Raw genomic sequence first — 230,686 nt, forward strand, 5'->3', positions numbered from 1 at the left:
GTGGAGTTTGGATATCCTACTCAAAAATTTGTCCTGAATTCTGTAGATAAAAAGGAGAATAAATAGCAAGAATGATTAAAAACTCCAAAACACAATTAAGTATAATGATTCAATATAAGTACTTAATTAACAAGGAGGATTTAAATGTCTGAAAATAAACAGGTAGTAAATTATGATTCTATTGTGTCTGATTATGAACATAACATATATGAAAATGATACAGAGTTGTTAACTTTTTTCCCAGATGAGATTGTACATCTAATAGATATAAATAACAAGTTAGAAGATGCTTTTAAGAAAGCTGAAAATCTTGTTGGAAAACTTGACAGAGACTATATGGAAGCCAAAATGTATATGGTAAAAAATCGGGGAGAAATAGACCCACATGAAATGTTTCAAAATGAACAATCACTAAAACAAATAGATAATTATGGAGCTTTTATGGTGAAAGTTCGAGATAAGATTGATAAGATTAAAGATTCTCCATATTTTGCTAGAATAGATTTTAGATTGAAAGATATGGATGATGAATATAAGTACTATATAGGTAGATTTGCATTTGATTATGAAGATGAACTGTTAATACTTGATTGGCGTTCTCCAATTGCCAGTATGTTTTATGATTATGAAATAGGGAAAGCAGGATATGATGCACCAATAGGATGGGTAGACGGAGAAATAACAAGAAAGCGACAGTTTAAAATTAAAAATGGGAAATTGGAATATGCATTAGAAAGTTCTATTAATATACAAGATGATATTCTTCAAAAGGAGCTTAGTCATACTTCAGATGAAAAAATGAAGTCTATTATTTCAACAATACAAAAGGAACAAAATCAAATTATTAGAAACGATAAAGCTGATACATTAATTATTCAAGGTGTGGCTGGTTCTGGGAAAACATCTATAGCATTACATAGAATTGCATTTCTTCTTTATAGATTTAAAGATAAAATAGAAGCAAACAATGTGATTATCTTATCACCTAATAAAGTCTTTGGAGACTATATTTCCAACGTTCTACCAGAACTTGGAGAAGAACCATTATGTGAATTAAGTTTTGAAAATATAGCAGAAGTACAATTAGAGAGAATTATTAATTTTGAAAGTGAAAGAGACCCATTAGAAATAAATGATGATAAATGGACTGAAAGAGTGCGATTTAAGTCTACGCTCGATTTTGTAAAACTTATGGATAGTTATATAAAACAGATGCCTAATAAGATTTTTATTCCAGAAGATTATACTTTTGGAAGCTTCATAGCTAAAAGTGATTGGATACAGAGTAGATTTGAGGCGTATAATAAATATCCAGTTAAGAGAAGGCTAGAGAAAGTAGCTGAAGATATTCATTATAGATTTGAAACAGATAATATTATGGAAGAGGATTTACCAAGAGTAAAAAGCATACTTAAGAACTTGAATGGAATGTTGACAATAAAAAATACTCTTACGTTATATAAGGATTTTTTTAAACAAATGGATATATCAAATATGTTTGTGATGGCATCAAAGAAAACTCTTGAGTGGTCAGATGTATACCCATTTATATATATTCATGCTGCATATGAAGGAATACAAGAAGATAAAGTTATAAGACATATTGTTATTGATGAAATGCAAGATTATACACCTATTCAATACGCTGTAATAAACTTACTTTTTAAGTGTAAAAAGACTATTCTTGGAGACTTTGGACAATTAGTTAATCCTAATCATACTCATACACTAGATGATATGAGACAACTATATAATGATGGAGAATTAGTTACATTAAACAAAAGTTATCGTTCTACCTTTGAGATTATTAACTTTGCAAAAAAAATTCAAGACATATCTTCATTAGAACCTATTGAACGACATGGAGAAGAACCAGCTTTATTAAAATGTAATAACGAGCAAGATGAAATAAATAAGATAAAAACAGAAATTGAAGAATTTAAAAAGAGTGATAATGCTACTCTTGGCATTATATTAAAGACAGATAATGACGCTAAAGCTATGTATGATGCGTTAAGAGAAGAATATAGTGTTCACTTAATATCTTCTGAAAGTTCTAGCTTTACAAAAGGAGTATCCATAACTTCTGTTAAAATGTCAAAAGGCCTAGAGTTTGATGAAGTTATTGTCCCTTCAGTAAATAATAAAACGTATTATAGTGATTATGACCGAAGCTTGTTGTATATTGCTTGTACACGAGCTATGCATAAACTTAAACTAACATATGTTGGGAAATTAACTCAACTTATAGGTATGTAGATTATATATTTAGTCATTATATGTGTTTATGTATTATAAATGTAACTTACTGCTAAAACTCATTAATAACTCATTAATAAATCAATAAAAAATACGTATAAAAAATAAAAGCTATAAATCATATTTAAAATTTTATAATTTATAGCTTTTATAATGTTAATTTCTCTCAAAGTGAAGTTGCAATTTAAGTTTATAAATTAGAATGAAATAGCAATATATCTATAATAGTTCCTAATTTCTTAATGCTGATATTATATTATCTATACATTTATTGATTTTCTAAGAAAATCTGATGTTATAGTACGACCTTTTTCCACCATTTCTATTGGAGTACCTTCAAATACGACCTGACCACCATTTTTACCACCATCAGGACCGATATCAATCACCCAATCCGCTTGTTTCAATACATCTAAATTATGTTCAATTATAATTACAGTATTACCTTTCTCTACTATATGCTCAAAAATCAGCATAAGGTTTTCAATATCAGACCCATGGAGTCCTGTAGTTGGCTCATCTAAAATATAGATAGTACCTTTTTTATTGAGGTTTTTAGCTAACTTAATTCTTTGACGCTCTCCTCCAGATAGTGTACTAAGCGGTTGACCTAAGGTCATATAAGATAAGCCAACATCTTTCATAGTTTGTAAGATTTTACAAAGCTTCTTTTCTGTAAAAAATTCGAGAGCTTCATCTACTGTCATAGATAGTATATCAACTATATGTTTGTCTTTATATAATTTTGACAAAACTTCCTTACTATATCTAGTACCTTTGCAAGCTTCACATGTATTAATAATAGGGTCCATGAATACAAGCTCTGTAACAAGTACTCCTTTACCATCACAAACAGGACAAGCACCCTTTGAATTAAAACTGAATAAACCTTCTTCAACATTATTTTCCTTAGCAAATACTTTTCTTATTTCATCAAAGAAACCAAGAAATGTAGCAGGCGTAGAGCGATTTGTAGCTGTAATGGGGCTCTGGTCGATTTTAATAACATCTTTTTCATACTTTTTTGCAAAAACATGAGAAATTAAAGTACTTTTACCAGAACCAGCTACTCCAGTAACAACAGTCATAATTCCAACTGGTAAGTCTATATCAACATGTTTTAGATTATTTATACAAGCATCTCTAATTGGAAGAATACCTTTTGACTGACGAGCATTAGTTTTTATAGGTAATGATAGATTCATTGCATTTGAAGTAAGAGTGTCTGCTAGAAGTAACTTATCATAAGAACCTTGGAACACAATATGTCCACCATGTGTACCAGCTTTTGGACCAATATCTATAACTTCATCTACTATGGATATAACATCTTTATCATGCTCTACGACAAGGACAGTGTTTCCTCTATCTCTAAGATTTTTTAATAACTGATTCATACGATGTACATCTCGTGGATGCATACCAGTACTAGGTTCATCGAAAATATAAGTCAGACCTGTGAGGCTACTTCCCATATATCGCACAAGTTTTAATCTTTGAGCTTCTCCTCCAGATAAAGATGATGATTCTCTATTTAGGTGTAGGTAGGGAAGTCCAATATCAATCATCCTTTTTAAACCATCAACAAGAGTTTTTATTACAGTTTCAACTCTTTTATCCTTTATTTGTAACAATAAATCATAAAGGTCGGTAAGTTCCATATCACACATATCTGCAATCGAATATCCTAAAATAGTGCAGTTAAGAGTTTCTTTATTTAATCTTTTTCCATGGCATATAGGACATTCTTCATCTGTTATAAGTCTCTCTGATTTTTCCTTTGTGTGTTTACTCATATTGCTAATATCTCGATTTAGATATGTTTGATTATATTTGTTAAAAATACCTTCTACTTTGGGATTTTCCTGTTTGCCATTTTTATTTTTTGAGCCATAAAGCAATAAATTATATTCTTCTAAAGAATAATCCTTTAGAGGTTTATCTAAGTCAAAAAGTCCAGACTCTGCATACTGCTTCCAATACCATGAATTAGGTTTAAATAAAGAGTCATTTATACATCCTGTATTCAATGAGTTTTCAGTATTTAGAATAGATTCAATATTGATTACCTTAACCCTACCAATTCCAGAACAATTTTTACACATACCATTGGGGTCATTAAAAGAAAAATGTGAAGTTGTTCCTATGTAAGGTTCTCCAATTCTAGAAAATAATAGTCTTAATGATGAATACAAATCACTTATAGTACCAACTGTGGAACGTGCATTGCCACCAAGAGGAGTTTGGTCTACGATTACAGAAGCAGTTAAATTATCAATCAGCTCTACCTGAGGTTTTCTATATTTAGGCAATCTATTTCTGATAAATGAAGAATATGTCTCATTCATCTGTCTTTGTGATTCTGCTGCAATTGTATCAAATACAATACTGGATTTTCCAGAGCCAGAAACTCCAGTAAAAACAACAATTTTATTTTTAGGAATTTTAAATGATATATTTTTTAGGTTATTTTGTGTAAGTCCTTTTATTATAATATTTGACATGAATGTTAAATCCTTTCTGAGTATATTTTAGTAAAGTAATTTTATTGTGTAAGCATATTATAATAAAATTAAAAGCTACTTTCTTGATATATTCTGCTATGTTATAGAAAGTATTTCTAAGTTCAACCAGTCTTACACAATCTGAATAAATAGTAGTTGATAATAGATAAAAAAGTATATAGTAGATAATAACAATTTGATAAATATAAAGATACTTATACAATTAAAACGACTTGACATTTAAAACTTACTATTGTAATATTTAAATATTACAATAGTAAGTTTTAAAAAAGAATAAATTATTACCTCACAAACTGAAAGGAGGACATAATGATATTAATAGTTATATTAAGTATCTTCATCATAACTTTAATCAAAATAATTATATTAGGTAAAGAAAATATAAGAGACATTGCTATTCCTTTAATCCTATTTATTGTTAGTGATTTTTTATTTTTGTGTGGAAACATCATATTTAGGGGAGGATTAATTCTACTATTTATAGGTTTATTTGCAATACCATTGATGTTAATTGCATTTATATGGATTTGTGTACATATGGTTAAGCTTTACTATAAAAAAGCTCTAAATAAAAGAAAAATGATTGGATGTATATTTAGTATTTTTATAAGTATAGGTACTATATTTATTCCTAGTCCAAGTGAAAGTTTTAGATTTAAACTTTATGAAGAAGATTATAATGTAGTAGCTAAAGCTATTTTAAAAGCTTATGATGAAAAAAAGTTAAGCGATGAATGTAATTTTTATATTAAATATGATACAAGTGAATTGGAGAAAATATTTTCTAAAGAAGTAATAAAAAAAATAGAAAAATTAAATAGAAATTTAAATGTAGTTAAAATCTCTGGAGATAAAAATTTAGTCTATTTTTTCTTTGGAGCCGAATTACAATCTGTTGATGGAGTTGTAATTGTTAAAGACTTGAAAGATGCTAAACCAAAATTAGATTTTATCAACAGAAGTATTCAAGCTCCTAGATTGGAGCATATTACAAACAATGTCTATTATTTTAAAGGTGGACTATAACTTATATAGAGGAGATAGTATAAAGTATGAAAAGAAAAAATAATTTTATTTGGGCAGTTATCTTATTGATTGTTATAGCTATAGGAGTATATTATGTAGGAAAAAAGCATAACAATACAAAACAAAAACATGATAAGAATTATATAAACTCTGAATTAAATAAATCTAAAATTGAAAACAATAATCAAAATAAAAAGGAAAAAATTAATATAGTTGATTATAGCGATTGTTTTGAAAATATTAGTGGAGGAGCTATTTTTTATAACAGTAAAAATAAAGAATATAATATATATAACAAAGAGTTAATTGAAACAAGAAGGTCACCATGTTCTACTTTTAAAATAATTTCAACTCTAATTGGTCTAGAAAAAGGGGTAATAAACTCAAAAGAATCAGTTATGGGATATGATGGTACAATTTATAAAAATGAAAATTGGAATAGAAATCTTACTTTAGAAGAGGCATTTAAGGAATCTTGTGTTTGGTACTACAAAAAATTATTAAATCAAGTTGACTCTAAATCTGTTCAAAAAATTCTAGATGATTTAAAATATGGTAACTGTGATATTAGTGAATGGGAAGGCGATTTAAAAAATGGAAAGGGATATTTAAATGGATTTTGGTTAGAATCTTCATTACAAATATCTCCAAAAGAGCAAGCGGAAACAGTAGCAAAGATATTTGAAGGAGATACAAGCTTTAAAAAAGAGCATATTAATATTTTAAAAGATATTATGAAAATAGATGTAAATGATAAAAACATAAATTTGTATGGAAAAACTGGTACAGGATATGATAGAAAAAATCAACGTGCAGATGCGTGGTTTGTTGGTATGGTACAAATTAAAGATGATACTTATTATTTTGCTATTAAATCAGATGATTCCAATAAAGAAGTTACAGGTCCAAAGGTAAAAGAGATTGCAATTAATATAATTAAGAAATACTATAATGTCACAAAATAAACTTAATTTTATTTGAGGGTATAGCCTATTTAATTATTAAATAATTTTACTAAGTTAAATATAGATAGAGTATAAATTCTATAGTACATAAAATATTTGCTATTGAGTAATAAAATAAATCCTAATATATATTAAAATAAATGTTAATATCTCTTAGAGACTATGTAATGTATTAAAAGTATAAATAAAATATGTTGCATAGTTTTTATTTTACATTATAATCTTAAATAATATACAAAGATATAATAAATGAAATTAAAAAATGAAATAATATTTTAAGGAGCTGAATGTTATGGATAGACTACTAGATATTAGACCTGTATATGATGAAGATATTAAATTGATAGAAGATTGGATTGAGCAAGAATATATACTTAAATGGTTTAAAAGTTCTGAAGAATGGATAAAAGAAATTAAAGCTAGATTTGGAGAATTTAGCTTTGTAAAACACTTTATTGTTATGTATGATAATATGCCAATTGGGTTTTGTCAATATTATGACTGTCTTAGTGCTAATGAAGTTTTTCATCCTGACATACCAATTATAGGTACATTTAGTATAGACTATTTAATTGGAGAGGAAGAATATTTAAGGAAAGGTATTGGAAAAGCAATCATTAAATTACTTATACATAAAATATTTAACGAAACAGAAGCTGAAAGAATAGTAGTGACGCCAGAAAAAGAAAATCTTGCTTCTTGTAATTCTTTAAGAACGAATAATTTTGAATACGATGAAGAAAATGATTTATATTACTTGAGTAAGAGTGATTTTTTGAGCAAAAATGATTTAGACTGATTAAAAATAATTAAAAATATAGATGTGTTTATAAAATATGATTTGCCTAATTAAAGCAGGTATTTTAATAGTTGTTTATATTTAGATTTGTGTCACTATAATGTCATTTTAGGTTGATAAAATTTAACCATAAAGGAGATGATTGTATATGGAAATACTAAAATGTGAAAATCTCACAAAAATATATGGTTCAAATCAAACTAGGGTGACAGCCCTAAATAATGTGAATTTATCAGTTCAAAAAGGGGATTTTGTATCCATTGTAGGAGCATCTGGCTCTGGTAAATCTACATTATTACACATGCTTGGAGGAGTAGATAGACCCACATCTGGGAAAATTTATATTGAAGATACAGAAATAGCAAGTTTAAAAGAAGAAGCTCTTGCAGTTTTTCGACGTAGAAAAGTGGGTCTTATCTATCAATTTTATAATCTTATACCAACTCTTGATGTTAGGAAAAATATATTATTACCGATGTTACTTGATAAAAGAAAAGTTGATGAAGATAGATTTTCTGAAATTGTATCAATACTAGGATTATCTGATAGATTAAATCATCTTCCAAGTCAACTTTCAGGTGGACAACAACAAAGAGTATCTATAGCTAGAAGTTTAATCTATAGACCAGCTATCTTATTAGCAGATGAGCCAACAGGTAATCTCGATAGAAAAAATTCAGAAGAAATTGTAGATTTACTAAACTTATCGAATAAAAGATTTAATCAGACAATACTTCTTATTACTCATGATGAGAAAATAGCACTAGAAGCAAATCGTATTGTAACTATGGAAGATGGTGTGATTGTCTCTGAAAAGGTGGTGAAGAAATGAATATTCTTCAAGAATACACCTTAGACTTTGTACGACGCAATAAACGCAGTAGTATAGCTATAATGCTAGCCATATTACTTACTACAACAATGATGTCTTCTTTATGTGGATTGTTGTATACTATGTGGAGTGATTTCGTAAGACTTTCAATAGAGAAAGAAGGCAACTGGCATGGTGAATTATTTGATACTACTTATGGAAGCGACCTATCATTAATTGAAAATTTTTCTTCAGTTGATGATATAATGGTAAAAGGGCAATGGTATGTAGGAAAAATTAGTAATGACAAAAGAGATTATATAATTTATAGAAATGCTACATCAGAATACTGGAACTCCATGCCAGAAAAAGACACTATACTAGAAGGTCGTCAACCAAAGAATGTTAATGAAATTGCACTTTCAAAACAGTACTTTGAAAGTAATCCAAGTACAAAGATTGGCGATAAGATTACTATTCCAATAGGAAATAGAACTTTAAATGGAAATTCTCTTGAACCCGTAGCCCCAAAATCAAAAAGCGAGAGTTTTAAAAAAACTTCAGAAATCACATTAACGATAGTAGGAAAAATGGATGTTACAACATCATCAGTTGTACCTGCATACACAGCTTTAGGATATTTGGATAAAAAAAGTATAAAACCCAATGATAATATAACTGTGTACTTACGATTTAAAAATATAAGAGATACATATAAAGAACTCCCAAAGCTTGCTAAGTCATTGGGATGGAAAACTAACGAATATGGAAAATACAATCTTAAATACAATAGCAATTATCTTTTAAAGATGTTAGTCTTTTCTCCAGAACAGAAAGCATCCATGAAGAGTATAGAAAAATTTGCAACTCCAATTATGTACTTTACAATAGCAATTTTTACAGTAGCAGTGTTTGTAATGGTGATTTACAATGCATTTTCATTATCAGCAAATGCTAGGCTTACTCAATTAGGGATATTATCTAGCATTGGTGCATCACCAAAACAAATTAGGAAATCTGTGCTATTTGAAGGCTTTTTATTAACTATTATACCTCTGCCAATTGGTTTATTTTTAGGCTGGTTATTGTGTGATAGACTTATAATTTATATTAATTCAATCAATTCTTCTACAGGTACTCAAAGTGTGGTATATACTTATGGTATTCCTGCTTTTTTACCAGCAATTTTACTTACAATAATAACAGTCTGGATTTCTGCACTTATACCAGCACGAAAAGTATCAAAGATATCTCCTATAGAAGCAATACGACAAGGAGATAGTATTAAGATAAAAAAATCACATAAATATTCGCTAGGAAAGATATTTGGTATAGAAGGAGAACTTGCAATGAATGCACTTCATGCACGTAAAAAATCCTATCGTACTGCAACAATATCTTTAACACTATCTTTTCTATTGCTTACAGGTTTTTTGCATATAATCGCAAACCAAGAAGGAGCAGAAGCCGTCTATGGAAGTGATGTCTATCAAGAACAGAGGGATATATCAATCCATTTAGCAAATGGTGAATCTGTAGAGCCTACTTTTATTGAAAAGTTAAGTAAGACAGAAGGTGTAAAGAGTTCATTATATTATCTTAAAATGTCTGCTACTACTTGGCTAACTGAAAAAGATGCCTCAAAAGAGCTTGCAGAAAATGGTGGATTTAAAGATGTAGTTTCATCTAAAAAATACTCTCCTATAGAACGTAATGGAAAGTTTCGTATATATTCAGCTATAATTGGGCTTGATGATGATAGTTTTGCAGAATACTGTAGACAAATTTCTGTAGACCCAAAGTTATTCTACGATACAGAAAATCCAACTTCAATTGTATATAATAAAGAGGAGGATATTAATCGTAGTACACGAAGAGATAAAGTATATATGGATTATTTAAATCTTTCAATAGGAGACAATCTTAAATTAAATGAAAGAATATCTGATGAAGATAAAGGCGATTATACTTTTAATATGAAAGTGGGAGCTATTACAAATACCCTTCCTCAAATAATAAATACTAATTCAAGATATACATTAATTCAAATAGTACCAATGTCTATAGTACAGGAAATATCTAAAAATTATAATGAAGAAGGTAGATTACGTTCAAATAATATGATGGGATTATTTAAAGTAGATAATCGTGAGGATATTCCAAAAGTAAGAGGGAAACTAGAGTCTATTTACAATAAAGCTTATGGGTCTGGAGATTATAGTATTGAAGATGTCGTAGAAAATGAAGAAAAAGGTGCTAGTGGAAGAAAGACTATGAATTTAATAGTAAGCTTCATTACAGGATTGTTGGCTATGATTGGATTATCTAATGTACTGGCTACAGTATCAGGAAATCTTAGAAGCAGACGACAAGAGTTTGCCATGTTACGTTCTGTTGGATTATCACCAGATGGTATAAAAAAGATGCTTGTTTTAGAAGGCTTATTTTTAGGAATTACACCATTATTACTTAGTATTCCTGTGCAAATAGCAATAGTGTATATTTTTCTACGTATAAATGAAATACACTTTATAGAGTATCTGCCATTTGCACCTTTATCTACAATAATAGGTTTTACTGTATTGATACTTTTTATTGTAATATCATCATATATGATAGGATATAAGCAATTAAAGAATGAAAATATAGTAGAATCTATAAAAAATGAAACAATATAAATAAAAGTTATCTGAATTAATTTAAGAGGAGCACGTTAAGACTATCTATAAGTATAGTTAAATTATTTATTTAATAAAATGTGATTTATTTGATAAAGTCTAAAATATAACTAGAAATATATTGTTTAAATAATAGATAGAATAATAAATATGGCTGGATTATAGGATTTTACCTATAATCCAGCTTTTTATGTATAAAATTTAATTATGAATCTTGCACCACCATTATGACAATTTTCTGCATGTAGAGTACCATTTTGACGTTCTATAATAGACCTTGATAAAGCAAGTCCTATACCAATACTGTCTTTATGAGCATTTTTACCACGATAAAATCTATTAAAGATATATGGGAGTTCTTCCTGAGAAAACCCCTTACCATTATCCTCTATAATAATTTCAGCATATAAAGGGTTTTTGCTGTAATAAGCAATAATATGTCCACCATCTTCTATATGTTCACTACAATTTTTAAAAATATTTAAAAGAGCTTCTAACGTCCAATTAATATCAACTTCAAATTCTACTGAATCGGAACCTTTGATAGAAAGTGTTTGATGTTTTTCTTTTAAAGAATCTTCTATAGGCTCAACTGCATAAGTAAGGAGAGAATATATATCTATAAGTTTTCTTTCAAATATTAAAGTACTTGCATCCAATTTTGATAATATAAGTAAAGATGAAACTAATCTCTCAAGTCTTGAAATTTGATTTGTTAGTCTATTAATATAATCTAGTTCTTCATCTGGACAAGTTTCTGCAAGTAATTGTGCCATAAGTGACATAGAAGTAATTGGAGTCTTAAGTTGATGTGCAATATCCGCAAGATTATCAGAGAGAGACTGTCTTTCTTTCAAAGCAAACTCTTTTGAACAACGAAGTTCCCCTACTGTTTTATATATCTCATCTTCAAGGTGAGAAAATTCATCTTCACATCGTACAAGCACAGATTCTTTTCCTGAATTTACTTCTTCTAAATATCGAGTAAGATTGTTTATTCTATTTATTTTTTGTTTATTTTGCCTACATTTAATTATATATACTACTAGAGCTATTGTTGAAATTATAATAAATGAGACTCCTAAAAAGTAAAAAAAGTTTTTGCTCCAAAATGTATTTTTAGAATATCCATACTTTAATAAAATCTCATTTCCTATTTTAAAGTCATTGTTACCAGAATCTTTTAGAGATTTTAGTATATATTCTGTAGACTTAGGATTTAACTCGTATGATGCACCAATAGCTTTAGACATCATCTTATATTCATCAAAAGAAGTTACAGTTGTTAGAATTACACTTAACAAAATAGTTATAGCTAAGCAGAATACTATAAAAACAAATGTATTATTGATATTTTTTGGAGTTTTCACTAGCTGTCCTCCATTCTATATCCTATGCCTCTCAATGTTTTTATACAAGGTGGATTTTTTAATTTTTCCCTAAGACGCTTTATTGTGACAGTAAGAGTATTGTCATTGACAAAGTTGCCATCTACATCCCATAGCATTTCTAATAACTTTGTGCGAGTCATAGCTTTATTTTTATTTTCCATCAAGCTCAAAAGAAGTTTATATTCTCCTGCAGTCAAAAGCACTTCAACATTATCTAAATATACTTTGACTTCAACTTTATTCAATTTTATATTTTCGCATGTAATAGTATTGTTAGTCTCAAAATGAGTTCGTCTAAGGACTGCATTAATTCTAGATTGGAGTACTGAAAGCAAAAATGGTTTAACCACATAGTCATCTGCTCCCATATCTAATCCATGTATAATATCTTTTTCATCATCACGGACTGTCAAAAATATCACTGGAGTATTTTCTATACTTTTGATATACTGACAAAATTCATATCCAACACCATCAGGTAAATTTAAATCAAGCAGAACCAAATCAATAGTTTTATCGAAGTTTTTCTTAGCTTCAGCAATTGTATTATAACAACATATTGTGTGATTTTTCTTTTCAAGAGACGTTTTTATCCCAAATGTAATTGTATCATCATCTTCTAGAAGTAGTATTTTAGCCATTTACTTTAAATCCTTTCTTAGTTTAAATTAGCAGCTTTAGACTTAATATTTTATCATACTGGAAATAGGGAAAAATATCATTTAAGTAATATAAAATTTATTTTACAAACTTAAGTCTAAGCTTTAAGTGAATCTATCAAAAGAAAAAGTGTTGTTTCAATAAATTTATCCTCATCTATATTAAAATTGTTTAGGTATGATTTTCCTGTTACAGATAATAAATTAAAAAATCCTGTAAGTGTAAATATTGATGAATACATAAGAATAGGTATTTCAATATCATACCTAATACTTCCATCATTTTTTCCAACTTCAAACATTTCTTGAATTTCATTAAACATAAATTTATTAAAAGAAAAAAACTTATTCTTAAATGGTATTTCTGTATCTGAGTTTTTAGATTTTACAATACCAATCATTCCCATAAGAGATAGAAGGGATGGATTCGTACAATAAAATTTGTGAAATGCAAAGTATGAAAGCTTTATTTTTTCAAAACCTGTTTTACCCTTTGCACTTTCTATTTCAATACTATCCCAAAGTCTCTTATATCCTCTTAAAACAACAGCAAAAAATAAATCCTCTTTACATGAGAAATATTTATATATGGTGCGTTTAGTATATTCAACTTCTTTTGCCAATTCGTTCATAGTTGTATTATCAAATCCATTAAGACAAAATAATATTTCTGCTTTATTAATAATATCATTTTCTTTTTGTATTTTTTCTTTATCTCTTCTTGATAATTCTGACATATAAATTGTTCCTTTCTATTGATAATAATGTATACCGATGGTATACTTATGTAACTGCAATATATTTATATACTGATGGTATACTTTTATAAAAATAAAATTGATATCAGGGATTATAGATATTTATAACTTCACTAATTAATTATATAGGCAAAATACTAAATAGGGGGAATTTATTTATGAAAATAACAGAAAATGTATTAATGTTGGATAGTACTCGTGGCTCAAATTGTTTTATTGTGTTTGATGAAGAAATTACTCTTATAGACACAGGACTTCCTTTTATGGGTAATAATATGATTAAAGAATTAAAAAGACTTGGGATTCAACTTACAGATATTAAGCACATTTTACTAACACATCATGATGTTGACCACATATCTAATATTAAGTTATTAAAAGAACATACAAGAGCAGAAGTGTGGGCTCATATAGAAGATATACCTTTTATTACAGGAGAGAAGGATAGACCTGGATTTAAAAAGTTTATTGGAAAGACAATTTCTAGAAGAATTATTAAGGATATTAAACCTTATGGAGAAAATATGAAGGTTGGAAATATACAAATTATCCATACTCCTGGTCATACGCCGGGACATGTATGTATGATTTTTGAAGATGTATTATTCGCAGGGGATTTAGTTAAAAATAAGAATGGCAGTATAATTCCTTATCCTAATCTTTGGAATTGGGATTCTAAAAAGATGATGAAATCTATAAAAGAGTTAGATAATTTAAAATACAAATGGATATGTATGTCTCATGGGACTCCTTGTATTAAATAAAAAATAGTAATTTATCAGACATATACTATATTATCTATTGACTATATCCAACATTGGTGATAATATAATATCCAAGATAGAGTATAGGTGGTGAATTTCATGATACGCACTTTAATTTTATATTATTTAAATATTAAACCAACACATGGGTATGAGATTCAAAAGTTTCTACAGGTGTCTGGTGCAGATAGATGGACTAAAATACAGTCTGGGTCAATATATTATGCGTTGACAAAATTAGAAAAAGATGGAGCAGTTAGAGTTTTAAGAGAAGAAAAAACTGGTGCTAGAATTCGTAAAATCTATGAGATTACCCAAAGTGGCAAACTAGAATTAAAGGAAGAAATACAAAAAGAACTTCAGATGCCAATAGTTCCAACGGGTTCAAATAAATTTCTGTTACATAATATTTTGGATATATTACCTAAGGATACTTTACAAAAAAATCTTGAAAAGCATATAAAATATTTGATAGAGCAGAAGAGGTATTGGGAAAATTGGAAAGAGATTAAAAAAATTGATAGCAAGAGTCTTGCAACAGAAAAAATTGCATTTGATATGACAATAGGCAATCTAAATTATCAAATCCTATGGCATGAAGAAATACTAAATAATCTTGATAAGTATATATCTGTAGGTTGCGAAACGCAGAACATAATTAAATCTATAGACTTTTCAAATATAGAAGAAAATTTTTTATTTACATCTGAAACAACAAATGAGTTACTCGAAGTTCAGAGACTTAGGGATGAAATAATTGATAATCCAGATAAAGCTATAGAAAACATAGATAAAATAATATTAAAATTACAAAATAAGCAGTAAATTTCATTATAATAACACGAGTACAATACTCGTGTTTTAAAAAAGTAATATATACAATGTTGGATATATAATATTGGGTAAATATTGAGGAGGATTTTATAAATGAGTAATGTATTGTTAGAGATTGAAAGTTTATGTAAGAAGTATAACGATAAAGAAGTTGTATCAGGAGAAAGTTTTAAGGTATTAGAAGGAGATATTTTAGGTTTTATTGGACCAAATGGAGCAGGTAAAAGTACATCTATAAATATGTTTACTACAATTGTATCTCCAGACACTGGAAATATATATTATAAAGGAAAAGATATTGATAATCAACAAAATACTTTTAAGCGTTCACTTGGTGTTGTCCCACAGGAATTAGCTATATATGAAGATTTAAGTGCATATGATAATGTTAAATTTTTCTGCTCATTATATGGATTTAGAGGTAGTGAACTTAAACGTCGAACTAAAGAAGCTTTGGAGTTTGTTGGACTATGGGATAGATATAAGGAGTTTCCAACAAAATTCTCTGGAGGAATGAAGCGTAGGCTAAATATAGCTTGTGCAATTGCACATAGCCCAAAAATTCTCATCATGGATGAACCAACAGTAGGCATCGACCCTCAATCAAGAAACAAAATTATGCAAACAATCAAAGACCTTAATGCTAGTTGCACAACAGTTATATATACTAGCCACTATATGGAAGAGATTGAAACTTTATGTAATAGAATTGTTTTAATAGATAAAGGGGTGATTATAGAAGATTTAGATAAGAGTTTATATAAAAATAAATATTTAAAATTTGGTTGTAAGACATTCTTACAGGTACAGATTTAAGAGACTTGGAGGGATAAAGAGATGAGATATTTTTTACCATTATTCAAATTGGGAGTGAAACGAAGAAGTAAAGATTTTTTTGTTTTATTTTATAATATTGTTTTTCCAATAATAATCATAGTGTTATTAGGCTATTTGACATCAAAATCTTATGGTGAGGATTTTACATCATATAACTATTATACTATTGTTACAATACCATTTTGTGTTCTTATGGGAATCATTAGTGTATCCTATGCAGCACAAGATGAAAAAATTTCTAGCACATCATATCGTTATATGATTTCTCCTATTTCAATAGCAGATTTAGTTCTTTCAAAACTTTTCTCTTGCACAATAGTACTTTCACTATGTAATTTGCTAACCTTGGTGTTATTAAGAGGTATATTTCAGATGAGTTTTGGAGGAAATTTTTTAGCTGTTATTTTTCTATTAATGTGTGAATCAATTGTAGTATCATCTATGGGTTTGTTTTTGGGACTTGTTTGTAAAAATTTAGATATGTTACGTAATATCATTAATATACCAATAGTGATTTTTGGTTTTTTGGGAGGAGTATTTTTTCCAGTTAGCTCTCTAAATTCAGTCATTTCATTAATAATCCATATATCACCATTAACATGGATTAATAGAGCTATAGTTGCTTGTATCTATGATAATAATTTACATCTCCTTTTTAATATATCATGTATATTTATAATCATAAGTATATTGATGACTATATTTACAATTAAGTTTTTTAAGAAGGAGGTCTTTATATAGTGAATTTAATAAATATTTTTAAGAATAATTTAAGAAGGAATATGAATAAAAGATTGGTTTTTCTAGTTACAATTTTATTTCCTATAATTGTAGTAATTCTTGGGGTATTGGCAAATTACATAAGTAAACCATCTTTCAATATTGGTATTTTAAATGACTATAAAAACGAACAAATTCTAAATGCATCTGAAAAAAGAATATATGAAAATACAATAATAGCTCTAAAAAATACTCAAGGAATAAATGTAGAGACTGCAGACCTTAAAACAGTTAAAACTGATATTATAACTGGAAAGTATTCAGCTGTTATACATTTTAATAAAAATGATTTTAAATTATACTCTATAAAAGATAAAGATACAAATAATACATTAAAGTATTTAATAGAAAGATATAAAAAAGAACCAACGACTATAGATATAAATAAACTACAAGAAATTTCTTTAGGAGCTTTACAAAGAATAATTGCATTTATTGTGTTGTTTTTAATGATAACATCTACTGTAACAGCATCTATGATTATTAAAGATAAAAAATCAGGTACATTTACAAGAATACTCTATTCTCCGCAAAATATAAAAGGATATGTGTTAGGGAATATGTTATACAACTTTACAATAACATATTTTCAGTACATAGTTTCAATATCCATAATTAAGTTACTTAATATTGATATTGGAATGGATTATATAGAACTAATTTTTATAGGGGTGTGGGTATCAGCTTTAGCAACTTCTTTTGGAACATTTATATCTTCTTTATTCAATAAAGAGATGTATGCAAATTTATTTTCTACATGTATATCACTTATATTATCACTTATTGGTGGTTCATTCATTCCAATTGAGAAAATGCCAACAATGTTACAAAAAATTAGTATTATAAGTCCAATGCGATGGTTTATCAGTTTTGTGACTTATGTAGAAGAGAGAAAAGGAAGTTTTTTCAATATGAATTATATTTACATTTTAACATTCATGATAGTAGTTTTAATTTTATTAGCTATGAAACTTACTCAAACAAGTAAGTATTCAAGTCGTAATAATTGACTAATATAAAACTTTGTATAATACAAAAAAGCCAATAAACTTTAATTTTTAAAAGTTATTGGCTTTTAGTATTGTATCTAAGCCTTTTATTTAATTTAAAATAATAGAATATAAATTCTTAGTATAACCATGACTTAGTATCAAAGCACATTTTTTGGATATCATCAATAAAGCAACTTACATGGTATCCATCAGTAGATGCATGATGTACGGTTATAGAAAGAGGTAGAAGTATTTTTTCATCTTTTTGATAGTATTTACCTGCTTCAATTGTAGGGAAAAAATAATTTTCAAGACCATGATTGTGTACAGTAAAACTCTTAAAACTAATCCACGGAATACAAGAAACTGTATAGCAATTTTTGGGTGGATTTGGTTTTGCTAGAAAACCATGATTTTTTCCGTACTCTTTAATGTCTGCCAAATAATTTTCATAGAATATCGAAAAATCTTTATCATATTCTGTCCATATTGATGAAAAAGTATTATTATCATCATGAAAAATTGCATAGAATGGTGTTAATGTACTCCAATAGCCAAGTTCATTTTCATCATATGCAATTTTTAATTCTTTATATAGATTCAAGCAAGTTGTTATTATGTATAAATATGCTGGATAAAATTTGATATTTCTTTTTTTCGTTTCATTAAGTAAATTGGTAATATCTATTTCTATAGTCAAATCAAATCCTACATTTGTCATTTTTGAGAAATAGTAAAAATGTGTATATCGTTCCCAGTTTTGTAAATCAATTTTATGGAATTCTTGTTTACTCATATAAAATCACCATATTCTTTATAATATTTATTTGATTATCAATATCTTCATTTGTAAGTTTCAAAACAGGAGAAGATGTTTTCATACTATCGAATAAAAACATTATGTGTATTGCAATTGTTTTAGAATCACATTTTTTAAATTCACCTTTAGATTGTCCATAATCGATTAAATTTGAAAGCATTGTGATAGCTGAATTATATCTTTTATTCATATAATCACGTTGGTCTTTTTCTACAAAAGCAAATTCATGTATTGCAAAATTTAAACCACAATATTTATTATTTATATCATTTTTTTGTTGTTGTAAAAAATATTCTAATATATGCTTAGCTGATATATTTTCTTTGATACTTTTATCTAATAAACTTTGAGAATTGTCTTTATGAGTATTTAATATACTGATAAAAATTTCTTTTGTTGAATTAAAGTGTCTATATAGTCCACCACGACTTAAGTTACATGCTTCACAAATATCTTTCATTGTTACATTGCTGTATCCTTTCTCAGAAAATAACATTATTGATGTATCAATGATAAATTGTTTGGTTTGTTCTCCTTTTGTTGACATATCTTGTACCTCCTTTTTAACGACACGAGTGTCTCTTTTAATTATGAGACACTTGTGTCGTTTTGTCAATGCAAATTTATTTACTTTAAAATGACTGGATAATACTGTAATATTAATTTATAAAATGACTGGACAATGCAATAGGATTGATTTACTTTTAAATTGATGTAAAGAGTAATTAAATACTAATAATATTATTGACTTTTAAAACTTACGTGTGTAATATATAAGTTACTATTAATTATATACTGCTTACATATTTTGAGGGATAATTAAAACATAATAAAACCATAGAGCAGTTATATTCATAAGATTATTTTGAATTTAAAGCTTACATGTGTAATATATTAAATAGTAAAGGTGGTTTGTATGAGAAAAAATAAAAAAACAAGAAGAATGATAGTTTTTGGTTTTCTAATTTGTCTATTTACAGTTATTGTTGCTTTTTCAGCAAAATTTATATTAAATGGACTCAATAAAAGCAAACCAGATGAAGTATTTAAGCAATATATATCTTTTGCAAATGAAAGAAAATATGAAAAAATGTATGATTTGTTAGATGAAAAGAGTAAGTCAGAAAATAAAAAAGAAGATTTTATTTTAAGAAATAAAAAGATATATGAAGGAATTAACTCACACAATATGAGTGTCAAGATTAATGATATTAAAAAAGAAAAAGGTAATGACAAAATAATAAAATATGATTCGAAGATGGATACTTTAGCAGGAGAAATTTCATTTTCAAATGAAGTACTACTAACTAGAGATAGACATAAAAATTATAGAATAAAATGGCAGTCAGATGTTATATTTCCAGAACTTGAAGAAGATAATACTGTAAGAATATCAAAGCTTAAAGCTAAGAGAGGAAGTATTTTAGACAGAAATGGTGTAATGATTGCTGGTCAAGGTCTTGCATCTATGGTAGGGTTAGTTCCTAAAAAAATGAGTGATAATATAGAGGACTTAAAAAAATTATCTGCTTTACTAAATGTACCAGTTGAACAAATTCAAAAGAAATTAAAGGCATCTTGGGTAAAAGAAAATTCAATGGTACCTATAAAAACCATTGAAAAAATAGAAGAAAATGCGGATGGAACTGTAAAAGAAAAAGATAAAGAGTTGCAAGACTCACTTCTTAGTATTCCAGGAGTTAAGATATCTAATACAGAAGTCAGAGTGTATCCATTGGGTGAAAAAGCTGGTCATTTAACTGGATATGTTCAAAATGTAAACGCAGAGATATTAAAGGAAAAAGAAGGTAAGAGATATAATTCTAATAGTATAATTGGTAAGATTGGTTTAGAGAGTTTATTGGAAGATAGGATACGTGGTATTGATGGATATGAGATTATCATAGCTGATAGATATGGAGATAAGAAAAAAACTCTAGTAACTGAGCCTAAAATAGATGGAGAAAATGTAAAGCTAACTATAGATTCAAAACTACAAAGTAAACTATATGAGCAAATGAAAAATGATAAAGGTTGTGCAGTAGTTATGAATCCTAAAACAGGAGAGATTTTATCACTTGTAAGTAGTCCATCGTATAATCCAAATGAGTTTATATTGGGGATGTCAGGAGATAGATGGAAGGAAGTCAATGAAAATGAAAACAAGCCAATGTACAATAGATTTAAAGCACGATTGTGTCCTGGGTCTTCTTTTAAACCAGTTACTGCTGGTATTGGTATAACAACAGGAAAGATTAATCCAAATGAAAACTTTGGGCATAGTGGTCTTAGTTGGCAAAAAGATTCTAGTTGGGGGAGTTATAAGGTAACCACATTAAAAGATTATGGGAATACTGTAAATATGAAGAATGCGCTAATTTATTCTGACAATATTTATTTTGCTAAAGCAGCATTAAAAATAGGTGGAGATGTATTATCAAAAGAGTTGTTAAAACTTGGATTTGAGGAAAACATGCCATTTGAATTTGGATTATCTTCTTCAAGGTTTGGTACGGACAATAAATTTGATACTGAGATACAATTAGCAGATAGTGGATATGGGCAAGGTAAGGTTCTTGTAAATCCAGTACACATGGCATCAATATACTCAACTTTTGTTAATGATGGAGACATGATAAAGCCTTACCTTGAATTTAAAGAGAATCCACATGCTGAGTTTTGGAAAAAAGGTGTGTTTTCTAAGGAATCTGTAAAAATTATTCGTGATGACTTGATTCAAGTTGTTGAAAGTCCTAATGGTACAGGTCATAGTGCTGTGACTAAGGGAATTACTATTGCTGGGAAAACTGGTACAGCAGAAATTAAAGAATCTAAAGATGATGTTACAGGGACAGAACTTGGATGGTTCAATGCTTTTACTGTAGATGAAAACAGTGATAAACAGTATATGGCAATTGCTATGGTTGAAGACGTAAAGAATCGTGGAGGAAGCCATTATGTTATACCTATTGTTAAATCAATATTTGAAGATTAATTTTATTCAATTTGAAGATTAATCTAATTCGCTTGGGGGATAGTATTTTAGATGTATTATTTTCGAATTTGTTGGTAAATTTTAAAATAAATAAAGAGGCTGTCTCAAAATAGAGAAGAGCCTCTTTTTCATTGTTGAAATGATGAAAATGTATTTGATTTCATACAAAAAATTAAAATAGTGGCAACAATTGAGGATGTGAGGGAGAGTTGCCACTATTTTGTATAGGGTATTATATTATGTTTTTAAGCTAGTTTTACTATCTTCTATGTTTATATAATAACTCTTGTGTGTGAATTTAATAGATAATTCATATGAAAATTATGTGAAGTTTTTGGACTTTATAGTAAATGTATTAGGAGTTATAGATTTTTTTGTCATTTAATATAGATAGTGTTATTTTAGCTGCTGAACTACCATTAGAATAATCTTTACTTTGAATATTTGTAGCAAAGAAATAAGTATTTTCATTTTTTTCTACATAACCTATAAACCAACCATTTACATCTTTTCCATTTATAGTAGCAGTGCCTGTTTTACCAGAAAGTGATACTCCATCTTTTTTTGATACTAGTAATGAATCTTTTACAGTTTTTATATCTTTGTCTTTAAATTTAAACTCATTTGTATAAAAATCTTTAAGTAATTTCACCTGTTCAATAGGTGAGATTTTTAATGAAGATTCTAGCCAAAAGCGTGATATGCCTCCTGAAACATCGTAATTACCATACTTAATTTGTTTAAGATAAGTTTGTATATCTTTTATTCCTGTTTTTTTATCTATATATTGAAAATACCAATTTACAGAGTTTTCCATAGCAGAAAATAGGTCTTGGTCTTTATTCCATGAGCTGTTAGAATGATGTTTTCCGTCCCAAGGAATATATGAATTATTTCTTGTTATTATCCCATTTTCTAATCCCAACAAAGCACTATATATTTTATATGTAGAATTTGGAGAAACTCTTTTTTTACTTTTTTCTTCATTGTAAATATGATATTGATTGGATTTTAAATCATACATAACAAAACTACCATCAAAACCTTCAAAGTAGTTACTTAGGTCTTCATACGTAGTTTGGTTATTTATAGGTTTATATTCTTCATTAACATCTGCCATAATGGATAGTGTAGGGCTATTTCCAAATACAATTAAAGCAATCAATGTAAAAATTAAAATGCTTTTAAACTTTAAAAATTTTGATTCAGCATGAAAATTTGCTATCTTTAATAATCTTCTTTTTATCTGTTTTTTTGACCCACTGATATTTGATGTAAGTGTGAGATTATATGGTCTTGAAATATTATCTACAAAATTTATTAGTGTTTGTCCATATTCTATATAATTTTCTTTATCAAGTTTTTTCAAAACTGAAATGTCACATGCAATTTCACGGTCTACTCGCATTTCTTTAAGTGCACACCACACAAGAGGATTAAACCAGTACAATATTTGGAAGAAGCACATTATATAATTTACCAAGATATCTCTGTTTTTAGAATGTTGTAATTCATGAAGTAAAATATATTTTATATCATTTGAAGATAATTTAGATATAGACTCATCTGGTAATATAATATGTGGTTTAAAGTATCCAAATGTAATGGGTGTATTTATGATGTAGGATTTACATAATATAAAATTCTTATTTATCCCAATATCTTTTTTACACTGTTGAAATATTGAAACTATCTCATCATCTTCTAAAATTTGTGCAGATTTTTTTATATTTCTTATTTTAAAATTACAATGAATAGCAATAACTATCATTATTGAAATACCAACTATCCATAATATTAATAATAAAATATTTAAACTACTAAAATTAGATTGATTCAGAGATACTGAAAAATCTTTTAATGCATTTGAGTTATTAATAATACTACTTGAGCTATTTTTTATTGTAGAAGTATTAGCAGTATTGTTTTCAAATTGAGTAAAACCATGTAGATAGTTAAACATATTTCCGAGATTAATATATTTAAGAGGTATAAATGGAATTATTAATGTTATAAGCAATATAAATCCAATATTATATTGGTATTTTGCAGAAATGTGCTTATTAAATATTTTTTTAGTAAATAAAATTACAATAATCAACAATGATAGGGTTAATGTACTAAATAAGAATCGGATAAAGAATGGAGCATACATATTTACTTATCCTCCTTAGTCACCCTTTTGTTTAAAATCTCTCTCAATTCCTCAATATCATCTTCAGAGAGTTTATCATTTTCTAAAAAGTTTAGTACCATAGAATTAAGAGCACCATTATAAAAACGATTTAAAAAAGAACGACTTTCTTTAGCTACATATTCTTCTTCCTCAACAAGTGGAGTATAAACGAACACTCTACTATTTTTTTCATATGTCAAAGCTCCTTTTTTAACTAATCTTAACAACATTGTCTGAATTGTTTTAGGACTCCATGTACTTATTTCTACTAGTTTTTCAATTACTTCATTAGTACTAATAGGAGCATATTTCCAAATAATCTTCATCACTTGATATTCTGCTTCTGAAATTTGTGGTAATTTTTTCATGATATACCTCCTTATACTTACATTTGTAATATATAAAGTATATTATCATTAATTTGGTTTGTCAATTCATAAAGATAATTCATTTATAGTTGTTTAAGCAAGTGCACATAGTTAAATAGAATTATTAATTAAGCTGTATAAATACACATTTAAGTTAAATAGAATTTATATTGACAGCTAAAAATATAGTTGATATACTTATTGTTGATATAACAACTAAAATAAGGAGGTATAGAAATGATAATTACAGTTATAAATGGGAGTCCTAGAAAAAACGGAGCTACATCAAAAGTTTTGGCTTATTTATATAAAGATATAGAAAGATTAATACCAAATGTAAAAATTAATTATTTCGATTTAAGTGAAGTCAATCCATCATACTGTATTGGTTGTTTAAATTGTTATAAAATGGGGAAATGTATTAATCAAAGTGATAAAGTAGAGTATATTCATGATATAATTACTAAGAGTGATGGTGTTATATTTGGTAGCCCGACTTATGGAAGCAGTGTAACTGGGCTTTTCAAGGTATTTACAGATAGAGCACATATGATGTTGGAAAGGTTATTGTACCATAAGCCATGTATAGCAGTTACTACATATGAAAATGCTCGAGGTTCAAAAGCGATTTCTTTTATGAAATCAATGGTCTTAGATTCTGGAGGTTACGTTTGTGGTAATTTATCTATAAAAACTGGATTTAATCAAAATCCTATAACTGAAAATGTAGAATTAAAGATACAAAAGGTATCTAAAAAATTTATTTATTGCATAGAGGAAAAGAAAAATCCACCTGTGTTTTCTCAAATTTATAACTTTATTGCTATGAATGTTTTTTTAAAGCCAATGGCATTTAAAAATATTGAGCAGTATAAAGGAATAATTGATAGATGGGAGGAACAAGGGATTATTTAGATGGAGGTAAAATGAAAGATTTTGAGAAACTATATGAGGTTACAAATAAGTTAGTAAGAACTTCATTGAAAGTAAAAGATGATTTGAAAAAAATGTTTAAACAAAATGGATATGATATAACAGCTGACCATTATGCGTTATTAAGATTTCTATGGGAACAAGATGGAATTTCTCAGATAGATTTATGTGAAAAATCATGTAAGGATAAATCTAATACGACAAGAATCTTAGATGTTATGAAAAATAAAGGATTGATTGTCCGTAAAGTAGATATTAAAGATAGACGTAAATTTCAAATATTTTTAACAGATTTAGGCAAAGAATTAGAAGAGCCTTTAAATGAAATTGCAAGTATATACGCAGTAGAGACATTTAAATCTATTTCTGATGAAGAGTTACCTTTGTTTGCCGATATTTTAGATAGAATTGGCAAGTAAATACAAACTCTATTTTGGGAAGTCTTTTTAACTATTAATGATACAAAATGATAGAAAGAGGGATAAGAATGAGTTCTAAGATTTATTATTTTTCTGGGACAGGGAATTCTCTAGTAGTTTCAAAGACTTTAAAAGAAATGTTGAATGAAAGTAAAGAAATAATACCTTTAGCCATACATAGAAAAAAGCAAAATATAGAGATAAATGAAGATATATTAATAATTGTTTTTCCTGTTTACTTTGCTGATGCTCCTGAGATAGTAAAATTTTTTGTAGAGAAATTAAATTTCAATAATAATACTCATATATACGCTATAGCCACTTGTAATGGAGTAGCTGGGCATAGTTTGTTTACTATAGATAAACTACTTAAGAAAAAGGGTAAAAAATTATCTGCTGGTTTTATAATTGATATGCCTGGAAATGCTTTGACAACACCTCTAGATGTTGAAGAAGAAAGATTGAAAAATATAACTGATAGAGTATATGAGGTCGCAAAATGTATCAATAACTTGGAGAAGGGAAGTATAGAGGGGAAAAATAATTTGAAGTCATATATAGATAGTTTTATGCTTCGTTTAGTAGGAAAGAATATGCAAATTGCAACTACTAAATTTTTTGCAGAAAACAAATGTAATGGATGTGGGACATGTAAAAGAGTTTGTCCTGTAGATAATATAAGTATAGTAGATAAAAAGCCAAAGTGGGGTAATGAGTGTGAAAGATGTCTAGCTTGTTTTCACTGGTGTCCAAAAGAGGCTATCAATATAAAAAAATCATTTTTAACAGATAGAAAGAAGTATCATCATCCAAATGTTACTGTTAAGGATATATTTTTAGATAAATAGATATATTTTATTTGTATTAATAATTATCTTATCAAATAAAATTTTAGAGCAATAGAGAGAAACATATAGCAATCTTATGGAAATATTGTAAAGAGTAATATGTAATGATACTAAGTATATTAGAGATTAAAAATAATAATAAATAAATATATAGTGATATTAATATAAAAATAAAAGTGCCTCATAAATAAAAATTTTTGAGGCACTTATTATTTGTTTAACCTAGCATCTATCCTTTTATAAGTTCAACCATTTTCTTTATATCATCTGATGCCATTTCAAACTTTGATTTTTCAATCAATATATTTCCACCAGTCATGATATACGATGGAAATATTCTTAATTTATCATAATAAAGTTCATTGTTACGAAGTTTATATGTTGAGATAGAAGGGATAGCATTCTTTTTTGTATGTTTTTTAGTAATCATATTAAAAGATTTCTTTGCAACATCTCCCATCAACATTACTACTTTTAGATTATTAAATAATTGAATTTCTTTTTCTAAAATAGGCATATGCAATTTAATTGTATCACTAGTTATTGTATATTCTGATTTAGGAAGTTTTACTGCATTGGTTACATAGATACCCATATCTAATATATCATTTATATTAGATACTTCTATGCCTGCATTGTTAAATAAAGGGAGAGTAGTTTTCAAGTAATCTGCATCTTCATTTATACTATAAAAATCGTCATTGGGGTTATTTGGTACAACCTCATTAATCATTATAGTTTTTATGGAGTCTGTGTCTATTGTTATATTGGGAAGATATGATACTATTTTGTTTTCATCGAAAAGATTATTCTGCTTAATAAATTCATTTAAAGTTGATTTTATATTTATTTTCATATGATAAATCTCCTTGGTTTCAAGCTTTAAGTACTATAAAAAATAGTCTTAAAGTATATAATTTTAAAATCATAATAACATATCAAACATGACAACAGAATGTCATGTTTGATTGATAAATTATCTAAACTTAGAATTTATTAGAGCATCTGCTTGTTCATAATCATCTTTATGTACATAAATTGAATACTCGTAAGAAAAATCTTCCTTTTGTCCTAAATTTCCAAGAATCATTTTACTGGAAAAAGGTCTTTTAGAGTAATTATTGTTTTTCACTTTATACTTATATTTAATTTTGTTTACTGATAATATACTGCATATCTCATTAAATCTATCTAAAGAATATCCTCGGAAAAGCTCAGTTCTATTTAAAATCATAAAGACAACCTCCTTGTAAAAGTAATTTATCGAAATTAGAGGAGAAAAGGACTATAAGTTGTTATAAATAAAAGGTAGCAAAATTAAATTGATTTGTAAAGTTTTTCAGAGTATTATACTAGTAATAAAATAAATAAGTTTCAGATGTAGAGTTTAAAGAAAATGTGTAAATGAGATTATATAGATATTGAAGGAGAAATTTAAATGAAAAAAATATCACAAGAAAAAGTAAGCACATATACTCAAGAAGTATCTCAAGAAAAAATTGAGCAGTGGAAATCTGTATATGAAAAATATAAAGATATCTTAAAAGTAAATTCTAAGCCTATTTTAGAAGTAATAGAATTTTTAAAACAAAACTATATAATAAAAGAAGAAACTTCAGAAGAATTCAAGGATGTAATTATCCATAATATTAAATTAAATAAACCTTTATCAGAAAAAATCCCCAATAATGCAGAATTAAAACATGTTGCATTTATAATTCAAAATGAAGGGAATGCAAAAAAATTATACGATACACAAGAGGAAGTGTATAGTGGTTGTCCAATTATGGTTGGGATGGAGTTTGAAACAGGATGTGTATTTGTAGAGGGTAGTGATGAACTTAATGATGAGATAACTGCATTTAAAGGATTAGATAAATATGATATAAATAATTATTATTTAGTAGCAAACTATGTTAGATGTCTAAAGAAATATGAATTAATAGATTAGTGCATGATTTAAAGATTATAGAATAAATTTGAAGCTAGTATAATTATGAAATATCAGCTTAAGTCTAATACAACTAAATTTAAATCTAATATAAATATTAAGCATAAAGAAGCGTAAACTTGAATAGAGTTGCCAAAATAAAATTGGTAACTCTATTTTTAATTTTATATTTCATTAAAATTTCTAGCTGTTATAGAATTGTTATTTTTTCATGTTAGTATTTTCTTAGTAATAGAAATCAACGCATTACAAGAAAGGAGAAATATATATGAAAGATTTAATTCTTGAAACAAAAAATTTATCAAAAAAATATGGAGAACAAATGGCGGTTAACAACGTTTCTCTGCAAATTGAGAGAAATAGTATCTATGGACTTTTGGGACCAAATGGTGCAGGAAAATCGACAACACTTAAAATGCTTGTTGGTCTTCTTCGCCCAACACATGGACGTATTATTTTTGATAGGAAACCTTGGAAACGAGAATCTCTTGCAAATATTGGAGCCTTAATAGAATCACCTTCTTTGTATGGAAACCTTACAGCAGAAGAAAATTTACTAGTACATACAAAACTTTTGGGATTACCTAAAGATAAAATTTATGAGGTGCTAGAAATAGTCAACTTGAAAAATACAGGTAAAAAGAGAGCTTCACAATTCTCTATGGGTATGAAACAAAGGTTGGGAATTGCTATTGCGCTTTTGAGTGACCCAGAATTGTTGATACTGGATGAGCCAACTAATGGGCTTGACCCCTTTGGAATTCAAGAACTTCGTGAGTTGATTGCTTCTTTTCCAAAAAAAGGTATAACTGTGATTCTTTCTAGTCATATTCTGTCAGAAGTTGCTCAAGTTGTAGATAATATTGGGATTATAAGTGGAGGACGACTACTATTTCAAGGAGAACCTGACCCTAATGAAAATCTAGAAGAATTCTTTTCAAATGTTATTCTTAAAGGAGGACAAATAGAGGAGGGAAAAAAAGATGAATAGTCTACAATCTGAACTTTTAAAATATAAAAGAACATTTATGGGGAAACTGATTGTTTTTTTTCCAGTATTCTTTGCAGCATATGCACTTATAATGCAAGGAACACTTATGCAAAATCCATTATCCCAATCAGATTCTTGGGAGTGGCAAAATCTTTTAGCATTAGTTTTTAACTGGTGGTCATTTATGTTCTTGACTATTGGATTTGCATTGTTTGCTACTTTAGTAGCTGCACAGGAAAGAAAAGCTGGAAATTATCGTGCTTTACGTACACACAATGTATCTCCTATGGTACTTTGGATTAATAAAGTTATAGCTATGGCAGTCTACAGTTTGATTTCAACATTAATTTTAATAGTTGTAACAATTATAACTGGTTTAATATTGAAAGCTGGACCAATTCCTTTTGGACAGATTATAGGGGCAAGTATTGTATGTTGGGTTGTCTCTCTTGCTATACTTCCAATTCAGTTATTGATTGCTACGTGGAAAGGTATGTTCTTAAGCATGGGAGTTGGATTTTTAGGAATGATATTGGGTGTCCTTGCTGCGACACAACCATTTTGGATTGCAGTACCATGGAGTTGGGCAGTTAGAATGGTGTGTCCAATCATTAACATACATCCTAATGGTACTATATTACAAGCTGGAGACCCTCTTTTGAATAATTCAGTAATTCCTATTGGTATTGTTGTTTCTTTGGTTGTGTTTCTAGTATTAACAGCACTTACTGCAGTTTGGTTTAGTAGGAGGGATGACAAATGATAAAACTATTATCATCAGAATGGCTTCGAGCAAAGAGAACAGCTGTCCGATGGCTTACTCTTTTTATGCCTGTTATTTTTTCATTATGTGTGGTTGCCTATCTTGCAATCAAATCTGGAAGTACACAAGCATTTGCTTTTGAAGGGTTTTTCACAGTATGGACTGTATTCATTATTCCTATTGGAGTAGGTATTCTGTCAGGATTTATAGTGTATGAGGAAGAACTTGCTGGAAATTTTAATGGTTTTTTATGTATAGGTATTTCTCGTGTTAGATTATATCTTGGAAAATTTCTTTTTCTCCTTTTTTGTTTAGCTGTATGTACATTTATTGCTACATTGATACTTTGCATAGGCATGAATATTGCAGTGCCATCTGGTGCACCAGTAGGGCTATTTATGGCCGCCGCCGCTCTTGTGGTAATCGGGTCACTTCCAATATTAGCTATTCACCTTTGGGTGAGTTTTGCATGGGGAATGGGTGCATCTATTGGTATTAGTGTTGGTGGAATTTTAATGGCTGCAATACTTGGGTTAACAAGTATTGGTTCAACAGTTGGCCCATTTGTTCCATGGACATGGCCAGTAAAATTGGGTATGCTTCCAGGCACTTACTTTATTAAAGGAGATGGAACTATTCCAACTGAAGAGATTTATTCTGGAATGATACAATCAGCTACTATACATTTTGTAGCAGTGGCAATAGGTCTAATTATATTCTTGATAGGAGGAGTTGTTTGGTTTAAAATATGGGAGGGAAGGAAAAGCTACGAGTAGATGGATATTGCTTTAATAACTAACTTCCCATAATATAAAGGAGGTGTTATATTGAGCAAAATATTGATTATTGATGATGAAATAGACTTAGTAATGTTACTTGAAGATGAATTGAAAGAAAAAGGTCATGAAGTATTGGTAGCTTCTGATGGGCAAAAAGGTATAGAGTTATCAAAAATGGAGCCTGACCTTATTATACTGGATATTATGATGCCTAAAATGGATGGTTTTGAGGTATGCCAGGCAATTCGAGATGATGTTTTGTGTCCGATTATATTTTTGAGTGCAAAGCAATCGGAAACTGACAAAATCAAAGGATTGACTTTTGGAGGAGACGATTATGTAACAAAACCCTTTGGATTGCGTGAATTGATGGCAAGAATTGAAGCCAATCTGCGTAGAGAAAAGCGGTCACAGTATATCAATGAAGAAAATAAACGGTCTACATTGTATTTTGGAAAGTTGTGCCTATATATGAGAGAGCGTACAGTTAAAATTGATGGCAAGGATATTGACTTAACAAAAATAGAGTATGATATTGTTGAACTACTAGCACTTCATGCAGGACAAGTTTTTTCCAGAGAACAGGTCTATGAAAAAGTATGGGGATGTGATTCTGAGGGCGATTCTGCAACTGTTGTTGAACGAATCAAAAAAATACGAGCTAAGTTTGCCGCTGTGATGCCAGAAAAAGAATATATTTCTACAGTTTGGGGAATTGGATACAAGTGGAACAAAATGTAAGGGAGGAGAAATTATTAAATGAAAAATCAATCACTTACGACCCAGTTCAGGCATACCTTTATTTTCATTATAATAGCTAGTATAGTCTCCACAATAATTACTTATGTCTTTGCTATTTACTTGTTTATATATTCAGCAGATAAGGATATTTATCAATCAAATTATTATGAGAGACAAGTTCCTGGAATTGAAAAATACATTAATGAAAAAAACATAGACTGGTTATCTCAATCGAATGAAAAAGAATTAAAAAGTATTATTCATGGAGATGGGCTTTTATATCAAGTTGTGGATGATAATGGCAATGTATTGTATAGTACTAATCCACGAAAACCATTCAAGACAAAAGAAGAACTATTTAGCAATTTTAGCAAAAAAATTGCTCGTAAAGGAGGTTACATCTATACTATTCCTATTAAAGATGATAATGGAAAGGTTGAAGGAGCTGTTATTCTGTCCTATCAAGTAAAAGTGACATTTGCAAATAATAGGGGAAGATTTATAGGTGTAATTATTGTAATAGCTTTATTCTCTCCATTTTTATATATTATTGGGTTTACTGTATGGTTTTCTAAACGCTTTGTAAAAAATATCAATAAACCAGTGCATTTATTAATTGATGCTTCCAAGAAGATAAGAGAAAAAGACCTTGATTTTGAAATCGACTATTATTCAGATAATGAACTTGGAAAACTTTGCAGTGCTTTTTCTGAAATGAAAGATGAACTAAAAAAATCTTTATCTGTACAGTGGAAAATAGAACAAGAACGTGTTGAAATGGTAGAAGCTCTAGCGCATGACTTGAAATCTCCCCTTTCTGTTATTTTGGGATATACAGATGCACTTATTGATAATAATTTAGATGGTAACGAAAAATTACACAGGTATCTCACAGTTATAAGAGAAAATACAGAAAAAAGTGCTTCTCTTGTTCAGAAAATGCAATACACATCTGATTTGGAAAAATCAAATATACAATTAAACCTTGTCCCTGTAAATTTACCTGATTTTTTGAAACAAAAGGTACAAGACTATGAATTACAGGCTCATCAAAAAGAAATAAAGCTTGTCCTGAAAATGCAGGGTAATATGCAGTTTCCAATTCAAATAGATGTGGATAGATTGACTAGAATTTTTGATAATATTATATCCAATAGTCTGCAATACACTCCAGTAGGTGGTAGTATTAACATCAGTGTAGAGTCTGAAAAAAATTGTATCTATTATAAGATTTGCGATTCTGGTAGTGGGTTTAGCCCTAAAGATTTGAAAAAGGCTCTTGATAAGTTTTATAGAGGCGATGAAGCTAGGCAAACTAAAGGTGGTCATTCTGGTCTTGGGCTTTATATTGTAAAGCAATTAGTGGAACAGCTTGGAGGTTCTGTCAAAATAGAAAATTCAAAATCAGGTGGAGCATGTGTGACATTTTGGCATGGCACTTAATTACTTAAAAGTTTTATGAATTTAACTTATATATTTTAAATCAAAAGAGGAGGACTATTATGCCTCCTCTTTCTTAAATTTTAATTAATATCTATACAATCAATTATATTCATCTTTTTAACTTTTCTCAATGGAATAAGAGTAGCTATTATACATGCAAGTATAGAAACAAGTGTAACTTGTGAAATTGAAAGAATTGGTATATTAGTAAAATCAAGCTTTTCTATAGTTGCCATGTTTATGATAACAGCACTGGCATATCCAGCAATGGAGCCAAATATGGATGCAAAAATTCCATAGTAAGCACCTTCCCATAAAAACATCTTATATAGACTACTATTACTCATACCAATAGCTCTTTTAACTCCAATCTCATTAATTCTAGTATTTATATTTGTATTAGTTGTGTTAATTATATTTAAAGTACCAATCAAACCCACAAAAAGTATTACTGCCCATGCTAGAAATTCTATTTGTTCAAAACTCTCTTTAAGTTGCTTGTCTGATTCGATGTATGATATCCAATGAGAGCCTGGATTGTTTTTACAAATATGCTCTATAGATAATCTTATTTGTTCTAAATCTGATTTATTTTTAGCATAAATATTTATTTGATTAAACTTGTCTTTATTTGTCAAGGTGTCATAAACAGAATCATATACAATAACATCAACACCATTTAACCAACCATTACCTTGCAAAAAAAACATTTTATCTATTGTACTATATATTTCTAGTTGATTTTTATTGATTGTAATATTATCTTTAGGTTTTAGATTTGTATATTTAATTTTTACACCTGGGGTAGAAATAGCAACTGGATTTTTTATAAAGCAAATAGAGCCATTTTTAAAATCTTCTAATGTGGAATTTGTAATAGAAGGTATTGAGTCTTTTAAGGTCCTTTCATCAATTCCAATGATTTTTAACATCTCACCACTATTTTCAAAATGGATATTTGTATCTATTTCGCCCTGTTTATATTCAGAGTATTTTATAAAAGAAGTACGGTCGATATTTTTTATGCTCTTTATTTTATCTAGAGTGGACTTATCAAAACCAGATACTTCGCTTGTTAAGGAAAAATCTCCTTCTTTTAAATTGCTTACTGACTTAGATACATCTAATACATTGGAAAACTCACTCAGTGCGACGAATACTGTTATACTCATAAATAAAGAGAGTATAGTTATTATAGTTCTTCCTTTATTTCTTTTTAAGTTTAGCCATGCGAGATGCCTTTCAAAGTTTTTTATTGTTTTTTCTCTTTTAATCTTTCTTTTGATTTTAGTAGTACTACCAGCCATAGCAATTTTTGGAGAGACATGTGAAGCATATATTGCTGATGGTAGGGCAGAAATAAATGAAAAAATCAATGACATACTAGCACTTAATAATAATGGGAATAGATAAGCAGTTGAGTTTTTATGTATAAGCTCAGTTATTTCTTTACTATTATTTGCTAGAAGTATATCTGGGTTTAAGATATTAGTTACCATTCCAGTTATGCCCTTAGAAGATATAATTCCAACTATAGCTCCAATAGGTATGGCAATAGCACATAAGATTAAAATTTGTAAAATAATAATCTTATATAGTTGATTTGGTTCAGCACCTATTGCTCTTAGACTTCCATATTCCTTAATTTTCTTTGTAACAGATATTTTTAAAATGTTGTAGATTACAAGTCCCGAAGCCAATAAAACTAATAAAGCAATGAATAAAGATACCAATATAATAATAGAGATACCGTCATTGTCAGAATTATCTTTTTCAAACTGTATTCCAAGTGCATTTAAATAAATCCAATTATACTGAATTGAATTGTGGGAAAGACCTATATCTTTGGCTAATTGATTTACTATTTCTTGGAACTTGTCTTGTTGTTTTATTTTAAAATCCAATGAGGATAAAGTATATCTTTTAGGCAGAAAATTTTCTGATGTACCTTTACCTACAATACCATTTACTGTACCACTTGCATATCCAGTATAATCATCTTCTAAAATACCACTCAATTTAAAGTTGGCCGTGTAATTATATGCTGGTATAGTGTCCTTTAAAAGTGAAATATCTAAATTCATAGGTATTGTCATACCTAGTTTTGGCTTTATGCCCATAAGTTTCAGTGTATTTTCATCTAAAGCTATTTCATTCTCATTTTTAGGAAGATTTCCAGATTTTAATTTCATTAACTTTGGGTAATTGGAAAGTCCCTTTTTATCATATTCTTTTACAAGTACAGAGATGCCAGAATCTTTTATTTTACTAGTACCAAGGGCTACTGAAGTACCTGCTTGATAAATTCTATTATCCTTCTTTATTTTATCAACTTGATTTTTAGTAAGTTGGTGAAAGGATACATGTCTATCACCATTAAAAGAACGAGCTTGTTCAATTCTTAAATTTTGAAGTATAGCAATTGACTGCCCAATCACAGTCGTCATAATGGTTGATAGTACTATTGCTATAATAATAAGTGTAGTCATAAGTTTTTGGTTTTTTAATTCTTTTATTGAAAGTGAAAGGTAACTCTTCATTATTATTCCACCTCCATAAGCACACCATCAATAATTGAAAGTCTTCTATCAGCAAGTTTTGCAATTCTATCATCATGGGTGATTACTACTAAAGTTTTACCAAACTGCTTTGAAGTTTTGATAAGAAGATTCATAACCTCACTACCACTTTTACTGTCTAAGTTTCCTGTGGGTTCATCAGCAAATACTATATTTGGTTTTGCAATAAGTGCTCTAGCAATTGCAACTCTTTGTTGCTGACCTCCTGAAAGCTCATGAGGAAGATGGTGAAGCCTATCTGTGATTCCAAGTAATGACGAGATTTCATTTAAGTATTTTTTATCAGGCTGTTTCTTATCTAGAAGTACAGGCATTGAAATATTTTCAGATGCTGTAAGAACAGGTAAAAGATTAAACTGCTGAAAAACGAATCCAAAGGACTTTCTTCTAAGAGCAGATAATTCTTTTTCACTATATTTATATATATCTTTATCATCAAGTAACACTTGCCCAGAGGTAGGGTTATCTAAACCACTTAAAATATGTAAAAGCGTACTTTTTCCACTTCCAGAAGGTCCAATTATAGAAACAAATTCACCTGATTTTATTTCTAAATTGACATTATTGAGTGCAATAACTTTATTGTTGCCAGAACCATATATCTTTGATAATTGCTTTGCTTTTATAATCATAAAAAACACTCTCCTTTTCTATATAAGAAGAGTGTAAGTTTTAAAACTCAATTTTTTCTCAACTTTCTAATTTTATTTATTTAAGAGTTTATTTCAAAAGGATATACTTTATAAATTCTAATTAACAAAATTTATAGAAGAGAAGTAATAATCTTATAAAATTGCTTTAATTTTTTGTTGAGAATTTAGCTGTAATTTTAGCACTATTGGCTGAGTTATTTTCAACGTAAATAGAGCCACCATGTTTTTCACATAATATTTTAGATATATAAAGACCCATACCAAAGTGCATGTTGTTGTTATTTGAAATCTTATCTCTATAGAAAGGTTTTAAGGCTGATTTTAGAGATTCTTCACTAAATCCTATACCATCATCTTCAATTATAAATGTAAGGAGCTCTTGTTCAAGATATATAAGTATGGATATATTATTTTTCGCATATCTAAAAGCATTTGATATTATATTTTCAATAACTCTAAGAATAATATTTTCATCAAACAATAGGTTTATATTATTTATTTTGTTTGTAAGTGTAAAAGATTTTTTCTCTTGTTCAGCAATAATAGATAGATTTCTATCTAAGTTTTTTATAAACTTGTCTATACTTGATAAAGATTTTGAAACAACCCAATCTTCTAATCGTTGAGAACTACTCATATTTTCCACATAACATTCGATTCTATTGATATGTTCAGACATAAGTTGAGTAGTTGATAAAATTTTTTCGTCAGTAAGTTTTCCTGTTGGTATGTATTTTGTTAAATAATTTGAGTAACCTTTTAGAACTGTTAGAGGATTTCTTAAATCATGAGAAAAAGCAGTATTAAGCTGTTTTCTATCATTAATCATAGTCCACATATTTATATTGTTTTTCTTTAGTTCTGTCCTCATTTTATCAAAAGCATTGCATAGATTACCTAATTCATCATTACTCTTGTATTCTAAGCAAAAGTCTAAGTTATTATGGGATATTTCCATTGCACCTTTATTGAGTATTTCAATAGGTGTTTTCAATTTTATCCTATAAAAAATTATATCAGCCAATAATAAAAAACCTATAAAAAATACAAGTGGAAGCACAAACTGAAGTGTACTAATTATATTAAGTAATGTTTTATCATAATCACTGAACTGGTTAATATTATTCTGCATTATGGTTATAGTCCCTGTATGTAGAGGTGTTCCCAAATATTTATCTTGTATAGACTTATATATATTATTAAGTAAAATGTATGATAGAGCTGTAAGTATTGATGCTATAATTAGAGAAGATAAGGTAAGAACAAAGAAAGATTTTTTTAGTGACATATCATTTATTTTATCCATTTATAACCAACTCCCCATACTGTTTCTATGTAATTTTCAAGAGTATATTTTGATAATTTGATTCGTATTTTTCTAATATGTTCCATTATAACATCGCTATTACCATTACTATTGTATCCCCAGATTCTATCATAAATTCTTTCTCTATCAAATACTTGACCAGGATTCATGGAAAGAAGCTCCACTATATCAAATTCTTTCTTTGAAAGGGAGACTAGATTATTATCTATAGAAATCGACTTTTTCTCATAATCTATTACTAAATCATTATAAAATTTAATTTTAGTTTGATTTGATTTTCTTTGTTCACGTCTTAGATGAGCAGATACTCTAGCTCCAAGTTCATCTAAGTCGAAAGGTTTCACAATGTAATCATCAGCACCAGCACGAAAACCATTTATCTTATCGGCATTTTCAATCTTAGCAGTAAGAAACAGAATAGGGCATGATACATAATCTCTAACTCTATTACAGACCTCAATCCCATCTATTTCAGGCATATTTATATCAAGTAAAATGATATCTGGGTTTATAGATATTTTTTCTAATGCAATTTTTCCACTTTGAGCAGTGTAGACCTCATAATCATTCATTTCAAAGTAGTCTTTTAAGAGTGTTATTATACCTTCTTCATCATCTACAACAAGTATTTTATTGTTCATAAAAATTCTCCTTTCTAAATAAAAGCATTTAAAGTATGTTTAATTTTAGTATAAAAATCTCAATAAATTCTCAAATTTTTAGGTATATGCCAAAACTTAATCATTAAAGTTAGTATATTTTGATATATTAAATAAATCAAGCATATGATTGTTGGTAATTTTAAATGAAGATATATTTTATATTTAATACTTGTAAATGTAAAACTTTAACTGATGAAGCCTTATAATTTAAATGGAAAACAGATATGTAGAATGGAGGACAGATATATAGAAAGGAAAAGATTTAACTGAGTAAGGCGATTGATTAAAAATCAGATAAATTATAAAAACTTATAAAAACGAATGAATATACATTAATTAGTTGATATATCAATTATTATTGCTTTTTATATTGGATTAAAATATAATTGACATATCAACTAATTTTGTTTTATATAGTTTTAAATAAGAGAATAATAAATTCAAATGAGCCTAAAAGAGCAAGTATCTACAAAAAATAATATTTATTTAGGAATTATAATAATACCAAATAAAGTATTCATAATTCAAATGTAAAGTTGGAAGGTATGATGAAAGAAAACATTAAGGATATTTAATAAGATAATGATATATATTTATTAGTGGATAGATTAGTAATCAAGATGGAAGTTACATACTATAAAAAGGGTGTGGTGCTATTTTCTAGTACGTAACCTCTCTAATAAATCATTTTTCAGTATTTTTAAACCATTCTATTGTAGCTTTTTCCATCTCTTTAGGAAGTATATTATTATATACTTGATTATATAACCATGATAAAGTCTTATTATTCAAGTAATTTTTCATTTCATTTTCAGCTTCTAACATTACTACTTTTATTAAACAAGGACACTTAGTATGTGTATCTGGTAAATTTTCCTTATCTAATAATATGTTATTTTGTCTAATTTCTGCACATTGGAAGAATGATTCCTTTCCCTCTACTGCTTCAATAACATTCCAAAATGTTATATCTTTTGCATCACGAGCTAATGTATACCCACCTTTTACTCCTGGAACAGATTTTACTATTCCTGATTTACTTAATTTAGCATATATTTTCGATAGATAAGTCTCTGATATTCCTTGAAATGTTGCCAAATCTCTGATTCCAACAGATTTACCTTCTTCTAAATTTACCATATATAATAAACAATGTAGTGCATATTCTACTCCTATTGAAAACTTCATTACAGCAAAACTCCTTCTCTAAAATAATATCTTTAATAATACATTATTATTAATTATCATTCAACCCATTACCTTATTATCAAATCTTATAAAATAATATAATTTTTATCATTGACATAGTATAAAAACTATTATATTATAATTAAAGACAAGATATATCGGCGATAATAAATATCTTTAATATATCTTTTAAATATTCATCAATTTAAAAATTATTCTTAATATACAGGAGGAAATATAAGATGTTTACAGAAAAGTTTTTCGAAGTATTAAATAATGAAGGCGTAGTTTCCATAGTAACTTATAACAATAGCGAGGCTCATGTATCTAATACTTGGAATAGTTATATAGTTCTTGCTGATGAAAATAAAATTTTAATTCCAGCAGCTGCAATGATTAAAACAGAGGAAAATATAAATATCAACTCTAAAGTTAAATTAACTATTGGTAGTCACGAGGTAATGGGATATAGATACATGGGAACAGGATTTTTACTTGAAGGAAAAGCCAGATTCTTAAAAGAAGGAAGTGATTTTAAAATGATGGCAGATAAATTTCCTTTTTTAACAAGAGTGTTAGAAATTACAGTTGAGTCTTGTAAACAAACTTTATAAAACATATTTTAAGTTTAAGGAGAGAATTATGCCAAGAAGAATCAATAAATCTAATTGTATAGGTTGTGGCTCTTGCGAGAGAGTGTGTAAGGTTGGGTGTATAACAAAATTAGAAGAAAAAAGAATAATCAATGAATCTGTATGTGTTGACTGCGGAGCTTGTCAACTTATATGCCCTAAAAAATGTATATCTTCAAAGCAATAGAAATGTCATCAAGTAAATGTAATTGACAGTAAGATAATGATTTATTTGTTAAGTCAAAACTATGGAATGTAGTGAAGAGAGTAGTATTTGTTAATATACAAGCAGAAGGAGCTATTGCAGAACAAATTTAATTTGCTCATGCGACAGCCTCTTCTATTATATGTTTAATATTTCAAAGTTTTAAGTTCATATAAGTCTGTTCTTCTATGTTTAAGCAATGGTAATTGCTGTCTTATGTCAGGAATTAAATCTCTATCAATATCAGCATAAATAATACATTCCTTTTCATCAGCTTGAGCAATAATTTTTCCCCAAGGGTCTGAAATTCTTGAATTACCATAAGCTATGTAGGAAGCATCTTTATTTCTAGCAGGTGCAGCACCAACATAGAATATTTGATTATCTAAAGCACGCATTCTTATAGATAACTCCCAATGAGCAGGGCCAGTAGTCATATTAAACGCAGCAGGTAAGATAACGATTTCAGCACCTTTAAGAGCCATTAAACGTGATAATTCAGGGAATCGAATGTCATAACAAATAGCTATACCAACTTTTCCATACTCAGTATCTATTACAGTAACATCATTTCCTGCTGTAAGAGTATCGGATTCTTTAAAGCTAACCTTTCCTGTAACTTCAATATCAAATAAGTGCATTTTACGGTGTTTTCCAATTAGAGTTCCATTTTTATCAAATACATAGCAAGTATTATAGATTTTTCTATCTTCTAATTCTGGTATACTACCAGAAACTAGATAGATTCCATGTTTTTCGGCTAACTTACTCAATACCGCTGTTGTTTCACCTGGATATTCTTCAGCAAATTTAGGAAAATATTTATTTTCATATGGACAGTTAAACATTTCTGGCAAAATCACAATTTTAGCTCCATTGATGGCAGCTTCTGTTACCATTTCTACAGCATGATTGATATTTTCAATTTTATTTTCTGTAGTTATCATCTGACATACTGCAATTTTATAAGAATTCATAGAAATTACTCCTTTCAATATTTTTATGTTATTATAACATATTAAATAAAAATTAGATATTCTTAGATTTCCATAAAGAGGTAAGAAAAGGACTTATAAGTATATCTAAAAAAGTACATAGATATTATTATAATTATCTGTTGTATCCATATATTGACTTTTCTTATATATGTTGATAGTATTATTATAAATACAATAGAATAATTAATAGAGTTTTATAGGGTTCCGCAATTATTAATGATTGGTCTGGTCCAAGATAAAACCCACAGCATAGTTTTACTGTGAACACGGAAGGATAAAAACCTGGGAGATATTTTAGAATATTTCTCAGGTTATTTTATTTGTAAAAAATGAGAAATTTGATGAGAGGGATGATTTTATGAAATGGTTATTTTTATTTATTGCAGGTTTGTTTGAGGTTTTTTGGGCTTTTCAACTAAAAAATTCGCATGGATTTTCTAGATTGACTCCAAGTATACTTACTATTGTTGGAATGATTATAAGTTTTTACTTTTTATCATTAGCACTTAAACATCTTCCACTTGGAACTTCATATGCTATATGGACTGGAATTGGTACAGTTGGTACAGCTATTGTGGGGATTACTATATTAAATGAGCCTATCAGTATAGCTAGAATTGCATGTATAGGTCTTATTGTGGTAGGGATTGTAGGTTTAAAGTTACTATCTACTAATTAGAATGAATTAATTTAAATAAGCTATGAAAGTAAAGATTTTTTAAATATTTTAAAATAATTAACATTTAAAAAGTCTTCATTTCATAGCTTTTTTTATAAGTTTATTATATTTGAAAATTATATGTATATACTATGTATTATTTTGCTAATAAAAGAGCAGTTAAATCCATAGGGTCAACTATTACACCATCTTTATAAACACGCATATTTCCAGATGCTATTTCATCTATTAATATTACTTCATCATTGTAGAATCCAAATTCAAATTTGATATCATAAAGCTCAAGTCCTTTTTCAGCTATAGTATCACGAACTATATTAGAAATTTTTTGAGTCATACTTTTCATTGAATCAAATTGAGCTTGAGTCATAATATTTAAAGCTTCTAAACCTTCAGATGTTATAAGTGGGTCACAACGGTCATCGTCTTTTAAAGTTGCTTCTACATAACAATCTAGTTTAGCACCTTCTTCAACGCATGAACCATAACGACGTAAGAAACTACCAACAGCTCTATAACGACAAATAACTTCTAATCCATTACCAAAAACTTTTGCTGGTAGAACTTCCATAGTTGCTTCTTCTAAGTTAGCACCTACATAATGAGTTTTAATTCCAGCATTGTTTAGAATTTCAAAAAACTTAACAGATGTCTCTAAATTAGCTCTACCAATTCCATCTATACTTAGACCTACACTATTTTCACCTGGGTCAAATACACCATCTTTACCAGTTACATCGTCCTTAAATTTAAGTAAGTAATTTCCATTATCTAGTTCAAAAACATCTTTAGTCTTTCCTTGATACACTTTTTTCATAAACAACCTCCAAAAAGTTAAATTATTATATTGAATAAGGCATTAGTGTCAAAAAAGTTCTGATATTCGCATGAAAATTTATATTGATACCTTATATTTAATATTATATCACAAATAGAAGTAAAATTTCCGAACATTTTTATAAAAATAATAAAAAAAGTACATTTTATGGGTTTTATAATAAAAGACTTAGTGTAGAAGGTGAGTGTCATTTACATTGACACACATATGCTTTAATATAAATAATTTTTGACACACTTTAACACACATTTAATGATAATTTGACAAACCGCATGAAAACAGTATTTACATATATTGGCATGAAAATTGCTTTATATATTTAACATATAAAATGATATTAAATAGAATAAATAATAGGGGTGATTAATAGTGAAGTCAGTTAGATTCTATGGTATAAGAGACACAAGAATTGAAGATGTAGAGGTACCAAAAATATTAGAAAAAGATGATGTAATAGTTAAAGTAAAAGTAGCTGGAATATGTGGTTCTGATATATCGAAGTATTCAAAGACAGGTCCACATATGGTAGGCGAAATTTTAGGTCATGAATTTTCTGGAGAAGTAGCTCAGATTGGTTCAGAAGTGAAAAATTTTAAAATAGGAGATAGAGTTGCTGTTTGCCCAGCGATGCCATGCTTTGAGTGTGATGAATGTAAAAAAGGATTATATTCGAGATGCAATAATGTATCGATAATAGGAAATAAAGAACTTGGAGGGTGTTTCGCTGAGTATACAAAGGTAAAAGAAAGAAATTTAATAAAAATACCAGATGAAATAAGCTATGAAACAGCTGCTGCTTTAGAACCAGTATGTATAGCAGGACATGGTCTTTTCAGGTCAGAGACTAGAGTTGGAGATACTGTTGTGGTACTTGGAACAGGACCAATAGGATTATTCTCAATACAATGGGCAAAGATATTTGGTTCTACAAAAATAATAGCTGTGGACGTATTTGATGAAAAATTAGAACTAGCAAAAGAGTTAGGAGCAGATATTTGTATAAATGCAAAAGACAAGAATCTTATAAATGAAGTAAAAAATTTAACTAATGGGGCTGGAGCAGATGTTGTTATTGAATCAGCAGGAACTCCAATGACATGCGGTCAAGTATTGTTGTTAGCCAAAAAAGGAGGGACAGTACTGTATGCAGGTGTACCATATGGAGATGTAGCTTTGACTAGAGAACAATTTGAGAAGATAGTAAGAAGTGAATTAACCGTAAAGGGAACTTGGTTTGGAAATTCATTCCCATTTCCAGGAAAAGAATGGAGTGCTGGGTTATATCACATGCAGAAAGGGGACATGAATGTTGAAAAATTAGTAACACATAGAATAAACTTGGACGAAGTGCCATCTTATTTTGAAAAAATATACAAAAGAGATATCTTCTTTGGTAAGATAATGATTAATGTAGCTAATTAGATTAGAATGCTAGAGTAATAATCTATAATCTATATAAAAAAGTTTAGTTAAGAAAGGTATGATTCATATGGCAGGAATAGTTATAGCTGCACATGGAAATATGGCTAAAGCAATGTTAGAAAGTGCTGAATTAATAGTAGGTAAACAGGAAAAAGTAGAAACTTTAGGATTAAACCATGGTGACAGTATAGATGATTTTAGTAAAAGATTAGAAAATGAAATTGAAAAATATAAAGATGAAGGTGTTTTATTATTGCTTGACTTTTATGGTGGAACTCCATTTAATACATCTGCGATTGTAATAAATAAGTTTGCTAAAGTATGTGACTTGGAATGTTTAACAGGTGTAAATTTACCTATGCTTTTAGAATTATTTTTAAACAGAGAGAACATGAAGTTAATAGAGTTGAAAAATTTATGTGAAGAGGTTGGAGCATCAGGGATTAAAGATGTAAAAGCAGCTTTAAATATATAAAATAAATTAAAAATTGGAGGAATTATTATGAGTAATATAGCATTAACAAGAATTGATGATAGATTGATACATGGTCAGGTGATTACTGCTTGGTGTAAGATTACATCAGCAAAAAGGATAGTAATAGTGGATGATTTGGTTGTAAAAGACCCATTCATAGTTCAAGTTTTACAAATGGCAGCACCATCAACTGTTAAGGTTGAGGTACATGATGTAGAGTCAGGTGCTGAGGTATTAAAATCATATAATGGGGATGAAAATTTAATCGTCTTAGTTAAATACCCTAAAACTGTTTTGGGTTTAGTAAACAATGGAGTAGATTTAAAAGAGCTAAACGTTGGGGGTATGGGAGCTGGACTTGGGAGAAGAAGTTTTTATAAAAATATATCTGTATCAGATGAAGAAAAAGAAATATTTAAAGAACTAATATCAAAGGATATTAAGTGCTTTATACAAATAGTACCAGATGCAAAAAAAATTGATGTAGGAACTTTATTATAAAAATACTATCTTTTGAATCTTTAGAAATAAATAAGGAGGAAGTCTATGCAAATTTCACTAATTCAAGCAGTATTAATAGCAATTTTTTATTATCTTTCTTGGAGTCCATGGCTGACTTATGTTGGATTTTTTACATGGAATAGACCTTTGTTAGCAGGATTTGTAACAGGAATTATATTAGGAGACCCTGTCCAAGGAGCAATTATAGGAGCGGGTATAAATATGATATATTTAGGTTTTATATCAGCAGGAGGGGCACAGATGGGAGACCCAGCTTTTGCAGGATATGTGGGGACTGCTTTAGCTATAGCATCTAAGCTAGATGTAAGTACTGCAATGGCAATAGCTGTCCCATTAGGTACTGTCGCAACTGTACTTTGGATTGGAAAAATGACAGTAAATTCTTTTTTTGCACATTGGGCTGATAAGGAAGTTCAAAAGGGTAATGTCGACAAGGTAGCGTTTATAAATATAGTTCCACCACAGATACTATTATTTGCAATGAGTTTTATACCTGCATTATTAGTGGTTTATTTTGGTCCAAATGCTATAGATGGTATGTTGGAAGTAATGAATGAGAATGTACTTCATGTATTTAATGTAATTGGAGCGATGTTACCAGCACTTGGAATTGCTATGAATTTAAAATTGATTGGAAATAAATTTACGATGCCCTTTTTCATATTAGGAATATTGATGGCTGTTTATTTTAAAGTGGATATAATAGTAATATCTGTTATTGGGGTAATACTTGCTCTTACGATTACTTCAATTAAGTACGGAAAAGATAGTGCTACATTTTAAATACATGAGAGGGGGAAAATATTATGTCAGATACAAAAAGTGAAGTGTCTAAGAAAACGTTAAGTAAGAGAGATGTAATAAAATCATGGCTAAGATGGTTTTTCTTTGCACAGTCTAATTATAATTATGAAAGGTTACAATCAACTGCATTTTCACATTCAATGTTACCAGTACTTAAAAAATTATATCCAGATAAGGAAGAGTTAAAACAAGAAGTTGAAACTCATCTGGCTTTTTTTAATACAGAACCTATATGTGGATGTGTTATACATGGAATAACAATAGCAATGGAAGAAGAAAAAGCTAATGGTGCAGATGAGATAAGTGGCGATGGTATGAATGCCATAAAAACAGGCCTGATGGGTCCATTAGCAGGTATTGGTGATACTCTAACTCAGGGAGTTATAACACCAATAGTATTAGCTGTTTGTATTGGTTTAACTGAAGGAGGAGCGTCAATCGCAGGACCTATACTATTTGTAATAGCTCAATATGTAATAATGACTTCAATTTCTTTTGGAATGTGGACAAGTGGATATAAGTATGGTAAAAAATCTGTTGAAAGTATACTTCAAGGTGGAATAGTAAATAAGGTTATAGAAGGAGCTTCTATACTAGGAACTTTAGTTATGGGAGGGCTTGTAGGTAGATTTATTAATTTATCCACACCAATAAGTTATACTAGTGGAGATTTTAAGTTTAGTCTTCAAACGGATTTACTTGATAAGATATTCCCAGGACTAATTCCTTTGGTGCTTACCTTATTAGTACTTTTTGCTTTAAAGAAAGGGCTTTCTCCAATAAAAATAATGTTTATATTAATAGTAGTGGGAGCTATTACAGGTATTGTAGGATTATTTTAAATATATATACTATATAGTCAAAGAGGATTATAAATAGGTTGATTAAATTTATAAGAGAGTAGTAAAAAGTATAGTGATTAGGGTAATTAAATTTATAATAGATTGATTTTTAAGGTTATACAAGCTACACTATATAATCTTTTAAAAAGTATCTCAGAAAGATTTTTAATCTAGATGAGGTACTTTTTTATTTGGATATAAAATTTTAAGTTGACTCAAAAAGATAGCAATTATATGTAATTAATATATTATAAATAATTGTAAACTTCTTGTAACATGTATTTTATATAATTGAAACAATGGATATAATATGAAATATGATAATAAATTTTAGGGGTGTGAATAGATGAACATATTAATTGCTGATGATGAAGTTAGCATGCTTAAGATACTTTGTGCATATTTTAAAAAGGAAAACTTTAATGTACTTACTGCAAAAAATGGAGAAGAAGCATTAGATATTTTTTATGAGAATAAGATAGACTTAGCAGTACTAGACTGGATGATGCCAGTAATTGATGGAATAGAGGTCTGCAAAGAGATAAAGGAAAATAGTAATACAAAAGTTCTTATGTTGACGGCCAAAAGTCAGAGTGAAGATGAAATAGAAGCACTCAATATAGGAGCAGATGAATATATTAAAAAACCATTTGACCCTAGAGTTTTGATAATAAGGGCTAAGAAATTAGTAAATTATAAAGATACAATTAATATTAAAGATTTAAAAATAGATTTTAGTGCAAATAAAGTTTTTAAAAATGAGAAAGAGCTGATATTGACTAAAAAAGAATTAGAATTAATGCGTTGTTTAATTAATAATAAGGGGATTGTTTTATCTAGGGAGAAACTTTTAGATTTAGTATGGGGCTTGGATTATGATGGGGATTTTAGAACAGTAGATACTCATATAAGAAGGTTAAGGGCGAAAATAGGGGAGGACATAATAAAAACTTACAGAGGGTTAGGGTATAGTCTGGAGGATTTTGATGACTAAACTAAACAAAAAATTGTCCATAAGCATATCTATAGTAGTTGTAGCTGTTTATATAATGTCTATAACTATAAATAGTATGTTTATTCATAGATATTATTTACACGAGAAAAGAAATGTATTGGATAATATTGCAGATAAAATCAAACATAACGATATAAATAAATTAAAATCAGATATTGATTCGATTGAAGCAAAAAATAATACAGCTATTGTATATATAGAATTAGATAAGAATTACAAAGATAAAGGTAATATAGATAAAATAAATCAAGATTTGTTAAGTGAATTTTGGAAGAAAGGTCTAAGTTTAAATAAATTTTGGATTGAAGAAGATAGCTTAAAAAATATTGATAATAAAAGTATAAATAAAATATATAATCAGGGTAAAACGAAATATAGTCTACTTGTAAAATTTATGAAGAAAGATAATTACTTGTTTGCCATATCTATACCTATAGAACATTCTGAAGAAACTATTGGGATTGTAAATAGATTTAATATAATTATGGGAATCTTTTCAGTAGTCATAATGACTATACTTATATTTATATTATCAAACAGAATTATAAGACCTATGGAAAAATTAAAGCTTCTATCTAAAGATATATCTGAATTAAATTTTAGGACTGAAGCAATAAAAACTAATGATGAAATAGAGGAATTAGCTTACAGTATAAACATAATGAGTGTAAAACTTGAAAAAGCACATAATGAATTGAATAAGAGAAATAAGAATCTAAAATCTTTTATATCAGATGCATCTCATGAAATGAAAACTCCAATAGCACTCATAAAAGCATATGCGATAGGGATGAAAGATGGGTTGGATGATGGTACTTATACTGATACAATAATTGAGCAGGCAGAAAATATGACTAATACAATAAATACTCTTTTATATTGGGCAAAATATGAGAAAAGAGAAGTTAATTTGCATCCAGTGGATTTAAAAGAGAGATTGTATAAAAGTTTAAAAAACTATGAGCTTTTAATTGATAGAGGTAGTATAAAAGTTAAGTGTAGTATAGATGATAAAGAACTTAGAATAAGTTCAGATAAAGATAGTATAGATATTATATTTAATAATTTGATTAGCAATGCGATAAAGTATACTAGTAATAATGAAATAGAGATTAATCTTTTTAAAGAGAATGAGAATGTTGTGTTATCTATAAAAAATGGTATAGATTATGATATGGAAGATGATATTGAGAATATATGGAAGCCTTTTTATGTTTTAGAGAAGTCGAGAAGTAAAGAACTTTCTGGCACGGGTCTTGGTCTTACTATAGTGAGAACTATACTTGAAGAAAATAATTTTGGATACAGGGTTGAAATTTGTGATGGAATGATAGAATTTTATATTATCTTTATAAAAGTAATTTGAATTTAAATTAAAATATAAAGAATAATTAAAAAAACATCATAATTATTTATTTTTCATATGGATAAAATTGGTTATTTAATATATAATTACAAGTATAAATAATAAAATTTATTTGCAAATAAAGTAGTACTTTTAATTCTAAAGGCTACTTTTTTTGTGCAAAATTCTCTTTTTTACCACAATTCATTAACAAAAAAATTAAATTCACTTTAAAGTCTAAATTTACTAATTTTTCAATTAATTAGAAAATTTCTTTATTCCTTTATTATAACTACAATATAAAAAAATAGTAAATAAATTATATATTAATTATGAAATCATTATAGTTAGAAAACCTCTTTAAAATTAGGCATTAAGTATCCCTTAGAATTAGAACGGGAACAAAGCTGAAAAATTTAAGTGTTATCAAATGGACAAGGGGGAAAAATATAATGAAAATACCAAAGAAGATTGCTGCTATGATTACAGTTACAATGATAGCTGGAAGTTCAACAGCAGGGATAGCTAGTGCACAAACTGTAGCAACAAATTTAACAGGACAAGAAAGATATGAGACTGCTGTTAAAATAAGTCAAGATGGATGGAAAAATGCTGATGAAGTAGTAGTAGTAAATGACTCATCTATAGCAGATGCCTTATCTGCAACACCATTTGCAAAGGCAAAAAATGCTCCAATACTTTTAACAGGTAAAGATAAATTAAATGATAAGACAAAAGCAGAAATACAAAGATTAAAAGCTAAAAAAATATACTTAATAGGTGGAACTTCTGTATTAAGTACAAATATAGAAAAACAAATAAAAGATTTGAAAATATCTTTTGAAAGAATCTCTGGAGCTGAAAGATACCAAACATCTTTAGAATTAGCTAAGAGATTAGATGGCATAAGTGATGTTAAAAAAATAGCTGTAGTTAATGGCGAAAAAGGGCTTGCAGATGCAGTAAGTGTGGGAGCACCAGCTGCTCAAAACAACATGCCAGTAATACTTGCTGATTCTAAAAATGGAACAGCAGTTGCAGATAAGTTTATAAAAGATGCAGGAATAACTCAATCTTATGTAGTTGGTGGGGAGAGTTCAGTTTCTGAAGCTGTTAAAAATAAACTGCCAAATAGTACAAGATTAGGTGGAACAGATAGAAATGATACAAATGCAAAAGTAGTAAAAGAGTTCTATAAAAAGACAGATTTAAAAAATGCATATGTAACTAAAGATGGTATGGCTAAACAAGACCAACTTATAGATGCATTAGCAGTAGGTGTATTAGGAGCTAAAAACCAATCACCAGTAGTTCTAGTTGGAAAGAATTTATCAGCTTCACAAAAATCTTTAGTAAACTCTAAGAGTTTTGACAAAATAACTAAAGTTGGCGGAAATGGCAATGAGACAGCATTTAATGAAATGAAATCATTACAAGAAGTAAGCACAGTTGAAGCTAAAACAATTTCTGAGTTAAAATCAGCTGTAGATAAAGCTACTGCTAATGATGTTATAAACTTTAAACCGAATAGTGAAGTTAAAGAAGCATTTACAATACAAACTGATAAAGCAGTAACAGTAAACTTAAATGGTACATATACAAAGACTGTAACTATCAACATGCCTAATGGGGATGTAAACAACTATGCAAAAGTAGATGATGTAGTTATAGATGATGTTAAAGATGGGACTTTCATTAACTATGGAAAAATAACTAACTTAAAGGTTAATGATAAAAATGGAGCTAAGATAGAGAATAATTCTAAAGGTGAGATTGGTAGTTTAACAGTAGCATCTGGAGCAAGTCAAGTAAAAGTGACTAATGGTGGAAAGATAACTACAGTTACAAATAATTCTAAAGGAACTACTATAGATAATAAGGGTACAATAAGTACTGTTAAAGGAGATAATTCTCCATCTATAAGTGGAAATAATCCAAGTTCTAACTCATCAGGAGGAAGTTCTTCAAGTGGAGGAGGTTCACATGGAGGAGGTTCATCTTCAGGAGGAAGTTCATCAGGAGGAAGTTCTTCAAGTAATAAAAATCAAGCTGCTCCAACAGGGATAACTGCAACATCACCAACATCAGCAGCAAATAGTGATGGAGTAATAAGTGGTGTAACAGATGCAATGGAATATAGATTAAAAACAAATTCAGCATGGATAAAAGTAGAATCAGGAAAAACAGAGATAACAGGATTATCACCTGGTATATATGAAGTAAGATATACAGCAAAATCAGGATATAATGCAGGAGCAATAAAAGAAATAGAAATACCAGCATATGCAGAAGATCAAGAGCAAGAAGCTCCTGGAAGTTTGGAAGTAATAGCACCATCAGAAGCGAATAATGATGGGAAAATAACTGGTGTAACAGATGCAATGGAATATAAACTAAAAACAAATCAAGATTGGATAAAAGTAGAATCAGGGAAAACAGAAATAACAGATTTATCACCAGGAATATATGAAGTAAGATATGCAGCAAAGCCAGGATATAATGCAGGAGCAATAACAGAAATAACAATAAAAGAAAATGGTCAAGATCAAGATCAAATTGCACCAGTTGGATTGTCAGCAACATCACCAACAACAGCAGCAAATAATGATGGAAAAATAACTGGTGTAACAGATGCAATGGAATATAAATTAAAAACAAATCAAAACTGGACAAGTGTAGTAACAGGAGAAACAGAGATAACAGGGCTATCACCAGGAACATATGAAGTAAGATATGCAGCGAAAACAGGTTATAATGCGGGGACAGCAGCAGAAGTAGAAGTAAAAGCATATGTAGCAAACCAAGAACAAGAAGCACCAACAGGATTGTCAGCAACATCACCAACAACAGCAGCTGATGATGATGGAAAAATAACTGGTGTAACAGATGCAATGGAATATAAATTAAAAACAGAACAAAACTGGACAAGTGTAAGAACAGGAGAAACAGAGATAACAGGATTATCAGCAGGAGTGTATCAAGTAAGATATGCAGCGAAAACAGGTTATAATGCGGGGACAGCAGCAGAAGTAGAAGTAAAAGCATATGTAGCAAACCAAGAACAAGGAGCACCAACAGGATTGTCAGCAACATCACCAACAACAGCGGATGATAATGATGGAAAAATAACTGGTGTGACAGATGCAATGGAATATAAATTAAAAACAGAACAAAACTGGACAAGTGTAAGAACAGGAGAAACAGAGATAACAGGATTATCAGCAGGAGTGTATCAAGTAAGATATGCAGCGAAAACAGGTTATAATGCGGGGACAGCAGCAGAAGTAGAAGTAAAAGCATATGTAGCAAACCAAGAACAAGGAGCACCAACAGGATTGTCAGCAACATCACCAACAACAGCGGATGATAATGATGGAAAAATAACTGGTGTGACAGATGCAATGGAATATAAATTAAAAACAGAACAAAACTGGACAAGTGTAAGAACAGGAGAAACAGAGATAACAGGATTATCAGCAGGAGTGTATCAAGTAAGATATGCAGCGAAAACAGGTTATAATGCGGGGACAGCAGCAGAAGTAGAAGTAAAAGCATATGTAGCAAACCAAGAACAAGGAGCACCAACAGGATTGTCAGCAACATCACCAACAACAGCGGATGATAATGATGGAAAAATAACTGGTGTGACAGATGCAATGGAATATAAATTAAAAACAAATCAAAACTGGACAAGTGTAGTAACAGGAGAAACAGAGATAACAGGGCTATCACCAGGAACATATGAAGTAAGATATGCAGCGAAAGCAGGATATAATGCAGGAATAGCAGCAGAAGTAGAAGTAAAAGCATATGTAGCAAATCAGGAGCAAGGAGCTCCAACAGGATTATCAGCAACATCACCAACAACAGCAGCTGATGATGATGGAAAAATAACTGGTGTAACAGATGCAATGGAATATAAATTAAAAACAGAACAAAACTGGACAAGTGTAGTAACAGGAGAAACAGAGATAACAGGGCTATCACCAGGAACATATGAAGTAAGATATGCAGCGAAAGCAGGATATAATGCAGGAATAGCAGCAGAAGTAGAAGTAAAAGCATATGTAGCAAATCAGGAGCAAGGAGCTCCAACAGGATTGTCAGCAACATCACCAACAACAGCGGATGATAATGATGGAAAAATAACTGGTGTGACAGATGCAATGGAATATAAATTAAAAACAGATCAAGATTGGACAAGTGTAGTAACAGGAGAAACAGAGATAACAGGGTTATCACCAGGAACATATGAAGTAAGATATGCAGCGAAAGCAGGATATAATGCAGGAATAGCAGCAGAAGTAGAAGTAGAAGCATATACAGCTCCAATAAATATTTTTCAAAGATTATTGAATTTTATGATAAATTAGATATTTAAATTTAAATTATTAGTTTAAATTCTAATATATCAAGTTTATAGTAAAAATTATTAATAAAAGCACCTTTCCTATAAAATAATAAATTTATAGTATAAGGTGCTTTTTTATAAGTGTATATACAACTTATTCTATAAAGTAAAAGGGATAATAAGTAATGTAAAATAATTTGAGCTTCGAGAGTAATAAAAGTTTTATTTATGGTAACTGTTTAACTATAATCAAATGTTGAAAAGGCGATTTTTTATGAATACTTTAAGAAAACAATTAATTAAAGAATTTATAAAATCTAGAGATATAAGTAACTATTTAAGAGATATGTTTAAAGTGTAATTTAATGCAAAACTTCACATAATTTTCATATGAATTATCTATTAAATTCACACACAAGAGTTATTATATAAACATAGAAGATAGTAAAACTAGCTTAAAAACATAATATAATACCCTATACAAAATAGTGGCAACTCTCCCTCACATCCTCAATTGTTGCCACTATTTTAATTTTTTGTATAAAACAAAAAACCCCACCATAAAGTGGAGTCTTTCATAAATCTCATCTAACCTAAGCCTTAAAACAAACAGAATTTTTAACCTCAAGCTTTCTATTTATCTTAGCAACCTTAATCTTAATCTTATCCTTCAAAGGAATACATCCTATATTACTTTCACTTTTCACATCAACACTACCAACAAACTTGCCAGAATCATTATAATACTTTGCAACACCAACAATATCTCCCTTATGAATAGGATAACTCATATTTTTGAACACTATCTTAGGATGGATATTCTCATTATCTGAAACAACTCCATATAAATCTTTATCGACCTTAACAGTTATCTTAAAATCATCAACACCATCAACACAAGGAGTTTCTATAACATCTCCCTTATGAGCTATCTTCTTAGAATAGAAATTATCTTTACCATACTTCAATAAAGTAGCAGAAGAAGAAATTCTATTCTTTTTATTACCATCGCCAAGGACAACACCTATTAATCTATGATTTCTTTCATTTTTAGCATCTTTAGGTACCATCATAGAAAATGCAAGACAATATCCAGCATTATCTGTATAACCTGTCTTTATTCCATCAACACCAGGAACTGAAACAAGTAGTGGATTTGTGTTATAGTGTGTAAAATCTTTCTTAGTATCATTATACACTTGCATAGTAGTTATTCTAGTAACTTGATTTTCATAATGGTCATACATATACTTTCCAAGCTCTACTATATCATGAGCTGTTGATATATTCTCAATAGGTGCTTCCTTATGCTCTGGGTCAGTATATATAGGAAGCCCATTTGGATTAAAATAATACGTATCAATCATTCCTATTTCTTCAGCTTTCTTATTCATCATATTTACAAAATTCTTTTCAGTTTTACCAACATACTTTGCTATAGCCATAGCAGCATCATTTCCTGATACAAGCATAAGACCTTGCATAAGCTCTCCTAGAGATATTTCATCACCATCTTTAAGTTTACAAGTAGACCCACCTACTGAAGCTGTAGACTTGTCTATCTTTACCATATCAGTTTCTTTTACTTGATTCTTATTGACTGCTTCTATTGCAAGTAAAAAAGTCATCATCTTACTTAAACTTGCTAGAGGCATCTTTTCATCACTGTTTTTTTCAAATAATATTCTTTTAGTTTCCTGGTCTATAAGTAGTGCAGCTCTTGAAGAGTTTGGTACTGGTGGAGTATCTGCAAACGCAAAGCCAGGAGTTATAAATATAAAAATTAATGCAAGTACTATTAACTGTTTAATTTTTCTTTTCAAAATCTCATCCTCCGTTTCATATATTAATTAACATGCACAAAGTAGGTGCTGTAAGTTTTATTTATCTAGATACTCATTAATCATATCTATTATATAAGCAATTTCTTCATCTGGTATTGAAATATTAAAATAAGCTTCTGTTGGCTTAAAGGCCTCATGTATTAAATTATACAATTCATAATTTTTACTAATTAACTCATTAATGTTATTATATGGAAAAGTTGCATTTTTAAAACATCTTTCTATCATAAAAGAACAGTGAAGTATATATCCTAGCTTAAACTTACTTTTTAGACCTTCATCTATTAATTCTATTAGTGAAAATAATGATGAATTGACATAGTTGAATAACTTAACTGAGTCTAAAAGCTCTAAGTTTTGAGACATAAAATTTATTATTAAGCTGTTATATGATAGATTTGTTTCTTTTATATTAGTAATACTATTGGCGTTAAATGTACCTTCTATTATCTTGTTTAACATATCTAGACCATACCCATTTAGGAGTTCCTCTATGTGTATAAATGGGGTATTAGCTACATTAAAATCTACACTGCCAACAACTGCCAAGATTTTAGTATTACTAAATTTATTCCTATACATTTTAAAACTCTCTATATTATGAGGAACTAAATTAATATTGTACTTATTGATACTTTTAAGTGAAGAGTTTATAAAATCTGCTATCTTCATAGCTGAACCATAACCCGTTATACAAGTCGTTATTATGGCATACTCTTTTGATTTCTCAGGATAATTTATTTCTGTTGAGTCAATTGCAGCTCGTCCAATATATGGATTTAAAGAACTTAAAGAATTAGCTAATTCATCCAAAGTCATTTCTGGTAGTGTACTTTTTCTTACTGCTTCTAAAACTATTGGGGTAGACACCATCTCAATAGAACGTATTCTAATTTTTGTTTTTTCTGAAATAAGTTCTCCAAAAGCTATAAGAGAGCCCATATCTGTTAAAAGAAGCACTCCCTTGCCTTCATCACATTCTTTTACCAATTCTATAGCTTTATCGAGTATAGTACTTACCTTTACATCAAGAGGCATGTCAATTGCATTACAGTGATTTGTACCAAGTAATGAATTTGCTACATCACACATACTACTGGCTGTTGAATTTCCATGAGCAAGTATTATGACACCTATATTTTCAGATTGATTATTTGGTTCAAGATATGTGCTATTTAGGAACATGGATATAAATTTTACCTCATCTTTAGGTAAAGATGTTTGTAAGTCGTTTTCAATTATACTTAAAACTATTTTAGCTATATTTAAATCTTTATCTAAGAAAATTTTATCATTATATAGATTGTACTTAGGATTATATGTGTCTTGATTTATATTTTCTATAAGTGCACTTATATGCATTGAAAGAGCGATATAAGTTTGTTTTGTGTATTTGTTTCTCGATATTTTTTCAGCTTCTTTTAAAGAATGTTCAACAGCATAGTAAATCTTTGGATTAATTACCTTAAAAATTTCATTACTTGTATAATCAGAGTGAGTTACTGAAGATATTGAAAGTAATTTTGTAGAGTATTTCTCCATGTAATTTATAAACATACTCCTTATATCATTTTCTAGATAAGGAATCTCTGTAGAATATTTAAACCCATTATTTGGTGTATCTATATTGTATTTAGACAGTTCTTTTGTATATTCAACCTCTAAATTGTTACCATTAAATTCATAAAAAAGCATGTAATCAAGTTCTGATAATTTATTTAGATTACTGCGATTTTCATTCAATTTTAAAAGACCAGTATAGATGTAATCAGGAACAAGGGACAAATCTATTTCTATATTCTCTTTTAAACCAGTCTTATAATTTAAAAAGGCTCTTGCACTCATAAGTTGTATGTCAGATTTAAGTTGACCAATATTACCAAAACAATCATAAAGAAGTAAAGATTTAATTACATCTTTGTGAACTCTTATAGTTGCATTAGTATATTTAGATTCTATAATAAAGAAATATTTAATAAGAGATAATCTTTCTTTTAAGGACCTATCCTGTAAAGAAGGTAGGTTAATTGTAACTGGGATTCTTCTTAAAAAAGTCCCAAGTAGAGAAGAATGTATATCTTCTGTTGTGGCACACACAATAAAAACAGTAGCTTTATGTACGATATCAGATTCTCCTAATCGTCTGTATATGCCTTTGTCCATCAAAAGAAAAAGCATCTCTTGACCTTCTGGGGGTAATCTATGTATTTCATCTAAAAATAATATACCTCCATCAGCCTGTGCGACTATCCCGAATTTATCCTTATTAGCACCAGTAAAAGAACCTTTAACATAACCAAATAAATTACTTAAGAGTAAGTTAGCATTCTCTGCATATTCAGCACAGTTAAATACAACAAATTTACTTTCAGAAGAAAAGACACTACTTTCTACAGCATATTTGTACATTGTTTCAGCAAATGTACTTTTTCCAACACCAGTAGGTCCTATGAGTAATGTATTAAGACCTTTTGGAGGATAGAGTATAGCAGATTTAGCTTTTTCTATAGCTAACTTAAGACTAGAATCGTGTCCAAGTAATGTTGAAAAAATATCTTCTGAATCATTTTTACTTGATTCAAGCAGTTCATTACAATTACGTATAGAAAACTCAGAGCTGTCTAAAGTATGACCAATTAAATTTTCAATAATTCCAGCATGTAAAAACAAAATGGGTTTGCCAGGTATCTTTATAACTTTTTTTCATTAAATAAGTTATTTAATTCTTTACTGGTATTACTTCTATCAAGAGATGAATGGTTAGCAACTTCTATTGTAGTAAATCCAGTTTTATCTGATTGAAGGTCTTTTAAAGTTATATTTTCACATAATTTATGTAGTGATAATAGAACCTTATCTTTTCTTAGCATATATTGCCTCCTTTCTTTATATTTAAGTTATATTTAAGTTATATTAAATATATTATAATATATATTCAGTATTAAAATAAGGTTTATAGTGGATATTTTGTATTTTACTTTTTAATATGTTGTTTTGTGTAATGGATGATGTTAAAATAAGAGTTGCATTATATTGGATATAGATTTTTATGAATTTAAGTAGAATATTATGTTGTTACATAAATAAATATGAGTTTTTTAGTATATATCTACCATAAATTAATATATGAAGTATCATTTATTGATGTATGGTAGATATATATGAAGCAATATGAAAGTAACTTATAAAGTTATGGATAATTTACATAGATAAATTTACAAATTATATTTTGTATCATAAGAGTGATGTTTTATACTATAAATATACAGCTATTACGTTGATGTAAAATTTATAGAGATTTAAAAATCAAAAAATAGATAGTTTTATTGCAGAGAAGTTTGTACAATTTAAAAGATTATATCAATGGTTGAAAGTGTTTGTTATATATTATTCAGCCATTTTATGCTGTAAATAACTTTAAAATTTAGTTTTGACAAGCATAAAAAACAAATTTTTTCATAAAATGTAAATATTGGATATTGTTTATTTAAACTAGTTTAAATAAACAACATCTTGTAATAAAATATGAATAATACTATAAAAGAATGGGAGATATGTTTTGTGGATATAGATAGAATTTTAAACTTTTCCTCAAACGCAGGTAAAGCTATGTTGCAAAGCGGAGGAGAAACTTATAGAGTTGAAGAAACGATAGCTAGAATATGTCAATCTTTTGGGATAGACCATGTAGACGTATTTGCGACTCCAACAGCTGTAATGGCGTCTGTGTTTGTAGATGGAAAATTACATTCAGCAATTAAAAGAATAAGTTCAAGAAGAGTAGACCTAAATCTGGTTCACGAGGTTAATTCATTATCAAGGGCAATAAGTATAAATAATTTAGACATTGAACTATGTGAGAAAATTTTAGACGAGATAAGTGAAGATAACTACTATTCAGATTTGATAACAATATTTTTTGCAGGTATTGCAGCAGCAACTTTTTCTATACTATTTGGAGGAAATATAGAAGAGTTTATAGCCGCATTTACTGTGGGAATTCTGACTAAGTTCGTTACTATGTACTTAAATAAATCATCATTAAATGATTTCTTTGTAAATGCAATTGGGGCAGTTATTATAGCCCTTTGTTCTATTATAATCTTGAAGCTTGGGTTTATAAAGACTATAGACCATCTGATAGCAGGAGCGATAATGTTATTAGTCCCTGGTCTAGCGCTGACTAATGCTTTAAGAGATTTATTGGATGGACAATTGATTTCTGGTCTTGCAAAGTTGGCAGAAGTATTTTTTATAGGTGTATCTATAGCAGTAGGAATGTTCTTGGTACTTGGATTGTACTTCAAGTTAGGGGGGATATAAATGCATTTATTTATAGAAGTAATAGCAGCTTTTTTTACAGCCTTAAGCTTTGGAGTGCTATTTAATATGAAAGGAAAGAATTTGATACTGTCAGGGATAGGTGGGAGTATCGCTTGGTTTTCATATAAATTTTGTTTGAATATGGGAGTAACCGAAAATCTATGTTTCTTTATAGCTACAGTATGCTTTGCAATATATTGCGAGTTATGTGCTAGGATTTATATGACTCCAGCAACTACATTAAGTGTATGTTGCTTAATAATATTAGTACCAGGCTATGGAATATATAATACTATGTATTCTGCCTTGACAAACAATTATATCAAAGCAGTAGAATATGGTGTAAGTACATTATCCTGTGCAAGTTCAATTGCGTTGGGACTAGTATTTATAACTACAGTATTTAGAAAAGTAAACTTATATGGAATGTTTACAAAAATAAAAGAAAATGAAAAATATAAGAAGGGTATAAATAAAATTAAGCCACAAAAATAGAAAAAATTGACTTTTAGGTAAAAGGATGATAATATAATAACATAAAATAGAATAAGAATATCCAAATTAGATAAGATATTCTTATTCTATGGAAATAGTTTTTTTTTATTTCAAAAAACTGACAACTTGCATTATGGGTGTAAGTTTTAGTGTTCAGTTTGTACCAAAAAATTTGTACCAATGCTAGAAACCTTAATTTAAATTAAAAGGGGGAAGATTTCAAGATGGAAAAGCTGTCGGATAAGAGAAGAGTCAAGGCAGTAAGTATGGAAACCTTCGTATTTATTGTACTATTGGCGGTAGGATTTGGATATGTAGGAAGCATCATGGGTGCAGGTATGATGTTTAAAGTAATAATGAGTACAGCACATGCGCTTTTATTAGATACAGTATTTTTAATAATGGCTATGGCAGTTCTTGCAGGTGCACTTAGTGCATTGCTTTCAGAATTCGGAGTAATATCTTTAGTTAATAAGATATTTAAAGGTCTTATGAGACCTATATGGGGCTTACCTGGTGCTAGTATAGCAGGAGTAGTTGCAACATATTTATCTGATAATCCAGCTATTATACCATTTGCTAAAGACAAAACATTTACACAATATTTTAAGAAGTATCAGATACCTGCTTTATGTAACTTAGGAACAGCCTTTGGTATGGGGCTTATTGTAACAACTTTTATGATAGCTCAAGGTAAAGAATATGTACTACCAGCTATAATAGGTAATGTTGGGGCAATAATAGGTAGTATTATTAGTGTTAGAATTATGTTGACTTTTACTAAAAAGTATTATAATTATGACCCTAAAAGCGATACTGAAAAGCAAGTAAATGAAAAAGGTACAAAAATTGAAGAGTTTAGAGAAATAAGAGATGGTAATGTATTCCAAAGAGGATTAGATGCTATACTTGAAGGTGGTAAGCTAGGTGTTGAAATGGGTATGGCTATAATACCAGGAGTTTTAGTAGTTTGTACATTAGTTATGTTATTAACTTTTGGACCATCTACAGACCCTGCTACAGGTCAAGCTGTTTACACAGGTGCTGCATATGAAGGTATAAAATTATTACCTGCTATTGGTGATAAAATTAGCTTTATAATAGAGCCATTATTTGGATTCACATCACCAGAAGCAATAGCATTCCCTGTAACTGCATTAGGAGCTGTTGGAGCAGCGATATCTTTAGTACCAGAATTTATAAAATCAGGTGCTATAACTCCTAACGATATAGCAGTATTTACAGCAATGGGTATGTGTTGGAGTGGATACCTAAGTACACATATAGGTATGATGGATGCTTTAGAAGCAAGACCATTGGCTGGTAAAGCAATACTTTCACATACAATAGGTGGTTTATGTGCAGGTATATGTGCCCACTTTATATTTATGCTCGTTGGATAAGAATGTTCTAGAAATCAAATATTAAGATATTATAATTTATAAAATTGAATAAACTAGTAATTTAAGTATGTAAAATTAAATTAGTAATTTAAATATATAGAGGTGCTGTTTTGAAATCGAGATTTACTTTCATTTTAAGACAGCACCTTTTAGTAATTTAAGTACATTAATTAAATGTATTGATTGAATTTATTATGATAAAATTGTATTATATACAATAGAGCCAATTTAAACAGTAACAATAAGGAGGAATTGTAGTAGATGAAAAAGGAACGACTACATCATGAAGACTTAAAAGAGTATGATTATGATGAAGATGATTATCTCAGTAAAAAGGTGATTATTAAGGACTTCATAAAAACTATATTGGTTATGATAATTGCTACTGGAATATCAGTAGTTTTTGAAAAGATAGGTTTTAATGAATCTAATATTATACTGGTATATATATTAGGTGTACTGTTTGCTACAAGTATAACGTATGGGTATTTTTTTGGAATACTTTCTTCAGTAATAGGAGTGCTATCATTTAACTTTTTCTTTACACACCCATTATATACTTTTTTAGCGTATAGGAAAGATTACCCTATAACATTTTGTATTATGCTGATGGCAGCTATTATAACAAGTACCTTAACTTCTAGAATAAAAAGAGAAGTGAGACTTTCTCATAAAAGAGAAAAAATGATAAGATTGCTTTATGAGAATAATAAAACATTACTTAAAGCAAAAAATAAGAACCAAATTATTGAATTTTGTGGGTCTAATTTAGTAAACATGTTAAATAGAACTGTTATAGTAACTATTGCAGATGATGATAATAATTTAGGCAAGCCAAGTATTTATATTTGTAATAATGATGGTAGTGAGAACATATTCCATTCAGTATTAGAGAAGGAAGCCATAAAAGAAGCTTTTAGGACAGGCGAGCCAGTTGGAATAGGAACAAAATATTGTAAAAGGAGCAGTGCGTACTATTTTCCTATAAAGGGTCAAGAGTCAAATGTTCTTGGAGTTATAGGTATTGCATGTTTTAAAATAGATATTATTACAGAAAATGAAAAGATATTGTTAGAAGCAGTTTCAACACAAGTCGCGTTGGCAATTGATAGAGAAAATTTATTTGAAAAGAATAAAAAAGCGAACCTTGACGCAGAAAGAGAGCGATTAAGAGGAAACTTACTTAGGTCAATTTCTCATGATTTGAGAACACCACTTACAAGTATATTAGGTTCATCTTCAACTATACTTGAAAATGATGATGTTATAGATAAAGAAACTAGAGTAGAATTATTGAAAAATATATATGAAGATACAAGTTGGCTAACTCATTCTGTAGAGAATATACTTAGTATGACTAGAATAGATGAAGGCAAGTTAGATATTGAAAAACGACCAGAGGTTGTTGATGAGATAATAGCTGAATCCATACTAAGAGTTAAGAAATTTGCCAATAATAGAGATATACAAACTAATATTCCAGAAGAGATAATAGTAGTTCATGTGGATGTACTGTTAATAGAGCAAGTTTTAGTAAACTTAATAGATAATGCTATAAGACATACACCTAAAAATTCTAAAATAGAATTAACTGTAAGTAAAGAATCAAATCAAGTTATATTTGAAGTTTCAGATAATGGAAAAGGAATACCAAATGAGGATATTGATAATATATTTAATAGATTTTACACTAAGAATAAATCTAGAAATCTTGAAAGAAGAGGTATTGGTCTTGGATTAGAGATATGTAAGTCTATAGTAGAAGCTCATGGTGGAGAAATTGTCGCTTTCAATAATCCTTCTGGAGGAGCTACATTTAGATTTAGTATACCTATATATGAAGAGGAGGCGAAAGACGAGTGGAAATAAAGCCATTGGTTCTAGTTGTAGAAGATGATAAGCCAATTTGTAAATTTATAAAAGTGTCTCTTGAAACTCAAAACTATAGGTGTGTAGAGACTGATAATGGAGGGACAGCTATATCGCTCATACATTCTCTTGACCCAGATTTAATAATTTTAGATTTAGGTCTGCCAGATATTGATGGGATTGAGGTAATTGGACGAGTTAGATCGTGTGCCAAAAATAACAAAATAATTGTTGTTTCAGCAAGGGAACATGAGAGAGATAAAGTTGAGGCTTTAGATGGAGGAGCAGATGATTATTTGACAAAACCTTTTAGTGTAACAGAGCTTTTAGCTAGGGTTCGTGTAGCACTTAGAAATAAGGCTCAACAAGGTAATATAAGTAATGATGTTACAAAGAATTTTGAAGTTAAAAATCTAAAGATAGATTATGAAAATCATACTGTTTCAATTAATGATAAAGAAATACATTTAACTCCAATTGAATATAAGATTATCGAATTGATGTCTAAGTATTCAGGGAGGGTTTTAACTCATAAATTTATAATAGATAAAGTTTGGGGAAATTACTATGAAAGTGAAAATCAGTCCCTTAGAGTATTTATGGCAAGCATAAGGAGAAAGATTGAAAAGAACCCTGCTCAGCCAGAGTATATTTTGACTGAAGTTGGAGTGGGTTATCGTATGGCAGATGAATAGTTGCTAAATTAAGATGAATACTAATTGGATAAAAATTATTTGTCATTTGAGCAAATATAAATATTTTAAAACGAATAGAAAGAGCTATATATATTTTATAATGAATAGATATAAAATCAAGTTATCTAATCTTAAATATGTATAGCTCTTTTTGCATTAAAAAATATATATCTTTAAGAAATAAAATACATTTCAAATTGAGGATTAATCTAATATAAACATTATCTTTTATAGAAAATTTATTTATGCATAATATATTATTTTTAAACAATATATATTGATATAAAAAGTTATTTTTTTTATTTTTATATCAATCTTTGTGATATTATATAATATATCTATAGGAATAATATGGAGAATTTATTATAATTGGAGGACTTTAATCAATTATTAATTGTAGTAATAATTTGCATATTTTTAAAAAGATAAGGTATTATCTTTCTGTATGATTGAACTATTTATTCTATAGAAATATTTATAATTTGCGTGTTTGGAATAGCTAAATATAAGATATTACTATATATATGTATTAAATTAAGTATTACAAAACTTTATTCTATAATTAACATAATGGTGCGTTCTATTTATCAAAAAATATAACGTTATTAAGATGATATTTTCGACTATAAAAAAGTATAATATCATCACCAAATGTATAGCAAAACTTTAAAGCTTCAAAAACTCAAACTGGATAAAAGGAGTTATACATAAATGAAGATGATAAACTTAGTAGATGAATTGGATGAAATTGTATATGTTTCTTCTTTGGACACATATGAACTTTTATATATTAATAAAATTGGAAAAAAGACAATGGGGCTTGATGATATCTCTAATAGAAAGTGTTATGAAGCATTACAAGGTAAAGATTCTCCTTGCGAATTTTGCACAAACTCCATTTTGAAAGAAGATAAATATTATATATGGGAAAATACAAATACTCGAACAAATAGACATTTTATATTAAAGGATAAGTTGATTAAATGGGAAGGTAAATATGCACGATTAGAAATAGCTCTTGATATTACGGAAAAGGAAAATATAAGTAAGTCAATAGCAGAAAAATTAGAAATAAAGGAGCTACTAGTTGGATGTATTAAACATCTTATAACAGAATCTAATTTTTCTGATGCTGTAAATCTGGTTCTAAGTAATATTGGGAAATTCCACAAAGCTGATAGAGCATATGTTTTTGAAGTCTCTGAAGATGGAAAAAAAATAACCAATACATATGAATGGTGTAACGAAGGTGTTGAGCAACAGAGGCAATCATTGGAAAATCTTGATATTAATGAATTAAAAAATTGGTTTTTATTATTCCAGCAAAAAGGCTTTGTGATAATTGATAATATAGAGAGTATAAGGGAAACACAGCCAATGGAGTATGAAATTTTAAAACCTCAAAAAATTAAGAGTTTAATGGCTTCTTCATTAAAACAAGATAATAAAATAATAGGATTTATTGGAGTTGACAATCCACAAAAGGCTGTTGGAGACACTTCTCTTTTAACATCTCTATCTTATTTCTTATTAACTGAGATGAAAAAAAGGAAAGTAGAAAATAAATTAAATTATATGAGTTATTATGACTTCTTGACTGGAGCATATAATAGAAATAAATATATTAAATATATAGATAATTTTGACAATAATAAAGTTAAATCCATGGGTGTTGTATTTATAGATATAAATGGATTAAAAGACATTAATGATAGCTTTGGACATGCGAGAGGAGATTCTACTATTGTATCAGCTTGTGTAACAATAAGAAAATACTTTCATTCTCATAATGTTTACCGTATTGGAGGAGATGAGTTTGTTGTATTATGTGAAGATATCTCAAAACAACTCTTTGAAGAATTAGTAATTTGGTTAAGTGAAGAATTTAAGGAAACTATGGTATATAGTGTAGCTATAGGAAGTATTTGGAGTGAAAATAATATCGACATATATAGATTGACTAAAATTGCTGATGAGAGAATGTACCAAGATAAGAAAAGATACTATAATAAGAAGAAGTTGAAGAATAATGAAATAGAGGAAATGAATAATCTAAGTGATTCTACTAACGATATTTTATTTAAGCATAGAGACTTAGATAATGAGGTGTATTTTGATAATGTAGTGAGTGAGGGTTATTCTAAGGCTTATAAAAAATTGGCATATAATACATATGATATAATCTTAGCTATTTCCATAGAACAAAATTTAATTACGCAAATTTATCAATCAGAAAATAATATTTTTAGTTTCCCTATGAAGGAAAATATAGAGGAAACTTTTTTATATATTAAAAAATATTTAATCCATCCGGGTGATAGAATATTGTTTGATGGAAATAATTTTTTAAAGTCGCTTGATAATTTCTGTAATAATGAACAAGACGATTTAGAGTTAAGTTTTGAGTATAGACGTCTAGGAATAGATAAAAGGTACTATTGGGCATCAATTTGTGTACTAAAGATTACCAACATAAACAAGTTAGGTGATGAACAGACACATATTTTAGTTGCTATTAAAAACATAGATTATCTTATGCAAATACATAAAAATCAGAAGGATATGTTGACAGGTTTATATAGTTATGAAGGTTTCTGTCAACAAACAACTCTATTACTCAAAGAATATCCAGATAAACAGTATGCTATTATAATGATGGATATAGATAAATTTAAAGTAATCAATGACATTTATGGTATTAGAGAAGGAGATAGAACATTAATATATATTGCAGAATTGATTCAAAAAAACCTTGATTCTAATGATATATGTTGCCGTATGTATGCAGATGTATTTTACATATTTTATGAGAGTTATTCAGATAGAGATATTCATAAATTAATTTATAAAATTACTAATAATTTAAATATGAAAAAGTTTGAATATATGTTAGTACCATGTTTTGGGATTTATAGAATTTTAGATAATCATATACCAATTACAAATGCTTGTGAAATGGCGGGGTATGCACATAAGAAAGTAAAAAAACAGAGTATAAATCATTATATGTTTTATGATGAGACTATAAGAAATGATGCACTTGAAGAAAAACAGATGGAAAGAGAAATGGAATATGCACTTGAAGATGGACAATTTCAAGTATATTTACAACCCAAGTATAATCTTAAGATAAATAAAATTGTTGGGGCAGAGGCATTAGTTAGATGGGTTCATCCAGAAAAAGGTATAATACCTCCAATAAAATTTATTTCTCTATTTGAGAAGAATGGATTTATCATTAAATTGGATATGTATGTATGGGAACAAGCATGTTTCTTGATTAAAAAATGGATAGATTCAGGTGAAGAGCCAGTTCCTATATCTGTAAATGTATCAAGATTGCATTTGCATAATCCACACTTTAGAGAAATAGTTTTAACCCTAATAGAAAAATATAATATACCAATATCGTTTTTGGAATTAGAGCTTACAGAGAGTTTATTTATTAAAAATATAAAATTATTTGCTAAGATAATAGCCGAGCTTAGAACTGATGGTATTGTTTTAAATATGGATGACTTTGGTTCAGCTTACTCTTCATTAAACATGTTAAAAAATATTAATATTGATACATTAAAGATTGACTGTGGTTTTTTTAATGATGAAGAAATTACAGAAAGAGAAAAAATAGTTTTAAAACATACTATAAATATGGCAAAAGATTTAAATATGAATGTAGTTGCAGAAGGTGTAGAGACAAAAGAGCAAGCTCAATTTTTATTGAGTTTAGATTGTGTAATAATCCAAGGTTATTACTATTGTAAGCCAATCCCAAGTGATGATTTTGAGAATTTATTATATAACAATCAAGGGAGTCAATTGGTTATAACTTAAGATAAACGATTTATGTAAATTGTTTAAGAACATTTCAAATAAATTGAATCTAAAAATCTTGTAAAAATAGTCTGTATATGTTTAACAAAATAACATTTCTAAGTTTAAACATGTACAGACTTTGTAGTGTCTAAAATTCAAATTTTTAGTAAAAAATTTATCTAGAGATGTTTGTGTATAAGTTCTTTACCATAAATATAGAATGTGAGATAATAAATTAGATAAAAAGAGAAAGCAATGAGGGTATAATTTTTAGAAAGTATAAAATCTATGGATTAGGAGCGAAGTTTATGATAGTGGGTATTATAGGTCCTTCAGACTCTGGCTTTAAGATAAAGGATGATTTAAAACAGATAGACAGTGATTTAGAAACTAAAATATATGTAAGAGAAAAAGTGGTAGATACAATAGAAGTTATTTCTAAATGTGAAGATGAATGTGATGCTATTATATTTACAGGATGTGCAGTTTATGAATTTATAAAATCTAAGTATGAGATAAGTAAACCACATTCCTTTGTACCAAGAAGTGGGACAAGTATAATGAAGGCATTTTGGGCAATCAAAAGCGTAAATATAAATTTAGATAAATTCAGTATAGATGTAGTAGATAAATATGTAGTAGAAGATGCACTTAAAGAATTTGATATTAAAGCTACAAGTGTGTTTTGTAATCCATTTTCTTTGGAAGTTGGAGAATCTGAGCTTGTAGAATGGCACATAAAGCTATTTGAAGAAAAGAAAACAGACATAATGTTAACTGGTTTTGGTGCAGTATACAATGAGTTAAAAGAAAGAGGTTATCCAGTATTTCGACTACAAGCTACTATACAATTAATCAAAGAAAGCTATGAGAAAGTAAAGAGTGAATATGCTCTAAGTAAGGCTAGATTTTCTCAGATTGCTGTTGAAATCCTTAGTATAATAGATTATAAAGAAAAGATAGATAACTATTATTCTGACATGATAAAAAAATCGGATATGGATAAGCTTGTAGTAAACTATGTGAGAAGTATTCAAGGTTCCCTATTTTTATTTGGAAGGAATGATTATGTTGTATTTGTTCATAAAGGGGTAGCTGATAATGAATATAATTATGACAAGTTATTTAAACTAAAGAGAGATATAAAAGATATGGGATTTTCTCTTAGTATAGGAATTGGTACTGGAGTAACTGCATATCAAGCTGAAAATAATGCACATAAAGCATTAAGGCATTCTATAGATTCAAAAGAAATTGGCATATATTTAGTAGATGAAGATGAAAACATAAGAGGTCCTTTAGCTTCAGAAAATGAGTTAAATTACTCTTTAATGTTATCTGATGAAAAAGTAATAGATATATCTAAAAAGACGGGAATGAGTTGTGAGTCAGTTGCAAAAATTATTGCTATAAGTGAAAATAGAAAAAGTAAAATTTATGATTCAAAAGAATTGGCAGAATATCTTAATGTAAGCGAAAGAAGTGCAAGACGTATATTAAATAAAATAGTGAGTGCAGACCTAGGTAGAATATGTGCTAAAGAAACTAGTATTGGTGGAGGAAGACCAAAAAATATTACTGAAATATTGTTCTAAAAAACCATATAAACTACTGTGATAAATTATTATATGAAATACTAAAACCTATGTAAAACAACCTTTTAAGATATAACTTATAAAGTTGAAGATACATAGGTTTTTAGTTTTATAATTTAAATAGATGTATTGTAATATTTATAATTTAATCATATGGTAAACTATTTTAGCAGTATCATATAATTCATCTATATTTACATATTCATTAACTGTGTGAACATCATACATACCTAGACTTAATATAGCACAATTATATCCAAGATTAGCTAATATATTTGCGTCACTTCCACCACCAATTACCATTGGATTTGGAACAACACCAACTTTTCTTATTGCTTCTTCACTCAACTTGAAAACATGGCTATCTTTACTAAGTTCAAAACTAGGATAAGACATATTATATTCAAAAGTATAAGTAGTATTAAATTTAGATGCAGCATCTTTACAGCATTTTTCCATATGATTAAGCTCATATTCTAATGTCTCAGGTATATGAGACCTAATTTCAGCAGTCAATGTAACCTTATCAGTTACTATATTTGTAGCCCCACCACCTTCTATTTTACCTATGTTTGAAGTAGTTAAGGAATTTATTCTACCTATATGCATATTACTTATTGCATGAGAGGCTACCAATATAGCATTTATACCTTTTTCAGGCTCTATACCAGCATGTGCTTTCTTTCCATAAAAAGAGATTTTTATAGATTGTTGAGCAGGAGCTTTATATGCTATCGAACCAATAGCTCCACCAGAATCTAAAATCACTATATCTTTACAAGGTAAATTATCAGGGTTGAAGTTTTTAACACCATGCATACCAGCTTCCTCACAGATTGTAAAACAAAGATAAATATCTCTATGTGGTATTTTTTCTGTAATAACATGTTCTAAAGCTTCAAGTATAGCAGCTATTCCAGCCTTATCATCTGCACCCAGTGTAGTAGTTCCATCACTTCTAACTACATTACCATCTAGTACAGGATTTACACCTAAGCAAGGTTGAACTTGGTCCATATGTGCACATAAACAAAGTGGTCGGCTTCCTTCTTCACCTTTTATATGGGCAATAACATTACCTGTATTACCACCATATTTTTCACCAGCATCATCTATAATGGCATCTATATTTCTTTCTTTTAAGTAGTTTACTAGCCATTTAGACATTTCTAATTCTTGATTAGATGGACTATCAATTCTAACCATATCCATAAAATTATTTATAAGTCTATTTTTATCTAACATAAATTTTTCTCCTTTTAGAAAGATTTAAATAAATTACATACTATATGAAGGTAGTATTCCAGGTCCTAATGGAATATTAAATACCATAAATAATATCAATAATATAGTCCACACTATTAAGAATGAGATTGAGTATGGTATCATGTTAGCTATTACAGTACCCATACCAGCATCTTTATCATATTTTCTCGTGAATGCTAGTATAATAGGGAAGTATGGGAATAATGGGCTAAGTGGGTTTGTTATACAATCACCTATACGATAAGCCATTTGAGTAAGTGCTGGATTATATCCAACCATCATAAACATTGGTACAAATATAGGTGCAAGGATAGCCCATTTTGCAGATGCACTACCTATAAATAAATTTATAAAGCAAGACAAGATAATAAATCCTATCAATAATAAAGGCCCATTTATGCCTGCTGATTTTAAAAATTCTCCACCTTTTACAGCCAGTATTAGACCTAAATTACTATTTGTAAATAATTGTAGGAATTGTGAAGCTGCAAATGCTAGTATTATATATCCGCCCATATCACTCATTGCACTAGCCATTATAGAGACAACGTCCTTGTCCTTCTTTATTTTACCAATAGTTTTTCCATATACAACACCAGGTATAAAAAATGCTAATGCTATGATAGGTACCATACCTTTCATAAGAGGAGCATTATTTGATAGTAAATCTCCTGTTTCTGGGTCAGCTAAGAATGGTTTTTTACCAATTACACTAAGAGCTATTATGATTGCTACATATATTAATATACTTATACCAGCCTTTTTAAGACCTTTTTTTTCTACATCATTAAGACTACCATCAACATCTAATTCTGCATTTCCTTCATACTTACCAAATCTAGGTGCTACAATTTTTTCTGTTACCCATGTTGCCAACAGTATTAGAACAAAAGTTGATGCTATCATAAAAAATAAGTTCATTGTTGCATTAGCTTGAAATCCAGAATCAATCATTTGAGCTGCTGGAACTGTAAAACTTGCAGCAAGTATATCATTGACACTTATCATGATATTTGCGGCAAATCCTAGACAGACTGCTGCATATCCAGAAAATAAACCTATAAGTGGATGTCTACCAACACCAAGGTATACAAGTGCAGCCAATGGTGGAAATAGTATCGTACCTGCATCTGATGCAATATTTGCAAGCATACCTATAGTCATTACAACAAGAGTTACTTTTGTTTCAGGAATTTTGCTTACTGATGCTTTGATTGTTGCTGTCATAAGTCCAGTTTTATCACATACACCAGCACCTATCATAGTTACTAAAACTAGTCCTAAAGGAGCAAATCCTTGGAAGTTACTAACTATATTTCCTAAAAGAATTTGAAGTTGTTCTACAGTCAGTAAATTTACAGCTGTTATAGTTTCACCTGTACCAGGATGAACTACTGATATACCCATAGAGCCAACTATACTAGATAGTATAAGCAAGAGTACACATAGCCCTAAAAATATTGTAACTGGGTCTGGTAGTTTATTACCAACAATTTCTATTCTGTTTAATGTTCTGTCAAAAAAGTTTTTCTTTTTAACTACGTTATCATTCATAATATCCTCCCTAATGTTTAAAAATATAATTAAAAAATAAGTATTGTGGTCAAGCTTATAATTAAAATTACCATTGTCGATTTAAGACGTGTCCACAATATGTCCTAAAAAAAGTATAAAATAAACTTTTAACTATGTCAATGCAATTTTCTGAATTTTCTGGATGGGTAGTGTTAATTAAATATGCTTTAAGTAGATTAATGACGAACTATATCTAATGTATTTGAATAATATATACGCTTTAAAATTAATTTTAAAACAAAATTTTATAAAAAGCTAGTGGAAGATTAAGTTATTAAAATAATACTCTAAGATAAGATTAAGCCATTAGAATAATTAGAGTGTAGATTTGGTTCAAAATTGAAAAGAAAAAATCAATTATTAGTTCTTTGTAATATATATATAGTATAAAGATTACCTATACAAACAATTTATGCAAATTAGGATTATAAAATTTATATGAGAGTGTATCTCTTTACTGTGTGTCTCTTTTTGATGACTTTTGTATATTGAAATGATATAATATATCCGAGTAATAAGTAAAGGAATATTAAATTAAAATTAAGATATTTGTAGGTTTATCTAAAATATATGTTAATATTAGCATCTTTTTATCGAAAGTCTAATGGAAATATAAACCATTTATAATTATAAATTCTTAGAAAAATCCTTTAAACTATAAAAAATACTATAGTTAAATCACTTTTTAAATTAATCAGTAACATAAGATTTTATTTATAAGAGTATTGATAGTATTTGTACTGATAGAAGTATTAAATGATTCATAAGTAAGTGTAGGTGATGTATAAGGAGGATATGATGCTAGAGACAATATTAAGAAGTTTTAGAGCAAAGAAGATGGATTTGTATCAATCTGAAATTAGACTTAGAAATTACTATAGTTTGAGTGGCTTATCTCTAGTAGGGCTTACCATTTCAGCTATGGTTCTTATATTTGGATTGATTTTATCAGAAGTAGTTACATTTAATACAGAATTTTTTCTTATATTTGGATATTTTCTTATTCTTCATATCCTTTGTAGATTCTATTTAAAAGAACACACTAGATATATAACCTATATTTTTTATGGAGTATTAACACCAGTTATGATAATGGGTATTTTGATGGGAACTTTTTTAGATAAAACAGAACCATCAATTACAATCATGGTATTTATATGTGTACTTCCTCTATTTATATTAGATAAACCTTGGAGAATAGTTCTTTATATAACAGTAACTGCTATAGTTTATGGTATCTGTTGTTTTATAGCAAAGGATATCAATATGTTTATGGCAGACTTAGTTGATTTAGTTACATTTTATTTTTTAGCTGTTGGTGTCAATTTCTTTATTCTAAATGACCGTATTGAAAGTGTAGAAAACTATATTAAGTATCGAGAAAAATCGGAAATTGATTTATTGACAGGTATATATAATCGAGGTTCTGGAGTTGAGATGATTGAAAAACTCATGTCTAAGAAAAAATATGGTGCCTTTATTCTTATTGATATAGATGATTTTAAGTACATTAATGACTCTTATGGTCATATAGTAGGAGACTATTATTTAAAAGCTGTGGCTGAAAATATAAGTAATGTATTCTATGATAGTATTGCACTAAGATTAGGCGGAGATGAATTTGCTATCTATTCTGTGGAATTAACCAACGAAGAGAAGTGTAGGATACGATTTGAAAAATTATTTGAAGTGTTAAATAATATGGAAGATTTGTCAAATGATAATTATGTGTTTCATATAAGTTTAGGATGTTCTATTTGTGATGAAAACATTATCAATTTTGAGGAGCTGTATAGTAAAGCAGATGAAGCTCTTTATTCAGCAAAGGAAGCTGGGAAAGGATGCTATCGTATAAATTAGTTAGATATTTTACTATATTCTACCAAAAATGTATAGAATCTTTAGAAATAAAAAATCAATTTTGATTGGTATTTCAAAATTGATTTTTTATTTGTGTATATCCATAGTATCAGCTCCTTAATCTAAGTTTATTATTTTTTAATAGAGTGTACTTTCTTTTATAACTCTAAAAATAAGAGTATCGTATTTTTGAGATTATATATGGGATAAAAAATTATATCTAGATACAGTTTAAAGATTAATAAAAGTAATGTGTTTTATATTTTTTATAAAAATCTATGAATATCTTTTGAATTGCGCAGAGGATATAACTTTATTTTACGTGCATAGTGAAGATTTTGTTCTAATCTACTATGTTCAAATGGTTTTCCATGTCCAGGATAAATCATCTTGGGTTTTGTATTTATAATTGTTTCCCAAGATTGAGCAAATTCCATTTTATTTTCTGCAAATATGGTGATTTTATGAATACTTGGAAAGCCATTCATTGCAGAATCTCCACAAAATAAAGTACCATTATTAAGTAGTAGGGAAATTGAATCAGAAGTATGTCCAGGTGTTTCTATGATTTTTCCATTTAATTCTTTTTCAATTTCTTTTAGATTATTGTCAGAGATAAGAATACATCTTTTTTCAAACTCTTGCTTTAGTGTAGGAAAACAATGTCCACCTTTTCCAAACAGTTTCATAATTTGACAAAAGAGAAAAGCGGTACGACTTGTGCATCCACCAATAAAAGAGTTTTGTCCTTTATATAGAGCTTTTAAAGCTTTATCATGCATGACAATTTTTGTATTAGGAGATTCTTCTAAAATCTGATTTATAAAACCTGCATGGTCATCATGGGCATGAGTTAGAAATATGTATCTAATGTCTTTGATTTTTATGTTGGATTTGAATATTTGTTTTTTGAAATGTTTAAAACCATTTTCATATCCAGTATCAATCAAGACAAAACCGTCTTGAATAGGGTATAACCAATTATTTACAATTAGGTTTCCTGCATTAAACATTTTTGCACCACCTTAAATTAAAATAGAAATTTGTATAGTTAGAAAGAATATATCATACTTATATTTATACTTCAACAGAGTCTTAAAAGTTTTAAAGTGAGTAGCATCAGTAAATATTTGCATTATCTACAGATGCTACTTTTTTGTGAGTTTTGTGGGGCTAGCACTAATTCTTTATAGGATTAGCAACTTATAAGATGAAATAATAACTGTAGTGTAAAGTTGTTACTTTTCAAGATATGCTTTTAGGGCAAACCCAATAAATTTTGATGCCCCATCTCCATATTTCTTATCATTAATTTCAATAAATGTAGGATTTGATATATAATTTTCAGACATAATAAACCAATAGTTATCTCCCATATCAATACCGTTGTTAATTTCATCAGTAAAGGAAATTAGCTCTCCAACTAATTCTTGGACATCTAAAGATGTTACATCTTTACTTAGATTTTCTGTAAGTTTTTTTGTAATATCATCACTTTTTTTTATAAGGTTAAATACTTCTGATTGGTCAATAGTAGAGCCATTAGATATAAAATTTTGAAGATTACTTTCCATAGCTTTTGTGTATTTTTCTATACTTCCATACTGTTTAGTTGCCATATCAGCTATTTTGTTTTCATTAGACTTCATTTCTGAAATCATTTCATCAAAGTTTTCAATACTTCCAAACTGCTTGATAATTCCATCAGTATGAGTTTCTTTGAACTCAGTTAATATACGAAAATATTCATCCATATTAAAATCTTTAAAATCCATACATTTTTCTCCTTTTATAAGTTTATCAAGTAACTCTAATAGAGCATTTAATCTATCCCTTTTTATTTGAATTAGTTCTCGTTGATTCTCAAATGTAGTAATCATATCAAATTTAGGATTTTCCATGATTATTTTAATTTCTTTTAATGTAAAATCAAGTTCTTTAAAAAATAGAATTTGTTGTAAAACTTCTAATGCTTTCTCATCATATAATCGATATCCAGCACTCGTTATTTTTGTAGGTTTAAATAAACCAATTTCGTCATAAAACTGTAGAGTACGTATACTAATACCAGTTAGCGAAGAGACCTGTTTTACTGTCATCATTTTAATTCACCTTCTTTCATACTCTGTAATTGAGACCTAGCTAATATTATTTTTGCAAGAAATAGCATTTACTTATTAACCCTATCTCTAACTACTACTGTATACTATCACTATACGTAAGGGTCAATATCTTTGTTATATTTTTTCTAAATAATATTAAGGATTTTACTAAGAACAATATGTTTTATTTTAGTTGTGATTTATGAGATGTGCTTTATTTGAAAAGTAAAAAGTCGGTAATAAGGTATTCTACAAATAAAGAGAAAGATAAGAAAAGATGGTATAGCTTTTAGAGCATATACCATCTTTTATATTAGAAAAATATACTTATAAAGTTTTATCGTGTTTTTCTAAGAATGTCAGATATTCTTCTTTAGTCATAACTGGAGTAAAGGCATCTAATATGTTTTTAGCATCTTTAGCATTATCAAAAAGAAGGTCTACAACTGTAAGTGCCATTGCTTTTGCAGGGATTATGTAAGCCAAATCTTCATCAACTATTTCAAAATCTCTTGTATGAAGAGCACCTTTTACACCACCAATCATAGGATGAAGAGTAGGCATTATATGAGATACATCACCAAAATCGAAAGAACCTGTAAAATCTCCACCATCAACAACTTTTCCTTCTAGACCCAAATCTTCAAGATTATTTTTAAATAAATTATCAAGATTTTTGTATCGTAATATTGGTAAGTAACCAGGAATTTCAGTTATTTCAACCTCAGCTCCAACTGCCATTCCACCAGCCATTAAGGCTTTATTTATTCTTGAATTAGCATCAATCATACCGTTTATAGTTCTAGCTCTTACATATGATTCCATATGGACATCAGCAGGAACAACATTTACTATATCTCCACCTTTTGTAATAATAGGGTGGAATCTAACTCTTTCAGATTCTTTAAAAGTTTCTCTAAGTGCATTTACGTTGTTTATAGCAAGCATTGCTGCATTTAAAGCATTTATACCATCATGTGGAGCAGAACCAGCATGAGATTCTTTACCTATAAATTTAACTTTTTTTCCGACAAATCCGTTACTCTCAGGACCAACTAGAGCCTTATCTTCTCCTAAATCAGAAGAGTGAAACATCATAGATATATCTATATCATCAAAATAACCTCTTTTTATTAACTCTTGCTTTCCACCGAAGTAAGTTATTTTTCCTTCTTTTTTCAATTGTTCTCTATATTCCAACTCAATAAATTCTTCAGCTGGAGTAGCCATAAAAGATACTTTACCATCTAGATGTTCTAAGACACCACTTTTTACTAAACCAACAGCTGCACCTAACATTCCAGCTATTTGAATGTTGTGTCCACAAGTATGAGAAGCACCTATTTCATTAGCATCTTTATGTTCTTTACATGATATGCCATCCAATTCTCCAAGTATAGATATATGAGGACCTTTTTTATTAGAATTTGCATCTGCCTTACATCCTGTTACAGCTATATTTTTCTCTACAGATAAGTTTAATTCTTGTTCAAAGAAGTTTGAAACAGCTTCTGTAGTTTTAAATTCTTTATATCCATATTCTGGATTATTATATATTCCTTGACCTACTTTTAATATTTTTTCTCTATTTTCATCTATAGTCTTTATTACTAGAGATTTTAATTGTTCTTTGTTCATAATAAATTCCTCCTATATTTTACCTTGAATACTTAAAACTATATGAGCTATACTCGCACATGCGAAGAATATAGTTGTGAAAACAATAAGTGATATTATAACTATTTTCCATGACATTTCTTTTAAAGATTCTATTTTATTTCCAACAGAAATTCCTGCAAAAGCTAGTAATGGAGTAGTTACAGCCATAAAGTTAATATTATTAGTGTTTGTTAAGAATACTTCAGATGTTGGGCTATATGGCATACTAAGTAAAAGACCTATTATAGTTGCAAATCCAAAGGCTGGAAAGATTGATTTAGGAAATAAATCTTTTACAATCATAGCAGCCATAGCAGCTAATATTAACATGACCATTCCAGGAAGAGCTGTAACTATAGATGTCCCAACGCTAATTCTTTGCCCTATAAGAATTATAACTCCAATAACAGACATAACCAATAATTGATATGAACTTTTCTTTAAATTTAAATTAGCAAACATTTATTAGCACTCTCCTTCTGTTGTTTCAATTTCTTTAGTCTTTTTATTTTTAGCAAATTTAGGTTCTAAAATCTTGTACATAAGATTAGTAAATGGTAAGGATACAAAAACTAAGAATATAATTCCTGTTATACTGGACATCATATTACTTGTTGCTGCATAGGCAAGTATTGTATCTGCCATTTCAGGTGGCACCATAGTAGACAATGAACCAGCAGCCGCTGTCATCATACTTCCACTACCAACACCACAAGCCATTCCCAAAGCATATGGATGAAGACCACTATAGATAGAGACTGAACCTAGCACACTAAAGTATATAGTACCAAGAACTGTACCCATTAAATATGTACCAAGTACACCACTACCTTCTGGAGAATTTATTCCATATTTCTCAGATATAACTCCTAAAGAAGGTTCACGGCTTATACTTGCAGTAGCTCCAATTGCTTCTCTTTTCATACCAAATATTAAGGCAAGAGGTAATGCAACGATTGGTGCAAGTATATGACCAAACTCTTGAGCGATGAATGCTGGTCCAGCTTGAATTATCTTATCAATGTTTGGACCAACTGTAGTACCATATTTTATACCAAGCATTACTAGTGCAATTCCAACAACTTCCCCAGCAATGTTTATTTCTTTTTCCCCAATAGCTTTTTTAAGTGCTTTAATTTTTTTCCCTAATAAATCTGGTGTTATTATAAGTCCAATTATAACTGCATAGAGCATAGGAAATAGTACTATAGAAGCTTTTCCAATAGCTATAGTTCTTTGCCCTATAAATTCACATATTACTACTAATATTAAGCAAGTTAAAAATACTTGAATAAAATGTTTTTTATTACTTTCCATAATTTCCTCCCCAAAAGAATAAGTATTGTACTTATTTGAAATAAAAAATACGCTTTCTCAAGTGTAATACGTTTTCCTATATAATATATAACTATTTCAAACAAGTTTCAGAAATGTCATTAACATGTCCTTAATTAAGGATAAAACAAAAATTTAACATTGTCAACGAAAAAAATGTAAAATATTACATATTTTTCAATATACTGTAATATATTTTATTCGTGAAAAATTATTTAAATATTGTAGGAATAATAGATAAAAAGCTTTAAAATAAATAATATAAAATTAAGAAATGATAAATTAAAATTTTCAAGTGAATGAAAGTATTTTAAGATTTAAATAAACATTAAAAATTAGTATGACTAACTTAGATTAAATAAATTTAATGATTCTAGTAGGTGGTAATGAATGAAAATAAACAGATTGACAGAAATAATAGTAATACTATTAAATAAAAAACTGGTAACTGCTAAAGAGTTGGCAGAGAGATTTGAAGTTTCTACAAGAACCATATATAGAGATATAGAAACTTTATCTATGTCAGGAGTGCCAGTATATATGACAAAAGGTAAGGGAGGAGGAATATCTTTAATAGAAGAGTATTCTATAGATAAGACCATATTATCAAAAGAAGATAAAGAGAGTTTAATAGTGGCACTCAAAACTTTACAGGCAACAAAGTATCCAGAAATAAATTCAGTAGTAAATAAAATCGGTTCAATATTTGGAGAGCAGAACTTTGCAAACTGGATTGAAATAGATTTTACTGAATGGGGAAGTAATTTTAATGAAGATGATAAATTTACAAAAATAAAAGAAGCTATTTTAAGGCGTAATACTATAAATTTTAATTATGTAAATAGCCTATCAAGTCAGACAAATAGAACTGTTGAACCTATGAAACTTATGTATAAGAGTAAGACTTGGTATTTATATGGATTTTGTAAATTAAAGGATGACTTTAGGATATTTAGAATTAGCAGGATAAAAAATTTAGATGTAAAGGAAGAAATATTTTCAAGAAAGACAGTAGAAGATGTATGTTTTAATGATTCTAAGATAATTAAGGAAAATACTATAACTTTGAAATTGAGATTCAAAGAAAAGATGCTTTTTAGAGTATTTGATGATTTTAATAAAGATTTAATAACTAAAAATAAAGATAATACATATGATGTGATTGCTGAATTTCCTATTGGTGAGTGGATTTATGGTTATATTTTATCCTTTGGGGATAATGTTGAAATACTTGAACCTAAAGAAGTTAGAGATAATGTAATAACTAGACTAAAAGAGTTGTCTAAAATTTACTCATTATAATATAATAATTGGATTAAAATGGTTATTTAAAATTTATTCATTACATAATATCTCACTAAGTCTAATTATATTAAAAATATGACATAAAGGTGTCGTATATTATAAATTATAATTGAATTAAATAAGTTTAAAACTAAAACACATTAATAAAAACAAAGTGAGGTATAAAGTATGGATTATGAAATAGTAAATATAAGCGAGAAAATAGTTGTAGGAATATCAAAAGAGACTACAAACCAAGATGGACAAGCATTAAAAGATATAGGTGAGTCATGGAAGAAATTTATGGGAAAAGGTATATATAACTCTATAAAAGGTAAAAAGAATGAAAAGACAATAGGTCTATATACAGATTACCAAGGAGATTTTACAAATCCATATAACTTTGTTGCATGTTGTGAAGTAAATAGTAATGCTGATAAAGACAATAATTTAGATGAATTAAATACTAATGATGCTGTTGGAGAAATTATTATAAGTAAAGTTATACCAGCAGGTAAGTATGCAAAGTTTACTGTAGTAGGAGATATTCACAAAGCGATAGGAGATTTCTGGGTTGAATTTTGGCAAATGGATTTTGACAGAACTTATATTAGTGATTTTGAAGAATATCAAGGTAATACATATGATGATAATAAACATGAAATTCATATTTACATAGGAATAAAGTAGATTTACCAGTACTATATTGGGTAGATGTAATTTGTTATTGACACATGTCAAATGAAGGGTTATTATGAACTAGTAAATGTTAGAAGCAAGACAATAGAATGTTTGAAAATTTTATGAAAAATTTTTATACATGAACTGTGAAAGGGGATTTTCCTATGTTTGAATGTGCATTTATTTATGTTGCTAAAGGTCTTAGTGCTGAGAAGCAAAGAGCAGTTATTCCATCTGATACTATCAATATGAATGTTATTGGTGTGGAAAATTATGATGAAGCAGAAGTTGTAGCTAAAGAAATGGTAGAAAAAGGATGTACAGCTATTGAATTATGTGCTGGCTTTGGTAATGAAGGTATTTACAGAATTAAAAAGGCTGTTGGACCAAACGTTGCTGTAGGTGCAGTGAAATTTGATTTTCATCCAGCTTTTGGGTTTAAGAGTGGCGACGAAATGTTCTAATAGGAAATATTCTAATAGGCAGTGTTTTTCATAATGTAGACTATGAGAATGTATTTTCAGAGATACTCTAAAATGAATTTTAAAGAAAGTAAAGAATGATAGAAAAGCATACATTTAGTACTCTAAAGTATTATACTTTATATTAATAGAGATAAGTAGAGAAAGCTATGATGCTTGTATGATGTTTTATTATTTATAACTATAAGCAGTGAATCTATAAAAGGTTTACTGCTTTTTTTATGCTTCACAATAGCAATATCGCTTTGAACTTGTATAGACATGTTATTTTATTATATATTTAATACTTTTACTTGAAATAAGATACTTATAACTATCAGGATGTATCTTGCAATTTTTAATATAGAAAAGAAAAAAATATAGGGACAAATTAAGATAATAGTTTTGGATTTATGAATATATAATTAAAAAAAATATAAAAAATAATCTATAAAGCTAAATCCAATTTAATCGATAATACATATATAGAAATATAATTAAATAAGTAAACAACTCTTTATTGAATGTTAAGTAAGCTAGAAGATATATTGGAAGAGAGCGAATAAACTTGTAATTGAATATTTGAGTAGTGTTAGAAGCTATTTTCGTTTTTGATAAATTACAGATTCGGCAGACTATAAAAATAAATAGACAGAAATAATTTTGATGAATCTGAAATTTTTTTTCATACAAACATAAAAAGATATAAAGTTATTTCTATCTTAATTTGATTACTTCTGACAACCTTTTATGTTTTATACAATTATATTTTTAATAACTCGTCAAAATGCCAAACATATATTACAATATATATATAAGTTTTTTCATTGACAAATTGTGTTAATATGGTTGAATATAATATGGCATAAATAATTACTTTTATTTATCAATGAAATACATTTATTATGTAGCGAAAAATAGTCAGATAGTATAGATAATAACTGAAAATAAAGGCATTTATTGTTGTACATATGGAGGAGTTAGTTTTATGGAAAATAAAATTTTGATAGTAGATGATGCTATTTTTATGAGAATGATGATTAAAGAAGCTCTGAGTAAAAGTGGTTATGAGAATTTAGTAGAAGCAAATGACGGAGAAGAAGCTTGTAATATATTTAAAGATGAAAAGCCTGATTTGATGTTACTTGACATTACAATGCCAAAAAAAGATGGTTTAGAGGTGTTAAGAGAAGTAAAAAAGTTAGATTCAAATGCTAAGGTGGTGATGTGTTCTGCAATAGGACAAGAAAATATGATTGTAGAAGCTATAAAACTTGGAGCATTAGACTTTATAGTAAAACCCTTTAAAACGGATACATTGGTCAAAGTTGTGAACAATGCCTTAAAATAAGAATGTAAATACGCACTGATTTAGTGAAAAGTACATAAATGCAATAATAAAAGGAGGGGTTTATATTATAAATTATTTAGAACTTGATGATGCTCATATAGATGCTCTTAGAGAAATTGGTAATATAGGCTCTGGGAATGCAATTACTTCACTTGCATCTATGATAAATAGCAATATAGAAGTATTAATACCAATGGTAAAGATACTTGAATATAACGAAGCGACAAATTTGCTTGGTGGTCCAGAAAACAAAGTAGCATGTATTTTACTAGATATGAAAGGTGATATTAATGGAATGTTTATGTTTTTGTTGGATGAATCAATAACTCAAATTATGCTAAATTCTCTTTTTAATAAAGAAGAATCTATTTTAGATGAGATTGAAGATATTGAAATTTCAGCAATCAAAGAAATAGGAAATATTATGGCAAGTTCATATGTAAATGCTATAGCATCTATGTTAGACATGACTATAAGTATTTCAGTTCCAGATATGTGTATTGATATGGTTGGAGCTGTCCTAAATGTACCTATGATAAGATTTTCAGATGTTGGTGACAAAGTTTTATTTATAGAAAATAAGTTCAAAATGAGTGATAATTATTTTACTAGTCACATTTTGATGATTCCAGAAATGGGCTCACTTAAGGAAATATTGGTGAGATTGGGATTAGAAGTATGAATAAGGAGATAGTAGTAAACATTGCAGACATGAAGATAGCTTATAAGCCAAATGTTTTGGTTACATATGCGCTTGGTTCTTGTGTAGGAGTGTGTTTGATAGATAAGGTAGCAGGAATTGGTGGAATGTTACATGTTATGTTGCCATATAGTAAAGATGCTATTAACATTGAAAATAAATACAAATTTGCTGATACAGGAATAAATGAGCTTATCAAGTCTATGGAGCATATAGGTGCAAATAGAATATATATAAAAGCAAAAATTGCTGGAGGAGCTCAAATGTTTTTAGGAAATAGCAATTCATCAATTGCAAGCATAGGGCAGAGAAATGTTGAAGCAGTAAAAAAAACACTTCTAGGGCTAAATATTCCAATAGTAGCAGAAGACACAGGTATGAATTATGGAAGGACAATACGTTTTTGTACTGGGACAGGTGAATTGCTTGTAGATTCAATAAATAAAGGTAAAAAGAAAATATAATATAGATTTAATTGAGAGTATATTTAGGAGGGAGGAGTTAAATGAGATTTCCAGATGACCCATATTTAGATTATAGGTTAGTTGATGAGGGAATTAAGTATCTAAAATTTAAAGTAGATGAGCAAGATTTTGGAATTGAGATTGAAAAGGTTGTAGAAATTGTTGGAAATCAAGAAATTATATTTATTCCAGAACTCCCAACATATTCTAAAGGTATAATAAATTTAAGAGGGAAAATCATTCCAATAATAGATATGCGTTTGAGACTTAAAAAAATTGATTTAATTATTACTAATTGTATATATATAGTAGTAATTGAAACAAAAGATTTGTTAGTTGGATTTATGGTTGATAAAGTTGATGAGATAATAAGCTTAGAAAAAAGTCAAATATCTCCTCCACCAAGAGTTACTCTTGAATATTCAGATTATTTTGTAAGTGGTATTGGAGAAATAGAGAGTAAAATAATTACCTTACTAGATTTAGATAAACTTTTGACAGATAAAGAAGAAATTTTAATAGATGAAGTAGTTAATAAATATAATTGCACTATCATGTAACACAGAGATATAATTAAAAGGTTATTATAAAGAGATTGTGATGGGAACATTTGAGAATGTAGTGGTATAATTATTAAGTATAAGAATTTTAAATTATTAAAATCTGAATATATTATGTTTAAGAGAGGTTTGTATATGGAAAATAAGCAACAAGGAACAATTTTAGTCGTTGATGATAGTGTCCTAATGTGTGATTTAATAGATAAAACACTTACAAAAGATAATTTTAAGGTGAAAAAAGCATTTAATGCAATAGAAGCAAAAGAGTTTATTGAAGAATGTATACCGGATATTATTTTACTTGACATAATTTTACCAGATAACTCTGGATTTGATTTTTGTAAGGAAGTAAAATCTAATTTTCGCACAGCAGATATACCTATAATATTTATAACTTCAAAAAATGCAGATACAGATATAGTAAAGGGGTTTGGTGCAGGTGCAATAGATTATATGGTGAAGCCTTTTAGTATGACAGAATTAAAAGCTCGTATTATGGCTCATCTTGAAGTAAAGAAATCTCAAGATAAATTAAAAAAAATAAATAATGAGCTGGAATCTTCTCTTGAAAAATTGAATAGACTCGTTGTAAGAGATTATCTTACAGGCCTTTACAATAGACGACATATAATTAATCAACTTATGGAACAAAGAAAAATTAATAAGTTTAATGAGACATCTATATCTCTTATTCTAGGCGATATTGATGATTTTAAAGTTATCAATGATACTTATGGTCATGAAGCAGGGGATTTCGTGTTGACAGTAATATCAAGTATAATAAAAAAGAATTGTAGACAGATTGATACGGTCTCAAGATGGGGTGGAGAAGAGTTTTTAATAATGCTTACAAATACTTCGATGGAAGGTGCTAAAATACTTTCAGAAAGAATTCGCAAAGAGATAAAAAATTTTGAATTCAACTATAAAGAAAACAAGATAAAATGCACTATTACATTAGGTGTAGTAGAAGTAAACTCAAATATATCATTAGAAGAAAACATATCCTTAGCAGATAAAGCAATGTATGAGGGTAAAAATTTAGGCAAAGATTGTAGCGTAGTAAGTACAATGAAAGGATTAAAAAAGATATAAACTAATATCTTAATAAACTTACTTTATAAAGGAGTATAGATATGAAAAGAGAAGTAAAGCTTTCTAAATTGGCAATTGTATTGCTAATTATTATAGTAATGGCTGTTCTAGCAGGGATTTTTTCTTCGATTTCATCTTATAAAGCATTCGAAAAAGTAGAAAAAAGCATTAATGATATGAATAATTTGAGAACTCAAAGTCAGTATATAAAAGATACAACGAGAGAAGTAAGTGATGTATTAAGAAGATATGTATTTACAGGTGATAAAAAGGATAAAGATATTTATGAAAAAGAGCTATATGGAAAAACAAGAGAGTCGGCTTTAGATAAATTAGAAAGAATTGGTCTTACAAAGAGCGAATCTAATAAAATCTTAGAAGCAAAAGAAATATCAGATTCTTTGGCTCCAACAGAACAAAGTGCTATGAAAGCAGTTGAAAATAATGATAAGAGCATGGCTCAGAGCATAATTTTTGGTAGTGAGTATATAAATTCTCAAGAAAGAATGGATTCTTTGATAAATGAATTTCAAGAGGATATAGCTACCCGTTCAAATAATGAAATTATAGAAGTCAAAAAAGAATTACAAAGTTTAATACTAAGAACCATATTTATACTTTCCCTACTAATAATACTGACAATAATAGAATATACAGTAATAAAATTAAAGATAGTGATTCCTATTAATAAAGTAGAAAGACACTTTTCAAGAATTGCATCTGGAGACTTAAGAACAAGTATAGATGTTGAAGAAAGTAAATCTGAAATAGGAATGTTAGTTGGTTCCGTTAAAAAGATGCAAAGTATGCTTTTAAATTATATAGACCTTATAGACAGTACACTGACTAGTATTGCAAAAGGAGATTTAAGAGTAGAGATAGACCAAGAATTTATAGGAGATTTTAAATCAATTAAAACATCATTAGAAAGTATAATAAACTCTTTTAATAATGATTTTTCTGAAATAAATTTATCAGCAGAACAAGTTGCAAGTGCATCTGAACAAGTAGCAGCAGGTGCTCAGGCTCTTTCACAAGGTGCTACTGAACAAGCTAGCTCAGTAGAAGAGTTAGCTTCCACAATTAATGAGATATCAGATGGAATTAAGAAGTGTGCAGATAGTGCTAGTCTTGCATGTGAAGTATCTGACCAATCAGCACAACAAGTTAGTTTTGGAAGCAGATGTATGGATGATATGATGACTTCAATGGATGAAATAAGTGAAAAATCCAGTGAAATATCAAAAATAATCAAAACAATAGATGAGATAGCTTTTCAGACTAATATTCTTGCATTAAATGCAGCTGTTGAAGCAGCAAGGGCAGGTCAATATGGTAGAGGATTTGCAGTTGTAGCAGATGAAGTTAGGTCTTTGGCTGGTAAAAGTGCAAAAGCAGCTCAAAATACAGCAATTCTTATAGAAGAAGCCATTAAAACAGTAGAAAATGGTGTTAAAATTGCTAAAGAGACTGCAGAAGCGTTAGATTTAGTGGTAAACGGTGTAGAAAAAACTACTGATTATATTAACGGAATTTCTTCGTCTGTACATAGCCAAGAAGTAGCAATTACACAGATTTTATCTGGAATAGAACAAATTTCTATAGTAGTCCAAATGAACTCAGCAACAGCAGAAGAAAGTGCAGCAGCTTCAGAAGAGATGTCGGCTCAAGCACAAATTTTAAAAGAACTAGTAGAAAAATTTCATCTAAAAGAAAGTGAGATAAGAGAATCATCGTGGATTTAAGTTATGAGATATTGTATATAACGGAAAATAGAAAATTATTTGAGGCCGTAGGTGATAAATATGAATTATATTGAACCGAGTATGAGACCAATGTTAGATATGTTTATATTTGAGACAAGTCTATTACTTGAACAATTAGATGAAATTATGATTCAAACAGAAAAAGAAAAAGTATTTAATTATAGCAATATTAATGAAACTTTTAGAATAATGCATACGATAAAAGGTTCAGCCTCTATGATGGGGCTAGACAACATAGCCGCTTTGGCACACAGTGTAGAAGACTTGTTTTATGTCATACGTGAAGAAAAAATAGAAGTTTTAGACAATGACTTTTTGTTTGATTTAGTTTTTCAATCTTTGGATTTTATAAGATGTGATATAGGTAAGTTGCAGTCAGGAGATTGCATATCTTCTGATTACTCTAACTTTATAGAAACAATTAAAGATTATGTAAGTACTTTGGAGATATCAAGCTCTATGGAACCAAAAGAAAATACAAGCTTAGAAGGTACAGATGATAAAGAAATAATAGATTCAGTTTTTTCATATAAAGAAGGTTCTGATATAGCAAAAATAATCTTTGAACAAGATTGCATGATGGAAAATGTAAGAGCTTTTATGCTTATATTTGAAATAAGGGACTACTGTAAATTTCTAGAATTTTATCCTAAAGATGTGGAAACAAATACAGAAACAGCAGAATATATTAAAAAATATGGGTTTTATATACAGTTTATTGCTAAAGATGACAAAAGCATAGTTTATAGGACTATACAAGAGAATCTATATGTAAAAGAATACCTAAATATTAGTGAAAAAGATATAGAAGTAAAAAGAACCTTGGATAATAGTGAAATAGAAAATAAATTAAAAAATAATCAGGAAATAAGCGTAGAGTATCAAAACACTTATACAACAGAATATGAACCACAAGAAAATATTTTAAAAGAAAAAGTAGACATAGAAAAGTACAGTCTAAGTGATGAGAATGAACATTTGCCAATAAGTAAACAGAGTATTATGAGTGTAAATTTAGAAAAATTAGACTTACTTCAAAATATAGTTGGAGAAATTGTAATTATGGAATCAATGGTTGTAAATAGTGTGAACTCTACAGGTGTTGATATAGATAATTTCAATAAAGCAACTAGACAATTGCATAAGCTTACAGATGAATTACAGGACATAGTAATGTCAATGCGTATGATTCAAATTGCTGGTGTATTTCAAAAAATGCATAGAATTGTACGAGATATGAATAAAAAATTGGATAAAAATGTAGAATTAATAACTATAGGTGCAGAAACAGAAGTAGATAAAAATGTAATTGATAATTTAGCAGAACCATTTATGCATCTTATAAGAAATGCTATGGACCATGCAATAGAACCTATTGAAGAACGGATAGCTAAAGGTAAAGAAGAAGTAGGAAAGATAGTTCTATCTGCTGAAAACTTAGGTGGAGAAGCCGTAATAAGTATTTCAGATGATGGTAGAGGTCTTATGAAAGATAAGATTTTAGCAAAAGCCAAAGAGCAAGGTATCCTTAAACATTCAAGCAATGAATATACTGATGATGAGGTCAATTCTTTGATTATGACTCCAGGATTTTCTACAAAAGAATCTGTAACTGAATTTTCTGGTAGAGGAGTAGGCATGGATATTGTACGTAAAAGTATTGAAAAGGTTGGAGGTTCAATTGAGGTAAAAAGCAAACAAGATGAAGGAACAACATTTACTATGAAAATACCACTGACTCTTTCGATAGTAGAAGGTATGGAGTTTAAAGTTGGAGATTCGCTATTTACTTTACCAATATCATCAATAAGAAGAACGTTTAAACTCACAGATTTAAACCAAATAGTTACAGAAGGTAATACAAGAGAGTTAATTATGATATATGGAGCATGTATCCCTATTATAAGGTTGCATAAAATATATAATATTCAAACAGAGGTAACTAATCTAATGCATGGTAATATGATAATTATTGAAAATGAGCAGAAAGCAGCATGTATTTTTGTTGATGAAATAATAGGAAATCAACAAGTTGTTGTAAAGCCATTTCCAGTTTATTTTAACCGGTTCAATATGAAAAACAATGGATTATCAGGATGTACAATACTTGGAGATGGAAGTATAAGCTTGATTATAGATGCAGATAACATTATGGAAATATATTAGGGGATTTAAAGTATGTCTAAAGATGAAATTATTAAACAAGTATTAACATTTTATGTTAATGATGTTCTTTATGGAATAGAATTAGAAAATGTGATTGAGACTATAAGATTTCAATCAATAACATATGTACCATGTCTTCCAAAGTATATAAGTGGAGTTATTAATTTACGAGGAAGGATAATACCTATTACTAATATGCATATAAAATACAATCTTCCTGAGACTGATTATAATGAGAGAACATGTATAATAATTACAAAGGTTGATGAGTATCAAGTTGGAATTATTGTAGATAAAGTTGTCGATGTTATCCAAATAAAGAAATTAAATATATTAGAGACAACCGATTCTAACAACATAAATACGAATAAAGATGTAAAAGAAATCGCAAAAGTTGGAGATAATTCTATACTAATTTTAGATATTCAAAAGTTTTTGATTAACAACATGTAGTTAGTTTTGACAAATTAGCAGGAGGAATTTTTTGCATGATAAAGCTCACTGATGAAGAATTTATAATTCTTGTAAACCATATAAAAAAAGAATATGGTATTGATTTAAGCAAAAAAAGAGCATTAATTGAGGGTCGGTTATATAATACAATGAGAGAAAGAAAGTTTAGTTCTTTTAGTCAGTATATGAATCTATTATTTAAAGACAAGACAGGAAATGAAGCTATAAACCTAATAAATAGACTGAGTACTAATCATACCTTTTTTATGAGAGAACCCCAGCATTTTGAGTTTATACATAATAATATACTTCCTTTTTGGGAAGAAAACAATAAATTAAGAAACTTGAATATATGGAGTGCAGGTTGTTCTAGTGGAGAAGAAGCGTATTCAATAGCTATGACTTTAGATGACTATTTTGGACATAATAAAGATTTGTGGAATATTAAAATTATAGCTACTGATATTTCAATGAATTCACTTGAAAAAGCTAAAAGAGCTACATACACAGAATTAAATGTTAACAATGTTCCTGATTTATGGAAGAAGAAGTATTTCATAGACAACAAAGATGGTACATTTAAAGTTTGTGATAAGATTAGAAGAAGTGTGGTTTTTAAACCATTTAATTTAATGAACGATTTCTCGTATCAACATTTTGATTTGATTTTTTGTAGAAATGTTATGATTTATTTTGATTTAAAAACTAGAGAAGAACTCATAAATAAATTTTATAGTGTAACTAAACAAGATAGCTTTTTATTTGTAGGTCATGCAGAGATAATTAATAGAAGCAATACCAAATATAAATATGTAAGACCTGCTGTCTATAAAAAATAAAAGAGTATTTTTGATATATGATTTTGTGGAGGCGGTAATGTGGAACATTTTAATAATATGGTAATTGCTATAGGTGCATCTGTAGGTGGCACAGAGGCAATACTTGAAATTATAAAAGACTTACCAAAATCGACACCAGGAGTTGTTGTAGTTCAACATATGCCAGCTATATTTACTGATATGTATGCACAACGGCTTGACAAGCAGTGTGTTATGAATGTAAGAGAAGCTAAAAATAATGATAGAGTAGAACGGGGAACTGTGTTAATTGCACCTGGAGGCTATCAGATGAAATTACATGTGAATAAAGACGGATATTATGTAACTTGTGAAAAAGGTGAAAGAATAAGTGGTCATTGTCCGTCAGTAGATGTTTTATTTGATTCAGTTGCAGAAGTAGCAGGTAAAAATTCAATAGGCATAATACTTACAGGCATGGGTTCTGATGGTGCAAATGGACTTTTAAAAATGAAAGAAAGTGGTTCATTTACTATTGGTCAAGATGAAAGTTCTTGCATAGTATATGGCATGCCAATGGTGGCTTTTGATAGGGGTTCTGTTATATTACAATTACCACTTGCTGAAATTTCAAACTGTTTGATGAGACATCTTAATATTTAAAGACGAAAAGATTAATTTTTTGTAAATAAAAAATTAATCTTTTATTAAATTATATGGATAAAAAACCCTAGAAACTCCAAATATAAGAAGAGAGATTTATATTTAGGAGGAAAATGATAATATGAAATTTTTTAAAGGCGATATGAAAGCTAAAGTTTTAAGATATGTATTTGTTTTAACCTTGACTATAATAGCTGTTTTAGCAATTAAACATGACCATATATATAATAATTTAGGGAAAGATGCTTCAATTAATCTAAATAGGAATAAAGAAGCAGTAAGTGTTATGAGTAATCAATCATTGCCAAAAGATAACACAAAGAGTAAACAAACTTTATCAGTAAGTACAATAGGAAGTAAAACAATAGTGAAAAATGATGAATATCTAGAAAGTACTATAAATATGCCTATAATAACAAATTCAAATAAGATTGTTGAAAGGTCTACAAATGATAAAATAAAAAATGATATCTTTGAATTTTATAACAAATCATATACAGAAGCAAAACAATATCTTAAGGATAATCCTGATGAAGAAAATAAGTTTGTTGCAAATGTGGATTTTGAACTTAAAAAGAATACTGACTCTGCTCTTAGTATAAAAGTAAGATATTATACTTATAGTGGTGGTGCACATGGATTTTATCAAGATATAGCATACAATGTGGATATGAGAACAGGAAAATTTTTAGAACTAATGGACTTATTTAAAGATAACACTAAATATAAGGAAGTTATAGATGAAGAAATTAAAAGACAAATAGCTGAGTTGGAAAAAAAGGATAAAGAAAATATCGGAATATACAATTTCAAAGGTATAAAAGAAAATCAAAACTTTTATTTACAGGATGAGAATTTAGTTATGTATTTTGATTTATATGATATAACTCCATATGCAGCAGGAATACCAGAATTTTCAATAAACAAAAAATTAATAAGCTATATGTTAAAACCAGAATATGTAGATTTATTTAATTTGAAATAGAAACTTAAATTAAATGTTATGCTATAATATCTAGCATAGAGATTTATTAAAATTGGGGGTATAAAAATGCTACTTTTAAAAAAAGACGACATAAAAAAAGTATTTACAATGAGAGATGCAATTGAGGCTGACAAGGAAGCTTTTAGAATTTATTGTGAAGGAAAAAGTGTAAATCCTTTGAGAACCAATATACAAGTTCCAAGTCAAGATGCTAGTATGTTATTTATGCCAGGATATGTAGAAGAATTGGGATGTGGGGGAATAAAAATTGTATCTGTATTTCCTAAAAATGCTCAAAAAGGTAAACCAGTAATTCCAGCAACAGTATTATTATTAGATGGCGAAACTGGAGAAGTGAGTGCAGCCTTAGATGGGACTTATGTAACTCAGATTCGTACTGGAGCAGCATCTGGAGCAGCTATAGATGTATTGGCTAAAAAAGATTCTAAGATAGGAGCTTTAATTGGTCTAGGAGGACAAGGTGAGCCACAACTTGAAGCTATGATAGAAGCTAGAACTTTGGATGAAGTGAGAGTTTTTAGTAGAAACAAGGAAAGTAGAGAAAAGTTTGCTGAAGAAATGAATTTAAAATTAAGTAAATATAATACTAAAATAATTGCAGTTGAATCTTCTGATGCAGCTATAGACAATGCAGATATAATAGTTCTAGCTACTCCATCAAAACAACCAGTACTTAATGGAAACTTAGTAAAAAAAGGAGCTTTAGTAAGTGCAGTAGGTTCATATATGCCAGATATGCAAGAGTTGTGCCCAAATTGCTTAACTAGAGCATCTAAGATATTTTTTGAATCAACAGATGCAGTTTTATCTGAATCAGGAGATATACTAATTCCATTAGAAGAAGGTAAAATAAGTAAAGATGATTTTAGCGGTGATTTAGGTAATGTTATAAATGGAACTATCCCTGGAAGAGAAAATGATGATGAAATAATTGTGTTTAAAACTGTCGGAATAGGTGTACAAGATGTCGTAACAGCAAAAAGAATATATGATAAAGCAAAAGAAAACGGTATTGGAATGGACTGGCAGTGGTAAAAATTTCAAAATAAGTCTATGATTAGACAAAATTATGTTATAATGTTGATAAATAAATTTTTTTATTATCTTAGTTGAGGGAGGATATTTGTATGAAAATGGTAAAAAAGTTAATATTATCTTCGATTATGGCTCTAGTTTTAGTTTTAACTATAGGGTGTTCTAATGCAGAAGAAAAAGTAAAATCAAATTTTGAAGCCAATTTAGCTGCACTAGAAATGTATAAATATGACGAAAAGGGAATTTCTGACGCATTAACAGAAGTTGAATATAAGCAAATTCAAACTTATAATAGCAAGGACAAGGTTTCAATGTTAGCTCAATTGACACCTCTTTATGGTAAAGAAAATGCTGAAAAGATATACAACACAATTGTTAAGTTAATCCAAGGAGTTGAAAAGACTGTAACAGTAGACTCTTCTAGTAAGGATAAGATAACTTTAAAAGTTGTAAGTAAAGCATTAGATACTAGTAAAGTAATGTCTGAAGCAAATAATTTAGTAAAATCATATGTAACTGATGAAAAGAACTACAACAAAAAAGAAAAAGAAGTTCAAGATGATATGGCAAAAATGATTATAGACCTTTACAATAAAAAGCCAACTAAGGATGTTACAACTTTAATTACATATACTAAAAAAGATGGTAAATGGCAACCACCTAGTAATATACAAACATTATGTGAAGGAATATATACAATTTAATTTATTTTAAAGACACAAAAACTATCTTTTAAACATATAATAAAATGTTTGGAGGATAGTTTATTTTATTCTAAAAATATAAATTATATTTTATAGGTAACGTATTTTATCAGGGTATTTAATACGACCTACTTGATTATTTTATTGTACTATTAGCCAAATTAATTTGATATATTTGGTAATACTGACTATATAAAACTAGCAATACAATTATGAGATATCTTGATAAAACATGGTGAATAATTGTGTGTTATATAGTCGAAAATATGATATATTAATATTATATTATGCGTTAAAAATTTACTTATGTATTTTTTAAAAGAAATTTTATATGAAATGAGAGGGGTGTTTTTTATGGTATCAAGGCAAGAATTAAAAAGAGTGTCCAAAGCTCAATTGTCTGGAAACTGGGGTACATGTGCAATTGCTATGGCAGTATACATTGCATTGATAGTACTAATATCAATTGTAGGATTGCCTTTTGAACCTTTAACTACTATTGTAGTAGCTATAATAGGTTTTTGCGTTGCAGCAGGATTTACATGTATGTTCCTAAAGATTACTAAAGATGAAAAAGTAAAAATAGGAGATATCTTTGTAAATGGAAGAATTTATTTAAGAAGTTTTGGATTTTATATATTAGAATCAATTGCTGTTTATATTTATTCTTTTATAATCACAATTATAGGAGCATTTTTATCATTTGGAGTTTTAATTACTAGTGGAGCGATTGAATATCTATCAAGTGATACTGTTGGGATAGGAACAATTATTTCTACTGGAATAACTTTAGTTCTTATAATATTTGTTCTTATGTTACCAGTTTATATATTGCTATTATATGTTTCTCAAGCTGCTTTCTTAATTTGTGAAGATAAGGATAATATGGGCGTATTTAAAGCTATGGGTGCCAGTTTAGATATGATGAAAGGAAATGTACTTAAATTATTTGTACTAAACCTTAGCTTCATAGGATGGTATATACTGGCAATAGTTACTCTTGGAATAGGTCTAATATGGTTGATTCCATATGTAGGAGTTACTAACTGTAATTTTTATAGACAATTATTAAAAGAGAATCCAGATGTAGATGATATATTATTAGATAAAGAAAAATCTTATTCTATGTATTAAGATAGTTTTATAGTTAAAGAAAATATAGTTTAACTTAAATAGTAAAGTATACATTGACAAAACTGTCTTTTAGAGGAATTATTTTCTTAAAGGCAGTTTTTGTTATTAAAAAATAAATGGTTGACATAGTATAGACTATTATGATAGTTTTTAATTATAGTAATGACTATTGCGATAACCATATTTGAGGAGCGATTTTATATGGAAATAAAATTATTTGATTCAGAACTTAAAGTAATGGAAGTTCTATGGGAGTTAGGAGAAAGTAAGGCAGGGGAGCTAGTAAAGATATTAAAAGAAGAAACTGGATGGAATAGGAATACTACTTATACAGTTATAAAAAAATTAGTTGCAAAAGGTGCAATAGAGAGAATTGAACCGAATTTTGTTTGTAAAGCTTTAATAAGTAAAGAAGAAGTACAAAAACAGGAAACAGAAACACTAATTAATAAGATGTTTGGAGGGTCTTCAGAGAAATTTCTTTCAGCTTTTCTTAATAAAGAAAATCTTTCAAGTGATGATATTACAAAACTTAAGCAGATTGTCGAAAAATTAAAGTGAGGTAAGATTTATGTTCATTAAATTGTTAGAAATGAGTTTTACTTCTGGAGTTTTACTTTTAATTATTATTTTCATAAGAGCATGTTTATTTAAAAAATTACCTAAAAAGGTATTTGTATTATTATGGTTGATTGTATTGCTTAAACTTCTTATACCAGTAAGTTTAAACTCTGGTTTTAGTATTTATAGTATAATTGAATCTACTTTTAATGTTGAGTTAGGAGCCACATCATCTGAAGATTACACTCTTAAGAAAGTCAGTAAATCTATAGGTAAAAATACTTCTAACAATAAAGTACTATCTGATATTGAGAATCTTACAATATTGGAAATGTTAGGTATTTTGTCCCTTGTGGTTACTATTATACTTAGTATGTTTTTATGCTCTAAGTATATTAAAATAATTAATCTTTTTAAAACTTCAATACATATAAAAAATCATGATTTTATTAAAAAATGGATATGTGAAAATAGGTGCTTTAGAAAATTTATGGTTTGTGTATCTGAATTTACTAAGACACCGCTTACATCTGGTATTTTAAAACCACGTATTATTTTACCAAAGCAAATGGACTATAGTAATAATCAGACTTTAAACTTTGTTTTGACTCACGAGATGGTTCATATTAACAGGTTTGACAATATGTTGAAGTTGTTTATGCTTTTGGCTCTTGTTATTCATTGGTTTAATCCTTTAGTTTGGGTAATGTTTTTTTTACTAAATAAAGATATAGAATTTAGTTGCGATGAAAAAGTGATGAATATGATTGGGGAAGAATACAGAGCTGATTATGCAACTGCATTGATAAGTTTAGCAGAAGAGAATAACCCATTTTCAATGGCGATTTACAATGGATTTGGAAAGACAAAGATAGAAGATAGAATAGTTAATGTTATGAAGTTTAAAAAGTCAACTTATGTTACCTTTTTAGTTTCAGCTGTATTAGTTTGTGGAACAAGTCTTGTTTTCGCAACAGGGAATAAAGAAATTAATGAAGTTGAATCTTTTGATTTAACAAAAAGTGATAAAAGTGAAGTTTCATTAAGTAATAAATCTAATGATTTATATTCTTCAAGTATAGATTCAGATATTTCTGTTAGCATGTCAAAGGCATCTAGGAATAAAGAAGATGAATCCATGAGTAAAGTGAGTAAATCTAAAAGCAATGAAGATGAATCCATTAGTAAATCAAGTAAATCTAAAAGTAATGAATATATGTCTGTGAATAAATCTAGTAATTACAATGATGTATTTTATACTAATTCAAAAAATTATTCAGTTCAGGAAATTGGTTATGATGAGAATGGTTTAGTTATATCAAGACAAGGAAATTTGTTGTCAGTAAGCAAAGTACAATATAGAACTTCTGTAAAAGAACCATAAATCTTAGAGATACAAGAGATTTAGAATTAAAATACTATCTTAAAATAAGTTTAATTATTTTGAGATAGTATTTTTTATTAAAAAAATCATAAAAATACTTGACATAAAAGTGACTATCATGGTAGTCTAAAAGTGTAGTTAATAACTATTGTGATAGTCACTATCAACTACAATACTTAAATAAATATCTAAGAAAGGAAGATTGGTTATGAAAATAAAAAAATCTCTTATGGGTACAATGATGGCAGCTGCTATAGTATTAGGAGGAACAGGGTCAATATTTGCGAATGAAAATAGTAATGTATCTAATATTACATTAGATAAATTTGATTCTCTAATAAAATCAAGAATAAGTGAGCCTGCTGAATTAGAAAAGTATGGAGTAGAGTATTACACTTATGAAGAGTATGCTAAAAATATTGAAGATTTAAAAGCATATGCTAAAGACCCTAATGAAGTTAAAGATGTATCTGCAAAAGACCTTGAAAAGAGAATTAAAAAAATGGAACAAGATTTAGAGAAAATAAAAACTGAAGGATTGAAGATTATGAAACCTATTAGAGTAGAGACTGGAAATGGGCTTGTAATTTTCTGTGGTAGATAATCTACCCAGCTTGTAGTGTTGACATTGCTTTTTTATTAAAAAGTTTATAAAAATGCTTGACAGAAAAGTGACTATTGTGATAGTCTAAAGATGTAGTTAATAACTATTGCAATAGTCATTGCCGACTACAATACCCAAATAAATCTTTAAGAAAGGAAGATTGGTTATGAAAATAAAAAAATCCCTTTTAAGTACAATGATAGTATCTGCTATGATACTAGGAGGAACTGGAGCAGTATTTGCGAATGGAAATGATTCCTCTAATATTACATTAGAGAAATTTGATTCTCTAATAAAATCAGGAATAACTGAGCCTGCTGAATTAGAAAAGTATGGAGTAGAGTATTATACTTATGAAGAATATGCTAAACATATTGAAGAATTAAAGGCATATGCTAAAGACCCTAATGCAACTAAAGATGTAAGTCAAGAGGACCTTGAAAAAACAATTAAGATAATGGAACAAGAGTTAGAAAAGATAAAAACTGAAGGATTAAAAATTATGAAGCCTATCACTATAGAAAATGAAGATGGGACTCAAGTTTCAGTTTCTTCAAGTTTTGTAGCAACTAATTAGTGTTAAATATAATCTCAAAGATATCTTAAAACCCTAAATAAGCGTGATTAAATACATTAGGCTACTGTGATGTAAACATGCAGTTGATGGTTATCTAAATATTCATCAACTGCACTACCCAAATGAAATTTAAGTTTGTTAAAGTGAAGTAAAAAAGTATTAAAAAAACTTAGACAAGTGTAATTGAATATATTGAGTAAGAATAAAATGAGACTCAGATAAGTAATAAAAGAGCTAAAGTCTAAGCTAAAAAGGAAGTAAGAATTAGAAGAAAAACAAAATAAAAGTAAATCAAGTCAAAGTAAAAGTATTAAACCCAATTTATAATGTTAACATTTTTTAATGTATGTTAAGAAATGTTAACATTATTTTTTTTTATCCAAAATAATAATTCAAACATTCTGAAAATTCTAACGAAAATTAAATATTATCTATTAGATTCATTAAAAGTTAAAGGAAATAATCAATTTAGTATTTTTAAAAGGGGTTTTAAAAAATTTAAACTTCTTGGCATAACAATTGCTTAATACATAAAGTAATAATATGATTATAAATTTGTGGATTAATTTTATCATTATTTACTTATCAATACCTATACTATGTTGATAATAAATATATGTTGATAGCTTTTAAAATGTATCATAACAAGTACACTAAGCTATTAAAAGCGTATTATTTTTAAGGGGGGAGAGTAATGAAACAATTGCTTACAGGAAATGAGGCAGTAGCACGTGGAGCTTATGAAGCAGGAATATCTTATGCAGCTGCTTATCCAGGAACACCAAGTACTGAAATATTAGAAAATATAGCACTATATAAAGATGACATAATTGCAGAGTGGGCACCAAATGAAAAAGTAGCAGTAGAGTCTGCAATAGGGGCATCTATTGCAGGTGGAAGAGCACTTGCAGCTATGAAACATGTTGGAGTAAATGTAGCAGCAGACCCAATATTTACATATGCGTATATGGGAGTAAATGGTGCAATGATTATTGTATCTGGAGATGACCCTGGAATGCATTCATCACAAAATGAACAAGATAATAGACACTATGCTAAATTTGCAAAAATAGCTATGATAGAGCCAAGCAATAGCCAAGAATGTAAAGATATGTTAAAAGTAGCTGTTGAAATAAGTGAAAAATACGATACTACAGTCTTATTCAGAATGGTTACAAGAGTATGTCACAGTAAAGGTCTTGTTGAGTTGGGAGAAAAAGAAGAAACAGTTGTAAAAAAATATGAAAGAAATCTTTCTAAATTTGATGCTATACCAGCTACTTCAAGAGTACTTAGAGTTAAACTTGAAGATAGATTAAAAAAACTCGAGGAGTTTTCTAATGAAACAGATTTAAACTTTATAGAATGGAATGATAAAAAAATTGGTGTAATAACTTCAGGGGCTTCTTATGAGTATGCTAAAGATGTGTTTGGGGATACTGTATCATATTTGAAATTAGGATTTACGTATCCTCTCCCAACTAAGAAAATTAGGGAGTTTACAGAACAAGTAGATACTGTTTATGTAATTGAGGAATTGGAACCTTATATAGAAGAACATTTAAAAGAGAATAATATACCTTGTATTGGAAAGGAAAAGATACCTAATATAGGCGAGTTAAACCCAGATATCATAGCACAATCAATTTTAGGAGAAAAAAGAGAACTGATAGAATATAGTAAAGAAAAGATAGTAGGCAGACCACCAACATTATGTGCAGGATGTCCACATAGAGGATTTTTCTATGAGTTAGGAAAAGTTAAAAATGTACTTATAAGTGGAGATATAGGCTGTTATGGACTTGGAGGAGCAGAGCCTTTAAATGCTAAGGATACTTGTATATGTATGGGAGGTGGTCCAGGAGTAGCTCATGGGGCACAAAAAATATTTACTAAAAATAATATTAATATGAGAACTATAAGTACAATAGGAGATTCGACATTCTTCCATACAGGAATAAATGGGCTTATAGATATAATCTACAATAAAAGTAATACTGTAACATGTATTCTTGATAACAGAATTACTGGTATGACAGGGCATCAAGAGAATCCTGGAACTGGATTTTCATTACAAGGTGATGTTACTGAAATGATGGATATAGAAACTATAGTAAAAGCTTTAGGATGTAAGAATATAAAAGTTGTAAACCCTAATAAGTTGGATGAAGTTAAAGGGGCATTAGCATGGGCTTTATCAATTGATGAACCTTCAGTAATAATTACGAGGTGGCCATGTGCATTAAAAAAATTCACAGAAGATGACAAAAAGAGATTTGACCTTATACCATCAGTTTGTAGTGTAGATGATGAGAAGTGTATTGGATGTAAGAAATGTCTTACAACAGGATGTCCAGCTCTGAGATTTGATAAATCTAAAAAGAAATCAAGTATAAATCAAGCTCAATGTGTAGGTTGTACAGTATGTGCACAAGTATGTCCAGTAAATGCTATAAAAAAGGTTGGTGAAAAATAATGAAAAAGGTTAAAAATGTATTGCTATCAGGTGTAGGGGGGCAAGGTACTGTTTTAGCAAGTAAAATACTTTCTGCTGGTCTTATTGATGCTGGATATGATGTTAAGATGTCAGAAGTCCATGGAATGGCTCAAAGAGGAGGAAGTGTAACAACTCAAGTTAGATATGGTGAAAAAGTACATTCTCCTATACTTGGGAAGGGCGATGTTGATGTGCTAGTTTCATTTGAGACTATGGAAGCTTTGAGATATCTTGATTTTCTAAAACCTGATGGTAAATTAGTAGTGAATGACTATGAAATGCCTTCAGCACCAATTTTAACAGGTAGGGTGGATTATCCTGAAAATATAATAGATGATATTAAAGAAAAAGTGGATGCAACTGTAATAAAGGCAGTTGATATTGCAAGAGGTCTTGGAAATGAAAAAGTTATGAATGTGGTTCTTTTAGGAGCATTGATTAAAGCTTTACAGGTAGAGAATGATATAGATTGGGAAAAAATAGTGTCACAACAGGTTAAGCCTAAGTTTATAGAAATTAATATAAAGGCTTTAAAAGAAGGGATGAGTATATAAAAAATAAAAATGAAGTTATAAGTATGTAAATGTATAGAAAAAATAACTGGAAATGAAACATATATAAGGCTATAAAATTAGATGATTAAAAAACAAAATAAATAAAGGGTTAGGGTAAGAGAATAAGTACAAAATAAATTGTATAGATGATTGTAGAGAAGGCTAGTTAAGAACTAGATAAAGGGTTAGGGTAGAAAAAAATTACAAAACAAATTGTATAGATGATTGTAGAGAAGGCTAGTTAAAAACTAGATAAAGGGTTAGGGTGGAAAAAATTACAAAATAAATTATAAGATGATTGTAGAAAAGGCTAGTTAAAAACTAGATAAAGGGTTAGGGTGGAAAAATTACAAAATAAATTATAAGATGATTGTAGAAAAGGCTAGTTAAAAACTAGATAAAGGGTTAGGGTGGAAATCAATTACAAAATAAATTATAAGATGATTGTAGAAAAGGCTAGTTAAAAACTAGATAAAGGGCTAGGGTGGAAATCAATTACAAAATCAATTATAAGGTGATTGTAAATAAGACTAGTTGAAAACTAGATAAAGGGTTAGATGAAAAGATAAATAAAAATTAAGATTAAAATACAATCATTTAAAAATAGAATTTTATAAATTTAAATATGGAAAATGAATATCTAATAGGCAATATTAATAAATAATTACAGATAGATTGTAAATTAAATAAATCTTTGACAGGAAGGAGAACTATTTATATATTAAATAGGATTTATAATATGAAAAAAGGCGATTTTATATGGAGTGGAATTCTTATTTGTATTATTGCTATCTTAGCGATACCAAGTAGTAGAGAAGTATTTATGGCAGCAACAGGTGCACATCCATATATTGGAGGTTTTTTCAAGTTTGCTGTACTAGCCACAATGGGAGATTTGCTTGGTGCTAGAATTTTGCATAAAGACTGGAAAATACCAGTAGGAGTCTTTTACAGAGCAATAGTCTGGGGAATAATAGGTGTAGCTACCACATATGCTATGTCAATCTACTCAGCAGGTGTAGGTCAAGCACAAGTGGATGGTATGCTTCCATTTGAGGGAATAGCTTTTGCGAATGCTTTATTTAAGAGTGCAACCATGAATATACTAATGTCACCTACTGTATTTTTATTCCATAAGGTTATGGACTGTTTTATAGACAAAAAATATGAAGTTGAAAAAGGGATTAAGGTAACACTTAAAGATGTGGTAAATATTGTGGACTGGAATGCTTATCTTGGTTTTAGTGTTTTAAAGACCATACCATTTTTCTGGATACCATGCCACACAATTGTATTCCTATTCCCTGCTGAATATAGAGTAATTGCATCTGCATTTGCATCTATAGCTTTAGGGCTAATCTTAGCTTTAGCTAATAAATCTAAAGTTGCAAGTTAAGTTTAGTGATGAAGTAAAAGGTATTATTTAAACTAGGAATAATCTTTTAAAATAGTAATAGTATTATTATATTTATAATACGTAATATTTTCATTATAATTTAACATTATAATTAACATTTTATTAAATTTCAAAATAAAAATAAGATTTTAAAGAAAGCTAAATTTGCGAGTACTGTTTTTAAGAAGCTTAAAATCCCCCATTTAAAGTTTTAAGATTCTAAAACAATAAGTTATAACTACAAAAATGGCTGTTAGGACTATGATACTTAGAAGTTAAAATACTTATAGTATATCTTAGTTCGTAACAGCCATTTTTATTTTTAGCCAATAATTTAAAATAAATTCTAACTCGAGTCTTAAATTAAAGGGTTTAAAGAAGCTATTCTAGTTGTAGCCACATAAACTCTAGATATTTCATACCATGTTTTAAAATCTACTACTCCACTTTGAGGTAAACCAAAGATTCCTTGGAATATTTTAACTGCATTTTCTGTGTCTGTTCCATAGATACCATCTTCTCTTACTTTTGGGATAGCTGGGTAAGAGTTAGATATAGCATTTAACTGATTTTGTATAGTTCTAACATACTGTCCAGAAGAACCAACCTGTAGTGTAGTACCAGGGAATGATACAGGAACACCACTTACTATAGGTGCTTTTTCAAATACTATCTCATCTCCATAGAAATATCTTAGTATACCTTCATAGTCGTACCCTTGGTCTCCTAAGTCTTTGCTACCCCATTGAGTCATTTGGTCAGGACATTGAGATTTCTGACCATCACAGTATTGTGCTAATAAGGGCTGTCTAGCTGTGGGAGGTCTTTTTATAAATGTATTGAATATAGCATCTACAGCTACGTTAATTGGTTCAAATAAGTTTCTATTATTTATAAATTTATGGTCATATGCTGTTGATGAGGTTATTGTAAAATTATAGCCTTTATTTCTATACCATTCAGTGAATACTCTATTTAGAGTAAATGATATTATAGCTATTATATTTGCATAAATTGTCTGCTCAGGCCAAGTTGAATATATTTCAGATGATGCTATATTTTTAATGTACTCTTTAAATGGAATCCAATAGTTTGGAGCTGATGAATTTTCTGGTAAACCATCATGAACTACTATAAATTCAGGTACTACAGGGTTATCTAATACAACGAAACCAGTAGGAGGTGGTAATGGTTTTAAATTACTTTCTGGAATCTTAGGAGGATAAGTACCAAATAAAGTATGTTCTCCTATGTCAAAAATCAATTCACTTTGTCTTGAGAAAGAACGTTTACTTCTTGTTCTAGGAAACATGGGAACTCCCTGTCTCGCTTCAATTGTAGCTAATAACTGTGTTCCTTCTATGACAACTGTTTCATATCCATCTGCTATGGCTTCTACTATATACTGGCTGTAAGGCCTAACATCAGATGGTTGTAGAGAGTAATCTACATCTGGTGCTGGTAATACTAATCCAATCACTTGACCAGATTCATTACTTGTTAGGTTTTGGTATAAAGTTGATGAGCTTTGGCTACCATTAGACATTGAATATATGTTTACTGTTGCATTTTGAATAGGTCTATTGTTAGTAGCATCGATTATACTTACTGTTAAGAAACCATCTTGCATCAAATCACCCTTTCTTTAAATGAATTTAGTTCCCTTATATTTCAAGATATGAATATAGCTTGAAATTTGTTAAATAATATAGATATAAATTTAAATTTTTTTAATGTTTTAGTATATTTGATTTTTAATAATTTAATGTGTATTTGAGAGTGTATTTAAAACAAAATAAGTTAAAAATAAATAGATGCTATAAAACAGAAATGGATTAAGAATTTTGAGCAGAAATGAATTAAAAATTTTGAAAGGAAAATAATCTATGAAGCTGGATTTATTTTTATTGGCAATAGTTCCTATACTAATAGGTCTGTTTTGGATAAGGTCTAAAGATAGATATTGCAGAGAACCTCTAATTCATTTGATTAAATTTTTTCTAATAGGTGCTTTTTTGAGTATTATAATTATACTTCTAGAAAATTTAATGATGAAATTTAATGTATTTGAAGGATATTCAGAACTAATATATGTATCATTTGTAGTTGCAGGGCTTGTGGAAGAAGGTGTAAAAGCTCTGATACTAATTCCTGCACTAATTAAAGAAAAACATTTCACGGAAAAACTAGATGGCATTATTTACTCTGTATTTTTAGCTTTGGGGTTTGCAACAATTGAGAATATAGTCTATATTTTTTCTGAGAGTGGCAATTTAGCACTTCAAGTTGGTATTAATAGAGCGATTATCTCTATCCCAGCTCATGTAATGTTTGCTATTACTATGGGATATTATATTTCTAAGTATAAGTTTGAAGGAAATAAAAGCAAAAGACGTGAGTACTTATTTATGGCTGTATTGATTCCAATTTTATTACATGGAGTTTTTGATTTTATATTGATGATAGAATATAGATGGGCTATTATATTACTTATAGTTTATGTGATAATGTTGTGGAAGATAAATCTCGATAAACTTGAGAAATATATGAATCACTCTAAAAAAGTGTTTTTCGGTAATCTTAAGAAAAAGAAGAGAAAATAGAGTTCAAAAGAAAAACATAAACAATTAAAAGTATTAAATGACAGACAAGCAAAGCAGATTGAAGGGGGATTATAGATTTGGCAAACTTACCAAAAGAATTTTTAGAAGATATTAGAGAAATACTACAAGATGAATATGATGATTTTATAAAAAGTTATGATGAAGACAAGACTACTGGTCTTAGAATAAATACATTAAAAATTGATAAGAACAAACTCTTGGATTTAAATTTGTTCGATTTACATCAAATACCATGGGCAGAAGAGGGTTTTTATTATGATGATAAAATCAATAGACCTGGTAGAAATCCACTGCATGAGGCTGGAGCATACTATTTGCAAGAGCCTTCTGCCATGAGTGTGATACCAAAAGCAGATATTAAAGAGGGGGATAAAGTACTCGATATGTGTGCTGCTCCTGGTGGGAAATCTACATATATACTGTCTGAATTAAATGATACAGGTCTATTGGTTTCCAATGAGATTAATGCGAGTAGAATTAAGGCTTTAGGTGAAAACCTAGAGCGATTTGGAGCGAGAAATTGTATTATAACAAATACTGATTCTAAAAGCTTAAGGAAGGCATTTAATGGGTATTTTGATAAGGTGATTATAGATGCACCTTGTTCTGGTCAGGGCATGTTTAGAAAGGATGAGGTTGCCATATCAGATTGGAGTTATGCAAAGGTATTAGAATGTCAATCCATTCAAAAAGAAATTATAAGAGATGGATATAAAATGTTAAAGAAGGATGGCATTTTAATTTATTCAACATGTACTTTTTCAAGAGAAGAAAATGAACATGTTATAAATGAGTTTATTAGTGAATATCAACATGCAGAACTTATTGAAATGGAAAGGTTATGGCCTCATAAAATAAAGGGAGAAGGTCATTTTGTTGCCAAAATAAAAAAATTAGAAGACGAAGAGTGTAATGTCAAGGAATTAAAAATAAAAAATTTAGATAAAGAAATAAAGGATTATAGGGAGTTTGAAAAGAAATTTTTAAAGGTTGATTTTTATAGTAATAAAAAAAATAAATTTTATTTAAGAGGAGAAAACTTGTACCTACTTCCAGAAGTATATCCAGATACGAAAAAACTGAAAGTATTGAGATACGGTTTGCATTTAGGGGTTTTAAAGAAGAATAGATTTGAGCCTTCTCATGCACTATCTCATTATTTAAAGGTTGAAGATGTAAAAAATGTCGAAAACTTTAGTGTACAGAGTGAGTCACTTCTTAAATACTTAAAAGGGGATGTTGTAAATTCTAATGAAAGTAGAGGCTGGGTTTTGGTATCGGTTGAAGGTGTACCTTTAGGCTGGGGAAAAGAGTCTGCTGGTGTAATTAAGAATCATTATCCTAAAGGTCTTAGAAAATTATTTTAAACTAGTAGAAAAAAGAAGTATAATATTTATATTGTAAGTTTATGGTAGATTATTTTGCTGTAGATTGACTTAATATTTAATACAGAGGAGACGATTTTAGTGGGTGAAGCAGTTAAAAAAGAAGTTGTAGAATGGATAAAAGTGATTGTCATAGCTCTTGTTTTGGCATTTGCTATAACTCGTTTTATAGTGCCAACAATAGTTAAGGGAGAATCAATGTATCCTACACTGGTTGAACGTGATTACCTAATAGTTAATAGAATCGCGTACAAGGTAGGAGAGCCAAAATACAAAGATATAATAGTATTCAAAACCGACTTAACAGAAGAAAATGGAAAGAAAAAAGATTTAGTAAAAAGAGTCATTGGGGTTCCTGGTGACCATGTGAAAATAGAAGACTCCAAGGTATATGTAAATGATAAATTGTTAAATGAGACTTCCTATATACATAATAATCGTACTGATGGAGATATTGATATAGTAGTTCCAGAAGGAAAATTATTTGCGATGGGAGATAATAGAGAAAAAAGTTTAGATAGTAGATACGATGAGGTTGGATTGGTCGACGAGCATACCGTTTTAGGAAAGGTTCTAGTCAGATTGTATCCATTTTCTAAGATAGGAACTATTGACTAAACATATAAAATTTGGAGCAATCGCTGATTAACTGAAATCACCAGACCATGCACAATAGTTGTCTGTATAAAAAGACAACACCTTATTTAGTAGACTTATCTAAAAGATAATGTTAAAAAAGCATTATCAAAAAAGATAATATAACTATAAAGGAGAATTTGTGAATGAATGAAACTATTAAAGAAGAGATTGTAGAGTGGATAAAAATAATTATTACTGCACTTTTTTTTGCATTTATTATAACTCGTTTTATAAAACCAACACTAGTAAATGGAGAATCAATGTACCCGACGCTTAAATCACATGACTATTTGGTAGCAAATAGGATGACATATAAATTGTCAGAGCCAAAATGTGGAGACATAATGATATTTAAGACTGACTTATTACAAGACAATGGAAGAAAAAAAGAGCTTGTAAAAAGGGTTATAGGTGTACCTGGTGACCATCTAAAGATTAGGGATTCGAAGGTTTATATAAATGGCAAGTTATTAAATGAAGTTTCATATATACATGATAATTATACTGAAGGCGATATTGATATGGTGATTCCTAAGGGGAAAGTATTTGCGATGGGAGATAATAGAGAAATAAGTTTGGATAGTAGATATAAAGAAGTAGGATTAGTAGATGAACAAAATATTAAAGGAAAAGTTATTTTAAGAGTATTTCCTTTTACAGATATAGGTATTTTTGAGTAGGTGATTTGTATGGCAGTTGGTGTAGCATCCTTATTGTTTAATCTTGAGGAGGCTTTAAATATTTGTGAAAACATAAAGCAAATAACTCATTTAGAGATTGGAATTGACAATATATCTGAATGTAGTGAGTTACGTAAATATAAAGATAGAATTTCTAAGCTAGGATTATCTGTAGGGATACACTTACCTATGGAGTTAAATACTTGCGAAAATATAGAGTATATACGAAATTCATGGATAAATTTTATTGAGAAAATAGAATTTGAACTTAAAGGGTTTGATATAAGGTATTTTAATCTTCACTTGGGATATGTTATGACAAATAGAGTTAAAAAAAATAGGAACAAGTATTTAGACAATAGTGTAGACTTTTTAGACAAGATAAATACAAACTCGTATATATCTATAGAGAATACTTATTCAAAAAATGGGGATTTTTCAAATATTGGAAATATATCTTATGATTTTGAATATATATTTAATAGAATTAAAAATTCTAAGATTTGTTTTTGTTACGATACTGGACACTGTTTAATTGATGAGGATGATTATATAAAGAACTTGAAGGATAAAATAAAAGTGATACACTTAAGTGATAATGATGGTATCAATGATACACATGTAGGTATAGGAAAAGGAATTTTATCTGAAGAGGGGATTAAAGAGGTCTTAAAATTAGATGCAGAATATTTAGTACTAGAAATAAATTACGAAGATATTGAAGATACTATAAGTAAATTGAATCGTATTGTAGGAGAGGGTTAAACACCTCTCTTTAACTTGTTAATATGCCTCGTTGATTAAAATTTGTATTCATCAAAAGGAAGGAGATGTTGAAGTGAAAAAAATAAACTTAAAAATAGACGGAAAAGACAAGGAATATTCATTAGAAGAAAACTCTTTAGGAATTAGGCTAGGGGATATAGCAAAAGAATTTTGTGATGAGCATAAGGGTTATATAACACTTGCAGTTGTAGATAATAAATTAAAAGAGCTAAATTGCAGAGTAAAGAATGATTGTGAGATAAATTTTTTAGATACTACTAATGAAGATGGGGAAAGAGTTTACTTTAGAGTCATGTCATTTGTATTTGTAATGGCTTGTAGAGAAATATTTTGGGATAGCAGAGTTACAATAGAACATTCATTATCTGATGGGCTATATTGTGAAGTTCATATAGAGAGAAAACTTAAACAAGTGGATGTTGAAAATATAAAAAACAAGATGGAAGAGATAGTAAACAACGATTATACTATAGAAAAAATTGAAGTTACGAGAGATGAAGCTATTTCTATCTTTGAAAACAATGAAATGTATGAAAAAGCAGAGCTTTTGAAATATAAAGAGTATGACAGTGCTAAAGTATATAAGTGTAGAAACTATATAGACCATTTTTATGGGTATATGCTACCATCAACTGGTTATATAAAATCATTTGATATTAAACTTTACAATGGTGGAGTTATAATTCTAGGCCCTAGTGAAGAAGATAAGACTAAACCTATGAAATTTATACCTCAACCCAAGTTATCAAGTGTGTATTATGAAGCAGAAGAATGGTCAAGACTTATGGGAATTGACAAGGTAGTGTCACTTAATAAGATAATAGAAAACAATGAATATGGAGACATAATAAGAACATTTGAAGCGTTACATGAAAAAAAATTATCTCAAATAGCAGACATGATAAAAGATAATAATAAGAGAGTAATCTTAATAGCAGCTCCATCTTCATCTGGAAAAACAAGTTTTGCTCATAGATTATCTATACACCTTAGAGTGAATAATTTAAATCCTATTTCGATTTCTTTAGATGACTATTTTATAGACAGAAAACATACTCCTTTAGACGAATATGGAAATTATGATTTTGAATCAATTTATGCTATAGATTTAGAGAAATTTAACTTCGACTTAAAGAGACTTTTAGCAGGTGAAGAAATTGATGCTATAAGATTCAATTTTAAAGAAGGAAAGAGAGAATATACTGGTAAAAAAATAAAGATAGACTCTAATCAACCGATTATATTAGAAGGTATACACGGGCTAAATCCTATTTTAACATCATCTATACCAGAAGAAGATAAATTTAAGATATACATAAGTGCCCTTACTCAAATAAATTTGGATGACCATAATAGAATTCCTACTGCTGATTTGAGAATGATAAGAAGAATTGTTAGAGATTATAATTTTAGAGGTTATAGTGCTGATAATACTATTTTACAATGGGCATCAGTTAGAAGAGGAGAAAAGAAGAATATATTCCCATATCAAGATGAAGCAGATGCTATATTTAATTCTGCTTGTGTATATGAGTTAGCAGTTTTGAAGCGATTTGCTAAGCCTTTGTTGGAGGAAATAAAAGAAGATAATCCTGCGCACATTGAAGCAACTAGACTACTAAAGTTTTTACAATATTTTGTAGAGCTAGATGATACTTCTGATATACCAGGAACTTCAATTCTTAGGGAATTTATTGGAGGAAGTAAAATAGTGGATTAATTTGGTCTATAGTATTTGTTTTTAGATTTGTTAGTAAATAAGAGAGGCTGTCTCAAAATAGAGATAAGCCTCTTTTTCATTGTTGAAATAATAAAAATATATTTGATTTCATACAAAAAAGAGTGCCTCATGAACTAAATAATTCTTTTGAGACACCCCCTTTTATTTTGCTATAATAGTTACAAATTTTAAAATATATATTAGAATCTATTTGAAGACATGAAGACATGAAGACATGAAGACATAAAAATTTGGAGTTTAAAAGGTTGAACTATTAAACTACTTAAACATCTAAATTGAGTGAAAAATGAATAAATTCTTGTAAAAAATAGTTTTAAAGTATAATTTTTTTTAACACTGTTTTATTATAGTATAAATCTGTGCTAAAATAGAATATATAACATAATATAAGAGGTGCCTATGAATACGTTAGATGAGACATTATTAAAAGAAATTATAAGTTCTAATAAGAAGTATACTAATTATGGACAAGTCGCTAGTTACATACCAGAATTAAAAAATGCTAGAAGAAATGATTTAGGAATTTGTATAATAGATAGCGAAAATAATCTTTACAGTGCTGGAAATTGTAGCACAAAGTTTACTATACAGAGTATTTCAAAACCAATTGTGCTTGCTATGGCACTTATGGACAATGACTGGGAAGACGTTTTTTCAAACGTTGGAATGGAGCCAAGTGGAGACCCATTTAATTCTATAATGAAACTTGAAATTAATGACACAAAAAAACCCTGTAATCCAATGATAAATGCAGGAGCTATAGTAACCACTTCTCTTATAAATGGGAGCTGTTTGGAAGAAAAAGAAGAAAGAATGCTTAGTTTTTTTAGGAGATTGGCAAAAAATGATAATATAGGAATAAACTATGATGTCTATAAGTCTGAAAAAATGACTGGAGATAGAAACAGAGCAATGGCTTACTTATTGAAAAGTGATGGATTTATCAGAGGTAATGTAGAGGATGTTTTAGACCTTTATTTTAAACAATGCTCAATTGAGATAGATTCTGTAGATTTGGCGAGAATTGGCATAAATCTTGCTAACTATGGAGTAGACATAGAAAATGGTGAGCATTTGATGAGTGAAATGGTTTCTAGAATTGTCAAAACATTTATGATGACTTGTGGAATGTATGATGCTTCTGGGGAATTTGCTATTAAAGTTGGCATTCCTGCAAAATCTGGAGTTGGGGGTGGTATAATGGCTTCTGTGCCAGGGCGTATGGGTATTGGTGTTTATGGACCTGCACTTGACAAAAAAGGTAACAGCGTCGCAGGAGTTAAAGTTTTAGAGGAGTTGTCAAATAAATTAAAATTAAATATTTTTTAAAATTTTAAGAAAGGATTTTTTTGACAACAACATATAATTTAATATATAATTAAATTGTAAAGAAATATGAATTAAATAAATTTTTTAGGAGGGGTCAATGAAAGAGGTATTGGTATTACGAGATTTGGAGTGCATAAAGGCTATTGCGCATCCACGTAGAATAGATATTCTAAAAGCGTTTGACAAATCGCCATTGTCAGCAAAACAATTATCTCAATTATTGGAAGAACCTCATGCAAAAATAAACTACCATATAAAAATGTTATACAAAGTTGGTATTTTAGAATTAGTTGAGGAAAAAATAAAGTCGGGGATTGTGGAAAAATACTATTATCCAAGCGCAAAAAATGTGGTTATAGGGAATAGGATACTTAATTTTTCTTTAGACAATGGGGAAGAAAAAGAAGAATTGTACATATCAAAATTTGAAAACATGAGTGAAGTTTTTTATAAGGCAGCAGAAGAAGATGTTTTAGAAAATGAAAATATAGTTGATTATCATGATATTTCTCTTACTCACGATGAATTAGTTGAACTTAATGATGCTATGAAGTCAAAGATAGATGAAATTTTAAATAAAAGACAACACAACGTTGAAGGTTCTAAGTATGATATAGCTATGGTTGTAATTCCTACACTTGAGGAAGAATGTCCTAGTTAGAACCATTAATTATGGATTAATTAAAAACATAAGGTTAGAGATTGAACATCAGAATTTACTTAATAATCAAAAAATATTTTTTGGTATGAGTAAAACAATGATTTTTAGTCTCTATTTTTTTGTTTGATTATATAATTGGATAGTAAAAGAAATATAATTGACTTGTAAAGTGTATATAATTAAGTTGTAGGAGATATATAATTGGATTGCAAAAGAAATACAATTAGACTGTAGGAGATATATAATTGAATTGCAAAAGAAATACAATTAGATTGTAGGAGATATATAGTTGAATTGTAAGAAAAATACAATCAGATTGTAGGAGATATATAATTGAATTGTAAGAAAAATATAATTAGATTGCAAAAGAAATATAACTGGATTGTAAGGTATATAGATTATAATATGTAAGAAATGACTAAATGATTTATAAAGAGTATGTAAGATTATAATATTTGAAATTTCTTAAAATGGGTATAATTAAACTGTAAATATTAAAATTAATATACATGAAATTAATTGTAGTTACATTAAATTACAGTTGCATTAAAATAAAAACTTATTTGTTAGAAACTTATAATTAAAATTTAGTACGAGTTTAAGTACAAACAAAAGGAGATTAATATGATTAAATTAGGAACACATCTTTCAATAGCAAAAGGATTTGCTAAGGCAGCTGAGACAGCTGTATACATTGATGCAAATACATTTCAATTTTTTAGTAGAAATCCAAGAGGAGGAAATGCTAAAGAATTTGATGAAAAAGATATAGCTAAATTTCAGGAGATTAGAAAGGCAAATAATTTTGCACCACTACTTGCACATGCTCCATATACTATGAACTTAGGTGGAACAAAGGAAGATGTATACGAATTTGCGACAAGAGTTATAGATGAGGATATAAGAAGGATGGACTCGTTAGGAATTGAATACATGTGTTTTCACCCAGGTAGTCATGTAGGTGGTGGAATAGATTTTGGTATAGACAGAATAGTAAAAGGATTGAATAATGCTATTAAGGGTGATGAAAATATAACTATACTTCTTGAAACTATGTCAGGAAAAGGAACTGAAATAGGATTTAAGTTTGAGCAATTAAAAAGTATAATAGACGAAATTGAACACAAAGAAAAAATAGGTGTGTGTCTTGATACATGTCATATTTTTTCAGCTGGTTATGATATAGTGAATGATTTAGATGGAGTCTTAGAAGAATTTGACAAGATTATAGGTATAGATAAGTTAAAAACTGTTCACCTAAATGATAGCATGATGCCATTTGGAGATAAAAAAGACAGACATGCTCCTATAGGGGAAGGAAAGATAGGATTAAAAGCATTAATTGATTTTATGGAGCATCCTAGTCTGAAACACCTACCATTTTTCTTAGAAACTCCTTTTGATGATGAAGGTCATAAGAGAGAACTTAAGATGATAAAAGAGATATTATCTAGTAAATAAAATTTCATTTACGATATACAATTCTAATAGAATGTAAATATATTGCAAAGATTCTCATAATTTGTTGTATAATTAAAGATGATACATTTATATTATATAAAAATTAATTAAAGTTAGGTGGGGAAAGATATGAGAAATTTGGGCAATACCAATATGAAAATAAAGAGAGTTGGTTTTGGGGGAATTCCAATACAAAGAATTACTCAAGAAGATACTAACTTAGTTATAAATGAGTTAGAAAAGCAAGGGATAAACTTTATTGACAGTGCAAGAGGGTATACAATAAGTGAGGAAGCAATTGGAATTGCTATTGAAGGAAAAAGAGATAAATTTTTCTTAGCTACTAAAAGTATGTCTAGAGATTATGACTCAATGAAGAGAGATGTTGAGATAAGTTTAAATAATTTCAAAACTGATTTTATAGATTTATATCAATTCCATAATGTTAAAGAAGAGGAATATGACAATCTTTTTAAAGATAAAATGGCTTATAATGCTCTTCTAGAGGCAAAAAAACAAGGGAAGATAAAACACATTGGTATAACTAGCCATAATTTAAATACTATAGAAAAGGCAATAGAAGATGGGAAATTTGATACTATACAATTTCCTTACAATATAGTTGAAGGTCAAGCAGATGAAGTATTTAAAAAAGCTCATGAAAAAGGAATTGGTATAATAGTAATGAAGCCTTTAGCTGGAGGAGCTTTAGATAATGCTACACTAGCTATTAAGTACATATTGTCTAAAGACTATATAGATGTAGTTATACCAGGTATGGAGAGTGTTGAACAGGTTAGACAGAATGTTGCTGTACTTGAAAATCTTGTACTAGATGAAAAAGATAATAAAGAAATTGAGGAAATAAGAAATTCTTTAGGCAAAAAATTCTGTAGAAGATGTGAATACTGTATGCCTTGTGCTGTTGGAATAAATATACCATTGAGCTTTTTATGTGAAGGATATTACACTCGATATGGATTAAAAGAGTGGGCTAAAGAAAAATATGAGGTTATGGATGTTAAACCTACTGAGTGCATTGATTGTGGTCTTTGTGAGAGCCGATGTCCATATGAACTTCCTATAAGAGAAATGTTGAAGACTGTTGTCGAAAAATTAGGATAGATTTTATTTATTGAAATCGGTGTAGTAAGTTTACTCCGATTTCTTTTTATATGGAGATGCTTTATTTATGTGAATATGGCTTTGTATACAAATATTAAATTTATATGAGTGCAGTAATTTTATAAGTATTAAATTTACATAGCTACAAGTATCATATAAATTTAAAATTTGTGTAAGTATAGCTATAGCACAAATATTATTATAGTTTCAAATGATATAGCATTACTATAGTATCAAGTAGTATATAAAATATTTATTTCTCAAAAATATTATAGGATATATCGTATTTAGATACTGGATAAAGCTCAATTTCAACCCTAGGGTTATCTTTATCTATAAAGTCGAATAAAAGTACTGGTTTAAGTTGTTTATCATTTTTTATTATTCCACTTTTTTCAATACCATCACAAATACTCTTTGGATAATTATGTAAGTCCCCCATTCTCTTGTTTGGGAAGTATAATTTTAAAACAGTTATTAGATTTTCTTCAACAGTTTCTCCTTGATACTGTTGGTTTATAAAACCTGCAATCATGTTTTCGTATGCAAGATACTTAGAATACTTTCCCTTTGAAGGCATCCATGCTTGACCATTTATATTATGAAGTTTAAAATTAGATTTACTAATGGGTCTACCTGGAATTGTTATTTTAATCAAATTGTTCACCATCCTTATACAGTATTTATTATAATCTGTGGATGCTTTAAAAGCAAATTCTTATTTGTGATGTTTTTATAAGTGATAAATTTGTAGAGGATAAAATTTATCTGTCTATTATGAGTGCTAATTTTAAAGATATAGGGTGTATTATTGTAAATCAAAGTTATATTTAATCTTGTAGTTGTAAATTATGAGTATAAGATGTATTACATTGTTGAAAGTAGATAAATCATATTATATTAAAATGGAGAATAGATGACAATTTAATTATATGGTGGAATCTGAGTTATGTAAGTATTGAAGTAAAATAGCTAAATCATATCAGTAAGACAATTACTAAAAAAATAGTAAGAAAAAAGTTTGAAATGTGTTGATATTGTAAAATAATAAGAGCTAGAGTGTATAAAATAGTTATATTAAAGAACAAATGGATATTATTATAGAGAGATGAGACTTATATTATAATTTAGTTCATTTTATAATATAGTAATAATAATTGTAGTTTTATAACTTAAATTAAATAGGTTAAATAGGTTAAGTAGGAATAAATAGATTAAGTAGGAATAAATAGATTAAATAGGTTAAGTAGATTAAATAGGTTAAATAGATTAAGTAGGAATAAATAGCTTAAGTAGTATTAAGTAGGAATAAACAGATTAAGTAGTATTAAATAGATTAAGTAGGAATAAATAGATTAAAAAGGAATAATTTTATGAATAATAAGGAATTAAAAGAATTTTGTAATCTTATAGGATTAAAGTGTGTAGGAATAGCTGGTATAGACAAGTATGATAATCTAAAAAAGATACTTGAAGATAGACAGGAAAAAGATTATTTGACTGGTATGGAAGAGCCAATAATTGAGAACAGAATTAACCCCAGAAATATAATGGAAGATGCTAATTCTATAATAGTATGTGCATTTCCATATCATATAAATAGACAAGAAAAGAATGAAAATTCAAATTTATCAAAATATTGTCATGGTAAGGACTATCATATTGTAGTAAAAGACTTTTTGCAACAAATTTGTGATTATATATCTGAAACGATAAAAGATTTTAAATACAAGATATTTGCTGATAATGGGCCACTAGTTGACAGATATTTAGCTTATTTATCAGGAATAGGATATTTTGGAATAAACAATAATATCATAACTGATGAATATGGTTCTTATGTATTTATAGGATATATAGTAAATAATTATAAATTTGAAGAAGATAAACCACTAGAAAAAAGTTGTTTTAAATGTGGTAAGTGTGTAAAATATTGTCCGGGAAATGCTATATTAGGAAATTATGATATGAATCCCAAGAAATGTTTATCATATATAACTCAAAAAAAAGGAGATTTGTCAGAGGAAGAAAAGGCTGTGTTAAAGAGTAATAAAAAAGTATTTGGGTGCGATATTTGTCAAGAAGTATGTCCACATAATGTTGGAATACCAACAACTCATATTTTGGAATTTAAAGAAAATATAATAGATTATTTGGATTATGATGAGGTACAAAATATTTCAAACAAAGAATTCAAAAGGAGATATGGGGATAGAGCCTTTAGTTGGAGAGGCAGAAATATAATAAAGAGAAATATGGAAATAATTTTAGATAAGTATAATGACTAATAATAAGAGTCTATTTCATATACTTTAATGTGAATTTACTTTAACACTTATTGTGTCAAAGTCATATTATATCATTAACGTTAAATATGAGGAGGTGGGGGAATATTGAAATATAACAATACATCTGAAATAAATCCACTAGATTGTATATTGGGTCAAGAAAGAGCCGTAGAAGCTATGGAATTAGGTTTAAGAATAAATAATCCAGCCTACAACATATACCTAGCTGGTGAATCTGGAACAGGAAAAAGTACTTATGCCTTAAAGGTTTTGAATGAATATGCATCCAAAAAAAATACACATAAAGATTGGTGCTATATATATAATTTTGAAAACCCTAGAGAGCCTATTATAGTTGAGTTAGAAAAAGGGTTTGGAAGAGAACTTAAGAAAGACATGGAGAAGTTAATTGAAAGTCTTTTAGAGGATTTTAAAAATGCATTTGAAAGTGAAAGTTTTGAAATAGAAAAAAATAAACTTTTGGATGAATATGAAATAGAAAAAGATATGTTGCTAAAACAAATTAAGAAATATGGAGAAGAAAAAGGGTTTAAATTAAAACAGAGTAAAATGGGAATAGTCTTTATACCTTTGAAAGAAGAGGAAGATGAAAGTGACATATCTGATGAAGAGTTTTATAAGGCAAAAAGAGAACTAGAAAATATGGCTATACAAGTCGTATATAAAATTAGAAATTTGGAAGAAATAGCTGAAAAAGCTGTCTTAGAGCTTGAAGAAGAGATAGCTAAACTTGTAGTAGAACCTCACATTAAAAGATTGTGTGAAAAATATGAAAATTATGATAAAATTCAAGTTTATTTGGAAAATATAAAGAAAGATATAATAGAATATATGTACTTATTCTATTTAGATGAAGATGAATTAAAAGATAAGTATGATAAAGAGCATTTTATTAAATATAAAATTAATCTATTTGTAGACAACGGAGGTGCAAAGAATAAAGAATCAGCACCTGTCATAGTAGAGATAAATCCAAGTCCTACAAATCTATTTGGAAAGGCAGAATACGATTATGCAAATGGCAATATAAAGACTGATTTTACAAAACTATTATCAGGAGCATTTCATAGGGCTAATGGTGGTTATTTAGTGATTTATGCAGACCAATTGTTAAAATATACGATGTCTTGGGAAATTCTTAAAAAGACTTTGCAGACAAAAAAAGTAATACTGGAAACACAGACAGCAATTAAGCCAGAAAATATGCCACTAAATGTAAAGTTAATATTGATTGGAAGTCACTATATATATGATATTTTATATAGATACGATGAAGATTTTGAAAAATATTTTAAAGTATTCGTGGATTTTGATAGCGAAATGGATAAGAACGAAGACAATGAAGAAGGCATTGCTAGATTTATAGCATCTCAGTGTGATAAGAATAATTTAAGACATTTTACTAAGGAAGCAGTTGATGAAGTTGTCAAATTTAGCACTAGATTGTCTGGTGATTTAGGAAAATTATCAACTAAGTTTAATAAAATAATGGAAGTTGTAATAGAAGGAAGTGCATATGCAGAATTTAGAAATTCAAGATATACAGAGCAGTGTGATGTTAAGAAAGCAATAAGTGAAAAGAAAAAAAGAATTAATAGAGTGGAAACACATATGGATGAATCAATTGAAAATGGCTTTACTTTAATAGAGACAGAGGGAAGAAAGGTTGGAGTAATAAATGGTCTATCAGTCTTAAGCACAGGAGAATATTCTTTTGGTAGAGCTTCAAGGATTACAGCAACCACTAGCCCAGGAAGTAAAGGCATAGTAAATATAGAAAGAGAAGTAAATATGAGTGGCTCTATACATAACAAGGGAGTGCTTATATTAGGTGGATACCTTTCTGAGAACTTTGCACAGGATTTAATAATGTCACTAAATGCTTATATTTGTTTTGAACAAAATTATGGTGGGATAGATGGAGATAGTGCATCTTCAGCAGAGTTATATGTACTATTATCATCTCTTAGTGGAGTATCAATTAAGCAGAATATTGCTGTTACAGGTTCTATAAATCAAAAGGGAGATATACAAGTAGTTGGTGGAATAAGTGAAAAAATAGAGGGATTTTATTCTATATGTAAAACTAAAGGATTAAATGGTGAGCAAGGTGTCATAATTCCTAAGAAGAATCAGAGAAATCTCGTTTTATCAGATGAGGTTAATGATGCAATACAAGATGGAAAATTTAAGATATATACAGTTGAAAGAGTAGAAGAGGCTATAGAGATATTGACGGATGTTAAATTTGAAGAAATAAAGAAATTAGTAAAAGAAAAATTAATATCCTTCAGTAAGATACAAACTGTGTCAAAAGAATAAGTTTATTGTAGAATTTAATGGGTATTTATGTATAATAAAAAGCAAGAACTTTAATAAGTTTTTGCTTTTTTTGTGAAATATCTGGAATTTAAATTTTTATTTTGTATGTTTTATATATTGATGTTTATTTTTTGTTGATATGATTAAACTATGTATAAATAGCGTCTTATAAATTAGTATTTTAAAGGGGGATAATTATGAAAAATGTAAATCTAAAAGAGAATGAAGAGATAAAAGATAATAAAGATATAAATGGGAAGAATCTAAAAGAGAAAGAAGATATAGATAAAAAAGACATAAATACGGTTGAAGCTAAAAAAGGAATGGATAAAACAATTAATAAAAAAGATAAGATAATTGATGAGAAAGATATAGAAAATTTTAGTGATATTGAAGAAGATAAAAAAACTGTGAAAGCAGTCAAAAAAAACACTAAAAAAAGTACTAAAGAAGGCACTAAAGAAAGTATCAAAAAAACTAACAAAAAAACCGAAACAGACGAAAAGGCAAAGAGTATTAATTCTAGTAAGAAAACACAAAAATCAAGTAAAGAAGCTAAAAGTAAATCTAAAAATAAGAATAAGTCAGTAAATGAAAAAGATGTAAATAAGATTTTAGATGAATTAGAAAAACTGTACCCAGATGCTACATGTGAGTTAAATTATGGGACAGCCTTTGAACTTTTAATAGCTACTATTCTATCAGCTCAGTGTACTGACGTAAGGGTAAACAAAGTTACATCAGAGTTGTTTAAAAAGTACAACACAGCAAGAGATTTTGCTGATTTGAGTATTGAAGAAATTAGTAAGGAGATAAAAAGCTGTGGTCTTTACAAAAGTAAATCTCAAAAAATAAAAGATACATCTGAACAACTATGTGAATTATATGATGGTGAAGTACCAGATAGTTTAGAAGAACTTGTAAAATTACCTGGTGTTGGAAGAAAAACAGCAGGAGTTGTACTTAGTAACGCCTTTAATCAACCAGCAATAGCAGTAGATACTCATGTATTTAGAGTTACCAATAGAATTGGAATAGTGGATGAGCCAAATCCTCAAAAAACAGAATTTGCACTTATGGAAGCCATACCAAAAGAAAGATGGTCACACTCACACCATGTATTAATTTTTCATGGAAGAAGAATGTGTAAAGCTAGAAATCCAGAATGTGGAGATTGCCCAATAAAAGAAGATTGTAATTATTATAAAGAAATTAATGAAATGAAATAACTTTTATCAAAGTAAGTTGTACAAGAGGGATTTTCTGATATAATAATACTTATGAAAATGTTAGATAGAAAACTATTATATATAGCTAAGTAAAAATTGTTATTAACATTATTATATATAATAGTATAATATTATTGTTATTCTGTTTATAAAATAAAGTTTAATAAATTAAGAGCAATACTTAGGGAGGATAAAAATGTCATTAAATATAGTATTAGTAGAACCAGAAATACCTCAAAATACAGGAAATATAATAAGAACTTGTGCAGCAACAGGTTCAACTTTACATTTGGTAAAGCCATTAGGTTTTTCATTAGATGATAAACACCTAAAAAGATGTGGGCTTGACTATTGGGATATAGCTGATATACAATATTACGATAGCTTTGAAGAATTACAAGAAAAGTATCCAAACAGCAAATACTTTTTTTCTACAACAAAGGCTAATCAGTCACATTCAGATGTGAAATATGAAGAAAATTGTTTTATAGTATTTGGCAAAGAAACAAAGGGATTACCAGAACCTTTGTTGAAAGCAAATATGGATACTTGTATTAGAGTACCTATGTTGGATGTTGAAAAAGCTAGGTCACTAAATTTATCAAATTCAGTTGCTATAGTAGTGTACGAAGCTTTAAGACAAATAGGATATCCTAATATGAGGTAATTTAGCAAGCCTAAATGAGAAAGGAGCATACTTGATGAAAAATCTAAAGATAATCTGTGACAGTTTATCGGACGTGCCAAAAGATTTGTTAGATAAATATGATATAGATATTGTCTCGTTAACAGTTATATTAGAGGAAAAAGAATACAAGGATAGAATCGATATATCTGGAGATGAATTTTATAAAAGGCTTAGAGAAGAAAATGTATATCCAAAAACTTCTCAAGCTACTTATGCCCAATTTAAAGAAATATTTGAGAAGTATACTAGTGAAGGTAGAGAGATACTTTATATAGCAGGTTCTGCCACAGCCACAGGGACGTATCAAAGTGCTGTAATGGCAAAGAATGATGTAGAAGGTAAAATATATACATACGATTCTAACTTGCTTTGTATGGGAACTGGTTTACTTGTAATAAAAGCAGGAGAACTTGCAAGTGAAGGGAAATCTATTGATGAAATATTGACTGTTTTGGATGAATTAAAAGAGAAAGCTTTTGTTATATTTTCAGTGGATACACTAGAATATTTACAAAAGGGAGGAAGAATATCATCTACTAAAGCAGCAATAGGAAGCATATTAAATATAAAACCTATCTTAGAGATAAAAGGTGGACTAGTTTCGCAAATATCTCAAGTAAGAGGAAAGAAGAATGTAATTTCTAAAATGATGGACTTGATAAAATCAAATTGTGGGGATGATTTATCAGACCAAATTGTGTATATAGGATATAGTGATGATTTTAAGGAAAAAGAACAATTATCTAAGGTTATGGAAGATGAATTAAGACCTAAAGAAATTAGATTTTTCCAAATTGGCGTGTGTATAGGTGCACATGCTGGTCCTGGTGTCACTGGTATCATATGTTTAAGAAAATAAATAATATTTTTTAAATGATTATTTGTTTTTTATTAGATTAAGATAAAATATTAAATATTGATATGCTAAATTGGATTTATTTTAGATAAAATTAAGTATTGATATATTGGATTTAGTTTTTAGGGAAGTGTGTAAATAGATAATAATCTATTGCACACTTTTTTATAGTAAGATTTATTGGAAAAATTTCAAAACATGATTGTAAATTGTATATAAAAGATTTGTAAATAGAATATAAAAATGTCATGAAGGTGTAAGGAGTGAAATTTGATGAGTTTAAAAAGAGTGTTGATATTGATATTAACCGTAGCAATGACAACTGGAATGTTGGTTGGGTGTAGCAATAATCCTGATAACAATTCTAATTCTAACAAAGATAATAAAAGTAATATAACTGACAAAAATAATTCAAAAAAATCTATATCTATGATACTAGACATTGAAGGAACAAACAATGAAGTTATGAATAATGCTGCTTTATTGGCATTAAACAATGCTCAAAAGAAACTTAATATAGATACAAATAAAGTGGAATCAGATGATTCGTCATCTTTTTCTAATAGCATAGACATTTTATGTAATGACAACCAAGATTTAATTATAGCTGTAGGAGCTAGATTTGCAAAACCATTGGAGAAAATAGCTAAAAAATATCCAAAGCAACAATTTGCAATTATAGACTATGAGTATGACAAGCAACCTTCTAATATAACTTCAATTTCTTATGAAGACCATAAATCTGGATATCTAGCAGGACTTATTGCTGGAAAGATGACTGAAAGTGATAAAGTTGGTTTCATAGGAGGAGAAAAGGGTTCTAGTAGAGATAAATTTGAAGCAGGTTTTAAAGAAGGTATTAAATTTTCTAACAGCAGTATAAAGGATGTTTCAGTTGAGTATGTGGATGTTTTTAAGGATAGTAAATCAGCTGAATCCATAGCTAAAAAAATGATGGATAATGGAGTAGATGTTATTTTCTCTACTACAGAAGATGACTCAAAAACTGTAATAAATGCAGTTAGAGCGAAAAATAAAAAAGTTATAGCTACTAATAAAGACCAACATGATTTGGCTCCAGAAAATGTTATAAGCTCTATTGTAAAAGATTTTGAAAATCCAACTTATAATTTGATACAAAGTTTTGTAAAGGGAAATTATAAAGGTGGAAAAGTTATAGAAAATACAGTTAAGTCTGGAAGTACTGGACTTGCGCCAAATAGCTCTCAAAATATTCCTCCAGATGTGTTAGAATATGTTAATAAGAACAATAAATAATTATAGAGACTTCAGGTTCTATATCAGGGAGTGAATTTTGTGAAAATAAAAAGGATATTGATGCTCTGCTTTGTTGTGGTGTTTACAATTTTTATATTAGCTATATGCAATTTTGACTTTGGGCTTAATAAAGTAAATAAAGCTAATTCTAATATAAATAGTGCTAAATCCAAACAGAGTGAGTCTAAAAGTGTATCAACCTCATCAAATAAAGATAAAGTAAATAAAGATAAATCAAATAACAAAAGTAATAATGAGGAAGATGAAATAAAAGATGATGATTCTTATGTGAGAAAAACTGTTGGAGTATTATTAGACACTGAAAATTTAAATAACGAATCATATAATAACAATGTACTATCAGCTCTAAAAAGAGCTGATGAAGATTTTGATATTAGAATAAAACTTGAGAAACCAAAGACTTATAAGAATTTTAAAGAAAGTATAGAAAAACTACATAAATCTGAGCCAGATTTGATAATAGCAGTTGGAGCTAGATTTGCAGAGGTAATAAAAGAAGAAGCTACTAAATATCCAAAACAACAATTTGCAATAGTTGACTATGCTTATAAAGTTCAACCATCTAATGTAATTTCAGTATCATTTCAAGATAATGCTACTGGATATTTAGCAGGTCTTATTGCAGGTAAAATGACTGATACTGGTAAAGTAGGTTTTATAGGAGGTGTTGAGGGTTCTAGTAGAGATAAGTATGAATCTGGATTTAGAAAAGGTCTTAAAACTTCAAATAAAAATGCTGAGTTATTAGTTAAATATTCAAATGTATTTGAAAATCCTGAATCAGCTAGAACTACTGCAAAAGAAATGAGAGATTCTGATAGAGATGTCGTATTCTCAGCTACAGAAGATGATAGTAAAAGAGCTATTCAGGTAGCAAGAGAAAATGGTGGTAAAGTTATAGCTATTAACAAAGACCAATATGATATGGCACCAAATAATGTAATAAGTTCAATAGTAAAAGATGTGGAACAACCAGTCTATGAATTAATAAAGAATGTTATAAAAGATGGTTTTCATGGAAGTAAAGTAATGGAGTTTAAAATAAAAGATGGAGAAATTGGATTGACTCCAAATAGTAGTAGAAATATACCACCAGATGTTTTAGAGTACATAAAAAAAGAGTATAACAAAGTGAAAGATACATATTAATTATTGTTTTAAAAGTTTATAAAAATGCACTTTTTAGGTGTAAGTTAATTATAGAAGAGTCTAATAATAGGTGTGTTAGCAGAAAAATTCTGCTACACACTTTATTTATTTCAAATAAAAAATTTATCAAAAAAAAGAAAAAGGAGTAAAAAATGGAATTTACAAGAGAGCCATTTATACTAGATGACGATTTGTGTCTAGCTTTGGTGGACAAAAGAATTAGTTATCTAATGGAAAATGAATTAAAATTAAGAAATATAGAGATAATAAAAACAATAGAATGTAAAGAATTATATGAAAGCATAAAATATCACCCAGATATATGTATTTGTAATTTAGGAAAAGGAGATATAATTGTTGCGCCGAATGTATATAATCAATACAAAGAGTTATTAAGTAGATATAAATTTAATATAATTAAGGGAGAAGCTAATTTATTAAATAGATACCCTTATGATATACCTTACAATATTGCTATAGTTGGTGACTATGCTATACACAACTTTAAGTACACTGACAGAGTAATATTAGATTATATTGAAAATAATAAACTTAAAAAGATAAATATAGAGCAGGGCTATTCTAAATGCTCAATCTGTATAGTAGATAGAACATCTATAATAACATCAGATAAAGGTATTTGGAAAAGCATGAAGAATACAGAAATAGAGTGTTTATTAATAGAAAAAGGTCATATAAATTTATTTGAGATGAATTATGGATTTATAGGTGGATGTACAGGGTTAATTTCTAAGGATAAACTAGCTTTTTGTGGAGATGTTAAAAAACATCCTGACTATGAACGTATAAAAAGTTTTGTAGAAAGCAAAAACAAGGAGATAGTTACACTTAGCTGTGAAAATTTACTAGATATAGGTTCTATAGTTCCTCTCATGACAAGAAAGGAGCGATAACTTTGGTTGAGAAGGATAATATTTCTTCTATGAAATTTTTGAGGAATAATAATGTAAACGATAGATTAATATATACGAATGACATTGTAGAAGTAGTAATAGATTCTGCAAAGCAAGAAGTATTAAATAAAAGAATACTTAATGGTACTAAAGATGAACAAAGAGCTCTAAATATTGATGAGATATCAACAGAAATAACTAGTATGATAATAAGTATAATGAAAGAGAAACTTTTAAAAGAATACATTCTAAAATGCTATGGGCGTACATATCCTGAAGATAAAAATAATATATACATATATTCACTAAACATATTTGCTAAAAAAGAGATTTTTATGAGAGAAACAGTATTTACAAGGGTGAGAAATTATATAGAGGAAAATGATTTTATAAATGTAGAAGGTTTTATCAGATTTAGAATGAGAGAATTTATGAAATATATTTCTGCTATAGGTGATATTGCAGTTGAGGAGTATTTAATAAAGAAAGACCAAGATGAGTTTATAAGAGTTTTAAAATACTTTATAGATACTCAAGAAGAAAAGATTGATTTGCTAAAAGTTCATATAATGGAAGATAATACATTTATTTTATACGATAAAAATGGAAACAAAATAGACAGTATAGATGATGAAGAAATCATAAATATGGTAATAAGAGAGAATTTAAACTACGAGGACTTTTTAATAAGTACCTTATTAACCTTATGCCCTAAAAAAATAGAAATATTAGATTTATTAAATAATAATTGTTCAAAAGAAATTATAGATACTGTAGAGGCAATTTTTGAAAATAAAGTTAGTATAATTATGGAGAATTAGGAGCTAAAGATATAAAACTAAAAAAATTCTTTTTAAATCGACACAAAAGACTTATAATTGTATATAAAGCTATAATATAGCTAGAGCTATTAACTATAAAAAACATCGACTGATTAAATGTAATATAGCTGACAAATATACAATTGATAAGGAGAAATTTTATAATGGATAATTTAATTAGGATACTGATATTAGCTGTTATTGGTGGATTTATAGGTTACGTTACAAATGTAGTTGCTATAAGACTAATATTTAGACCAATAGAGCCTATTAAAATACCTCTTTTAAATATAGAAATAGTAGGACTTATACCAAAGAGAAGAGCAGAAATAGCAGCAAATGTAGGAGAAATAATTCAAGAAGAATTTCTTTCTATGGACGAAATACTTGCAAATATCATTACTGACGAAGATAAGGAAGAAGTTGTAAGATACATAAAAGCAAGGGTAAAAATTATAATACATGAGAAAGTCTCATTTATACCGAGTGGCATAAAAAACATGATACAAGACTATCTAGGAGAGATAATTGAGTCTGAAGTTAAACAAAGTATAGATGAATTGAGTAAAAATATAATAAATAAAGCAAATGAACGTATAGATATACAAAAAATGGTCGAAGATAAGATTAATGAACTAGATTTATATGAATTAGAAGAGATAATAATAAGAATAGCTAAAAAAGAATTAAAGCATATAGAATTTTTAGGTCTTGTTTTAGGTTTTTTAATAGGTATAGTTCAAGGATTGGTTACTATATTTATTTAAATATACAATAATTAGCTATTGTATTTAAGTATACAAAAACTAAAAATTAACTTCAATAATAATTAATTTTAGTATTTATCTAGTCATATCTATCATGCATGTAGATATATTTTAAAAATTTAAAATTGGTGAAAATATTATAATATAACTATAAATCAAAAGATTAAACTAATATAAAAATATTAGAATATTGATTTACAGTTGATTAAGATGAAAAATAATGGGTAATTATTATATTACATTAATGTTGATTGATGTATAAGTATCTGTTATAATGAAAATATATTAAAAATTATAGCATTGAAGAGGAAGAGTAGATTAGAAACCATTCTCAGAGAATTTGGGTCTATGGCTGAGAGCCCATGTAATAGGTCTATTTGAAAACTACCTTGGAGCTGAGTTTATTAGCAGTATTTGTATTTATACTATATGTGAAAGTGCTCGGGTGACGACCTTATAGTCATCAAGAGGGTTGTATATACTTGTATACACCAACTTGGGTGGAACCGCGAATTAATATCGTCCCAAACATATTTGGGGCGATTTTTTATTACAAAAAATCTAAAAATTATTTCAATAAGGAGGAAAAAACAATGATTAAAGTTGCTTTAAAAGATGGCTCAATAAAAGAATTTGAAAGTGCTATTTCTGTTATGGATGTAGCAAAATCCATTAGCGAAGGATTAGCTAGAAATGTGGTAGCAGCATCTGTGAACGGAGAGGTTGTAGGTATGGACCACATTATAGATACTGATTGTAACTTAAATTTATTTAAGTTTGAAGATAAAGAAGGTAAAGAAGTTTTTAGACATACATCAGCACATATATTAGCTCAAGCTATAAAGAGACTTTACCCAGAAGCAAAACTTGCTATAGGGCCAAGTATAGAAAATGGATTCTACTATGATATAGATTTAGACCATAGATTGGTTCCAGAAGACTTAGAAAAAATAGAAGCTGAAATGAAAAAAATAGCTAAAGAAGATTTAAAAATAGAAAGATTTGAACTTCCTAGAAATGAAGCTCTAGAGCTTATGAAAAAACAGGGGGAAGACTATAAGGTAGAACTTATATCTGATTTACCTGAAAGTGAAATAATATCTTTCTACAAGCAAGGTGATTTTACTGATTTATGTAGAGGACCACATTTACCATCTACTAAAAAAGTTAAAGCTGTTAAATTACAAAGTGTTGCAGGTGCATACTGGCGTGGCGATGAAAAAAATAAGATGCTTCAAAGAATCTATGGAACTTCTTTTGAGAAAAACAAAGACTTAGAAGAGTACTTACATTTATTAGAAGAGGCTAAAAAGAGAGACCATAGAAAATTAGGTAAAGAATTAGGATTATTTATGATACCTGAAGAAGGTCCTGGATTCCCTATGTTTTTACCAAAAGGTATGGAACTTAAAAATGAATTATTAAAATTCTGGAGAGAAATACACAGAAAAGCTGGATATATTGAAATAGAATCTCCTATTATATTAAATAGAAAATTATGGGAGACTTCAGGTCACTGGTATCATTACAAAGAAAATATGTATACAGTTAAAATAGATGATGAAGATTATGCTATAAAACCTATGAACTGTCCTGGAGGATTAATTTACTATAATTCTCAATTACACTCATATAGAGATTTCCCAATGAGAGTTGCAGAGCTTGGTAGAGTTCATAGACATGAGTTATCTGGTGCATTACAAGGATTAATGAGAGTTAGAGCATTTACTCAAGACGATTCACATATATTCATGTTACCAGAGCAAATAAAGGATGAAATAAAAGGAGTAGCTAACCTAATAGATGGTATCTACAAAACTTTTGGATTTGAATATAACTTAGAGTTATCTACAAGACCAGAAGATTCTATGGGAAGCGAAGAAGAGTGGGAAGCAGCAGAAAATGGATTAAGAGAAGCTTTAGAAGAACTAGGTCTACCATATACTATAAATGAAGGTGATGGTGCATTCTATGGTCCTAAGATAGACTTCCATCTAAAAGACTGTTTAGGAAGAACTTGGCAATGTGGTACTATCCAATTAGATATGCAACTTCCAAGACAATTTGATAATACTTATATTGGACAAGATGGTGAAAAACATAGACCAGTTATGATTCATAGAGTTGCTTTTGGTAGTATAGAAAGATTTATAGGCATATTAATAGAGCATTATGCTGGTAAATTCCCAGTTTGGTTATCTCCAACTCAAGTTAAGATACTTCCTATATCTGATAAATTTATGGATTATGCAAATGAAGTTAAGAAAGAGTTATTTGATAAGGGTATAAGAGTTGAATTAGATGATAGAGCTGAAAAAATCGGATTTAAGATAAGAGAAGCTCAACTTGAAAAAGTTCCATACATGTTAATAGTAGGAGAAAAAGAAGTAGAGGAGAATAATGTTTCTGTTAGATCAAGAGATAAAGGTGAAATAGGTAGCATTAAATTAGATGAATTTATAGCTAGTATTTCAAAAGAAATTGAATCAAGAGAAAGTATTATTCAAAACTAATATTTAAGATATTGATAGATAATATAAGTTTAATCTATATGTTGATAGATATAAATTAAATTTATAAAAAGATAAGTATAATTAGAGGTACAGTTAATCATATTTTTATGATAATGTACCTCTAATTTTTTTGTTGTAGGTTAAATAATGTATTTATATGTCTGCTGATTTAATGGTGTATAAAAGATTCTCAAATAATGTATCTATAAAGGTTAATTTAAAGTTGTATAAAGTAGGTTTAATTGATATATCTATAAGTGTTAATTTAAAGTTGTATAAAATAGGTTTAATTAAAACTGGTGATTCTTTGAGAATAGATGCATATAAAGGATATGTTGAGATTATATGTAAATAGATTGGACTTAGTAGAGTATTATAGGTGAGACGTGTACTAGTGAAAATAAATGAGGAAACAAAAAATTATTATATCAAAACACTTCTATGAGTATTAGATTTATCAATAAATAATAAATCGACCATAGAAGTGTTTTGATTTTAATAATAAAAGTGTTTTTGCCATAATAATAGAAGTATTTTAGTCGTAATAATCATTTTATCTAATTCTTATTCTTTATAATAGTCAAATCTCCACTTGTAGTACTTACATATAAATTTGTAGTCCCATTTTTATAAGTGTATAAATCATCATGATGATTCAATTCGAAATCACTATCTAAGGAACCGGAAAGCTTATCAAGATTTAAAGTGAAGCCTGGATTATCAGGGATAGATAAATCAACATCTGCAGAAGTAGTCTCGAAATTTAGAGAAGACAACATTTTGTTAGATGTAATTTTTGCATCACCTGAAGTTGTTTCTGCTTCAATATCAGAAAGCGTTCCAGATACATTCATTTGTCCAGAAACTGTACTACAGATAAGACTTTTATTATTTATATCTTTTAAATTTATATCACCACTAGTTGTATCTAAATTTAAACTATCAATTTTACCAGAAAGTTGTATTTTACCAGATGTTGATGAAAATTTAGCATCTTTACTATCTAGTTTTGCTATATCAATATCACCACTAGTTGTATCTAAGTTTACTTTATTAATATTACCAGAAAGCTCTATTACGCCTGAAACCGTACTAGCTTCCATTACATTACCTTTTATGTAAGTACTATATATATCTGCTGAGGCAGTAGATAACGATATTTTATCATAAAGCTTATTAGGCAAATATAGTTCAAGTATTGTTGGTTTTGGAAGATTAATCCCTATAAAGAATTTTTTAGCTGAATTATCATCTATAGAAAGCGAATTTCCATCAACCTTTATTTTTGCAAGTTTTTTCTTTGAAAAATTAGAAGGAGTTTTTTGAATTAGTTTGATTTTATTAGAATCACTTTTCTTAATTCTAACTTCGCCTGAAATCCAGTCTACATCAATATCAGTTATTTTATCTGAAAAACTTTCACTTTTAGCTACTATATACTTATCATAGTTATATTCTGAATTTAAGTTCCTAAAAGAAAAATTAAAAGAATGTGAAACTATACTTCCAAAAAGAAGAAGGACAAATATGATAGAAAGTGATATTGCAATAATACTCCATATGAAAATCTTTGTCTTTATGAGTTTTTTATTCATGCTTATCATCCTCCTTTGATTCACTTAGTTGTATTATCCCTTTAATAATCTCAACACCAGCAGAACCTATTATGAAGAGTATCCACGAAAAAGACCAAATATCAAATAGCATACTTGTAATTAGATATATAGCAACTATTATAATCCAATATGCACTTATAAATGATTTGTAAGCTGGATTTATATCATCATAATTTGTCTTAAATTCTTTGAATTCTTTTGTTGAAGTATCATTGTATAGAACATAGTTTGGTTTTGTCATTTGATTATAGACTAGTAACCCTACACCAATCGCTATCAATATAAGCATTAAAAGAATAGCTAGAGTTGGTTCCATGCCAAAACTTACAATTGAGACTACAAATAGGAAAGGGCTTATTATAAAAATGGCAATTGCTATTGATGCTCTTAAGGCTCTTTTCTTTTTTTCCTCAATTAATTCAGGAGGTATAAAATATGGTTCTTTAACACTTTCAATTAACTCAGATAAATCGCCAATTCCTGAGATTACTGAATTATATGCTTCTTGTTCTGTTTTACCACATTGTATTTGGTCATTGTATTTTTCTTTTAGATTTTCAAATAATTCATCTTTAAGTTCTTTGACTTTTTTTGTTTCATTAATTCCTGTAAAGCTATTATTAATATAAGTACGTATTTTATCTAACATATTTTCACCTCCTAAATTAATATGTCTATTAACGCTTTTGTATTATCCCATTCTTCACGGCTTTTTATATACTTTTCTCTGCCTATACTTGTTATAGAATAATATTTTCTTCTAGCTCCAGTAGCTTCATCTCCCCAATAAGAGGTTATTGCACCAGATTGCTCAAGTCTACGAAATGCTGTATACAGAGTAGCTTCTTTTAACTCATACAATCCATTGGTCTTTTCAAGTATAGATTTATTAATCTCATAACCATAACTGTCTTTTTCAAGTAAATGCTTTAAGATAATTGTTTCTGTATGACCTCTTATCATGTCAGATGCGATTGTCATGAACATCACCTCCGATTAAATATATAATACTTTGATATACCTCGCCTGTCAAGGTATATCATGAGAAAAAATATTTTATTCTAATTTTAAGACTAGTTTATCTACAATTAAATATAAAATTTTTATGAAGAAAATCATTTATATTTAGTTATAGATAAATTTATATAGTTATTAGTCTAAAAAGTGATATAAAGTTTAATTCAATTTAGCAAAATTAGTGATATAATTAAAAAAGAAAAGAAATATGGATTTATTTAGAATAATTTTGACAATCTATTTACTACACGTGTAGAGTCGTATATAATTAAATTATACGTAAAATATAAAAAAATAGTTTATTAATACGTTAGGAGAAAGTATTATGATAAAGTCAAGTTTATTTTGGAATATTTTCATTATGATATCCTTTATAATAGAATGGTTTCTTTGTAAGAAAATGTTAGATTATACAAGTGAGCAAAAAATTTCTAATAAAAAAATAAATATATATATGGGATGCATTATTGTTTTTGCTAATATAATTTATTTTTTTGATGTGCTTCCAGATATAAGAGTAATTATATCTGTGATAATTACCGTTGTATTTTACAAAATATCATATGATGTTAGGTTTGTGAAATCTGTATTAATATCTTTAATCTACTGGATGTTACTAATTTCTACAGATGCTTTAAGTATATCTTTGACAGTTTGGCTTAATTCTATAGATGATATGAGTAAGATGGCTACAGGAGATATATACAGAGTTGAGTCAATTGTATCAGGAAAGATACTTTTGATTTTGGTTTTATTTTTATACAGAGCATTAAGGATAAAATTAAATATAGAAATAAATAAGAAAACATTTTCCTATATATTCATTCCAATAGTTGCGAATATAGCATCTTTTTTTATTATTTTTAAATACATATTTAATCAAAAGTCTGGGAGTGTAATGCGTAATAGTCAATTTGTTATGATTTCTATAGTACTACTTCTATCAAGCATTGTTTTAATCTTAATTGCTAAGAAGTTACAGCAATATAATACTTTACTGGTAGAAAACAATATGATTAAAAATGTTTTAAAATGCGAAAATGAGTATTATGAAGATATAGAAAAGAAATATCTAAAAACTAGATTATTAAGTCATGACATGAAAAATCATCTATTGTGTATAAATGCCATGATTAAAAAAGGTGTTGATGTTACTTCATATTTAGACAATTTGCAGGGAGAAATTAATTGTAATAACTTGTTTTTTAATACTGGCAATTTTATATTAGACAGTATATTAAGTGAAAAGAAAGAAATCTGTGATAAAAATAATATAGAACTAAAAACAGGAATAAATTTTAGCTATTGTGAAGCTATTGAATTAGTAGATGTATGTCACATATTTTCTAATATTTTAGATAATGCTATTGAAGCATGTAATAAAATAGAGGATGGTAATAGAGCGATTTGTATTAAAGGTGATGTAATGCAAAATTTTTATCTAATAAGAGTGGAAAACACTAAGGTAAATGAGATTATTACTAAAAATGGAGATATTATGACAGACAAAACAGGTCCTTTTCATGGTCTTGGAATAAAAAGTATAAAAAACTCTGTAAATAAGTATGGTGGTAATGTTGTAATTGAATATGATGACAAGAAATTTGTGGTTAAAATTGCTATGCCGCTCAAAAACGTGAAAAAAATAGTTAACCATGTAATTTAATGTATATAGGTAGATTTTATAATGACATGTACATATTGAAATTATTTATTACTTATGAGAATTTTTTAAGGTTGGGATATTATACATATTATAAATTGGGCATATTAATGAGCTTAAGATATTAGGCTTTTTATTGTAATAAATAGAAAAAGAAGTTACATCGAAAGTAGAAAAAATCTTTAATGATGTAACTTCTATGGTATATGTATGAGGGGCTATATCGCCATTTCTGTGATTAAGCTTCTCATAGCTTCTATAGTTGTTTGGATAAGTTTATCAAGTTCCCATTCAAGCATTTCTGCACCGCTTCTTATAACGTCTCTAGAACAGCCAGCAGCAAATGACTTATCTTTAAATTTCTTTTTAACAGATTTTAATTCTAAATCAGAAACACTCTTTGAAGGACGCATTATTGCAGCTGCACCAATTAAACCAGTAAGTTCATCTACAGCAAACAATACCTTTTCCATAAACTGCTCTGGTTTAACATCTGAGCCAGTCAATCCATATCCATGACTTATAGTAGAATCAATTATAGACTTATCTAAATCAAGCTCTGTCATTAATTCTCTTTGTTTAACACAATGTTCATCAGGATACATTTCAAAATCTAAATCGTGTAAAAGTCCAACTACTTCCCAAAATTCTACTCTCTCAGGGTCGTATTCTTTTGCATAGTATCTCATAACTCCAGATACAATTTGAGCGTGTCTTATATGAAATTCTTCCTTATTGTATTTTTTTAATATTTCCCATGCTTGTTCTATATTTGGCATGTAACTCATTTTTATCACTCCTCTAGCTGAATATTTTGAATTTTTATAAAGTTTGTTTTCCATTGATTATATCAATCAATTTCCAATACGTCAACACACTATACACAATTTTGTATCTAAATTCAGAAATTAGTGAAAATTAAATTTTTATGTCAAAATTCTTTGTATCTAGAGTTTTTCATTCTTTAATGTTACCTTTGATACAAATGCTATAAGTAATGTAATAAATCCGACTCCTATTATAATAACGTACACTTTATCTGATAATAAATCGAAAAGTTTACCATATATAATCTGACCAAGAGGCATTGCGAGTGATGTCCCTGCAAAAAGAATAGACATCACTTTTCCTAGCAGTTCATTTGGAGTTTTTAATTGTATGATTGTTATAGCATATATTGAGATAAGAGTTGTTGTAAAAAATATTAACATAGAGGATACAATAAAGATTAAAAATGGAACTGGAAATCCTGTATTTAATATAAATGGATAGACTGAAAATGCCATTGGTATAAATATAAGTGCACATATGGTGAAACAAATATGTAAATTAGTTATTTTCAGATGTTTTGAGAAAATACCAATACTCACAGCAGCTATTAACGAACTAAAAGAGATTGCTCCTTCTGCTAGACCATATAGAAAATTATTGGCTCCCATAGTTATTTTTACTATATAAGGGATACCTACGATTAGCATAGAGCTTAAAAATAGATTTATTGCCATAGCTAAAAAAAGTATTTTTAATGTAAACCTATTTTCTTTACATATATGGACAATACCATCTTTTATATCAATAAATATAGTTTTTATAATGTTACCAGTTTGCTCTTGTTTAACAAAAGGAATCTGTATAAATATCTCCATAATTGCAGATAGAAAGAAACTTATACAACTGATAACTACAATTGCATTAATACCAAGTATACCATATAAGACACCTCCAAGTACTGGTCCTGCTATGTTTGTAAGAGAGGCAACTCCAGCTACGATACCATTTGCATTTATTAAATGTTCATTATCAACTAAAATAGGTGTACTTGACTGAACTGTTGGTTGATACATTGTGCTTATAACTGAAAGTATGGTCATAATAATTCCTACAAGTAGTATTGAACCATTATCATTAAATAAAAAGAAAGCTAAGATTAGTACTGCGATACTACTTGAAAAATCAAAAATAACCATTAAATTTCTTTTGTTGAATATATCTGCAATAGCCCTACCAATAGGAGAAAATACTATAATTGGAATTGAAGATACTGCGAGTATTGTAGCAAATATTTCTGCTTTACCAGTCGTATCAAGTATGTAGAGAGATAAAGCAAACTTGAGTATTGATGCACCAAATAATGAGATTATCTGACCCAATACCATCAAGTTAAAATTTTTATTAAAAGTATTTAATGATTTTACCATATATATACCTACCTATCTAAGATTATCAAAACATTTATAATGATTGCTATGACAGCAATTACTATAAGGAAATTTTTTCTTATTTTAACTCCTAATATTATTAAAAGTATAGAAACTATTATAGATAAAATAGAGTAAAAGGGCATAAGCTCACTGCTAGGGTCTACGAGTTTTGTGTGGATATTCAGTTTATCATTTATTTTGTAAATGATATCGTTTAGTTTTTGTATTAATTCAATCATATTAACGCTCCTAGTCATAAAGAAATATTTAAAAAATTTATCTTAAATTATTACTCAAGTATGTGTGCTACAAGATTGTCTACCATAAAATCAAATACTTCAATATAGTCATATCCAATATCTTCTTTTAGTAATAGACTTGATAGTAGAGCATTGCAAACGCCAAATGCTTTTTCTTTCTCTATTTTTAACTTGAGATTGTATCTTTCAATTAAGTTGTAAAAACTTTGTACATTGTTATATTCAAGTTGTGAAAGCATCTCCTTAGGTAGCTTATTTAATAAGGTGATGTAATCAGCATTATTTGGCGAATATAAAAATGGATTTTTATCATATAAGCGATATAACATCTTTAAAGATTTTGCAAAACCTTCTTTTTGAGGCATGTTACTTAAGATTTCATCTACTGATGATATAAGCTTGTTTTGAATTCCATTTAGTACTTCAAAAAACAATTTTTCTTTTGAATCAAAGAATGTATAGAAAGAGCCTTTTGCAATCCCTGATTTTGAACAAAGGTCGTCAATGTTAGTTTTTTTGTATCCATATTTAGACCAGTTAATTTCACATTCTGAAATTAGTCTTTTTCTAATATTATTTTTTTCTATTTCTGTAAAGCTTTTAGCCATATTTATCAATCCTCTCTATAAATTGTGGTATCTATGACTTAAAAAATATTTTAAGTCATAGATATATATTATTCTTCATTTATAAATTTGTCAAGTTTGACCCTGATAATAAGAAATGTTTTTTACTACAATCTGTATCTCATATGGAAACTATTATATGAAAAGAGCCAATAGCCATAAGGAATGTTCCTTATAGGTTATTGGCTTTATGTATTTGTATCTGAGTATTTGATAACTGGCAAATTTAATTGTTCTACAGTGATAAGATTTTCTTATTTACATTTGAGATAGTATAGAAAAAATTTTTAAGCATCTTATTTTTTCAGATTTTTAACCTTATTTATAATGTTTTCGATTTGATACTATATCATTTGAGTTAATGTAAGGATTGTGATATTTTTTGCGTTTTCTAGTGAAATAAGGGAAATTAATGGATTCTTTTGGACAAAAGGAAATGCAAGCCATACACTGATTACATTGATGTTGAAATGTTGGTCTACCATTTTGCATTATTATATTTTTGCAAGGGCATACCTTAACACATAATCCACAAGAAATACAATCATCCCAAACCTTGAAATATTTATCATTAGAGGGACAATTCTTTATGTAACGGTCCATTATTTTATGAAAAAGTGTATTTACTAAAAAATTAGGTTTTGGGTAGTTTCTTATTTCTTTTTGTGATATTTCTTTTGAGATAATTCTAAGTTGTTCTTCCGTTTTAGGAACACGTTTTTTAGGGTTAGGAAATGGTGGATACATGGCTACATAGTTTGCAACACTATACACTTTATTTCCATAAGATAAATTACACCCTTTTTCCTTGAGTAACAATGCTAATTCTTCCATGCTTTTTCCGTTAATAAAAGCAGGCATAGAGATTGCGAATATGTAGGCATCAGGGGATAAGTCTAAATTTTTTATAAACTGAATTACAGTTTCTGGTATAGTCCAATGGTACACAGGAAAAACAAACCCTATTCGTTCAACAACTAATTTTGAATAATCAGATGGTGATGTTCTCATTGAGATAATCTCTGTATCATTAAGTTCTTGTGCGATTACTTGAGCAGCTCGCATACTATTTCCTGTTCCAGTAAAGTAATAGATTACATTACGCATATTTTTTACCTCCAAAATCTGTTGAATAAGACTTGTGACAGTCTGTTTTTATTCTGAGTTTTAAACAGAATAGTGTTCTGTTTGGATTATATCATAGATACAGATTAGGGTCAATGATTAACAGAATAGTGTTCTTTTAATTATATAATCTGTTCTATTATTGTTGACATTATGATATGTGTAATCATATCTTGTAAGAAAAGTAAGGGTGAAATAATGAGAGAATTATTTAAAATAAAAATGCATTAAAATAAAAATACATTAAAATAAAATACATTAAAATAAGTACTTAAATTACAAAGACATATTAAAGATATATTAAAAAATAGATATTTAAATTAAAAATCTATTTAAAATATAAAGCTATTTAAAGTACAAAAAACATGGATTATGAAAAAATTTTTCAAGGTAAACGTTTATGAAAAAAAGAAATGTTTATATAAAGAATAAATGGCTATAATTTAAATACACAAAGTTATATCATAGAGAGGAATAAAAATATGTTTAATGAACTTAGAACAAAAGAAAATGTATATAAAAATTTAATAAATGGAAAATGGATAGAATCTAATTCAAGAAAACCAATAGAAATTTACTCACCAATAGATAATTCTCTTGTTGGTAAAGTACAATCTATGACAAAACATGAAGTAGATGAAGTTATTAAAAATACAAAAGAGAGTATAAAAGTATGGGCTGAAATGCCTGTATATAAGAGGGCGAATATATTCCATAAAGCTGCTGATTTATTGTTAGAAAATATGGAAGAAATAGCTAATATATTGGTACTTGAAATAGCCAAAGATATAAAATCTGCAAGAGCAGAAGTTGAAAGAACAGCAGATTTTTTAAGATACACAGCTGATGTAGGAAAAAATATGGAAGGTGAAGCTATTAGTGGTGATAATTTCCCTGGTGGAACAAGAAATAAGATGTCTTATGTTTCAAGAGTTCCATTAGGTACTGTTTTAGCAATATCTCCTTTTAATTATCCTGTGAATTTGTCAATGTCAAAGATTGCACCAGCACTTATTGGTGGAAATACTGTTGTATTAAAACCTGCCACACAAGGAGCTATTAGTGCGCTTCATGTAGTAGAAATTATGAGAAAAGCTGGAATACCAGATGGAGTACTTAACACTATTACAGGTAGGGGTAGTGAGATAGGCGATTATGTTGTAACCCATAAAGGCATTAATTTTATTAACTTTACTGGTAGTACTGAGGTTGGTCAACATATATCTAAAATATCTGGAATGGTACCATTATTATTGGAGCTTGGTGGAAAAGATGCAGCTATAGTATTAGAAGATGCGGACTTAGATTTTGCAGCTAAGAATATAGTGTCTGGAGCTTATTCATATTCAGGTCAAAGATGTACAGCAGTAAAGAGAATCTTAGTACAAGAGAGTGTAGCTGATAAACTAGTGGAAAAAATAAAGCCATTAGTAGAGAAGTTAACAATTGGAAATCCAATGTATGAAGTAGTTATTACACCTCTTATAGATAATAAAGCAACTGATTTTGTTCAAGGTTTAGTTGATGATGCACTACATAAAGGGGCAAAATTAATAACAGGTAATGTTAGAAAAAATAATTTATTCTATCCAACATTATTAGACAATGTAAATGTTGATATGAAGATTGCTTGGGAAGAGCCTTTTGGTCCAGTACTTCCAATTATAAGAGTTGAAGATATGAATCAAGCAATTGAAATTGCTAATCAGTCAGAGTATGGGCTTCAATCGTCAGTATTTACAAGTGATATTGATAAGGCGTTTTATATTGCTGATAAACTTGAGGTTGGAACTGTTCAAATAAATAATAAGACTGAAAGAGGACCAGACCATTTCCCATTCTTGGGTGTAAAGGCATCTGGTATGGGAACTCAAGGTGTTAAGTATTCAATTGAGGCTATGACTAGACCTAAGGCAGTAGTGGTAAATGTTAAAGAGCTATAAAAAATAATTTCTTTTACCTAAATTTGATATTGATTGGGAAAAGAATGGATTATTATATTTTACCTTATAAAGTAAGCTGATAGATGCTTACTCTATAAGGTATTTTTTTATGTTTTATCTCAATAGAATGACTAATTTTCTGTATTATATTATCTTAAATTATAGAAGATTGTTTTAAAATATTGTTCTAATGGACTATTTATCCAGTTATGCATTTTTATTGACCAGTTACACAAAATATGTTGAATATTAAGAAAATTGGTACTATTATATAAATAAATATATATATAAAGGAGGTTTTTATATGAGTCTTTTTGTTGGTGGATGGTCAAAATTTAGGGCTGTCGAAGAAGAAGATTTAAAAGTATTTAATGAAGCTGTAGGAATGTTAAAAGGTGTTGATTATGAAGCACTTATTGTTGCTACTCAAGTTGTAGCAGGAACAAATTTCAAATTTATTTGCAATGCTACTTCAGTTACAAATCCTCCACATGATTATTTAGCAGAGATAGTTGTTTTCAAGCCACTTCCTTGTGATGAACATGATGCAACAATTACAAGTATTAATATAATTAAATAATATTAATAGGAGCTGGAATATGAGATTAAATATAACAAAACAAAATACTATAGAGGTTGAAAATAGTAAAAAAGAAGATGTCTATTTTGTAATAGTTGATAATGTTTTCTTTGAACGTCAAGGTGATGTATTTAACAGTATCACAAATAATAATTTAAATAATTATGATGTAGAAATACTACCAACTAATAATATTTTTTTAGAATTAAAAATAACATCTACTAAAAATTTAGAACCTGTTTTTATTGTAGTTGAAGATAGACAGTACAATCATGGCAGTGTAATGTTTAAGCCAGTAGTGGTGTAATGTCCAAATTGTTTATAGAAATATAGCTATAATAAAAAGAAAAAAGGCTATAAATGTAATAACCATGGAAAGATAGTATTTAGAAAATATAATAAAATAAATGTATTAAGTAAAATAACTGTGTTGGTAAAAATTATACTCTGCAACACAGTTATTTTACTAAACAGAAGGAAGGCACTTATCAAATAAAAAAGTAAAAAGTAGAAAATAACCTTAAATAGTATAAATTTTATTTAAATAAAAATCTATAATCAAGGGGGAAAATAAATGCCAGAAAATAACAAACAACTATTAGAAGAAATCACAGTCTTATTAAATGAAGGAAAAGTAGCAATAGATAAGGCTCAAAATCAAAATTTAATTCTAATTCTTGGTGGTACAGGTTGTGGAAAAAGTACTGCAATTAACTATCTTGCAGGATGTAAAATGATAGAAGTAGAAGATGAAGATACTGGTATATCCTACATTGAATGTTTAGACCCTGTAGCAGAGATTGGTTCAGGAGCTGTTTCACAAACTTTGTATCCAAACATTGTAGATATGAGAAAATCAGTCGAAGGAATGGATGCAAAATTATGTGATACGGCAGGATTTAGTGATAATAGAGGGGTAGCCCATGATATTAGTGCAGCAGTTTCGTTAGGAGAAGTATTTAAAAATTCTGCATCTATATGTGCAGTAGTTGTATTAATACCAGAAGCAGACATATTAGATTCTAGACTTACAAAAGTGCTGGATTTATTCCAACAGTTAAATATGTGTCTTCATAGAGATAATTTTAAGGGAAGTATAACCTTTTTCGTTTCAAAAAGCTTCTTAGGAAGAACAGAAAAACAATTATATAATATTATCAAGAAAAAATATGAACAGTTATGTGAAAATTTAGAAAGTAACATAGATGAAAAAGCATGGTTATTTGAGGAATTGCTAAAAGATAATGGAAAAAATATTCACCTTTGTAAGCCACTTGCGTCTGATGATAGGGAAAGTTTATTAAAACAAGTGCTAGAACTAGATGAAGTTAAAGATAAGACATCGGCATTCCAATATCCAATTAGTGCAGATGCAAGATTAGTTTTAGACACGTTAATAAAAGATATTCAAAGTAGTATCGTATCCAGTTTAGAAGAGTATGTTAAGTCATATACACAAGACTTTATCAAGGTTATTGAAAGAATAACAATGATTCAAGAAATATCAAAATACGATAAAGTCGTAGGAGTATTTAAAAACTGGTTAGAAAGTACAGCAAGTCTTACTATAGACAAATTTATTAATGTACTGTCTAAAGAAAGTGGATTATTCTTGCAAGATACTTGTATGAAATTACAAAATAAGATAAAGGGAAATTTAGATATAATTGATGCTTTAAGTAAGTATACAGAAAATGGAACTGGGGAAATTTTATTACCTTCTGTACATATGGAATTTATTATAGAAAAAGTAAGTAAAAAGATAATGGAACAAAACTTTACTATAATAAGAAAGAATCTAGAAGAAGTTTTAGTTTCTTATGAAGTACAAAAACAGATAATTACATTAAAAAATAGAGAAAAATTAATGGAAGTTGCAAATAAGAAGGACTATGTATATAGTGTAAATGATTTTGAAGAAATTTTGATGAATGTTACAACTATACAGAGTGAAAAATTAGAAGATAGTATAACAAGATTAAATACATATGGAGAAGAAGGAAACGAAATAGTTAGGGAATTTGTAAGTAAATACATTTTAAATCCATTTATAGTAAAAACAATCAATATTAATGATAAGAAGAGTGTTGAAATAAGAGCATTAATTCCAAACTTAGTAATTAGTAGTGTATTGGAATATTTCAAAAATAGAAAAGTGGAGGACAATACTTCTACATTTATGTTCTTTGCTAAAGAAACTATTTATATGGATGATAACCTTGGAATGGGATTTGCATCAGAAAAAAATATTATTCTTGCTTGTAATAATCTTGATGTAAGTAGTAATGTAAAGATTAATGTAAGTGGAAAAGATGGAGAAATTTTAGATAATTCTATTTATGGACAAAATGGTAAAGATGGTAGAGATGCAGGTAACATTTACCTATGTGTTAAGAAAGAAATTAGAAATTATCGCTTAACACTAATTGCAAATGGAGGAAATGGCTCTAAAGGAACAGATGGGAAATATGGTGAAAATGGAGCAAATGGAGCAAATGGAGCTGATGCAGGATATACAAGTTATTTCGCTGGACAAATATTTAAAGGATACTTTGCAGAAGGAACAAAAGGTAAAAAAGGTGACAAAGGTGGAGCTGGTGGAAATGCTGGAAGAGGTGGAAATGCTGGTAAGAAAGGTAATATTTACTTCATTGCAGACTCAGAAGAACAAAAAAATAGAATAATTAATCATTGTGATATAACAGTGAGAGATGGAGAAGTAGGTCCAAATGGTAGACCAGGTCTAGGTGGATATGGAGGAAAAGGTGGTCATCATGGATATAATACACTTTCATTCTCTGCAAGTGGTATAGATAAGACTTTATACTATACAGGATATTTTACAAGCTGGGATTATAAGACAGAGAAAGTATTTTATTATCGTGTAGAACTTTATGGTGGAAATTGGAGCGAAGGAAAAACAGGTCCATCAAGAGAATACGCTGAATATGGAGACAGAGGAGAAAATGGAGGATTTAATACTCCAAATACTAAGTCATCAACAGCTGTTTCAAAAGTAGAAGAGAATTTTATTAAAGAAAAATATCAAAGCTATTGTTCTGAAATATAGAAAGGGATGTATATATGGCAGATAAACTTTATAATGGAATCGTAAACCTTTTGGAAGATGGAAGGGACGAACTTAGAAACTATAATTTAAAAGAAAAGTCAATTTTATTATTTTTAGGTGCTTCAGGTGTTGGAAAGAGTACTTGTATCAATTACTTAAAAGGTTGTGAAATGGAAGAAATAACAGATGAAGAAACTGGACAAGTATATATCACTGCAAAAGAGTCAGCTGTTGAAATTGGAAATGGTGTATACTCTAAGACATTATGCCCAGAAGTTGTAGATGTTACAAATAGAGACTTTTCATTATGTGATTGTCCAGGATTTTTTGATAACCGTGGACCCGAATATATGATTGCAGGTGCAATGCTGGTAAGAGAAACTATCACTACGTCTTCAAAGGTGAAAGGAATGGTAGTTATTTTAGACTATCAATCTCTAATGGATTCTAGACATACATTATTAATAGAAACCGGTAAAAACTTGAAAGATATGCTTGGTGATTATGAAAAGTATAAAGAAAATTTTTTCTTCCTTATCAATAAAATACCTAAGTTACTCATCAATACAGTAACAGAAGAGAAAATAAGGGCTATATTAAAAAAAGTAAAAGAAGACCTAGATAGTCAAGAGAAAGATTATGAAGGTTACAAGGAACTAGTATACCTATTAAATGTAGTATTATCAGATACTGTATCTATTAAACTATGTAATCCTCTGGATAAAAATCCAAAAGGTTTATTAGATGAAATGAAAAATCTCCCTGGAACTTTTGAAAAAACAGATATGGGCTTGATGCTTACAGCTTCTTGTAAAATAGAAATACAAAAAGCTGTTGATATAACATATAAGGAAATAGAAAAGCTTTTAGTTCCTTATATACAAAGTGTCAAAAAAGGTATAGAAGAGTCTATTTCCATCTTACCTTCTATAAAAAATCTAAAAGATAAAGAAGTTCAGTTGGAACAAATTTATGAAAATTTATGTAGTAAAACAAGCAGTATCAAGGAGCTTATGGAATTTGTACAAGAACTTTCATATGGTGATGGATTACAAAAAGTGAATGTATTAGAAGAAATACGCCTTCTTTTAGAGCTAAATAGTTACTGTAGTGAAACTCATATTGTTGGTTTGAGCGAGTTATTAAAATCATTACTGAAGAATACATTAGAAGATACGTTAAGGGGTCTTAGAAACTGGATAGTAGAAGAAGAAAATAAGAAGGAAGAGACTAAAAGGCTCGAAGATGCAGAATATAGAAGAGAGAAAATTAGAAGTTGTACATATATAAAATCATATGATAAAGAAAAGATACTTTCTATATATATACCAATACCTAAAGTGAGCTTATCGGATTTGACTGAAATAATATCTGGTTATCAACTTAATATTTTGTCTTCTATACATATGTATGGAGAGTGTGAGTTGAAAATTGATTGTAATATGGAGAAAGAAGTTTTTTCAGGTAAAAATATTGTATTGATGGTAGAAAAATTATGTATACCAAAAGGTTCTTATTCAATTAACGTATCTGGTAAAGATGCAGAAAAATTGGTTGGAGAAGACACTATTTATAATGGAATGAATGGAAGAAATGGTAATAATGCAGGAACTTCAGGAGATATTTTATTATCTTTTAAAGAGATAGAAAAACAAGGAGAACTTAAACTCTATACTGATGGTGGATTAGGTGGAAATGGACAGGATGGAAAAATTGGAGAGACAGGAATAACTGGAGAAATTGGAGCAAATGCAAAGATAGGTTCTAAAAAAGAGTCGAAAGAATTTGCTAAGGAAAACAAGACAAAATATTTTGTGGTAAAAGCAGAAAAAGGAAAACCAGGTGGAACTGGAGGTACAGGAGGTAATGGTGGAAATGCAGGTCTTGGAAGCAAATCTGGACAGATTTATCTCCTTGGAAAAGCATCTGTACTAAAAGATGCTATAAGTACAAAAGATGGACATCATGGTATGGCAGGAAAAGGCGGTTCTGGAGGAAAAGGAGGCTCTGGGGGTCTTGGAGGAATTAGAGGAATATATGAAGAGACAATAAGATATATAGGTATCTCTACTCCAATAGATGACAGTGATAGAAACTACTACTATTTTGATTAAAAAATAGCTACGCACACTCGTGACTTTAGTCATGAGTTAGTAGCTAAAATAGTCAGCATATAGGGAAACTTATATGTAGAGATAGGATAGAACCTATCCAATACTACTTGAATTGCTGGAAACCCCTAAAGCTAACCAAACTAAAACATAAGGATGAAATAAACCTAAGTGTGAAAGTTACGAAAGTAGAAAAAATTGGTTAGATGGTATAAGGTTAAACCCTAAGTACTTTAAAATGGGCAATCAGCAGGTAAACTCCAAATAGGAGAAACTTCAACGACTATTCCTCTTGAGGGAAGTACACTACAAGTTATCGGTAGTGGAAGTGGGTAGACCTTAACGGATAATGCCGAAGGATAAGATATAGTCTGTGCTTGCATGAAAGTGTAAGAAGTTCATAAGAGAACTGCATAGGTAGTAGCGAACTTATGTGAACGACAACCTCAAAAATGATAAAAGTTAAGACTTACGGTTCTTACATATGTTATTTAAAAATAGATATAAAACCTTCCAAATAATTGTTTTAAATAATTACGTTTGTTAATATTATAATGGGTGATGAAAAATAGAAGTTACTCGGATATGTATATTAATAATCATAAAAAACAATTAAAGTGAGGTGATAGTAGTGGAAAAAGCTTATAAGTTTAGAATGTATCCAAATAAAAAACAGCAAGAGCTAATTAACAAAACTTTTGGATGTTGTAGATTTGTATATAATAAGTATCTTGCTAAAAAAGTAGAATTTTATGAAAATGATAAAGAAACTTTTACTTATAAACAGTGCAGTTCTGATTTGACCAATTTAAAAAGAGAATTAGAGTGGCTTAAAGAACCTGACAAATTTTCACTACAAAACACCTTAAAAGATTTAGAAAACGCATATAAAAAATTCTTTAAAGAAAATGCAGGATTTCCTAAATTTAAATCAAAGAAAACTAATAGATTTTCATATAGAACTAACTTTACAAATGGAAATATTATGTACTGTAGTCAATATATAAAATTACCTAAACTTGGTATGGTTAAAGTAAGGGATAAACAAGTACCTCAAGGTAGAATACTTAATGCTACTATATCCAAAGAGCCAAGTGGTAAATATTATGTATCATTATGTTGTACTGATATAGATATTGAAGCATTTGAAAATACTAATAGTCAGATAGGTTTAGATTTAGGAATTAAAGAATTTTGTATCTCAAGTTGTGGACAATTTATAGAAAATCCTAAGTATCTTAAGAAGTCATTAAACAAACTTGCTAAATTACAAAGAAAACTATCGAGAAAAACAATTGGTAGTTTAAATAGAAATAAAGCAAGATTAAAAGTTGCAAGACTTCAAGAACATATAGCTAATCAAAGGAAGGATTTTCTACAAAAACTATCTACCAAATTAATACGAGAGAATGATATTATTTGCATAGAAGATTTACAAGTAAAGAATATGACTAGAAATAGTAAACTATCTCGCTTAATTTCTGATGTGTCATGGTCAGAATTTGTTCGTCAATTAGAATATAAGGCTAATTGGTATGGTAGACAAATTGTAAAGGTAGGTAAATTCTTTGCAAGTTCACAAATATGCAATAAATGTGGGTACAAAAACGAGGAAGTTAAGAGTTTAAATATAAGAGAATGGATTTGTCCTTGTTGTAATGAAACTCACGATAGAGACATAAATGCGAGTATAAATATACTAAAAGAAGGATTAAGACTAATAACAGTTTAAAATAGATAACGTATGTAAGAACCGTAGGAACTACGGGGATAGCCTGTGGAGAATTGGTAAGACATATTTTAGTATGCGAAATTCTATGAAACAGGAACCCTCTGACTTTAGTCATGGTAGGTTCAGAGATATGTACTGAGTCATGCTTCAATAGAAAATGAAGTAGCAGATGATGGAGTGAAATTAAATGCTATTTATGAAAAGCATAAGGATTGGACGATTAACAAACGTGAAGATTCAGGTTCAGATGGAGCAGAAGGAAAAGAAGGACATTTTGGAAATGCACTAAAAGAAAAGGAATTATTAAAGCAAGAGTATTCTTTATCAATGGATACATTCTTCTATGAGTTCTTTGATAGATTCGGTTTTACTGGAAGTAAGGGATATAGAAATCTTAAACTATTGTGTGCAGTAGGAATCTTAGAAGCTGATATTTTAGAACTTTCAAATATTTATGAGATTTTTCATGCTGTTGAGAAAGTAGAGATGCAGTTAAATAAAGAAATACTTCAAAAGTACTTTAAATTTGAGAGTAAAAAGAAAGAACCAATTTCTATAGATGATATGAATATAAAGAAAGAATTTTATCAAGAGGCAAAAGAAATTTATGAATATCTTATAAATAAATTGATGCAGTCTGATAAAATAGAATCTTTTATAGCAGAAAAACAGAATTTTAGCGAATGGAGTATGATTTTATTTGCACTTGAGCAAAAGACTGCATTCTATGTGCAAATGATAGAGGAAAATGAAATTGGAGGAAATCGTGTTACAGATATTCGTGCTTTAACAAATTATCTAGATAAGACTTTAAAAGAATTGGAACAAGGACAGAAAGATAAATTAAAAGAAGGATATTTCAACACATATAAAGAAGGTATACTGACTCAAATTGAATCTGGGAATAAACAAATAGAGGTTTTAAGAAATGAACTTGAGAATAAAATGCTTTCTGTTTCTGCAAAAATGAATCTATTAATTCAAGAGATTCTAAAGATGAAAGAAGATGAAAAAGAAGATATAGAGAAACTAAAAGAGAAACAGAAAAAACTTGAGGAACAAATGAAAACACAGTTAATTCTTTCAGGAATACAAAGCGCGTTGAGCTTACTAACAGCATTTAGTGGTATTGGTCAAGCTTGTCTAGGAGCATTTGATAGTGCAAAATCTTTGAATGAAAATCTTTCAGCTAAAGAAGAGGAATACAACTGGACTAACAGGATGGTTGAGTTTTCAGATTTTAAATTAGATTCTGATGGTATTGGTGTTGTTCTTGGAGAACAGTTAAATGACGATAGAAAGATTGTTTTAGACAAAATGACGTATAACTTAGCAGGTATTGATGAAGGAAAAAGAGAGAAGTTTAATCAGATTAAAGATATTATAGTTAAGTCTGTAGATGACGCTAACTATGCAGAAAGAGATAGTGATATCACAGCAGCAAAAAATGGATTAAGTGAAGGCGAGTATGAGGAAATCTACACAAAAATCCAGAAAAAAGAAATAGGTATGTTAGAAGCAAACTATAGTAATAAGCAACAAAAAGACAAGCTGGCTGCACTAGAAAAGAGTAAGCAAGCTGTTGAAAGACAACAAAAGACAGCTACTATTAAAAATGTCTTAAGTATTGGTAGTTCTGCTTGTTCTCTTGTCAATACAGCAATTAGTGGTGTTAATAATTGTCTTAATGTAAAGTCTAGTTTTGAAAGTAAAATAGAGGTTGTAAAAGATGCAATTAAGGATAAAGAAAATAATATTAAAAAATTGGATGAGTTAAATACTCAGATGGTAGAGTTTAAAGATAAAACTTTTAAAGAATCTATTGTGCCATTTGTAGAAAAATTTGATAGTACAGTTAAAAATCAAGATATATTTGAAAATGAGATAAGTAAATTAAAAATGAAGGATGTTTTAACGGAGTTAATTATAAAATTTTCAAAGTTAAAAATGGAAAACTCAGAGGAGATTTCTGGAATATTCAAGAAAGTGCAGGATATGATGGAAACTCAGATTATCATTACTGATAAGATTGATAAGAAAAAAGATAATCTTGCAATGGGAGAATTGATTTATCAAATGTCGGATAGTGGTAATAAGATGAATGAGTATCAGAAAAAACTTATTCATCAAATTGAATTAAATCAGGTTAGGTATTTGTGTCAAGTGGAGGCAGCAGCTTTTCAATTGTGGACATTCCCATTTGGAAGTAATATAGTAAATATCTTAAATAGATGCCATGTAGGGATTACAGAAGACGAAAATGAGGTTGTAAATCAAGCTAAAGAGCAGAATAGACAGATTAAAGATTTTCTAGACCAAGATACTTATCAATGGCAAAAAACAGATAATCATATTCTAAAAGTAGCATTGGCAGGAAGTTTAGGTGGAAAAACTAAAGTAGGATATGAAAATACATATTCTTTATATGCTTGTAGTGAAGAAGAAGTGAAAAAGCTTTTGACTGGAGAGGAAATTAACTTTGAGATTCCAGTAAATCAACACTTTGATGCTATGAAATATGTAACTATTTATGCTAATATCCCTAATCTTAGACGAAATATTTTAGATGATAGCTCAAAAGTAAATGTACATATGCGTTTATACGATAGCGGATATTTTTCACTATATGATGATAGAAATGATGTCTATTATCAATATGTATTTCCACAAAACTATATTGATATTACACACGGTCTTGATGTTAAATACAATGATTCAGATTCAATAAACTCAATATGGTCTTCAGTAGAAGATAAAGGAATAGAAAAATTCAAGAATTCTGGTCTAAACTCTGGTAGAAGCCCATATTCTATGGCAAAGGTTTCTTTGAAGACACGTTTTAATAAGAAACTTTCTTATGACTTATTGACGAAGGAACAGAAGAAGAAACTAGAATCATATTTTGATAAATCTAGTAAATACGCATGGGACGAGAGTATGGATATATTGAAGAGTCTGGGATATGTTGATTTGAAAGGTGTTTTGGCAAAGAATTGGTCTGAAATCAAAAAAGATATAGATAATGATGGAGAGATTACGAAGCATTTTTCAATATTACAGGTTGATTTATTGGAAAGAATTATTTATGAACAGACTAGCATATTGAAAGAAAATATACCTAACTTGACAATTGAATTTGTAGGATGTGGTATTTATGTAGAGTCTGAATTTAATTATCTAAAACAAAATGATTTAAAATGCTATGAACAAAGATTAGTTGAAAATATAATTGAAGGATAAGTTTTAAAGAAATTTATAAAAGGGGAAGTATATAAAGGAGTTGAACTTGAAATTTGATTGTAAAAAATCAATTTTGAGACAACTCCTTCTTTTTAAATATGAATTATAAATCTTTTATATGTACATGTGTTTTATAAGGATGTTTTATATAATTAGGATTAATTGTAGCTATAAGTATTAGAGTCTTCTAATAAATTTGTCATACTGTTTAAACTTATTCCAACAGTAGAGGCATTGTGCAAAAAGGCAGATGTACTTGGTCTAATAAATCCACCTACACCAAGTAAAATCAGACCTAAATTAAAGCTAATAATAAACTTAGAACTTAAATCGATTCTCTTCATAAGCTTATTACTAATATGTTTTAAAACGATTAAGTTATTCAAATTATCTGCTGATATAGTAATATCTGAAATCTCTCTTGCTATTTCAGCACCTTCACTCATTGCAATTCCGACATCTGATTCTGAAATAGCAGGGGAATCGTTGATTCCGTCTCCAATCATAATTACTTTGCGACCATTTAGTTTTTCATTTTTAACAAAGTTGGCTTTATCTTCTGGCAAGACTTCTGAATAATATTCATCAACACCAATTTTACTTGCTATAGATTTAGCTGTTTTTTCACTATCTCCAGTCATCATCACAATCTTTTTGATTCCGTATTCTCTTAAATTTGAAATTACATATTTTGCTTCTTCTCTCAAAGGGTCATTGATGCAAATAACTGCTGATAATTTACCCGATATTGCCATAAATAAGTGTGAATATTCATCTGATAGATTATTGTATTTATCCTCTTCGCCATCTGGAATAGTACATTTTTCATCTTCAAATACAAAATGTTTGCTACCTATTATAACTTTTTTATTATCAACTTTTGTTGAAATACCATGTGCAATAATGTATTCTACCTCTGTATGCATTTCTTTGTGACTAAGCCCTTGCTTTTCAGCTTCATAGACTACTGCATTTGCTATAGAGTGTGGGAAGTGTTCTTCTAAGCAAGCTGCAAGTCTTAACATATCCTTCTTATTATAATCTTGGAATGTAATTATATCTGAAACAGTTGGTTGAGCTTTTGTTAGTGTACCCGTCTTATCAAATACAATAGTATCTGCATAGGCAACACCTTCAAGGAATTTTCCACCTTTTACAGTAATATTGTGATTGTTACATTCTCTCATGGCTGATAGCACAGAAATAGGGATGGAAAGTTTTAATGCACATGAGAAATCGACCATCAATATAGAGAGTGCTTTTATTGGGTTTCTAGTAATTGCATAGGTTAATATGCTTCCTAAAAAACTGTATGGAACTAATGTATCTGCCAGATGTTCAAATTTACTCTCTACAGAAGATTTTAACTTCTCAGAATCCTCAATCATGGTTACTATTTTTTGAAATCTAGTAGTACCAGCTTTTTCTTTGACACACATAACAATATTTCCTTGTTCTATTACAGTTCCAGCATATATGTAGGAACCTTCTCTTTTATTGATTGCAAGAGATTCACCTGTAAGTGACGCTTGATTAACCATTGCTTCTCCTGACACTATAACTCCGTCTAATGGAATCATGTTTCCCATATTTACACTGACTAAGTCATCTTCCTTTATTTCTGAAATTGGAACTAGTATTTCAGTATCATCTTTTTTTAACCATACTTTTTCAATGTTTAATGACATACTTTGAGCCAAATCGTCTATAGATTTTTTTCTAGTCCATTCTTCTAGTAATTCACCTATACCAAGAAGAAACATGACTGACCCAGCTGTATTGACATCTTTTCTAAAAATAGAAATACCTATAGCAGTGGCATCTAAAACAGAAATTTCTATTTTTTTATTTAGTAGAGAAGAGATACCTTTTTTAAAATATTTTATAGAGTGAAATCCTATTAAGAAAAATCTTAAGGACTTTGGAAAAAATATTTTAGATACACTTTTAACTAGTAGTTTGTTTACTAATTTATCTCTATAGTAATTATTTAATTCTCTGCTAGTATGTTCAGGGACTAGGCTTTCTATTTCGCTATTATTAAAACTAAACTTGGTGATTTCTCTTATTATGTATTCTCTTTCTCCAGTGTAATAAACAACTGCGTCACCAGTTCTATCGTAAACCTTTGCTTTAGTAACACCATTTATAGAAGTTAAATAATATAAGAGAGTATCTGATTGCTTATTATTTAATTTACCAAGTTGTAAATCAAAACGTATACGACCTCTTATTTCGTGCTTTATATAAAAATTCAATTTACTTCCTCCTGATATTATTAATCATAATACTTGGCACTATTAACTATGATGCTTGATATTATTAATTGTAATACTTGGTATAATTAATTATAATATTTGATATTATTGATTATAATACTTGGAACTATTAACTGTGATACCTAATATTTTTATTAATCATAATACTTGGTATAATCAACTATAGTACTTTATATTATTAGTTATAATACTTGGTATAATCAACTATAGTACTTTATATTATTGATTATAATATTTGGTATAATTGACTACAGTACTTTATATTATTAGTTATAATACTTGGTATAATCAACTATGATACCTAATATTTTTATTAATCATAATACTTGGTATAATCAACTATGATACCTAATATTTTTATTAATCATAATACTTGGTGTAATCAACTATAGTACTTTATATTATTGATTATAATATTTGGTATAATTAACTACAGTACTTTATATTACTAGTTATAATACTTGGTATAAACAACTATAGTACCTTATATTATTAATCATAATATTTGATATAATTAACTACAGTACTTTATATTATTAATTATAATACTTGGTATAAATAACTATAGTACCTTATATTATTAATTATAATAATCGTTAAATTTATTCTGCTGTGCAAGTACTATTTTTCTCTTCAGTTTCATTTTCCTTGATTTCTTCACATTTAACGCTATTAGAATTAGTATCTTCTTCTACAGTTTTTACGGCATCAGTCTTAGGAGCTTCTTGTTCACATTTAGAAACCTCTTGTACAGAATTTGCCTTAGATGTCGATAATTCTTCCTGTTCGTTGATTTCTTTTGCTTCAGCTAAAATATCTTCTACATTTTCTTGAATTTTAGTAGTTGTTTCAAGTACAGAATCTTTAACTTTTAATGCTCCTGCTGTTGCACGAGTACAAGTTTTTTTTGCACAGTCACTTGAAAGTATCTTAACGCCTAAAGTACCAAAAAGTACTCCTCCTAAAAATATCCCTGTTTTTTTCATTTTTAAAATATTCATTTTACCTTATCCTTTCGTTTAATTAGATTTTATTTATATTTGTGTGTAGAGTAATAAATGCTAGAAGTAGAGTATGTTTTACAAAAACTATTTATAGAGTGTAGAAGCTTTACTTGAGCTATGTCAGTAAATTTATAATTTTACAAAAGTAGTTTGGAAAGTTGCAGTAGCTCTTAGATAACTGGTACAATTTTTCTATATTTATTTTATATTTTAGAAAATTCTTGATATTAATTTCAAAAATTTAAAACTTAATAATAATTATTATTAATAGATTTGTAAAATCATATGACATTTATTACCATTTATGAAATTAAGTATAGCACGAGCGAGGGGGATTTTCAACAGCAAATGATAATTTATATCAATTATTTTAGTTGATTTATGAAAGAGTAGAGTAGGTGTATTTAATATTATGAGATTAAGAAGTTTTCTAGAGTGGAATTTTATGCTTAATAAGGATTATCTAAAAGTGGAGGTAGAATTCTCTTTTATTGGCGAAATGATAAAAATATATTTGATTTCACACAAAAGGGAGCGTCTCATGAACTAAAAGGTTCCTTTTGAGACACTCCCTTATTATATTTATTTTATTATATCCATTTTATTGATGGATGAGGAACAGTTCTGCCTTCCTTAGTTACAGATGTTGTAGGGAAGCCAATCGCACAGGCATCAAATCCATATTCTCCTGTTGGTAATCCTAAAATATCGCAAAAATCTTTATTATTACTCAATCTTCCTATTACACTAACAAGTTCAAAACCTAATCCTAAAGCAGTTGATTTAAGCCACATATTCTGCATAACATGAGATAATGACTTTTGTTCTATGGCTGGTATTCCACGACGTTCTGCTACAATAATAAGATAAGGTGATGTCCCTATACCGAGAACACCTTTTTTAACTTGCATCTTTAAGGAAGCAATGAAGGATTGCAGAGTAATGTTGTTCTCAGCCTCCTTCTCAAGGCTTGATATTTGAGTTTTGATAACATCAACAAGAATAGTTTTTATTTTATCCATTTGTAAACTGTTATTTGAAATAACAAAGAAATGTCTGAAATCTGTCTGTTTTGCTACTGCAAGTATTGCATAAGGTGCAAGTCTTCCAGTTTCAATTATTTCTTCAACCAGTTCTTTTGAGGGTGCTTCTTTTGTAAAACTTCTTACAGATCTTCGCGTTCTTAACAGCATATCTAAAACTTCATTAACATTGTTTTTATCTAAATTGTTCATTTTTATCCTCCATTAATCAATTCATCTACCCAAATTATTAAATTTATATTTATTGCGCAATTTCATCTATATTTAATTTTTTATCTTCATTAATATTATTTTTAGGATATCCTAAAATGTATCCATTAAAGGCAAACTTTCCGCTCATGTTAAACATCTACTTCAAATTAATTTGCTTTTTTTATGAACACATTGTTGATTAATAATCTATATGTATATTATAATATTTATAATGCTTTATGCAATAAACAATAATATTTAAACTGTTAAGTAATGGACATTTACTAGAGAATTGTTAATTAAAGTTAAAAAATTTATATAGAATGAGGAAATAAGTCATGAAAAAAACATCTATTGATAGAAGAAAAATACGTACTAAAAAGATGATTAGGTCTGCTTTAGCAGAGTTAATAGACGAGAAAGGATTTAACAATATATCGGTTACTGACTTAACTCAGAGGGCAGATATAAATAGAGGAACTTTCTATTTGCACTATGTTGACAAGTATGACTTGTTAGAGAAGATTGAAAATGAAATCATACAGGAAATTGAAGAAGAGACTAAACATCTTGATTCAGTCAACATGATGAATCTAGATACCTCGAATGAGCCTCTTCCATTTATGGTAAAGCTTTTTGAATATTTTAGAGAAAATTCAGTAATTATTAAAGCGATTTTAGGTCCAAAGGGTGACCCTACTTTTGAAAGAAAAATAAAAAGATTTATTGGAAGTAATTTGTTTGAGAAACAAAAGATTAAAAATTTTAATATAGATGAGGCAGTAATTTCAGAAGAATATTTTATACAATATATACTTTCAGCAGACTTAGGTGTAATTCAACACTGGCTTGAAAAAAACATGAAAGAATCTCCTGAGGAAATGGCACTGATACTTGCTAGAATGTCGTTATTTGGTCCGTTAAGGGCAGTAGGTATTCGTAAAGATGTATGATAAATTTTAGATATTAAGTAAGTATACAAGGAGTTGATAAAATGGGTTTGTCTAGACTGTAATACAGAGTATGATAGAGACATAAATGCTAGTTATTACACTAAAAGAAGGATTAAGATTAGTGGGTATGGAACAGCCCGTAGAGCATATGAATTATTAGTGCAAAAATAATATCGAACAGGAATCTCCACCTTCAAATGTTACCAAAGGTAGTTAAGGTGAAGTGGTTCAATTTGTTGTTTGTACATTTATAGCTAGAAGTATGAGATAAATATATTAAACAATAAAATATAATTTATCAAGGATAAATTTTTATTTTTTTATGCTATTGTAGACATCTGGAATATATAGAGTTATGTATAATACAGCAAATAAAGTTGTCAGTAGAAAATCAAGGTCTAAAAGTAAACTGATTTCTATATCTATAAATAGACCTATTGTAAATTCTATAAATTTATTGAGTTTCAATTAAATCACCATCCTTTTATTTTTTACCTTCAATCTAGTCAAAAAAATATGTGTCCATAAAAATATAAAGAATAATTTGTAAATTTAGCATAAAGTTATAGTTGTTAGGGTGACTCTAAAATCATATTCTAGCTTTATAATTTTATCATAAAAAAGTAGTTTATACTATGATTTTAAGATTTATTATTTATCAAAAAAGTATTGTAATTTACATGTATGGCATCAAAATATAATTTATTACATAAGCTGTAAAATTATATATCATATGTAAAAAAATATTGTATTTAATATCTCTAGTTTCAATATAAATATATACCATTGATGCTGAAATAACTATTCTTGGAAGAATTGATATTAACAGTGATAGAGGTATATTAAATCTAGGAAAACCACAACTAGAATAGTGCATAGTTAAAAAAAGTATAATATTGGCTACAACTGCAATGTTTTTTACAATATGATTTTTCATATCTAACAAGCTAGAGGCAATATTAAAAAATAGACCTCTAAATATTAATTCTTCTAAAAATGGAACATATGTAAAAGCAGCTATAAAATCAATCATTCCAAAATTTGAATCAGAGTCATATCCCTCTGTTAATTTAGAAATAAAGATTGATGTTCCTATGGCAAATATTATTGATACCATTAGTAGTGATAATATAGTTGATATATGTTTTTTGTCGTATTTAAAGAGACTTTTTAAAGAAAGTTTTTTATAAGTATTTTCTACTATGTTTTCATTATACATTTTAGCTAAGATTACTACTATTATAAAAGAAATTATAAAAGTTGAGATAGTTTTAATCATCTGATTTTGTATTGCACTGTTAATTGATTGAAAAGCTGAAGTAATAAAATACACAAAAGCTATGAGTAAAGATATTAATATTGCTAGACAAAAGTTTATAAAATATTTTTTTACGTATGAAAGGTTCATAAATCCTCCTAAAAAAGTAATCATTTTAAGATTAATTTTAAAATGATTAACATTAAAATAAATAGTTATAGTATTAAAATAAATAGCTGTAGTATTAAAATAGTTGGCTATAGTGAAAAAATGATTAATTTTAAGATGAATAGCTATCATAAAATTATTGATGTATGAAAAATTTTACCTATGATATAATGATATATTTAAATATCATGTATGTCTACATTAATATGAATAATTCCATTTTTTAGAGAGTAGTACATTTTTAGAAATTAGGTGATTCTTTTGTATTTAAAGATTCTGTTTTTTCTTTTATGGATATGAAAAAAGCCATTAATATTGATAGATTAATGGCTTATATTAAAATATTAAATTTGAATTTGTCTGAGTTACATTATATTTATTAGTTGTAGATTTTTTGTTTTGTCTATGTACTCAAATACCAAGTATACCCATACCTATCAAGTACTTCAGCAGCACCATCATTTTCATCTGGTGGTGGGTGAGGTAAAAAGTTTTGTACAAGCATACCACCCTCGGCAAGTTTTACAGATATTTCTTCAATTACTTCTCGAGATGGCAACACAACACAAAGTGCCATGCCAGAAATTACAACAGGTTCTTCTGTGTCTGCACCCATTATACAACCATCATATTTTGTGAAAGTGACACTTGCATGCATAACAGGGTTGTTTGGGTTGTTGTTTAGTCTTGCAAATCGAGTTTTTCCACCTCCAAAAGCCTCAGCATAAAAGTTAAAAGCTTCTTCACAAGTATTATTAAATGTTAAATATGGAGTTAATATGGTTAACATCTCCTTCCCTTAGTACAAAATGTAAATAATTTATAGTTACAATTACTCTACAAATTAAGAATAACTAACATTAGTATATCAGAAATACTGATAACAAAGAAGAGAGTGTATGTTATTTTCCATATTAATGACTCATATTTTTCAGATAAATTGAAATTTATATTACTGAAAAAGAAAGTCTTGAATATTTGCAAAACCTTGATTATCGCAATAATAAACAGCTTGACTTGATTTATCATAAACTATTGAAGATTCTGCTATCCATTCGCCTTCACTTTATTTGATTGCTTCCAGTATCTCAAAGACTTTTTCTACAATCATACTAACTGATTCCGATAAAAGTTTATTTACTGTGCTATACATCTTGGAAGAAGTTCTTGTTCTGCCTTTCGTACTGTCAACAAGAGAAACGTCTGTCATAATTTGAAATTCACCTTGCTTAAGAGGAGAATAGACTAGTAGTATAAACAATGGGGAAGTTTGTAGACTTATAATGAGTAGTAAGAAGATATGAGGATATACTCTTATACAAATTGAATCGAAAAGTAGATAATGGTAAAATAAACTTAGAAAAAGCAATAATGCAGTTTATAAAAATGGAGGGATTATAATGGATATTCAAAAATGTGAAAAAGCTTCCTTTACTGTTATTGGGAAGGAAGGTTCTACTGCCGATGGTAAGGGATTTATCCAGCGACTTTGGGAAGATGCCAATTCCCATTTTAATGAAGTAGCTCATCTAGCCAAAAAGGATGATGATGGGAATATTTTAGGAGTATGGGGTGCAATGTCTGATTTTTCTCATTCGTTCAACCCATGGGAAAATGGATTTTCACAGGGTTTGTACCTTGCTGGAGTAGAATGTCTGGATGATGCAGAGCCACCGATTGGTTGGACAAAGTGGATTGTACCAAGCTATGAATATATCTATGTAGAAAATGAGGGTAATAATACTTTCCAAAATGTCATTTTGTATCTACATGAAAACAATATTACTCTTGCTGGCTCGGTACATGATTTTAATTGTCCTGTAACTGGCAAAGGATATATGTTTTTTCCGATACGCAGATTATAAGTAGACTTATATATGAAAGTAATGAGTGCTTTCGTTTACTTTGATTCGGTAAAACATTCATTTTATGCAGATTTGTAGCTTTTTATACGAACAGTAATCCGAGCTTATAATCCGCTCTTTCACGGTTATCTGAATAAAAATATAATATAACTATAAAAAATAGCGTTTATTTTAGTATGTTATAGTTTTCAATGTCGCTAGGAATGAGTATGAATATGGGTGTTCTTGTAATATTAGAAAACGGATAAAGTAATAAAGTAGTGCCAAATTAGCGATCGAATAAAATAACAGCTTGTGAGAAGCCTTAAAGTGATATATTTTCATTTTACAAAACTGTATTAAAATCGTAGAATGAAACAAGTGTCAAGTGGTTAATGAATATTTGGCAAATACAGCTAATTAGTTTAGGGGGGGATTCAATGGAAATTAAAATTGTAAATGAGGATAAGAAGCAGTTTATTGATTTACTTTTGCTTGCTGATGAGCAAGAATCTATGATAGACAAATATCTTGAACGTGGAGAGCTGTTTGCCTTGTATGATAATGAGTTGAAAAGCATATGTGTGGTCACAAGTGAAGGCTCTGATACGTGCGAGCTTAAAAATATAGCAACATACGAAAAGTGGCACGGTATGGGATATGGCAGTAAGCTTATTCAATATATTTCAGCATTTTACAAAGATAAATATAAAGAAATGCTTGTCGGAACGGGCGATATTCCTTCAATTATACAGTTTTATGAAAAAAATGGTTTTTACCTTTCTCATAGGATTGATAACTTTTTTATAGACAATTACGACCACCCTATATTTGAAAATGGGGTACAGCTTGTGGATATGGTTTATTTAAAAAAAGAGTTATAATTATGTTAATCTTATTGGTATAAGGAGCTGATACGAATACGGGTAATTCAATAGTGGCAAGCAGTACATGAGTATACACACTTGTGTATTTTGCTTGTTGGAGGTATGCACCAAAAGTATATGAATACCACTTGCAGGGGAGGTTATGCTCCTAGATATTAGGTATTCATATTTGCAACATTAAAAGAATAGCTTGTGTTGCTTAAATGGCACTAATCCTACAACAATAACCTATGAGAAGTTATGAGACAAAAAATTAAATTATCTAAAAAGCCTTATGCAATGCCGGTTTGAGGAACGACTTATGATAAGTTATGTAACTATTTTATGGTAAGATACAGAGAGTTTACTATAAAAAATAAAATCGTCATAAAAAGTGTAGTATATCTATAAAAAGATGTTTAGATAATTAGATTTCAATGTTTTAGTTATGATAAGACTTATTATTTTACTGTAAAAAAATCAAATATAGATATACTAGTAGACAATATTACTAAAGTTTTTTATACTCCAAGTTTATAAACTAGAGGGAATAGATGGAATTGTGATATATCTGAAAGAAACCCTAAAATTAACTTTGCTTAGGTGGAGTTTTTTTTGCTCTTATATACTGAATAATGTCGAGTAAGTCTGCATCTTCTAAAATATGATATTTAATCCAACCACCATTATTGCCACAAGGATAACGATTGACCCAGAGTTCTTTAGCTTTTGGTGTTAAGGCAACTAGCATTTTTTCCACTGCTGGAACTTGCTTGTCACCTATCTGAATCATAACAGTAAAGGCACCTTTTTCAAAGAATGCATAACATAGATGAAAAGATTTATGACTATATTTGTAGCCCCAACCATAATTGTTTCCAAAAGGAAATCGAAGTTCTTTTGATAAACTGTATTGAGTTTCAAGATAAGTTTCTAACTTGCATAGGCGTGTATACCCATCTTTACCTATGTATTCGATTATTTGAGATAAGCAAGGTTTATTATTTTTTTCAAGCATACGTTCATACATTAGATTTCACTCCTTAAACATATAATTTGTAATTAAAACTATTATCTTCTTAGACATATAATTCGTAATTAAAATTAGTATCTCCTTAGACATATAATTCGCAATTAAAACTATTATCTTCTTAGACATATAATTCGTAATTAAAATTAGTATCTCCTTAGACATATAATTCGCAATTAAAACTATTATCTTCTTAGACATATAATTCGTAATTAAAATTAGTATCTCCTTAGACATATAATTCGCAATTAAAACTAGTATCTCCTTAGACATATAATTCGCAATTAAAATTAGTATCTCCTTAGATATATAATTCGCAATCAAAACTATTATCTCCTTAGACACATAATTCGTAATCGAAACCAGTATCTCCTTAGACATATAATTTGCAATTAAAACTAATATCTTCTTAAATATATAATTTGTAATCAAAACTAGTATCTTTCATGATAATATTTATAGTATAAATTTAAGTCCTTGTTAAGCTTATAAGTAAGCCAAGGGCTATTTTTATATATATTTTCATAAAATATCTTATTTTTACTTTTAGTATAGCAAAGTAATTATGACAACAGTTTGTCATGTTTTGTAAGTCTTATACATGTAGTATGTATAAAATACAAAGTAGTTAATGTTAGCAGTTAATATTAATGGACAGAAAAGACGGAAAAAATATGATATTTATCTATGTTGGAAAATAATGTAAAATAGTGATAAAATATAGTTTATAATATAAAAGGAAAATTATATTATAATTATATGTATTTTATTGGAGCTGTGTATTTAAATACTGTAGAATTTATGTTAATTATTGCTAAAAATGCATAATACTACGTTGTAAGGTTTTATAAACTTCTAATTGAAAGGGGAGAATCCAAATGGATAAAAGATACTTAAAATCCAATGTGTTTGAAGCTTTTCAAGATAGACTTTCTTATATTTTCAGTGAATTTGATTATATCTATGTATCTTTTAGTGGAGGAAAAGATAGTGGCTTATTATTGAATTTAATTTTGGATTATAAGAGAAAGCATAATATAAGTTCCAAAATTGGAGTATTTCATCAAGATTTTGAGGCTCAATACAGTATGACAACTGAATATGTTGAAAAAACGTTTGACGAGAATATTGAAGATATTGAACCATATTGGGTATGTCTACCAATGGCTACAAGAACAGCTGTAGGAAATTATGAAATGTTTTGGTATCCGTGGGATGATGAGAAAGAAGAGCTATGGGTAAGAAAAATGCCAGTCAAAGAATACATAATAAATCAAGAAAATAACCCATTTGTCCATTATAAGTATAAGATGAGGCAAGAAAGTTTAGCAAAACAATTTGGCAGGTGGATGAGAGATAAGCATAAAGGTGCAAAAGTTGTTTGTTTATTAGGAACAAGAGCGTCAGAATCTTTACAACGCTATTGTGCTATTGTAAATAAACAGCATGGATATAAAGGAAAATGCTGGATAACTAAGGAATTTAAAAATGTCTGGACAGCATCTCCTATATATGATTGGGAGTTAGAAGATGTTTGGCTAGCTCACTATAAATTCAACTATGATTACAATAAAATTTATGATTTGTTCTATAAAGCTGGAGTAGCTCCAAGAAAAATGAGAGTAGCATCTCCTTTTAATGATTCAGCGAAAGATAGCCTAAATTTATACAGGGTATTAGACCCAGATGTGTGGATGAAATTGGTTGCTAGAGTGCAAGGAGTTAATTTTACTTCTATTTATGGAAAAACAAAAGCCATGGGGTATCGTAGTATTGCGTTGCCAGATGGACATACTTGGAAAAGTTTTACTCAATTTTTACTAGATACTTTACCTGAAAATATAAGAAATAGTTATATTAAGAAATTTACAACATCTATTGATTTTTGGCACAATAAAGGAGGAGGTTTGCCAAAAGTCGTTATACATGAATTGATAATGAAAGGATATGAAATAGAATTAAATGGAGTTTCAAATTATACAAAAGACCAAAAAATTAGAGTTAAATTTTTAGGTGATATACCTGATGATACAGATGATATTAAGTTTACTAAAGATATACCAAGTTGGAAAAGAATGTGTTATTGTATTTTAAAAAATGACCATATGTGTAAGTTTATGGGATTTAGCCCAACAAAAGAACAAAGAATTAGGACAGAGTATATTAAGAAAAAATATGAAAAAATTCATGAGATAGGAGTTAAGATGCTATGAAATATAAAAGTCCTGTATATGGAATCATCTCAGTACCAATTGAAAAGATAGAATCTAACGACTATAATCCCAACACCGTAGCCCCACCAGAAATGAAGTTGCTATATAAAAGTATTAAAGAGGATGGGTATACAATGCCAATTGTTTGTTATTATAATCAGGAAAAAGACAAGTATATTATTGTAGATGGTTTTCATCGCTATAGGATAATGCTTGAAAATAAGGATATATACGATAGAGAAAATGGGCTTCTTCCTGTTTCAATAATTGATAAGTCTCTTGATGAGAGAATGGCAAGTACTATTCGACATAATCGTGCAAGGGGCTCACATAATGTGGATTTAATGAGTACTATTATAACTGAACTTTGTGAAATTGGAAAATCTGATGAATGGATATCAAAGCATCTAGGCATGGAGATTGATGAAATTCTTAGATTGAAGCAAATAACTGGATTAGCTTATTTGTTTAAGGATAAAGATTTTAGTAATTCGTGGATTCCATCTGATTTTGATTCTAGAGAAGAAAATTAAAAATACATATTAAAAATGAAGAGTTTTAACTATATATAAATACAGAGAAAGAGGCTGTCTCAAAATAGAGATAAGTCTCTTTTTTCATTGTTGCAATGATTAAAATATATTTGATTTCATACAAAAAAGGGTGCCTTATGAACTGAAAAGTTCATTTTGAGACCCTACTTTTTTATGTGTAGAAGTGTTAAAAAAATATTAAAATAGAAGTTTTAAGACTGTATATGATTAAAATAAAATTATAAAATTAGAATTATTTTATAATTAATTTATAAAAAAGTGAAAATAGTATTAAATTGTATATTTATATTGTTTTTAAGAATAAATAATCACATTTTGCTGACGAAATAATATTATATAGTAAATAGTAATTATATTGTAAAGAAGATATAAATTTTATATTAATTATTTAAAATAGATACTTATAAAAGATTAGTTAATTAGGTGCATTTTTAAAAATAAAATAAGAATAAAAAAGATACCTATTTATTTCTATTAAATGTCTATTAAAACTACTGATTATAATATAGCACAAGTATAGAATTATTAAAAATAATACTATTTTAAAATTTAAAAAATTAAGGAGGATAATTAATGGAATATTTAAAAGATGATAGAGAAGATTATTGTTGTGAATTTGCTAGACCATACATTAATCGTCAAATTTATGATAAGACATACAATCCAAAAACAGCATTAAGAAGAGGTACTTTATTTCCTGAATTGGATTTGATAGAGTCAAATAACTATAATGATTGGCTATATGAAAATCCTAAAAATAGAGTTAGAGCTAAAAAAGGGGGTAAAATGTACTAATGCCATTAAATAGAAGAGAACTTTTAGAGCGAATTTCAGAATATCAATTTGCTTGTATAGAATTAAATTTATATTTGGATAACAATCCGAGAGATGAGGAGGCTCTTGATTCATACAGTAGATACTGCGATAAATTTACACAAGCTGTGTGTGATTATGAGTCTAGATATGGAGCATTAACTAATTTTGGGTATGAATCAGGTGAATATCCTTGGTCATGGATATCTGAACCTTGGCCATGGGATAAGTCATTTTATAAATAAAATTATACAGTATTAAAATTAGATTTATTATTAAATATATTAAGGAGGAGTAATATAATATGTGGATTTATCAAAAAACACTGGAACATCCAGTTAACATAAGACAAGCAGACCCTAGAATGGCAAAATATATAATGACTCAGTTGGGAGGCCCTAATGGTGAGCTAGCTGCTGCAACTAGATATCTTCAGCAAAGATATACTATGCCAACTGGAAAATCTCGTGCACTTTTAACTGATATAGGAACAGAAGAAATGGCTCATGTTGAAATAATTTCTTCAATGTTATATCAATTAATAAGTAGTTGTACTCCAGAAGAACTTAAGGCTGCTGGACTTGGAACTAATTACGCTACTTTTGGACATGGTCTTCAACCAGTAGATTCTAACGGAGTAAACTTTACTACAAGCTATATCAATGTCTTTGGCGATGCAGTAACTGATTTACATGAGGATATGGCTGCTGAACAAAAAGCATTGGCTACGTACTATCAATTAATAAATTTAACTGATGACCCTGATTTAAAAGATATATTGAGATTTTTAGGTCAAAGGGAAGTAGTACATTATCAAAGATTTGGTGAAGCACTAATGGATGTTTACGAATTTACAGAGTGTAAGCATCAGTTTTAATAAAATAGAAACAGTAAAAATTAGAGATAAAGGCTTGAATTGATTGCCTTTATCTCTAATTTTTTATTATTTAAATATACTAAAAGAAAGGTTAGGGCTAATAAGACTTTAAAATAAATAACTTATGTGAGAACTGTAGGAACTACGGGGATAGCCTGTGGAGAGTTGGTAAGACCTATTTTAGTATGTAAAATTCTATGAAGCAGGAACCCTGTACTTTAGTCATGGGAGGTTCAGGGTGGAATTGAGAGAGAAGTGAAATGTACTATTTCTAATTCATTAGGATTTGGGGGTCATAATGCTACTATTTGCATAAAGAAGTTTGAAGAATAGTAGTAAGAAGAAGTGAAGTTAAAATAAAAGACTGAAGAGTTAGAGTAAAAAAGGTCAAAATTAAAATAAAAGAAGCAAAATTAAAACTAAAGAAGAAAGAGTTAAGACAAAAAAGAAAGCGTTAAAGCAAAAAAAGAAAGAATTAAAACAAAAAAAGAAAGAGTTAAGACAAAAAAAGAAAGAATTAAAACAAAAAAGAAAGTATTAAGACAAAAAAGAACATAAATTATAGCTGACAGATGTAAGTCTTATATTATTCTTTCCTTTATTTTTCCAAAAATGTATTGTATTATTTATTCAGTAGTAAATACAATGAAATCATATATCAATAATCATTTAGTGTTTGCATTATAGTATCATTAGTTATATTTATTAAATATAATGAGTAAGTAATAAAGTAATCTATATTTAGTAAATTAAAAGCTATATTTGCTGATATTGTACAGAATTATTGGGAGAAGGAGGAAGAGCATGAAAAAGGATACATCTCATGTTATCAAACGGGCAGAGAACTTTCAGGTAATTTTAATTGGAGAAGGACTGATGGTTGGTGCTGTGGCTGGTTTGATTGTACTTTTATATAGGATACTTTTGGGGCAGGCTGGTATATGGCTCAGTCAAATCTTAAAGTTTGTAGAAGGTTCCACAGTAAAAATAATAGCTTGGTTTGCAGTGCTTGCACTACTTGCTTGGATTGTATCAAAGTTGGTGGACTTAGAACCGATGATTTCTGGAAGTGGTATTCCTCAGCTTGAGGGAGAAATGACAGGAAAAATCAAACAAGTATGGTGGCGTGTGTTGCCAACAAAATTTATTGGAGGATTTTTGGCACTTATGGGTGGTCTTGCATTAGGTAGAGAAGGGCCTTCTATTCAACTTGGTGCTATGGCAGGGAAAGGTATATCTAGAGCACTTGACCGAGGTAAGACAGAGGAAAAGTTTTTGCTGACTTGTGGGGCAAGTGCTGGATTGTCAGCAGCATTTCATGCACCACTGGCAGGGGTTATGTTTTCACTGGAAGAAGTGCATAAGAACTTTTCAGTATCTGTTTTAATTTCTGTTATGACAGCATCTTTGACAGCAGACTATATCTCAGCTAATTTTCTAGGTATGGAGTCTGTGTTCCAGTTTGACATCGGGCATGTATTGCCGCAGAATTATTATGGATTAATAGTGATTCTAGGTGTTATTCTTGGAGTTATGGGAGCATTTTATAACTGGTTTACTCTATATGTGCAGTCTTTATATAAAAAGATTCCTAAAATCGGTACATTTGGTAAACTGTTGATTCCATTCACTATGGCTGGTGTTCTTGGACTTATGATGCCTCAAGTGCTGGGAAGTGGGCACAATTTGGTGGAGGCACTTACAAGTCATGAATATATTTTTGGAATGGTTGTTTTGATTTTTGTCATACGTTTTATATTTTCGGCTGTAAGTTTTGGCTCAGGTGCACCAGGGGGTATCTTTTTTCCGTTGCTTGTGTTAGGAGCATTTATAGGTGGAATATTTGGAATGATAGGTGTGAAGGTTTTTGGAATGGACCCTGATTATATAAATAACTTTGTTCTTTTGGCTATGGCAGGATATTTTACAGCTATTGTACGTGCTCCTTTGACTGGTATCATATTGATTTTTGAAATGACAGGTTCTGTTAGCCAAATGCTTTCACTTTCTATAATTTCGATTGTGGCATATATTGTGGCTACTCTTATGAAGTCAAAACCTATTTATGAAAGTCTTTTAGAGCGATTACTTGAGAAAAATGGAGAACCTGCTTCTAAAGAGAGGGGAGAAAAGATATTAGACCAGTTTTCGGTTATGTTTGGCTCTCCTGTTGCCAACAAGAAGATTCAGGATATACAATGGCCAGAGAATTGTCTTTTGGTAGCTATTCAAAGAGGTGGTGAAGAGATTATCCCTAGAGGAAAAACTGTTCTTAAGCCAAGTGATGTGATTGTGACTATGACAGATGAGAGAGACAGTGGTGTTGTGTATGATAGGATGGAGAATTTGTGTAAAGAGAATACGTCACATATTTATAGATAAGTGGTGATATTGGATTTAGGAAAGTGTCAATGATTGATAAAAAAATGAAAATATGAATATTTTAGATTCAGGTAGAAGAGTTTGAAGAACTAAGTTAATTTAATATGTGTATTAATGAAATTATATGGACTAATGTATATTTATATTCTGTGAAAAGCTACAATAATGCAATTTATTGAACTGGAAAAAATTAAATTTGGAAAAAGGAAGATTTAAATATGTGTGATGAATTTGTAAACGTAACAGAAGAAAATCTTGCCAATGAACATTTATGTTGTATTATCCGTATCAGAAAGCCACATCAAGGTATTGAAGCCAAAAAGCAATGGATTTCTGAACGATTAAGAGAAGGGCATACCTTTAGAAAATTAAATGTCAAAGGTACTGTATTTATTGAATATGCACCTGTTGAGACTGCATGGGTTCCTATTACTGGCGATAACTATTATTATATTTATTGCTTGTGGGTCTTGGGTGATTATAAAGGAAAAGGGTATGCGAAATCGTTAATGGAGTATTGTGTGGCAGATGCTAAAGAGAATGGGAAATCTGGTATTTGTATGCTTGGAGCAAAAAAACAAAAAGCATGGCTTTCAGACCAATCATTTGCGAAAAAATTTGGATTTGAGGTAGTTGATAGTACTGATAACGGATATGAACTACTTGCACTTTCTTTTGATGGAACAACACCAGAGTTCAAGCAAAATGCAAAATCGTGTGAAATTGAGAGTGAGAAACTAACCATCTATTATGATATGCAATGTCCTTTTATCTATCAAAATATTGAAATATTAAAAGAGTATTGCACGACACATGATGTTCCAGCTTCATTTATTGAGATAGATACATTACAAAAAGCAAAGGAATTACCTTGTGTTTTTAATAACTTCGCATTATTTTATAAAGGAAAATTTGAAACAGTGAATTTATTAGATGTTGCTCATTTGAAAAAAATACTAAAGAAATGATGGAGTTACATAGAAAAATTTGAAGATTTGAAAGAAAGTTATGGTGAGTGATAGAAATATTATATTTCTAATTTTATATAATAGATTGTTTTTATAGGAAGTATATTGTATTTTGGAAGTATATTTATTATTAGGTATTTTTGTAATAATAGTAATGAAACTAAAAGGCTACAAACAGAAATAGTACAGGTGCAAGTTTGTAGCCAAATAATGTTCTTCTTGATGTGGTTGCGGAAGTCTTTAGACTTTCCGCCATGTTTGCGTGTAGGCAAATGCTTAGTTTATGTTATCACTCAAAATAATACTATTAATAAGAGTTGTGTTAAAAATCATATGATTTTAATTTAGAGTATTCATTTTTTTAATCTCTTAAAATAAGAGATAATTTTTTGGGAAGTCAAATATTTTACATATAAGATTGACTTGTATTGACATATTTAGTTATTCTAGATTTAAAAGAAGAGAGGTGACTATATGAATTTAATTTTGAATGACATTCTTAGGACTGTTGTATTAAGTGGTTTATGTATAGTTATCCTATTGAGCTTTAGAATGACTATATTTAAAAGGTTTAGTAAAAGGTTTAATTATTATATTTGGTTGATTGTGATTATTAAGTTATTACTGCCATTTACATACTATACCTTTACGTTTAATAGACAAGAATACAAATATACTATTAATAAGGTATATTTAGAAAATCTTAATAATCTTCTCACTTCGAAAAATAGCATTTTATTGTTTGTTTGGATTACTAGTATAATAATATATTTAGTTTATATTAGTTGGAAATACGTTAAGGTTAAAATTTTAATAAATGATTTATCTTATGATGTGGAGGATAAAGAGATAAAAAATCTTTATGCGAATTTATTAAAGGAACTTAGTATAAATAAAAAGATACAGCTTAAATACTCCTATGAAGTTGAGACTCCAGTATTTTTTAATTCAAGTGTGATTTTACCACCTTATGATTATACGTTAAAAGAGCTGGATTGGATATTTAGACATGAGCTTATGCATTTTAAGAGTAAAGACCTTTATATTAAGTATTTGGTGTTGTTTTTAAAATGTGTTTATTGGTTTAATCCTTTTATATATATAATGGAGAAGTTTATAGATTTGGATTGTGAGCTTTATTGTGATGAAAGGGTTTTAAAGAATCGTACTATAGAGGAGAGACAGGATTACGCATTAACTATAATAAATGCAATGAGGAAAGGTTCAAGTCATTCAAATAAGTTTGTAGCTGGATTACATAAGGAGTCGGATATTAGAAAAAGAGTATCTAGTATGTTTAATGAAAGATGTAGAAGTGGTATTTTGATGGTAGTAATTTTATGTTTGTTATCTTCTATTACATATTTTAAATTTGATTTGATTATATCAAAACCTATAAAGAGTTCTTTAGAAGCTCCAATGCCAGTAGATACAGGTAAATCTTTTACTATAACTATAGATTAAAAAATTTTTCCTAATACTTAAATAAATATAAAAGTATAAAAGATATGAGACTTTGTAATTAATTCATTTCTAAATGATATTTTTATGACAGTTTTAGCAAGTAGTTTTTGTATAGTTATTTTTATAGCTCTAGAATAACCGTATTTAAACATTTTAATAAATGGGTTTTAGTATATAATATTTAACTTAAGGGATAAAGATAGTATTTAAAATAATTAGTTTAAAGGAGAAAAATTGACTTATGAAAAAGCAATTGGAAGATATGACTTTAGAGGAATTATGGGAGTTATTCCCAATAGTATTGACTACTCATAAGGACTGTTGGAAAGATTGGTTTAAGGAAGAAAAATTCAGGTTAACTGAGGTATTACCTATGCAAAATATTGTTAGAATAAGTCATATTGGAAGTACTTCTGTGAGTACAATCTATGCCAAACCAATTGTTGATATACTGATTGAGATAATAAAAGATTGTAGTATGAAACAGACTAAAGAATTAATTGAGTCAATGGGATATATTTGTATGTCTGAGAGTAGTAGCAGGGTTTCACTTAATAAAGGATATACAATAGATGGTTTTGAAGAAAGAGTTTTTCATTTGCATATAAGATATGTAGGGGATAATGATGAGTTGTTTTTTAGAGATTATTTAATTGACAATCCAAGTGTTGCTAAAGAGTATGAAGAACTTAAGTTAAACCTATGGAAGAAGTATGAGCATAATCGTGATGCTTATACAGATAGTAAGTCGGATTTTATTAAAGAAATTACTGAAAGAGCAAAAGTATTGTATTCTAATAGATACAGTTAGAAATTTATTTATATATTTTTTAATTAGGTCACTTATTGATTTTTAATGTGTGTTAAGTTATATAAAGATATAGAAAGAGAGTTTATTAGATTGTATAAGATTATATAAAAAGGGAAGTTATCTTGTTTAGATTATGTGAATTTAAATCCAAAATGGTAATGGGGTTGATTAGACTATATGAACTTAAATAAAAAGGGCAGTCAGATTGATTGCCCTTTTTTATTTAATTCCTATAAACTCACTTTATTTTCCTTGAGTCAATACCTTTCTTATCTCAACATTATTAGACGTAAACTTAATTAGTATTGGTATAAATATCAACTGAACTAACATACCTGGAATAGCTTGTACTATGTTTCCAAAAACAAATATTAAAGGACTTACTTGAGGTGCTATTGTAAGCGAAACTATAAATGCACCTACAACTGCAAATAACCTACCAACTAACATTGCACCTATAAGACTTAAATAGATTTTATTACTCTTAGAAAATAAAATCCCTGTTACTAATCCATAACCACAAAGCTCAAATACCATTATAGGCATTACTGGAACTAAAGGTGGCATACCTGTCATAACACCACTTAATATAGGTGTAATTATTCCCACTATCACCCCATAACTTGGACCTAATAAAAATCCAGCTATTAATACAGGAATATGCATAGGTAAAAATATAGGACCTGCTAAATTAAACGTATGGAAAAACATAGGTAATATAATTCCAAATGCTATGAATATGCCAGATAAAATCATTTTTTTAGTTTTCATGGAAATCCCCCTAATATAATTATTTATTTCTTTATTACTATGTAATAAATTTCATCATTTTCAAAAGCTTGTTCAACATCCAATCCTATTTCCTCAAATAAGTTTCTTTGTTTATCTATAGGTATAAGTCTATCTTCACTAACACTTTCGTCAACGTCTTTATGCATATTGTTTAAAAACTCTCTGCTGTTTGAATGAGCGATTATAAGCTTACCATCTTTCTTTAAATTGTTTTTTACTAGTGACTTTATAGTCATAGTTTTGTTTTGAAGATGTGGAAACATTGAATATAAAATTATTTTGTCATATCTATCATCTATTGTGTCTTTTTCTACATCTGTTATTTCAAAAGATACATTTTTATAGTTTTTAAATTTGTCACTTGCTACTTCAAGCATTCCCTTTGAGATATCTACTCCTTTTATATATCCATTAGGATTTAGATTTGTCAAAAATGGTATTAATACTCCTGTTCCTGTTCCTACATCAAGTATTTTATCTTTATCTTTTATACTTATCTTTGACAAAAGAGTATTTATCTTTCCTTCATTTACTTCTATTCTATTGTCCCAATCCTTTGCTATTTGGTCAAAAAACTCTTTTTGATTCATCATATAGCCCCCTTTCATTATACCCAAAACCCTATAATACATTATTTTTCATGTCGCAAATATTTAATCCATTGGACACAAAAAAAGCCATGAAGATTCTATAAACCTTCATGGTTTTGGTTTTAAAATTTATATTTTTAGTATAATTATAGTAACACTTATCTATATTTGTCAATGAATATTTAGTATATTTATAAACTTTAATTTTATTAATAATTAAAGTTTGAAATACTTTGTTTTTGGGGCAAGGAAAATAAAATATTAGTTGTGTCTTTTCATTGGAATAGGCAATTAATTTGTTGTATATAAAACAATTCTGTTCACATTTAATTAGCTTTATATGTATAATTTATAATATAATATTTAAGTATAACTATGTTTTTGAGGTATAGAACCATGTAGGAGGTAGAATATTCTAATAAATCTATTTGAATATTCTAGATAGTGTATTATTTTTTAACCAAATCATTTTCATTCATTTTGCCAAAATTGAGGAAATATAAATCCTTTAATTCCTACTATATTTTTGTATCTTCAAAATTTATAAAAGATATCTTAATAGTCATAATGAATTTAAACAAAAACTTAATTACAATTTTTAAAGATATAAAAGATATAGATAAGGACAACATACAAAATCATAGTATATTGTCTTTATTTTATATCTTTAAATTACAACAGTCACTGATAAACCATTTCTGCCATAAAACTTTACTTAAACTCAACATCAGTATATCCAGTTAGAGAAATACCAATTTGAGTGGCTTCAGTACCTTTCTTATACTTAAATCCAGTATCTGTCTTAGTAAAATAATTAGGATAAACAAGTAAATCATATATTAAGAAGTCTTTATCTGTAGCTGTTAAAGAAATCTTGCTATTATCATATCTATTCTTTGAAGTAAATTGAATTCCTCCATTTGCAGCATCAATGTTTATTACATCAGTACAATTATTTGGCAAGTCATAACTAAAGTCACCATTACGAACTTTGACATTCATAACACGTTTTACATTTGGAACATAAAGCTTAACAAAATCTGTGTTACCCATTAATGAAACTTTTCCAGATATACGAACTATCCATTTACCATTCTCTTTTGTAATATGAACATCGTAGTATTTACCATCATAGCTAGCTTCTATTTCATTGGAAGAGGAAGGCAGTATCTCCAAACCTCCATTATAAATATCAAAAGACATATCGAGACTTTGTATATTATCTGGTAGTTTGCCACTACTAGAAACATCTAGTTTTTGTGTATTATCTGTCGATTTATTGTTGTTTTTATGTGTGTCTGAATTTGAATTGTTTTTAGTAGAAGGATTAGAATTTATCTTTTTGTTTTTATTGTTATCAACTTGAATTTGTGGTATTGTATATGCTCCAATAGCCGTTGCCCCAACTGTAAATAAAATCGTTATTATAAGTGTAAAGAGGACCACTAATTTTGATTTTTTTCTAAAATTCATAATTGCTCCCAACCTTTCTTTTAGTAATTTCTTGCTTTCACTTAGAGTGACAGAAGCAAGGGATTCTTTATATTTTCCAACAGTTGCTATAGAGTCTAGTAGAGTCTTTCCATAGTCTTGTACATTACTTGAATCTAGTTTTTTGATAATTGCTTCATCACAAGAGAACTCACATGCTTTGTTAATTTCTTTCCCCATAAGATATACAAGGGGATTAAACCAGTGTAAGCAAACTGTAATTTGTACTAGCCATTTATAGAACATATCCAATCGACGATAATGTGTAAGTTCATGTAGCACGATATATTGGAAATCTTTTTCTGTAATATCTGCCTTTGGTAGTACAATACATGGACGGAAAAATCCAATCAATAATGGAGAAGAAATAAGTGGGTTGATGCAAAGCTCTATAGCCCTTTTTATTTTTGTTTGACCTCCAATAATTGCAAGTCTGTCCAATAGCTCTATGTCTGAAATAGGGACTTGTCCAGCTTTTATATATCGTACAAAGCTTTGATAAATTGTTACCTTTCGTATGAATAGGATAAGAGCAATTACCAACCAAATTAGCCAAGTGTTATTTACTAATAAAGTAATTATGTCCTGCACTGCCTGGTTATTAGTGGATAGCTCCGTTTTATTTGTATCTCTTTGATTGCTTTGTTCATTATTAATGTATGGGATATTTTCATTATCATTCAAAACAGATTGATTTTGTTGTGTAGGGTGATATTTCTCAGTGTGATATACAGTATTATCAAATGTTTGAAAAATGGTTCTCATCAAGTTTGTTTCTGGTGTAAATGGCAATAACAGTCTCATAATGACAATTAGCCAGATATAATACTGCCATTGTCTGCTTATTTTGTTTTTAAAAATTTTCTTGCATGAAAAAAGAATTAGAATAAGCAGTGAGCCAGAAATGGACATTGACAAGAATACTTTCATTACATTATTCATTTATCTTTTTCCTCCCTCCAAAAGTTCCTTTAGTTCATCGTATTCTTCATCAGTTAGCAAATCACTTTGAATTAAATTGGAGACAAGACCTTTTACATTTCCTTCATAGACTTTATCAAGTAGTTTTTTTGTTTGGCTTGTCTGATATTCTGCTTCTGATATAAGGGGAGTGTATTCATTTCGGCGTCCTAATTTTTTTGCTTTTAGATACCCTTTATCCATAAGTCGAGATAAAAGTGTTATTAGTGTATTTTTTTGCCATGTTTTACCCAATGATGTTAACTCGTCTAAAAGAAATGCAAAAAGTACTGGTTCATTATTTGCCCAAATGATTTTCATAATTTCAAGCTCAGCATCTGATAGTTGTTGAACCACTTGAATCTACCTCCTTTTGTATGACATTATGTCATTTTATTTTAGTATAATGCCATGTCATACATTTGTCAATAAACTTATTTAACTTAGAAGGAGTTCTAGTTAGAAGTAAGGATTTTTTGGTGAAATGATAGAAAATATGGTTGCTAAAAGGAGAAAGTCAGTGTTAGATAGAAAAAATCAATATAAGTGGTAGATGGGAGAGCTAATAATAGAAATGATTAATAATAAATAGATATAGTGAGAAGAAAAGATTAATTACAAAGATAAAGAATAAAAATAAAGTCTAATAATAGAAATGATTAATAATAAATAGATATAGCGAGAAGAGAAGATTAATTACAAAGATAAAGAATAAGAATAAAGTCTAATAATAGAAAAGATTAATAATAAGTAGAGATAGTGAGAAGAAAAGATTAATTACAAAGATAAAGAATAAGAATAAAGTCTAATAATAGAAAAGATTAATAATAAGTAGAGATAGTGAGAAGAAAAGATTAATTACAAAGATAAAGAATAAGAATAAAGTCTAATAATAGAAAAGATTAATAATAAGTAGAGATAGTGAGAAGAAAAGATTAATTGCAAAGATAAAGAATAAGAATAAAGAAGTAATTACAAAAAGAAATAACAAGAATAAAAGATTAATTATAAAAAAAGAGATAATTACAAAAGAAATAACAAGAGTAAATATTAATGACAAAAAGGAAGAACCAATAACATATAAATACAAATATTGTTATTGATTCCATGTATGTGCAAGTTTTTATATATATAATTTTTTATATAAAGATTATAGTAATGAGGCTGGATAATAGGAATACTCTTAGATTTATATTAAGATACCTAATATAGTTTTGGTTAAAATAATCTAATATAAAGAAATAAAGAAAATTCATTATCTGTATAAGAGATATTTAATTCTCCATTGTACTTATCGACAATTCCTCTAATATTCTCAATACCATATCCATGAGAATAACTATCTTTTTTGTCTGAAACAAATAAATCTTGCTTTTTATTGATAGGATTTACTTTGTTGTTTGTCAACAAATAGCTAAAATACTCCTTTTCACAACGTGCCTTTAACACTACTTTTCTATTTGATAAATCTTGTATCTTCAAAGAAGCTTCTATAGCATTATCCAAAGAATTTGAAAAAATAGTGCATAAATCTATAGGCTCTATACCTAAGTGATTGTCTATGTCTATATTAAAGTGGACATCAACTCCATTTTCTTCTAATTTTGTATGGCGAAGATTTAAAATTGAATTAAGAGCTTGATTTTTACAAAATTGCTTTCCACTAAGAGTACCAAGGCTTATTTTCAACTGATTAAAATATTCTTTAGCACCATCAGTATCGTTAACCTCTAAATACGATTCAATCATTTGAAAGTGGTTATTCATATCATGTCGTATTTTACGTATCTGAATTTGTTGATTTTCTAGCAAATCGTAGTATTTTTCTTTTATATGATTTGCTTGTTTTTCTATCTTCATCTTTACATTTTCAATTAGTGGTTGTAAAAGAAGTATTACACCAATATTTGCTATAATTGCTGATAAAATGATTATATAAGTTCCATAAGGCAAGTCGCCTAAAAAAATATTATTTACACTACCCATAGGAATTAAATTAGTTGGTGGCAGAATAATAGCAATTAATATTGATAAAAATGAAGCCATACATACCATGTCGATAAAAATCCATATCTTATTTGATAGGTACTGTTTTATATTGATTAATCTATTTTTTAAGAAAATATGTATTAAAAACCAAAACAATAGTTTAATCAGAGCGGAGATTATCTTGACAATGGAAAGTATAAAAAGATAATCCCTTGAACAGATAAGCCCACTATACAGAGGATTGTTTATAAAAAGAAAATTAATACCAACTATAATAGGGTAGAGTATCATGATAATTGATACTATAGGAATTAATTTACTTTTACTACAGATTATAAGCATTATAAAATACCCAAGTAGTGTAAATAGAATATTTACAGGGTCAGAAACCCATATTATCATTTGACTAATAATAGAGTAGCCAAAAATTAATATGACTTTAAAAATCCAATGATTTCTAAAGTCTATAAAATAAGAAGTCAACTTATAAAGAAAAAAGGCTATATAAATATGAATTAAGACTATGATAAAAGTTGTACCATTATTAATTAAAGAATAAGAATTCATTTAAGATACCTTTCTAAAAAATAATATTTTAATATGTATTTTGAAACTGATATTCTAATATCGTCTTTGAATTTAAGTTTCTAATATATACTTAAAAGTTAATATTCTAATATCGCTCTTGAATTTAAGTTTCTAATATATACTTAAAACTAACATTCCAATATCGTCCTTGAACTTAAATTTCTAATATATATTTAAAAGTTAATATTCTAATATCGCTCTTGAATTTAAGTTTCTAATACATATTTAAAAGTTAATATTCTAATATCGCCCTTGAACTTAAATTTCTAACATACTTTTTGAAATTAAGATTCTAACATATACCTTGTAAATTTTCCTACGACTTCCTGATATTTTTTACGGCTTATAGGAATTTTTTCATTCTGAACTTTAGCATAAGTTTGACTTATACTATCTACATGGTTTAGATTAACAATATACCTTTGATGTGTACGTATAAAGTTAGAGGGAAGAATACTTTCCATATCGTTTAACTTTCCATAATATTCTAATGTTCTCTCAAAGGTTACTACAGTCAATTTTCTTAGCTCACTTTTAAAATAGATAATATCTTTCATATTGATTTTACAAAGGTTAGTTCCAATTTGAACTGTAATAAAATTTTCTTTCCATTGTTCTAATTTTTTTAGTGCTTCTTTTAATACCTCACATATTTTTTCACTTTTATAAGGCTTTAAAATATAGTTCAAAGCTCCTACATCATATCCGTGAAATACATAATCAGAAAATCCTGTGACAAAGATGATTATAGTGTCTTTTGAATATGTTCGTATAGTTTTTGCTACATCAACACCGTTACTTTCTCCAAGTTCAATATCTAAAAAAATAATATCCATATAATAGCTTTCGTGTTCTAGGTTATATAGTAGGCTTTCACCATTTGAGTATTCTTTTATTTGGCATGGGTAACCCCACAAATCCATTTCTCTTGTAATGATTTTATTTAACATGTTTCTTTGTTGTTTTTCATCATCACAAATACAAATCGAAATCAATGTCTAATCTCCTTTCAAGTTTTTTGTTTATATAATTAAGTATATAATATATTTTGCTACCTAGATATATAAAATGAGATAACAAATATATCCAGGTAGCAAGATAAAGTTTTCTATATTAGTATGGGTTTATACCTAAAACTATTTTATTAAACTTGAAACTATCTTATTAAACTTATTTTAAGATTCCAGTGATTTTTCTTATTTTGAAATCCCAATAATATTTTTGAATTTTTTATATGTTAATAGATATATAAGGAACATATAAACACCACAAAGCCCTATAAGACCTAAATTTATCAAAAGAGCATTGACCTCACTACTTACAATTCTACCATCATTGTTAAGCATAATCATAAGGTTAAACAGATAGATTACAAAGCTTCCTACAATAAGAGGGTATGAAAACACCTTTTTTAATTGGTTTCTAATACAGAATTTTATATAGTCGTTATTTGCTCCTAATCGACTTAAATCCATAAAAACCTGCTTATGATTTACAGCTATAGTAACGCCTCTTGTATATGCAATGATTCCAACTGCTGTAAAGCAGATGATTGCCACATATATGAATAACATCAAGAAGACTGCCATATTTTTTATCATATCTTGACTTTGTAAAATTTTAAAATTAGGATAGTACTTCCAATTAAGATACAATTGATTATTATCTGGTTCTAGTTTTAAAGGACCTTCTCCACTTGGATAGCTTTCATCCATAAAATACTTTTCTCCAGTTGATTCATAACGTTTTTTTACATACTCATCATAACTAGTGAACATTCCCAATTCTTTAGATGTTCTTTTTATAATCTCTGCCTTTAAATCACTAGCAAAAGCATAAGTATCCTTAGACTTATCTACATTAAATAGTACAGAATTATTGTAATTTTTTATAGATAAATCCTTAGCAAATGCTTTATAATCATTTTCATTAAGAACATAAACATTCATACTTCTATTTTGAAAAAAAGAACCATTAAAGATTAGGTTTCCAGCATGTTTAAAAGGAATTTCTTTTTCTGTTACTGGACTTGATATAAATTTGGTATAATCAGAACCTTTATTTTCATTTTCCTTATTTACAACAGCGAGATATTCCCCATTTTTTATAGTTATGGGTTTACCAATTAATTTAGAAAAATCTTTGGAATTAAAGAACATGTCATATGAACTTTTTTTTAGGTACACCTTATCAATAGTTCCATTTTTATGATGTGTTGACTCTGTACCATCAACAATCAATTCAATAGAAGGAATTTCCATATAGTTTTGAATATATATATTATATTTATCTGCTAATTGTTCAATATCTTCTTTTGATACCTGTTTATCTCTTTGATTGTAGGTAAAAGTGTAATCTATAGGGTTGTTTTTAAGATTATCATAAATTCCTGTAACCATGTTAGGAACATAGAATACAGCAAATAATGCTCCTGCAATTAAAAATGAAATAACACACATATTTTTTACTGTCTGTCTTCCCATAAATCTCATCATGCTAGTTGATATAATATTTTTGTAGTATTTTTCAGGATGTTTTCCTCTTTTTGCGTGTACAACTATATATGTCATAATCATATAGATTCCAACAGCAGAGAATAGATAGGTAATACTCCATATAGATGGTAATAGATAATTTAATTTGTCTATAACTATTGAAGGTACAACATAACCTAAAACAATACCTAGTATAGTAAAAATTATACCTAATATACCATACCATTCCTTTACATCATGTATTGGTTCAGATATTCTTTGGTCATTTAGTATGTCAATTATATTTGTACGATTAATAAATTTTACTGAAAGCATAAATATACACAATGTCACAAATATACAGAATATAAATCCATAGATGAATCCCTGAGTTCCAAATTGATAAGTCATTTCTCTAGTATCAATAATCACTAATTGGAATATCTTCCATATACCAAAGGATACAGGGATACTTAATATAAGACCTAAAAAACAGCATATTATAGAAATTAATAATATTTCTGAAAATAGAAGTTTTTTTAATTTCTTCTTGTTTGCTCCTAGAGCCATGAAAATACCAATTTCTTTACTTTTAAATTTTAAAAATAGAGAAGAAGCGTATGTAGTAAATACAGCACATCCCAATATGGCAACTGAGAATATCATTGTAGCTTGCTTTCTGCTATCTCCACCAGTTGGCAGGATGTTTTGTACTGTTGGGCTAAAATAAATTAGAGCATATGAAGTAACTAGTACCACAGAAAGTATTATACAAAAGAATAAGGTTGTATAGTTCTTCCAATTATAGGCTCGAAGTCTTCCATATAATTTATTAATTGTCATCTTGACCGCCTCCCATTTCTTTTAAAAGTTCTAGTAATTCATCTAGGAATTCGCGTCTTGAACTTGATTTTACAACCTCCTTATAAACTATCCCATCTTTAAGTACGATAACTCGGTCACAGAAGCTTGCTGCAAAGCTATCATGTGTAACCATAAGTATAGTAGCATCTAACTCCTGCTTTGCCTTTAGAAATGAATCAATGACTGTACGACAAGACTTACTATCAAGGTTACCAGTTGGTTCATCTGCTAATATTAAATCTGGATTGTTCATAAGTGCTCTTGCCACAGCTGTACGTTGTTTTTCTCCACCAGATATTTCAGCAGGGTATTTTTTCTTAATATGTTCAATACCAAACAGTTCACATAGACTGACTGCACGGTTTTCCATTTGTAAGACTTGACCACCTTTGATAATTTGTGGAACGCAGATATTTTCAAAGACGCTAAGCCCATCAAATAGCATGAAGTCTTGAAATACAAATCCTAATTGTTGGTTTCTGACTTCAGAAAGTTCTTTTTCCTGCAAATTTCTTATATTATTGTTTCCAAGAGTTATTTCACCATCATCAATTGGGATAAAGCATGAGATACAGTTTAGGAGAGTGGTTTTTCCGCTTCCTGATGAACCCATAATTGCTACAAATTCCCCTTTATTGATTTCAAAAGAAATATTTTTTAATACTGGATATGTTTTATTACCTGTTTTGTACGATTTATATAAGTTGTTTACTTTAAGCATATATATCATCCTCGCTTTCATTTATCTTGTAAGTCAATGATAGCATTTGAAGGGGTTAGAGGAGTACCAGCTCTATTGTAAGAATTGGGTGTTTTTTTGTAAGACTTGAAAATATATTATTGATAGTATGAGAGATTAGCATAGCGAAATGGATTATATTGAATAGTAATAGCTGGAAAGTTTAAAGGGGTAGAGCATAAGTAAAAAAGCTACAGAGTAGTTGAGTAGTACTTAGAACAGTAATGTAGAATAAGACGTTATAGAATAATGAAGTTAGATTAAAGCAAAAATGTATAAAGTAAAAGTAAAAAAGTTATAAAATAGTAAGGTTATATTATTGAAAAGAATTATAAAGTAATAGAAAAAGAATTATAAAGTAATAGAAAAAGGATTTTAAAAATATAAATTCAATAGAATTGAAAAAGTATATCGCAGTATTAAACTAAATAAATTGTTAAAAAGAATTTGAAGTTTGTAGTTAAAAGTATAAAAATACTAGTAGTACAAAAATAATAAAGAATCTTATAAAAATATAAATAGAGATTTAAAGATATCGTAAAAAGCTGTAGAAATAATTTTAAGTCAGTCAAATATTTCTGTATCATAGCAAATCATTATAATAAAGACCTCATCATAGTAAAGTAACTATCATAGTAAATATACTATCAAATAAAGGCACTATTTAATAAAAATGCTATTATAGTAAATATAGCATCTAACAAGTGAACTATTTAATAAAAATGCTATCATAGTAAATATAGCATCTAACAAGTGAACTATTTAATAAAAATGCTATCATAGTAAATATACTATCTAACAAATGAGCTATTTAATAAAAATACTATCATAGTAAATATACTATCAAATAAGGTCACTATTTAATAAAAATGCTATTATAGTAAATAAACCCTCTGATAAAGGAACTATTTAATAAAAATACTATCATAGTAAAGTAACTATCAAATAAATGAACTATTTAATAAAAATACTATCATAGTAAAGTAACTATCAAATAAATGAACTATTTAATAAAAATACTATCATAGTAAAGTAACTATCAAATAAATGAACTATTTAATAAAAATGCTATCATAGTAAAGTAACTATCATAATAAATATACCATCTAATAAACATATCATATAATAAAGACATTAATTTCTTACTAAAAAAGCTACTACAATCAACAACGAAAAAACAATTGAAAGTATCGAAAAAGTAAAGTGAGAATTTGAGTCATTATTACGGTTATTAAGCTTTATCCATAAACCATATACAATTGTGCACAATAATAAAACTGCTGAGATTACTCCTATAAATGTAAAAAACATTAAAACTTCCTCCCTATTTAATGTAAGTATCTTTTAGTCAATGAGAATATTTTCAACCATCACCAGAATTATAAATTAAAAAGCTAATATATCATTATTTTATAATATCTACTAGAAGTAAATCTAATTGAAAGTCTATTAGACTATTTCTTTGTTCAACATTCATAATATCAATACCACTATATTTATAAAAAGCATCATAACGAAGACAAAGCAACTGAATAAACGAAGTTATTTGATATGCAATAGTTCTGTATTCAGCTTCAGTTTTTTTATTGTTCTGGCTTTCATAATGAACCTTAACTAAAGGAAGTATCTCAAATGGATAAATAATTTCTTCTTGTATCAATATGTAGGGTACAGAAACCTTTATAAATTGACTATGTGCACCTATAAAGTCAAAAAATGTAATTAGTATTTCTCTTAATTGTTGTTTAGGTACTAAATTTTTAGTATCATGTGTAGCTTTATATTCATCCATATGATGTTTTAAAATTTTTTTAATAGCAGTATTAACTAATGCTTCTTTAGATTTAAAATAATAGTTAATCATAGCTAAATTGACATTTGCCTTAGTTACAATTTCTCTAGCTGTAATGCTTGAAATATCTCTATTCAAAGATAGTAACTGAATTGTAGCATTAATTAGCTGTTCTTTTGTCGAATCTATTTTCATAATTTTCCCCTCAAAAATTTCCCTATAAAAAAATTAAACGTGTTTAATACACGTTTAGATACTATCATGAAAATTTTGGGATGTCAATGGTGCCTAGTGCTTATGTGTTTAAGTGCAAATCTAATAGACTTTTATAAGTGGGATTTGAACTTCTGTAAGATAATTCTCAGGATTTGATTCATTATGCTCACCTTTATGACCAATTTGTCTATTTATACCTGACATTTTATAATCACTATTTTTGTCCAACCAATAACAAAAGGACTCATATGCACCAGCTATGTTTTCATATGGACCATACACCATAGTGCATGCCATTGTATTAACTTCTTCTGTCTCACGATATGTAAATTCAGACTTATTCTTACCAAATTTCTTTACGACCATTCCAACCTCGACATCTACACCATTACCTGTAAGTTCTTCATCATGATAAAATGCTATATTATTGTCGGATTGACGTGATACTTCTATATGTTCTTCCTTAATAAAATCGTATAACTTCTTCCAGAGAATACCTTCATAGTAGTAGTCTGGTATTATTTCTCTAAGCGATATGATTTTATAGCTTGGAATTTCCTTAAAGACAACATTGTGATGAATCTCATCTTTATCATGGTTTATAGCATCTATAAACCTATCAATTTTATTTATTCTCTGCTGCTCTTGTTTTATTTCATTTTTTATTTCATTCTTTTTTCGATTTAATTCTTTAATTACGAATTCATCGTCCCAGTTATGTACTATATTTGATATTTCTGCAACACTAAATTTTGAATCTCTTAATAAGACTATTTTTTGTAAAGTTGAAATCTGTTCAACTGAGTAGAGGCGATAACCTGTATATTTATCTATTTTTGCTGGTTTTAGAATACCAAGCTCATCATAATAACGTAACATACGAATAGATACCTGTGTTAATTTTGAAACTTCTCCAATTTTAAACATGAAAATATGACCTCCTTTTCACTTATAATTAGTATATATTTTGTTTTTATATACTTCAAGCGTTTAGGGAAATACATTTATTTTACAGTTTTAGGTATAATTACATGGAGTAAAACACCATTGGATTATAGTTATATCAAATTACAAGTTATCTTACACTTTATGGTTAATATTTTATAGTTAATATTAAAATTACCAATCTAGCTCAAATTCAAAATCATCTGATTTTATTTGTTCAATTTCAGAATCTACTTTCTGTTTAAACTTATTAGAAGAAACTATATATACAACAAATATTAGCCCAAATAGTATTTGTACATATTGAGATATTGCACACAATTTAATAGGGCAATGTAGTAGTAATTGAACATTAAAGAAATTGTGCATCATATGAACAAGTCCAGCAGCTAGAATACTTCTATTTGTATTTATATATACAAAATTAATTATAAAGGTTAAAAGTATAATATTTGGTATAAATAAAACTGCATCAAATAAAGAAGATTGTGCTAGAGTATATGGCATTTGACCAGGAGTAAAGTACGACCCTAGATACCAAATTCCACAAATAATACCTAAAATAATTGAAGAGGTTGTAAATCCAAATCTGACCAATAGTTTGTCAATAGCATATCCTCTCCATCCTGCTTCTTGACTAAGTATGCTTAATATAAAGCTTGATAATAGCATAAATGTTATTTTAGAAGGTTCATATATTGCTATGTATTTCCAATTTATACTAGAAGTCTTTACATTAAAGTAATTTCCGATTATTAAAGAAACAATAAACATTAAAGCAAAGAATAATATTGTCAATAAGGGCCATTTTATACTCATTTTTTTTAAGCTAAAACATCTATAAATGAAATCTTTTTTTGCGTTATCTGGATATATTGTAGAGATAAAAAATAGACCTACAATAGCTGGTGATGTATATCCAAGATAAAAAATGATTTCTCCAAGTATCGTGTCTGTAATTCCAAATAATACAGGTGTAAGACTGAATATCCAATTTAATAATAAAGTAAGTGTAAAGAAATAGGTTAAGTGTTTATTTGTATTAAAGGGGGTATTATATATTTGCATTTTTTCACTATCCTTTCGTTTTATAATAGTGTTTTAATTTATTTGTTTTTTTATATACTAAAATGTAATTTAATAGTATATCTCAGTTATGATAATATATTATTTCTTATATTTTGGCTAATTATTTCTACACTAAATACAATCAGTTAGTATTTAATACTAAATATATTGTATTATTTTGATTACAAAATAGGTCAATAAATATACGATTAGTGATATTAATAAAGTATTTTAGATTTTATTTAAATATTTAGCTTTTCTCTAATATTTTTTATGTAACGGCGATTGATAATAACTTTTTCATTATTTGTTAAAGTAGCTTGCATACGATTATGCGATATTATTTTTGTGCTCTCTATGTAGTCCATATTTAAAATCATGGATTTAGATATACGTGAGAAAGATGTATTAACTAATAGTTTTGATAGTTTATATATTTTCAAATCAACTTCAAACACATCATCTTTATAATAAGCAAATGTCTTGTTTCCAACTGTCTCAAAATATAAAATGTCACAGACATTAAGTTTATAAATTTCTCCTGACTTTTTTCCTTTTATATCAAGTAGTGGTGTACTTAATAATGAAATTATTTTTTCGATGTTATTATCTAATGTAGAGCATTTTATAGTTATTTCAATATCATCACAATTAGTAGCTTGTTCGACATGGATTTTCATTAATCATCACCTCATTTTATTACTGTCATTAGAATAGCATTATATTTTATTTAGTCCAACTAGATGCATTCTAAATTTCAAATTGAGTATGGTAAAATTCAAAAATAAAATAGTGAAATTCAAATTTGAGGTGGTAAAATTCAAAAAAATACTATAGATATTTGGAATAAATTTCCAAATATCATAGTATTTTTCATAGAATATATCTAATTATTTTACAAATAGACCTATTTTATGATTTAATATATTGTCAAAATTACTTCTTAAATACCAAAATGTTTTTAGATAGCGTATCAATACTGTTTGATAAAGCATTTAATTTACCTTCAATTCTAACCAATAAATACATGGATAGAGCTATAGGGAAACCAACATTGGTTATTAACAGTTGCAAACTATCGTCCATGAAATCATCCTCCTACTCTATAACTAAGTCATAAGGAGTAGTATTTGTTTCTACAACCTTAGCTTCAACAGCAGAAGCAAGGTCAAATCCTCCAACTAAAAAAATATTTTTAGATATTATCAAATCCATAACAGATTTTATGTTTTCTTCAGTTAAGCTATCTTTTGGGTTTTCTATAGAAAAAGAAACTTGTTTATCCTTTACATTTTTAAAACTCATGACTAATTTTTTCTTAATCTCCATACAGTTACCTCCGTTATAATAATTTATATTTTTAATTGTTAATATTAATGGTTGATTTTAATTTTTGCTAGTATAGAAAATGTTTTGGTATTACTTAAATTGAATCTCGAAAACATTTAAAAATAGTTAACATGTTTAATATATTAATCTTTAAAGTGTAAATAGATTAAAGATACAACCTACAAAATATATAGAACATTGAGTGCATCATATAATTTATCATTTTATAAAGTTTCGGTGTTTTAATTTGCGAATCAGATTATATTTAAAAAATATTATTTAGATAGTGATGTACTGTCTAATTTTAAAATATCTACAATAGGATTTTCCTGAAGACTTGCTATTGCTTCTGCAACAGCATAAACATCATCATCTAATGCTTGTGCTTTTACGTTTGCAAATGACTTACTTTTAATAACCGCCTTACCCTTATCATCAAAACCAGCATCCAATTTTAATTTTATACTAGATAAATTTTTTGTTGAAACAACTGCCATAAAATTACCTCCTAAAAATTTAATTTCAAAGATTTGTCGACTTTCTTTGGTAACTATAATACTATCATCTAAGATAATATCGGAGTTAAACAGTAATTTCTTAAGATTATTTGTGTAAATTTTTATTGGAAAATTTTTGATATATGTATATTTGGTTAATTTATATGTTATGTTTGGAGATAAGTTTTTAATGGTTTTGATATAGAATTTGTGTATTTTTCTATGGGTTGAGCTATTATTGTATAAAATTCTAGGTGTTTAAAGTTAAGTAATAAGGGTTAGATATTATGTTAAAAAAATTATTAAATTTAATCTTTAAATAAAAAAGTTAAAAGTCCAATATTAACATTTTACCTTTAAACCAGTAAAATCTTTATTAAAGCCAACAAAGTTATTAGATTATGAAAAAAATTGTTAAAAGTACTAAACTTTGTTAAGGCTACAAAAACATTTTAAAGGGGAGTGTAGTTTATGAAAGTAAAATTGGAAGATATACCAGTTCAGTTCCATGCAATGATAGAAATAGTTGGAATTGATAAGTTTATAGAGATTACTAAGTTGTATGGAGGGACAAATACCTATATACCTACATGCAAAGGGATTTTTAGATATGCAAGAGATAGGGAGATAGTAAGACAGTTTAATGGAGTAAATTACAATGAATTGGCTGCTAAGTATAATATGTGTGTAGGTAATATTAAGCGAATACTGAATGAAAATGGTATATAAAATATAATACAAAGTGTCTTATAAAGTCTAAGGGTAAAAGATAGAAAAGACATTTTGCAAAGTTTTTTTTAGACAAATTAAGCAAATTTATTACTTTTTAATTTAAATACATTGTATATTCTGTAAAAGAATTTGTTAGATACTGGAGATATATTGAGAATATAAAGAAAATAGTCGAAAATATTTGTTGGCTAAAAAATAGATAAAATGATACAATTGCTTGTACAAAGGGGAAAAAACAATAAATAAGCTATATAAATAAAAAAATATAAATTAATATGACATAATATATTGTATATTTAAGGATATAAATAGATATTTTAAGGAATTAATTGTGTAATTAAAAAAATATTAAAATAAATATATATTTATATTTAAAATATTATGTTATTTATATAAAAATAATAATTATCATATCACAAGCACTTATTAATAGAAATGGGGGAAACAGAGATGAGTAATGGATTTTACAAATTGAATTCAGTGGTATTGGGTTTTGATATAAAGAATGATATTAACAAAATAAGATTCAATCATTATATAATGAGAAAGGAAAATATACAAAGGCTTCAAGGTACTTTACCAATGGGTCAATTTTATATGACAGTGAGAAGAACTGCTACAGATTTACACCTTTCTATTTCTACTATAAGTAGGCTTGTAAGAGAGTTTTTGGATTTAGGAATAATAAAGTTGGTATCTAAAGGTGTAAAAGGGAAATCTCATTCTATATATAGCTATATCAGCATAGAATTTGATGGAAACTTATCTGAGGACAGTGACATAGAGGGTAATGTTAATGGCGATTTTGTTGACAGTAATATAGAATTTGATTGTGATGTCAGATGTGATGAGTTTAATGATGATTTTAATAGTGGTGTGAATGTAGGGGTTGAGTATAACAATAATAAGGAGTTGTCTAATGATACTGGCAATACAGAATATAGTCATAATAATTTCCATAACAAAGATACTATAATTAATAAATCCATTTCTAATATTAACACTATCAAAAATTATATCAATGAACATTCTAATATAAAAAAATCAAAAGGGAAAAATTCTAACCCACTATCAGAGTCAATAAATCTAGACCTTAATGATACATACAATGACACATGTAAAAGAATTGGTAATACTACAGGAAATAATCAGAATAAAAATGTTATAAAACCTAGTAATAGTAAAGTTTCCAGTGATGTAGGTATGATGAGTAAAAACAATTCCTTTAATAACACTCATGATATACAAAAAGAAACTAAATCTGTAACAAATAAAAAAGAGTCTTTAAATAAATTTAATAAAAAAAATATACAGCAAAGCATTATAAATATGCTAAATAAAAAATCAGGAAAGAACTTTAAATTCAATTCTCCAACAAGCATAAAACTTATCAATGAAAGGCTAAAAGAAGGTTATGTCTTAGAAGATTTCTACAGAGTTATTGAGGTAAAAGTAGCTAAGTGGAAAAATACCATAATGGAAATGTATATAAGACCAGAAACTTTATTTAGCTATAAGTTTGAATCATATGTGAATGAAAACATATCTATAAAAAGTCAAAACAATATTTATCAGTGTAAAGAAGGCAGTAATCATGACAATTGGAGTTATGGATATTCTAATTATACAACGTATGATAACAGTAGTCGTGAGAGGAAAAAACATGAAAATGTAAGATACTGGAATCCTATATGTGAAATTTAATTAGTCTAATAATGTATTCATAACTAATAGTATTGTAACTAACAATATATTCATAACAAACAGCGTATCATATCATAATGAATAATATATCTATAACTAGCAATGTATTTTTATTCTAATGATGTATTCATAACTAACAATAGTGTTGTAACTAACAATGTATTCATAACAAACAGCGTATCATATCATAATGAATAATGTATTTATAACTAGCAATGTATTTTTATTCTAATAATGTATTCACAAGTAACAATAGTATTGTAACTAACAATATATTCATAATAAACAGCGTATCATATCATAATGAATAATATATCTATAACTAGTAATGTATTTTTATTCTAATAATGTATTCATAACTAATAATAGTATTATAACTAACAATATATTCATAACAAACAGTGTATCATATCATAATGAATAATATATCTATAACTAGCAATGTATTTTTATTCTAATAATGTATTCATAACTAACAATAGTATTATAACTAACCATATATTCATGACAAACAGCGTATCATATCATAATGAATAATGTATTTATAACTGATAATGTACTTAAAAATTAAAATATAAAAACTTATGAAGAAAGTGAGATTAATTTATATGGGTAAATCAAAAGATGTTGAAATAGAACAGTCTATTTTAGGCACAATTCTTTTAGACAATAAATTAAACTATAAGCTAGATGAATTAAGTGAGGACATGTTTATGGAAAATATATGTCTTGAGATATTTAAAATTATGAAAGAGCTTAAAAAAGAAAATATAGTGATTGATGTGGCTACTGTAAAATCTAAGATAGATAAAAAATCTCTAGCAATAAAAACAAGTGACTTAACTAATCTAATCACTTGGGGGAAGAGTTTTGGGCTTGATAGTCATATTAAGATTTTAAAAGAAAACTTGGCAAGAAGAAGTATAAATCAAAACTGTCAAAACCTTTTGCATAGTCTAAACCTTGGAGAAAACATAGATACCTGTATATACAAGTTTGAAAATAATATGAAAGAAATTTTAGATAAAGATACCCATGAAAATGACGATGTACATAGTATTGCAGAAAAGGTACTAGATTTCTTGGAAAATGATAAAGAAGTTGGTTTTAAATTTGGTATAAAATTACTTGATGCTACTATAGGTGGGCTTTTTAAAGGGGAATTAACTACTATAGCAGCTAAATCTGGAGTTGGAAAGACTGCTTTAGCACTTCAAATAATGCTAAATTCATTTAAGCAAGGAAAAAAGACTTTGTTTATAAGTAGAGAGATGACTAGTGAGCAAGTATTTATGAGAAATATATGTAGGGTAACAGGTGTAAGTACAAGGGATATGAAATCTAAGGAGATAAATGAAAATGATTGGAAGCTTATTGTACATGCAATAGGGGATTTGAGTGAGAATAACTTAATTTATATAAATGACAAGATAGATACAATTAGTTCAATTAGAAAGAGGATAAGGCAGGTAAAGCCAGATTTATTAATAGTGGATTACGTGCAACTCCTTACATCTCAGAAAAGTATGGATAAAAGGGAAAGAGAAGTAGCTACATTTTCTAGAGAGCTTAAAAATATGACTTTGGATTTTGATATACCAATAATTCAATTAAGTCAGTTAAATGATGAAATGAAAGATTCAAGACCTTATGGGGATAGACCTATGAGGGATAGTAAAGCTATCTACCACGATAGCAACAATGTGGTTTATATACATCAATTAAAAGGGAGTGATTATGAAGAAGCAGTTAAGGATATAGGAGAAAGTGAGGAAGCAGTCAGGGAGTCAGAATACAGGGGAATCAAGATGGTTGATTTAATAGTTGCAAAGTGTAGAGATGGACAGACGAAGCATAAGCATTTTTGTTACTTTGGGGATAAGTTACATTTTCAGGAGCTAAAGTATTAGGTCAATAGGATAGCGATAATGAGCTTATTGAAAGTCGAGGAACATGAAACATAATATAAAATATGAGGTGAAAATATGCTAGAATTAGAGAAGATTATAGAATTACTTGAAGAACACAAGATAGAAGTGAGTATTCCAAAAGAATTACATAAGTATAATTTGCTGGAGTATCTTAAGTTGTGTCAACAAAGTGGGGGAACATATTTTTATATTAAGACAATGGAAGGTGCTTTAAAAAATGCTAGAAATGAGCTTATGATTAAGTTGTTTAATGGAAAAAATTATATGGAATTAGCGAGAATGTTTGATATGAGCGTTATTAATGTCAGGTATATTGTAAGAAAAAAATAGAGTTGATTTGGAGAAGGCAATTTTGATTATGCAAAATTTTATAAAGCAGGAACCCTGTGACTTTATTCATGGGAGCTTCAGATATTTCATAAAATATAGGCTAATATAGTTGGGGTGAAATTGTGATTAACAGATTAAAATTGTGTATAAGTTTAAGGTTATAGATGAATCTAAGTGTGATTAGTATCATGATTTTGTGAATAAAGTTGGAGTTATATGTGAGTTAAATGTATGGTCAACAAGGTAAAGTTGTGTATAAGATTATGAGTATGTAAAAGAGAAGGATTTGATTAGTAAGGTAAAGTGGGATGGATAGTTAAGAATATATAATATTTTAAGATATTAAACTATATTAATAAGGTAAAGTAGCGTTTGTAGTGAAAGTTTATATAAGAATATGATGTGTGATTTATGAAGTAATATGTGTATAAAGTTACGAGTATAGACAGGTTTAAACTGTGAATAATATAGTAGGATTGTGTATAAAGTTATATCTTATAGATAGGTTAAACTGTGGGTAATAGAGTAAAAATGTGTGTAAGGTTAGAGCTAATAGAGAGATTTAGACTGTAATTAATAGGATAAGATTGTGCATAAAGTTATAGAAATATATAAGAAAATATTATAACTATGTCAAAGATTATATAATAAATATTTATATAAATAAACAGAAGAAGAGACGATATGAAGTTAAATTAGATAAATTCATATCGTTTTTTCATTTAAAGACTTTCTATAACTAGGATACAATCTTCAATATTAGCATTTTATGTGATTAAGTCACAGATAAAAAGCGAATATATTGATATAATTCTTATAGATTAATAATATAGGGAGGTTATTATGTCTAATAAAAAAAAGAAGTATGCAAATATTTTAGAAAATGAGTGCGTAGCTTGTGGAAGCTGTATAAAAGTATGTCCAAGAGGTGCTATATCAGTTCCACATGGTATTAGTGCAAAAATTGATAGAGACTTATGTGTTGGGTGTGGTATCTGTGAAAAGACATGTCCAGCATCTGTGATTGAGATTATAACAATATTAAAAGAGGAAGAAGGTAAGTGTCATGAATAATAAAAAACATTGGTATGATTATTTATGGATTTTTTCTTCAATATATTTGATATTGGGATTTGTAAATATTATTTTCGCTTGGATTGGACTAATTTGTTTCTTTGTGCCACTAATTATTTCTATTGTTAAGGGAAATAAAGCGTATTGTAATAAGTATTGTGGAAGAGGGCAATTGTTTAATTTACTTGGAAATAAATTAAAGCTGTCAAGAAATAAAGATATTCCTAAATTTATTAGAAGTAAGTGGTTTAGATATGGATTTTTGACATTTTTTATGGTGATGTTTATTAATATGCTTTTTTCAACTTATTTAGTATTTGAAGGCAGTAGAAATCTTAAAGAGGTAGTGACTCTGTTGTGGACTATAAAGATGCCTTGGCAGTGGGCGTATCATGGGACTTTGGTTTCACCTTGGGTGGTGCAGTTTGCTTTCGGTTTTTATAGTGTTATGCTTACATCAACTGTCCTTGGTTTGATTACGATGGTATTGTTTAAGCCTCGTTCATGGTGCGTTTATTGTCCTATGGGTACTATGACTCAGATGGTATGTAAGGCGAAGAGTAAGTCTGTATAGAAAGAGTTTTTGTGAAGACTTAAGAGGTTTAATGTTTAAAGTTGAATAGGTGTAAGATGAGTAATATATTTGAATAGATGTGATAAGTATATGAGTGTGGGAGCATAGATAGGGTTTGTATAAAATAAACTTGTTTATGCTTCTTTTTGATTTAGTAAGGCACTATAATATACATAGAATAGATTTTTAGGAGGTATAATATGTTAAACAATAGAGACTTACTAATGGCTAATATGCTTAATATGATAGTTCAAAAATCTAGATTTGATTGTAAGCTTCTACTTGAAACAGAAAATAGAATGAAGAGTCTAACAGAATCAGAATTGATACCAAGAAATGAACTTATAAACTTATGGAAGATTTGAATATCAGCGAAAAAGACCTTGAAAATATTGAGGTAGATTTTGAATAAATACATAAAAAATACTATTATTAATATTTTAAAATAAAAAATATTACTGGAGTAGGAAATTTCCAGTAATATTTAGGAATACATTTCTATTCATCAACATAATTGACTATAAATGCCATCTTGTTTTTAGTCTATAAAAATACTTCTTATAGAGGAAGTATTTTAAAATCAATATCTTAAAAACACTATAAAATCAATATATCAAAGGCATCTTAAAATCAATTATTGATTCCTTATGACTTCTAAAATATTTTATATCATCCATATCATGAGTAATTATTATAGCACTCTTATTTTCCAGCCTACCTATAACAAAATCCATAACCTTATACTTAGTTTCCATATCCAGTCCTTTAAAAGGCTCATCCATTATAAGCAAGTCAAAATCATACAACAAAGCTCTTAATATTGCTATCCTTCTTTTCATACCTCCACTTAATTCTCTGACCCTTTTATTGATACAACCCTTCAAATCCAATACTTCTAAAGCATTTTCAATTTCTAAATTCCCCAAATTCTCACAAACTAACTTTATATTTAACAACACACTTAGATTTTCACATAAACTATCATCTTGAAATACTGCACTAATCTTTTTATGACTGATACCTGTAATTTTTCCACTATCTGCTTTCTCTAGACCCATCAATATTCTTATTAATGTTGTTTTGCCAACTCCAGATGTTCCAGTTATAAAAGTTATAGAATTATCTTTAAAAGTATTACTAAAGTTATTTAAAATAATCTTATCATTATATTTTTTGCTTAGATTCTCAATTACTATATCCATCTAGCCTATCTCCAATCTTTTTAATCTAGTTTATCTCTAATCTTTTTAATAAATAATCTATCAATGACAAAAATCCCTTTTGAAAGCAAATACTTATTATAATTATAACTATAGTCCATGCAAATAAATCTGGAGTATTCAAATATACCTTAGCCTTATATAGTTTTTCACCTATAGAATTAGCTGGCATACCTATTATCTCTGCTGCTATCCCGGATTTCCAACACAACCCTAAAGAAACACTACATGCCGCTCTTATGTAGGGTGCTACCTCAGATAAATATATGTACCTTACTTTTTTTATTTTGCTCACCTTAAATACTTTTGCCATATCATTCAGCTCTCTAGATATACTATTTATCCCATTTAGAATATTGCTATATACTACTGGTAACACCATCAAGAAAGATATAAAAATGGACAAGTTCTTTGAAGATATCCATATTAGAGAGAGTATTATAAATGAAGCTACGGGTATAGATTGTATTGTAAGTATCAATGGTTCAACAAGTATCCTAAAATTTTTTTTACTCGATGCTATTATTGCAACTACTATCCCTACAATAAAAGCTAGTATAAATCCTGTTGTTATTTTCATAAAAGAAAAGAGTATGGATTCCCAAAACTCAAAGCTTGTAGATAATTCTAATAATCTTTTTAAAGCTGAAAAAGGAGATACTAAAAGTATCTCCTGACCAATTATCATACTACCTATTTGCCAAACTGTAAGCCAAAAGATTATTGCTAGTATATGAGCTTTACTAATTTTCTTGGATGTAGTAGAAATCTTCACCTGGCATCTTTCCTCCTATTGACTCTGGATTAGCTTCATAAAGTACTTTTAAGTAATTGTTTAGTGTAGTTTTCATTGTAGTACCATCTATAAATGTTATATTGCATTTTGGTATTGCTTTTTTTGCTACTTCTGCTGGTACTATTTCATTTTTCTCAATAAGTTTTGAAGCTTCATCTATATCTTTATTTGTAAAATCAACTGACTTCTTGTATTCTTCTAAGAAGCTCTTAACCTTTTCTGGGTATTTTTCAACAAATTCTTTTCGTGCAACAACAACTCCTGTTGTTAAAGCACTTTCAATATTTTTATCTTTATTTAAATTATCCCATTCTTTTGTCAAATCTAAAGCTACTCTTAGGTTGTCGCTCTTAGTCAATGCTGTTGTTACAAATGGTTCTGGGAGCAATGCTATTCCATCTTTGTTATTTAATAATGCTGCCAGACACTCTGTATGTTCTGATTTATACTCTATGTTGACATCTTCAGACGGATTAATTCCATTTTCTTTCAATATGTAATTCAAAGCATACTCAGGAGTTGACCCCTTACCACTAGCGTAAATCGTTTTTCCTTTTAAATCATTTACATTGTTTATAGAATTTCCATTTTCAATTATGTATAAGACTCCTAATGTGTTAATTGCTAGAGTTTCTACTTCACCTTTACTATTATTATACAAAACAGATGATAGATTTGCTGGAATAGCAGCAATATCTATTTCCTTGTTAATTAGTTTAGGTGTAATTTCATCAACAGAATTTGCTATTGTAAATTCATAATCCTTTTCTTTTTTATCATTTTCGTCACTAATCATTTTAACCATTCCCATTCCTGTAGGTCCCTTTAGTGCTGTTACTTTAGCAACTATCTCAGGTTCTTTCTTTTCCTGTGTCTCTTGTGGTTTTGACGCACATCCTGCCAACGAAACAGTTATTAATGATACTAGTAATAATATTGATAATTTCTTTTTCATAAAACTTTCCTCCTTATTATTTAATATTATATTTCATATAGAATCTGTGTTAATTTTTCTTTATTCAATATTTTTATACTCCTTTTATTAAATTCTAAGCAATTTTCACTTTGTAATGACTGCAACTCCCTATATAAAGATGCTCGACTTACATGAAGTCTTTTACTCAATTCTTCTTTAGAACATTCTAATAAAACAATGCCATTTTTACCGTTTTTTTCTAGCAAGTATTCAATAATCTTCTTTTTACTAGATTGTATATTTAAAAATTCTATCTTTCTCAGTAAAAATTGTATCTTTCTATTACAGTATCTTGAATATTCTAAAGCAACAGTGGTATCTGACTTCATCATTTCTATAAAGTGTTTTTTGGGATAAAAAACTACAGAAACATTACTTTTGCACTTTAGTACAGTATCTAAAGATTCCTCATCAAATATATTGGAAATTCCAAAAACATCGCCTTCCTTTATAATAGACATGTTAACTTCACTTCCATCACTTGATATACAATATATAGATACTTGTCCTGTTTTAATCACACCTACATAATACTCTTTATCAAAAAAATCGCTTATAAATTGACCTTTCTTATAATGTTTTGTCTTTATCTTATCTTCTATAATGTATCTTTCAGAAAATAATTTACTATTTGTTAGTACTTCTTTTTCACTCAAAGTCATCACCTTTTCTGATAAATATTCACTTTGATTGAAATAATATCATAGTATTTACCAAATTACAACAATATTGATAATTATTTTCAATAGAGTTTATTTATTAATTGTCTCATTTGATACAGTTTTTATATGTATCTAATGCTATTATATCTCTTAACAAAATATGAAAGGAGATTTTATATAAACCATGAAAACAATACTAATTTCTGGTTCATCTTCTGTAGGGAAGACTGCTTTAATAAAGCACTTAATTCCGTATTTAAAAGCTACTGGACTTAAACCTTCAATCTGCAAGATTGATTGCTTAGCCACTGATGATGATTTAATATATAAAAAATTGAATATACCTTATATTGTTGGACTTAGTAAGGATATCTGTCCAGACCATTTTCTTATTTCAAATATAAATGAACTTATACTTTGGGCTAAAAATAAAGATAGTGATATTTTGCTAATAGAAACTGCTGGACTTTGCAATAGATGTTCACCTGCAACCAACAAAACACTACATATATGTGTCTGTGATTGTACATCTAGTTTTAGTACTCCTCAAAAACTAGGACCTATGTTGAGTGAAAGTGATGCTATAGTCTTAAGTAAAATAGATATGGTATCACAAGCAGAAAGAGAGATAATATCATTTAATATAAAAAAAATAAATCCTAACTCGAATATATTTTTTATTGATGGGTTAGTTGGTTTTGGTGTAGAGTTGATTTCAAACTATATAAAAAATGCTAATCTTACAAATAATGACGAACATTTATTAAGACACACAATGCCAAGTGGGGTATGTTCTTATTGTATTGGAGAGTGTAGGATTGGTGATGAATTCCAACAAGGGGTAGTTTCTAAAATTAATTTTAGGGGTGAATTTTAATGAAAAGTATAACCATATATCCTGGAAAGAATAAGTTTGGGGATACAGAGGACTTTGAATCTCTAACTTTTTACAGAGGTCATATTTATTCTATTGTGGGGAATACAGGTTCTGGTAAGAGTAGGCTAATTAAAGATATAGAGCAGTTTGTAAATAAAGATTCTTTAACTAATAGAAAAGTAGTTATTGATAATATGGAAGTCCCTATTGAAGAACGCAATAAATTTTCTACAAAGCTCATTTCTCATCTTAGTCAAAATATGAGATTTGTCCTTGATTCTACAGTTGAGGAGTTTTTAGTTATTCATAAAGAGTGTAAAAATAATACTTCTGTTTCAATAAAAGAAGTGTTGGATGTAGCAAATTCAATAACGGCAGAACCTATTTCATTATCTCAGGAACTTACATCATTGAGTGGTGGACAGACTCGTGCATTAATGATTGCAGATGTTGCTCTTATTTCAAATAATCCTATTATTTTAATAGATGAAATAGAGAATGCTGGAATAAATAAAAATGTTGCTTTAGACATTTTATTGAAGAATGATAAGCTAATATTTATAGTTACACATGACCCACATACAGCATTGATGGGAGAAAAAAGGATAATAATGAAAAATGGTTCAATCTTTAAGGTAATCAACAAAACTAAAGAAGAAAGAGCAATATTAGATAAACTCAAAGATATATATGAATTTCAACTAGAATGTCAATATAAATTAAGAAAAGGAGAAACTCTTTATGAGAAATGTTAAACTGTATTGGAGTAACATTTGTATACTTCATAAATATGAGAAAAACTATTTAGATAATTTAATAATATCTTTAAAAGAAAAAGGTATTAATCTAGAGGTAACGTATTTTGGTATAGGTTATCCTTATAAATTAAATGAGTATCTGAAAAAGTCAGACTCTGTAATTCCTGATATTATAGTTTCTACGGATTTGGAAGTATATGAAGATAACAGTATATATTCAAAATTTTCAAGTGAATTATATCCATTGTCAAATTATTTTAATATTAAAAGTGAGATTAAATCATCACCTATATATTTTGATGAGAGATTGCTTCCATTTTTAGTTATACCATTAGTATTTTCTTATAACAATAACTATAAGGGTTTAGCAGATTCTATAAAGACTGTAATTGATACTAATACAAAAACTGTCATTGGTGGGATAAACAATTCTGGTGCAAAATCTATTGTTAAAGCCATATGGAGTAAGTATGGAAAAGAGTATGTTGAAAGATTTTTATCTAATTCAACTATATTAGATATGCCAATACAATCGTTTAATGATGTAAAAAATGGTTCTGATAGGCTAGCTATAACTCCTAGTATATATGCAAAACGTGCTAATGATAAAGATTTGTTTATGTCGTATCCTGATGATGGAGCTATAGCGTTACCATCTTACATTGCTGCAAATAAGTCTTTAGATGAGAAAACGATGATAGAAGTATTGGACGCAATTTTATCTAAAGAGTTTTGTAATTTTTTTGTGAAGTCTGCATCCTTATTATCTTGTATTTATGATACTGTAGATGATAGTCTTGTTAAAAACAATCAATATAAGTTTCTATATCCTTCTAAAGAGTGGTTAGACACGATTACATCTGAGGAATTTTTTGAGGTTTATAATATGTATATATAGTTGTATAAATCCATGTGTATTTTCAATGTTATTGGGATAAGTGACTTATATTAGTATTATTGACATAGTTTTATATTTGAACAATAGTAAAATATAAAACTATATAAAAGTAAAGTTAAATACAAATATCAAAAAAATGTAGTATAAGGTTAAATATAGAGAAGATATAGTATAAAGTTAAATACAAATATAGAGAAAGTATAAAATTAAATATAAATAAAATATAGTATAAAGTTAAATGTAAATATCAAATAAGCACAAGACATTCTAAAATAGAATCTCTTGTGCTTATAATGTCAAAGAACGAAGTTTATCCTTATCCAATACTTTTATCCCGCCACGAGATAAAGACACAATACCTTCACTAGCAAAATACTTTAACATTCTAGATACAACTTCTCTGGCACTACCCATATACTTAGCAATTTGCTCATGAGTTAGATTTATAGTGTTGCTGTTGTTCTTAGCTATTTCATCAATTAGAAAAGACGCCAAACGTTTATCAAAACTCATAAAGAGAATTTGTTGCATTGCCCACATAACATCAGAAAAACGTTCAGTAACTAATTTATGTGAAAATAATTCTGCATGGATATTTTCTGTAGATAGTTTTGAAAAAACAGATGAACTAATCTGTATAATATCGCAGTCTGTTTCTGCATCTACATATACATCAAAAGTTATTGTTTTTAAAATACATGAAGCCGATAAAATACATGTATCACCATTATCAAGACGGAAGAGTGTAACCTCACGACCTTCATCTGAAAGTATGTATGTACGTATTGTTCCAGACTTTATAATTAAAACGCCAATACAGTCGCTATCACCACAATGTATGGGAGTTCCTTTTTTATAATGGGAGATGTTTGCTGAAGTAATCAATAACTCTTTTTGTAAATCAGTGAGTTTATCCCAAAACGGCAAACTGTGTGTAAGTATATCAATATCATTTTGTGAAATCATGTAATGGCTCCTTTCTTAAAATCTTATAATCCCATGATACAAGTGAATGGATAAAATAACAAGTAGTTTATTAGTATGATTGTTTAAGTGGATATTAATAGTATGATTTGTATGGAAAAAATATGACAATACCTATATTCTTGCCTATTAATGAGTAAATTATATAAATAGGTGAGTGGTTTATATATTAATATAATTATAGATTGCAGTTATTATATGAAGTAAGAAATACATGAATTTAGGTATATCTAGTAAGCAGAAAGAACTATATGATAGTGTACTTACCATATAATTCTTTGAGCTTATGAAAGATATACAATAGTTTTACTTATTGAATAAAAATATATATGAAGAATCTATACAATAGATGTTGAATGAAAGCATATATATGAGGAATCTCCATAATAGATATTGAATGAAAGCATATATATGAAGAATCTACACAATAGATATTAAAAATAGATTTAACAGTTAATATATCTTTTAAAATTTATTTATATTTTAAAAGATAGAGTCTGTTTTTAAAAGTTTAAGTTCTTTATGTAGTTTTATTGACATAAAACCTGCAATTATTGCAGCTACCAAATCAGCTATTGGTTGTGCATATAAAATACCATTTAATTTATAAAATACAGGAAAAATCAAAATTATAGGGATAAAACATACACCCTGTCTACACATACCCAAAAACCAACCTTCCTTTGCTTTTCCTAGTGCAAGGAATAATGTAGAATACACTGTATAAAAACCAAATAGCATAAATGAAAGTCCATTTGCCCTAAGTGATTTACTTCCACATTCAATCAATAGCATATCACCATTTGTAAATTGTGAGATTATAGCTTTTGGGAAGAACACCATTACAAGACCAAGTACCACACAAAACATTGTAGTCCATAGTATGGATGTTTTTATTGCACTATGCAATCTATCGTAGTTTTTTGAACCAAAATTATAACCAGCAATTGGTTGGAATCCCTTTATAAAGCCAAATACTATAAGGCTACCTAGAGACATTATTCGTGTCACTGCACCCATACCAGCTATAGCAAAATCACCATATTTTCCAGCTTCCATATTAGTTAATGTGATAGCAAGACTAGTTAGTAATTGAAATATCAAAGTAGGCACACCAATCTTTAAAATTTCTGAGACAACATCTTTTGAGAAGCAATATTCACTAATTCTAAAACTAAACATACTTTTCTTGCTGAAAATATATCTTATATATACAAGCGTTGAAATCATCTGTGAGATAGCTGTTGCAATGGCAGCTCCCTTTACACCCATGCCAAAAGTATAAATGAATATCGGGTCTAAAATCATATTAAGCAATGCACCAGATAACATCGCACACATACTTGTTTTAGCAGCCCCTTCACTTGTGACAATATTAGTCATAGTGACGTTGAATACATTAAAAATAGAGGATACTATATAAATGCTAGTATAAGCCATGGCATAAGGCATAATACTTTTTGTAGCTCCTAATAATTTTAAAACGGGATTTAGAAAAATCATAATGACGATAATGACTAATGCACCCACTATAATACTACTGTAAATAGATGTACTAGCTACTTTTCCTGCTTTTTCATTATCACCATGACCTAAAAGTCTTGCAATGTATGAAGCAGCTCCATTTCCAAACAATAGCCCTAATCCCACAACAAGCTGACCTAATGGAAATGCAACAGATATAGCACCCATTTGGCTCGTTCCAAGTCCGCCTACAAAGTATCCATCTACTAAATTGTACAATGCAGTTATCATCATACCTATCATAGTAGGTAATCCCATAGCAAGTAATGCTTTTGGTATTGGGGCAGACCCCAATAATTCAATTTTTTTGTTGCTTTCTTTCATGTTAAACACCCCTTTTCTATTGACATCAACTCTAAATTATAATACTATAAATTATAGTAAGTATGAAAAATAGTACTATAATTTATAGTATTTGTCAATAGAAAGAAAATGAGAGGAGAATTTTTATGGCTACAATAGATTTAATCGTATTAGGTATAGTAAAGCAAGAGCCTCAGAGTGCTTATGATATTCAAAAAGAGGTAGAATATAGAAAAATATCACGTTGGGTTAAAATAAGTACACCATCAATTTATAAAAAAGTAATTCAATTAGAAGAGAAGGGATATATTGAAAGTACATCTGTGAAGAAGGGGAAAATGCCAGAGAAAGCAGTTTACTCATTAACTGAATTAGGTGAAAAACATTTTTTAGATTTAATGTTTGATACAGCTTCTAAGCCAATAAATATGCTTTTAGATTTTAATGCTGTCATAGTAAATTTAAATAGTCTTACACCAGAAAAACAGAAATTATGTATTAAAAACATTGAGGAAAATATACAAGAGTTAAAGAAAACTATTGAGGAAAACATAAGTATAAAGACGAATGTACCAGATATAGCAAAAGCAGTGTTGGACCAACAGTTAGTGCTAGCTCAGGCGTTAGAAACGTGGATAGATTCTCTAAAAGAGAGTATGGACAATAATTAGAGAGTAGGATTTAATTTATTGAATAAAATCTAGTATAAAAAAAGTATGTAAACTAATTAGAGAAACTGGTTTAATCATAGGACAAAAGCTATTCTAAAGAGAGTATGGACAATGATTAGAAAATCGGACTTAATTTATTGAATAAAAATTAGCATAAAAGATAATGAAATATTATTTATATAACAATAGTGAGGATTATTTATATTTTATGATGAAGATTTAGTAATATGACACACTGGTGTCTTGTCCTGTGGTATATGATTAATAAATCAAACATAGAAGGAGGAATAGTTATATGCCAGACTTACTAATAAAAAATAAGTTTAATCACGAGTCACTTCATGAGGTTGCATTGGCTATCCAATCGGTTTATAACCCATTTCAAGTGGACGAGTTTATAAAATCGACAATAGATGAAACATGGGATAATTTAGAGTTAAAATCTAGATGTAGAAAAATAAGTATGAATTTAGGAAAGTATTTACCATCAAACTATAAAGAGGCTATTTCTATTCTTGAAAAATCAGTTAGGGGCTTTTCTATTGCATTTTTTCTTCCAGATTTTGTTGAGGTTTATGGACAGGACGATGTAGATTGGGATTTATCTATAAGTGCACTAGAAAGAAATACTGAATACTGGTCTTCGGAATTTGCTGTAAGAGTATTTATTATCAAGGATGAAAAACGTATGATGGAACAGATGTATAAATGGTCTAAGCATGAAAATGAACATATCAGAAGACTCGCAAGTGAAGGTTGCCGTCCTCAGTTGCCTTGGGGACAAGCAATAACCAGTTTTAAAAAAGACCCTACACCTATTCTTCCTATATTGGAACAACTCAAGACTGATACATCGCTATACGTACGAAAGAGTGTTGCTAATAATATAAACGATATATCCAAAACACATCCAGATTTAGTTATCAATCTTGCACAGGATTGGTATGGAAAAAATGAATACACTAACTGGATTTTAAAACACGGTTGCAGAACTCTATTAAAAAAAGGTAATCGTGATGTATTAGCTCTTTTTGGATACGATGATACTACTTCAATAGATATTCAGGACTTTGTATTAGACACACCAGTTTTTTCTATTGGAGAGGATTTAATTTTTTCATTTACTATTTTAGCAAAGAAAGCTACAAAAACAAGGCTCGAATATGGAATTGATTATGTGAAATCCAATGGTAAAAGGAATAGAAAGATATTTAAAATATCAGAAGTTTCATTAAAAGAAAATGATAAGAAGTTATACAGAAGAAAACATTCATTTGCAGATGTAAGTGTAAGGAGACATTACCCAGGTATACATTCCGTTATACTTATTGTTAATGGTGTAGAACAAGGTAAGTTGGATTTTAAACTAGATGTATAATTTTAATTGAGTAAAAAGACAGTAACTACTACAAAAAATTAGCAGGAAATTATAAGTGTATGTTTAATAACTTATAAAAGATAATCTGAAAACTACTATGGTTTTTATATTAAAAAATTATATAAAGGAATCAGGTATAAGAGAATGATTGAGAGTATACCAGCAAAACAAATTTTACAAAAAGTTAAATTTGAAAATACAAGATGGTTTGGAATTGATTATAATATGAATCTCTATCGCGGTTGTCCCCATGGATGTATATACTGTGATAGTCGTAGTACAATATACAACATAGAAAATTTTGACCAAGTTAGATATAAGGAAAATGTGATAGAAATTTTAAGTAAAGAATTGCGTTCAAAAAGGAAAAAAGGGGTAGTAGGTATTGGTTCCATGTCTGATACATATAATCCTTTTGAAAAGGAGCTTTGTATTACTAAACAAGCATTGAATCTAATTGCAGAAAATCATTTTGGTGTTTCTATTGATACCAAAAGTAGCTTGGTAGTTAGGGATATACCTATTTTACAGAAAATCAAAACAAATAATTCTGCTATTGTAAAGGTAACTATAACCACGGCAAATGACGAGTTATCAAAAAAAATAGAACCCAGCGTAAATCCAAGTTCTGTACGATTTGAAGCGGTAAAGGAACTTAATGATGCTGGAATTTTTTGTGGTATATTATTGACTCCTATGTTACCATTTTTGACTGATAATAAAGATGAAATAAGAGCGATTGTGGAGAAAGCATATAAGGCTAATGCAAAATTTATTTATTGTATGTATGGAGTGACAATGCGTAGTGGTCAGAGAGAGTTTTTTTATAAGCATTTAAAAAATATATCTCCAGAATTAGCACTTAAGTATCAAAAAATGTATGGTTTGAATTATGTATGTAATATCCCAAATAAAGATTATTGTGAAAAGTTATTAAATGAAGAATGTAGACGTTATGGTATTTTGACGAATATGAAAGATATTATAAAAGCTTACAAGAGGTCAGAATCATATACTCAAATAAAATTTTTCTAAGGTTGATTTTAGATAGATACAATAGCGTTTATATTTTAAAGATAAGCAGTATTCAATATTATGGTTAAAATAAACTATATATGTATTGTATAAGGATTATATAAGTTTGTTAGAATAAGGGTCTACATAAAACGAGGATAAGACTGATGATATAAATAAAAACTATAGAAGAAAAAAGGTCAAATTGACCTTTTGGTGTGCTGTATTTATCATACTATTTTTAGATAAGGTAGCATCTTTAGATAGGTATAATGATGTTATGGGGTAAGTTTATTGGGTTTAATTTAATATGTATAAGGCTAATGGCTATTTTGTATATTGGTATATTAGTTTTAAATAGATAGCAAAATAAAGTATTGTGATAGATGTGAGTATTTATCATGATACTTTGTTTTATTGGTGAAGATTTAAGTTAGTGAAGATTTAGATTATGGATGAGATAAATAAAAAGATTATAATAGATAAGATAAATAAGAAATAATTATCATAGATAAGATAAATAAAAAGATTATATAGACAAGATAAATAAGAAATAATTATAATAGATAAAATAAATAGAAAATTATTAAAGGTCAAATTGACTTTTAAAATATAAAAAAGGTCATAATGACCTAAAACATAATGAAGATAAACATAAAATATAGACAAAAATAAAGTAAAGCAAAATAATGAATGAATATCATTCATTGACATAAAAAAAGCCCTGTGATATACTATGAGCAAGAATAAGGGGGTTTGAACATGAAAAATATAAAAACAAAATCAAAACAGGCATTTAATAATCAAGCAAATACCTATGACAGAGATATAAAGGGACAACATGCGAGAAATCTTTATCCAGTATTACTTGAAGAGCTTTCAAAAATTTCATATGACACTATTTTAGATTTAGGGTGTGGAACAGGAGCTGTACTACAAGCGATTTTAAAAGAAGATTGCAAAAAGAAGGCATATGGAATTGATATTTCTGAAAACATGTTGGAAGTGGCAAGAGGTAAGTTAAAAGAAAGTGCTACTTTAATTTTGGGAGATTCTGAGTACCTTCCATTTGAAAATGATTTTTTTGATATTGTGTACTGTAATGATTCTTTTCATCATTATCCCAGACCAGATAGAGTATTATCAGAACTAAGCAGAGTATTGAAGCCAAAAGGGTCTTTAATAATTTGTGATTGTTGGCAACCCTTTTTACTTAGAGATATAATGAATGTCTTTATGAAGTATAGTAAAGATGGGGATGTAAAAATGTACTCAGAAAAAGAAATATGTGGATTGTTATCTGTAGATTTTAATGATATTGTGTGGAAGAATGTAAATCATACATCATATATTGTAACAGCTAAAAATAAAAAGTATTAATGTTATTGAGATAGAGTAGATGTCATTAAAATAGAAATAAAGATAGGTATAGAGGTGGGGTAGATGTCATTAAAATAGAAATAAAGATAGATATAGAGATAGGGTAGATGTCATTAAAATAGAAATAAAGATAGATATAGAGATAGGGTAGATGTCATTAAAATAGAAATAAAGATAGATATAGAGATAGGGTAGATGTCATTAAAATAGAAATAAAGATAGATATAGAGATAGGGTAGATGTTATGAAAACAGAAATAAAAATAGCTATAGAGATAGAGTAGATATTAAAAAATAATAAATTAAATAATGAATATTTTTTTGACTTATAAATGAATGATATTCATTCATAAAAGGGTGATATGGGAACAAAAATTGATTTTATATCAGGAGATACAAAAAAATGCCTTGTAAAGATGTCTTTACCTCTGATAATAGCTATGTTTTTGAACATGACTTATAATCTAGTGGATAGTATATGGATTGGAAATTTATTAGGTGAGACTGCAATGGCAGCACTTACAACTTCAACGCCAATAATTTTAATTATAACTTCAATAGCTATAGGAGCTACAAATGGTATTTCAATTTTAATTTCTCAATCTATTGGTGCAAAAGAGGACAGAAAAATAGAAAGCTTGATTTCCACTTCATTATTGACATCAGTAATATTTGCATTAATAGTTACTGTGATTAGTGAATTATCATTACCACTTCTATTGAGAATATTAAACACTCCAACAGAAACATATTCATTGGCATACAGCTATTTCTGAACCTCCCATGACTAAAGTCACAGGGTTCCTGCTTCATAGAATTTTGCATAATCAATATATTTACTTGGGTATATTGCATTATATCTTTACTGTTATTTTACTGCTGTATTACGTAGTTTTGGCAATACTGTGTTTCAAGCAGTCGCAATGTTAGTATGTACAATATTGAATGCTGTACTTGACCCTTTTTTTATAAATATTATTGGGTTTCAAGGAGCTGCTATTGCTACTTTAATCTCTCAAAGTACTTGTCTCATTTTTATTTCTACAAAAACAAAGTATATAAGTGTATAATGTATTTATAAATAGATAATTATATAAATTTAATTTTATTTATATAGTTATTGGAATTATAATTTATAAATTATGTATAATAAGAATATAATTTAGTTAGCAACGATTACATTGTGTTAAATTCAGATAAGTTATATGATAATTTGTTTATTTTGAGTTTTGGAGGAATAGTTATGGAATCAAATAATAATGCTATAAAGTCGACTGTTAAAAAAGGAATTTCTTTTGGCTCTTGTTTAGCAATGATTATTTCTTATACTGCATGGAAGTCTATCCCGTGGGCTATTTTCCACGGTCTAATGAGTTGGATATATGTGATTTATTATTGGGCTAGATATATGTAGATTGAGATAATAAATAGTTGATATTATTAAATTTAAGAAAGTAAATGTAAAGGCGAACAATCTATTTGTTCGCTTTTACATTTTGTAATTTACCAGCAATAGTTTAAAACAGAAATAAATTTTAAAACTAGTTATAAGTACTAAAGAATGTATAAATAAAACAAAAATATTTGAGTTAGTTATAAGTATCAAAGAATATATAAATAAAACAAAAATATTTAAGTTATTTATGATTATAAAAGTATTTATCAATAAAACAAAAGCATTTAGGTTACTTGTGAGTATAAAAAATATCTATAAATTAAATAAAGATTCTTATGAGGTTAAAATTGAAAAAATACAAACCCATTGAATTAGCAATGATATTTAATATTAATTCAAATACTATTAGGTTTTATGAAGAGGTTGTATATATTTCAAAAGCTAAACGAAAAGAAAATAACTATCATGAGTTTGGAGAATAACATATATTGTAGTTGAAAATCTGTAGATATATATTTGGATATCAATTTACAAATAGTATTATATGAAGTGCTGGTATGATGGTTATCAAGTCAACTGTTAGCAGAAGTTCGGGAATTGGTAAACATCGTACTTTTGACTACATTCATACAATTAAAAAGGAATTAGATATATTTATATTTTTAAAAAGTATGTATAATCAAATAGTATAACAATATTGAAAAGGAGTTGTATTATATATGAAATTTTATACTATACAGACTTTAGAGTTTTGGAACAACAATAAAAATAATAAATATCTATTAAATAATTATTCTCTTATATTAGAAGGTTTTGACATTCCATATAAATGGATGTATATTCAAATGATAAATAGAATACCTAAATTTGATGATAGTATGATATGGGTTTGGTTGAATAGACCTGATTTAAGATGTAGTGCATACTTAGAAAAAGGTACGAGAGGTGTTTTACTCGAAATTGAAATAAGCAAAGATAATGTATTGTTATCTGATTTTGATTTATGGCATTTACCTTTAATGGATATTGCTGTAGAGCTTTATGAAGATGAACAGATTGAAAAGGAGACAAGTTGGCAAAGAATATTTGACTTGGAATTATGCTCAAAATTAAATGAAGTTAGTATAGAAGACTTGACTCTTCAAGGAGTAACATCTAAAGTTTCCCTATCCAAAGTCAAATTAATAAAAGAATTTGTTGCAAAATGATATTTCTATTGATATTTCTATTGAAATTTATTCCAAAAAGTTATATATTTATAACAAGAGGTGTTATAAATACATAACTTTTTTTAAGGGGTGATTTTATATGTCTAAACAACAAATTGGTATTAAATCAACACTTATTTCAGAAACAATAGCAGTTGCCTATTGTCTTGGAGCAACATTAGTAAACAAGTATTTTTTTAAAGGAAGTAATATTGAGTATATTCCTATAATTATTTGGGTAGTAGCTGTAGTATGTCAATGGATTTATGACCAAAAGAATGATGATTTGGTCGATGAAGCATCTAAATACATACTATCAAGAGTTAATGGGATTGCGATAAAAGTATTGTTTTATTCTATGGTTATAATCTCTGTATCCCTTGCAACACTGGATATAAATGTATCGAATTTAAATTTAGGTATGTTTTTATTAGTTATTTTGTTTATTCAATCTTTGTTAAAGTTATTTTTATTTATATATTTTGATAGAAAGGGGATATACAATTAGGTGTCAGTATCGCTAAAGACAAAAATTAAATACTATAGAGAAAAGCACCTTATGACACAAGGAGAACTTGCAAAGTCAGTAGGGGTAAGACGTGAAACTATTGTACATTTAGAAAATGGTCGTTATAATCCTTCTTTAAAATTGGCAATGGATATTGCTAAGATATTTAATACAACTGTGGAAGAGCTATTTGAGTTTGTTGAAGGAGAATAGTATTTAAATTTTGCAGGTTGCTTGTACATTAGAAAATGAACGGTTTTATAAAGTTGAAAATCTATATTAAGATTCATATGACAATTAGAGAAGTTTTGCTACAAGAAATTGGATAAAATAAAATATAAATTTAATTTTAAATATACTTCCAAAATTATCTAGTCACATATATAATATAATTATAAAAATAATGAATATTTTTATAGTAGTAGTTAATTTTCTAATAAGGAGGGTGTAAAATGCCTAGTATGATTATGGAAGTTGTAGGAGTATTGTTTATAGCTATTGGATTAATTTTGACATTCATTGAGATAAAGGAAAATTTCCCTTCTTTTTATGGATTTGGTCAAAATGCTGTAAGAAAAAATGCTGTAGGTATTCTAGCAGCAGGAGTGGCTTTAATTTTCTTTAGAAATGGCATAGAGAGCATAGATTCTATAGCCACTTATGGCATGTTTTTAGCTATAGAACTTATTGTAATAGTTGCATATTTCTTAATAAGAAGAAAATTTGTTAAAGAAGATAAACATTTAAGAGTTAATTAACTAAATTATCTACTATAAAAATTGGAAGATTAAAAACATGTAAAGTTTTGTTTTTGGTTATTTCAAATCCAAATTTGATTATTTTTAGAGAAACTATGTTCTGTATAAAACTAGAATGTGGTTTCTTTTTTATGTATAATATAATTTTTAGAAATGAAAGTTATAATATATTCTATAGGATAAAATATACTAGACAACATGCAAATTCTTATGTCTAAACTCCTAAGAATCTTGACAAGAATGTTAAGATAAGAGATAATGAATTCATTCATTGGACATAAGATTAATTTAAAAGGAGTATTATTATGGCTAAAACAAAAAAGATAATAGATAGTAATATAAATCATGAAGAAATAAATAATAAACAACGTACACGAATATCAAAAGAACCTCAAGAGAGAAAGCAAGAAATAATTGAAACTGCTTTAGAATTATTTTCTGAAAAGGGGTTTGAAAATACAACTATTCAAGACATAGCAGAAAAAATGAATGTTTCGCAAGGACTATGTTATCGCTATTTTAAATCTAAAATAGAAATATTTGCCGCTACTTCAGAATACTATGCAATGAAGGCTGTAGAGCAAATACAAATCCCTATATCAGAGGATTTACCTGCAGTTGATAAGTTGAATACCATCATAAAGCGTATGTTTGAATATGAAATGAAGCACCATGAATTTGAAGCAAGGTATAATGAAAATTCTGAGATAAGGGCAAGTAGACTAGACAATGTTGCTAAGCAACTGGTTGATGTTATGATTCCAATTATAGAGCAGGGTGTAAGAGAAAATGTATTTCACTGTACAAATGTGACTCTTGACACTAAGTTTTTGGTGTTTGGTATTATCCATACTTTTCATGAAGAGATGCCAAACGAAAATATTAAAGAGTATATAGTATCTTTCCTTAATTTTATGAAAGATGCGTTTATCTGTACCTTAAAAATTGAAGATACAGATAAGATTGGTGAGGGATGGATTAATTTGTAGAACCTTATATTTTAGTTATAAGTTATAATTAAGTAGTGTGAAAGATTGATAAAGTATTTGCTTAGGAGTATATCTTAAGATAAAAAAATGACTTTAGTCTATGAGTATGCTACAATACAACCAAATCGGAATTTGGAAAAAGATACTATAATTGTAACGATATTTTTGCTATAAAATCAAATATAGTCAGAGTATATTCTTACTAAATTTTACACTTAAGCAAGTTATTTTAAATAAGTAGGATGTACAAAACTAATAGAGAAAGTTTTTAAAGTCTGTTTTATTAATAAAATAAATATTAGGATAGGCGAACTTATTTTTAGATTTTATACAGTTCAAATTTTTAAAAATAATTTAGATTTATTCTAATGGAAGGGTAAGTATAATATGAAATTACATAAAAAGATACAGCTTTTGTTTTTGATGTTTTTATTTACTATAATGTTAACTTCTTGTTCTGGCTCTTCAATGTCATATACATTTGATGTTGAAACTGGTGATAAGATAAAGGTAAGATTAGACACCTCGGATGGATATTCATTGACACAGAAAGATGGAAAGTTTACTGTGAAAAAGGGCGATGAAGAGGTATTACAAGGAATATTTACTACAAAAGAGGGTTATGAAAAGTATCAAAGTATAAAGACTGATAAAGGAGTAAAGGTTCTTGAAGATAAAGAGAAAGATGAAAATAAGTATTTCTTTTATGAATTTGAGGGTGAAGCAGGTACAGAAAATAACTTTGTTCTTTGGGTCAAAGACTCAAATACAGGTGTAGTAATAGGTAGCTTGTCTGGAGAAAAAGAGGCAAAGTCTGCGTTTGAAAGGTTAACAATTACATTATAATAAGAGTTATAATCAAATGTTAATCATCAAAATCTAAAATTCCGATTTTTAAAGGGGATATCTCAGAATAGAGATAAGCCTCTTTTTCGTTGTTGAAATGATAAAAATATATTTGATTTAATACAAAAAAGAGTGCCTCATTAACTAAACAGTTCATTTTGAGACACTCTCTTTTTTAGTTTAATTTAGTAGTTAAGAGTTATAAGATTAACTGTTTCATTGTATCTAATTTAATCATCTGTATTTTATTTTAAAACAGTAACTATTTTTTTATTTAAATTTTATATTTTTCATTTAGTCGTTATATCTATGAGATTGCCTACTGTTTTATGCCTATTTAAGTGTTTTAAAGATGTATAATCAAACATTTACCCTGTATCTATTTGAGCTATTTAATAAATAAAAAAGTGATATAAAATATCTTTGCGAGTGAATTTATTCATTCCTTGTTGACAAATTAAAAAAATTGATTTATTATTGAACTACCCAAATGAATGAATTTATTCACTGAATTGAATAGTTGGTTAGTTGATTAATGAAAAAAGTTATTCATCGTGCAAAATAAATAATTATTTGGTTAATGAAAAAAGTTATTCATCATGTAAAATGACTAATCAAAAAAACACATGTAAAGAAAGGTAGGAGTATAAATGATATCATTATTAGCTAGATTGTGGATAAAAGATAAAGAAAATATATCATCTCCAATAGTGCGTCAGGCTTATGCAAAGCTTTGTAGCAGTGTAGGCATATTCTTAAATATTCTATTGTTCATGGTTAAATTATTGTGTGGAACTGTAAGTGGCTCAACAGCAATTATTACAGATGGATTCAACAATTTAGCTGATGCAGGTACTTCTTTTGCTTCATTCATAGGCTTTTGCATTGCAGGGATTGGGGCAGGTGAAAATCATATCTTTGGTAATGGAAGATATGAGTGGTTTATGGGAGTTTTGTATTCAATTGCTGTAATTATTATGGGAAGCACATTAGCTCGAAATTCAGTTGTATCAATCATTTCACCTAAAAGTATAGAATTCAGTTTTACAATTCTTTTTATTCTTATTTGCTCTATAATCGTTAAGCTATATATGTTTTTTTACAATAGAAAAATCGCAAAGAAAATTGATTCTACTGCAATGAAAGCAACAGCCATAGACTGTATCAGTGACATGGTTGCAACAACAGCAATAGTAATATCTTTACTTACAGAGTATTTTACAGGATGGGCGATTGATGGCTGGTGTGGATTATTGGTATCTGTATTTATCATCGTTTCAGGTATGAAATCTATGTTTGAGATAGGAGGAAGATTATTAGGAAAATCTCCAGATAAAGAAATGGTAGATGAAATAACTAAAATAGCAATGAAGTATGAGGAAGTACAAGGGATAAATGACTTGATTATCCATGATTATGGACTTGGTCATTTTGTAATTTCAATGCACATTGAAGGCAAAGAGGGTATAGGCAGTAGGATTTTAAATGATGTTGCGAATGAAATCTCTTATAGACTTTATATTGATATGGGATGTAATGCTACCATACAGACAGATTTTTTAGTTACAGACCAAATTATAGTTGATGAGATATTTAAAAGAGCTACAAAAGAAATACATAAAATTGATTCATATGCCACAATAAATGACTTGCGTATAATCAAGTCTGGTCTGCATACAAATGTGATTTTAGTAATTGCAGGTTCAAATAAACTTCAAAAGATTGAAAGTGAAATTAGAAAAGTAATGGAGAAGGCTGTTGCTCCAGTGGATGGTAGCTATCATGTAATGATTAGACTTGTTATTTCACGTAAGAATAAGAAAACTTGCATTTAAAGTATCCTTTAGAGTAAGAAGGCTTATATATAAGTTTAATTAGAGAATTTTATTATTATCGCTTTTATATGAATGTTTGCTTAGATTAAATAAGAATTGTATAAGTTAGCTTAAATAAGAATTGTATAAGTTAGCTTAAATAAGAATTGTATAAGTTAGCTTAAATAAGAATTGTATAAGCTAGATTAAATAAGAATTGTGTAAGTTAGAATAAATAAGAATTGTGTAAGTTAGCTTAAATAAGAATTGTATAAGTTAGAATAAATAAGAATTGTGTAAGCTAAATCAAATGATAGTTATATAAACTACATAAAAGAACATTTAGAAGGGGGATTTATCATGGATAACGAACAACGTATAAAACTACTTAAAGAGACACCTATAAAAAAACTTTTATTAAAAATGGGAATCCCAACAATGATTGGTATGCTAGTTACAGGATTCTATAATTTAGTAGATGCTTACTTTGTTGGGGGGCTTGGTACTAGTCAGATGGGAGCTGTTTCAATTGCATTCCCACTTGGACAAGTAATCGTCGGGATAGCACTATTATTTGGTGGAGGAGTATCATCATACTTGTCCAGACTATTAGGAGAAGGAAATAATTCACAAGCTAATCATGCAGCATCAACTGCACTGTATTCAAGTATATTTATTGGTATAATCTCAATTGTATTGATTGAGTGTTTCATTGACAAAATCATATTTGCACTAGGAGCTACAGATACCATTTTTCCATATGCAAAACAGTATGCAGTGATTTATGTAGCAAGTTCAATTTTTAATGTATTCAATGTAACTATGAACAATATAGCAACCAGTGAGGGGTCAACCAAAATATCTATGATAAGCATGTTATTAGGAGCAGGATTAAACTTGGTATTAGCACCTATTTGTATATATGGATTAGATATGGGTATCTCAGGTGCAGCAGTTGCAACTGCCATAGCACAGGCAATAACTAGTTTAATGTATGTAGTTTATCTATTAATGAAAAAAAGTATTTTCAATTTTTCTATAAGGGAGTTTAGATTTGAACGTGAAATTTACTTACAAATACTTAAAGTAGGGATACCAACTCTTGTATTTCAGATTTTAACAAGTGTAGCTATAGGGCTTACCAATAAAGGTGCTCAAGGTTATGGAGATTCAGCAATAGCAGCTATGGGAATTGTTACACGTATAATGTCAATGGGTTCTTATGCAGTGTTTGGTTTTGAAAAAGGATTTCAACCAATAGCTGGATATAGTTATGGAGCTAAGCAATATATGAGATTAAACGAGGCTATAAATACTACTTTAAAGTGGACAACTATTTTTTGCTTACTGATGTCATTAGTTTTAATTATATTTCCAGAACCTATTATATCTTTGTTTTCAGCCAATGATAATTCTGTAATAGAAATTGGTACATTTGCTCTTAGAATAAGTAGTGTAATGTTTATTTTCTTTGGATTTGGTACAGTTTATTCTATACTATTTCTTGCACTTGGGAAAGCAAAAGAAGGTGCTTTTCTTAGTGTAAGTAGACAAGGGTTGTTTTTTATACCGACTATATTATTGTTGCCATCAATTATGGGGATTAATGGCGTGATTTTTGCTCAACCGATTGCTGATTTGTTTATGGTTATATCTGCTGCAATTCTGGCAGTGAAATTGAAGAAAGAGATAAGAGCTTTGTCAGTAGAAAGAATATAGAATATTGCGATGAGATGTTGTGTAAAGTGATATAATAAGAGGGATATGAGTTATGAAATTTGCTGTATATATTTATTAGTAAATTGAGTAGAAAATGGAGGGGTATTGAAAGTAAATATGGGTGGAATAAGTGGATAATCATTAAATAAGTTATAAAATGATAGACCATTCTTATAAATTATGACTATAATAAAATTCCAAACTGCTCATAAATTCTAATCTTGTATACCTCAAAATAACTATTATAAAATTACATAATGATTTAAAAATATCAAAATAATTGAGGTGATAACATGAACAATACATTTTTAGATAAATTGCTTGAGACAAAAGAACTTAAAAACTCACTTTATAGTGTATTAAAACATCATTTCCTTTATAATTCCAATAAGATAGAGGGTAGTACTTTTACTACAGAGGAATTGGCACTTTTGCTTGATAAGAATGTCGTTACAGGAAGACATACCTTAGATGATGTACAAGAAACTGTTAATTCTAGCTATGCATTTGACATAATAATTGATTCATTGAAAGAAAAAATAACACATGGTTTCTTAAGAAATTCACATTCAAGTTTAATGTTTAATACAACTTTACATTCTAGAGGGATGGCTGGTATATATAAAACTATACCAAATATGATACTAGGAACTGATGTAAATATAGCACAGCCATTTGAAGTAGAACCAAAGCTTGATGAGTTAATTGAATGGTACTACAATCAAAATGAAATAACTATTAAAGTTATAGCTGAATTCCATTATAGATTTGAATTGATACATCCATTTCAAGATGGTAATGGTCGCATAGGTAGATTTGTTATGTTAAAACAGATGCTAGAAAATAATCTTCCTATAAAAATTGTATCTTGGGATAGTGAAGATTTATATAGAAGTTCCTTAAATTCATGTAGCATAGGGAATTATGACCCTTTGATTGAATATCTATCAAGTTTAGAAGATTTTAGAGAAGCATATAAAATATTATGGAAATAGTTGTTTATAGTAAAAAATGATGACTTTTTATATAATTATATTTTTCTTAAGAAATTTAACATTAAGTTCTTAGACATTCTTATCATGAAATATGCCCCCCTCTTAGTAGACATTAAAATATATAAAACTGTCTAAAGCTAAGAGGGTTTTGTTATGTTCAAAACTAAGGTATAATCAGAGCAAAAATTTAAAGCAATCGAATCATATTTAAAAAATGAGAATACAGTAATAAAAATAATGGAAAAATTAAATATCGGAAAAAGCATATTTATAGACTAGTTAGAACTTTCATCAGGGTTATTAGTTTTGTACTCTTTAGTAAATAAGAATGGCAAAAACAATATAGCATCAACTACAATACTCCAAAATAGTGATTCTAATGTAAATATAGATTCGTTACCTCCTTGAAGTATAACATAAACATTGTTATTTACTAAGTGGATTAATATTGGTGCCCAAAGGTTTTTGGTCTTCAGATAAGTATATCCTAAAAATATTCCTATAAAGGTACAATATGATATATGGGAAATAACACAATAAAATGGAGTTTCTGGACTGTACAAAGTAATACAAAGGGGCAAATGCCAAATTCCCCATATAAAACCTAAAACTATTACACCAAATTTTTTTCCATAAATCTTTTGTAGTCTAGGTTGAAGAAAGTATCTCCATCCAAATTCTTCTCCAAAAAATAAATTAAAACCAAAACATAAATTTATAATTATATTTACAAATGCTATAACAAATTTATTTATAATATCAATTGATAAATTTTCATTACTAATAATAATTCTAACTATAATTAATATCAAGAATATTAATATTACACTTAAAACCTTTTTAAAATTTTTACATAAAGATAAATTTAAAACTTCAAATTGAGATTCATTGTAAAGAACAACAGCTAGAAGATAAAAAGATGTTAATGTATCTATTGTTGCAGAAATAATACTGTTATTAATTAAAAATATTTCAGCTATAGGTATTGCTATTCTCACAACTGTAACTATAGCAAAAAACTTTAAAAATTTATCCACTGTTGAATTAAACTTGTAATTAGAAACTCTTTTTAGGACAACAATAGCAGAAAATGCAGGAATATACATAAATAATAATGAAAAGTTTGATATAAATTCGCTATTATTTGGTTTCGATACTGATAAAAATAAAAATATAGATATAAAAGCAATTAGTAAAAAATTTATTAATAAAAAATAATTTATTTCTTTCTTTATTAATTTAATATCATTTGACATATTAATTCTCCTTATCTTAAACTTTATGATTATATATATATAGTAGCAGATTTCATATAGAAATAAAAAAATATAATGAATTTAAAAGAATTTGTTAGATATTCAGTATCTTGGAGTTGTAAAAATAGGTCACTTAATTTTGAAACTATTTATACCTCATAACAAAAAATTCTCCATCCCCTAAGTACGTTTTTTGTATCTTGGTCTCAACTATTTTAAATCCTTGAGACTCATAACATTTTACAGCTCTCTTATTCCAGGTTCTTACTTCTAATACAATAGGTTTAGTACTATATTTATTTCTACATTCTTCTAAGCCTAAACTAATTATTTCTTTACCAATTCCCATTCCACAATAATCTGGTTTTATACCAATGCCAAAGAATACAGAGCTTCCTTTATCTAATAAGTTTATAAAACCTATCAATTCTTTATTGTCATCTATAAAACTTATAAAATTTTTTCTTTTATCTTCTTTTGCTAGTGAGAAATTATTCTTTTTAATCTCATCCCATGAAGGTAGATTGTATATTGAATATTCCCCTTCATATTTCCAATTAGTAACTTCTATAGCATGTTCTTCTGTAAATATAGCTTTATTTAGTTTCATATATCCTCCTAATTTCAAAGCAAATTTTAATATTTATGTATCTATTTTTCTTTTGTATGTAGGCTCAAAGTAGAGTATAATCATAGCTTACAAGTTTTTATTATAAAAAATTTTCATTAGAAAATCAAATAAAAATATTAAAATGAGCAAAGACTTATTTAAATGTAATTTTGGATTTAGGTGATAGAAGTATAGTATCATACCATCCTTTCTTTTTATTTACAATTATTTCTATATATTTCTTATCTGACCCATTTAAAATTGGAACAGGAAATGCTATTAAATTTGAAGACCCATTTGGAAACAGATTAGGAATAACTGATTATATAAAGTAAAATAAATTTGAGTGATTATTAATGTACATATAAAACAAATACAAACTCTCCCTTAAATGAAATGGACTAAGATAAATACATAATAAAAAATGATAATGCTATTAATAAACTAATAACTACAAATTCTATTAATAAACTAATAACTACAAATTCTATTAATAAAACGATAAAAATCATAAATATAAAACTTATATAGTATAAGATTTAAAATATATTAACAGTAATCTGAATATATTAAAAATCCAAATTAAAAATAGAAATGTAAGACAACTTAACTATTATTATACTTTTTTACTATTATCCAAAGAAGTGAAAAAATAAAAAATTTTAAATTTAAAATTTTTTATTTTTTATTTATTGCGGAAAGAATAAAAAGATGCTATACTTTTTGTAACATATTATTCCAGTTATTAAGACATAATAAGCTTTTATAGTTTAATTTGTCTAATGATATTTTAAAAATTATGGTTTTATTATAATATGGCAAAAGAATAGAAATAAGGTGATAGTAGTGAAAGTAAAATCAAATTTAGATGAAATTTTATATCATAAGATTATTGAAAGTCTTATTCGTGGCGAATACTCTGTAGGTCAAAAAATATTACTAAATGACCTTTGTGAAAAATTTGAAGTAAGCAGAACACCAGTAGTACAAGCAGTAAAAATGTTAAATAAAGATGGTGTGCTTACTATTATGACAAATGGTAAAGTGTATGTACCAGAGTATGAATACGATATGGTAAAGCAAGTTTGTGAAACAAGAACACTGATTGAAACATATGCTCTAGAAAAAATGATGCAAGAGGAAGAAGAGGTATTCCAACAAAAGCTAGAAGTGATAAAAAGATATTCTGATAAATGTGAAGAGTTCTATAAACAAGAAAAATCTGTAGAACTTGCACTTACAGATTTAAAATTACACAAAGCTATTGTTGAAGGTGCTAATAATGAGATTTTAAATGATGTATATGTTGGTATACAAGGAAGATTTGTAGTAGTAAATTATCTGATACGACCATTAAAAAATCGTAACTATGAAGGAACAGTGCAAGACCATTTTGAAATATTGAAATTTATTGAAAGCAGAGATACAAAAAAAGCAGTAGAGAAATTGAGAAATCATATTCAAGGAACTATTAAACGATTCTGTGAAGATGAATAATGTATTTCGAGGTTTCTATATATTTATATAGTGTAAATCAGAAATATTACAGGGAAGCCATAAGGCTTCCTAAAAAAATAGCCTTTATAAAATTTTTTATTTTAAATTTAAAATTTTTTATTTTAAATTTAAAATAAAAAATGAAAGAGGTGGTAGGGAGTTTGAATAAAATTATTACAGAAAGGATAGAAAAGACTATGAAGAAGCTATTTACAAGTGAAACATTTTTGGAATATCAATTTGTTAGTGATTGCCAGTTGTCACCAGATGGAGGCTATACAGCATTAGTTGTAAAAAAAGCTGATATCAAAGAGAATGGTTACACAAGCCAAGTTTATGTGTTAGACAATAAGAGTGGTGAACTAAAACAAATAACATCTATAAACTCTGTAGGAGCATATACTTGGGAAGATGAAAATACTATTGTGTTTCCTGCTTTGAGAAATGAAAAAGTAAAAGAAGCTATCAAAAATGGTAAGCAATGTATGAGTTATTACACTTTATCCTTACATGGCGGAGAAGCAGAAGAACTTTTTACACTCCCTATCAAAGGTGGAAAATTAAATCCTATAGGAAAAGGTTTGTATGCAGTTATTGATTCTTATGATAATGACAGACCTGTTGTGGAAGGATTGTCAGAAGAAGAGCAACAGAAAAAAATAAATGCTTATAATAAAAGACACTATGAGCATTTCAAAGAAATTCCTTATGCTGTCAATGGTGAAGGATATATCAGTAGAAAAAGAAAACGTCTATACTTATACAACAGCAACACAAAAGATTTAAAACCAATTACAGCACCTATGTTTAATGTTGTAGGTATGAAAATAAGTGATGGCAAAATCTTATATGTAGGTCAAGAGTTTGAAGATGTAAAAGGTCTAAAAAATGGCGTTTATGTATTTGATACAAATACTAATGAGAATGTTTGTATCTTAGAAAAAGATAAGTATATTGTAAAAGGTTTTGAATTATATAAAAATCAAGCAATACTAAATTTAACTGATGCTTTATCTTATGGGAATGGAGAAAATGGAGATTTTTATACAATAGATATTGATACAAAAGAAATGAAGTTACTTTCAGAACATCAGCATCATTGTATTGGAAATACAGTAACATCTGATATTAAAATGGGTGCTGGTCAGACAACAAAAGTAGATGGTGAATATATTTATTATACTTCTACAGTAAATATGGATTGCATTATTGAAAGAATACATATACCAACAGGAAGACAGGAAAAAGTTACACAAACAGGTTCAGTTGACTTTATAGATGTGAAAGATGGAAATATTGTATGTATAGGCTGCTCAGAAAACGGATTACCTGAAGTTTATACAGTAGAAAATGGAGCATTGTGTAAGAAAACACATTTAAATGACCATATTTTAGATGAATATAAAATTTCTGTACCAGAATATATCGAGTCAAAAGGAAGTGCTGACTGGGAAATACAAGGATATGTATACAAACCAGTAGATTATAAGGTAGGGGAAAAATATCCAGCTATATTAGCGATTCATGGTGGACCAAGACTAACATATGGACCATATTTTATGCATGAGATACAGGTATTTGCAAGTCAAGGTTACTTTGTTTTCTTCTGTAATCCAAGGGGCTCTGAAGGTCGTGGCAATGATTTTGCAGATATTAGAAAACAGTTTGGGGATATTGATTACATAGATTTTATGGAATTTACAGATACAGTACTTGAAAAATACACAGACATTGATGAAACAAAACTAGCTGTGGAAGGTGGAAGTTATGGTGGATTTATGACAAATTGGATTATTGGTCATACAAACCGTTTTGCTGCTGCTTGTGCTCAACGTTCTATTGCAAATTGGAGTGGTATGGAAGGTACAACAGACATTGGTTATTATTTCTGCAAAGGACAAACAGGTGCTTCTCACATGGAAGACCACGAATTGCAATGGAAACAATCTCCTTTAGCCTATGCCGATAAGTGTGTTACACCAACTTTATTTTTACATGGTGAAAAAGATTACAGATGCTATATGCAAGAAGCATTCCAAATGTTTTCTGCATTAAAAATTCATGGATGTCCTACAAAACTTTGTCTCTTTGAAGGTGAAAATCACGAGTTATCTCGCTCAGGTAGACCAAAACAAAAACTACAAAGACTAGTTGAAATGATGGATTGGTTTTCAATGTACATAAAAGAAGAAAAGTAATGTGTATTAATAAAAGACAATAGTGTGCATTAAGGAAAGTTCACTAATATGTATAGTGAAAGATAATAATGTACATTAAGGAAAGTCAATAATATGTATAGTGAAGATAATAATGTACATTAAGGAAAGTCAATAATATGTATAGTGAAAGATAATAATGTACATTAAGGAAAGTCAATAATATGTATAGTGAAAGATAATAATGTACATTAAGGAAAGTTCAATAATATGTATAGTGAAAGATAATAATGTACATTAAGGAAAGTCAATAATACGTATAGGGAAAGATAATAATGTGAATTAAAAAATACTCCTATATAAATATAGTAACTAAAAAAAATAATACAGAAAAAAGGAAAATAAAGAAAGGAGAATACAAAAATGGAAAAACTAAAGATTGAAAGTTCAGATATTTTTGAATATATATTTCCACATGATATTTCTTGTTCACCTGATGGAAAACATATTGCTTATATTATATCAAATATCAATGAGGAAAAAGACTGCTATGAACATGACTTATATGCTATGGATACTAAAACAGAAAAACAAATACATATGACACAAACAAAAGATGTAACATCATTTAGCTGGATTTCTAATACAGAACTTCTTTTTACATCTAAAAGAGATAAACCCAAAGCAGGTACAACAGATTTTTACACTATTTCTATAAAAGGAGGAGAAGCAAAAAAAGCATTTTCTATTCCAAAAGCCTGTAGTGTACCTATGTCACTTGGAAATAAATTGTGGTTATTTACAACAAAAAATCCAACAGATGCTAAAAAAATAGAACCAGACAGAGCAGTAGAAGGAGTAGATTACTGGACATTTACAGATAAACCTTTTATAAGAGATGGGGAAAATTTCTCTCAAAGAAGACGTGTAACATTGGAATTGTATCAAGAAGGAGAAAGAGAAACAAAAGCCATTACACCAAAATATTGTGAGGTAGCAGGTATAGATGTTTCTCTTGATAAGAAAAGAATTTTATATTCTGGTCAGATTTATGAAGATTGTGCGACGCCTTTTTCTGGTCTTTGGGAATACCATGTAGATAGTGGTAAAACAAGAGAACTTATACCACAAGGAAAATATCAAATCAGCTTAGTAAAATATATTGGTGAAGATAGAGTAATGTTACAAGCTTCTATATTAGACCGTTCTATTACACAAAATCATGATATTTTTATGCTTGACTTGAATACTGGTGAAATGAATATGATTGCTAGTCCAGACGGCATGTATGCTACATTACTGGACGTAGATGCAGTATATGGTGGTGGACGTAGTAATAAAGTTATAGGAGATAAGTTTATTGGTGCAAGGATTTGTAGAACTATGACAGAGTTTGATGAGTTTGACACAAAAACAGGTAATATACGCATCATCACAAAAGTGGATGCTTTTACATCTTTTGATATTTATGACAACACTATGTACACAGTCATGTTGAAAGATTATGAATTGGCAGAAATATATAGCATTGATATGGCTACAGGTGCAATGAAAAAAATGACTTCTTTCTCTAAACCATACTTGGACAGTCATAAGGTTTCACTACCTGAGAAATTGACATTTGTAGCAAAGAATAAAGAAGAAGTTGATGGTTTTGTTATACCACCTATAGATGCCAAAGAAGGTGAAAAATATCCTGCTGTATTGTTCATTCATGGTGGACCTAAATGGGCATATGGTTATATGTTTACACACTTAAAGCAATGTGTAACCGCAAAAGGAATGTACGTTATTTATTGTAATCCTCATGGTGGTGATGGTTATGGTGAAGAATTCTTGGAAATGGTAGAAAGATGGGGATATGTTGATTATGACCATATTATGGAATTTGTAGATACTTGCATTGAGAGATATTCTGGAATTGATGCAGACCGCTTAGGTGTTGCAGGTGGAAGTTATGGTGGTTATATGACAAACTGGATAATTGGTCATACAGACCGTTTCAAAGCAGTTGCTTCTCAAAGAGGTATTAGCAACTTGATTACAGCTTCTTTAATTATTGACTTTGGTGATAGAATTATGAAGCAAACTTGTGGAGATAAGACACCTTGGAATCATGAGGAAGTTCTTTGGAACCATTCGCCAATTAAGTATGTAAAAAATGTAAAGACACCAACTTTATTCTTGCATAGCGATAGGGATTATAGATGTTTTATGGGAGATACTTTCCAAATGTTCACTGCATTAAAACAGCTTGGTGTAGATACGGAAATGTATTTGTTCCACGGGGATACACATGGGTTGTCTAGAAACGGAAGACCATCTAATAGAGTTGTACGTGCCAATGCCATTGTAGATTGGTTTGAAAGATATTTATAAGGGGGTTATTCTATGAGTGATATGTTATTATGGTTTAGTGTCGTATTAGTTTTATTTGCCATTGGGGATTTGATTGCAAGTAAAACAAAAGCAAAGGTTTCAGCTGTATTTGTGACATTACTTTTATTTTTGATTCTGTTTGTTACAAAGGTAATACCAGGGGATATTATTGAAAGAGCAGGTATGACAGCAGCTGCAAGTTGGAGTGTTCCAATGATTATGTTTAGTATGGGAACGATGTTGAATGTTAGACAGTTTATAGATGAATGGAGAACTGTGTTGACAGCATGGCTTGGAATTGTGGCAGTTATAGTTTGTGTTTCACTTTGTATTCCTTTGTTTGGAAAAGCAACAGTGTTGACAAGTATACCAGTTATCAATGGAGCATTACCTGCTACTACTATTATGACACAAGCAGCATTAGAAAAAGGATTGACACTTGCGGCGGCTACAGCAACAGTTGTATTTGCAATCCAAAAGTTTGTTGGTACACCAATTGCCTCTAGAGCTGCACTACAAGAAGCAAATCGTCTTTTAGTAGAGTATCATGAAGCAAAATCAAAGGGGATTGATTTAGCCAATGTCGATAATGATAAGAAAGAAGCAGAGGGTACAGGGGAAAAAGTAAAGCAAGTATTCTGTGAGAAGTATGATAAATATTATTCTACAAATGTTTGTATATTTTTTATAGCTATATTTTCTTATTTGGGATATGAGCTTTCAGAGGTTATCCATGTGAATTATTCTATTGTATGTCTTATAGTTGGTGTGCTTGTAACTCGTATTGGTATTGTACCAAAAGATATTTTAGAAAAAGGGAAAATCAAAGGTTTTATCAACATGGTTGTATTTGCAGCTGTTATTCCTTCTTTAGCAAAAGTTTCTTTGGGAGATTTAATTAGTCTGTTTGTACCAATTGTAGGTATGTTCGCAGTTTCTATTATTGGGATATTCCTTGTGATGAAGGTACTTCCTGGTTGGAAAATCATTGGTTCTAAGCCTCTTGCTTTTGGAGTAGGATTCTGTCAGATGTTGGGATTCCCAACTACATATTTGATTTCAAATGAAGTGTGTAATGCTATTGGAGAAACGGAAGAAGAAAAAGCATATTTGATGTCTAAAATAATGCCTAAGTTAGTAGTTGGTGGTATGGCTTGTATGATTTCCATTGTAGTGGCTGGTATTATGGTACCTATGTTGTAGATGGGTTTTGTAATTAAAAAGAAAATGGGGAATTAAATATTGGGATGTAAATAAATTTTATATTTGGTTAGTTCGTGATAAGTAATTAGCTAGTCTATGATAAATACTTACTTAGTTTGTGACAGTAAGAATGTCTTTTTAAGGAAAAACGGTATAACATCTTCTTTATGTTATACCGTTTTTCCTTTTTCATTTCGTTATATTTTAAAATTAATAAGAACATAATATCAAAAACTAATATCCACAGTATATTCATCTTCTATTAAGACATAGTCACAGTCATACTTTTTACACATTTGTAGATTTTTAGTATTTTCTTCAATAGTAGATTCCATTGTGCAGAATGAATCATCTAATCGACTTTCAATGGCATTTGCATATTTTTTAATATCTGAAAAATGTCTTTCTATATAATCCTTAGTCATAATAAGGCAATAATACTGAATTTCTTTTATATACTTACTATCAAAATCTTTTTTCCAATCAAATGGAATATAACATCCCTCAACTACAAGGTTCTGATTATTTTCTATAGCTGTTTTTATAATCTCTTTGACGATAGACCATAGATAGGGTACAAGCTCTTCATCATCTTCTGATGTTAACGTAGTATTTCCACTTCGTATAAGTCCCATTTTTAATAGGTCAATAGATAGATATGTATATTTGTATTTTTCTAATATTTTCTGTGCAAATAAAGTTTTTCCAGTATGAGAAGCACCCGCAATTAAAATAATCATAATTTAAACACCCCTCTCAACAAAGTGAACCATTGAATTATCCCAATACTTTTTATATACTCTATCATTCCTACCATCAAGATTTAGTTGATACATTCTAAATGTAACTAATATGCCTTTTGGTTGCCATTGTTCTTCATAAGAATATTGATAGCTCATACCTAATTGCTTCATTACATCTCTTTATCACTGTAAATTTTGAACAAAGCTTCTATGTCATTCTCAGTAAACCTTCTTAATATGAGTCTTTCTGTTTTTAGTTCAGGAGTATTTTTAAATATCATATCCCTTATTCTCCTTTAAAAATTAAAATTTATCAGCTAACTTCTTGTAATAGATTATACTACGATTTCATGTCCTAGTCATTTTTCATGCTTTGATTAGGTCACTTTTATATCATGATTTATCAAAAGTAAAAGGGTGATAAAGTGAGTGATAATTAAACAGAAATAAAAGCTATGCTTATAAAGCATAACAATAGATTTAATATAGGTATTTGATATTTGAATAGCCAGATTCTATAATGTAGTTGAAAGGGATGATACTATAATTGATAAACAAAATCAATATAGTTTTATTATCTAAAATTTAAAATGAGCATATTCTATCATCAAATTATAAGTATATGCTCCTTAAATTATAGATATGTGTTTCTTAGGAAAATTAATAAAAATCAAAAACTTTGTTACTTGATTTTTAACACCGAAAATAAAAATTAAAATACAAAAAGGAAAGGTGAATAAAATGAATACTAACTTTAATTTTTTTATACCAACACGTGTAAAATTTGGATGTGGGCAACTAAATCAACTCCATAGAGAGAGTTTACCTGGGAAAAAAGCATTACTTGTCATTTCAAATGGAAAATCTACGCATACTAGTGGAGCTCTTAATCGAACACAAGAACAGCTTAAAATTGCTGGAGTAGAATTTGTATTGTTTGATAAAGTACAGGCAAATCCTATTAAATCTACTATTATGGAAGGTGCTAAAATAGCACGTGACAATAATTGTGACTTTATAATTGCTTTAGGTGGTGGTAGTGTAATGGATGCCTCAAAAGCAATGGCTGCAATGGCCACAAATGATGGAGATATATGGGATTACATGTTTGGTGGTACAGGTGGAGAAAAACTGCTTGTAAAAAATCCTCTTCCACTTGTATGTATTACAACTACTGCTGGAACTGGTTCAGAAGTTGACCAATGGGGAGTTATTACCAATGATAAAACAAATGAGAAGATAGGTTTTGGTGGAGATGATAGACTTTTTCCTGTATTAGCAATTGTAGACCCTGAGCTTATGACAACTGTACCTTCAGAGTATACTGCATATCAAGGTTTTGATGCACTATTTCATTCAACAGAAGTCTATATTAGCAAATTTGCGAATCCTATGAGTGACATGATTGCTTTAACTGCTATCGAAAATATTGCAAACTATCTTGCTCGTGCAGTGAAAGATGGAAAAGATATAAAAGCAAGAGAACATGTTGCTTTTGCTAATACATTATCTGGTCAAGCAATGGTAATCACCAGCACTACAGCCAAACATTCAATGGAACATGCTATGAGTGCATATCATCAGAATCTTCCTCATGGAGCAGGTTTAATTATGATATCAAAAGCATTTTATGAATTCTTTATTGATAAACATGCCTGTGATGAAAGATTTATACGAATGGCACAGGCTATGGGTATGAAGAATTCCTCAAAGCCAG

General features: G+C 28.4%; 211 protein-coding genes, 1 pseudogene, 1 riboswitch and 1 other annotated feature (2 of these 214 cut by a window edge). Of the genes and pseudogenes, 140 read left to right on the plus strand and 72 right to left on the minus strand.

The window, feature by feature from the left end; genetic code table 11:
- Both ACTG44_RS02595 and ACTG44_RS02600 read left to right on the plus strand, forming a co-directional pair.
- Nucleotides 1–66, plus strand: the end of a protein-coding gene (locus tag ACTG44_RS02595) for a helix-turn-helix transcriptional regulator (RefSeq protein ID WP_479921213.1). 789 nt of this gene lie to the left of the window's left edge; only the last 66 of its 855 coding nucleotides appear in the window; its start codon lies beyond the left edge, outside the window; its stop codon occupies nucleotides 64–66.
- Between the two features lie 78 nt (nucleotides 67–144).
- Nucleotides 145–2,259, plus strand: a complete 2,115-nt coding sequence (locus ACTG44_RS02600) for a HelD family protein (RefSeq protein ID WP_479921214.1) — start codon at nucleotides 145–147, stop codon at nucleotides 2,257–2,259.
- A gap of 260 nt (nucleotides 2,260–2,519) precedes the next feature.
- Here the strand turns inward: ACTG44_RS02600 and ACTG44_RS02605 are convergent, their stop codons facing one another.
- The gene (locus tag ACTG44_RS02605; RefSeq protein WP_479921215.1) at nucleotides 2,520–4,763 is read right to left on the minus strand and encodes an ATP-binding cassette domain-containing protein; all 2,244 of its coding nucleotides are present in this window, start codon (nucleotides 4,761–4,763) and stop codon (nucleotides 2,520–2,522) included.
- Nucleotides 4,764–5,093: 330 nt separating this feature from the next.
- On the opposite strand from ACTG44_RS02605, the gene ACTG44_RS02610 reads away from it, so the two are divergent.
- From ACTG44_RS02610 to ACTG44_RS02630, 5 genes are all read left to right on the plus strand, one after another.
- Nucleotides 5,094–5,810, plus strand: a complete 717-nt coding sequence (locus tag ACTG44_RS02610) for a hypothetical protein (protein ID WP_479918040.1) — start codon at nucleotides 5,094–5,096, stop codon at nucleotides 5,808–5,810.
- 26 nt (nucleotides 5,811–5,836) lie between these two features.
- Nucleotides 5,837–6,775 (plus strand): CDD family class D beta-lactamase, encoded by a 939-nt coding sequence (gene blaCDD, locus ACTG44_RS02615; protein ID WP_479921216.1) that lies wholly within the window; start codon nucleotides 5,837–5,839, stop codon nucleotides 6,773–6,775.
- A gap of 292 nt (nucleotides 6,776–7,067) precedes the next feature.
- Nucleotides 7,068–7,574, plus strand: coding sequence for a GNAT family N-acetyltransferase (locus ACTG44_RS02620; protein ID WP_479921217.1), 507 nt, complete (start codon nucleotides 7,068–7,070; stop codon nucleotides 7,572–7,574).
- Nucleotides 7,575–7,722: 148 nt separating this feature from the next.
- Nucleotides 7,723–8,406, plus strand: a complete 684-nt coding sequence (locus ACTG44_RS02625) for an ABC transporter ATP-binding protein (protein WP_021382952.1) — start codon at nucleotides 7,723–7,725, stop codon at nucleotides 8,404–8,406.
- Complete coding sequence (locus ACTG44_RS02630) at nucleotides 8,403–11,063, plus strand: ABC transporter permease (protein WP_479921218.1); 2,661 nt, start codon at nucleotides 8,403–8,405, stop codon at nucleotides 11,061–11,063. Before ACTG44_RS02625 ends, ACTG44_RS02630 begins: the two co-directional genes overlap by 4 nt.
- 188 nt (nucleotides 11,064–11,251) lie before the next feature.
- On the opposite strand, the gene ACTG44_RS02635 is transcribed toward ACTG44_RS02630, so the two are convergent.
- From ACTG44_RS02635 to ACTG44_RS02645, 3 genes are all read right to left on the minus strand, one after another.
- Complete coding sequence (locus tag ACTG44_RS02635; protein WP_479921219.1) at nucleotides 11,252–12,433, minus strand: sensor histidine kinase; 1,182 nt, start codon at nucleotides 12,431–12,433, stop codon at nucleotides 11,252–11,254.
- Complete coding sequence (locus ACTG44_RS02640) at nucleotides 12,433–13,095, minus strand: response regulator transcription factor (RefSeq protein WP_021383001.1); 663 nt, start codon at nucleotides 13,093–13,095, stop codon at nucleotides 12,433–12,435. Before ACTG44_RS02640 ends, ACTG44_RS02635 begins: the two co-directional genes overlap by 1 nt.
- A gap of 116 nt (nucleotides 13,096–13,211) precedes the next feature.
- Nucleotides 13,212–13,850 carry a TetR/AcrR family transcriptional regulator gene (locus tag ACTG44_RS02645; protein WP_021382958.1) on the minus strand — a complete coding sequence of 213 codons (639 nt, stop codon included), beginning with the start codon at nucleotides 13,848–13,850 and terminating at the stop codon, nucleotides 13,212–13,214.
- Between the two features lie 179 nt (nucleotides 13,851–14,029).
- Between ACTG44_RS02645 and ACTG44_RS02650 the strand changes: the two genes are divergently transcribed.
- The 5 genes from ACTG44_RS02650 (at nucleotide 14,030) to ACTG44_RS02670 (ending at nucleotide 18,096) form a co-directional block, all read left to right on the plus strand.
- Nucleotides 14,030–14,635 carry an MBL fold metallo-hydrolase gene (locus tag ACTG44_RS02650; protein WP_021382935.1) on the plus strand — a complete coding sequence of 202 codons (606 nt, stop codon included), beginning with the start codon at nucleotides 14,030–14,032 and terminating at the stop codon, nucleotides 14,633–14,635.
- Between the two features lie 99 nt (nucleotides 14,636–14,734).
- Nucleotides 14,735–15,460, plus strand: a complete 726-nt coding sequence (locus ACTG44_RS02655) for a PadR family transcriptional regulator (protein ID WP_479921220.1) — start codon at nucleotides 14,735–14,737, stop codon at nucleotides 15,458–15,460.
- Nucleotides 15,461–15,562: 102 nt separating this feature from the next.
- Nucleotides 15,563–16,285 carry an ABC transporter ATP-binding protein gene (locus ACTG44_RS02660; protein WP_479921221.1) on the plus strand — a complete coding sequence of 241 codons (723 nt, stop codon included), beginning with the start codon at nucleotides 15,563–15,565 and terminating at the stop codon, nucleotides 16,283–16,285.
- A gap of 21 nt (nucleotides 16,286–16,306) precedes the next feature.
- Entirely contained in the window at nucleotides 16,307–17,047 is a 741-nt protein-coding gene (locus ACTG44_RS02665) for an ABC transporter permease (protein WP_479921222.1), read from the plus strand.
- Nucleotides 17,047–18,096, plus strand: coding sequence for an ABC transporter permease (locus tag ACTG44_RS02670; protein WP_479921223.1), 1,050 nt, complete (start codon nucleotides 17,047–17,049; stop codon nucleotides 18,094–18,096). The genes ACTG44_RS02665 and ACTG44_RS02670 overlap by 1 nt, the downstream gene beginning before the upstream one ends.
- Before the next feature lie 118 nt (nucleotides 18,097–18,214).
- Here the strand turns inward: ACTG44_RS02670 and ACTG44_RS02675 are convergent, their stop codons facing one another.
- Nucleotides 18,215–18,874 (minus strand): chloramphenicol acetyltransferase, encoded by a 660-nt coding sequence (locus ACTG44_RS02675; protein ID WP_021382902.1) that lies wholly within the window; start codon nucleotides 18,872–18,874, stop codon nucleotides 18,215–18,217.
- On the minus strand, nucleotides 18,867–19,445 hold the full coding sequence (locus tag ACTG44_RS02680) for a TetR/AcrR family transcriptional regulator (protein WP_021382995.1): 579 nt from the start codon (nucleotides 19,443–19,445) through the stop codon (nucleotides 18,867–18,869). Before ACTG44_RS02680 ends, ACTG44_RS02675 begins: the two co-directional genes overlap by 8 nt.
- A gap of 369 nt (nucleotides 19,446–19,814) precedes the next feature.
- On the opposite strand from ACTG44_RS02680, the gene ACTG44_RS02685 reads away from it, so the two are divergent.
- Nucleotides 19,815–21,893, plus strand: coding sequence for a penicillin-binding transpeptidase domain-containing protein (locus ACTG44_RS02685; RefSeq protein ID WP_479921224.1), 2,079 nt, complete (start codon nucleotides 19,815–19,817; stop codon nucleotides 21,891–21,893).
- 355 nt (nucleotides 21,894–22,248) lie between these two features.
- Here the strand turns inward: ACTG44_RS02685 and ACTG44_RS02690 are convergent, their stop codons facing one another.
- Complete coding sequence (locus ACTG44_RS02690) at nucleotides 22,249–24,048, minus strand: BlaR1 family beta-lactam sensor/signal transducer (RefSeq protein ID WP_479921225.1); 1,800 nt, start codon at nucleotides 24,046–24,048, stop codon at nucleotides 22,249–22,251.
- A gap of 2 nt (nucleotides 24,049–24,050) precedes the next feature.
- Entirely contained in the window at nucleotides 24,051–24,437 is a 387-nt protein-coding gene (locus tag ACTG44_RS02695; RefSeq protein WP_021382959.1) for a BlaI/MecI/CopY family transcriptional regulator, read from the minus strand.
- 237 nt (nucleotides 24,438–24,674) lie between these two features.
- Here ACTG44_RS02695 and ACTG44_RS02700 point away from each other — a divergent pair, with 237 nt between their 5' ends.
- From ACTG44_RS02700 to ACTG44_RS02710, 3 genes are all read left to right on the plus strand, one after another.
- Complete coding sequence (locus tag ACTG44_RS02700; RefSeq protein ID WP_479918053.1) at nucleotides 24,675–25,352, plus strand: flavodoxin family protein; 678 nt, start codon at nucleotides 24,675–24,677, stop codon at nucleotides 25,350–25,352.
- On the plus strand, nucleotides 25,328–25,789 hold the full coding sequence (locus ACTG44_RS02705; protein ID WP_479918054.1) for a MarR family winged helix-turn-helix transcriptional regulator: 462 nt from the start codon (nucleotides 25,328–25,330) through the stop codon (nucleotides 25,787–25,789). Before ACTG44_RS02700 ends, ACTG44_RS02705 begins: the two co-directional genes overlap by 25 nt.
- A 68-nt stretch (nucleotides 25,790–25,857) precedes the next feature.
- Nucleotides 25,858–26,637: an EFR1 family ferrodoxin gene (locus ACTG44_RS02710; RefSeq protein WP_479918055.1), complete on the plus strand. Its 780-nt coding sequence runs from the start codon at nucleotides 25,858–25,860 to the stop codon at nucleotides 26,635–26,637.
- Between the two features lie 229 nt (nucleotides 26,638–26,866).
- Here the strand turns inward: ACTG44_RS02710 and ACTG44_RS02715 are convergent, their stop codons facing one another.
- Nucleotides 26,867–27,493: a uracil-DNA glycosylase family protein gene (locus ACTG44_RS02715; protein ID WP_479918056.1), complete on the minus strand. Its 627-nt coding sequence runs from the start codon at nucleotides 27,491–27,493 to the stop codon at nucleotides 26,867–26,869.
- Nucleotides 27,494–27,613: 120 nt separating this feature from the next.
- The gene (locus ACTG44_RS02720; protein WP_021382953.1) at nucleotides 27,614–27,871 is read right to left on the minus strand and encodes a hypothetical protein; all 258 of its coding nucleotides are present in this window, start codon (nucleotides 27,869–27,871) and stop codon (nucleotides 27,614–27,616) included.
- A 204-nt stretch (nucleotides 27,872–28,075) separates the two neighbouring features.
- Here ACTG44_RS02720 and ACTG44_RS02725 point away from each other — a divergent pair, with 204 nt between their 5' ends.
- The 6 genes from ACTG44_RS02725 (at nucleotide 28,076) to ACTG44_RS02750 (ending at nucleotide 33,305) form a co-directional block, all read left to right on the plus strand.
- A complete protein-coding gene (locus ACTG44_RS02725) occupies nucleotides 28,076–28,588 on the plus strand; it encodes a hypothetical protein (RefSeq protein ID WP_479918057.1) in 513 nt (170 codons plus the stop codon).
- Between the two features lie 268 nt (nucleotides 28,589–28,856).
- Nucleotides 28,857–29,579: a lantibiotic protection ABC transporter ATP-binding protein gene (locus ACTG44_RS02730; protein ID WP_479918058.1), complete on the plus strand. Its 723-nt coding sequence runs from the start codon at nucleotides 28,857–28,859 to the stop codon at nucleotides 29,577–29,579.
- Nucleotides 29,572–30,342 carry a lantibiotic immunity ABC transporter MutE/EpiE family permease subunit gene (locus tag ACTG44_RS02735; RefSeq protein ID WP_479919763.1) on the plus strand — a complete coding sequence of 257 codons (771 nt, stop codon included), beginning with the start codon at nucleotides 29,572–29,574 and terminating at the stop codon, nucleotides 30,340–30,342. Before ACTG44_RS02730 ends, ACTG44_RS02735 begins: the two co-directional genes overlap by 8 nt.
- Nucleotides 30,339–31,118 carry a lantibiotic immunity ABC transporter MutG family permease subunit gene (locus tag ACTG44_RS02740; protein WP_479918060.1) on the plus strand — a complete coding sequence of 260 codons (780 nt, stop codon included), beginning with the start codon at nucleotides 30,339–30,341 and terminating at the stop codon, nucleotides 31,116–31,118. The genes ACTG44_RS02735 and ACTG44_RS02740 overlap by 4 nt, the downstream gene beginning before the upstream one ends.
- A gap of 51 nt (nucleotides 31,119–31,169) precedes the next feature.
- Entirely contained in the window at nucleotides 31,170–31,862 is a 693-nt protein-coding gene (locus tag ACTG44_RS02745) for a response regulator transcription factor (RefSeq protein ID WP_021382947.1), read from the plus strand.
- Between the two features lie 120 nt (nucleotides 31,863–31,982).
- Nucleotides 31,983–33,305, plus strand: a complete 1,323-nt coding sequence (locus tag ACTG44_RS02750) for a sensor histidine kinase (protein ID WP_479918061.1) — start codon at nucleotides 31,983–31,985, stop codon at nucleotides 33,303–33,305.
- Between the two features lie 80 nt (nucleotides 33,306–33,385).
- On the opposite strand, the gene ACTG44_RS02755 is transcribed toward ACTG44_RS02750, so the two are convergent.
- From ACTG44_RS02755 to ACTG44_RS02775, 5 genes are all read right to left on the minus strand, one after another.
- Nucleotides 33,386–35,845, minus strand: a complete 2,460-nt coding sequence (locus ACTG44_RS02755) for an ABC transporter permease (RefSeq protein WP_479918062.1) — start codon at nucleotides 35,843–35,845, stop codon at nucleotides 33,386–33,388.
- Between the two features lie 2 nt (nucleotides 35,846–35,847).
- Nucleotides 35,848–36,516 carry an ABC transporter ATP-binding protein gene (locus tag ACTG44_RS02760; RefSeq protein ID WP_479918063.1) on the minus strand — a complete coding sequence of 223 codons (669 nt, stop codon included), beginning with the start codon at nucleotides 36,514–36,516 and terminating at the stop codon, nucleotides 35,848–35,850.
- 166 nt (nucleotides 36,517–36,682) lie between these two features.
- Nucleotides 36,683–37,843 (minus strand): sensor histidine kinase, encoded by a 1,161-nt coding sequence (locus ACTG44_RS02765; protein WP_479918064.1) that lies wholly within the window; start codon nucleotides 37,841–37,843, stop codon nucleotides 36,683–36,685.
- Nucleotides 37,831–38,505, minus strand: a complete 675-nt coding sequence (locus ACTG44_RS02770; RefSeq protein WP_479918065.1) for a response regulator transcription factor — start codon at nucleotides 38,503–38,505, stop codon at nucleotides 37,831–37,833. Before ACTG44_RS02770 ends, ACTG44_RS02765 begins: the two co-directional genes overlap by 13 nt.
- 705 nt (nucleotides 38,506–39,210) lie before the next feature.
- A complete protein-coding gene (locus ACTG44_RS02775; RefSeq protein ID WP_021382933.1) occupies nucleotides 39,211–39,714 on the minus strand; it encodes an Rrf2 family transcriptional regulator in 504 nt (167 codons plus the stop codon).
- 242 nt (nucleotides 39,715–39,956) lie between these two features.
- Here ACTG44_RS02775 and ACTG44_RS02780 point away from each other — a divergent pair, with 242 nt between their 5' ends.
- Nucleotides 39,957–40,328, plus strand: a complete 372-nt coding sequence (locus ACTG44_RS02780) for a pyridoxamine 5'-phosphate oxidase family protein (RefSeq protein WP_021382922.1) — start codon at nucleotides 39,957–39,959, stop codon at nucleotides 40,326–40,328.
- Between the two features lie 28 nt (nucleotides 40,329–40,356).
- Nucleotides 40,357–40,533: an indolepyruvate ferredoxin oxidoreductase subunit alpha gene (locus tag ACTG44_RS02785; protein ID WP_021382925.1), complete on the plus strand. Its 177-nt coding sequence runs from the start codon at nucleotides 40,357–40,359 to the stop codon at nucleotides 40,531–40,533.
- Between the two features lie 164 nt (nucleotides 40,534–40,697).
- Here ACTG44_RS02785 and ACTG44_RS02790 read toward each other — a convergent pair whose 3' ends face one another.
- Nucleotides 40,698–41,528 (minus strand): carbon-nitrogen hydrolase family protein, encoded by an 831-nt coding sequence (locus ACTG44_RS02790; RefSeq protein ID WP_479921226.1) that lies wholly within the window; start codon nucleotides 41,526–41,528, stop codon nucleotides 40,698–40,700.
- A gap of 206 nt (nucleotides 41,529–41,734) precedes the next feature.
- Nucleotides 41,735–41,840, plus strand: a riboswitch (guanidine-I (ykkC/yxkD leader).
- A gap of 67 nt (nucleotides 41,841–41,907) precedes the next feature.
- Here ACTG44_RS02790 and sugE point away from each other — a divergent pair.
- Nucleotides 41,908–42,228, plus strand: coding sequence for a quaternary ammonium compound efflux SMR transporter SugE (gene sugE / locus ACTG44_RS02795; protein WP_479921227.1), 321 nt, complete (start codon nucleotides 41,908–41,910; stop codon nucleotides 42,226–42,228).
- Nucleotides 42,229–42,364: 136 nt separating this feature from the next.
- On the opposite strand, the gene ACTG44_RS02800 is transcribed toward sugE, so the two are convergent.
- Entirely contained in the window at nucleotides 42,365–43,045 is a 681-nt protein-coding gene (locus ACTG44_RS02800; RefSeq protein ID WP_021382918.1) for a phosphoribosylaminoimidazolesuccinocarboxamide synthase, read from the minus strand.
- Nucleotides 43,046–43,435: 390 nt separating this feature from the next.
- On the opposite strand from ACTG44_RS02800, the gene ACTG44_RS02805 reads away from it, so the two are divergent.
- The 8 genes from ACTG44_RS02805 (at nucleotide 43,436) to ACTG44_RS02840 (ending at nucleotide 53,864) form a co-directional block, all read left to right on the plus strand.
- Nucleotides 43,436–44,488: a galactitol-1-phosphate 5-dehydrogenase gene (locus ACTG44_RS02805; RefSeq protein WP_479921228.1), complete on the plus strand. Its 1,053-nt coding sequence runs from the start codon at nucleotides 43,436–43,438 to the stop codon at nucleotides 44,486–44,488.
- 67 nt (nucleotides 44,489–44,555) lie between these two features.
- Nucleotides 44,556–44,963, plus strand: a complete 408-nt coding sequence (locus ACTG44_RS02810; RefSeq protein ID WP_479921229.1) for a PTS sugar transporter subunit IIA — start codon at nucleotides 44,556–44,558, stop codon at nucleotides 44,961–44,963.
- Between the two features lie 27 nt (nucleotides 44,964–44,990).
- Nucleotides 44,991–45,464 (plus strand): PTS sugar transporter subunit IIB, encoded by a 474-nt coding sequence (locus tag ACTG44_RS02815; protein ID WP_021382910.1) that lies wholly within the window; start codon nucleotides 44,991–44,993, stop codon nucleotides 45,462–45,464.
- A gap of 45 nt (nucleotides 45,465–45,509) precedes the next feature.
- Nucleotides 45,510–46,268 (plus strand): PTS mannose/fructose/sorbose/N-acetylgalactosamine transporter subunit IIC, encoded by a 759-nt coding sequence (locus tag ACTG44_RS02820; protein WP_021382929.1) that lies wholly within the window; start codon nucleotides 45,510–45,512, stop codon nucleotides 46,266–46,268.
- 23 nt (nucleotides 46,269–46,291) lie between these two features.
- A complete protein-coding gene (locus ACTG44_RS02825; protein WP_479921230.1) occupies nucleotides 46,292–47,131 on the plus strand; it encodes a PTS system mannose/fructose/sorbose family transporter subunit IID in 840 nt (279 codons plus the stop codon).
- Nucleotides 47,132–47,477: 346 nt separating this feature from the next.
- Nucleotides 47,478–48,125, plus strand: coding sequence for a response regulator transcription factor (locus tag ACTG44_RS02830; RefSeq protein ID WP_021383013.1), 648 nt, complete (start codon nucleotides 47,478–47,480; stop codon nucleotides 48,123–48,125).
- Nucleotides 48,118–49,512, plus strand: a complete 1,395-nt coding sequence (locus ACTG44_RS02835; RefSeq protein ID WP_479921231.1) for a HAMP domain-containing sensor histidine kinase — start codon at nucleotides 48,118–48,120, stop codon at nucleotides 49,510–49,512. The genes ACTG44_RS02830 and ACTG44_RS02835 overlap by 8 nt, the downstream gene beginning before the upstream one ends.
- 431 nt (nucleotides 49,513–49,943) lie before the next feature.
- Nucleotides 49,944–53,864, plus strand: a complete 3,921-nt coding sequence (locus ACTG44_RS02840; RefSeq protein ID WP_479921232.1) for a cell wall-binding repeat-containing protein — start codon at nucleotides 49,944–49,946, stop codon at nucleotides 53,862–53,864.
- A gap of 571 nt (nucleotides 53,865–54,435) precedes the next feature.
- Here ACTG44_RS02840 and ACTG44_RS02845 read toward each other — a convergent pair.
- The 3 genes from ACTG44_RS02845 to ACTG44_RS02855 are packed head-to-tail and all read right to left on the minus strand — an operon-like array spanning nucleotide 54,436 to nucleotide 58,556.
- Complete coding sequence (locus ACTG44_RS02845; protein ID WP_479918072.1) at nucleotides 54,436–55,665, minus strand: D-alanyl-D-alanine carboxypeptidase family protein; 1,230 nt, start codon at nucleotides 55,663–55,665, stop codon at nucleotides 54,436–54,438.
- A gap of 57 nt (nucleotides 55,666–55,722) precedes the next feature.
- Nucleotides 55,723–58,356: a sigma-54-dependent transcriptional regulator gene (locus ACTG44_RS02850; protein ID WP_479921233.1), complete on the minus strand. Its 2,634-nt coding sequence runs from the start codon at nucleotides 58,354–58,356 to the stop codon at nucleotides 55,723–55,725.
- Between the two features lie 20 nt (nucleotides 58,357–58,376).
- Nucleotides 58,377–58,556, minus strand: a complete 180-nt coding sequence (locus tag ACTG44_RS02855; protein WP_479921234.1) for a hypothetical protein — start codon at nucleotides 58,554–58,556, stop codon at nucleotides 58,377–58,379.
- A 691-nt stretch (nucleotides 58,557–59,247) separates the two neighbouring features.
- Here ACTG44_RS02855 and ACTG44_RS02860 point away from each other — a divergent pair.
- The 7 genes from ACTG44_RS02860 (at nucleotide 59,248) to ACTG44_RS02890 (ending at nucleotide 69,882) form a co-directional block, all read left to right on the plus strand.
- Nucleotides 59,248–60,009 carry a threonine/serine exporter family protein gene (locus ACTG44_RS02860; RefSeq protein WP_065388354.1) on the plus strand — a complete coding sequence of 254 codons (762 nt, stop codon included), beginning with the start codon at nucleotides 59,248–59,250 and terminating at the stop codon, nucleotides 60,007–60,009.
- Nucleotides 60,010–60,504 (plus strand): threonine/serine exporter family protein, encoded by a 495-nt coding sequence (locus ACTG44_RS02865; protein WP_021383197.1) that lies wholly within the window; start codon nucleotides 60,010–60,012, stop codon nucleotides 60,502–60,504.
- A 224-nt stretch (nucleotides 60,505–60,728) separates the two neighbouring features.
- The gene (locus ACTG44_RS02870) at nucleotides 60,729–61,907 is read left to right on the plus strand and encodes a CD0519/CD1768 family membrane protein (RefSeq protein WP_021383178.1); all 1,179 of its coding nucleotides are present in this window, start codon (nucleotides 60,729–60,731) and stop codon (nucleotides 61,905–61,907) included.
- Between the two features lie 261 nt (nucleotides 61,908–62,168).
- Nucleotides 62,169–63,776 (plus strand): ATP-binding protein, encoded by a 1,608-nt coding sequence (locus tag ACTG44_RS02875; protein ID WP_479919778.1) that lies wholly within the window; start codon nucleotides 62,169–62,171, stop codon nucleotides 63,774–63,776.
- Nucleotides 63,767–64,471, plus strand: a complete 705-nt coding sequence (locus ACTG44_RS02880) for a response regulator (RefSeq protein WP_021383194.1) — start codon at nucleotides 63,767–63,769, stop codon at nucleotides 64,469–64,471. The genes ACTG44_RS02875 and ACTG44_RS02880 overlap by 10 nt, the downstream gene beginning before the upstream one ends.
- 711 nt (nucleotides 64,472–65,182) lie before the next feature.
- The gene (locus tag ACTG44_RS02885; protein WP_479921235.1) at nucleotides 65,183–68,305 is read left to right on the plus strand and encodes a bifunctional diguanylate cyclase/phosphodiesterase; all 3,123 of its coding nucleotides are present in this window, start codon (nucleotides 65,183–65,185) and stop codon (nucleotides 68,303–68,305) included.
- 290 nt (nucleotides 68,306–68,595) lie between these two features.
- On the plus strand, nucleotides 68,596–69,882 hold the full coding sequence (locus ACTG44_RS02890) for a hypothetical protein (protein WP_021383158.1): 1,287 nt from the start codon (nucleotides 68,596–68,598) through the stop codon (nucleotides 69,880–69,882).
- A gap of 138 nt (nucleotides 69,883–70,020) precedes the next feature.
- Here ACTG44_RS02890 and ACTG44_RS02895 read toward each other — a convergent pair whose 3' ends face one another.
- Complete coding sequence (locus tag ACTG44_RS02895; protein WP_479921236.1) at nucleotides 70,021–71,127, minus strand: M20/M25/M40 family metallo-hydrolase; 1,107 nt, start codon at nucleotides 71,125–71,127, stop codon at nucleotides 70,021–70,023.
- Between the two features lie 33 nt (nucleotides 71,128–71,160).
- Nucleotides 71,161–72,702, minus strand: a complete 1,542-nt coding sequence (locus ACTG44_RS02900) for an AbgT family transporter (RefSeq protein ID WP_479921237.1) — start codon at nucleotides 72,700–72,702, stop codon at nucleotides 71,161–71,163.
- Nucleotides 72,703–73,521: 819 nt separating this feature from the next.
- On the opposite strand from ACTG44_RS02900, the gene ACTG44_RS02905 reads away from it, so the two are divergent.
- The gene (locus tag ACTG44_RS02905) at nucleotides 73,522–74,583 is read left to right on the plus strand and encodes a GGDEF domain-containing protein (protein ID WP_479921238.1); all 1,062 of its coding nucleotides are present in this window, start codon (nucleotides 73,522–73,524) and stop codon (nucleotides 74,581–74,583) included.
- Nucleotides 74,584–74,849: 266 nt separating this feature from the next.
- Here ACTG44_RS02905 and ACTG44_RS02910 read toward each other — a convergent pair whose 3' ends face one another.
- From ACTG44_RS02910 to ACTG44_RS02930, 5 genes are all read right to left on the minus strand, one after another.
- A complete protein-coding gene (locus tag ACTG44_RS02910; RefSeq protein ID WP_479921239.1) occupies nucleotides 74,850–75,596 on the minus strand; it encodes an MBL fold metallo-hydrolase in 747 nt (248 codons plus the stop codon).
- Nucleotides 75,597–75,821: 225 nt separating this feature from the next.
- Nucleotides 75,822–76,685: a MerR family transcriptional regulator gene (locus ACTG44_RS02915; protein WP_479921240.1), complete on the minus strand. Its 864-nt coding sequence runs from the start codon at nucleotides 76,683–76,685 to the stop codon at nucleotides 75,822–75,824.
- Nucleotides 76,686–77,012: 327 nt separating this feature from the next.
- Nucleotides 77,013–78,323 (minus strand): M20 family metallopeptidase, encoded by a 1,311-nt coding sequence (locus ACTG44_RS02920; protein ID WP_479921241.1) that lies wholly within the window; start codon nucleotides 78,321–78,323, stop codon nucleotides 77,013–77,015.
- Between the two features lie 12 nt (nucleotides 78,324–78,335).
- Nucleotides 78,336–78,806, minus strand: a complete 471-nt coding sequence (locus tag ACTG44_RS02925) for a hypothetical protein (RefSeq protein WP_021383183.1) — start codon at nucleotides 78,804–78,806, stop codon at nucleotides 78,336–78,338.
- 3 nt (nucleotides 78,807–78,809) lie between these two features.
- A complete protein-coding gene (locus ACTG44_RS02930) occupies nucleotides 78,810–79,661 on the minus strand; it encodes a DUF3100 domain-containing protein (protein ID WP_479918082.1) in 852 nt (283 codons plus the stop codon).
- Nucleotides 79,662–80,069: 408 nt separating this feature from the next.
- On the opposite strand from ACTG44_RS02930, the gene ACTG44_RS02935 reads away from it, so the two are divergent.
- The 24 genes from ACTG44_RS02935 to ACTG44_RS03050 all read left to right on the plus strand — a co-directional run bounded on the left by ACTG44_RS02935 (nucleotide 80,070) and on the right by ACTG44_RS03050 (nucleotide 103,572).
- Nucleotides 80,070–80,981, plus strand: a complete 912-nt coding sequence (locus tag ACTG44_RS02935; protein ID WP_479921242.1) for a helix-turn-helix transcriptional regulator — start codon at nucleotides 80,070–80,072, stop codon at nucleotides 80,979–80,981.
- 171 nt (nucleotides 80,982–81,152) lie between these two features.
- Nucleotides 81,153–81,653, plus strand: a complete 501-nt coding sequence (locus tag ACTG44_RS02940) for a GyrI-like domain-containing protein (protein ID WP_479921243.1) — start codon at nucleotides 81,153–81,155, stop codon at nucleotides 81,651–81,653.
- 155 nt (nucleotides 81,654–81,808) lie between these two features.
- The gene (locus ACTG44_RS02945; RefSeq protein ID WP_021383155.1) at nucleotides 81,809–82,108 is read left to right on the plus strand and encodes a DUF6506 family protein; all 300 of its coding nucleotides are present in this window, start codon (nucleotides 81,809–81,811) and stop codon (nucleotides 82,106–82,108) included.
- A gap of 985 nt (nucleotides 82,109–83,093) precedes the next feature.
- On the plus strand, nucleotides 83,094–83,456 hold the full coding sequence (locus tag ACTG44_RS02950; protein WP_021383186.1) for a response regulator: 363 nt from the start codon (nucleotides 83,094–83,096) through the stop codon (nucleotides 83,454–83,456).
- Between the two features lie 97 nt (nucleotides 83,457–83,553).
- The gene (locus tag ACTG44_RS02955; protein ID WP_265113932.1) at nucleotides 83,554–84,138 is read left to right on the plus strand and encodes a chemotaxis protein CheC; all 585 of its coding nucleotides are present in this window, start codon (nucleotides 83,554–83,556) and stop codon (nucleotides 84,136–84,138) included.
- Nucleotides 84,135–84,620 (plus strand): chemotaxis protein CheD, encoded by a 486-nt coding sequence (locus ACTG44_RS02960; protein WP_021383175.1) that lies wholly within the window; start codon nucleotides 84,135–84,137, stop codon nucleotides 84,618–84,620. Before ACTG44_RS02955 ends, ACTG44_RS02960 begins: the two co-directional genes overlap by 4 nt.
- A 41-nt stretch (nucleotides 84,621–84,661) precedes the next feature.
- Nucleotides 84,662–85,180 carry a chemotaxis protein CheW gene (locus ACTG44_RS02965; protein ID WP_479918085.1) on the plus strand — a complete coding sequence of 173 codons (519 nt, stop codon included), beginning with the start codon at nucleotides 84,662–84,664 and terminating at the stop codon, nucleotides 85,178–85,180.
- Nucleotides 85,181–85,315: 135 nt separating this feature from the next.
- Nucleotides 85,316–86,275 (plus strand): GGDEF domain-containing response regulator, encoded by a 960-nt coding sequence (locus ACTG44_RS02970; RefSeq protein WP_479921244.1) that lies wholly within the window; start codon nucleotides 85,316–85,318, stop codon nucleotides 86,273–86,275.
- Between the two features lie 41 nt (nucleotides 86,276–86,316).
- Nucleotides 86,317–88,020, plus strand: a complete 1,704-nt coding sequence (locus ACTG44_RS02975) for a HAMP domain-containing methyl-accepting chemotaxis protein (protein WP_021383187.1) — start codon at nucleotides 86,317–86,319, stop codon at nucleotides 88,018–88,020.
- 60 nt (nucleotides 88,021–88,080) lie between these two features.
- Nucleotides 88,081–90,207 carry a chemotaxis protein CheW gene (locus tag ACTG44_RS02980; RefSeq protein WP_479921245.1) on the plus strand — a complete coding sequence of 709 codons (2,127 nt, stop codon included), beginning with the start codon at nucleotides 88,081–88,083 and terminating at the stop codon, nucleotides 90,205–90,207.
- 12 nt (nucleotides 90,208–90,219) lie between these two features.
- The gene (locus ACTG44_RS02985; RefSeq protein WP_021383177.1) at nucleotides 90,220–90,660 is read left to right on the plus strand and encodes a chemotaxis protein CheW; all 441 of its coding nucleotides are present in this window, start codon (nucleotides 90,220–90,222) and stop codon (nucleotides 90,658–90,660) included.
- A gap of 35 nt (nucleotides 90,661–90,695) precedes the next feature.
- Entirely contained in the window at nucleotides 90,696–91,499 is an 804-nt protein-coding gene (locus ACTG44_RS02990) for a CheR family methyltransferase (RefSeq protein ID WP_021383196.1), read from the plus strand.
- Nucleotides 91,500–91,538: 39 nt separating this feature from the next.
- Complete coding sequence (locus tag ACTG44_RS02995; protein WP_044212594.1) at nucleotides 91,539–92,120, plus strand: CheB methylesterase domain-containing protein; 582 nt, start codon at nucleotides 91,539–91,541, stop codon at nucleotides 92,118–92,120.
- A 121-nt stretch (nucleotides 92,121–92,241) separates the two neighbouring features.
- Nucleotides 92,242–93,105 carry a DUF3298 and DUF4163 domain-containing protein gene (locus ACTG44_RS03000; RefSeq protein ID WP_021383164.1) on the plus strand — a complete coding sequence of 288 codons (864 nt, stop codon included), beginning with the start codon at nucleotides 92,242–92,244 and terminating at the stop codon, nucleotides 93,103–93,105.
- A 66-nt stretch (nucleotides 93,106–93,171) separates the two neighbouring features.
- A complete protein-coding gene (locus ACTG44_RS03005; protein WP_021383161.1) occupies nucleotides 93,172–94,161 on the plus strand; it encodes an ornithine cyclodeaminase family protein in 990 nt (329 codons plus the stop codon).
- Between the two features lie 92 nt (nucleotides 94,162–94,253).
- Nucleotides 94,254–94,865: a DEAD/DEAH box helicase family protein gene (locus ACTG44_RS03010; protein ID WP_021383193.1), complete on the plus strand. Its 612-nt coding sequence runs from the start codon at nucleotides 94,254–94,256 to the stop codon at nucleotides 94,863–94,865.
- A gap of 354 nt (nucleotides 94,866–95,219) precedes the next feature.
- Entirely contained in the window at nucleotides 95,220–95,999 is a 780-nt protein-coding gene (locus ACTG44_RS03015; protein ID WP_021383181.1) for a DUF975 family protein, read from the plus strand.
- Between the two features lie 201 nt (nucleotides 96,000–96,200).
- Nucleotides 96,201–96,560: a BlaI/MecI/CopY family transcriptional regulator gene (locus tag ACTG44_RS03020; RefSeq protein ID WP_479919788.1), complete on the plus strand. Its 360-nt coding sequence runs from the start codon at nucleotides 96,201–96,203 to the stop codon at nucleotides 96,558–96,560.
- Between the two features lie 10 nt (nucleotides 96,561–96,570).
- Entirely contained in the window at nucleotides 96,571–97,944 is a 1,374-nt protein-coding gene (locus ACTG44_RS03025; protein WP_021383168.1) for a M56 family metallopeptidase, read from the plus strand.
- A gap of 208 nt (nucleotides 97,945–98,152) precedes the next feature.
- Nucleotides 98,153–98,548, plus strand: coding sequence for a hypothetical protein (locus tag ACTG44_RS03030; protein WP_479918090.1), 396 nt, complete (start codon nucleotides 98,153–98,155; stop codon nucleotides 98,546–98,548).
- 166 nt (nucleotides 98,549–98,714) lie between these two features.
- Complete coding sequence (locus ACTG44_RS03035; RefSeq protein WP_021383191.1) at nucleotides 98,715–99,125, plus strand: hypothetical protein; 411 nt, start codon at nucleotides 98,715–98,717, stop codon at nucleotides 99,123–99,125.
- A 694-nt stretch (nucleotides 99,126–99,819) separates the two neighbouring features.
- Nucleotides 99,820–101,601, plus strand: a complete 1,782-nt coding sequence (gene iorA, locus ACTG44_RS03040; RefSeq protein WP_479918091.1) for an indolepyruvate ferredoxin oxidoreductase subunit alpha — start codon at nucleotides 99,820–99,822, stop codon at nucleotides 101,599–101,601.
- The gene (locus ACTG44_RS03045) at nucleotides 101,601–102,176 is read left to right on the plus strand and encodes an indolepyruvate oxidoreductase subunit beta (RefSeq protein ID WP_479919789.1); all 576 of its coding nucleotides are present in this window, start codon (nucleotides 101,601–101,603) and stop codon (nucleotides 102,174–102,176) included. The genes iorA and ACTG44_RS03045 overlap by 1 nt, the downstream gene beginning before the upstream one ends.
- Nucleotides 102,177–102,915: 739 nt before the next feature.
- Nucleotides 102,916–103,572 carry a hypothetical protein gene (locus ACTG44_RS03050; RefSeq protein WP_479921246.1) on the plus strand — a complete coding sequence of 219 codons (657 nt, stop codon included), beginning with the start codon at nucleotides 102,916–102,918 and terminating at the stop codon, nucleotides 103,570–103,572.
- A gap of 358 nt (nucleotides 103,573–103,930) precedes the next feature.
- Here the strand turns inward: ACTG44_RS03050 and sleC are convergent, their stop codons facing one another.
- Entirely contained in the window at nucleotides 103,931–105,202 is a 1,272-nt protein-coding gene (sleC, locus tag ACTG44_RS03055; protein WP_021383172.1) for a spore cortex-lytic germination protein SleC, read from the minus strand.
- A 256-nt stretch (nucleotides 105,203–105,458) separates the two neighbouring features.
- Between sleC and ACTG44_RS03060 the strand changes: the two genes are divergently transcribed.
- The 10 genes from ACTG44_RS03060 to ACTG44_RS03105 all read left to right on the plus strand — a co-directional run bounded on the left by ACTG44_RS03060 (nucleotide 105,459) and on the right by ACTG44_RS03105 (nucleotide 116,003).
- Complete coding sequence (locus ACTG44_RS03060) at nucleotides 105,459–106,175, plus strand: PrsW family intramembrane metalloprotease (RefSeq protein ID WP_021383182.1); 717 nt, start codon at nucleotides 105,459–105,461, stop codon at nucleotides 106,173–106,175.
- Between the two features lie 77 nt (nucleotides 106,176–106,252).
- Nucleotides 106,253–107,563, plus strand: coding sequence for an RsmF rRNA methyltransferase first C-terminal domain-containing protein (locus tag ACTG44_RS03065; protein WP_479921247.1), 1,311 nt, complete (start codon nucleotides 106,253–106,255; stop codon nucleotides 107,561–107,563).
- A 99-nt stretch (nucleotides 107,564–107,662) separates the two neighbouring features.
- A complete protein-coding gene (lepB, locus tag ACTG44_RS03070) occupies nucleotides 107,663–108,199 on the plus strand; it encodes a signal peptidase I (protein ID WP_021383227.1) in 537 nt (178 codons plus the stop codon).
- A 164-nt stretch (nucleotides 108,200–108,363) separates the two neighbouring features.
- Nucleotides 108,364–108,900, plus strand: a complete 537-nt coding sequence (lepB, locus tag ACTG44_RS03075) for a signal peptidase I (RefSeq protein WP_021383221.1) — start codon at nucleotides 108,364–108,366, stop codon at nucleotides 108,898–108,900.
- Between the two features lie 9 nt (nucleotides 108,901–108,909).
- The gene (locus tag ACTG44_RS03080) at nucleotides 108,910–109,665 is read left to right on the plus strand and encodes a sugar phosphate isomerase/epimerase family protein (RefSeq protein WP_479921248.1); all 756 of its coding nucleotides are present in this window, start codon (nucleotides 108,910–108,912) and stop codon (nucleotides 109,663–109,665) included.
- Nucleotides 109,666–109,738: 73 nt separating this feature from the next.
- Nucleotides 109,739–111,406, plus strand: coding sequence for a uridine kinase family protein (locus ACTG44_RS03085; RefSeq protein ID WP_479921249.1), 1,668 nt, complete (start codon nucleotides 109,739–109,741; stop codon nucleotides 111,404–111,406).
- 420 nt (nucleotides 111,407–111,826) lie between these two features.
- Nucleotides 111,827–112,756 carry a glutaminase A gene (gene glsA / locus ACTG44_RS03090; protein WP_021383210.1) on the plus strand — a complete coding sequence of 310 codons (930 nt, stop codon included), beginning with the start codon at nucleotides 111,827–111,829 and terminating at the stop codon, nucleotides 112,754–112,756.
- A 97-nt stretch (nucleotides 112,757–112,853) separates the two neighbouring features.
- A complete protein-coding gene (locus ACTG44_RS03095; protein WP_021383224.1) occupies nucleotides 112,854–113,417 on the plus strand; it encodes an ArsR/SmtB family transcription factor in 564 nt (187 codons plus the stop codon).
- Nucleotides 113,418–114,041: 624 nt separating this feature from the next.
- Nucleotides 114,042–114,878: a deoxyribonuclease IV gene (locus ACTG44_RS03100; RefSeq protein WP_021383237.1), complete on the plus strand. Its 837-nt coding sequence runs from the start codon at nucleotides 114,042–114,044 to the stop codon at nucleotides 114,876–114,878.
- 129 nt (nucleotides 114,879–115,007) lie between these two features.
- Nucleotides 115,008–116,003, plus strand: coding sequence for an aldo/keto reductase (locus ACTG44_RS03105; RefSeq protein WP_479921250.1), 996 nt, complete (start codon nucleotides 115,008–115,010; stop codon nucleotides 116,001–116,003).
- Nucleotides 116,004–116,256: 253 nt separating this feature from the next.
- Here ACTG44_RS03105 and ACTG44_RS03110 read toward each other — a convergent pair whose 3' ends face one another.
- Nucleotides 116,257–116,661, minus strand: a complete 405-nt coding sequence (locus tag ACTG44_RS03110; protein WP_021383211.1) for a RusA family crossover junction endodeoxyribonuclease — start codon at nucleotides 116,659–116,661, stop codon at nucleotides 116,257–116,259.
- A 715-nt stretch (nucleotides 116,662–117,376) separates the two neighbouring features.
- Between ACTG44_RS03110 and queG the strand changes: the two genes are divergently transcribed.
- The 12 genes from queG (at nucleotide 117,377) to ACTG44_RS03170 (ending at nucleotide 131,225) form a co-directional block, all read left to right on the plus strand.
- On the plus strand, nucleotides 117,377–118,291 hold the full coding sequence (queG, locus tag ACTG44_RS03115; RefSeq protein ID WP_021383217.1) for a tRNA epoxyqueuosine(34) reductase QueG: 915 nt from the start codon (nucleotides 117,377–117,379) through the stop codon (nucleotides 118,289–118,291).
- Between the two features lie 105 nt (nucleotides 118,292–118,396).
- Nucleotides 118,397–120,634 (plus strand): Lon protease family protein, encoded by a 2,238-nt coding sequence (locus ACTG44_RS03120; protein ID WP_479918099.1) that lies wholly within the window; start codon nucleotides 118,397–118,399, stop codon nucleotides 120,632–120,634.
- Between the two features lie 197 nt (nucleotides 120,635–120,831).
- Nucleotides 120,832–121,863 carry an endonuclease III gene (nth, locus tag ACTG44_RS03125; protein WP_479921251.1) on the plus strand — a complete coding sequence of 344 codons (1,032 nt, stop codon included), beginning with the start codon at nucleotides 120,832–120,834 and terminating at the stop codon, nucleotides 121,861–121,863.
- A gap of 196 nt (nucleotides 121,864–122,059) precedes the next feature.
- A complete protein-coding gene (gene trmL / locus ACTG44_RS03130) occupies nucleotides 122,060–122,530 on the plus strand; it encodes a tRNA (uridine(34)/cytosine(34)/5-carboxymethylaminomethyluridine(34)-2'-O)-methyltransferase TrmL (protein WP_021383223.1) in 471 nt (156 codons plus the stop codon).
- A 34-nt stretch (nucleotides 122,531–122,564) separates the two neighbouring features.
- A complete protein-coding gene (locus ACTG44_RS03135) occupies nucleotides 122,565–123,410 on the plus strand; it encodes a DegV family protein (protein ID WP_021383226.1) in 846 nt (281 codons plus the stop codon).
- A 270-nt stretch (nucleotides 123,411–123,680) separates the two neighbouring features.
- Entirely contained in the window at nucleotides 123,681–124,685 is a 1,005-nt protein-coding gene (locus tag ACTG44_RS03140) for a BMP family ABC transporter substrate-binding protein (RefSeq protein ID WP_479921252.1), read from the plus strand.
- A 39-nt stretch (nucleotides 124,686–124,724) separates the two neighbouring features.
- Nucleotides 124,725–125,855, plus strand: coding sequence for a BMP family ABC transporter substrate-binding protein (locus ACTG44_RS03145; RefSeq protein WP_479921253.1), 1,131 nt, complete (start codon nucleotides 124,725–124,727; stop codon nucleotides 125,853–125,855).
- A gap of 152 nt (nucleotides 125,856–126,007) precedes the next feature.
- Complete coding sequence (locus ACTG44_RS03150; RefSeq protein WP_021383214.1) at nucleotides 126,008–126,769, plus strand: DUF6873 family GME fold protein; 762 nt, start codon at nucleotides 126,008–126,010, stop codon at nucleotides 126,767–126,769.
- 29 nt (nucleotides 126,770–126,798) lie between these two features.
- Entirely contained in the window at nucleotides 126,799–127,590 is a 792-nt protein-coding gene (locus ACTG44_RS03155) for a putative sporulation protein YtxC (protein ID WP_479918104.1), read from the plus strand.
- Nucleotides 127,591–127,754: 164 nt separating this feature from the next.
- Entirely contained in the window at nucleotides 127,755–128,357 is a 603-nt protein-coding gene (locus ACTG44_RS03160) for a DUF445 domain-containing protein (protein WP_021383203.1), read from the plus strand.
- Nucleotides 128,358–128,648: 291 nt separating this feature from the next.
- Nucleotides 128,649–128,887, plus strand: a binding site (T-box leader).
- Between the two features lie 63 nt (nucleotides 128,888–128,950).
- A complete protein-coding gene (gene thrS, locus ACTG44_RS03165) occupies nucleotides 128,951–130,870 on the plus strand; it encodes a threonine--tRNA ligase (RefSeq protein WP_479921254.1) in 1,920 nt (639 codons plus the stop codon).
- 172 nt (nucleotides 130,871–131,042) lie between these two features.
- A complete protein-coding gene (locus tag ACTG44_RS03170; RefSeq protein ID WP_479921255.1) occupies nucleotides 131,043–131,225 on the plus strand; it encodes a hypothetical protein in 183 nt (60 codons plus the stop codon).
- Nucleotides 131,226–131,427: 202 nt separating this feature from the next.
- On the opposite strand, the gene ACTG44_RS03175 is transcribed toward ACTG44_RS03170, so the two are convergent.
- From ACTG44_RS03175 to ACTG44_RS03185, 3 genes are read right to left on the minus strand one after another with little or no spacing between them, the layout of a single operon-like run.
- Entirely contained in the window at nucleotides 131,428–132,465 is a 1,038-nt protein-coding gene (locus ACTG44_RS03175) for a DUF4097 family beta strand repeat-containing protein (RefSeq protein ID WP_479921256.1), read from the minus strand.
- Nucleotides 132,458–133,135 carry a permease prefix domain 1-containing protein gene (locus ACTG44_RS03180; RefSeq protein WP_479919798.1) on the minus strand — a complete coding sequence of 226 codons (678 nt, stop codon included), beginning with the start codon at nucleotides 133,133–133,135 and terminating at the stop codon, nucleotides 132,458–132,460. Before ACTG44_RS03180 ends, ACTG44_RS03175 begins: the two co-directional genes overlap by 8 nt.
- 11 nt (nucleotides 133,136–133,146) lie before the next feature.
- Nucleotides 133,147–133,467: a PadR family transcriptional regulator gene (locus ACTG44_RS03185; RefSeq protein ID WP_021383225.1), complete on the minus strand. Its 321-nt coding sequence runs from the start codon at nucleotides 133,465–133,467 to the stop codon at nucleotides 133,147–133,149.
- A gap of 361 nt (nucleotides 133,468–133,828) precedes the next feature.
- On the opposite strand from ACTG44_RS03185, the gene ACTG44_RS03190 reads away from it, so the two are divergent.
- Nucleotides 133,829–135,169 (plus strand): sensor histidine kinase, encoded by a 1,341-nt coding sequence (locus tag ACTG44_RS03190; protein WP_479921257.1) that lies wholly within the window; start codon nucleotides 133,829–133,831, stop codon nucleotides 135,167–135,169.
- A gap of 215 nt (nucleotides 135,170–135,384) precedes the next feature.
- Here the strand turns inward: ACTG44_RS03190 and ACTG44_RS03195 are convergent, their stop codons facing one another.
- The 5 genes from ACTG44_RS03195 to ACTG44_RS03215 form a co-directional block, all read right to left on the minus strand.
- On the minus strand, nucleotides 135,385–135,954 hold the full coding sequence (locus tag ACTG44_RS03195; RefSeq protein ID WP_479921691.1) for a hydrolase: 570 nt from the start codon (nucleotides 135,952–135,954) through the stop codon (nucleotides 135,385–135,387).
- Between the two features lie 159 nt (nucleotides 135,955–136,113).
- A complete protein-coding gene (locus ACTG44_RS03200; RefSeq protein ID WP_479921258.1) occupies nucleotides 136,114–137,364 on the minus strand; it encodes an MFS transporter in 1,251 nt (416 codons plus the stop codon).
- Nucleotides 137,365–137,372: 8 nt separating this feature from the next.
- A complete protein-coding gene (locus ACTG44_RS03205) occupies nucleotides 137,373–137,606 on the minus strand; it encodes a hypothetical protein (RefSeq protein ID WP_044212613.1) in 234 nt (77 codons plus the stop codon).
- A 50-nt stretch (nucleotides 137,607–137,656) separates the two neighbouring features.
- A complete protein-coding gene (locus ACTG44_RS03210; protein ID WP_479919801.1) occupies nucleotides 137,657–138,235 on the minus strand; it encodes a TetR/AcrR family transcriptional regulator in 579 nt (192 codons plus the stop codon).
- 336 nt (nucleotides 138,236–138,571) lie between these two features.
- Nucleotides 138,572–139,360, minus strand: coding sequence for an EFR1 family ferrodoxin (locus ACTG44_RS03215; RefSeq protein WP_479921259.1), 789 nt, complete (start codon nucleotides 139,358–139,360; stop codon nucleotides 138,572–138,574).
- 500 nt (nucleotides 139,361–139,860) lie between these two features.
- Between ACTG44_RS03215 and ACTG44_RS03220 the strand changes: the two genes are divergently transcribed.
- The 7 genes and pseudogenes from ACTG44_RS03220 to ACTG44_RS03250 form a co-directional block, all read left to right on the plus strand.
- Entirely contained in the window at nucleotides 139,861–141,321 is a 1,461-nt protein-coding gene (locus tag ACTG44_RS03220) for an NADP-dependent glyceraldehyde-3-phosphate dehydrogenase (RefSeq protein WP_479921260.1), read from the plus strand.
- A 304-nt stretch (nucleotides 141,322–141,625) separates the two neighbouring features.
- Nucleotides 141,626–141,901 (plus strand): hypothetical protein, encoded by a 276-nt coding sequence (locus tag ACTG44_RS03225; protein ID WP_479919803.1) that lies wholly within the window; start codon nucleotides 141,626–141,628, stop codon nucleotides 141,899–141,901.
- 19 nt (nucleotides 141,902–141,920) lie between these two features.
- Entirely contained in the window at nucleotides 141,921–142,208 is a 288-nt protein-coding gene (locus ACTG44_RS03230) for a hypothetical protein (RefSeq protein ID WP_021383218.1), read from the plus strand.
- Between the two features lie 267 nt (nucleotides 142,209–142,475).
- Nucleotides 142,476–144,971 carry an ATP-binding protein gene (locus tag ACTG44_RS03235; protein WP_479921261.1) on the plus strand — a complete coding sequence of 832 codons (2,496 nt, stop codon included), beginning with the start codon at nucleotides 142,476–142,478 and terminating at the stop codon, nucleotides 144,969–144,971.
- Nucleotides 144,972–144,985: 14 nt separating this feature from the next.
- Nucleotides 144,986–147,085: a hypothetical protein gene (locus tag ACTG44_RS03240; RefSeq protein WP_479921262.1), complete on the plus strand. Its 2,100-nt coding sequence runs from the start codon at nucleotides 144,986–144,988 to the stop codon at nucleotides 147,083–147,085.
- Nucleotides 147,086–147,704: 619 nt separating this feature from the next.
- Nucleotides 147,705–148,814, plus strand: coding sequence for an IS200/IS605 family element RNA-guided endonuclease TnpB (gene tnpB, locus ACTG44_RS03245; RefSeq protein WP_479921263.1), 1,110 nt, complete (start codon nucleotides 147,705–147,707; stop codon nucleotides 148,812–148,814).
- A 126-nt stretch (nucleotides 148,815–148,940) separates the two neighbouring features.
- A pseudogene (locus ACTG44_RS03250) lies at nucleotides 148,941–152,054 on the plus strand (hypothetical protein); the annotation flags it as partial.
- A gap of 158 nt (nucleotides 152,055–152,212) precedes the next feature.
- On the opposite strand, the gene ACTG44_RS03255 reads toward ACTG44_RS03250, so the two are convergent.
- The 3 genes from ACTG44_RS03255 to ACTG44_RS03265 form a co-directional block, all read right to left on the minus strand.
- The gene (locus ACTG44_RS03255) at nucleotides 152,213–154,312 is read right to left on the minus strand and encodes a heavy metal translocating P-type ATPase (RefSeq protein ID WP_479919807.1); all 2,100 of its coding nucleotides are present in this window, start codon (nucleotides 154,310–154,312) and stop codon (nucleotides 152,213–152,215) included.
- A 623-nt stretch (nucleotides 154,313–154,935) separates the two neighbouring features.
- Nucleotides 154,936–155,334, minus strand: a complete 399-nt coding sequence (locus tag ACTG44_RS03260) for a DUF6110 family protein (RefSeq protein ID WP_479921264.1) — start codon at nucleotides 155,332–155,334, stop codon at nucleotides 154,936–154,938.
- Nucleotides 155,335–155,927: 593 nt separating this feature from the next.
- The gene (locus ACTG44_RS03265; protein WP_479921265.1) at nucleotides 155,928–156,572 is read right to left on the minus strand and encodes a nitroreductase family protein; all 645 of its coding nucleotides are present in this window, start codon (nucleotides 156,570–156,572) and stop codon (nucleotides 155,928–155,930) included.
- Between the two features lie 338 nt (nucleotides 156,573–156,910).
- On the opposite strand from ACTG44_RS03265, the gene ACTG44_RS03270 reads away from it, so the two are divergent.
- Together ACTG44_RS03270 and ACTG44_RS03275 are read left to right on the plus strand one after the other, a co-directional pair.
- Entirely contained in the window at nucleotides 156,911–157,525 is a 615-nt protein-coding gene (locus ACTG44_RS03270; protein ID WP_021383245.1) for a TetR/AcrR family transcriptional regulator, read from the plus strand.
- A 33-nt stretch (nucleotides 157,526–157,558) separates the two neighbouring features.
- Entirely contained in the window at nucleotides 157,559–157,696 is a 138-nt protein-coding gene (locus ACTG44_RS03275; protein WP_479921266.1) for a hypothetical protein, read from the plus strand.
- Between the two features lie 141 nt (nucleotides 157,697–157,837).
- Here ACTG44_RS03275 and ACTG44_RS03280 read toward each other — a convergent pair whose 3' ends face one another.
- From ACTG44_RS03280 to ACTG44_RS03295, 4 genes are all read right to left on the minus strand, one after another.
- Nucleotides 157,838–157,993, minus strand: a complete 156-nt coding sequence (locus tag ACTG44_RS03280; RefSeq protein WP_021383241.1) for a hypothetical protein — start codon at nucleotides 157,991–157,993, stop codon at nucleotides 157,838–157,840.
- 208 nt (nucleotides 157,994–158,201) lie between these two features.
- Nucleotides 158,202–158,933 carry a CPBP family intramembrane glutamic endopeptidase gene (locus tag ACTG44_RS03285; protein WP_479918119.1) on the minus strand — a complete coding sequence of 244 codons (732 nt, stop codon included), beginning with the start codon at nucleotides 158,931–158,933 and terminating at the stop codon, nucleotides 158,202–158,204.
- 421 nt (nucleotides 158,934–159,354) lie between these two features.
- Nucleotides 159,355–159,741: a VOC family protein gene (locus ACTG44_RS03290; RefSeq protein WP_479921267.1), complete on the minus strand. Its 387-nt coding sequence runs from the start codon at nucleotides 159,739–159,741 to the stop codon at nucleotides 159,355–159,357.
- A 276-nt stretch (nucleotides 159,742–160,017) separates the two neighbouring features.
- The gene (locus ACTG44_RS03295; RefSeq protein ID WP_479919812.1) at nucleotides 160,018–160,161 is read right to left on the minus strand and encodes a hypothetical protein; all 144 of its coding nucleotides are present in this window, start codon (nucleotides 160,159–160,161) and stop codon (nucleotides 160,018–160,020) included.
- Between the two features lie 190 nt (nucleotides 160,162–160,351).
- Here ACTG44_RS03295 and ACTG44_RS03300 point away from each other — a divergent pair, with 190 nt between their 5' ends.
- Together ACTG44_RS03300 and ACTG44_RS03305 are read left to right on the plus strand one after the other, a co-directional pair.
- Entirely contained in the window at nucleotides 160,352–160,816 is a 465-nt protein-coding gene (locus ACTG44_RS03300; protein WP_021383255.1) for a GyrI-like domain-containing protein, read from the plus strand.
- A 419-nt stretch (nucleotides 160,817–161,235) separates the two neighbouring features.
- Nucleotides 161,236–161,679 (plus strand): GNAT family N-acetyltransferase, encoded by a 444-nt coding sequence (locus tag ACTG44_RS03305; RefSeq protein WP_479921268.1) that lies wholly within the window; start codon nucleotides 161,236–161,238, stop codon nucleotides 161,677–161,679.
- 571 nt (nucleotides 161,680–162,250) lie between these two features.
- Here the strand turns inward: ACTG44_RS03305 and ACTG44_RS03310 are convergent.
- Complete coding sequence (locus ACTG44_RS03310; protein ID WP_479918124.1) at nucleotides 162,251–162,691, minus strand: DUF3788 domain-containing protein; 441 nt, start codon at nucleotides 162,689–162,691, stop codon at nucleotides 162,251–162,253.
- Between the two features lie 6 nt (nucleotides 162,692–162,697).
- A complete protein-coding gene (locus ACTG44_RS03315) occupies nucleotides 162,698–163,072 on the minus strand; it encodes a hypothetical protein (protein ID WP_479921269.1) in 375 nt (124 codons plus the stop codon).
- 497 nt (nucleotides 163,073–163,569) lie between these two features.
- On the opposite strand from ACTG44_RS03315, the gene ACTG44_RS03320 reads away from it, so the two are divergent.
- The 9 genes from ACTG44_RS03320 (at nucleotide 163,570) to ACTG44_RS03360 (ending at nucleotide 172,773) form a co-directional block, all read left to right on the plus strand.
- Nucleotides 163,570–164,904 (plus strand): phosphoadenosine phosphosulfate reductase, encoded by a 1,335-nt coding sequence (locus tag ACTG44_RS03320; protein ID WP_021383262.1) that lies wholly within the window; start codon nucleotides 163,570–163,572, stop codon nucleotides 164,902–164,904.
- Nucleotides 164,901–165,437 carry an IbrB-like domain-containing protein gene (locus tag ACTG44_RS03325; protein WP_021383256.1) on the plus strand — a complete coding sequence of 179 codons (537 nt, stop codon included), beginning with the start codon at nucleotides 164,901–164,903 and terminating at the stop codon, nucleotides 165,435–165,437. The genes ACTG44_RS03320 and ACTG44_RS03325 overlap by 4 nt, the downstream gene beginning before the upstream one ends.
- A 594-nt stretch (nucleotides 165,438–166,031) precedes the next feature.
- Nucleotides 166,032–166,253: a spore coat associated protein CotJA gene (locus ACTG44_RS03330; protein WP_479921270.1), complete on the plus strand. Its 222-nt coding sequence runs from the start codon at nucleotides 166,032–166,034 to the stop codon at nucleotides 166,251–166,253.
- A complete protein-coding gene (locus ACTG44_RS03335) occupies nucleotides 166,253–166,516 on the plus strand; it encodes a spore coat protein CotJB (RefSeq protein WP_479921271.1) in 264 nt (87 codons plus the stop codon). Before ACTG44_RS03330 ends, ACTG44_RS03335 begins: the two co-directional genes overlap by 1 nt.
- 59 nt (nucleotides 166,517–166,575) lie before the next feature.
- Nucleotides 166,576–167,148: a manganese catalase family protein gene (locus tag ACTG44_RS03340; RefSeq protein ID WP_021383276.1), complete on the plus strand. Its 573-nt coding sequence runs from the start codon at nucleotides 166,576–166,578 to the stop codon at nucleotides 167,146–167,148.
- Nucleotides 167,149–167,952: 804 nt separating this feature from the next.
- Complete coding sequence (locus ACTG44_RS03345) at nucleotides 167,953–169,530, plus strand: ClC family H(+)/Cl(-) exchange transporter (protein ID WP_021383266.1); 1,578 nt, start codon at nucleotides 167,953–167,955, stop codon at nucleotides 169,528–169,530.
- Nucleotides 169,531–169,748: 218 nt separating this feature from the next.
- Entirely contained in the window at nucleotides 169,749–170,498 is a 750-nt protein-coding gene (locus ACTG44_RS03350; RefSeq protein ID WP_479921272.1) for a GNAT family N-acetyltransferase, read from the plus strand.
- Between the two features lie 474 nt (nucleotides 170,499–170,972).
- Nucleotides 170,973–171,962, plus strand: coding sequence for a M56 family metallopeptidase (locus ACTG44_RS03355; protein ID WP_479921273.1), 990 nt, complete (start codon nucleotides 170,973–170,975; stop codon nucleotides 171,960–171,962).
- A 241-nt stretch (nucleotides 171,963–172,203) separates the two neighbouring features.
- Nucleotides 172,204–172,773 (plus strand): GrpB family protein, encoded by a 570-nt coding sequence (locus ACTG44_RS03360; RefSeq protein WP_479921274.1) that lies wholly within the window; start codon nucleotides 172,204–172,206, stop codon nucleotides 172,771–172,773.
- Between the two features lie 243 nt (nucleotides 172,774–173,016).
- On the opposite strand, the gene ACTG44_RS03365 is transcribed toward ACTG44_RS03360, so the two are convergent.
- The 15 genes from ACTG44_RS03365 to ACTG44_RS03435 form a co-directional block, all read right to left on the minus strand.
- A complete protein-coding gene (locus ACTG44_RS03365; protein WP_479921275.1) occupies nucleotides 173,017–173,544 on the minus strand; it encodes an ECF transporter S component in 528 nt (175 codons plus the stop codon).
- Between the two features lie 23 nt (nucleotides 173,545–173,567).
- Nucleotides 173,568–174,197, minus strand: coding sequence for a class I SAM-dependent methyltransferase (locus ACTG44_RS03370; protein WP_479921276.1), 630 nt, complete (start codon nucleotides 174,195–174,197; stop codon nucleotides 173,568–173,570).
- 669 nt (nucleotides 174,198–174,866) lie between these two features.
- Nucleotides 174,867–176,588 (minus strand): M56 family metallopeptidase, encoded by a 1,722-nt coding sequence (locus tag ACTG44_RS03375; RefSeq protein ID WP_479921277.1) that lies wholly within the window; start codon nucleotides 176,586–176,588, stop codon nucleotides 174,867–174,869.
- Entirely contained in the window at nucleotides 176,589–176,963 is a 375-nt protein-coding gene (locus tag ACTG44_RS03380) for a BlaI/MecI/CopY family transcriptional regulator (protein WP_021383268.1), read from the minus strand.
- A gap of 861 nt (nucleotides 176,964–177,824) precedes the next feature.
- Complete coding sequence (locus ACTG44_RS03385) at nucleotides 177,825–178,652, minus strand: sensor histidine kinase (RefSeq protein WP_479918141.1); 828 nt, start codon at nucleotides 178,650–178,652, stop codon at nucleotides 177,825–177,827.
- A gap of 815 nt (nucleotides 178,653–179,467) precedes the next feature.
- Nucleotides 179,468–180,178: a LytR/AlgR family response regulator transcription factor gene (locus tag ACTG44_RS03390; protein ID WP_479921278.1), complete on the minus strand. Its 711-nt coding sequence runs from the start codon at nucleotides 180,176–180,178 to the stop codon at nucleotides 179,468–179,470.
- A gap of 201 nt (nucleotides 180,179–180,379) precedes the next feature.
- On the minus strand, nucleotides 180,380–182,500 hold the full coding sequence (locus ACTG44_RS03395) for an FtsX-like permease family protein (RefSeq protein ID WP_479921279.1): 2,121 nt from the start codon (nucleotides 182,498–182,500) through the stop codon (nucleotides 180,380–180,382).
- Nucleotides 182,490–183,242, minus strand: a complete 753-nt coding sequence (locus tag ACTG44_RS03400) for an ABC transporter ATP-binding protein (protein ID WP_479921280.1) — start codon at nucleotides 183,240–183,242, stop codon at nucleotides 182,490–182,492. Before ACTG44_RS03400 ends, ACTG44_RS03395 begins: the two co-directional genes overlap by 11 nt.
- Before the next feature lie 1,423 nt (nucleotides 183,243–184,665).
- Nucleotides 184,666–185,247 carry a TetR/AcrR family transcriptional regulator gene (locus tag ACTG44_RS03405; protein WP_479918145.1) on the minus strand — a complete coding sequence of 194 codons (582 nt, stop codon included), beginning with the start codon at nucleotides 185,245–185,247 and terminating at the stop codon, nucleotides 184,666–184,668.
- Between the two features lie 120 nt (nucleotides 185,248–185,367).
- Complete coding sequence (locus tag ACTG44_RS03410) at nucleotides 185,368–186,195, minus strand: MerR family transcriptional regulator (RefSeq protein ID WP_479919823.1); 828 nt, start codon at nucleotides 186,193–186,195, stop codon at nucleotides 185,368–185,370.
- A 192-nt stretch (nucleotides 186,196–186,387) separates the two neighbouring features.
- Nucleotides 186,388–187,281 carry a CPBP family intramembrane glutamic endopeptidase gene (locus ACTG44_RS03415; protein ID WP_479918147.1) on the minus strand — a complete coding sequence of 298 codons (894 nt, stop codon included), beginning with the start codon at nucleotides 187,279–187,281 and terminating at the stop codon, nucleotides 186,388–186,390.
- Between the two features lie 242 nt (nucleotides 187,282–187,523).
- Nucleotides 187,524–187,961, minus strand: a complete 438-nt coding sequence (locus ACTG44_RS03420) for a LytTR family DNA-binding domain-containing protein (protein ID WP_021383283.1) — start codon at nucleotides 187,959–187,961, stop codon at nucleotides 187,524–187,526.
- 256 nt (nucleotides 187,962–188,217) lie between these two features.
- On the minus strand, nucleotides 188,218–188,367 hold the full coding sequence (locus tag ACTG44_RS03425) for a YvrJ family protein (protein ID WP_044212660.1): 150 nt from the start codon (nucleotides 188,365–188,367) through the stop codon (nucleotides 188,218–188,220).
- A 12-nt stretch (nucleotides 188,368–188,379) separates the two neighbouring features.
- A complete protein-coding gene (locus tag ACTG44_RS03430; RefSeq protein ID WP_021383274.1) occupies nucleotides 188,380–188,610 on the minus strand; it encodes a DUF2922 domain-containing protein in 231 nt (76 codons plus the stop codon).
- A gap of 275 nt (nucleotides 188,611–188,885) precedes the next feature.
- Nucleotides 188,886–189,107, minus strand: coding sequence for a DUF1659 domain-containing protein (locus ACTG44_RS03435; RefSeq protein WP_021383264.1), 222 nt, complete (start codon nucleotides 189,105–189,107; stop codon nucleotides 188,886–188,888).
- Nucleotides 189,108–189,578: 471 nt separating this feature from the next.
- Here ACTG44_RS03435 and ACTG44_RS03440 point away from each other — a divergent pair, with 471 nt between their 5' ends.
- From ACTG44_RS03440 to ACTG44_RS03470, 7 genes are all read left to right on the plus strand, one after another.
- Nucleotides 189,579–189,836 (plus strand): Mor transcription activator family protein, encoded by a 258-nt coding sequence (locus ACTG44_RS03440; protein WP_021383279.1) that lies wholly within the window; start codon nucleotides 189,579–189,581, stop codon nucleotides 189,834–189,836.
- Nucleotides 189,837–190,289: 453 nt separating this feature from the next.
- Nucleotides 190,290–191,543, plus strand: a complete 1,254-nt coding sequence (locus ACTG44_RS03445; RefSeq protein WP_479921281.1) for a conserved phage C-terminal domain-containing protein — start codon at nucleotides 190,290–190,292, stop codon at nucleotides 191,541–191,543.
- A gap of 584 nt (nucleotides 191,544–192,127) precedes the next feature.
- On the plus strand, nucleotides 192,128–193,453 hold the full coding sequence (locus ACTG44_RS03450; protein WP_479918149.1) for a replicative DNA helicase: 1,326 nt from the start codon (nucleotides 192,128–192,130) through the stop codon (nucleotides 193,451–193,453).
- A gap of 75 nt (nucleotides 193,454–193,528) precedes the next feature.
- The gene (locus ACTG44_RS03455; protein WP_021383291.1) at nucleotides 193,529–193,804 is read left to right on the plus strand and encodes a Mor transcription activator family protein; all 276 of its coding nucleotides are present in this window, start codon (nucleotides 193,529–193,531) and stop codon (nucleotides 193,802–193,804) included.
- Nucleotides 193,805–194,647: 843 nt separating this feature from the next.
- Nucleotides 194,648–194,878, plus strand: a complete 231-nt coding sequence (locus tag ACTG44_RS03460) for a 4Fe-4S dicluster domain-containing protein (protein WP_167640312.1) — start codon at nucleotides 194,648–194,650, stop codon at nucleotides 194,876–194,878.
- Nucleotides 194,871–195,452, plus strand: coding sequence for a 4Fe-4S binding protein (locus ACTG44_RS03465; protein ID WP_021383294.1), 582 nt, complete (start codon nucleotides 194,871–194,873; stop codon nucleotides 195,450–195,452). Before ACTG44_RS03460 ends, ACTG44_RS03465 begins: the two co-directional genes overlap by 8 nt.
- A 200-nt stretch (nucleotides 195,453–195,652) precedes the next feature.
- Complete coding sequence (locus ACTG44_RS03470) at nucleotides 195,653–195,817, plus strand: hypothetical protein (RefSeq protein WP_479921282.1); 165 nt, start codon at nucleotides 195,653–195,655, stop codon at nucleotides 195,815–195,817.
- Nucleotides 195,818–196,057: 240 nt separating this feature from the next.
- On the opposite strand, the gene ACTG44_RS03475 is transcribed toward ACTG44_RS03470, so the two are convergent.
- From ACTG44_RS03475 to ACTG44_RS03490, 4 genes are read right to left on the minus strand one after another with little or no spacing between them, the layout of a single operon-like run.
- Nucleotides 196,058–196,654, minus strand: a complete 597-nt coding sequence (locus tag ACTG44_RS03475; protein WP_479921283.1) for an ATP-binding cassette domain-containing protein — start codon at nucleotides 196,652–196,654, stop codon at nucleotides 196,058–196,060.
- Nucleotides 196,655–196,679: 25 nt separating this feature from the next.
- Nucleotides 196,680–197,447, minus strand: coding sequence for an ABC transporter permease (locus tag ACTG44_RS03480; protein ID WP_479918153.1), 768 nt, complete (start codon nucleotides 197,445–197,447; stop codon nucleotides 196,680–196,682).
- The gene (locus tag ACTG44_RS03485; protein WP_479921284.1) at nucleotides 197,416–198,423 is read right to left on the minus strand and encodes an ABC transporter substrate-binding protein; all 1,008 of its coding nucleotides are present in this window, start codon (nucleotides 198,421–198,423) and stop codon (nucleotides 197,416–197,418) included. Before ACTG44_RS03485 ends, ACTG44_RS03480 begins: the two co-directional genes overlap by 32 nt.
- A 26-nt stretch (nucleotides 198,424–198,449) precedes the next feature.
- Complete coding sequence (locus tag ACTG44_RS03490; protein WP_479918155.1) at nucleotides 198,450–199,100, minus strand: Crp/Fnr family transcriptional regulator; 651 nt, start codon at nucleotides 199,098–199,100, stop codon at nucleotides 198,450–198,452.
- Nucleotides 199,101–199,290: 190 nt separating this feature from the next.
- Between ACTG44_RS03490 and ACTG44_RS03495 the strand changes: the two genes are divergently transcribed.
- Genes ACTG44_RS03495 through ACTG44_RS03505 form a run of 3 tightly spaced genes read left to right on the plus strand, consistent with a single transcriptional unit; the run spans nucleotide 199,291 to nucleotide 201,639 of the window.
- Nucleotides 199,291–199,983 (plus strand): GTP-binding protein, encoded by a 693-nt coding sequence (locus ACTG44_RS03495; RefSeq protein WP_479921285.1) that lies wholly within the window; start codon nucleotides 199,291–199,293, stop codon nucleotides 199,981–199,983.
- Complete coding sequence (locus ACTG44_RS03500) at nucleotides 199,983–200,738, plus strand: ATP-binding cassette domain-containing protein (protein WP_479918157.1); 756 nt, start codon at nucleotides 199,983–199,985, stop codon at nucleotides 200,736–200,738. Before ACTG44_RS03495 ends, ACTG44_RS03500 begins: the two co-directional genes overlap by 1 nt.
- Entirely contained in the window at nucleotides 200,725–201,639 is a 915-nt protein-coding gene (locus ACTG44_RS03505; RefSeq protein WP_479921286.1) for a type 2 periplasmic-binding domain-containing protein, read from the plus strand. Before ACTG44_RS03500 ends, ACTG44_RS03505 begins: the two co-directional genes overlap by 14 nt.
- A 288-nt stretch (nucleotides 201,640–201,927) precedes the next feature.
- Here ACTG44_RS03505 and ACTG44_RS03510 read toward each other — a convergent pair whose 3' ends face one another.
- Nucleotides 201,928–202,566 carry a Crp/Fnr family transcriptional regulator gene (locus ACTG44_RS03510; protein WP_479921287.1) on the minus strand — a complete coding sequence of 213 codons (639 nt, stop codon included), beginning with the start codon at nucleotides 202,564–202,566 and terminating at the stop codon, nucleotides 201,928–201,930.
- Between the two features lie 540 nt (nucleotides 202,567–203,106).
- The gene (locus ACTG44_RS03515) at nucleotides 203,107–204,471 is read right to left on the minus strand and encodes an MATE family efflux transporter (RefSeq protein WP_479921288.1); all 1,365 of its coding nucleotides are present in this window, start codon (nucleotides 204,469–204,471) and stop codon (nucleotides 203,107–203,109) included.
- Nucleotides 204,472–204,596: 125 nt separating this feature from the next.
- Between ACTG44_RS03515 and ACTG44_RS03520 the strand changes: the two genes are divergently transcribed.
- The 16 genes from ACTG44_RS03520 to ACTG44_RS03595 all read left to right on the plus strand — a co-directional run bounded on the left by ACTG44_RS03520 (nucleotide 204,597) and on the right by ACTG44_RS03595 (nucleotide 219,125).
- A complete protein-coding gene (locus ACTG44_RS03520; RefSeq protein WP_479921289.1) occupies nucleotides 204,597–205,121 on the plus strand; it encodes a PadR family transcriptional regulator in 525 nt (174 codons plus the stop codon).
- Between the two features lie 295 nt (nucleotides 205,122–205,416).
- The gene (locus tag ACTG44_RS03525; protein WP_479921290.1) at nucleotides 205,417–206,499 is read left to right on the plus strand and encodes a DNA alkylation repair protein; all 1,083 of its coding nucleotides are present in this window, start codon (nucleotides 205,417–205,419) and stop codon (nucleotides 206,497–206,499) included.
- A 144-nt stretch (nucleotides 206,500–206,643) separates the two neighbouring features.
- Nucleotides 206,644–207,534, plus strand: a complete 891-nt coding sequence (locus ACTG44_RS03530) for an SPL family radical SAM protein (RefSeq protein ID WP_479921291.1) — start codon at nucleotides 206,644–206,646, stop codon at nucleotides 207,532–207,534.
- A 741-nt stretch (nucleotides 207,535–208,275) separates the two neighbouring features.
- The gene (locus ACTG44_RS03535) at nucleotides 208,276–208,893 is read left to right on the plus strand and encodes a class I SAM-dependent methyltransferase (RefSeq protein WP_479921292.1); all 618 of its coding nucleotides are present in this window, start codon (nucleotides 208,276–208,278) and stop codon (nucleotides 208,891–208,893) included.
- Nucleotides 208,894–209,254: 361 nt separating this feature from the next.
- Entirely contained in the window at nucleotides 209,255–209,668 is a 414-nt protein-coding gene (locus ACTG44_RS03540; RefSeq protein WP_479921293.1) for an MATE family efflux transporter, read from the plus strand.
- A gap of 467 nt (nucleotides 209,669–210,135) precedes the next feature.
- Entirely contained in the window at nucleotides 210,136–210,306 is a 171-nt protein-coding gene (locus ACTG44_RS03545) for a hypothetical protein (RefSeq protein ID WP_021383326.1), read from the plus strand.
- 317 nt (nucleotides 210,307–210,623) lie between these two features.
- Nucleotides 210,624–210,770 carry a MerR family transcriptional regulator gene (locus ACTG44_RS03550; protein ID WP_479921294.1) on the plus strand — a complete coding sequence of 49 codons (147 nt, stop codon included), beginning with the start codon at nucleotides 210,624–210,626 and terminating at the stop codon, nucleotides 210,768–210,770.
- Nucleotides 210,771–211,007: 237 nt separating this feature from the next.
- The gene (locus ACTG44_RS03555) at nucleotides 211,008–211,496 is read left to right on the plus strand and encodes a DUF3841 domain-containing protein (RefSeq protein WP_479921295.1); all 489 of its coding nucleotides are present in this window, start codon (nucleotides 211,008–211,010) and stop codon (nucleotides 211,494–211,496) included.
- Between the two features lie 100 nt (nucleotides 211,497–211,596).
- On the plus strand, nucleotides 211,597–212,004 hold the full coding sequence (locus tag ACTG44_RS03560; RefSeq protein ID WP_021383304.1) for a DUF2178 domain-containing protein: 408 nt from the start codon (nucleotides 211,597–211,599) through the stop codon (nucleotides 212,002–212,004).
- Entirely contained in the window at nucleotides 212,005–212,217 is a 213-nt protein-coding gene (locus ACTG44_RS03565; protein ID WP_079746906.1) for a helix-turn-helix transcriptional regulator, read from the plus strand.
- A 239-nt stretch (nucleotides 212,218–212,456) separates the two neighbouring features.
- Nucleotides 212,457–212,762, plus strand: coding sequence for a hypothetical protein (locus tag ACTG44_RS03570; RefSeq protein WP_479921296.1), 306 nt, complete (start codon nucleotides 212,457–212,459; stop codon nucleotides 212,760–212,762).
- 305 nt (nucleotides 212,763–213,067) lie between these two features.
- Nucleotides 213,068–213,751 carry a TetR/AcrR family transcriptional regulator gene (locus ACTG44_RS03575; RefSeq protein ID WP_479921297.1) on the plus strand — a complete coding sequence of 228 codons (684 nt, stop codon included), beginning with the start codon at nucleotides 213,068–213,070 and terminating at the stop codon, nucleotides 213,749–213,751.
- A 387-nt stretch (nucleotides 213,752–214,138) separates the two neighbouring features.
- Nucleotides 214,139–214,597, plus strand: coding sequence for a hypothetical protein (locus ACTG44_RS03580; protein ID WP_479921298.1), 459 nt, complete (start codon nucleotides 214,139–214,141; stop codon nucleotides 214,595–214,597).
- 650 nt (nucleotides 214,598–215,247) lie between these two features.
- Nucleotides 215,248–216,432, plus strand: a complete 1,185-nt coding sequence (locus tag ACTG44_RS03585) for a cation diffusion facilitator family transporter (RefSeq protein ID WP_479921299.1) — start codon at nucleotides 215,248–215,250, stop codon at nucleotides 216,430–216,432.
- A 339-nt stretch (nucleotides 216,433–216,771) separates the two neighbouring features.
- A complete protein-coding gene (locus tag ACTG44_RS03590; RefSeq protein ID WP_479921300.1) occupies nucleotides 216,772–218,130 on the plus strand; it encodes an MATE family efflux transporter in 1,359 nt (452 codons plus the stop codon).
- Nucleotides 218,131–218,423: 293 nt separating this feature from the next.
- Nucleotides 218,424–219,125: a Fic family protein gene (locus ACTG44_RS03595; protein WP_479921301.1), complete on the plus strand. Its 702-nt coding sequence runs from the start codon at nucleotides 218,424–218,426 to the stop codon at nucleotides 219,123–219,125.
- Nucleotides 219,126–219,400: 275 nt separating this feature from the next.
- Here ACTG44_RS03595 and ACTG44_RS03600 read toward each other — a convergent pair whose 3' ends face one another.
- Both ACTG44_RS03600 and ACTG44_RS03605 read right to left on the minus strand, forming a co-directional pair.
- Nucleotides 219,401–220,381 (minus strand): CPBP family intramembrane glutamic endopeptidase, encoded by a 981-nt coding sequence (locus ACTG44_RS03600; RefSeq protein WP_479921302.1) that lies wholly within the window; start codon nucleotides 220,379–220,381, stop codon nucleotides 219,401–219,403.
- A gap of 145 nt (nucleotides 220,382–220,526) precedes the next feature.
- Nucleotides 220,527–220,991 carry a GNAT family N-acetyltransferase gene (locus ACTG44_RS03605; RefSeq protein WP_479921303.1) on the minus strand — a complete coding sequence of 155 codons (465 nt, stop codon included), beginning with the start codon at nucleotides 220,989–220,991 and terminating at the stop codon, nucleotides 220,527–220,529.
- 170 nt (nucleotides 220,992–221,161) lie between these two features.
- Between ACTG44_RS03605 and ACTG44_RS03610 the strand changes: the two genes are divergently transcribed.
- From ACTG44_RS03610 to ACTG44_RS03630, 5 genes are all read left to right on the plus strand, one after another.
- On the plus strand, nucleotides 221,162–221,326 hold the full coding sequence (locus ACTG44_RS03610) for a hypothetical protein (RefSeq protein WP_479921304.1): 165 nt from the start codon (nucleotides 221,162–221,164) through the stop codon (nucleotides 221,324–221,326).
- A 511-nt stretch (nucleotides 221,327–221,837) separates the two neighbouring features.
- Entirely contained in the window at nucleotides 221,838–222,488 is a 651-nt protein-coding gene (locus ACTG44_RS03615) for a GntR family transcriptional regulator (protein WP_479918170.1), read from the plus strand.
- Between the two features lie 161 nt (nucleotides 222,489–222,649).
- The gene (locus ACTG44_RS03620) at nucleotides 222,650–224,686 is read left to right on the plus strand and encodes an alpha/beta hydrolase family protein (protein WP_479921305.1); all 2,037 of its coding nucleotides are present in this window, start codon (nucleotides 222,650–222,652) and stop codon (nucleotides 224,684–224,686) included.
- 381 nt (nucleotides 224,687–225,067) lie between these two features.
- A complete protein-coding gene (locus ACTG44_RS03625) occupies nucleotides 225,068–227,023 on the plus strand; it encodes an alpha/beta hydrolase family protein (RefSeq protein WP_479921306.1) in 1,956 nt (651 codons plus the stop codon).
- 12 nt (nucleotides 227,024–227,035) lie between these two features.
- Complete coding sequence (locus ACTG44_RS03630) at nucleotides 227,036–228,226, plus strand: permease (RefSeq protein ID WP_479921307.1); 1,191 nt, start codon at nucleotides 227,036–227,038, stop codon at nucleotides 228,224–228,226.
- A 227-nt stretch (nucleotides 228,227–228,453) separates the two neighbouring features.
- Here the strand turns inward: ACTG44_RS03630 and ACTG44_RS03635 are convergent, their stop codons facing one another.
- From ACTG44_RS03635 to ACTG44_RS03645, 3 genes are read right to left on the minus strand one after another with little or no spacing between them, the layout of a single operon-like run.
- The gene (locus ACTG44_RS03635; RefSeq protein ID WP_479921308.1) at nucleotides 228,454–228,966 is read right to left on the minus strand and encodes a P-loop nucleotide/nucleoside kinase family protein; all 513 of its coding nucleotides are present in this window, start codon (nucleotides 228,964–228,966) and stop codon (nucleotides 228,454–228,456) included.
- 3 nt (nucleotides 228,967–228,969) lie between these two features.
- Entirely contained in the window at nucleotides 228,970–229,140 is a 171-nt protein-coding gene (locus ACTG44_RS03640; RefSeq protein ID WP_479921309.1) for a hypothetical protein, read from the minus strand.
- A complete protein-coding gene (locus tag ACTG44_RS03645) occupies nucleotides 229,140–229,250 on the minus strand; it encodes a GNAT family N-acetyltransferase (RefSeq protein WP_479921310.1) in 111 nt (36 codons plus the stop codon). The genes ACTG44_RS03640 and ACTG44_RS03645 overlap by 1 nt, the downstream gene beginning before the upstream one ends.
- Before the next feature lie 460 nt (nucleotides 229,251–229,710).
- Here ACTG44_RS03645 and ACTG44_RS03650 point away from each other — a divergent pair, with 460 nt between their 5' ends.
- Nucleotides 229,711–230,686 carry the 5' portion of an iron-containing alcohol dehydrogenase gene (locus ACTG44_RS03650; RefSeq protein WP_479921311.1) on the plus strand. It continues 203 nt past the right edge of the window, so 976 of the gene's 1,179 nt are visible here — the first part of the coding sequence; its start codon is at nucleotides 229,711–229,713; the stop codon falls past the right edge of the window.

The organism is Clostridioides sp. LIBA-2809, from assembly GCF_056688965.1.

Excerpts from the sequence above, each read along its gene's own strand:
- ACTG44_RS02600 (WP_479921214.1), top strand. The coding sequence starts at position 145 with ATGTCTGAAAATAAACAGGTAGTAAATTATGATTCTATTGTGTCTGAT.
- ACTG44_RS02605 (WP_479921215.1), bottom strand. The coding sequence starts at position 4,763 with ATGTCAAATATTATAATAAAAGGACTTACACAAAATAACCTAAAAAAT.
- ACTG44_RS02610 (WP_479918040.1), top strand. The coding sequence starts at position 5,094 with ATGATATTAATAGTTATATTAAGTATCTTCATCATAACTTTAATCAAA.
- blaCDD (WP_479921216.1), top strand. The coding sequence starts at position 5,837 with ATGAAAAGAAAAAATAATTTTATTTGGGCAGTTATCTTATTGATTGTT.
- ACTG44_RS02620 (WP_479921217.1), top strand. The coding sequence starts at position 7,068 with ATGGATAGACTACTAGATATTAGACCTGTATATGATGAAGATATTAAA.
- ACTG44_RS02625 (WP_021382952.1), top strand. The coding sequence starts at position 7,723 with ATGGAAATACTAAAATGTGAAAATCTCACAAAAATATATGGTTCAAAT.
- ACTG44_RS02630 (WP_479921218.1), top strand. The coding sequence starts at position 8,403 with ATGAATATTCTTCAAGAATACACCTTAGACTTTGTACGACGCAATAAA.
- ACTG44_RS02640 (WP_021383001.1), bottom strand. The coding sequence starts at position 13,095 with ATGGCTAAAATACTACTTCTAGAAGATGATGATACAATTACATTTGGG.
- ACTG44_RS02645 (WP_021382958.1), bottom strand. The coding sequence starts at position 13,850 with ATGTCAGAATTATCAAGAAGAGATAAAGAAAAAATACAAAAAGAAAAT.
- ACTG44_RS02650 (WP_021382935.1), top strand. The coding sequence starts at position 14,030 with ATGAAAATAACAGAAAATGTATTAATGTTGGATAGTACTCGTGGCTCA.
- ACTG44_RS02655 (WP_479921220.1), top strand. The coding sequence starts at position 14,735 with ATGATACGCACTTTAATTTTATATTATTTAAATATTAAACCAACACAT.
- ACTG44_RS02660 (WP_479921221.1), top strand. The coding sequence starts at position 15,563 with ATGAGTAATGTATTGTTAGAGATTGAAAGTTTATGTAAGAAGTATAAC.
- ACTG44_RS02665 (WP_479921222.1), top strand. The coding sequence starts at position 16,307 with ATGAGATATTTTTTACCATTATTCAAATTGGGAGTGAAACGAAGAAGT.
- ACTG44_RS02675 (WP_021382902.1), bottom strand. The coding sequence starts at position 18,874 with ATGAGTAAACAAGAATTCCATAAAATTGATTTACAAAACTGGGAACGA.
- ACTG44_RS02680 (WP_021382995.1), bottom strand. The coding sequence starts at position 19,445 with ATGTCAACAAAAGGAGAACAAACCAAACAATTTATCATTGATACATCA.
- ACTG44_RS02685 (WP_479921224.1), top strand. The coding sequence starts at position 19,815 with ATGAGAAAAAATAAAAAAACAAGAAGAATGATAGTTTTTGGTTTTCTA.
- ACTG44_RS02690 (WP_479921225.1), bottom strand. The coding sequence starts at position 24,048 with ATGTATGCTCCATTCTTTATCCGATTCTTATTTAGTACATTAACCCTA.
- ACTG44_RS02695 (WP_021382959.1), bottom strand. The coding sequence starts at position 24,437 with ATGAAAAAATTACCACAAATTTCAGAAGCAGAATATCAAGTGATGAAG.
- ACTG44_RS02700 (WP_479918053.1), top strand. The coding sequence starts at position 24,675 with ATGATAATTACAGTTATAAATGGGAGTCCTAGAAAAAACGGAGCTACA.
- ACTG44_RS02705 (WP_479918054.1), top strand. The coding sequence starts at position 25,328 with ATGGGAGGAACAAGGGATTATTTAGATGGAGGTAAAATGAAAGATTTT.
- ACTG44_RS02710 (WP_479918055.1), top strand. The coding sequence starts at position 25,858 with ATGAGTTCTAAGATTTATTATTTTTCTGGGACAGGGAATTCTCTAGTA.
- ACTG44_RS02715 (WP_479918056.1), bottom strand. The coding sequence starts at position 27,493 with ATGAAAATAAATATAAAATCAACTTTAAATGAATTTATTAAGCAGAAT.
- ACTG44_RS02720 (WP_021382953.1), bottom strand. The coding sequence starts at position 27,871 with ATGATTTTAAATAGAACTGAGCTTTTCCGAGGATATTCTTTAGATAGA.
- ACTG44_RS02725 (WP_479918057.1), top strand. The coding sequence starts at position 28,076 with ATGAAAAAAATATCACAAGAAAAAGTAAGCACATATACTCAAGAAGTA.
- ACTG44_RS02730 (WP_479918058.1), top strand. The coding sequence starts at position 28,857 with ATGAAAGATTTAATTCTTGAAACAAAAAATTTATCAAAAAAATATGGA.
- ACTG44_RS02735 (WP_479919763.1), top strand. The coding sequence starts at position 29,572 with ATGAATAGTCTACAATCTGAACTTTTAAAATATAAAAGAACATTTATG.
- ACTG44_RS02740 (WP_479918060.1), top strand. The coding sequence starts at position 30,339 with ATGATAAAACTATTATCATCAGAATGGCTTCGAGCAAAGAGAACAGCT.
- ACTG44_RS02755 (WP_479918062.1), bottom strand. The coding sequence starts at position 35,845 with ATGAAGAGTTACCTTTCACTTTCAATAAAAGAATTAAAAAACCAAAAA.
- ACTG44_RS02760 (WP_479918063.1), bottom strand. The coding sequence starts at position 36,516 with ATGATTATAAAAGCAAAGCAATTATCAAAGATATATGGTTCTGGCAAC.
- ACTG44_RS02765 (WP_479918064.1), bottom strand. The coding sequence starts at position 37,843 with ATGGATAAAATAAATGATATGTCACTAAAAAAATCTTTCTTTGTTCTT.
- ACTG44_RS02770 (WP_479918065.1), bottom strand. The coding sequence starts at position 38,505 with ATGAACAATAAAATACTTGTTGTAGATGATGAAGAAGGTATAATAACA.
- ACTG44_RS02775 (WP_021382933.1), bottom strand. The coding sequence starts at position 39,714 with ATGAAGTTTTCAATAGGAGTAGAATATGCACTACATTGTTTATTATAT.
- ACTG44_RS02780 (WP_021382922.1), top strand. The coding sequence starts at position 39,957 with ATGTTTACAGAAAAGTTTTTCGAAGTATTAAATAATGAAGGCGTAGTT.
- ACTG44_RS02785 (WP_021382925.1), top strand. The coding sequence starts at position 40,357 with ATGCCAAGAAGAATCAATAAATCTAATTGTATAGGTTGTGGCTCTTGC.
- ACTG44_RS02790 (WP_479921226.1), bottom strand. The coding sequence starts at position 41,528 with ATGAATTCTTATAAAATTGCAGTATGTCAGATGATAACTACAGAAAAT.
- sugE (WP_479921227.1), top strand. The coding sequence starts at position 41,908 with ATGAAATGGTTATTTTTATTTATTGCAGGTTTGTTTGAGGTTTTTTGG.
- ACTG44_RS02800 (WP_021382918.1), bottom strand. The coding sequence starts at position 43,045 with ATGAAAAAAGTGTATCAAGGAAAGACTAAAGATGTTTTTGAACTAGAT.
- ACTG44_RS02810 (WP_479921229.1), top strand. The coding sequence starts at position 44,556 with ATGGCAGGAATAGTTATAGCTGCACATGGAAATATGGCTAAAGCAATG.
- ACTG44_RS02815 (WP_021382910.1), top strand. The coding sequence starts at position 44,991 with ATGAGTAATATAGCATTAACAAGAATTGATGATAGATTGATACATGGT.
- ACTG44_RS02820 (WP_021382929.1), top strand. The coding sequence starts at position 45,510 with ATGCAAATTTCACTAATTCAAGCAGTATTAATAGCAATTTTTTATTAT.
- ACTG44_RS02825 (WP_479921230.1), top strand. The coding sequence starts at position 46,292 with ATGTCAGATACAAAAAGTGAAGTGTCTAAGAAAACGTTAAGTAAGAGA.
- ACTG44_RS02830 (WP_021383013.1), top strand. The coding sequence starts at position 47,478 with ATGAACATATTAATTGCTGATGATGAAGTTAGCATGCTTAAGATACTT.
- ACTG44_RS02835 (WP_479921231.1), top strand. The coding sequence starts at position 48,118 with ATGACTAAACTAAACAAAAAATTGTCCATAAGCATATCTATAGTAGTT.
- ACTG44_RS02840 (WP_479921232.1), top strand. The coding sequence starts at position 49,944 with ATGAAAATACCAAAGAAGATTGCTGCTATGATTACAGTTACAATGATA.
- ACTG44_RS02855 (WP_479921234.1), bottom strand. The coding sequence starts at position 58,556 with ATGCTAAGAAAAGATAAGGTTCTATTATCACTACATAAATTATGTGAA.
- ACTG44_RS02865 (WP_021383197.1), top strand. The coding sequence starts at position 60,010 with ATGCATTTATTTATAGAAGTAATAGCAGCTTTTTTTACAGCCTTAAGC.
- ACTG44_RS02870 (WP_021383178.1), top strand. The coding sequence starts at position 60,729 with ATGGAAAAGCTGTCGGATAAGAGAAGAGTCAAGGCAGTAAGTATGGAA.
- ACTG44_RS02875 (WP_479919778.1), top strand. The coding sequence starts at position 62,169 with ATGAAAAAGGAACGACTACATCATGAAGACTTAAAAGAGTATGATTAT.
- ACTG44_RS02885 (WP_479921235.1), top strand. The coding sequence starts at position 65,183 with ATGAAGATGATAAACTTAGTAGATGAATTGGATGAAATTGTATATGTT.
- ACTG44_RS02890 (WP_021383158.1), top strand. The coding sequence starts at position 68,596 with ATGATAGTGGGTATTATAGGTCCTTCAGACTCTGGCTTTAAGATAAAG.
- ACTG44_RS02895 (WP_479921236.1), bottom strand. The coding sequence starts at position 71,127 with ATGTTAGATAAAAATAGACTTATAAATAATTTTATGGATATGGTTAGA.
- ACTG44_RS02900 (WP_479921237.1), bottom strand. The coding sequence starts at position 72,702 with ATGAATGATAACGTAGTTAAAAAGAAAAACTTTTTTGACAGAACATTA.
- ACTG44_RS02905 (WP_479921238.1), top strand. The coding sequence starts at position 73,522 with ATGCTAGAGACAATATTAAGAAGTTTTAGAGCAAAGAAGATGGATTTG.
- ACTG44_RS02910 (WP_479921239.1), bottom strand. The coding sequence starts at position 75,596 with ATGTTTAATGCAGGAAACCTAATTGTAAATAATTGGTTATACCCTATT.
- ACTG44_RS02915 (WP_479921240.1), bottom strand. The coding sequence starts at position 76,685 with ATGATGACAGTAAAACAGGTCTCTTCGCTAACTGGTATTAGTATACGT.
- ACTG44_RS02920 (WP_479921241.1), bottom strand. The coding sequence starts at position 78,323 with ATGAACAAAGAACAATTAAAATCTCTAGTAATAAAGACTATAGATGAA.
- ACTG44_RS02925 (WP_021383183.1), bottom strand. The coding sequence starts at position 78,806 with ATGTTTGCTAATTTAAATTTAAAGAAAAGTTCATATCAATTATTGGTT.
- ACTG44_RS02930 (WP_479918082.1), bottom strand. The coding sequence starts at position 79,661 with ATGGAAAGTAATAAAAAACATTTTATTCAAGTATTTTTAACTTGCTTA.
- ACTG44_RS02935 (WP_479921242.1), top strand. The coding sequence starts at position 80,070 with ATGAAAATAAACAGATTGACAGAAATAATAGTAATACTATTAAATAAA.
- ACTG44_RS02940 (WP_479921243.1), top strand. The coding sequence starts at position 81,153 with ATGGATTATGAAATAGTAAATATAAGCGAGAAAATAGTTGTAGGAATA.
- ACTG44_RS02945 (WP_021383155.1), top strand. The coding sequence starts at position 81,809 with ATGTTTGAATGTGCATTTATTTATGTTGCTAAAGGTCTTAGTGCTGAG.
- ACTG44_RS02950 (WP_021383186.1), top strand. The coding sequence starts at position 83,094 with ATGGAAAATAAAATTTTGATAGTAGATGATGCTATTTTTATGAGAATG.
- ACTG44_RS02960 (WP_021383175.1), top strand. The coding sequence starts at position 84,135 with ATGAATAAGGAGATAGTAGTAAACATTGCAGACATGAAGATAGCTTAT.
- ACTG44_RS02965 (WP_479918085.1), top strand. The coding sequence starts at position 84,662 with ATGAGATTTCCAGATGACCCATATTTAGATTATAGGTTAGTTGATGAG.
- ACTG44_RS02970 (WP_479921244.1), top strand. The coding sequence starts at position 85,316 with ATGGAAAATAAGCAACAAGGAACAATTTTAGTCGTTGATGATAGTGTC.
- ACTG44_RS02975 (WP_021383187.1), top strand. The coding sequence starts at position 86,317 with ATGAAAAGAGAAGTAAAGCTTTCTAAATTGGCAATTGTATTGCTAATT.
- ACTG44_RS02980 (WP_479921245.1), top strand. The coding sequence starts at position 88,081 with ATGAATTATATTGAACCGAGTATGAGACCAATGTTAGATATGTTTATA.
- ACTG44_RS02985 (WP_021383177.1), top strand. The coding sequence starts at position 90,220 with ATGTCTAAAGATGAAATTATTAAACAAGTATTAACATTTTATGTTAAT.
- ACTG44_RS02990 (WP_021383196.1), top strand. The coding sequence starts at position 90,696 with ATGATAAAGCTCACTGATGAAGAATTTATAATTCTTGTAAACCATATA.
- ACTG44_RS03000 (WP_021383164.1), top strand. The coding sequence starts at position 92,242 with ATGAAATTTTTTAAAGGCGATATGAAAGCTAAAGTTTTAAGATATGTA.
- ACTG44_RS03005 (WP_021383161.1), top strand. The coding sequence starts at position 93,172 with ATGCTACTTTTAAAAAAAGACGACATAAAAAAAGTATTTACAATGAGA.
- ACTG44_RS03010 (WP_021383193.1), top strand. The coding sequence starts at position 94,254 with ATGAAAATGGTAAAAAAGTTAATATTATCTTCGATTATGGCTCTAGTT.
- ACTG44_RS03015 (WP_021383181.1), top strand. The coding sequence starts at position 95,220 with ATGGTATCAAGGCAAGAATTAAAAAGAGTGTCCAAAGCTCAATTGTCT.
- ACTG44_RS03020 (WP_479919788.1), top strand. The coding sequence starts at position 96,201 with ATGGAAATAAAATTATTTGATTCAGAACTTAAAGTAATGGAAGTTCTA.
- ACTG44_RS03025 (WP_021383168.1), top strand. The coding sequence starts at position 96,571 with ATGTTCATTAAATTGTTAGAAATGAGTTTTACTTCTGGAGTTTTACTT.
- ACTG44_RS03030 (WP_479918090.1), top strand. The coding sequence starts at position 98,153 with ATGAAAATAAAAAAATCTCTTATGGGTACAATGATGGCAGCTGCTATA.
- ACTG44_RS03035 (WP_021383191.1), top strand. The coding sequence starts at position 98,715 with ATGAAAATAAAAAAATCCCTTTTAAGTACAATGATAGTATCTGCTATG.
- iorA (WP_479918091.1), top strand. The coding sequence starts at position 99,820 with ATGAAACAATTGCTTACAGGAAATGAGGCAGTAGCACGTGGAGCTTAT.
- ACTG44_RS03045 (WP_479919789.1), top strand. The coding sequence starts at position 101,601 with ATGAAAAAGGTTAAAAATGTATTGCTATCAGGTGTAGGGGGGCAAGGT.
- ACTG44_RS03050 (WP_479921246.1), top strand. The coding sequence starts at position 102,916 with ATGAAAAAAGGCGATTTTATATGGAGTGGAATTCTTATTTGTATTATT.
- sleC (WP_021383172.1), bottom strand. The coding sequence starts at position 105,202 with ATGCAAGATGGTTTCTTAACAGTAAGTATAATCGATGCTACTAACAAT.
- ACTG44_RS03060 (WP_021383182.1), top strand. The coding sequence starts at position 105,459 with ATGAAGCTGGATTTATTTTTATTGGCAATAGTTCCTATACTAATAGGT.
- lepB (WP_021383221.1), top strand. The coding sequence starts at position 108,364 with ATGAATGAAACTATTAAAGAAGAGATTGTAGAGTGGATAAAAATAATT.
- ACTG44_RS03080 (WP_479921248.1), top strand. The coding sequence starts at position 108,910 with ATGGCAGTTGGTGTAGCATCCTTATTGTTTAATCTTGAGGAGGCTTTA.
- glsA (WP_021383210.1), top strand. The coding sequence starts at position 111,827 with ATGAATACGTTAGATGAGACATTATTAAAAGAAATTATAAGTTCTAAT.
- ACTG44_RS03095 (WP_021383224.1), top strand. The coding sequence starts at position 112,854 with ATGAAAGAGGTATTGGTATTACGAGATTTGGAGTGCATAAAGGCTATT.
- ACTG44_RS03100 (WP_021383237.1), top strand. The coding sequence starts at position 114,042 with ATGATTAAATTAGGAACACATCTTTCAATAGCAAAAGGATTTGCTAAG.
- ACTG44_RS03105 (WP_479921250.1), top strand. The coding sequence starts at position 115,008 with ATGAGAAATTTGGGCAATACCAATATGAAAATAAAGAGAGTTGGTTTT.
- queG (WP_021383217.1), top strand. The coding sequence starts at position 117,377 with ATGAATAATAAGGAATTAAAAGAATTTTGTAATCTTATAGGATTAAAG.
- nth (WP_479921251.1), top strand. The coding sequence starts at position 120,832 with ATGAAAAATGTAAATCTAAAAGAGAATGAAGAGATAAAAGATAATAAA.
- trmL (WP_021383223.1), top strand. The coding sequence starts at position 122,060 with ATGTCATTAAATATAGTATTAGTAGAACCAGAAATACCTCAAAATACA.
- ACTG44_RS03135 (WP_021383226.1), top strand. The coding sequence starts at position 122,565 with ATGAAAAATCTAAAGATAATCTGTGACAGTTTATCGGACGTGCCAAAA.
- ACTG44_RS03140 (WP_479921252.1), top strand. The coding sequence starts at position 123,681 with ATGAGTTTAAAAAGAGTGTTGATATTGATATTAACCGTAGCAATGACA.
- ACTG44_RS03150 (WP_021383214.1), top strand. The coding sequence starts at position 126,008 with ATGGAATTTACAAGAGAGCCATTTATACTAGATGACGATTTGTGTCTA.
- ACTG44_RS03155 (WP_479918104.1), top strand. The coding sequence starts at position 126,799 with ATGAAATTTTTGAGGAATAATAATGTAAACGATAGATTAATATATACG.
- ACTG44_RS03160 (WP_021383203.1), top strand. The coding sequence starts at position 127,755 with ATGGATAATTTAATTAGGATACTGATATTAGCTGTTATTGGTGGATTT.
- thrS (WP_479921254.1), top strand. The coding sequence starts at position 128,951 with ATGATTAAAGTTGCTTTAAAAGATGGCTCAATAAAAGAATTTGAAAGT.
- ACTG44_RS03170 (WP_479921255.1), top strand. The coding sequence starts at position 131,043 with ATGGTGTATAAAAGATTCTCAAATAATGTATCTATAAAGGTTAATTTA.
- ACTG44_RS03175 (WP_479921256.1), bottom strand. The coding sequence starts at position 132,465 with ATGAATAAAAAACTCATAAAGACAAAGATTTTCATATGGAGTATTATT.
- ACTG44_RS03180 (WP_479919798.1), bottom strand. The coding sequence starts at position 133,135 with ATGTTAGATAAAATACGTACTTATATTAATAATAGCTTTACAGGAATT.
- ACTG44_RS03185 (WP_021383225.1), bottom strand. The coding sequence starts at position 133,467 with ATGACAATCGCATCTGACATGATAAGAGGTCATACAGAAACAATTATC.
- ACTG44_RS03190 (WP_479921257.1), top strand. The coding sequence starts at position 133,829 with ATGATAAAGTCAAGTTTATTTTGGAATATTTTCATTATGATATCCTTT.
- ACTG44_RS03195 (WP_479921691.1), bottom strand. The coding sequence starts at position 135,954 with ATGAGTTACATGCCAAATATAGAACAAGCATGGGAAATATTAAAAAAA.
- ACTG44_RS03200 (WP_479921258.1), bottom strand. The coding sequence starts at position 137,364 with ATGGTAAAATCATTAAATACTTTTAATAAAAATTTTAACTTGATGGTA.
- ACTG44_RS03205 (WP_044212613.1), bottom strand. The coding sequence starts at position 137,606 with ATGATTGAATTAATACAAAAACTAAACGATATCATTTACAAAATAAAT.
- ACTG44_RS03210 (WP_479919801.1), bottom strand. The coding sequence starts at position 138,235 with ATGGCTAAAAGCTTTACAGAAATAGAAAAAAATAATATTAGAAAAAGA.
- ACTG44_RS03215 (WP_479921259.1), bottom strand. The coding sequence starts at position 139,360 with ATGCGTAATGTAATCTATTACTTTACTGGAACAGGAAATAGTATGCGA.
- ACTG44_RS03220 (WP_479921260.1), top strand. The coding sequence starts at position 139,861 with ATGTTTAATGAACTTAGAACAAAAGAAAATGTATATAAAAATTTAATA.
- ACTG44_RS03225 (WP_479919803.1), top strand. The coding sequence starts at position 141,626 with ATGAGTCTTTTTGTTGGTGGATGGTCAAAATTTAGGGCTGTCGAAGAA.
- ACTG44_RS03230 (WP_021383218.1), top strand. The coding sequence starts at position 141,921 with ATGAGATTAAATATAACAAAACAAAATACTATAGAGGTTGAAAATAGT.
- ACTG44_RS03235 (WP_479921261.1), top strand. The coding sequence starts at position 142,476 with ATGCCAGAAAATAACAAACAACTATTAGAAGAAATCACAGTCTTATTA.
- ACTG44_RS03240 (WP_479921262.1), top strand. The coding sequence starts at position 144,986 with ATGGCAGATAAACTTTATAATGGAATCGTAAACCTTTTGGAAGATGGA.
- ACTG44_RS03260 (WP_479921264.1), bottom strand. The coding sequence starts at position 155,334 with ATGAATATTTTAAAAATGAAAAAAACAGGGATATTTTTAGGAGGAGTA.
- ACTG44_RS03265 (WP_479921265.1), bottom strand. The coding sequence starts at position 156,572 with ATGAACAATTTAGATAAAAACAATGTTAATGAAGTTTTAGATATGCTG.
- ACTG44_RS03270 (WP_021383245.1), top strand. The coding sequence starts at position 156,911 with ATGAAAAAAACATCTATTGATAGAAGAAAAATACGTACTAAAAAGATG.
- ACTG44_RS03285 (WP_479918119.1), bottom strand. The coding sequence starts at position 158,933 with ATGAACCTTTCATACGTAAAAAAATATTTTATAAACTTTTGTCTAGCA.
- ACTG44_RS03290 (WP_479921267.1), bottom strand. The coding sequence starts at position 159,741 with ATGTTAACCATATTAACTCCATATTTAACATTTAATAATACTTGTGAA.
- ACTG44_RS03295 (WP_479919812.1), bottom strand. The coding sequence starts at position 160,161 with ATGACAGACGTTTCTCTTGTTGACAGTACGAAAGGCAGAACAAGAACT.
- ACTG44_RS03300 (WP_021383255.1), top strand. The coding sequence starts at position 160,352 with ATGGATATTCAAAAATGTGAAAAAGCTTCCTTTACTGTTATTGGGAAG.
- ACTG44_RS03305 (WP_479921268.1), top strand. The coding sequence starts at position 161,236 with ATGGAAATTAAAATTGTAAATGAGGATAAGAAGCAGTTTATTGATTTA.
- ACTG44_RS03310 (WP_479918124.1), bottom strand. The coding sequence starts at position 162,691 with ATGTATGAACGTATGCTTGAAAAAAATAATAAACCTTGCTTATCTCAA.
- ACTG44_RS03315 (WP_479921269.1), bottom strand. The coding sequence starts at position 163,072 with ATGTCTAAGGAGATACTGGTTTCGATTACGAATTATGTGTCTAAGGAG.
- ACTG44_RS03320 (WP_021383262.1), top strand. The coding sequence starts at position 163,570 with ATGGATAAAAGATACTTAAAATCCAATGTGTTTGAAGCTTTTCAAGAT.
- ACTG44_RS03325 (WP_021383256.1), top strand. The coding sequence starts at position 164,901 with ATGAAATATAAAAGTCCTGTATATGGAATCATCTCAGTACCAATTGAA.
- ACTG44_RS03330 (WP_479921270.1), top strand. The coding sequence starts at position 166,032 with ATGGAATATTTAAAAGATGATAGAGAAGATTATTGTTGTGAATTTGCT.
- ACTG44_RS03335 (WP_479921271.1), top strand. The coding sequence starts at position 166,253 with ATGCCATTAAATAGAAGAGAACTTTTAGAGCGAATTTCAGAATATCAA.
- ACTG44_RS03340 (WP_021383276.1), top strand. The coding sequence starts at position 166,576 with ATGTGGATTTATCAAAAAACACTGGAACATCCAGTTAACATAAGACAA.
- ACTG44_RS03345 (WP_021383266.1), top strand. The coding sequence starts at position 167,953 with ATGAAAAAGGATACATCTCATGTTATCAAACGGGCAGAGAACTTTCAG.
- ACTG44_RS03350 (WP_479921272.1), top strand. The coding sequence starts at position 169,749 with ATGTGTGATGAATTTGTAAACGTAACAGAAGAAAATCTTGCCAATGAA.
- ACTG44_RS03355 (WP_479921273.1), top strand. The coding sequence starts at position 170,973 with ATGAATTTAATTTTGAATGACATTCTTAGGACTGTTGTATTAAGTGGT.
- ACTG44_RS03360 (WP_479921274.1), top strand. The coding sequence starts at position 172,204 with ATGAAAAAGCAATTGGAAGATATGACTTTAGAGGAATTATGGGAGTTA.
- ACTG44_RS03365 (WP_479921275.1), bottom strand. The coding sequence starts at position 173,544 with ATGAAAACTAAAAAAATGATTTTATCTGGCATATTCATAGCATTTGGA.
- ACTG44_RS03370 (WP_479921276.1), bottom strand. The coding sequence starts at position 174,197 with ATGTATTATAGGGTTTTGGGTATAATGAAAGGGGGCTATATGATGAAT.
- ACTG44_RS03375 (WP_479921277.1), bottom strand. The coding sequence starts at position 176,588 with ATGAATAATGTAATGAAAGTATTCTTGTCAATGTCCATTTCTGGCTCA.
- ACTG44_RS03385 (WP_479918141.1), bottom strand. The coding sequence starts at position 178,652 with ATGGCTTCATTTTTATCAATATTAATTGCTATTATTCTGCCACCAACT.
- ACTG44_RS03395 (WP_479921279.1), bottom strand. The coding sequence starts at position 182,500 with ATGACAATTAATAAATTATATGGAAGACTTCGAGCCTATAATTGGAAG.
- ACTG44_RS03400 (WP_479921280.1), bottom strand. The coding sequence starts at position 183,242 with ATGCTTAAAGTAAACAACTTATATAAATCGTACAAAACAGGTAATAAA.
- ACTG44_RS03405 (WP_479918145.1), bottom strand. The coding sequence starts at position 185,247 with ATGAAAATAGATTCGACAAAAGAACAGCTAATTAATGCTACAATTCAG.
- ACTG44_RS03410 (WP_479919823.1), bottom strand. The coding sequence starts at position 186,195 with ATGTTTAAAATTGGAGAAGTTTCAAAATTAACACAGGTATCTATTCGT.
- ACTG44_RS03415 (WP_479918147.1), bottom strand. The coding sequence starts at position 187,281 with ATGCAAATATATAATACCCCCTTTAATACAAATAAACACTTAACCTAT.
- ACTG44_RS03420 (WP_021383283.1), bottom strand. The coding sequence starts at position 187,961 with ATGAAAATCCATGTCGAACAAGCTACTAATTGTGATGATATTGAAATA.
- ACTG44_RS03425 (WP_044212660.1), bottom strand. The coding sequence starts at position 188,367 with ATGGACGATAGTTTGCAACTGTTAATAACCAATGTTGGTTTCCCTATA.
- ACTG44_RS03430 (WP_021383274.1), bottom strand. The coding sequence starts at position 188,610 with ATGGAGATTAAGAAAAAATTAGTCATGAGTTTTAAAAATGTAAAGGAT.
- ACTG44_RS03435 (WP_021383264.1), bottom strand. The coding sequence starts at position 189,107 with ATGGCAGTTGTTTCAACAAAAAATTTATCTAGTATAAAATTAAAATTG.
- ACTG44_RS03440 (WP_021383279.1), top strand. The coding sequence starts at position 189,579 with ATGAAAGTAAAATTGGAAGATATACCAGTTCAGTTCCATGCAATGATA.
- ACTG44_RS03445 (WP_479921281.1), top strand. The coding sequence starts at position 190,290 with ATGAGTAATGGATTTTACAAATTGAATTCAGTGGTATTGGGTTTTGAT.
- ACTG44_RS03450 (WP_479918149.1), top strand. The coding sequence starts at position 192,128 with ATGAAGAAAGTGAGATTAATTTATATGGGTAAATCAAAAGATGTTGAA.
- ACTG44_RS03455 (WP_021383291.1), top strand. The coding sequence starts at position 193,529 with ATGCTAGAATTAGAGAAGATTATAGAATTACTTGAAGAACACAAGATA.
- ACTG44_RS03460 (WP_167640312.1), top strand. The coding sequence starts at position 194,648 with ATGTCTAATAAAAAAAAGAAGTATGCAAATATTTTAGAAAATGAGTGC.
- ACTG44_RS03465 (WP_021383294.1), top strand. The coding sequence starts at position 194,871 with ATGAATAATAAAAAACATTGGTATGATTATTTATGGATTTTTTCTTCA.
- ACTG44_RS03470 (WP_479921282.1), top strand. The coding sequence starts at position 195,653 with ATGTTAAACAATAGAGACTTACTAATGGCTAATATGCTTAATATGATA.
- ACTG44_RS03475 (WP_479921283.1), bottom strand. The coding sequence starts at position 196,654 with ATGGATATAGTAATTGAGAATCTAAGCAAAAAATATAATGATAAGATT.
- ACTG44_RS03485 (WP_479921284.1), bottom strand. The coding sequence starts at position 198,423 with ATGAAAAAGAAATTATCAATATTATTACTAGTATCATTAATAACTGTT.
- ACTG44_RS03495 (WP_479921285.1), top strand. The coding sequence starts at position 199,291 with ATGAAAACAATACTAATTTCTGGTTCATCTTCTGTAGGGAAGACTGCT.
- ACTG44_RS03500 (WP_479918157.1), top strand. The coding sequence starts at position 199,983 with ATGAAAAGTATAACCATATATCCTGGAAAGAATAAGTTTGGGGATACA.
- ACTG44_RS03505 (WP_479921286.1), top strand. The coding sequence starts at position 200,725 with ATGAGAAATGTTAAACTGTATTGGAGTAACATTTGTATACTTCATAAA.
- ACTG44_RS03515 (WP_479921288.1), bottom strand. The coding sequence starts at position 204,471 with ATGAAAGAAAGCAACAAAAAAATTGAATTATTGGGGTCTGCCCCAATA.
- ACTG44_RS03520 (WP_479921289.1), top strand. The coding sequence starts at position 204,597 with ATGGCTACAATAGATTTAATCGTATTAGGTATAGTAAAGCAAGAGCCT.
- ACTG44_RS03525 (WP_479921290.1), top strand. The coding sequence starts at position 205,417 with ATGCCAGACTTACTAATAAAAAATAAGTTTAATCACGAGTCACTTCAT.
- ACTG44_RS03530 (WP_479921291.1), top strand. The coding sequence starts at position 206,644 with ATGATTGAGAGTATACCAGCAAAACAAATTTTACAAAAAGTTAAATTT.
- ACTG44_RS03535 (WP_479921292.1), top strand. The coding sequence starts at position 208,276 with ATGAAAAATATAAAAACAAAATCAAAACAGGCATTTAATAATCAAGCA.
- ACTG44_RS03540 (WP_479921293.1), top strand. The coding sequence starts at position 209,255 with ATGGGAACAAAAATTGATTTTATATCAGGAGATACAAAAAAATGCCTT.
- ACTG44_RS03545 (WP_021383326.1), top strand. The coding sequence starts at position 210,136 with ATGGAATCAAATAATAATGCTATAAAGTCGACTGTTAAAAAAGGAATT.
- ACTG44_RS03550 (WP_479921294.1), top strand. The coding sequence starts at position 210,624 with ATGAGGTTAAAATTGAAAAAATACAAACCCATTGAATTAGCAATGATA.
- ACTG44_RS03555 (WP_479921295.1), top strand. The coding sequence starts at position 211,008 with ATGAAATTTTATACTATACAGACTTTAGAGTTTTGGAACAACAATAAA.
- ACTG44_RS03560 (WP_021383304.1), top strand. The coding sequence starts at position 211,597 with ATGTCTAAACAACAAATTGGTATTAAATCAACACTTATTTCAGAAACA.
- ACTG44_RS03570 (WP_479921296.1), top strand. The coding sequence starts at position 212,457 with ATGCCTAGTATGATTATGGAAGTTGTAGGAGTATTGTTTATAGCTATT.
- ACTG44_RS03575 (WP_479921297.1), top strand. The coding sequence starts at position 213,068 with ATGGCTAAAACAAAAAAGATAATAGATAGTAATATAAATCATGAAGAA.
- ACTG44_RS03580 (WP_479921298.1), top strand. The coding sequence starts at position 214,139 with ATGAAATTACATAAAAAGATACAGCTTTTGTTTTTGATGTTTTTATTT.
- ACTG44_RS03585 (WP_479921299.1), top strand. The coding sequence starts at position 215,248 with ATGATATCATTATTAGCTAGATTGTGGATAAAAGATAAAGAAAATATA.
- ACTG44_RS03590 (WP_479921300.1), top strand. The coding sequence starts at position 216,772 with ATGGATAACGAACAACGTATAAAACTACTTAAAGAGACACCTATAAAA.
- ACTG44_RS03595 (WP_479921301.1), top strand. The coding sequence starts at position 218,424 with ATGAACAATACATTTTTAGATAAATTGCTTGAGACAAAAGAACTTAAA.
- ACTG44_RS03600 (WP_479921302.1), bottom strand. The coding sequence starts at position 220,381 with ATGTCAAATGATATTAAATTAATAAAGAAAGAAATAAATTATTTTTTA.
- ACTG44_RS03605 (WP_479921303.1), bottom strand. The coding sequence starts at position 220,991 with ATGAAACTAAATAAAGCTATATTTACAGAAGAACATGCTATAGAAGTT.
- ACTG44_RS03625 (WP_479921306.1), top strand. The coding sequence starts at position 225,068 with ATGGAAAAACTAAAGATTGAAAGTTCAGATATTTTTGAATATATATTT.
- ACTG44_RS03630 (WP_479921307.1), top strand. The coding sequence starts at position 227,036 with ATGAGTGATATGTTATTATGGTTTAGTGTCGTATTAGTTTTATTTGCC.
- ACTG44_RS03635 (WP_479921308.1), bottom strand. The coding sequence starts at position 228,966 with ATGATTATTTTAATTGCGGGTGCTTCTCATACTGGAAAAACTTTATTT.
- ACTG44_RS03640 (WP_479921309.1), bottom strand. The coding sequence starts at position 229,140 with ATGAAGCAATTAGGTATGAGCTATCAATATTCTTATGAAGAACAATGG.
- ACTG44_RS03645 (WP_479921310.1), bottom strand. The coding sequence starts at position 229,250 with ATGATATTTAAAAATACTCCTGAACTAAAAACAGAAAGACTCATATTA.